Origin of the sequence: Blautia sp. AF32-4BH (assembly GCF_003460565.1) — a bacterium.
Taxonomy (GTDB): Bacteria; Bacillota; Clostridia; order Lachnospirales; family Lachnospiraceae; genus Fusicatenibacter; species Fusicatenibacter saccharivorans.
The window spans coordinates 1-230,686 of record NZ_QTVL01000004.1 but is presented as its reverse complement, the minus strand read 5'-3'; the positions used below and the strand labels follow the sequence as shown (position 1 = coordinate 230,686).

Below are 230,686 nucleotides of genomic sequence, written 5' to 3'. Positions count from 1 at the left end.
GGAACTGCCGGTTACTGGAACAGTTCTGATTCCGTATAACATGGAAAATACCGTTTATTTCCCGACACTGGATCTTTACCAGTGCAATCCAGGCGTTGTTTTCTCGGCGGCAGAAGGAACTCCGGTTCTGGCGGCAGCGGACGGAGAAGTTGTGAGTGTGGAAAATGATGCAAGAACCGGCCTCACCGTCACCATGAATCTTGGAAATGGATACGAAGCCATCTACGGACAGCTCACAGACGTTTCCCTCGAGGCAGGCCAGAAAGTTCAGAAAGCAGCACGGATCGGAGCAGTTGCAGCACCGACGAAATATTATGTAAAAGAGGGAAGCAATCTTTTCTTTGAGATGAAAAAAGACGGAAAAGCCATTGATCCTATGGTATATCTCCCGGCAATTTCGGAATAAAAAAGAGGACCTGCACGAAATGGGATGCGGGAAAGTATTATAAAGTGTAGGATTCGCAATCGAATCTTTTTTACAGGTTTTGAATACAAAAAAGGCGGCGCAGACCGCGGATGGTAAAATACCGTTTTTCGATTGCTTTTTATAAAAAAGGCTGGCTGAAAACAGTCAGCTTTACATATAACAAACAGGATTGTTTTGATATAGAAAAAGGGTGGAATAAAAGGAAAGTAACCGGTTACAGAAAATGTGAAAGTTTGTCATTTTAGGGGTTTCGTTTTTGAATGTTATCGGTTAAAATAGATGTAGTGGACAGATCCTGAAAACAAGGAGGATTAGAAAAATATGGAGCTTTTATTTATGGACCCGGTGTTCAAAGAAGCAATCTGGGGTGGAACAAAGTTAAGAGACGTATTTGATTACGAAATTCCGAGCGATACAACCGGCGAGTGCTGGGCGATCAGCGGACATGCCAACGGAATGAGCCATGTGGCAGGCGGAAGATTTGATGGAAAAACATTAGGTGAGCTCTGGAAAGAGGAGCCGGAAATTTTCGGAAATTACCCGGGAAGCCAGGTTCCGCTGCTGATCAAGATCATTGATGCAAAAAATGATCTGAGCATCCAGGTTCATCCAGATGATGCTTATGCAGGAGAGCATGAGAATGGATCTCTTGGAAAGACCGAGTGCTGGTACGTGCTGGACTGCGAACCGGGTACAGAAATTGTTATCGGACACAATGCAAAAGACAAGGCAGAAGTGGAGAAAATGATCCGCAATCATGAGTGGAGCGATTTCATCCGCAAAGTGCCGGTACATAAGGGAGATTTCTTCCAGATCAATCCGGGATGCGTACATGCCATCAAAGGCGGCACACTGATTCTGGAGACACAGCAGAGCAGCGATATCACCTATCGTGTATACGATTATGACAGACTGCAGAACGGCAAACCGAGACAACTTCATGTAGAGCAGAGTATCGATGTTATCGAGGCTCCGTTTAAAACGGCAGATATCGATACCTTTACAGAGGAAATCCCGGGCGCGGTACATACCCATTTTGTAACATGCAAGTTCTACTCTGTAGATAAATACGACATCGACGGTGTATTCACCTTAGATGCGAAAAAATATTATACTAATGTAAGCGTTATTGCCGGAGAGGGTACTGTAAACGGTATTACGGTGAAAAAAGGTACACACTTTATTATTCCGGCTAATTTTAACGGATGCAGATTTGAAGGAAAACTTTCCGTGATCTGCTCAAATCCAGAGGCGTAAGAGAGGAGAAAAACACAATGAGACTTGGAGCATTAGAAGCAGGCGGAACAAAGATGGTCTGCGCAATTGGAAACGCAAATGGAGAAATTTATGAGAGAATTTCTATCCCGACCGAGACACCGGAAATTACCGTTCCGAAAATGATTGAGTATTTCAAAGAGAAGGACATTCAGGCACTGGGAATCGGTTGCTTTGGACCGATCGACCTGAACAGAAAATCCGAAACATATGGTTACATTACCACAACTCCCAAATTAGCATGGAAGAACTACAACATCGTAGGCGCTTTCGCAGATGCACTGGACATCCCGGTTGGATTTGATACCGATGTAAACGGTTCTGCACTGGGTGAGGCTACCTGGGGAATCACAAAAGGTCTGGACAACAGCATTTACATCACCATCGGAACGGGCGTTGGAATGGGAATTATTTCCAATGGCAAGCTGTTGCACGGCATGCTTCATCCGGAAGGCGGACACGTTCTGCTGACCAGACATCCGAAAGATACTTACGGCGGAAAATGCCCGTATCACAGCAACTGCCTGGAAGGCCTTGCTGCAGGTCCTGCCATTGAAGCACGCTGGGGCAAAAAAGGTATTGAGCTGGCAGACAAAAAAGAGGTATGGGAGCTTGAGGCTTACTATATCGGACAGGCACTTGTAGACTGCATCATGCTGCTCTCCCCGCAGAGAATCGTTTTGGGCGGAGGCGTTATGCATCAGGAGCATATGATGCCGCTCGTAAGAGAAGAAGTAAAGAAACAGCTGAACGGATATCTTGTAACAAAAGAACTTGAGGATCTCGACAGCTACATTGTACTTCCAAGTCTGAACGACAACCAGGGTATCATGGGCGCATTGAAACTGGCGGTAGATGAGCTGGCAATGCAGTAAAAATAAAAATGAGAAAACCGTTCGGAGAAATCCGGACGGTTTTTTGCTTACAGGAAACTTCGTTGAATTTTCCTGCGAAGCAGGACTCTTTCTTATTTTTTTGATTGCGCCTAAAAGAACCGAGTGTTAAAGTTACATAGAATACAGATGAACAGAAGGAACGGAATTTGAAATGGAACAGGGGAATTTTACATATATTCTGGAATGCAGCGATGGATCTTTTTATACAGGCTGGACCAATAATTTGGAACGCAGAGTAAAGGCACACAATGCTGGAAAAGGAGCGAAATATACAAAGAGCCGCAAACCGGTAAAACTGGTGTATTTTGAAACCTTTTTAACAAAACAGGAGGCTATGCGGAGAGAATGGGAAATTAAGCAGCTTTCGCGGGTAGAAAAATGGAAGCTGATTCAAGCGAAGAAGCAATAAAAATACAAAAACAGACGGCTCAAACAGGCACAACGGTATGCGTAAGCGAGCAGTCTGTTTTTTTGTGTCAAAGCAGGTCGAACATTTTCAAAAGAAAATAGATATTTTGACTTGAAAAATAATTTTATCCTGCTATAATAAAAGAAACAATGATAAGTAGTAATGAAAACTACATAAAGTAGTAATTGAAATACACAGCGTTTCTGACAGGAAAGGAGTGAGTAGAATGAAGTATATCAGAAAAAATGGAATCAAGGATCCTGGCAGTGCGATTACACATGGGATTGCGCTGATCCTGGCGGTGGTGGGAACGCTGCCATTGCTTTTGAAGGCGGCGCGGGAGCCGGATCATCTGCATGTGGTTGCGATGGCGGTGTTTATGCTGAGTATGATTTTGCTGTATCTGGCGAGCACCGTGTATCACACGTTTGATGTAAATGGGAAGGTAAACCGTCGACTGAAGAAGTTTGATCATATGATGATTTCCGTGCTGATTGCGGGAAGTTATACGCCGATCTGTCTGATTGCGCTGCATGGACGGACGGGAATTGTACTTTGTGCATTGGTGTGGGCAGCTGCAATTGGCGGAATTCTTGTCAAGGCATTCTGGATCAATTGTCCGAAGTGGTTTTCCTCAGTGTTGTATATCGCAATGGGATGGCTGTGTGTACTGGCATTTCATCCGCTGTTTCTGGCTCTTTCACGGCCGGCATTTGGATGGTTGCTGGCGGGCGGCATCATTTATACGGTCGGCGGGGTGATTTACTCCTTAAAAATGCCGATGTTTAATGCGAAGCATAAAAAGTTCGGAACACATGAAATTTTCCATCTGTTTGTGATGGGTGGCAGCTTCTGTCATTTTATTGTGATGTATTATTTTGTGGCGGCGATGCCGGTATAAAAACTTGTTTGAAGATAAAACAGTAATGCAAAAATAAAATACTGCGGAACGTATTTTCGTTATACCCGGGTATTAACATTTATTTGGGAAAACTTTACGCTCCGCAGTACTATTTTTGCATTATTTTTTCTTTTGACGGTATTCACTCGGAGAAATTCCGTAGACTTTTTTGAATACCTGTGTAAAATAAGAAAAATTCGTGTAGCCGATATTCGTTGCAATTACACTGACCGGGAGATTGGTTCCCTCAAGCAGGGAAATCGCAATTTTCAGTTTTTCCTGCACGATATAGTCAGAAAGTGAAATTCCTTTTACCTTTTTGAAAAGCCGGGAGAGGTATTCCGGGTTCATGTATACCTGATGTGCGATTTCGGTGCGGGTAACATTCTGGTGAATATTTTTCTGAATAAAATTTACCACCTGGTCGATCTGTGAAACACCTGGTTCTGCGCTAATTTGAAGGCTTTTTAGATAATCAACGGAAAAATCAAGCAGTTTATGCATCTCTTCTATGGAATGACAGGAGTTGTTCAGGGCGTGAATATCGTATTCTTTTTCAAAAACACCGTGTGCATCGATGTGGTGATGGTTCAGAATCTGATAGAAGATCTGAAGAAAATCCTGTAAAAAGAGACTGAGCATTTTCTGGTTTACATGGCCGGATTCTTTTTGGCGGAGCAGATAATCATGCATGTCTGCACGGACGGCATCGTAATAACCAGAGGAGAGCATGAAATTCCAGTGGACAAAATCCGGAGGGGTGTAGGGAACCTGGGAAATGCTGGATTTCTGATAAAAAATACCGCTATAGTTTGCCACATTTTCACTGCGCTGTTCCAAAAGCTGCTGTATTTTATCTGGTAGCAGAAGAAAATTTGCAGAATGAGCACAGTAGCATGCTATTTTAAAGTGGAGATACTGTGAAGCGGCTTCCACAAAAGTATGCAAATAAATTTGCACCTGATCTTTTGTAAAATTATCGGTTTCGTATAAAATAAGGGCAAAAACCTGTTCGTGGACATGGCAGAAAAGCAGTTTTTTAGTGAACGGCTTAAACAGCTCGGAAACGACATTCTGCAGGATAGAGCGGAGGAGAGAAAGGTCACGAACTGGATGTGGCGTGTCCTGTTCGAGAATATCAATCAAAGTCAGAACACAGGAACGGCCGGGATCGAGTTTTATGGAGATCGTGTCCAGAAAACTCAGAATATTCTGCGGTTCTGCAGGCTGTTTCTGCAAAAATTCATTTAAAAGCACATCAAGAAGATCCATTTCGCGTTTGCTGAAATAGTTTCCATATTCACTGTAAAATTTTTCCTTTCTTTCCTTTTGAATTTGCAGGACTGCTTTCTGAATGGAAACCTCAATTGCACTGTAGGGAGCGGGCTGAATCAGATAATCGAATCCGCCGAGTTGCAGTGCTTTTTGTGCATAGGAAAAATCTTCATGTGAGGTGAGAAAAATACATTTGATTTCTGGAAAATGCTCCGCAACCCATTCATAAAGTTCAAGACCGCTGCCGAGCGGCATTTCGATATCGCAGAGCATGATATCCACGGAATTGTTTGAAAGAATTTCACGCGCACGGATAATGTCGTTAGCACAGAAAACCTGTCGGATGGAAAGCGCATCCCAGTTGATGCCGGAATGAATACCGGCGACAACATCGGGTTGGTCATCAATAATCAATACATTCATTCGGGATTCCTCCTCTTTCTAGGATAATGAAAACAAATTTTCGTTTGAGAGTAAGCTACTTTTAGTTTCTGAACTGGTATTTGGTTCTTCCTGGATGGGCAGGATAATTTCTGTCATGGCGCCGGAGGAATTGTTCATACAGATCAGTCCGGCCTGGTCACCGTAAAGTAAGGTAAGTCGTTGACGGAGATTGTGTATACCGATGTGCTGTCCGGTTACTGCATCTTCTGTATGTTGCAGAAAGGACTGCAGAAATTCGTCCGGAAATCCGGTTCCGTTATCCTGAATACTGATATTTAAATAATTTCCTTCTTCAGTCTCTGTCAGCTGTACGGAAATGTGTACATTGAGCGGCTGGCTGGAGATTCGCCCATGCTTAAAAGAATTTTCGACGAATGTCTGAATGCAGAGCATGGGAACCGGAAACTTTGAAACAGCGGGATCGGCAGAAATGGTCAGCTCAGAAGAATCTCTTGTGTTTAGCTTCTGAAGTTTATAATAATTCTGTACCTGATTCAGTTCCGTCTGCAGTGGCACAAGACTGCTGTTGTCGCGGAAGGTATAGCGGATATACTGGGAAACATATAAAATCATTTGCTGTGCATCGTTTCCTTTATTCTGTTGAATCATACCGTAAAGAGTTTTCAGGCAGTTCAGATAAAAATGAGGCTTCAACTGAATTTGAAAATATTGCAGCTGAGATTTTTGAATGGTCAGCTTATTTTCATAAGTGCGGATTTTCAGATTGTGAATTTCATCCATCATTCGGTTAAAAGTGGAATTAAAGACGGAAAATTCACGGATAAACTGTGTTTCCTGCAGTTTTGAGTTCAATTTACCGTTTCGAATATTCTCCATGGTAGCGATTGCATCTCTTAATGGAGAAAAGTAAATTTTGATGGCCAAAAAACACATGAACGGAATCAAAAGCAGTGCCAGCACAGAGGCAATGATGGCAAACATCTGTGTCGCATTTAAATAAAACTGGCTTCCCTGGTAAGGGGAAAGGTAAAGCATGGTAATATCAGCATATTTTAAGCGATCCTGTACAACAAAAAAGTTTTCTTTTTGTCCTTTTTTGACGTGGTTATTGTCTTCAGGCGAAAAGGTCAGTTTATTTTCTGTAATGGTTTTAGAAGGATTTAATACGGTTCCGTCGTTGGAAAGATAGATGAGTGAACTAGTTTTATGCGTCTGTGTGGCGAGGCGAGATGGAGCCATGACCAGATCAAAATCTACGAGAGAAACACTGTAGGCATTGGAAAAACCGATAAGGCGAACCAAAAAGTATTTATCACCGACTTTATCGTAAAACCAGGATTTGGGAGTTGATTCAAAATCAAGGGATTTTACGTAATTCTGCATTGTTATTAATTCTTTATAGGAATAGCAGTCCTGATAGGCACAGCGGCAGACATCATTGGGAGCAGAATAAATATAGACAGCACCGAGACATTCTGTCAGAGCAAGCTGTTCCCGTGCTTTATTCACAATGGAGAGTGTATTTAAATGAACATCGAGCGGATCAAGTTTATATTTTAGTTTCTGATAATTCCAGTTCGTAGCCCAGTTCTGTGCCATTGAGGTTTCTATCTGGGAAAGATCTGCTTCTAACTGTTCCTGATAGAGAAACAGAGCATTTCGATTTGCAGAAGCGATTTCGCGGTTCAGCAGGCGAAGCGAGTAGAAATCAAAAAATATCGTCAGAAATGTAAGCGGAATAAGCATGATAAGGCTTATAAGGGTGAAAAAAATTTTTGATGAGATGTAAAAATTTTTACGAGATAACATAAGAACCTCCCAAAATATAACAATATAAGAAAAATCGTGTGAGCGTTCCAACTGTTGGAACATGCCATTTATTCTAATATAGATGTCGTGTGTTTTCAAGAAATAAGTATACAGATTCGTTAAAATAACGAAAGTTACAGTGGTATGTCACAATATATAAAGAGAAAGTCACAGATTTTATAGAGAAAGAGATACTTCTTTGATAGGATATAGCTATTCGTAAAACAAAGAAAAGAACAAAGGAGAGAAATGTAATGAATAAGAAAAAAGCAATGGCATTTTTACTTGTTTCTGTTATGGCGGGAAGTATGCTGGCAGGTTGCGGAAGCGATGCAAGCTCTGCACAGGGTTCATCTTCTAAGAGCGCAGAAAGTAGCAATAATGACAGCTATACAGTAAAAATTCTGGCACCTGGTGATGCAAGTACAGATGACTGCGCAAAAATTTCTGAAGCAGCGAGCAAAATCACAGAGGAAAAATTTAATACAAAAATTGAAGTAACAAGAGTTGGCTTTGGAAGCTATGATCAGCAGGTAAACCTGACATTGGCATCTTCTGAAAAATTGGATCTGATGTATGAGTACTGTGGAAATGTAACATCTGCAATCAGCAGCGGACAGATCCTTCCGATTACGGATTATCTGAACAGCTATGGCAGCGATATGAAATCTGAAATCAGTGAATCCGACTGGAAATGTGTAACCTTTAACGGCAATATTTATGGTGTTCCGTCCAATAAAGAGAAAGCAACGGGATGGGGATTTGCTATGAATAAAGAGATGGCAGATGCAACCGGAATTGACTATAGTTCTATTAAAACAGAAGAGGAGTTGGAGCCGCTCCTTGAAAAAGTAAAAGAAATGTATCCAGATGTATATCCCATTGTTTCTCATGTGGGTTCCATGAGCCTTATGACAAACCCAGATGACCTTGGTGGAGATATCGGATCTTTAGAGAGTGTATCTTCTGACAGCACAGAAGTTATTAATTACTACGCAACAGATAAATATATGAACGAAATGAAACTTCGCTATGACTGGGCGCAGAAAGGTCTGATCATGCCGGATGCTTCCACTTCTACTGAAATGGCAAATAGTCTGATTGGTTCTGGTAAAGGTTTTGGACGTTTTACAAATACAAAACCAGGTATCGAGCAGGAGATCGAAAAAGAGTCCGGAAAAGAAATCGTTGTTTTGAATCTGGTAGAACCATATACTACCACAACACGTGTTGACATTGTATGGTATGTTCCGCATAACAGTGATAAACCGGAAAGAGCTGTACAGGTATTAAACGAGATCTACACAAACCCGGATCTGGCAAATATTCTTATCAATGGTCTGGAAGGAACTCATTATGAGTTTACAGACAAAGACAACGGTGTCATCAACTACCCAGACGGTGTAACAGCAAGTAACACAGGTTATACCAGTCTTCCATGGGCTTGGCCGAATGAGGCAATTTCCTATGTATGGGAAGGAAATGATCCGGATATCTGGGATCAGACCCAGGAGTTCAACAACAATGCGGTTGTTTCTCCGGCCAAAGGTTTTGCATGGGACAACACAAATGTACAGAACGAAGTAACTGCATGCGCAAACGTAACTGCCAAATATGGTCCTGCACTGCAGTGCGGTTCCTTGGATCCAGAAACTACCATTCCGAAATTCCTGGATGAGTTGAAAGCAGCAGGAGCAGATACCATCATCGCTGAGAAACAGAGACAGTTAGATGATTGGCTGGAAGCCAACAAATAATGGAGGCTGGGAAGATGAAAAGAAATTGGGGTAAAATCCGCAGATTTATTCCCATGTATCTGATGCTGCTTCCGGGGCTTGTATACTTATTTATCAATAACTATATGCCTATGGCTGGAATTATCATTGCATTCAAGAAATATAATTACAGTCTGGGAATCCTGAAAAGCCCGTTTACAGGTCTTAAAAACTTTGAGTTTTTGTTTAAGACAAAAGATGCTTGGACAATTACAAGAAACACACTGGGATACAACGTAATCTTTATCGTAGTCGGAACCGTACTTGCAATTGCAGTGGCAATTCTGCTGAATGAAATCCGTTCCACGATGGGAAAGAAAATATACCAGACGTTAATTCTGGTACCGTTCCTGATTTCTATCGTCGTTGTCAGCTACCTGGTATATGGATTCCTCAGCACAGATGCCGGATTCATTAATAACAGTATTCTGAAACCAATGGGAAAACAGGGCATCGGATGGTATTCTGATCCGAAGTACTGGCCATTCATTTTGATCTTTGTCAATGTATGGAAAAACCTGGGATATAACTGCATTATCTATTATGCAACGGTAGTAGGATTGGATGCCAGTCTTTACGAGTCTGCATCTATCGACGGTGCGAACCGCTGGCAGAGAATTCTGCATATCACACTGCCGGGACTGAAAACAACCATTATCACACTGACCCTGATGAGCGTAGGACGTATTTTCTATTCCGATTTCGGACTGTTCTATCAGGTACCAATGAACAGCGGACCGCTGATCGACGTGACAAACACCATCGATACTTACGTATATCGTGGATTGATGGAGCTGAACAACATCGGTATGGCATCTGCAGCAGGTCTTTATCAGTCACTGGTAGGATTTGCACTGGTACTGATTGCAAACCTGATTGTTCGAAGACTGGACGAAAACAGTGCATTATTCTAAGCGAAGGGAGAGTATGAAAAATGGTTGAAAGAAATAAAAGCTTTCAGATTGCAGCTAATGTGATTATGATCTTACTGTCCGCTATGTGTATCGTCCCGTTTATTCTGCTGATTATGTCATCAATCACCAAAGAGAACATTCTATTAAAATATGGATATTCTTTCTGGCCGCGTGAAATCAGTTTTGATGCATACAAAACACTGCTGGTAGATTCAGGCAGTATTGTAAGAGGTTATATCATTTCCGCACTGGTAACGGTAGTCGGAACCGTGGCAAACCTGACTCTGACAACACTGTTTGCCTATCCACTGTCAAGAAAAGAGCTTCCGGGAAAAGCATTTTTCTCCTTTGTGATTTTCTTTACGATGTTGTTCAACGGTGGCTTGGTACCGTCCTATATGATGTGGACTGGAATCTTTCATATTAAAAATACCATCTGGGCACTGATTGTTCCAAATCTTCTGATGGGAGCTTTCTATGTCATCATGATGAGAACGTATTTCACCACCAATATTCCTGATGCGGTCATCGAGGCTGCAAGAATTGACGGAGCAGGTGAGTGGAGAATTCTGGCAAAAATTGTTCTTCCGATGTCTACGCCGATTATTGCTACACTGGCACTTCTGGTCGGCCTCGGATACTGGAATGACTGGTTGAATGGTCTGTACTATATCAACAACGATAAACTGTACAGTATTCAGGTTCTGCTGAATAAGATGCTTCTGGATGTGCAGTATCTGATGAGCGGTGCTTCAGGAGGAGCATTGACACAAAGCATTACACTTCCGGCAACTGGTATCAAAATGGCCGTTGCAGTTATGGGAGCACTTCCAATTCTGGTTGTGTATCCATTCTTCCAGAAATACTTTGTGAAAGGTATTGTGATTGGAGCTGTAAAGGGCTAATAGAATTCTTATAATAGAAAGCAGACTTTCCAGATACACGCAGGAATGCGTGAGAATGGAAAGTCTGTTTTTTTGATGCAACTTTAGTTCAGCTTAATATTTTTAAACAGCGATCCCAGTGTCGTTGTCACTTCCTCTGTCTCCGGGAGTTCGATGGTTTCTTCCTGAATTTCTTCGGCGGCAACGTCGTCGAGTGCCTTCATGGAGAGACTGAGTTTGCCATCTTTGATGGCGATGACTTTTACTTTGACTTTATCGCCGACTGCCAGAACTGCGGACGGATGTTTGATGCGTTTGGCGCAGATCTGGGAGATGTGGACGAGGCCGGAGAGGCCGTTTCCGAGGTTGATGAATGCGCCGTATGGCTGCAGGCTTTCCACGGTTCCTTCGGTAACAAGGCCGACTTCTACGTTGGAAATTTTCTCTTTGCGGTCCTCATCTGCTTTTTCACGGAGAAGCTCGCGGGCGGAGAGGATCAGGCGGTCTTTTTCTTTGTCGAGGTCAAAAACCTGTACCTGAATGTCTTTGTTTAAGTATTCATTCAGATCTTCCACGTAGTTCAGGGAGAGTTTGGAAGCCGGGATGAAGCCGCGGATTCCTTCGACGTAAGCGATAACACCGGCGTTTACGATTCCTTTGACTTTTACATCCAGTACGGTTTTCTCTTCTTTGTACTGTGCGAGTTTTTCCCATGCGAGGATATCGTTTGCCTCTGCGCGGGAGAGAAGAATGTTGCCGTGGCCGTCGTCTTTGCGGATCACGGTTGCGGTGATTTCGTCACCGACCTGAACAGCGTCTTTTAAGGAGAAGCCAGGCTCGTTGCTGAAGTCCTCGGCGCGGATGACGCCCTCTGCGTAGTATTTCAGATCGAGAATCACCTCTTTTTCATCTACGGAGATGACGGTTCCGGTGAGCATGTCGCCTTCCTCAATTTTTTTGAAGGAAGCTTCCAGCTCTGCGGAGAAGTCATCCATGGTTAATTTTTCTTCTGACATAATGAAACACCCCTTTTTCGTAAGAATAACAGGAAAACGAGAGGAAAATTGTGGATTTATGAAAAAATCGGGTTCAATTTTGCACGTTTTTCTATCTGCGTTTATCTTAACATAAAAGATTTTCTTTGACCAGATGAAAAAAGGATGGTAATATGTGTGTAGTCGTTACCAAAATTACTGAGACGCGCACTTGCTGCGCGGCTGCAGGAGAAAGTGATTCAGGTGGCCGCCCGGAACTTCGCGGAGCGAATTTGCATGTGCAGGGCGGCGGTTACTGGTCACGAAGTGAGCAGTAACTGTAGTCGTTACAAAAAAAGAAGTAAAACTACCGGGACGAACTTACTGTATACCACAAACATACAGAAGGGAGGAGTACTATTATGAAATCAAATTCAAGAGTTTATGTAATTGGACATAAAAATCCGGATACGGATTCGATCTGTTCGGCGATTGCCTATGCGGATATCAAAAACAGAACGGATAAAACAAAAACCTACGTGGCACGCCGTGCCGGTCAGATCAATGAGGAGACCGAGTATGTACTGAAGCGCTTTGGGGTGCGTGCGCCGGGCTACCTGCCGAATGCGGGAACGCAGGTAAAGGAAATTGAGATTCACGAGGTGCCGAGCGTGCCGGGTACGATTTCCGTGAAAAAAGCGTATTCCATGATGAAAAACAACAATGTAGTCACACTGCCGATTACTTCGCCGGACAATGATCTGCAGGGCGTGATCACGGTCAGTGATATCGCGGAATCCTATATGGATTCTTATGACAGCCATGTCATGTCACTGGCAAGGACGCAATACCGCAGTATCGCGGATACGCTGGACGGATCTGTCATTGTCGGAAATGAGCATGGATATTTTATCCGCGGAAAAGTCGTTGTCGGCGCATTCCATCCGGATACGATGGAGAACTACATCGAAAAAGATGACCTTGTCATTCTCGGAAACCGTGCGGAGGACCAGCTCTGTGCAATCGAGATGGATGCAAGCTGCATTATCGTCGGACTTGGCGCAAAGGTGACGAAAACGATTCAGAAATTTGCAGAGGAAAAATGCTGTGTGATCATCAGCAGTCCGCATGACACGTATACGATTGCGCGTCTGATTAACCAGAGTATTCCGGTCAAATATCTGATGCGCAGAAGCAATCTGATCACGTTCAACACCGAAGATTTCCTCGATGATATCAAAGAAGTTATGAAAAATCAGAGACACCGCGATTTCCCGATTCTGAACAAGAAAGGAAAATATGTGGGAACGATTTCCCGCCGGAATCTGATCGGAAATGCAGGAAAGAAACTGATTCTCGTCGATCACAATGAGGAATCACAGGCGGTCGATAACGTCAAAGAGGCGGAGATTCTCGAGATCATCGACCATCATCGTCTGGGATCACTTGAGACGATGGCGCCGGTTATGTTCCGCAATGAGCCGGTGGGCTGCACGGGAACGATTATGTATGAAATTTATAAGGAAAAAGAGCTGGAGATCGCGCCGAACATCGCAGGACTGCTCTGCGCAGCCATCATTTCCGATACGCTGATGTTCCGGTCGCCGACGTGTACGTTTCTTGATAAAGCGGCAGCAGAGGCTCTGGCGGACATTGCAGGCATCAGCATTCCGGAGTTTGCATCCGAAATGTTCCGCGCAGGAAGCAATCTGAAGGATAAATCTCCGGAGGAGATTTTCTACCAGGATTTCAAAAAATTCATCATGGGCGATGTTACGTTTGGTGTCGGCCAGATTACATCCCTCGATGCGGGCGAGCTGGAATCCATCAAGGAACAGCTTCTGCCGCAGATGGAAAGCGAGTGCGGAAAACACGGCATCGAGATGGTATTCTTTATGCTGACCAATATTATAGAAGAATCTACAGAGCTTCTGTATTATGGAAGCGGGGCAAAGGAAGTCATCGAAAAAGCTTTTGAAGATCTTCCGGTCAACGAGGTCAGCTGCGAGCTGAAGGGTGTTGTGTCGAGAAAGAAACAGCTGATTCCGGCATTTATGATGGCGCTGCAGAATCAGTAAAAACAGAAAAAATAAAAAAGCGTGGTTCCGGGCCTGAAAACAGATCCGGGGCACGCTTTTTTCGGTCATAAAAGGGTGAAAAAGAGGAAAGGAAAGAAATAAGAATGGGAAAACAGACATGGAAAGCGGGAAATATGCTGTATCCGCTGCCGGCGGTCATGGTGTCGGTGCGCGGAAAGAACGGGGAGGACAACATCATCACCGTTGCCTGGGCCGGCACGGTGTGTACGAATCCTCCGATGGTATCGATCTCGGTGCGGCCGGAACGCTACAGCTATCAGATGATCAAAGAGAGCGGTGCGTTCGTCATCAACCTGACGACGGAGGACCTCTGCTATGCGACCGACTACTGCGGCGTGCGCTCGGGAAGAGATGTGGATAAGTTCAAAGAGATGAAACTGACGAAAGTCGAGGCGGAGGAGATTTCCGCACCGATGATCGGGGAGTCGCCGGTTAATATCGAGTGTAAAGTGGAGCAGGTGCTCGAACTGGGCTCGCATCACATGTTTCTTGCAAAAGTTGTGGCTGTCCATGCGGATGAGGCATACATGGATGAGCGCGGCCGCTTCGATCTGAACCGCGCGAAACCGATTGTGTATTCCCACGGAGAGTACTTTGGAATCGGGAAAAAGCAGGGAACCTTTGGCTGGAGCGTGAAGAAAAAATCGAAAACACCTAATATAAAAACAAAAAACCGCAGCTAATCTTTATTTTCTAAAGAATCAGCACGCGAAATTTTATAGTACTTTCGGTAAAAATATACAAAATCGACAAAAATACTGGGTAAATATTAGAAAACGCTACAAAATCATGATTTATTAGGAATTTTTTGCGTGAAATATTGCAAAAACCGGATATTTTATGCTATAATATCAACCAATCGTTGACCTTATAAAATTAAGTGATCCGGAGGACGGGAGAATCCACCGGAGACGCGAGAGAGTGCGGAAATGATTTTCTCCACGCTTTAAGGCTGATGAGAACCGCAGATGGATCTTTTAAAGAAATCTTTCTGCACTACATTAAGGGAGAAATTTCAAGGAGGAAACTAACATGTCATACGTAGATGAGGTTATTGAGTCCGTAGTTGCAAAAAACCCAGCTGAGCCGGAATTCCATCAGGCAGTCAAAGAGGTTCTGGAATCTCTTCGCCCTGTTATTGAAGCAAACGAGGAAAAATACAGAAAAGTCGCTCTTCTGGAGAGAATGGTAGAGCCAGAGCGTCAGATCAAATTCCGTGTGCCGTGGGTAGACGATAAAGGACAGGCTCATGTAAACACCGGATATCGTGTACAGTTTAACAGTGCAATCGGACCTTACAAAGGAGGAATCCGTCTGCATCCTTCTGTAAATATTGGTATTATCAAATTCCTGGGATTCGAGCAGGTATTCAAAAACTCACTGACCAGCCTTCCGATCGGCGGAGGTAAAGGTGGTTCTGACTTCGATCCGAAAGGAAAATCTGACAGAGAGATCATGGCATTCTGCCAGAGCTTTATGACAGAGCTTTGCAAATATATCGGCGCAGACACCGACGTACCGGCTGGTGACATCGGAACAGGCGCAAGAGAGATCGGCTTCATGTTCGGACAGTACAAGAGAATCCGCGGCGTATACGAAGGCGTTCTGACTGGTAAAGGTTTAAGCTACGGCGGATCTTTAGCAAGAACAGAGGCTACCGGATACGGACTGCTGTACCTGACCCAGGAGCTGCTGAAACTGAACGGCATCGACATCGCAGGCAAGACCGCTTGTGTATCTGGTTCCGGAAACGTTGCAATCTATGCAATCGAGAAAGCTACTCAGCTTGGTGTGAAAGTTCTCACCTGCTCTGACTCCAACGGATGGGTTTACGATCCAGACGGAATCGATGTAGCTGCATTAAAAGAGATCAAAGAAGTAAATCGTGCTCGTCTGACCGAGTACAAGAAATATCGTCCAAACTCCGAGTACCACGAAGGACGCGGCGTATGGGTTGTAAAAGCAGACCTTGCTCTTCCTTGCGCAACTCAGAACGAGCTGCTGCTTGAGGATGCAAAAGCACTTGTTGAGAACGGATGCACTGCAGTATGCGAGGGCGCTAACATGCCTACTACTCTGGAAGCAACCAAATATCTGCAGGAGCACGGCGTAATCTTCGCACCTGGAAAAGCTGCAAACGCAGGTGGTGTTGCAACATCCGCACTCGAGATGTCCCAGAACTCCGAGCGTCTGTCCTGGACCTTCGAAGAAGTTGATGCAAAACTGAAGAGCATCATGATCAACATCACACACAACATGGTTGATGCTGCAAAACGTTACGGCCATGAGGGCGACTATGTTATGGGCGCTAACATCGCAGGATTTGAGAAAGTAGCTGACGCTATGATGGCTCAGGGAATCTGCTAATCTGATTTTGAGAAATCCAAAGGGATCTCCGGTTAAGAACGGGGGTCCCTTTTTGCATAAAAGATAGAAGAAACACAGAAAAATAACGAAAATTACAGGGTACAAAAAACATTACATTTTGCAACGAGACTAGACAGAAGAAATAGACTTTCACGCGGTACCGTGTGAATAAAACGACAGAATATGCGAGTGAGTTGTATTATTATGCATAAATGCAATATACAGGTAATATAAAAACCTAAGAAAAACGTAAGAAAAAAGATATTTTATGTTCAGAAATAGAGCGTATAGTAAACAAAAATAATGCAAAAATAATGAAAAGCAGAAGTTGACAAGAGCTTGCGCGAGAAATATAATTATTTATGTATTGATAAAGAACTTGTTTGCATTAATATGTAATGAATTTGCATACAGGGAAGAGGAAGAGAAGATGACATTAAAAGATTGCTACATGCAGATGGGAGCAGATTACGAGGAAACCGTTCAGCGGCTTCGCAGTGAATCTCTGATTCAGCGGATCATTTTAAAATTTCCTCAGGATCCGAGCTATCAGGAGCTTTGCCAGGCACTGGCGGACGGAAATATTGAGGTTGCATTCCGTGCAGCTCATACATTAAAAGGCGTGTGCCAGAATCTTGGTTTTAAAAATCTGTACGAGCCAAGCGCCGAGCTGACCGAGCGGTTAAGACCGCTGCAGGAGACCGAGACGGATGATCTGATGCAGAAGGTGACGGAAGAATATAACCGCACCGTAAAAGCGATTGAGGATTTCCAGAACGCTTAAATTGAAGGAAGAAAACAAGGAGACATTGATCTGTGAGATGAGGAACACAGACCGGTGTCTCCTTTTTATGGAATTCTGTACAAGATGCGGGTTGACGGGAAAAAAGAAACATGATAATCTTTTTACATAAAAGCACAGCTTATGAAGAAGACTTGTTTAAAAAGAAAAACTTATAAGTATCTATAAGAAAAAACAAGGACGCTTTGCCGGAAAAATTCCGGCTGTGCAGGGCATATTCCATACCGAAAGGCAAGGCAGCCCAAATCTACAAAAGCAGGAGAAAAGCAATGAAAAAAGAAAAAAGTTCAGCTATGGGAACCCCGTACACCTTTGAAGGACGGATTCCGCTGAAGCAGGCGATTCCGCTTGGATTGCAGCACGTAATGGCGATGTTCATAGGAAACCTTACCCCGCTTCTGATCATCATGGGAGCGTGCGGTCTGACGGCGGATGCGGGCTACGGTGCACTTCGTACGGCTCTTTTGCAGAATGCAATGACAGTAGCCGGTATTGTAACACTGGTACAGATGTTTTCGATTGGACCGATCGGCGGTAAAGTGCCGATTGTTATGGGTACATCTTCTGGATTCCTCGGCGTATTCAAGAGCGTGACAGCCGTGCTGGGACAGGGCGCGCTGACGTACGGCGCTATCCTTGGTGCGACAATTGTCGGCGGTCTGTTTGAGGGCGTGCTTGGCGTCTGTTTAAAGCCGCTTCGTAAATTTTTCCCGTCGGTTGTTACCGGCTGCGTCGTTATGGCGATCGGTCTTTCGTTGATTCCGGTTGGAATCAATTATCTCTGCGGCGGTTCCGGAACGAACGATTACGGTTCCATACAGAACCTGTTCCTTGGCATGGTCGTTCTGATTGTAACGCTGGCACTGAAGCACTTTACAAATCCGAAGGGAATCTTAAGCACGGCTTCAATTCTGATCGGTATTTTAGTCGGCTACGTGGTAGCTATTATTATGACCATGGTTCTGCCGCATACCGGAACGGCGGTTCTTGAGGATGGAAGCACTGTTTCCTATACATATTCCTGGGTTGTCAATTTCCAGCAGGTAAAAGATGCGTCCTGGTTCGCACTCCCTGGTATTGCAGGCTTTGGAAAACTGGCTGAGGTAAAACCAGTCTTCCGTGTGGAGGCAATTCTCCCGGTAGCGATCATGTTCATCGTAACAACCGTTGAGACGGTCGGCGATATCTGCGCCTGCGTAGAGAGCGGTATGGACCGCGAGGCAACCGATTCTGAGCTTTCCGGCGGTATCATCTGCGACGGTCTCGGATCCAGCTTTGCAGCAGCACTCGGCGTTCTCCCGAATACTTCTTTTGCACAGAACGTCGGCATTATTTCGATGACAAAAATCGTAAACCGTATGGCACTTTCCTGCGGAGCCATTTTCCTGATCCTCTGCGGACTCTGCCCGAAGATTGCAGCATTTGTATCCATTATGCCGCAGTCCGTACTCGGCGGTGCAGCCGTTATGATGTTTGCGTCAATTCTGGTTTCCGGTATCCAGCTCATCACAAAAGAGCCGATTACGAGCCGTGAGATCACGATCGTTTCTGTTGCACTGGGTCTTGGCTACGGCCTTGGTTCCACAGCGGGAGCAACTTCTGAGCTTCCTTATTATATCCAGCTGATTTTCGGCGGCTCCGGTATTGTTCCGGCAGCTGTTGCGGCGATTGTACTGAATATTATTATTCCAAAAGAGAAGAAAAAAGCAGAATAAAGAACAAAAAAAGAAAAAGAACCTCTTATGTTTCCGGAAAGAAGTATTCCCGGGGAGAGATAAGAGGTTCTTTTTTATTGTGCTGCCCGGCATTCGGAGGGAACTGCCGGTAGAAGGCTCTGCAGGTAAAATGTCTGAAAATACGAGGAATATACAAAATGACGGAAAAAGCACAAAAAATCCGTCAATAGATAAAAGAATAACGAAAAAGAAAAAGTCAAGATTGACTATAAATTTTAAAATAGTGTACAAAATCGACAATATGAATTAAAAAAACGAAATAAATTGTGAAAAATACATAAAAAATGCTTGTCAAAACGGGTGGAAGAGAGGTATAATCATTGCATAAAAAGTGTGACGAAAATGTGAAAGTTTTAGGCAAAACGTATGATTAAAAACAATGGATTCTTCGTAAGCCTGGACAAAAGCAACAACGGAGCACGCAAAAAGAACGTAAATCACAAGGAGGACACCAAATGAAAAAGAAAGTAATTTCTGCATTACTGGCAAGCACCATGATCGTAAGCCTGGTAGCATGTGGCAGCACTGGAGGAGACAGTTCTGACACAAACAGCAAGAGCAGCGGCACAACAGCATCAAGTACGGCAGGCGGCGATGAAGCAAAGGATACCTCATCGGACAGCGGCTCCGGCGATGCAGCAGGTTCTGGTGACTGGGTTGCAGCAGCTGATGAAGCAGATGATGCAGTACCGGGTGAAAATGACGATCGTGCGTTTGCAAAATTTGATCATGTCGTAGAAGTACATTATGGATATCAGATCGACCCGAAGGATACCACACTTCCGGACGGCGATTCCGTAGATAACAACCAGTACACCAGATACCTTCTGGATAACTACAACATCAAAGTTGTCTGCGACTGGACTGCAGGTAATGCATCTGACTTCCAGCAGAAAGTATCTCTGGCAATCGCATCTGCTTCCCTTCCGGATGCAGTCGTTGCACCAACCCGTAACTACCTGGTACAGGCAGCAAGAGCAGATCTTCTTGCAGACCTCTGGCCGGAGTTCAACCAGTACGCATCCAAACAGGTAAAAGAAATCATCGAGACTACCGAAGGACGTGCGATCAACAATGCAACCGTAGACGGAACCTTCTGTGCACTGCCAAACATATCGGTAGATACCGATGGTGTTTACCTGTACTTTATCCGTCAGGACTGGCTGGATCAGTTAGGACTGGAAGTTCCGAAGACCGTAGATGAACTCGGCGAAGTAGCTCAGAAATTTAAAGACGCAGGTCTCAGCCCGGATTATGCAATCGCAGGTATTGATAACGGCGGAAGAACCTACTCCAACTTCCTGAACTCCTCCAACAACGGATACGGTTTCGATGCTGTATATCAGGCATTCAATGCAACACCGGGGTATTTTCTGAAAGATGATTCCGGCGAACTGTACTGGGGAACTACAACAGATGAAATGAAAGAAGCCCTTACCACCTTACATGACTGGTATGAAAAAGGCCTCATCAACCCGGAGGTTGGAACCACAACCAACGGCGACAATGCAAACAATGTTAAGAACGGAACCTGCGGTATCTTCATGGGACCATGGTGGAGCCTTGGATACGGAAACCCGGATTCCTTCCGTAACGATAACAATGCAAACTGGCAGGCATATCCGCTGTACACCAAAGACGGTGAGTGGAATATTCATATGAAAGACGTTGGAACCACTTATACTATGGTAAACAAAAACGCATCGGATGATGTGAAGAAAGCCATTGTTATCATGAACAACGTACTCGTTCGTGATGAGTCTACCTTCGATACTTCTGTAGCAATCGGCTGGTATCCGCTGCGTAACACCATGGCAGCTACTGACGAGTGCGAGTATGAGTATGATGCACTGATGGGAATCATCAAAGGCGAAGCAAGCGCAGATGATTATCAGCAGGGCGGAAGCAAATTCAACGGTCTGTACAAGAACCTGGCAAACGATGCCGCAACTCTGAAAGACGTTATCTCTGAGGACTATGACGGATCCAGAGATCTGACAGTAACCGATATGGATGTCAACACCAACAACGGACAGTTCAACAGATTCTATGCACTGCTGATTGGTGATCGTCCATACGCAACACTTGAGCCGGATCACAAGATCTATTCTGAACTGTACTACACCATCGACGGAATGGATACCTACTGGACCCAGATTTCTGACCTGGAAGACAAGAGTATCCTTCAGTTCATCACTGGTGCGAAGAGCCTTGACGAGTGGGATCAGTTCTGCACCGACTGGCATGTACAGGGTGGTGATCAGATCCTTGAGCTGGTAAAAGATTACCTGGCTGAGTAACTAATGTAAATGTATGATGTGGAGGGTGGGGTACAGGAAAGCCTGTACCCCACTACTTTAAAAAAATGACATCAAAGGAGGAGCTTGCCGTGAAGAAGAAAAAAGGCCATCTCGGGCTGTCAAATTCCTTTCACTATACGTTAATGGTTCTGCCGGGTTATATCTGGCTGTTTATGTTTTCTATCGTTCCGATGGTTGGTATTGTAATGGCATTCCAGGATTACAATCCGAGCAAAGGATGGTTCGGCTCTCCGTGGGTAGGTTTGAAATGGTTTAAATACCTGACCGTTATCCCGGATGCAAAACGGGCACTTGTCAATACTCTGATTATTGCAATCGCAAAGGTTATCCTGAATATCATCATTCCGCTGGTGTTCGCACTGCTGCTGAATGAGGTAAAGAATATGAAGTTCAAAAAGACGGTTCAGACGATCGTATATCTGCCGCACTTCGTATCCTGGGTTATCCTTGCAAACATCATCACCAATATCCTTGGCGCAAACGGAATTTTCAACACGGTCCGCAGCGCAATGGGTGCAACGGATACCGTTCTTCCGATGACCATGCCTGGCATCTTCCGTCAGTTACTGATCGGAACTGATGTATGGAAAGAGTTCGGTTACAACGCAGTTATTTATCTTGCAGCGCTGACCGGCATCAGCCCGAGCCTTTACGAGGCAGCTGCAATCGACGGCGCAAGCCGCTGGAAACGTGTATGGCACATCACCATCCCGGGACTGGTTCCGACCATCGTTCTTCTGACCACACTGGCAATGGGCAACGTTCTGAATGCAGGTTTCGACCAGGTATTCAACATGTACAACCAGCTGGTTATTGAAACTGGTGATATCATCGATACATACGTATACCGTATTGGTATTACAAACATGCAGTTCTCGCTGGCTACTGCAGCAGGTCTCTTTAAATCTGTTGTCAGCTTCGTGCTGGTTGTTACTTCTTATGTTTGTGCTTACAAGTTTGCTGATTACAAGATTTTCTAAGGAGGGCAGAAATTATGATAGAAAGCAAGAGTTTTGGCAGCAAAGCGTTTAAAGTCATAAATGCTATCATCCTGATTCTCCTGGCATTCAGCTGTTTTTATCCGTTATGGTATACGTTCTGCGTATCTATTTCTTCAAAAGCAGCCGCTGAGGGCGGTCTTGTAACGATTTACCCGATCGGATCAAACGTAAAATCCTACAGCCTGATTATGGGTGATTCCGCATTCTGGAATTCCTTCTGGATTTCCATCAAGCGAGTTGTGATTGGAACCATATGGACCATGGTTGTCCTGATTATGATGTCCTATCCGCTGGCAAAGAGCAAAACAGAGTACAAACCGAGAAACGTCCTGATGTGGATCCTGGTATTCTGTATGCTGTTCAATGGTGGTACCATTCCGTGGTTCATCACCGTTAAAAATTATGGTATGATCGATACGATGGCAGCACTGGTTCTGGCTGGTTCTGTTCCGGTATTCAACGTACTCCTGATGATGAACTTCTTCCGCGGCATCCCGGGAGACCTCGAGGAGGCAGCCCGTGTAGACGGCGCCGGCCCGTGGCGTATCCTGTGGCAGATTGTAGTTCCGTGTTCCAAACCGGTTATCGCAACCATCGTCCTGTTTACATCCGTTGGTTACTGGAACGAGTATTTCCAGGGCCTGGTATTAATGAACAAAGAGACGAACTATCCGTTACAGACCTACATCCGTCAGATCTCCGTTCAGATCCCGGTAGGCGTAACCCTGACTGCAGAGCAGTATCAGCAGTTAGCACAGAACTCCAACAAATCACTGGAGGCAGCAAAGGTATTTATCGCCCTTGTTCCTATGCTGATTGTATATCCGTTCCTGCAGAAATACTTCGTAACCGGTATTACACTGGGAGCAGTAAAAGAATAAGAGAAAACGCAGAAAAAGCGGCTTCTGAATCGAAACAGGAAGCCGCTTTTTTGCGCTTTTTTTCTTGCGTCCGGGGAGAAAACAGCGTAAGATAAAAAGGTATTGAGGTGAAAAACAAAATGTTTCTGGAGGGGATTTTATCATGAAAATACTTACATTCGGAGAACTGATGCTGCGTTTAAAAACACCGGAGCATCTGAAAATACTGCAGGCAGATACCTTTGAAGCCAGTTACGGCGGCGCGGAGGCGAACGTCGCAGTTTCTCTGGCAACACTCGGGAACGATGTTTCCTACGTGACAAAAGTGCCGGAGCACCAGGTCGGACAGGCGGCCATCAATGAAATCCGCCGGTTCGGTGTGGATACGACCCGTGTTCTGCGGGGCGGCGGCCGCGTCGGTATTTACTATTTTGAAAAGGGAACCAACATCCGACCGACGAGCGTGGTTTATGACCGCGCCTACAGCGCGATCGCGATGGCAGAAGCGGAGGAGTTTGACTGGGAAAAACTGCTCGAGGGCGTGGATCTCTTTTATTTCTCCGGTATCACGCCGGCCATCAGCTGCGAGATCGAAAAGACGCTGGAGAGCGCTCTTATGCTCTGCAAAGAGAAAAAAATTCAGGTGGTATGTGATCTCAACTACCGCGGAAAAATGTGGTCAGCAAAGGACGCACAGCGCGTCATGCGCCGTCTGATGTCTTACGTGGATGTCTGCATTGCAAATGATGAGGACTTTGAATCATCGCTTGGCATTCCGGCGTATGATGGAGATATGTCGCGCGGCATTGAACAGATCGAGTCTTACAAAGAGGGCATGCTGGAAATTCAGAAACAGTTCCCGAACTGTAAAGCAGTTGCGAGCGTGCTGCGCAATCTCTACACCGTGGAGGACGGCGACTGGATGGGAATTTACCTGAAAGACGGAAAATTCTATGAGAGCCCGGTTCACAAAGTACACAGCTTTGAGGCAGTCGGAGCCGGTGATGCGTTTGGTGCAGGACTGATTCACGCGATGGCGCATGATTTTGCGCCGCAGAGAATCATCGATTTTGCGATTTCTGCAAGCGTCTTAAAGCTGATGATTCAGCACGATGCCAACGTGGTCAGCGAAAAAGAGATTGAGCAGATCATGAAGCAGGGCGGAACAAATCTGCAGAGATAGAGGAAACAAAAAGATTCCGAGAGTACATACAGGACAGCAGGAGGAATAAAACTTGAAGAAACGGAATATTATATTAATAGGAATGCCGGGAGCCGGCAAAAGCAGCGTTGGAGTTATCCTTGCAAAGGCTTTGGGGTATGAGTTTATTGATACGGATCTTGTGATTCAGCATCGGGAGAAACGTCTTCTGCGCGAGATTATTGCAGATGAGGGAAATGAAGGCTTTCTTGCGATTGAGAATGAGGTCAATGCGACTCTGGAAGCCGATGAAAGCGTCATTGCACCGGGCGGCAGCGCCATTTACGGAAAAGAGGCGATGGAGCATTTTAAAGAGATTGGAATAATCGTTTACCTGAAGCTGTCGTATGAGGATCTGGCAAAGCGTCTTGGAAACCTGAAGGGACGCGGCGTTGTGCTGAAAGAGGGTCAGACGCTCAAAGATCTTTACGATGAGAGAAGTAAACTGTATGAACAGTATGCCGAGATTACGGTCGATGAGAGCGGAAAGGATATCCAGGGCACGATTCTGGCACTTCGCGAGCAGATTGGCATGTAAGAAGGAACGGGTGGAATATTCGGAGAATTTTCAAAAACATAATATTACGTAATAATAAGGAAAATGTTCTGAAAGTTAGAAATTACATATAACGTTTCTCTGAATATTCCTGACCGGAAACGGTGGAAAAAAACGGAAATAGTACGGAATATATTAAAATTGATTTACAAAATATTAGATTTGAGTTAAGATAAGGGGAGACTGAAAAATCACTGCGGGGAGCAGTGCGTTTCAGTGAGTCCGGAGTGTGTAAAAAAAACAGCAGAACAGACTTTGAATCGTTATTTCGGATAAAACACACTCATTAAGTTATGAAAAAGAAAATTTGAGGTGAATATATGGAACAGTATGTCATCAGAGGTGGAAATCCTCTTGTGGGCGAAGTGGAAATCGGGGGAGCAAAAAACGCGGCGCTTGCAATTCTTACGGCAGCAACGATGACCGACGAAACGGTTCTGATCGAAAATCTGCCGGATGTCAGCGATATTAATGTACTTCTGGAAGCAATTGCAGAGATCGGAGCCACTGTGGACCGCATCGACCGTCATACCGTGCGGATCAATGCATCGACTATCGGAGATCTGAGCGTTGATTATGAATATATCAAAAAAATCCGTGCGTCTTATTATCTTTTAGGCGCGCTGCTTGGAAAATACAAAAGAGCGGAAGTTCCGCTTCCGGGCGGATGTAACATTGGAAGCCGTCCGATCGACCAGCATTTAAAGGGATTCCGCGCACTCGGTGCTGAGGTAAGCATCCGTCATGGCGCAATCGTGGCAAGTGCGGCAGATCTGCATGGAAGCCACATTTTCCTGGATATGGTTTCCGTTGGAGCCACCATCAACATCATGATGGCAGCTTCGATGGCAAGAGGAAATACAACGATTGAGAATGCAGCGAAAGAGCCGCACGTTGTCGATGTGGCGAACTTCCTGAACAGCATGGGAGCAAACATCAAAGGAGCAGGAACCGACGTGATTCGGATCAAGGGTGTCGATACCCTGCACGGAACCAGCTATGCGGTCGTACCGGATATGATCGAGGCAGGTACGTATATGTTTGCAGCAGCAGCTACAAAGGGCGATGTGCTGATTAAAAACGTGATTCCAAAGCATCTGGAAGCAACAACCGCAAAGCTCGAGGAGATTGGCTGCGACGTAGAAGAGTTTGACGATTCCATCCGTGTGAGCGCAAGCAAACGTCTGGGCAGAACACACGTAAAGACACAGCCGTATCCGGGTTACCCGACCGATATGCAGCCGCAGATTGCGGTTACACTGGCACTGGCAAACGGTACGAGTATTGTAACAGAGAGTATTTTTGAAAATCGTTTTAAATATGCGGATGAGCTGGCACGTATGGGCGCCTGTATTAAAGTAGAAGGCAACACGGCGATCATCGACGGCGTAGAGAAATTTACCGGAGCAGAGGTTTCCGCACCGGATCTTCGCGCCGGAGCAGCACTTGTTATTGCAGGTCTTGCAGCAGAGGGTGTTACCGTGGTGGATGATATTGTATACATTCTGCGCGGATACGAGGACTTCGACGGAAAGCTCCGTGGACTCGGCGCTGAAATTGAGCGTGTGAATAATGCAAAGGACATCCAGAAATTCCGGTTAAGAGCGTAAAAACAGTATAAAACAAATGTTGACAAAAAGGACGGTGCAATAAAAGGTACCGTTCTTTTATTTTACCTTATTGCGAAGAAATTGGCTTAAATTTTACTACTATTATTTTCAAAGCTGAGGCGGTCAGTATTGGTAAAAAAAGATATTTAAAAATATACAAATTTATGATATGTTGAATACGAAAACGTTACCGATTATACATTTTGACTAAAAATAATAAAAACCAGAGAGGGACAATATATGTCTAATAAAGCAGAAACACAATATAATCCACAATGTGGGGAGCGAAGAACAATTTTTTCAGATGAGTATGATTTTCTCACAAAAATTGAATCAGTGTGTGCCAAAGAAGATGGAATACATTTTTTGGTACGTACATGGAAAGACCGTATAGCCACAGTTCGTATTACATTTTTGACACCATCGGTATTCAGATTTGTGATGGTGCCGGAGATGACTGCAAAAAGCCATAGACAGACGGTAGTCGAAGATGTACCTGAATCGGAGTTTGAAACAAAAAATGCAGAATTTACAGAAAATGAAGATCTGTATATATATGAAACAAATCAGTTAAGTCTTCATTTTTCAAAAAACTACTGGGAAATGTCCATCTATCAGAATGGAAAATTATTGACGAAAGAACAGGCTTTTGACACTAATGTCGATAACCGGTGGAAACAGCTTCCAACAGGATTTAGAGTAGATGCATCTGGAAAAAGTATAGCCTCATTTGAGCAGTTTGTATTATTCTCCGATGAGCAATTTTGGGGATTTGGAGAGAAGTTTACACATTTTAATAAACGTGGACAAAGAATAGAGTGTTGGCAAAAAGATGCATTGTCTACTAATACGGAGGATTCATATAAAAGTCATCCGTATTTTACAAGCAGCCGGGGATATTCCGTATTGTTAAATACATTTACGCGTTCATCATTTGATATGGGTGCTTCATCATGGATCAGTTATCAGATGGGCAGTGACGATCCTATTCTGGATTATATTTTCCTGGCAGAAGAAAGCAAAGACTATAAGAAGCTGTTGCAGCAGTATTTGCAGATTACAGGGCAGATACCTATGATTCCACAGTGGGCTTTTGGTTTCTGGATGTCAAAATGCTCTTATATGAGCCGTAAAGAAGTCGAGGATGTTGTTGCTGATGCTGAAAAATTTGGAATAGGTATCGATGTAATTCATATCGATGGCTGGCAGAGGCAGGATATGTCTGGTGTATGGGAATGGGATACAGAACGTTTCCCTGAACCGGAAGAAATGATTAAAGAATTAAATAAAAAGAACATACATTTAAGTCTTTGGAATTATCCGTACTTGCAGGAAGATTCGCCGGCATTTAAGGAACTGGCAGAACGTGGATTTTTTATAAAAAATAAAGAAGGGCATCCTGCAATGTTTAAAGCGACTGCAGATTCAGAGTTTTTGTGTGCTTGCTTTGATTTCACAAATCCGGAATTTCTGGCATGGTATGAGGAACGTGTGAAAAAAATCGTCAGAATGGGTGTATCAGTGATAAAAACAGATTTCTCTGAAGCAGTACCTGAAGATGTTGTATTTTACAATGGCATGAGCGGGCGAGAAGGACATAATCTTCTGACGTATCTGTATGCAAAAAATATTTACACATGGATGAAAGAAATTTGCGACGAACGTGGGGAATTGCCAATGCTTTGGGGACGCAGTGGGTATGTGGGTTCTCATACGATCCCGGCAGCATGGGCAGGAGATTCTTCCAGTGATAAAGCAAGTCACAGTGCAATCCTTCAGGCCGGACTTGGGATGGCTATGTCTGGTGTATCTTTCTGGGGTTATGATCTTGGCGGATTTTATAACACAGGTTATATCGGAAATGAGGAACGTCCGAATATAGAAGATTACCTTTCCTCTGTGCAGATGGGATTGTGGATGCCATTATCCAGAGCGCACGGTAAAACACCGCGGGAACCATGGCAGTATGGAGATATGGCATTAAAAGAAGTAAAAAAATGGATTAACTTCAGACATCGACTTGTGCCATATCTTTATCACACCGCCTGCCAGAGTCATCAGTCTGGTATTCCAATGATTCGTCCGCTTGTGATGGAATATCCGAAAGATCCAATCGCAAAGACACAGAATCTGTCTTATATGCTTGGTGATGCATTGCTTATTTCACCCGGATTTGACAGAGATGAATATGAACTGTATCTTCCGGAAGGCCGGTGGCAGGATATTGAAAGTAAAGAAGTATATGAGGGAATGACATTTGTTCATATAGAAAACAAAGCTTTTGCTGATGGTGGTACATCTCTTCGGGTTTTCCAGAAGGAAGGAACAAGTATACCGTTGTTTGCTCAAAAAGAAGTATTGCATGTGCCTGCACAACTATGGAAACAGGAAGATCTTGAATTTATGACATTTCAAAAAAAGATGTTGATTAGCTATTGTGCACAAAATAGATGCATAAGAATGTGAAAAATGGATAAAAAGAAAAAAGCTGAAATCATAAGAACTGACTTGACAAAAGAGATTTATCTGTGCTATATTCAACTACAGTTGTAGTGTGTAACTCGATTTTTGGAGGCATTAACTATACATAACAGGAATTGTTTATGTGGGTTAGTGTCTCTTTTTTGTACTCTGTTTTAGAAAAAGAGTACAGACCGGCTAAAAAGATGCAAAACCGCAGAAACTCTTCTTGTAAAAAGTATAAACTACACAAGGAGTAAAAAAATGAAGGACAAAATTTTTAGTGTTCTGCAGCGAGTGGGAAGAAGCTTTATGCTCCCGATCGCAATTCTTCCGGTAGCCGGACTTTTACTGGGAATCGGAAGCTCATTTACCAATGCAACCACAATTGAAACGTACGGGCTGACAAGTTTGCTCGGCAACGGCACAATTCTTCATGCGCTGCTGGTGATCATGAACAAAGTAGGAAGTGCGGTGTTTGATAACCTGCCTCTGATTTTTGCAGTAGGTGTTGCAATTGGTATGGCAAAGAAGGAAAAAGAGGTTTCTGCCCTGTCAGCCGTTATTGCATATTTCGTTATGAATACAGCGATTAACGCAATGCTGACTATTACGGGTCAGATTCTGGAAAACGGAGAAATTGCAGAATCCGTTCTGGAAGGAACCATCACTTCTGTCTGCGGTATTCAGTCGCTGCAGATGGGTGTGTTTGGCGGTATTATTGTCGGTCTTGGAGTTGCAGCACTTCATAATCGATTTTACCGGATCCAGCTTCCGAACGCACTTTCTTTCTTTGGAGGTACTCGTTTTGTACCAATTATTTCTACGATCGTCTATATGTTTGTGGGAATTTTAATGTATTTTGTATGGCCGGTTGTACAGAACGGCATTTATGCGCTGGGTGGCCTGGTAACCGGCTCCGGTTATGTCGGAACGCTGATTTTCGGTCTGATTAAGCGAGCACTGATTCCATTTGGTCTGCATCACGTATTCTATATGCCGTTCTGGCAGACAGCAGTCGGAGGTACCATGGAAGTGGCAGGACAGATGGTGCAGGGCGGACAGAATATTTTCTTCGCACAGCTTGCGGATTCTGCGAATGTCGCACATTTCAGTGCAGATGCAACGAGATATTTCTCCGGAGAATTTATTTTTATGATTTTCGGACTTCCGGGAGCGGCACTTGCCATGTACCATTGTGCGAAACCAGAGAAGAAAAAAGCAGCAGGCGGTCTGCTTCTTTCCGCAGCACTTGCGTGTATGGCAACCGGTATCACAGAACCGCTGGAATTCTCTTTCCTGTTTGTTGCACCGGCGTTGTTTGTCGTGCAGGTTATTCTTGCGGGAACAGCTTATATGATCGCACACATCCTGAATATCGCAGTAGGTCTTACCTTTTCCGGCGGACTTCTGGACTTCTTCCTGTTCGGTATTCTGCAGGGAAATGAAAAGACAAGCTGGATGAGGGTGATTCCGGTCGGCATTCTTTATTTCTTCCTGTATTATTTTATCTTCAAATTCATGATTAAAAAGTTTGATTTTAAGACACCGGGTCGTGAGGATGATGATGTGGAAACCAAGCTTTATACGAAAGCAGATGTAAATGCAAGAAAAGAGGCGCAGAACGATGGGGTAGCATCGGAGGATGCCATGAGTGAAGCAATCACAAAAGGTCTTGGCGGAAAGAAAAATATTTCGGATGTGGACTGCTGTGCGACAAGACTGCGCTGTACTGTTCATGATGCAGCGAGAGTCAGCGATGGTATTTTAAAGGCGACAGGGGCATCTGGCGTTGTGCATAAAGGAAATGGTGTACAGGTTATTTACGGACCGAATGTAACTGTGATAAAATCAAATTTAGAGGATTATCTGGAAAAAGCTCCGAATACTTATGCGGAAGCAGAAAATACACCAACCCCAAAAGAGGCGGAACCGACGCAGGAAACAAAAGAACAGAAGGTTGTGGATACGATTACTGTCTGCAGCCCGATAAGCGGACTGGCAGCCGACCTTTCTACTGCGCCGGATGAAGCGTTTGCAGAAAAGATGATGGGAGACGGCGCTGTTGTGACACCGGAAGATCCTTATGTGCGTGCTCCGGAGGACGGAGAAGTCGCGTTTGTTTTTGACACAAAACATGCGATTGGATTTGTAACCGATTCCGGGGTCAGCCTTCTGATTCATGTCGGAATTGATACAGTAAAACTGAACGGAGAGGGATTTGAGGCACTGGTAGAAAGCGGTCAGACCGTGAAAAAAGGTGATCCGATGCTGAAACTGGATCTGGAATATCTGAAAACACATGCGCCGTCGGTTACGTCACCGGTTCTTTGCACAGAGCTGGAGGAGAACCAGAGAATCCGTCTTTTGGCAGACGGACCGGTAAAAGCAGGAGATCCTTTATTTGCGATTGAGATTCTCGCGTAAGCTGTGCCTTAAAAACGGGTGAGAAGAATGTACAGGATAGCAAAAACACTGAACCACAATTCATTTATTGGTGTGGAAGAAGAAAATAACCGGGAATATCTGGTCATGGGGAAAGGAATTGCATTTGGGAAAAAAACGGGACAGCGTGTACAGCCGGGAGACGATGCCCGCATTTATTCCCTGACAGAGATGACGGAGCGAGGAAATGCCAGAACCATTGTACAGGGCGTTTCTCCGCTCAGCCTGGAGCTGGCGAGTGCCGTGCTTGACGAGGCAGAAAAGGAATTTGGAAAAATTGACCGTTCCATCGTCTTTCCAATGGCAGATCATCTGGATTTTGCTGTCCGGCGGATTCAGAACGGTGAGCAGATCAGCAATCCGCTCACCGACGATATCCGTGTGATGTTTTACAAAGAGTATAAAGTTGCTTCCTGTATCAGGGAGCTTTTAAAAGAACGGCTTCAGATCGAAATGGATGAACATGAAATCGGCTATCTTGCACTTCATGTTCATTCGGCAATTGTGGAGGAAAATGTTTCACAGGCCATGGAAGTAGCAAGAGCAGTCCGGGAGAGCATTTCTTTGGTGGAGCATATCACCGGGCATACCATCGATGTGATGTCGTTGTCGTATAACCGTATGATGAACCATATCCGCTATATGGTTGCAAGAGCGGTCAGTGGGGAAAAACTGAAAGTAAATATGAATGACTACATGTCCGTAAAGTTTCCGAAAGCCTTTCAGGCGGCGAAACGAATCTGTGAGGAGATGGAAAAGAGGCTGAAACTTCCGATGGAGGAGATCGAAATTGGATATCTCGCTATGCACATAGAACGGATTATGGACAGAGAAGAAGGAGAATAAAAGCATGAAAACATTTGAATATACCATTAAAGATGAACTGGGAATCCACGCAAGACCGGCAGGAATGCTGGTAAAGGAGGCAAAAAATTTTGCATCGGAATGCACCATCACAAAAGATGGAAAAACGAAAAAACTGACTCAGCTGATGATGCTGATGTCACTTGGTGTAAAGCAGGGAGATACCGTAACCGTTGCAGCAAACGGAGAGGACGAAGATGCAGCGATTGAGACGCTGAAAGCGTTTTTCGAAGCAAATCTGTAAAAAGTACGCTCGGAGGATAAAAAATGCAGTATTTTCAGGGGAAATCCGTATATAAAGGAATTGTTATGGGACCGGTTGCGGTTCTAAAGAAAAATGATTACCAGGTTAAAAGAGCCCGGATTGAAGATCCGGAAGCAGAAGTAAAACGTGTGAAAGAAGCCGTGGAGGTTTCGAAAAAACAGCTTGGCAGACTGTATGACAAGGCAGTCCGGGAAGTTGGAGAGGCAAGTGCGGCGATCTTTGAAGTCCATCAGATGATGCTGGAGGATGAGGACTATCTGGAATCAATGGAGAACATGATCCGGACAGAACTGGTAAATGCAGAATATGCAGCGGCAGCAACTGGCGATAATTTTGCAGAGATGTTTGCAGCTATGGATGATGAATATATGAAAGCTCGTTCCGCAGATGTAAAAGATATTTCCGAACGTCTGGTCCGCAATTTAAGCGGAGAGGGAGATAACGACCTGAGCTCTATGGAACCATCTGTTATAGTGGCAGACGATTTAAGTCCGAGTGAAACTGTACAGATGGACAAAGAAAAAATACTTGCGTTTGTGACTGTACATGGATCTACCAATTCTCATACTGCGATTCTTGCGCGAATGATGAATATTCCGGCGTTAATCGGTGTCCCGATGGATTTAAACGGTCTGAAAACAGGCATGACGGCCGTTGTAGACGGTTTTTCAGGTCAGGTTATCTTTGAGCCGGAGGAGGATGTGCAGAAGGAAACCGAAAAAAGAATGCAGGAAGAAGCAGAGAAACAGAAGCTTCTTGAGGAGTTGAAAGGAAAAGAAAATATTACACCGGATGGCCGTAAGATCAACATCTATGCAAATATCGGCAGTGTTGGTGACCTTGGCTATGTGATGGAAAATGATGCCGGCGGAATCGGACTTTTCCGAAGTGAATTTCTCTATCTTGGAAGAAATGATTTCCCAACGGAGGAAGAACAGTTTCAGGCATATAAACAGGCCGTGCAGACCATGGCAGGCAAAAAAGTGATTATCCGTACGCTGGATATCGGGGCAGATAAGCAGGTAGAATACTTTAATCTTGGAAAAGAAGAAAATCCGGCGCTTGGGTACCGTGCAATCCGGATTTGTCTGAAACAGCCGGAAATTTTTAAAGCGCAGCTTCGCGCATTGTTCCGCGCAGCCGTTTACGGAAACCTTTCTGTCATGTATCCGATGATCACATCAACAGAAGAGGTAGAAAAAATCTACGCAATTGTTGCAGAAGTAGAGGAAGAGCTGAAAAAACAGGAAGTGCAGTATAAAATTCCGGAGCAGGGCATTATGATCGAGACACCGGCTGCCGTGATGATCAGCGACCGTCTGGCGGAAATGGTGGATTTCTTCAGCATCGGAACGAATGACCTGACGCAGTATACCCTGGCGATTGACCGTCAGAATGAGCAGCTGGATGATTTTTACAACCCACACCATGAAGCAGTTCTTCGGATGATTCGCATGGTGGTGGAAAATGCACACAAATGCGGAAAATGGGCAGGAATCTGCGGGGAGCTCGGTGCAGACCTGACATTGACGGAGCAGTTTGTACGAATGGGAGTGGATGAGCTTTCTGTTGCTCCGTCCATGATTCTGAAGCTGCGGAAGGTTGTCCGCGAGATGAAAGCAGAAGAGTAGAAAAAACGATACAGCAGATAAGAAAACTCTCTGTTTTGGAGAGTTTTCTTATCTGTTCACAAATAACAGAAGATACAGCCGAAAAATCAGAAAAAAAGAAAGGATGTTTGGGACAACAGTAAGAAAATGTCTCAAATCCTTTTATTTCCTCTTGACGAATGGCGTATTTTGCGATAGTGTATCAGAGTAGCAAAAAACAAAATCAAAAATTCAGTTGCTTTTCTCTTATTCAGAGTGGTGGAGATACATAGGATCTGTGAAACCACGGCAACCCCCAGACAGAATGGTCTGTACGGGAAGGTGCCAGCCTGAGCGAAATTTTCGAACAATAAGGGGATTTGAACATTACTATTCAGGTCCGCTAAAAATTGCGGATCTTTTTTTACGAAAAAATGTTCAGGGAAAGCCAAAGCCCACGAACGAAAAGCAAAAGAGAAGAGAAGAAAAAAAGGAGAAAAAGAATGGAAAAAAGACTGTTTACTTCTGAGTCTGTAACCGAAGGACATCCGGACAAAATCTGTGATGCCATTTCTGATGCGATTCTGGATGCGCTGCTTGAGCAGGATCCGATGAGCCGCGTAGCTTGCGAAACCTGTACTACAACAGGATACGTTATGGTAATGGGTGAGATTACATCCAACGCACACATTGATTTCCAGCAGGTTGTACGTGATACCGTTCGCGAAATCGGCTACGACCGTGCAAAATACGGATTTGACGCAGATACCTGCGCTGTTGTAACTGCAATTGACAAACAGTCCACCGATATCGCTATGGGTGTAGACAAAGCGCTCGAAGCAAAAGAGAACAATATGAGCGATGAGGAGATCGATGCCATTGGAGCAGGAGATCAGGGAATGATGTTCGGATTCGCAACCAACGAGACCGAAGAGTACATGCCATACCCGATCTACATGGCACACAAACTGGCTCGCCAGCTGACCAAAGTCCGCAAAGACGGTACTTTAACATACCTGCGTCCGGATGGAAAAACACAGGTAACCGTAGAGTACGATGAGAACGGCAAACCGTTCCGTCTTGATGCGGTTGTTCTTTCCACTCAGCATGATCCGGAAGTATCCCAGGAGCAGATTCATGAGGATATCAAAAAATACGTATTCGACGAAATCATTCCGGCAGACATGGTAGATGAGCACACCAAGTTCTTCATCAACCCTACCGGCCGTTTCGTAATCGGCGGACCTCACGGAGATTCCGGTCTGACCGGCCGTAAGATCATCGTAGACACCTACGGCGGATACGCTCGTCACGGCGGCGGAGCTTTCTCTGGAAAAGACTGCACAAAAGTAGACCGTTCTGCAGCTTATGCAGCACGTTACGTAGCAAAGAACATCGTAGCAGCAGGTCTTGCTGATAAATGCGAGGTTCAGCTTTCCTACGCAATCGGTGTCGCTCATCCGACCTCTATCATGATCGACAGCTACGGCACAGGAAAACTGTCCGACAACAAACTGACCGATATCGTTCGCGAGAACTTTGATCTTCGCCCGGCTGGAATCATCAAAATGCTGGATCTGCGCCGTCCGATCTACAAACAGACTTCCGCTTACGGACACTTCGGAAGAAACGATCTGGATCTGCCGTGGGAGAAACTGGACAAGGTAGAAGACCTGAAAAAATACCTTTAAAACACGGTTGTTCGTACGAACCTTGTGTTTATAGAAAGTTTAGAAAGATTCATCTAAGTTAATGAAAAATCCTCAGGCGTTGTGCTATAATAAATTTAGACTGCGTACTGAGGATTTTTTTCTGTCCTGCGGGCGCGGAAAATACGAAATATGTGTTGGAAAACAGGTGAATTTTATATGGAAAAAAAGAAAAAAAGCATGAAATTACGGACGAGAGTCATCATTTCTTTTTTCATCATCATACTGGTTCCGATTGTGATGTGCGCCTTAACGTTTTACTTTTTTGTAGGGTATAAGACGAAGAGCATTGGTGAAAAATATGGTCTCGCAAACGCAACGTATCGAACCATTTCGAACAATACGCTGCTTTTGAATGCGATGACAGCAGAAGAGTACGACGAGGTGGAGAAGACCGCAAAATCGGATACCTCGATGCTGGAAGAAACGGATTATCTCGCCATTCTGAATGCGAGACTGAAGAAAAAACAGTCGTTTATTGCGGTGTGTGAAAACGGAACCATCATTTACAACGGATCGGCAGAGCTGTCGTCGGAGGAACTGGAAAATGAGCTGCCGAAATACGGCGATCCAGGCGCCAATTCCCAAGGCGGTGTTTATTTCCGAAATGAAAAACAGTGGATGGTCAAACAGGTGGACTATGAGAACGTGGACGGAAAAGAATGCAGTGCGTTTATCGTAACCAAGACAGATCAGATTGCGCCGCAGATTACGGGTATGGCAAGAGAACTTGCTGTTGTGACGGTTCTGATTCTGGTGTTCACCAGCCTTGGCCTGAGCCTTTGGATTTACCGCGGTGTGATCGGCCCGCTCGGACAGCTGAAGAAGGCGACGCAGAACATCAAAGACGGAAATCTTGACTTTACCGTGGAGCCGTGTGGTGTGGCAGAGATCAATGATCTCTGCGAGGACTTCGAGGAGATGCGCATCCGGCTGAAAGAGACGGCGGAGGAAAAGGTTGAGTTCGACAAAGAGAATAAAGAGCTGATCAGCAACATTTCGCATGACCTGAAAACGCCGATTACCGCGGTCAAAGGATATGTGGAGGGCATCATGGACGGTGTGGCGAATACGCCGGAGAAGATGGACCGTTACATCCGCACGATTTACAATAAGGCAAATGAGATGGATCGTCTGATTAATGAGCTGACGTTTTATTCCAAGATTGACACGAACCGTATTCCGTATACGTTTTCAAAAATCCACATCGCAGATTACTTTGATGACTGCGTGGAGGAGCTGAATCTGGAACTTGACGCGCAGCATGTGGATCTGACATACTTTAATTACCTCGAGGACGACCCGGTCGTCATTGCGGATGCGGAGCAGATCAAGCGTGTCATCAATAATATTGTAAGCAATTCCATCAAATATATGGACAAGAGCCATAAGGTCATCAACATCCGTCTGCGCGATGTCGGAGATTTTGTGCAGGTGGAGATTGAGGATAACGGAAAGGGAATTGCGACGAAGGATCTGACGAAGATTTTCGATCGCTTTTATCGCACCGATGCGTCCCGCAACAGCACGAGGGGCGGCAGCGGAATTGGCCTTTCGATTGTGAAGAAAATTCTCGAAGACCACGGCGGAAAAGTGTGGGCCACCAGCAAAGAAGGGGTGGGCACCACGATGTACTTTGTATTAAGAAAATATCAGGAGGTACCTGTTTCATGAGTAAAATACTGATTGTTGAGGATGAGGAATCCATTGCAGATCTGGAGAAAGATTATCTGGAGCTTTCGGGCTTTGAGGTGGAGATTGAAAACCAGGGAGACACCGGTCTTGTACGGGCGATCAAGGAGGATTTTGATCTGCTGATCCTGGATCTGATGCTGCCGGAGGTGGATGGCTTTGAGATCTGCCGCGAAGTGCGTGAAAAGAAGGATATTCCGATTATCATGGTTTCTGCAAAGAAGGATGATATTGATAAAATCCGCGGACTGGGCCTTGGTGCGGATGACTATATGACAAAGCCGTTTTCCCCAAGTGAGCTGGTTGCGCGCGTGAAAGCACATCTGGCACGGTACGAACGTCTGGTCGGAAGCGGCAAGAAGGAAAATGATATCGTGGAGATCCGCGGCATCAAGATTGACAAGACGGCACGCCGCGTGTGGGTGAATGGCGAGGAGAAGCAGTTTACGACAAAAGAATTCGATTTGCTGACCTTCCTTGCGGAGAATCCGAACCGCGTCTTTACAAAAGAGGAGCTGTTCCGGGAGATCTGGGATATGGAGTCGATCGGAGATATTGCGACGGTTACGGTGCATATCAAGAAGATCCGTGAAAAGATTGAGTTTAATACGGCAAAGCCGCAGTATATCGAGACGATCTGGGGCGTTGGATATCGGTTTAAGGCATAAAGAATCTGTGTTTCGGGGAGAGATAAAATGGGAAAAATTTACTATCTGATGGGAAAAAGTGCGTCAGGGAAAGATCATATTTATGAGCATCTGATCCAGGAGACGGCGCTGGATTTAAAACCGTTTGTCCTGTATACAACACGGCCGATCCGGAGCGGGGAGCAGGACGGAAGAGAGTATTTCTTTGTGGATGAAAAACGGCTTTCGGAACTGCGGGAGGCCGGAAAGATTATCGAGGAGCGCATGTATTCGACGGTGCAGGGGCCGTGGTATTATTTTACGGCGGATGACGGGCAGATTGATCTTGTGAAGCATGATTATCTCGGAATCGGGACACTGGAATCGTATCTGAAATTAAAGGCATACTTCGGGGAGCAGGCGATGGTTCCGCTGTATGTCGAGGTGGACGATGGGCTGCGGCTTTCGCGGGCACTGGAACGGGAAAGAAAACAGACAGAGCCGAAATACGCGGAGATGTGCCGGAGATTCCTGGCGGACTGTGAGGATTTTACGGAGGAGAAAATTGCGGAAGCTGGAATTGTCCGCAGATTTTTCAATAATTCTACGCCGGAAGACTGTTTTTCCGAAATTCAGAATTTTGTGGAACAACAGAAAAAGTTGTGATATACTTAATGCAGTATTAGTAAGAAATACAAAAGAACTCCAGGGGGTGATTTTATGCAGGGTTTTCAGAAGGTTGTAGGACATCAGGAAATCATAACGCATTTACAGAATGCCATTTCGATGAATAAAGTATCTCATGCTTATCTTTTTGGCGGAGAGAGTGGATCGGGAAAGAAAATGATGGCTTCACTGTTTGCGATGACGCTTCAGTGCGAGAAGCACGGGGTCGAGCCCTGTATGGAATGCCCGTCCTGTAAAAAGGCACAGAGCCAGAATCATCCGGATATCATTTATGTGAAGCATGAAAAGCCGAACACCATCAGCATCGATGAAATCCGCGAGCAGCTCATTAACGATGTGATGATCAAGCCGTACAGCAGTCCGTACAAGATTTATATCATCGACGAGGCGCAGAAGCTGACACTTCAGGCGCAGAACGCGCTGCTGAAGACGATCGAGGAGCCGCCGGCCTACGCAGTTGTCATGCTTCTGGCAGACAACCCGGATGCGCTGCTTCCGACGATTTCGTCACGCTGCGTGCAGTTAAATTTAAAACCAGTGGGAGACCAGCTTGTGAAAGATTATCTGATGAACGAAATGCATGTGCCGGATTACCAGGCAGAGGTTGATGCGTCCCTGGCGCAGGGAAATATCGGAAAAGCAGAGCGGATTGCCCGTTCTCCGGAATACGAGGAGACGCTGGAAAGTGCACTCCGCATGGCAAAGTACGCCGACAGTATGCCGCTGTATGAAATCGTGGAGACGATCAAAAAACTGACGGCCGAAAAAGACAATATTGATGATTACTTCGATATCTTTTCTTTATGGTTCCGCGATGTTCTGCTCTTTAAGGCGACAAAAGAGGTCGATTCCCTTGTGTTCAAGCAGGAGCTGAATGGAATCCGTGAGAGAGCAAATAAGAGCTCATACGAAGGCCTGGAGAAGATTATAGAGGCGATTCAGAAGGCGAGAGCCCGCCTGAACGCGAATGTTAATTTTGATTTAACCATGGAGCTTATGTTCCTGACAATGAAGGAAAACTGATAGCATGATAACAATTATAGGAGTACGTTTTCGAAACGTAGGAAAAGTATATTATTTCTCGCCGAGAGAGCTGGACATCTGCGTGGGCGACCACGTTATCGTTGAGACGGCGCGCGGCGTAGAGTATGGTTTCGTTGTGCTGGGGCCAAAAGAAGTTGACGATTCCAAGGTGATCCAGCCGTTGAAAGAAGTCATCCGCATTGCAACGCCGAAGGATGATGCGCGGGAGGAGAGCAACCGCAAGAAAGAAAAAGAAGCGTTTGAAATCTGCCAGAAGAAGATCCGGGCGCACAACCTGGAGATGAAGCTGATCGATGCAGAGTATACGTTTGACAATAACAAGATGCTGTTTTACTTTACCGCCGACGGAAGAATTGATTTCCGTGAGCTGGTAAAGGATCTGGCGGCTGTCTTTAAGACGAGAATCGAGCTTCGCCAGATCGGTGTCCGCGATGAGACAAAGATCCTCGGCGGAATCGGCATCTGCGGCAGACCGCTTTGCTGCCATACGTATCTGTCCGAGTTTGCACCGGTTTCGATCAAGATGGCAAAAGAGCAGAACCTGTCCCTGAACCCGACGAAGATTTCGGGTGTCTGCGGACGACTGATGTGTTGCCTGAAAAACGAGCAGGAAACCTATGAATACCTGAACCGCAAGCTGCCGGGTGTCGGCGATATCGTAACGCTGCCGGACGGCATGAAAGGTGAGGTTTCCGGTGTGAATGTGCTTCGTCAGCTCGTAAAAGTGCTGGTGGATGTGAACGATGAGAAGGAAATGCGGGAGTGCCCGGTGGAAGAGCTCAAGTTCAAGCCGAAGCATAAGAAGGAAAAAGGCAAAGAGAAGAAAAAAGACAGAAACAGCTCCGGGGAGCAGGCTTCTTCGGAAGAGGCAAAACAGCCGGAATAAGATTGATTTGGAATGCATTTTGAAAAAGTAAGCGCCGGGTAAAACTGACGCTTCTTTTTGTGTGATGCGGCGCTGGGCAGTCAGCAGGAGGAGGGATTTTCATTGGATAGAAAAGAAGAATTTTTGAAGCCGGGTGAGCGGCTCGATGATCTGCAGAACGGTTACTGGATGATACAAAATCCATCCCTTTTCTGCTATGGCATTGACGCGGTGCTGCTGGCATCCTACGCGAAGGTGAAGCGCGGGGAGCGGGCGATGGATTTCTGCACGGGATCGGGAATTGTGCCGATTCTGCTGAAGGCGAAGACAAACGGAGAGCATTTTTCCGGGCTGGAAATTCAGGAGTACAGTGCCGAGATGGCACAGCGGAGTGTGCGGTACAATCATCTGGAAAATGATGTTGAGATTTTCCAGGGAGATGTGAAGACGGCATCGCAGCAGTTTGGAAAAGAAGTGTTTGATGTGGTAACGTGCAATCCGCCGTACATGACGGGGCAGCACGGGCTGACGAATGCGCTTGAGGCGAAGACGATTGCGCGGCATGAGGTGCTGTGCTCGTTTGATGATATTGCGAAAGAGGCATCGGCGGTTTTAAAGACGAAAGGACGGTTCTATCTGGTGCACCGGCCGTTCCGGCTGGCGGAGATTTTTTCGACGCTGAAAAAATATCATCTGGAACCAAAAAGGATGCAGCTCGTTTATCCGTTTGTGGACAAGGAGCCGAACATGGTGCTGATCGAGGCGATGAAAGGCGGGAATCCGAGAATTACCGTGGAGAAACCGCTGATTGTGTATGAGACGCCGGGCGTGTATACAAAGGACATCCGGGAATTATATGGAGACGGGAGATAAGAACATGGCAGGAAAATTATATTTGTGTGCAACACCAATTGGAAATCTGGAGGACATGACCTTCCGTGCAATCCGCATTCTGCAGGAGGTCGATCTGATCGCGGCGGAGGATACGAGAAACAGCATTAAGCTGCTGAACCATTTTGAGATTCATACGCCGATGACGAGTTACCATGAATACAACAAATACGACAAGGGCCGCGAGCTGGTGCAGAAGCTGCTGGCGGGAACAAATATCGCGCTGATCACGGATGCCGGAACACCGGGAATTTCTGATCCGGGTGAGGAGCTGGTGAAGATGGCGTACGAGGCAGGCATCGAAGTGACAAGCCTGCCGGGCGCATGCGCGTGTGTGACGGCACTGACACTGTCGGGACTTTCGACGAGAAGATTTGTCTTCGAAGCATTTCTTCCGCCGGATAAAAAAGAACATAAACTGGCGCTGGAACGGCTGAAAAACGAGACGCGGACGATGATCGTATACGAGGCGCCGCATCATCTGCTGAAAACGCTGCGGGAGCTGCTGGAGACGCTTGGCAACCGGCGGCTGACACTCTGCCGGGAACTGACCAAGAAACACGAGACGGCATGGCAGACCACGATTGAAGATGCCATCACTCGCTACGAACAGGAAGATCCGAAAGGGGAATGCGTGCTTGTGATTGAAGGCCGAAGCCAGAAAGAAATCGAGGACGAGGCGAAGGCAGCGTTTGAGGAGATTTCGATTGAAGATCATATGAAACGGTATGAAGATCAGGGGATTGCAAGAAAAGAAGCGATGAAACTCGTGGCGAAGGATCGCGGGGTGACGAAGAGGGATATTTATCAGTATCTGCTGGGGAAAGAATCATACAATGATTTTTGATCAGGCCATAGCCCAGTCTTGCGGCTTTTGCCTGCAGGGTGGGGTACAAGTCTTCTCCGCCGAAGGACTGGAAAGGCGTTTCGAGAGCGGAGTCCAGCAGATTGTAATCTCTGACTCCGTCGCTTCCGCCAGTTTGCTGAATCAACTGAGTATGCAGCATGAGAATTTGCTTTTTACTCAGTCTTTTCATTTAGCAAGTACCTCGTATGCTTCTTTGTTTTGTTCCATCAGGCGTTTTGAGATGTTTAACACATCCTCTTCGGATGCAGTGGTTTCCTGCTCGGCTTTGCTGAAGTCGATGACAAGATATCTTGGAATGTTATTTTTCAGAATCACAGCAGAACCGTATTCGTCTACCAGGCGGGCGACTTTGGAAAAATTCTGGTTTGCTTCGGAAATGGAAATTAAAGTTTTTGTGTCGATAGTCATTTTGGGTACCTCCTTAAGACTTTTTTCTATAGTATATATAAATCTTAGGATAAATACAACCTAATTTGCCGTGTTATTTTTTGTTGCTTGCCGCAACGCCAGTTTTTGTCGTATGATAGGCCCATCAAATACGCGGAGGACACAGTTATGCTGAGTGATAACATCAAAATACTGCGAAAGAAAAAAGGATATTCCCAGGAAACGCTGGCGGAGCAGCTGCATGTGGTACGGCAGACGATTTCGAAATGGGAGAAAGGAGTTTCCCATAGTTAAAGATACCGCATCAGACATAACAACGCCACGCTTATATAATATTAAAAGCACGCCCAAATTACTGATTAGTAAAATTGGGGCGTGCTTTCATATTTAACGAGGTGTAACCTTTACCAATGTTGACAAATGATCCTTGTTTTCCTGACGGGTTCTTTTTTTATAGCCCAATTTATCGCATATATATTCGATTTTTTGAGCAAAAATGTCTACGCTCAATTTTGACATATAAAGATTACCGTCATCATCTCTAGAACTTGAATGCCATTGCTGTTCATCGTCTAAAGGATGTTCGGGGCGAAAATCGTAAATGTTAAATATTTTATGCTCAACTTGAGTTATCCATGCTGCGCCAACTTCCATCAATGCACCCCATGAACTTTTCGTATTATGACTTGTAACGAAAATAACATAAATCTTTTGCGTAGAATAACTATCAACAAAGAAATCTCGCAAATAGTCGTATATCCCACTTTTTCCTACGTCGCCTTCTGGGATGCGTGATACTTCATCATCACAGTTTGTATAAATTATATCTTCGGGCGGTACGTTGTTAAATACCAACATATTGTAAATAATATCCGCCAAATCCTTGTCTCGATATGTCTGACTAATTAGCAATTTCTTCTTTTGAGAATCAATAATGCTTTTAATCCCCATATCCGGACTGTTGGTGTTTATTTCATCAGAAAGTATTGCCTCTACTTCATCAGCTTGCTCTGTACTAATACCTAAACGAGAAGAAATTTTTTGAGCTGCTTTCTTAGCGGTGTTTTTTCTGAAAGTATCTACCGACTTTTTAAATGAAGCTTCGTTTTGACGTTGCTGTTCTAGCTTTTTTTCTTCTTTTTTCTTTTTGCCCAAAGACACAAACAAATCTCGCATTTTCAAGATATCAGGCAATAAAGTTTTTCTAACATAATCTAGTACCGCCTGATAGCGAGGATCATCCGTTTTATATCCTTGACGATTGCTTAGAGCCATATCGGGTAACTCCGTCAGTTCAAAAATATCAACATGAAGTTGACCTACGACATAGACTTCATTCAATTTATTTTGTCCAACAACAGGAAGTATATTAAATTCGCCCATTTTTTGGTTGGCATACAGAGAAATAAAATTATCAGGAAAATCCGTTAACTCTACTTTTCTGCCGCGAGTTGATGTATAAGTTCCTATCCATCCTTTGATTTCTACGTTATATGTATGTTCAACACCAGATTTGTCATCCATACTAATGGGCATTGTTGCTAAAGGTTTATTTTTGCGGAGTTCTGCTATTTCATTTCCATATGGCGTCTGGAAAAAATCATTAAGATATGTAAATTCATCCCCTAAAGTAATTAGAGTAGAGAGTTCTGAAATCATTTCCTTATCAAAGTTCTCAATGGTTTCCGCTTCCGTTCCCCGAATTAGGTGAATTTTAAACTTCTCATTTACTAACGGGAATATCTTAAGTAAATTGCGTTTAATTGCCTTTAATGTACTATGAAGTTTGTACTGCGGATTCTGCATAACGACAGAAGTACCGTTGCCAGATACTCTTTCGAAAGAAATTTGCTCGTCAGTGAGCGGCACAAGTAAATTATTGTCGTTTATATGGCGAGATAATACAAACCCTGATTTTTCTCCATTTGAAATCGTCTTTATAAGAACGTTCTCAGAAACCGATAGGGCAGCTAGTTTTCCTACGCCTTTACGCCCCATTTTCTTCCGTTTCATAGGGGTTAGAGATTCGGCATCGGTATTTCTAGAAACCGCGGCAACATTAAGGTATTTCTGGATATCGCCGTCAGCATATGACATTCCTTTGCCGTCATCTTCAACGGTAATATCATCCTTGTTAGCAATGATATATACATTGTGGGCATCTGCATCGTAAGCATTAGCAATTAATTCAGCTAGCACATAATAAATGTTTGTATACAGGCTTGGACCTAATAATTCCAAAATACGGGGATCAATATTAAGTTTGTATTCTTTCTCTTTCATTTGCAATCGTCGCTTTCTTTTGTCTCTTTTTAGGTAAACTTCTAATTATACTTTCTCCAATCACTTCGCCCAAACGAGGCGGAACAGCATTTCCTATATGGCGTGCTATTTTCCTTATCGGAACTTCAACATTGCTAGGCGAAAATTGATAATCAGGAGGAAAAGACTGTAAAATAGCGCCTTCCCGTAAAGTAATCGCCCTGTCCTGTTCTGGATGTCCAAAACGTCCGGTTCCATAACCGATAAATTGTGTGGTGATAGTAGGAGACAAATCATCCCACTTCATTCTACCATATACTGATGCATAAGTTTTTCCGCCTTCTTTTTTATGGCAGTTTAATACTAAACGTTCAGGCCAATCACGCCATGTACCGCCGGGAACGGAATGTTGTATTCGTTCCAAATTGATAGGAGAGAGTGCTGGCGAAATATGAAGCCTATCGTTTTCATTTGCCTCTCCAGCGGAAATTCTCGGTAAGCTACCAATAGCGTCTCTAACTGTCAGATGTTTTTGATGTGTTGCATCAATAAGTTTTATTTCTTTGCGACGCGACGCAAGCAAAATCAACCTTTTTCTCCGTTGCGGTACGCCATAATTTGCGACATTTACAACTTGATAATTTACAATATAATTCAAGCCTTCTAACGTGGAAACAAAATCTTTAAAAACTTTTTCTTTTTCTAATTCTGGCACATTCTCCATTGATACTATGTGGGGACGAGTTTCTTCCACCAACCGCCCAAATTGGTATAGTAATTTCCAGTCTTTATGTTTAGAACGGTTTTGCTTATCTTTTTGATGGCTTGAAAAAGGTTGACATGGCGCACATCCGACGAGTATTTTAACGTCAGCGCCTCGCAAAAGGGCGCGTATTTCTTTTCCTGTGACATCTTCAACGCTTTTATGAATAAATGTGCAGTTGTTGTTGTGAGTATAAGCGTATTCGCAAGAATCATCAATATCAATTCCTGCTACAACTGGAATTCCCGCTTTTTGCAAACCATAGGTAAGCCCGCCTACGCCGCAAAATAAATCAACAGCTTTAATTGTCATCGTTGTGTCCTTTCAGAAGAACGACTCAATATTGACTGAATTTTTTCGACTAATATAGTTTCGTTTCTCTTTTTTAATTCGCATTCCCAAATACGCAGAACTTTCCATCCGCGTGCCTCAAACATGGCAGTCACATCTTTATCGTGCTTCATATTACGCTCGCATTTCTTTTGCCAGTATTCCTTATTTTCTGCCGGGCGTGTATTTCGGCAATCATGACCATGCCAAAAGCAACCGTCTACGAATACTGCAACTTTTTCTTTTAGAAACACAAAATCGGGATGTCCTTTGACCGGATAATTGCGCTTCCATCCAGTAATACCATTCTGTTTAAATATGTCTATCAATCGCAGTTCTGTTGATTTGTTCTTTTTTGATTTAACTTTTCGCATGATTTCAGAGCGTTTTTCATTATTAAAAATATCCGCCATGATAAATCATCTCGCCTCAAACTCAATGCGAAGGCTCGGATCAGTTTCAGCCTCAAGAACAATTTCGTTATAACGACCAATAATATCTGAAAGCGTAGAATTTCTCTTGCTTTCATCAAAAAGGCTATGTTCATATACATTGGACGAAAGGAATTGCTGAATATCCCAAACCTCAACGCGCCCGGCAAGGCCCGCATCTTCCGCAAGATTTAATGCTGTATGTACACGCTCAAAAATTGTAATGATGACAGGATGGCATCCGCCGCGCAAGTTCGCCTTGCATTTTTCAATCAGCAAAGCGCCGGGCATTGTTGTACAATGGATAATCGTGTTGTTTATAACAAAATCGCCGCTTCGTTCAGTTGGCGCGTCCGCAACAGAAGCGCCATGAATCTCAAATGCATTTTCAGGCATAATAAGACATAATTTCGCGGCTACTAAGTGCTGCAAAACCGTTCCCAAATACTGCGTTCCCGGATTTTGTTTCTGACGTTTCTTAGCCTGTTCAAATAGTTCGTCTAAGTTTGCTCCAATAGTTTTGGAAGTATCGGCGGTCAAAACAAACGGCTGATTTCTGAAATATTCTCTAACTTGTTCCGCCCAAAATTCTTCCACGATTGAAAAATCAACAGTTTCTTCTTCGTTCCATGCGTTGAGAAAATCAACGTACTTTATCATTAACCCCATACTTCCGCGACTGGTGCGCCCGCCTTCTGCGGATAATTGTTGTGTAATGCCATGCTCTTTTAATATTTTTTTGAGATTACCGCCGCCAAGTCCAGCAACCTGTCCTTTACTGCTTGTTTGAAAATCGTCTGGATTTAAGGGAAAATCCTTGTTCTGAACAAGTCGAGTAAATTGAACTACTAGCGACAGCGGCCCTTTCGTATAGATATTATTTTCCTCTTGAAATGCTTTTAATCTTTCTTCTGTACTAATCATCGTATACGGCCTCCGCAAGTTTTGTTAGGAAATTTTCTCCTATGAATTGAGCTACCGGCATTGCGACAGCATCTCCCATCGCTTTATAACCATCGTTGTAGCTACCGGGGAGAATAAAACTATCCGGCGCTCCCATCAATCGAGCGGCTTCACGAACAGTCAATAGGCGAGCATGAATCTCATCATTTTTTTTCACAACTAAATACTGTTTGCTACTTCCGCCTTCTGGCGTTCGTAAACAACCGGCAATACCATCGAAGCGCAATTCTAGCTGCTGCTCTCCATGACGTGTTCGGCGATAGCCCGTAGCATAAACCGTGTCATGCTCATTTAGCTTGATCTGGTGCCGTTCTGGAACAAGCGGCAGGACAGTATCTTTATCAAATTTTGTTTCTTCTTCAATAATATCTTTTAATGTGCTGTGGCGGCGCGGAGGTTTCTCCGCTTGCCACCAAATCCATCCGGGTAAAGACCGACCCAAATCAGAGGCAGCTTTATTATGCAGCCAGCAAGGGGCATCTCCGGTCAGATACGCCGGGATTGCATATCCATGTTGCACAGCAATAACAAAAACCCTCGGTCTTGACTGCGGAACAAAATGGGAAGCGTTTAAAACGATAGCTCCACAGTCGTAACCACGCTCCACAAGTGCCATATGGAGAACCCGATAATTATCGCCGCCATTTGTGGAAAGCAAGCCGGTTACATTCTCTAAAGTCAATATTCGTGGCTTTTCTTCCATCTCATCCAACACACGTAGCCATTCCCACACCAATCCGCTTCTGGATGCGTGAATACCGCCTAAAGAACCAGCCAAAGACAAATCCTGGCATGGAAAACTGGCCCAAGATAAATGAGCAAAAGGCAAATCCCTACCATTCACATCTTTTATGTCGCCAAGTTCAAAATGTTCGCAACCAAAATTAGCTTCATATACAGCCGCTTTCTGTTCGCTAATATCGTTAGCCCAAATTGGTGCAAACATACCTTTTAAGCCGTAGGCGACTAAACCGCTTCCGGCAAAGAATTCATGCATTGTCCAAGGCGCGGAGGACAAGTCGATATTTTGTTTTTTATACAGAGTGCGTTGCAGCAAACTTTTTTCCTCCCGTCTTATTTGAAGTTCGTTTGGTATTGGTCGGTTTTTGAGCATTCTCAGGAATAATCCAAATGCGGCTCATACGCATAGCGCCAACAATTCTGTTCTCTTTACAAAGAATTTGAACTTGACGCGGCGTTACGCCCCATTTTTCAGCAGCTTCCTGAACTGTTATATACCCATTCACTTGCGGCACCTCGAACCTGTATTTTGGATTTTGAAAACTGATATAATTATATTCGTTTGAGCGAAATAAAGCAAGGGATTTCAAGAGGATTTCTCGGCCAATTCTACAATAATACTACTCTGCTGATACAACCAGTCCGTAAATTCTTTCGGGCTGGCTGTTCTTTCTTTTACAGCCCGTTTTCTCTGCAACGCTTCTTTCTTGAACGCTTCAAAAGCGGTCAGCATTTCTTCCAGCCGGTCAGCCGGGAAGCCCGCTGTCCTTTTTGCCTTGTTGATCTTGTTGCGCCAGTTCTGGCACTCGTTTTTGTAGAGCAAATCGTAGTTGTTTTCTCTTGCCCTCTCGTCAAACTCCCTCTTGTTTTGAAGTGCCTGCTTCTTTCTGCATTTGTCGTTGCACAGTTCGTACCGCTGGCTTTTTGCGAGGAAGATATGTCCACAGACTTTGCATTTTCGGAAGCACAACCCCCAATCATTCAGCCGGTTCAGATAGTAGGTTATCAGCGGATAGAACGTGGTATAGGCCGCGACACATTCTGTCGTACGCCGGTTGTCCGGATACCAAAGGTCAAGCCGTGTTTCCGCTGCCGGTACGGAGCCGAATATCCGGCTGGAAATATGGAACGGCTGCGGCCTACCGTTATCGCTGTCAAATTGAAGCGGGCTTCTCTGCTGAAAGGTCATGGTAAAGTGACTCATTTTATCCATGAAGCGGTCACAGGCTTCCGCACGTTTCGCCGGTTCCCTTGCCAGCAGATAGCCATTCCAGATACGGAACGCAGCATACATCCGCAGCGGATCGCCGGTATCAAACTTTGTTTTCAGAAATTCCCCTGCGGCCTGCTCTAAGGCTGGCTGCTTCCAGCGGTTTGAGTGCAGGGCATCCCTCAGCGGAGCCAGGCCAAAGCGGTTCCATTCCCCGTCAGGGTCATGTTCAAACTCTGCAAGGAACGTTCCAAGCGGGCGTGTTGTATCGCACAGCACATCCGCATCCATATCCCCCTGTAATCGAAAGCGCACCTGTAATTCTTCCCCAATTAAAATCCGCTCTTTCATTTTCTTCCTGTCCAGCGTCAGGACGAACAAAATCCGGTCATAACACGGCTCATGCCGCACAAATTCCATTTCCATTCTATTTTCCTACCTTTGCTTATGGTAATTTTATAATTCTGTTATATCAGTTACACTCATAGTATCGTAAAAGTATTGTTTCGTCAAGGAGAAGTCGCTATGATAATTGCACATGGTAATTTCGTTCCATGTAGTACCTTGGCAAGTAAATGACCGTCCAAAAGGGATATGACCGGCAGGAGAAGTGACGCATCCGGCGCACCAATGCAAGGAAACGCCGCAGGAATGGGGCAGGATAACGGCTTTTGGGTAGAACGGCAACAGGAAGCAAGAGAATTGATTTTAATATGGGAGGAACTAAATGAGCGATAACAAGAGATTAAAAAATTATGATGATCTTCCGCTGGTGCTGGACGTGGCGGACATCCGGCGCATTATGGGAATTTCCAGAGTGAGCGCCTATGAGCTGGTTCACACCCCCGGTTTTCCGGCGTTCAGAAGCGGCAGGCTGATTAAGGTCAGTAAAAAGGCGTTCTTTGACTGGATGGAAAAGGGTACGGAAACCGTACCGAAAGGCAACAAATGAGCGCATGGTATCTTTCCCTATCTGGAATACTGCCGCCCTTTTCAAAGGCGCATACAGAGGGGAAAAACCTTGAAAATGACACCGAAACGCTACACCAAAACCGTCTATCTGCGTATGTCGGATAGAAACGGGGAAAGGAGCCAATTACGCCGAGAATGAGCAAGAAGCGCCGGTTGGAGTGGTCTTTCTTCTTAAATGACCGCAGCCGTGTCACTTATAACGAGCTATGCCGCAGATGCCGCCGTGACTGCAAGCAGAGCTTCCGGGCAGTCGTGATCGAATGTCCGAAGTATCTTTCCAAGCGTTCCCGCAAAGGAGCGGAAAAAAAGAGGGAAAACGGAGCAGAGCCGGAAACGGCAGAAATCCCTTTGGAACAAAGGGCGCACTTCTATACATAGTCTGACGACCATGTATCGTGCGTCCTGCGGAGCCGCCCCCTGACCGCTGACAGCATCAGCAATCCGGGGGCCTGCGTCACTTCGTTCCGTACAAGGGGCTGCACCCCTTGCGCCGCTAAAGCGGCTATCCCTGCGCACCCGATGAAAAGATACACCCGCTTTGCGTCTGCATCTTTTCATCGGGTTTGATAGACGAATACCGACACCCTGACCGTTATCCATACGGTCATTTTTATTTCAGAGCAAAGGAGTGAGAACATGAGCAAATCTTTGGAAGAATTGCAGAGAGAGTACGAGGAAAACACCGTCAAACTGGAACAGGAAAAACGAAAGTTGCGCCGACTGGAAAACCGAAAATCCTATCTGGACAGCGGTTCCCGCAAACAGCGCAGCCATCGGCTGATTACCCGTGGGGCGGCGATTGAGAGCGTCATGCCGGAAGTGAAGATACTGACCGAGCAGGAATTTTATTCCCTGATGGAGCGCATTGCCGAATGGCAGCCGGTTCAGAACATGGTACGGCTTGCGGTTGAAAATCACAGCCAGCCGCAGGATGGTAACTGACGATGGCGCTTTATCATTTAACGGTCAGCCAGATCAGACGCAGCGCCGGACAGAGCGCCATTGCCGCCGCAGCTTACCGGGCCGGGGAGTGTCTTTACAGTGATTACTACGGCGAGTACAGTGACTACACCCGCAAGGGCGGCGTGATCTGTTCCGAAATTTTGTTGCCGCCCCATGCCCCGCTGGAATACCAGGACCGGGCGACCTTGTGGAATACGGTGGAACAAGTAGAGAAACACAAGAAAGCGCAGCTTGCTTACAGCTTTGATATTGCTTTGCAGAATGAACTTTCGATGGAAGAAAACATTGCGCTGGCGAGGGAGTTTGTGCAGCGCTGTCTGGTGGACAAAGGAATGGTTGCCGATTTTGCCGTCCATGCCCCGGACAAGGAGGACGGAGGCATCCCCAACCCGCACTTCCATGTGATGACGACCATGCGCCCCATCAATCCAGACGGCACATGGGGACAGAAGCAGCGCCGGGAATATGTGCTGGATGATGAGGGAAACCGGGTGCTGGATAGGAACGGCAAGCCCATGTTCAACGCCGTACCCACTACCGACTGGGGCAGCCCGGAAACGCTGGAAGAATGGCGGGAAGCATGGTGCCGGATGGTCAATGAAAAGTTTGCGAAAAAGGGGCTGGATGTTCGTATTGACCACCGCTCCTATGTGCGGCAGGGGATTGACTTGATCCCCACCGTCCATGAGGGGCCGACTGTCCGGCAGATGGAAGCAAAGGGCATCCGTACCGACAAGGGCGAACTGAACCGCTGGATTAAGGCGACTAACCGGCTGATGCTGGACATAAAAAAGAAAATTAAATCCCTGTTCGGCTGGATTTCAGAAGTCAAAGAGGAACTTTCCAAGCCTAAGACACCGAGCCTTGCCGACCTGCTGATCTCCTATTATCAGGACAGAAACGCCGGGGCATGGAGCCAGAAAGCTAAGGGCAAGAACCTGAAAGAATTTGCGGAAGCGGTCAACTACCTGATGGAAAACAAGCTGCTGACGCTGGAAGCGTTGGAATCCCGCCTGTCTGCTGTCAGCACAGAGTTTGACACATTGAGCGACACTATGAAAGCGAAGTCAGCCCGGATGAAAGAATTGCAGGAGTTGATACGGCAGGCCGAGAACTACAAGCGGCTGAAGCCGGTGTATGACGAGCTGAACGGTATCAAGTGGAAAAAACAGCGGGAGAAATTTGAAACCGCCCATGACGCTGATCTGCGGCTGTTTTATACGGCCCGCCGGATTTTGAAAGAGAAGCTGGACAGGAAGCCCATCACCCTGGCCGCATGGAAACAGGAATATGACCGGCTGCAAGCGGAGTATGCCAAGCTGTCCCCGCAGTATAAGCCGCTTCGGGAGGATTTAATGAAAATGCGCCGAGTACAGTACTGCGTTGACCGGGTATTGCAGCGGCGGCAGCCAGAACAGGAAGCGCCGAAAAAGAAACAGGATATAGAACTATGACATTTACGGGAGGAAGCATTTGAATGTGTTTGAAGCGGTGAAGCAGTCCGTCACTACCCGGCAGGCTGCTTCTTACTATGGAATACGGGTAGGGAGAAATGGCATGGCCTGCTGTCCATTTCACAATGACAGAACGCCCAGCATGAAAGTGGACAGCCGCTACTATTGCTTCGGCTGCGGCGCTTCCGGGGATGTGATCGACTTTGCCGCTTCCCTGCATGGTTTGGGAAAACGGGATGCGGCGGTCAGACTGGCAGAGGATTTTTCAATCCCCTATGACGGAGCCATCCGCACACCGGCAGCAAAGAGAACGCCGCCCAAGCCTACGCCGGAGCAGAGGTTACGGCAGGCGGAACAGCATTGCTTCAAAGTGCTATGTGACTATCTGCATCTATTGGAACGCTGGAAAATCGAATATGCTCCACAGCCACAGGATGCCGCCTGGCATCCTCTTTTCGTGGAAGCATTGCAAAAAAACAGCTATGTAGAATATCTGCTGGATATTTTGTTGTTTGGAGAAATGGAAGAAAAAGCGGCGCTGATTGCCGAACAGGGAAAGGAGGTGGTGCGGCTTGAGCAGCGAATTTCAGAACTTACCGCCAGCAGCGCAGGAGGCAGTTATGCGGACGATGGACGCAATGGAACCGGCGCAGACGCAGGAAGAAATCCGGGAAATGCTGGAGGGGACGCAGAAAGGCGGCGTGAAGAACAGCATCAAGAACTGTCTGACAGTGTTCCAGCGTGACCCGCTGCTGCGTGGAGCAGTCAGCTACAACATTCTTTCCGAAAGGGTGGATATTGTGAAGCCGCTGGGATGGGAACGGACCAGCGCCACTCTGACCGATATGGATATGAAATATTTGCTTTTGTATCTGGAAGAACACTACGGACTGACCAGCGAAAAGAAAGTAGAAAATGCAATCCAGATCGTAGCCAATGAAAACCGCTACCATCCTGTCAGGGATTATCTGAACAGTCTGCAATGGGACGGAACCGAGCGCATCCGCTATGCTCTGCATCACTTTCTGGGAGCAGACACGGACGAGTACACCTTTGAAGCCCTGAAACTGTTTATGATGGGAGCCATCCGGCGGGTATTTCAGCCGGGGAGCAAGTTTGAAGTCATGCTCTGTCTGGTAGGCGGTCAGGGAGCCGGAAAATCCACCTTTTTCCGACTGCTTGCAGTTAAGGACGAGTGGTTTTCAGACGATTTGAAAAAGCTGGACGATGAAAACGTGTATCGGAAGCTGCAAGGGCATTGGATTATGGAGATGTCGGAGATGATCGCCACCGCCAACGCCAGAAGTATTGAGGAAATCAAGTCGTTTCTAAGCCGCCAGAAAGAAACCTATAAAGTGCCGTATGAAACCCATCCGGCAGACCGGCTCCGTCAATGCGTGTTTGGAGGAACCACCAACCGGCAGGACTTTCTTCCCCGTGACCGCACCGGCAACCGGCGCTTTATTCCCGTGACCGTGTACCCGGAACGGGCGGAGGTTCACATACTGGACGATGAAGCGGCGGCGAGGACATATATCAGCCAAATGTGGGCGGAAGCCATGACAATCTACCGCAGCGGGAAGTATAAGCTGTCATTCAGCGCGGAAATGAACGCTTACCTGAAAGCCCACCAGCAGGGTTTTATGCAGGAGGACACGCAGGCCGGTATGATTTACGCCTATTTGGAGGACTACACCGGCGACAGGGTATGTTCCAAGCAGATTTATGAGGAAGCGCTGGGAAACTGCAATCCCCCGGCAGAGTGGGAAACACGGGCAATCTGCGAGATTATGAATACCGGCATTGCAAACGGCAGCATACAGGGCTGGACAGCCTACAAAAGCCCTAAGAGATATAAGAAGTACGGTTCACAAAAAGGCTGGGAGCGTGTCAACCAGCCCCCAGCAGACAAGGATGGTTTTCGGGAAATCACAGAGGAAGAAGCCCGGCAGATGGAGCTTCCATTCTGAAAAAGCCCCCGGTTGACAGTTTGGTTGACGTTTCAGTTGACAGGAAAAAGTCTGATATTTCAGGCACTTCTCCTCTTTGTCAACCATGTCAACCAAGAAATCAAAGAAAAAGTAAAATAGAATAATAGAGCGCCTGAGGATTGTTTTCAAAGTCTTTTGTGCCGGTTGACACGGTTTGGTTGACATTGGAGCAGTCTACGCCACACATAGCCTGACATTGCCTTGTCGGGCATATTTCATTTATGGAGGTAAATGCCTATGGTAAAAGCCAAGAGCGAAAATAACACCAACAACAGCGGCACTATGCTTACCGCTGCGGACGGCACCCAGTATTTTGTCATGGGGAAAATTCGTATCAAGGTATCGGAGCATTTTGCAGAGAACGGGAAGCCGCTGAACAGCCTGCTGGAAGATGTAATCCAGCACGCCGCCGCTGCTTCCTGAAAAAAGATAGATTTGTGACTGTCAATCATCCCACGCTTATGATATACTTGTACCAGCGAGTATTGTATAAGCGTGGGTTGTTTCTTTTTAAGGAGGATTTTTGATGAAACAACCATACAATACAACGGTTTATAACACCGCACTTTATTTGAGATTGAGCCGTGACGATGAGCTGCAAGGCGAAAGCGGCAGCATCCAGACACAGCGCATGATGCTTCGGCAGTACGCCGCCGAGCATGGATTGACCGTAGTAGACGAGTATATTGACGATGGATGGAGCGGCACGAACTTCGACAGGCCGAGCTTCCAGAGGATGATCGACGACATCGAGGACGGGAAAATCAACTGCGTTGTGACAAAGGACTTATCCCGCTTAGGCAGAAACTACATTCTGACCGGCCAATACACAGAAATCTACTTCCCAAGCAAAGGCGTCCGCTACATTGCGATCAACGACAATGTGGACACCCTCAACGGAGAAAGCGAGCTTGCCCCATTCCTGAATATCCTGAACGAGATGCACGCCCGCCAGACCAGCAAAAAGGTCAAGGCCGCCATGCGGACACGGTTTGCAAACGGCGCACACTACGGAGCCTACGCCCCGCTGGGTTATATCAAAGACCCGGATAAGACCGGGCATCTTCTGGTTGACACGGAAACAAGGTGGATTATCGAAAAGATCTTTGACCTTGCCGTTCATGGCAGAGGGGCGGCCAGCATCACACGGATTTTGGTGGAAGCAAAAGTACCCACCCCCGGATGGCTGAACTTCCAGAGGTACGGCACTTTCGCCAATATCTATGCCGGAGCGCCGGAGGAAAAAGCCTATGCGTGGACGATAGCGCAGGTCAAAAGCATCTTGAAAGAGGAAACCTACATCGGTCACAGCGTACACAATAAGCAGAGCAACATTTCATTCAAGAACAAGAAAAAGGTACGCAAGCCGAAAGAGGAATGGTATCGTGTGGAGAATACCCACGAAGCGATTATCTCCGAAGATGTGTTCCGACAGGTGCAGGAGCAGATTGCCAGCAGACGCAGACGGCAAAAGGACGGCACAACGCAGATTTTTTCAGGGCTGGTAAAGTGTGCGGACTGCGGCTGGTCGCTGGCATACGGCGAGAATAAGCAGAACAAAACCCCGTATGGCTACTATCATTGCAGCAAGAACGGACAGGGACTGCGCCAATGCTCCATGCACTACATCCGCTATGATGTGCTTTACGCCTATGTCCTCTCCCGCCTGCAATACTGGTCACAGCAGGCCCAGCAGGACGAGGACAAACTTCTGAAAAGGCTGCTCAACGCCAGCGATAAGGAACGCAGCTCTGCGAGGGAGAAACAGGCATCCGAACTGAAAAAAGCCGAGAAGCGAAAAGCAGAGGTTGACGGGCTGTTTGCCAAGATGTACGAGGACTGGGCTGCCGGACGCATTACAGAGTACAACTTCAATATGTTGTCCGAGAAGTATCAGGGCGAACAAAAGGAGCTGGACGAGAAAATCCAGCAGCTTCACGAAGCGATGGAAGCCGTTGCGCAGACCGCCGTTGACGCTGAAAAGTGGGTAGGGCTGATGAGGCAGTATGTCAACCCTACGGAGCTGACCGCCGAACTGCTGAATACGCTGATTGAAAAAATCTTTGTGCATGAAGCGGTTAAGGGCGAGGACGGCAGCCGGGAGCAGGAAGTAGAGATTTTCTATCGCTTTATAGGCAAAATCGACTGACACATCTTTTTTACCCAACAATATCTTTAACTAAGGGAAAATGGGATTTCGGTTCCGGATGCGGTGATGCTGGATCGGATGGCGGAGCTGTTTGAGGTGCCGGTGAGTGTGCTGCTGGGCGGCGGGCTGGAAGTAGAGGAGGAGCAGCCTTCGGAACTGAATGAGATTGCACAGCAGCTTGCGGTCTTAAATGATCAGCTGGTGCAGCAGGCAGTGCGGAGACGGAAAGTGATCCGGTATGCGTTTGTTGGTGTGTTTGCGGCGATCTTTGTTCTGATTGGAGCGGCGATCGGACTTCGGGTGTACACGGAATCACAGCTGCGGGATGAAGCGTCGCTTCGCACGGTTCGTTATGAATGCACGCTCGACGGGGAATCATATGTATATGAAGCTTCCTATAACAGCCAGTATCAGATCCTGTACGAGGGCGGCGATGCCTGGATTTCGAACCATGTGCGGCCGGAGCAGTACGAGGATGTGAATGTGCTGTCGGCGCAGATGCAGGATTACTTCGAAGAAAAAGGCGGAACATGCACGATCATTGACAAAAATCCGTAAAAGTTTTGTATTATTGTATTTTTTTATGGTTTTGGGTATTTTATCTGCCCGGTAATTCCTCTCTTCTGATATAATGGTAACAATGCATTATACTTAGAGGGAGGAATTTTTTTATGTCACAGACACAAACCCGGCGGAGTTCTCAGGTCGATCTGCTTCATGGCCCGATCCTGAAATCTCTGCTGCTTTTTGCCCTGCCGATCATGGCGTCCCGCGTGTTTCAGCAGATTTACAACACGATGGATACCCTGATCGTCGGCTATACACTCGGCGACTCGTCGATTGCGGCGATGGGTGCCTGCTCGTCGATCTATGAGATGATGACCGGATTTACGTTCGGCGTTGGAAACGGTCTTGCGATCGTCACGGCGCGCTGCTTTGGACGGCAGGAGACGGACCGGATGAAAAAATCGGTTGCATCCTGTATCGTCATCGGCGTTGCCGTCACACTGGTAGTTACCATTCTGGCGACGATCTTCATGCATCCGCTGCTGCGCCTACTGAAAACACCGGCGGAGATTCTTGAGGAATCCTACAGCTATATTTCGATTCTCTCGATTTTCCTGTTCGTCATGTTCGCCTACAACCTGTGCTCCGGCCTGCTGCGGGCGATCGGCAACAGCTTCATGCCGCTTGTGTTCCTGATCTTTTCATCGCTGGTGAACATCGTGCTCGATCTGCTGTTTATCCGCACGTTCGGCATGGGTGTCCGGGGTGCCGCGATTGCAACCGTCATTGCACAGGGCATTTCCGTTGTGCTCTGCCTGATTTATATTGTTACGAAAGCGAAAATCCTGCTTCCGGAAAAACGCCACTTCGCGCTGGACCGCGGACTGTACGCAGATCTGCTGGCGCAGGGATTTTCGATGGGATTTATGAGCAGTATCATTTATGTCGGTTCGATCGTTCTGCAGCCGGGCATCAACAGCCTCGGATATGAAACTATCGCCGGACATACCGCTGCGAGAAAGCTGTTTTCGTTCTCCATGATGCCGCTTTCCTCCATGGCGCAGGCCGTCAACACTTACGTTGCACAGAACCGCGGCGCAGACAACTGGGAGCGCGTGCGGAAAGGCATCCGTTACGCTTACATTTTCTGCTTCAGCGTAACCGCGTGCCTGATTGTAATCGTCACCCCGCTTGCACCAACCATGGTACACCTGATCTCTGGTTCATCCGACCCGACCGTCCTCGGAAACGGAGCCCGCTACCTCCGCGTAGCCATCCCGTTTTTCTTCGCCCTTGGTCTTGTCAACTGCAGCCGTCTGGCACTGCAGGCACTCGGAGAGAAAATTCTGCCGTTGCTGTCGAGCTTTATTGAGCTGTTTGGAAAGATTATCTTTGCCATGGTATTCATTCCACGCTACCACTACAGCGCCGTAATCTGGTGCGAACCGATCATCTGGTGCTTCATGGCTGCGGAGCTTGTGATTTCACTGTATCGAAATCCTTATATGAGAAAAGGGAAGACAGGAAACTGATTTTTAAATGAAAAAATTACCGGCCAATGCACGGAAAAATCTGTGTGTTGACCGGTAATTATATATCACATTATATTATTCATAGCAGGCACTGAATGCAGGTCTCATTTCTTCATTTTAAAACACCACCCTTATAATGTTTATTATTATATACGTATAAAACTAAAATATCAATTTTAGAAAGCATTATAAAACGACGGCATAATAAAAATTTGTGGGATTATGGTGTATACTTGAGTTTCGAATCATGGAAAATATAAAGTCAGCATATTTTTATAAAGATCTTTTTAGTCAGGTGATGCAATGAACATTCTATGGAGTTCCATGCTGCTTCTCGGAATCGCATATGGCGCGCTGCAGGGACGGATGCCGGAGGTGACGGATGGGGTGATTCAGGCTTCGAGGGAGGCGGTGGTGCTGGCGGTTTCGCTGGTTGGGGTGACGGGGTTCTGGGCAGGGCTGATGGAGATTGCGAAGAAGGCGGGAGTGATTGACGGGCTGGTGAAACGAATGGGGCCGGTGATGCGGTTTCTGTTTCCGGAAGTGCCGGAAGACCATCCTGCGATGCGGGCGGCGGGGATGAATATGATCTGTAATGTGTTTGGACTCGGCGCGGCTGCGACGCCGCCGGGGCTTGCGGCGATGGAGCGGTTTGAGGAGCTGGAGGAAGAGCGGCGGAAAATGAGAAACCCGGCCGCAGTTCCAGAAGGAACCGCAAACCGGGAAATGTGTACGTTTTTGATTTTAAATATTTCTTCTCTGCAGCTCATCCCCGTCAACATCATTGCGTACCGCAGTCAGTACGGCAGCGTCCACCCAACAGCAATTGTCGGACCGGCGCTTGCTGCGACGGCTGCGAGTACGATTGCGGCGGTGGTGTTTTGCAAAGTGATGGAAAGAATGGGGCGATGATTATTCAGATTACTCAGCCCAGGTGCCGTTTACAAAGACATCGGTCTCGCTTCCGTCTTCGTGAATACCCACGATATGCAGGTCATCCGATCCAACCATAAAGTCAACGTGGATCAGGGAATCGTTGATACCTTTTGCGAGGATTTCTTCATCACTCATATCCATAAATCCGTCCAGCACCTCGGAAAAGCCGGCGCCGGCGGCAACGTGGCAGCATGCGTTCTCGTCGAACAGAGTGTTAAAGAACATCAGACCGGACTGGTTGATCGGGGACTCCTTCGGAACGAGTGCAACCTCGCCGAGCATCGCGGCGCCCTCATCCATCGCGAACATTTTCTTCAGAACCTCTTCGCCCTGTTCTGCGTGGCAGTCGACAACCTTTCCGTCCTTAAAATCAACGGTAAAGTTGTTGATAACCTGGCCGGACCAGCTTAACGGTTTGGTGGAAACGAGGCGGCCTTCACATTTGCCGCGCATCGGGCTGGTGAAAACTTCTTCGGTCGGCATATTCGGGACATAGAAGGTATTGTTCATATGGTTGATATCGCCAGCGCCGCTCCACTTTGCGTCCGGAATCAGTTCAACTGTGAAATCGGTGCCGTTTTTGCTGGTATAATGCAGTTTGCGGAACGCCTGTTCATTCAGCCAGTTGGCTTTTTGGGTCATGCGGTCACAGTGTGCCTGCCAGATTTTTTCAACATCTTCGCCTTCTTTTAAATACAGGCAATCAAAAATAGCATTCCACAGCTTCTCAACCGCAATATCCTCCGGCTCGCCCGGGAATACTTTTCTGGCCCATGCCGGTGACGGAGCGGCAACGATCAGCCACTGATGTTTTCCGTCGAGCTGATCGCGGTATTTTTTCGTTACTTTCCCGCGCATCTGACGGACGGTAGAGAGCAGATCGGCAGAGATGCCGGCAAGCTCATCCGGATCGGAGGAGTCAATGAAAATGCGGACCGGAAGATCTACGGTCATCTGTTTGAGGCGCTCCTCCTCCCAATTCTGAACCGTACCGAGTGTTTCGGCTGTGGCGTACTGATAACTCAGCTTGTTAATCGGACCACACTCCCAGATCAGCTCAACATAGCTTGCACCGGCTTTGTAACACTCTTCCGTGACCATGGTAGCAAGCAGAACCTGATCCACACCGGCCTGCAGACGGACACGCTGTCCTTTCTGTACATTTGCGCCGATTTTTACGATCAGCTTTGCGTATTCTCTTAATTTTGCTTCATTCATGATAAAAAACTCCCTTTTTGTAAAGTTTAAAACTGGAATGGATCGTTAAACGATCCATAGTACGAAACCGGCTCGCCTGCAGTCAGCAGATGGTGTACGTCGCCAACAGTCTGGCAGCGGAAGTACACTTCGCCCGGTTTGCGTTCCTCACTTCCGACGATTGTGACAGAAGTCGGCGCCAGAAACATACCCTGCCAGAGCTGGGTTGGTGTCATATTCAGCAAGTGGGACAGTGCCACGCAGGTAACGCCGAGATGACAGAAGCAGACGATGACAGCCTCGCGGTTCGTCTCATCAGAGGCATGATAGCGATAGCCGTCCCGTACATAGCCGTAGTGTGCAAGCAGCGTATCGAGTCCGTCGGTCACAAAACGGTAATTTTCGTCCATATTTCCGGTTTGCATGATCGGATTTTTCGTCCAGAGATGATTGTCATAGAGATCCCGGTTTGCGTCGAGTACATCCGGCAGAAAATCCCACGGAATCCGGCGCTTCCCGGTTTCCGGGTCAATGACAGGCGCATCAAATTCGCGCAGCCATGGAAGAATTTTGGCTTCGCGATCCGCGTTTTTCAGTGTGAAAGAAGCCGTATCCTTCGCACGTCCGAGCGGCGAGCAGTAAAAATCGGTGACGTTCCATTTCGCCGTTCGCTTCGAAAGCAGCTCAGCCTCACGCCAGCCCTTTTCAGTCAGCGAATCAATCTCATAATTCGGTTCGCCGTGGCGGATAAAGATAATTTTCATAAGAATTCCTTTCTTCGTATGCCACAAATCGTTTGGTTTATGCATCGAAAAGTCAATTTCAGTTCCGAAAAATCTGCGGCAGAGCACAGAACATTCAGAATTGATGTCACTTAGCTTAGTGTATCATAAATTGTCAAACTTGTGTGAGTTTCTGTGGAAAAAGATGTGGCAAATTGGAAGAGGCGTTCGCACGTCTGGTAGGCGGCCTGGGAGGAGTGGTTAAGATTTGAGAGGAGAGTGACAGAGGATGATGCGTTCTGGAAATATTTTTGAACGGGAAGGCAGCAGAGGGCATGGCTGCGATGGAGATGGCACAGAGATTACAGGAGGTGGTGATTATTCTGGTTGGGATAAGATGTATGATCAGGGCAGTATTGAAATAAAGGGGGGATGCCATTTATAAAAAAACAGTAAATTCGTCCACTTAGGACTAGCCGCCGCGGCTGTAGATTGATACAATAAAAGAAATAGGAAATATCGATTTTTTGCATAGGAGGAACACGGCGGCATGGCGGGATATGTGAGTCTTCAGGATGTAACAAAGACCTATCAAATGGGTGAGATTACCATCAAGGCTGCGGATGGGATCAGCTTTGATGTGGAAAAGGGTGAGTTTGTGATTGTTGTTGGACCGAGCGGTGCGGGTAAGACGACGGTGCTGAATATTTTAGGCGGAATGGACACAGCGACTTCAGGAAAGGTGTTGGTGGACGGGGCGGAGATCAGTAAGTACCGCGGCAAGAAGCTGATCCAGTACCGGCGGGAGGATATTGGATTTGTTTTTCAGTTTTATAATCTGATGCAGAACCTGACGGCACTTGAAAACGTGGAGCTGGCGATGCAGATCTGCCGGCATCCGCTGGATGCGTCGGAGGTGCTTGCGGAGGTTGGGCTGGAAGAGAGAATGAATAACTTCCCGGCACAGCTTTCGGGCGGAGAGCAGCAGCGTGTGGCGATTGCGCGTGCGCTGGCGAAGAATCCGAAACTGCTGCTCTGCGATGAGCCGACCGGCGCGCTCGATTATGTGACGGGAAAAGCGATCTTAAAGCTGCTGCAGGATACCTGCCGGGAGAAGGGGATGACGGTCATTGTCATCACTCACAACTCGGCGCTGACACCGATGGCGGACCGCGTGATTAAAATTCGAAACGGAAAAGTGGCGGGCATGAAAACAAATGAGAACCCGACGCCGGTGGAAGAGATAGAATGGTAGGTGGACGATGAGAGCATTTCGAAAAGACTTTATCCGGGAAATCACAAAGAACAAGGGGCGGTTTCTGTCAGTCTTTTTCATCGTGCTTCTTGGCGCGGCGTTTTTCTCGGGCATCCGGTCGGCGGAAGGAGATATGAAAGTCTCAGCGGACCGGTATTATGATGAAGTAAATTATATGGATTTGAAAGTCCTTGGAACGCTGGGGCTGACAGACGATGATCTGGCGGATATCGCGAAGACGGATGGCGTGAAAGCGGTCTACGGCGGAAAAACGGTGGAAGTGCTGCATGACATCGGCGAGAGCGAGCAGGTTGTGAAGCTGATTGCGCTGACGGACGGTGTGAATGAGCCGCGCGTGGTCGAGGGACGGATGCCGGAGAAAGAGGATGAAATTCTTGTTGATACGCAGTTTCTGAAAAGTTCCGGCTGTGAGATCGGGGATCAGGTAACGTTCACTTCCGGAACGGAGGATCCGCTCTCAGATTCGCTGACCGGGGATACGTTTACGATTGTTGGTTCGGCGACGCTCCCTTATTATATGGATCTGAACCGCGGAACGGGCTCGATTGGAAATGGAAGCATCAACAGTTTTGCACTGCTGCTTCCGGAGACATTTACCTCGGATCTCTATACAGAGATTTACGTCCAGGCGGACGGCGCACAGGAAGAGGCGAGCTACAGCGATGCGTATGATGAGACGGTGAAGGCTGTACAGACGAAGATTGAAGCGCTCGAGGATGCGGCGTGCGACCGGCGGTATACGGCAGTCAAAACCGAAGGACAGGAAAAGATTGATGATGCAAAACAGCAGGTCGCTGATGCAGAGCAGAAATTAGCGGACGCAAAAACAGAGCTGGATGACGGTGCACAGCAGCTTGCCGACGCGAAAGTGACGATTGCGGACAAAGAGCAGGAACTTCTCGACGGCGAACAGACGTTAAAGGACAAAGAACAGGAGCTTCTTGACGGAAAGCAGACGATTGCTGAGAAAGAACAGGAACTCCTTGACGGAAAACAGGCCATTGCAGAAAAAGAGCAGGAACTTCTCAGTGCGAAAGCAACGATCGCCGATAAAGAACAGGAACTGGTATCCGGCAAGGCAACGCTGAAAGACAAAGAGGCAGAACTTGCGAGCGGAAAGGCGACGTTGGAAGCAAAGGCGGCAGAGCTGGAAAGTGGAAAAGCGACGCTGAGTCAGAAAGCGGCAGAACTGGAAAGCGGAAAAACAACGCTGAATCAGAAAGCAGCAGAGCTGGAAAGCGGAAAGGCAGCACTGGAAGCGAAAGCAAAAGAACTTTCTGACGGAAAGACACAGCTCGCAGCGAAAGAAACAGAACTTGCATCTGGTAAAACAGAGTTAGAAGAAAAAATGGCGCAGCTTTCGGCAGCAAAAACTGAGCTGAGTCAGAAACAGACGGAACTGAATGCGGCAAAAGAACAGCTTTCCGTAAAAGAAACAGAATTAAATGCTGCGAAGGAACAGCTTTCCGCCGCGCGTGAGGAACTGGAAAGCAAAAAAGAAGAAACCGCTGCAGGACGCGCACAGTATGAAGCGCAGAAAGCAGCGTACGAGGAGCAGAAAAACCAGTACGAAACAGCAAAGGATCAGTTAGCCCAGCTTGGCGGCCAGCTTTCAGACGTGGAAGCTGCGCAGACAGAAGTGGCAGGGCAGATCGAGGCGATTACGGCTCAGCTTGACGGACTGACAGAAGAAGATGAAGTGTATGCATCCCTGTTGGAACAGAAAACTGCGCTGGAAGCAAAGCAGACAGAGTTAGCACAGCAGCTTTCCACGATGCATGAGCAGAAAACATTTCTGGAACAAAACATCGCAGCGTTTGAGGCAGCCAGCGCTGAAGCAGAGGCTCAGCTTGTAGCAGCAGAGGCACAGATTACAGATGCGGAAAATCAGCTTGCAGCGGCAGATGCGCAGTTAACGGAAAAAGAGCAGGAATGCGCCGCCGGTGAGGACGAGCTTGCTGCTGCAAAAGAAGAACTGGAAAACGGTGAAGCGCAGGTTACAGCCGGTCTTGCGCAGATTGCAGATGGAGAAGCGCAGGCAAGTGCTTACCAGAAACAGCTGGAGGATGGAGAAGCACAGCTCAATGCAGCGAAAGCGCAGATCGAAGAAGGAGAAGCACAGATCGAGGCAAACCGCAGCAAACTGGAAGAGGGCGAAGCACAGCTTGCAGCCGCCAGAGCGCAGATCGCGGATGGCGAGCAGCAGATTGCATCATATCAGCAGACGATTCAGTCGGGCGAGGCTCAGCTTGCGGAAGGAAGAAAGACAATTGCCGACGGAGAAAGCCAGTTGGCGGACGCAAAACAAACGATAAGCAATGGAGAAAGTCAAATTGCAGAAGCGAAACAGTCGATCGCCGACGGCGAAACCCAGTTAGCAGAAGCAAAGCAGACGATCGCCGATGGAGAAAGTCAGCTCGCCGAAGCCAAGCAGACGATTGCCGACGGAGAAACCCAGCTGGCCGACGCGAAACAGGAAATCGCCGACGGAAAAATCTCCCTTGCGGATGCGAAACAGGAAATTGCCGATAAAGAAAAGGAACTTGAGGACGGCAAAGCCGAATATGAAAAAGCAAAAGCCGACGCCGAACCAGAAATCGCGGATGCGAAGCAGGAAATTGCGGACGGTGAGAAAACACTCGCAGACCTGAAAAAACCAACGTGGTACGTCTGGGGACGGAATAAGGTAACGTCAACTGAGAGCTTCGGTCAGGATGCCGGCCGTATCTCGAATATCGGAAAATTCTTCCCGGTTATCTTCTTCCTCGTGGCTGCTCTCGTCAGCCTGACGACGATGACACGAATGATCGAGGAACAGCGTCAGCAGATCGGAACATTAAAAGCCCTCGGCTATTCCGACGGCGTGATCGCCTTTAAATATTTCGCATACGCGATGCTCTCCACCGTATCCGGCGCTCTCGCGGGCGTGGTGGTTGGAGAAAAAATCCTGCCCTGGGTTATTATGAATGCCTACGGCATGCTGTATACCGGACTCCCGTATTACATGACCCCGCTGAACTGGGAGCAGGGAGGCCTTGCGATTCTGGCGAGTGCAGCCTGCACCGGCGTGGCGACGATCGCGGCATGCTACAAAGAACTCGCCGCAGGTCCGGCAGAGCTGATGCGGCCGGAAGCACCGAAAAACGGCAAACGGATTTTCCTGGAACGCATCGGCGTACTCTGGAAACATCTGAACTTTACGCAGAAATCAACCGTGCGGAATCTGGTGCGGTATAAAAAACGATTCTTCATGACCGTTATCGGAATCGGCGGATGCATGGGTCTGATCCTCGTCGGTTTCGGCCTTCAGGATTCCATCACCGCGATTGCGAAAAACCAGTTCGTCAGCCTCTTCACCTATCAGGCGAATGCTGTGCTGAATTCAGATGTGGATGAATCCGAAAAAGAAGCATTGCAGACCGATCTGGAAAACTACAGCGGCATCGATGAGCTGCTGGAAATGTACTGCCAGAACATCGAACTGCAGACCGACAAAAAGACCGTGGATGCAGTGCTTGAAGTGCCGAAAGAACTGACGAATTTCAATGACTTCTATGCCTTCCGAGACCGGAAAAGCGGAGAAGTTTACGAATTCCCGACCGACGGCGGCGCAGCCATCAGCGAAAAGACAGCAACGATGCTCGGCGTAAAAGCAGGCGACACGGTTCAGCTGAAAAAAGGCGACGATATTGTGGACGTAAAGATTTCGATCATCGTCGAAAACTACGTGCGCCATTACCTGTATCTGGCCCCGGATCTCTACGAGGAGCTGTTCGGCGGAGCGCCGGACTACAACCAGCTTCTGATGAAATATCAGGACACGTCGGGCAATTATGAGACAGCACTCGGAGAAAAAATCATGACGTACGACGGTGTAGCGGCAATCTCGTTCACATCCGACCTGATTGATCAGATTGACAACATGCTTCGTTCCCTCGACATCGTCATCGTGGTGCTGATCGTATCGGCGGGCCTGCTGGCGTTTGTGGTGCTGTACAACCTGAACAACATCAACATCACCGAACGACAGAGAGAGCTGGCAACGCTGAAAGTGCTCGGCTTCTTCGACGGCGAGGTGGCATCGTACGTGTACCGGGAAAACATGGTGCTGACACTGTTCGGCGTTATCGCGGGCATGGGAATTGGAACGTTTTTACATCATTGCGTAATTCAGACCGTCGAGGTCGATATGATGATGTTCGGACGAAACGTGTTCCCGCGGAGCTACGGCTGGAGCGCCCTGATTACCCTGGCGTTTGCTCTGTTCGTCAATTTTATGATGTTCTACCGGTTAAGAAAAATTGATATGATTGAATCGCTGAAAAGCGTGGAGTAAACAACAGAAAAAGGCCGTCCGCGGTGATGCAGAGAATCTGCAGAAACCGTGGGCGGTTTTTTCATTTTGAAAGTGAAATATGAGCCGGAATGCTTGTTTTTTCAGACATTTCGTTGTATAAAAAAAATAAGGGTTTTTATCAGAACAGAATCAAAAAACAAAGAGTAAAGGGGATTTTTACAAATGGGAACAACAGAAACGAAAAAAATGAGAGTCGGCGTTGTCGGCTGCGGAGCGATCAGTGATATTTATCTGACGAACATGATTCATAACTTTGAGAATCTTGAGGTAGCAGCATGCTGCGCAGGCCATCTTGAACATGCGAAAAAGAAAGCAGAGCAGTATGGCATCAAGGGCTGTACCTACGAGGAAATTCTGGCAGATCCGTCGATTGAAATGGTAGTCATTCTGACACCGGCACCGACCCACGAGGGGCTGATCCGTCAGGCACTGGAAGCCGGAAAACACGTTTACACTGAAAAAACAATGACCCTCGCACCGGAAACGGCAGCGAAACTGATCGAGCTGGCAGAGGAGAAACATCTCTATCTCGGTTCCGCACCGGACACCTTCCTTGGATCGGCACTGCAGACCGCAAGAAAAGCGATCGACGACGGGCTGATCGGCGAGGTGACATCTTTCGAAGCATGCGCAAACCGCGATCTTGATTTACTGGCGAGCATCTTCCGTTTTCTGCGGATGCCGGGCGGCGGTATCTGCTACGATTTCGGTGTTTATTATCTGACGGCAATTGTGAGTCTTTTTGGTCCGGTGGATCGCGTTGTATCGTCCGTGCGAAACCTTGCGGCGAAGCGTGTGAACATCATTCCGGGCAGCCCGGAATACGGACAGGAATTTGACTATACAAACGAAAGTCAGGTCTTTACCATTCTGGAAATGAAAAACGGTGTGACCGGTACATTCTGCGTCAATGGTGACAGCGTCATCAATGATCAGGCGGTATTCACCATTTACGGTAAAAAAGGTATCTTAAAGCTTGTTGATCCGAACAATTTCGGCGGCGATGTTGTCTATATTCCGGGTGTAAAAGACTGGACACAGCAGGCTGTTCCGGAAGTTTTACATTATGGCTTTGATTACAGCGAAAACAGCCGTGGTCTTGGCCCGTCTGAGATGGCAGAAGCAATTGCCGAGGGCAGACCAAACCGTGCGAGTGCCAAAATGGCATATCACGTACTCGATACGATCGATCAGATTATGAAGAGTGCGGAAACGGGTGCATTTGAGAAGGTTCCATCCACCTGCGAAAGACCAGAGGCCATGCCGAATTCATAGCCTATTTCTGATAGGATTGCAGGTACATCTGACGGAAGTCGGTAGGGCTTACATTTTTTGATTTCAAAAAGACTCTGTTAAACGTAGAAATACTGTTAAAACCGGATTCGAGCGACACTTCGGTGATCGTGAGATCCGGTTTTTTTAACAGGTTTTCGGCGATATGGAGCCGTTCCCTGGTGACGAAATCCGTGAAGGAGAGGCCGGTGTATGCGCGGAACAGCTTGGAAAAATGGCAGCGGGAGAATCCGGCGACTTTTGATGCTTCTTCCAGGGAAACCGGTTCGGTGCAGTGACTTGAGATCCAGGTACATGCAGCAACCATCTGGCGGTGTACCTGTGCGGAATGGCCTGTTTTTTGCGGTGCGGCAGTTTCGGTCGGCACGGAGAGATTTTCGCCGAGCAGAATAAAAAACTGATATAGCAGAACGCATCCGCGCAGTTCAGAAAAACTGATACCGGAGAGGGAGAGCCTGCGAAGCTCTGTCAGAAATCCGCGAAGCTTTTCGATTTCCGGGAAGTTGTTCTGATTCAGAAGACGGATCTGATAAAAAAGATAAGCAACAGACTGGAAATCCACGCGTTTTTCCAGAAAATCTGCATCGAGTTGAAGCATGATCAGGCGATGTTCTTTGTTGGTTGTGGAAACAGCGTGCAGCTCGCCGGGCCAGATAAAAAGAAGATCACCGGGCTTTAGCGGAAAGGTTTCTCCATTTACTTCATAGATAATGCCGTTATCCTGTGCAAGCACAATTTCGATATAGTGATGCCAGTGCAGACCGAAATAGGCGGGGACATGCGAAATAGAGATATCGTAAACATAGCTGTTAGCAAAATGATTGTTTTCGAAAAAAGAAGTCGAATCGTTTTTCATGGCAAAAGAATCCTCCGTATCTGATAAACGGTATTATACAACAGAAGAGAGAAAAAATATAGAAAAAATCGAAACATCTGGGCAATGATCGGCAATATATAAGTAGTGTTTTACGAGGATCTGTATTATGGTTAAGATATGAAAATTGTGAAGAACGGCAGAAATCGGAAAAAGAGTGATGTGATTTTGGCGAAAATTCACAATAAAAGTTTATGAAAAGTGAAGAAGTGAGAGGTAAGCGAAAAATGCAGATTTATGTAGATGGAAATGCTGTACGAAGCGGAAATGGGCAGAAGGAATATCCATTTCAGACGATTTCCGAGGCGGCAAAAATTGCAAGGCCCGGCGACGAGGTGCTTGTAGCGTCTGGCGTATATCGGGAATATGTAGATCCGGCGAATGCGGGATGTGAGGATGCAAGAATTGTGTACCGTTCTGTGGAACCGGGAAAAGCTGTGATTACCGGTGCGGAAATTGTGGATAACTGGGAGCATTTGGAGGGTGATGTGTGGACAGCGCGCGTTTCGAACGGATTGTTTGGGGATTACAATCCATATACGACACTGGTCAGCGGTGACTGGTTTATCGCATCCTACACGGCACACACCGGAGAAGTGTATCTGAATGGAAAATCCATGTATGAGGTGACAAGTCTGGATCAGGTGAAAAAGCCGGAGATCTATAAAAAATCCTGGGATCAGGCATTCACGGTTTACACCTGGTATGTGGAGCAGGACGAAGAAAAAAATGAGACCGTTTTCTATGTGAATTTTCAGGGAAAAAATCCGAACGAAGAAACCGTAGAAATCAATGTACGTGAGAATTGCTTTTATCCATCGAAGGAGGGCATCGGTTATATCACGCTGTCCGGCTTTGTTGTAAAACAGGCGGCAACTCAGTGGGCTCCGCCGACGGCATATCAGGAAGGAATGGTCGGCCCGCACTGGTCAAAGGGATGGATCATCGAGGATTGTGAGATTTCAGATTCGAAGTGCTCGGGCATTTCCCTTGGAAAATACAGACAGCCGAACAATGACAATAAATGGCTCAAATGGAAATTCAAAGATGGTACACAGACGGAGCGTGACTGTATCTGCCAGGCGCAGCGAGAGGGATGGACGAAGGAAAATATCGGAAGCCATATCATCCGCCGGTGCAACATCCACGACTGTGGACAGACAGGTATTGTAGGCCACTTAGGCGGTGTGTTCTCGATTATTGAGGATAACCACGTTCACCATATCAATAATAAACAGAACCTTGCGGGTGCGGAGATCGGCGGCATCAAGATGCATGCAGCAATCGATGTGATCATTCGAAGAAACCATTTCCATCACTGTACGAGAGGCCTCTGGCTTGACTGGCAGGCACAGGGCACACGTGTTACGCAGAACCTGTTTCATGACAATACGCTGCCGAACGAGGAGAATGCAAATCCGGAGGGGATGGACGGCATCGGCGAGGATATCTTTATTGAAATTTCCCACGGACCGACGCTGGTGGACAATAACGTACTGCTTTCGGACCGCGCGATGAAGCTGGCAACGCAGGGTGTTGCGGTAGTACATAACCTGATCGCGGGATCGTTTACTGCTGTCGGCCGCGGTGTCAACAATGGCTCCGAAAAGCTGCCGTCGCCACGCTACACACCGTACCATGTGCCGCATCGCACGGAGATCAACGGATTTATGACGGTTCTTCACGGTGACTGCCGGTTCTACAATAATATCTTCATCCAGAAGCCGGTTCGTGCGGGAATGGAAGAAATCCGTAAACTGACCGGAGATAATGAGTGGGATGACGGAAATCTGACAGCAGGAACCGCACCGTACAGCGGATATCCGACATTGGAGGAGTACGTGGCAAGATTTGAGGGCTACTGCGGAATGGGCTCCGGAAAGTCACCGGATCTGTATTACGAGAAGCTGCCGGTATGGCTTGGCGGCAACGTTTACTTCAATGGGGCGAAGCCGGCAGAGCAGGAACAGGACGCTGTAGTGGATACCGAGCATGAAATCACCATCGGTGTAAAAGAAGAGAACGGAAAATGGAAACTGGAGACTAATGTTTACGATTATCTGCCGCAGAATGCCTGTGCAGTGATCTCAACGGAGACGCTTGGCATGGCATTTGAGCCGGAACAGAAATATGAGAATCCGGATGGAACGCCGATCGTGTTCCGATATGACTACTTCGGAAACCGTCAGGGCATTCATCCGCTGCCGGGCCCGTTTGCATCAAAAGAGGCTGCGGAAGAAGCATTATCGTAAAGAAATTCTATAGACCCGCAAAAAAATAGCGTAAAAAATTCAGCGCCGCAGAGAGTGAATGATTGCGTCACAGCCTTTTTTGCAGTGTTTTCGGGTTTTACTATAACAAAAAGGAGTATAGAGAAATGATTTACTATGTCAATAATTCCGCTCCGAAGAATGGAAACGGAACAAAAGAGATGCCGTTCAAGTTCATCAACGATGCGGCAAAAATTGCAAAGGCAGGAGATGAAGTTCTGGTTGCACCTGGTATTTACCATGAATATGTTGATCCGGTCAACGGAGGAACCGAGGATACAAGAATCGTCTATAAGAGTGAGAAGCCGCTCGGCGCAAAGATCACCGGTGCGGAAACGATGAATGACTGGGAGCATTACAAAGATAATGTGTGGGTATGCCGTGTAGACAACGGAGTGTTTGGCAATTATAACCCATACACGACAATGGTCGGCGGTGACTGGTATTTTGCACCGGTGGTACGCCATACCGGCGCGGTTTATCTGAAAGACCGCCAGTTATACGAGGCAGAGACGCTCGAGGAGTGTATCAAGGGCGAGGTTTATGCGCCGTCCTGGGAGCCGGAGTGGTCGGTTTACAAATGGTATACCGAGCAGGACAAAGAGAAAAATCAGACGGTCATCTACGCAAACTTCCAGGGTAAAAACCCGACGGAGGAAAAAGTAGAAATCAACGTGCGCCGGAACTGCTTTATGCCGTCGAAAACAGGCGTAAATTACATTACGTTCAGTGGATTTGATGTCAGCAAGGCAGCAACGACATGGGCGCCGCCGGCTGCTTATCAGGACGGTATGATCGGTCCGCACTGGTCGAAGGGATGGATTATTGAGGACTGTGAGGTCAGCAACAGCAAGTGCTGCGGTATTTCGCTCGGAAAATATTACGATCCGGAGAACGACCATTACTTTACCAGAAAACACGTAAAAAGCCCGACCCAGATGGAGCGTGATGCTGTGTGCCGCGGCCAGTATCACGGCTGGACGAAGGAGAACATCGGAAGCCATATCATCCGCCGCTGCCACATCCATCACTGTGAGCAGACCGGTATTGTCGGACGGATGGGCGGTGTGTTCAGTATCATTGAGGACAACCACATTCACAACATCAACAATATGCAGCAGCTTGGCGGAGCCGAGATTTCCGGTATCAAGATGCATGCAGCGATCGATGTTGTGATGAGAAGAAATCACATTCATCATTGTACGATGGGCATCTGGTGCGACTGGGAGGCACAGGGAACACGCCTGACCCAGAACCTGCTGCACGACAACTGCCCGCCGGAGGGAACACCAAAGGCAGAGGGCGCAATGATGAGTCAGGATATTTTCATCGAGGTTGGCCATGGTCCGACACTGATCGATAACAACATTATGCTCTCACCGGTCAGCGTTCGTATGGCGACCGATGGTATTGCCTGCGTACACAATCTGATGCTTGGCTCATTAACTGCAGTTGGCGGCGGAACAGGAGACCGTTACACGCCATATCACATCCGTCACCGTACCGAGGTTGCCGGATTCATGACATTCCTGCATGGCGATGACCGGTTCTACAACAACATCTTTATCCAGAATTACCCGGTTGAGGAAACAGAAACGGTTGAGGACATGGGCTTCAAGATGGAGGATAACCAGGAGGTCGGAACGCATGTGTTCGACGAGTATCCGACCTATGACGAGTGGATCAGCCACTTTGAGCTGGATAAACCGGCCGACATGAGCAAGCTGGAGCCGTATCACAATAAATGTCATCTGCCGGTTTGGGTAAACGGAAACGCTTACTTTAACGGAGCAAAGGCGTGTGTGAATGAAAAAGAGAATCTTATGGATAACGAGAACCAGGTTAAGGTGGAACTTGTGGAAAAAGACGGCCACTATTCCATCAAGACGAACGTGTATGAGTTCCTGAAGGATTTCCGGACGGGAATTATCAACAGTGATATTTTAGGATACGCCTTCGAGCCGGAGCAGAGATTCGAAGATCCGGACGGAAGCACGATTATCTTCGATCAGGACTATCTTGGCGAGCACCGCGGCGTGGCAGCAATGCCGGGACCGTTTGCGGATGGAGCTGAGGCAGAGAAGATTCTGTGGTAGAAGAAATCAGAACTTACCGGTTGATATGAAAAAAACAGGGCGCTGTGCAGGAAATGGCACAGCGCCCTGTTTTGGTAAAAGGAAAGTCAGGATGCCTTTGCAGAATCTTTTGCCGTCGGCATTTTCGCGTATAAGATTTTCAGTATAATCGGTGTTGCAACACTCGAGAAGAGAATCAGCAGAATCACGGCACTGAAGAAATCGCCGGATAAAAAGCCTGCATTCAGACCCTTTTGCGCGACGATCAGACAGACTTCACCGCGGGTCATCATACCGACACCGATTTTCAGGCTGTCGCCCCAGGTAAAGCCGCATCCCTTTGACATCAGGCCACAGCCGATGATTTTTGCGACAAGGCCGACGATGACGAAACAGATGGCAAAGAGTACGAATTTCTCGTTCATGCCGCTGAGCGTTGTTTTGAGTCCGATACTTGCAAAGAAAATCGGTCCGAAAATCATATAGGAGCTGATATCCATTTTTTCTTCGATGTAATCGGAAGAATCGAGGGAACACAGGATAACGCCCGCAACGTATGCACCGGTAATATCGGCGATGCCGAAATATTTTTCGGAAATGTAGGACAGTCCGAAGCAGAGTGCAAGACCCAGAATCGGGAGACGGCGGGTGTGCGGAAATACGGAGTTCATGCGGTTGAACAGCTTAAAGCAGAGAAAACCGAGCACAATCGCAAGGGCAAAAAACAGAATGGTGGAGGCTGCTACTTTCAGCGGATTGGATGTCGGATCCTTAAAACCGATGACAACAGTCAGCACAATGATACCAATGACATCATCAATGATAGCTGCGTTTAAGACGGTTGTTCCAACCTCTGTTTTCAGTTTGCCGAGTTCTTTTAAGGCCTGTACGGTGATGCTGACCGATGTTGCAGTCAGAATAACACCGATAAAAACAGCGTGGTAAAATTCTTCCGTTCCGACAGCAGAGAAGCCATAAAAGCTCATGTATAAGACGGCTCCAAGAACCAGAGGAACAAAAACACCGGCACAGGCGATCAGCAGGGATTTCACTCCGGTGCGGAGCAGATCCTTCAGGCTGGTGCCAAGACCTGCGGAGAACATCAGCAAAATGACACCGATCTCCGCCATCTGTGCGAGAAAGTCAGACTGCTGAACGAGTCCCAGCACACTGGGTCCAAGGACAATACCGGCAATCAGCTCGCCCACAACCTGCGGAGCCTTGCATTTTCTGGCAAGAATACCAAACAATTTTGCGAATACGATAATGATTGCCAGGTCTTTTAAAATGACATACGTATCCATGAAAAAGATACCCCCTTTTATGAAGTTTATGTATGTGTCGGCAGCTTGAAAGAGCAATGCCGGAGTTTGATACGCATACATTTTCAGTATAACAAAAATTGAGAAAAAATACTATCGGCAAGAAAGAAAAAATAAAGTAAAACGGAAAAATGATGCAGGCGTATGGAACCGTTCTTTTGTAAAACAAAACTGGAAAAGAGGATTGTGAGGGTTATTGTCAGATTAAGAGCAGTGAATGGTAATGGAAAAAGAGATATAGAAAAGAGCATGTAGATATAGTATGATCAAAGCAGCAAATAAATTTTACATGGAGTTTAAAAAGCGGGATCAAAGAAAAAACGAAAGGGGAAAGAAAAAATGAGAGTTGGAAACGTGAAAGAAATTGTATTTTCGAAAGATCCAAAACAGATGAACTGGTTGCGTGAGGATTTTCCGTATGCCGAAGTGAAATGTCCTCCGGAGTTTTCAGCGGAGGTGCAGAATGAGAAAGACGGAGATGTGCTGACAACGAAGATTGTGGTTTCTTACAACGGTGCGCATTCGTATTTTACAAATGCCGGAAGTATTGGGGTTTCATTTCCGTTGCAGGACCGCTACACGGACAGTGTGACCTGCCGTGACTATCGGTGTCATGCACATGTTTTCTGTGGGGAGAATACCAGTTATATTATGGCGCTCCGCATGGGCGGTGCGGCTCCGCATCTGGGAATGGTGTTCACAAAAGGCAGTCTTTCTGCTTACAGTATTGAGCGCGATCTGAAACTGCAGAGCAATGACAGAGGCTGCTTCTGGCTGCACCCGTCCGCACAGGAATTTGCGCCGGGAGATACAATGAAGCTGGAGTGGAAAGTATTTCCGCATCAGGGACGCGAAGATTTCCGGGAGAAATTAAGAGCATTTTCCCAGGTGATTCTGGTGGATGCGGAGCAGTATGTGATTTATCCGGGAGAGACGAGTAAGGTAACCATTGAACCGGTATTTCCGGCGGAAAAAGTGACGGTAAACGGAACATCGCTGGAAAAGACGGAAAATGGTGTTTATGAATATCTGTTTGAAAATGAAAAAACAGGGGAGTATGTACTTTCGATCTGTGCCGACGAGGTGAAAACCACCTGCCGTCTTCTCGTGCAGGAGCGGCCGGAAACACTGGCGGCAAAACGGTGTGCGTTTATCGTCGATCACCAGCAGTATCATGGAAAGATCAAAGAACTGCAAGGTGCCTATCTGCCGTATGATAACGAAGAAAAAATTCTCGTCTGCACGCCGGAAAACGATTTCAATGCCGGACGGGAGCGTACCGGTATGGGTGTGCTGATTGCACGGGCACTGCAGCAGAATCTTTTAAAAGACCGGGAAAAAGCGGAGCAAAGCCTTCGTGAGTACCATGCATTCTATCTTCGCGAGCTGGTAAATGCAGCAACAGGTCTTGTTTGCAACTGCTCAGGAAAAGACAACAGCTATTTCCGGCTTTACAACTACCCATGGGCAGTGACATTCTTTCTTGAATGCTGGAAGCTGTGGGGAGAAAAAGAAGATTTGAAGACAGCAGTTCATATCACAGAGAAATTTTATGAACAGGATGGATTCCGTTTTTATCCGATTGAAATGCCGATTGTGATGCTCTGTCAAGAGCTGGAAAAAGCAGGAGAACAGGAGGATCTGAAAACAGTAAGAGATCTGTTCCGACGTCATGCTGATCAACTGATTGAGATTGGAACGGCTTATCCGGCTTCGGAAGTAAATTACGAGCAATCGATCGTACAGCCGGCGGCTGAAGTCATTCTTCAGGTTTATGAAGTGACCGGGGAAGAAAAATACCTGCGCGGAGCCGAGCAGCAGATCGCCGTCCTCGAACTCTTCGACGGCCAGCAGCCGGACTACCATCTGCATGAAATTGCAATCCGTCATTGGGACGGCTACTGGTTCGGAAAACGCAGAGTCTTCGGAGACACTTTCCCGCACTACTGGAGTGCAGAAAACGGTCGAACCTTCAAGCGTTACGCTCGCCTGACCGGAAACGAAGAATATAATATTCGCGGTGAGCATTCCCTGCGCGGCGTGCTGTCCATGTTCTTTGAGGATGGAACAGCGACCTGTGCGTACCTGTATCCGTATTCCGTCAACGGCCAGAAAACCGATTTTGCTGATCCGTATGCCAATGACCAGGATTGGGGATTGTGCATGAATCTGGAATAAAGAATGACCAGAACCTTCAAACTGAAATCATACAGAGTGATTCAGTTTGGAGGTTTTTGGGATTTGCAGAAGATGGATTCCGGCATGGTGTAAGAATAATGATATGATTTTCCTCAATGATGATGTAATAAAACCAGAACCAGACAAAGGATTTGTGAAAATCAAAAGGGTATGGAAACAATCCATACTCTATTTTTTCTTGTCAAAGCGGATATTCGCAATCCGCTTCGCTACTTGCTTGATTCGGTTAAAAAGAGAAATAAAAAACGTTGACGAAAAAAAAGAAATTTGATAAACTGAAAAAATAAAAGGGAGTAGCTAGCCAACCGTGTTCACTTCTTCGTCAGTACAGCTATTGATATTCAATAACTCGGAAAGTGATTAAATAGCGAGACTTTTACTGTAGATGCAGTAGGAGTCTCTTTTTTTATGCCTATAACACCTGCTGCAAAGAATGCAAAAGAAAGAGAGGAAGATACGTATGATGTTACAGGCAGGGATTTTGATAGTGGGTTTCCTTTTTCTGGTAAAAGGAGCAGACTGGTTTGTGGAAGGGTCTGCAAGCATAGCAAGAAAGTTTGGAATTCCCCAGCTGATTATCGGACTTACCATTGTTGCAATGGGAACGAGTATGCCGGAGGCTGCTGTAAGTATTACCGCAGCGATGCAGCAGAACGCAGGAATTACGATAGGAAATGTGGTTGGAAGCAATATTTTGAATATTTTTATTATTCTCGGACTTACGGCATTAATAACAAATGTGGCAATACAAAGGTCTACCTTGTTTTATGAAATACCGTTTATGATGTTTGTTACGGTAGTTTTAATGATATGCGGAATGACAGGAGGAAAAGTAACGTTTGCCGAGGGCATAGTCTTATGGGCACTGTTTCTTGTATATCTTGGCTATTTGTTTGTAATGTCGAAAAAAGGGGAAAATCCGGAAGAGGAGGAAGCGAAAAATTATCCTGTCTGGAAATGTCTTCTTTTGATGGTGGCAGGCGGCGTCCTGGTTGTAAAAGGAAGTGATTTTGCCGTCAGCGGGGCAACCGAGATTGCCCGATACTTTGGAATGAGTGAGCGTTTTATCGGATTGACGATTGTTGCTCTCGGAACATCTCTTCCAGAGCTGGTAACATCTGTGACAGCAGCAAAAAGAGGAAATGCAGGGATTGCAATCGGAAATATTGTCGGAAGCAATATTTTTAACATTTTATTTGTAATTGGAACAGCCGCACTGATCTGTCCTGTGCCATTTGAAACTAAATTTATTGTAGACACAGGAATCGCAATTCTGGCAGGTCTGGTTTTATGGATTGGGACGTACAAGAACAGGGAATTACGGAAAACGTGTGGTGTCGTTATGCTTTTATGCTATGCAGGATATTTTGCATATTTATGTGTGGTATAAGATGAACCATTTTTGATGAAACCATTATTTAAGCACCGACCATTTGGCCGGTGCTTTTGAAGTGCATTCTTCTGGAACATATGCTATAATCTGATCAAAGTAGAGAAAAGCGGAGAGTAGAAATGAAAAAATTACCAGAATCAGAACAGGAAATTATGATGATTATATGGGAATATGAGGAACCTGTCAGTCGATTTCAAGTTGAAGAAAAATTGAATGTAGAGAAAAATGTTGCACCGAGTACCATTTTAACATTGCTTACTCGTTTGGAAAAAAAAGGATTTATTCAAAAAGTGAGGAACGGGAAATCAAATCTTTATGTACCATTAGTAGAAAAAGAAAATTATATAGGCACGGTTGGAAAAAACATGTTAGATAAAATGTTTCAAGGGTCATTAGCAAAATTCGCATCGGCACTGTATGATGGAGAAAAACTTAGCTCAAAAGAGGTTAAGCAATTGCAGGAATTTATTGACAGACAAAAATAGAAAAAGTGGTGTAGAGGATATAGTTACAGATGGCATTTATCATAAAGTGGAATCTTTCAATAGGCATAGTCGCATTTATGGCATATGTTGTACAAAAAATAATGGGGAAAAGGCTCGGTCATTACTGGAGAAAGATAGTCTGGATACTTCTGACACTTAAAATGTGCTTTCCGTTTTGGAGTGTGACAGAGAAATTTCGGCAACATCCTTTTATGATTTCTATGCCGGCATATTATATCGGGGAACAAAATCAAAAGACCGCGATCATGACGAAAATGGGAAATGTTTCAATTCGAGGGTGGATGTCAGGCGAAAAATTTTTGCCATATATATGGATTGCAGGGATGATTTTATGTCTTTTGTTTCACGCAATACAATATAGAATATGGAAAAAAAGAATATTTGCAGAATGTAAAAAGATGCAAAAAAATTCCGTATTAGAAGCTCTAAAAAAAGCAAGCGAAGTTTGTAAAATAAAAAAAACAGAAATATGGGTCTGTGAAAATCAAGATTTTTATTCTCCTATGTTGTTTGGTGTACGAAATACAAAAGTATTGATTCCACAAGAAATGCTGGAAACGGAAAATTACTCCTATGAAGAATGGTATTTGATTTTTTTACATGAATTGACACATCAGAAAAAACACGATTTATGGTATAAAAGGTTTCTTCAAATTATAAGGGATGTTTATTGGTTTTGTATCCCAATGCTGTGGGTGCAAAAAATGGCAAATATAGATATCGAATGTGTCTGTGATGAGACTGTTACAAAACATATGAATCTGACGCAACGGAAAGATTATTGCAATGTTATTTTAAAAGTGGCTTCAAAACAAACGAAAAAAGAATTGTCTGGAGTTGTTTCAATGGTATCAGAAACAGAGATACTGAAAGAACGATTTTACAATGTGTTTTTAGCAAGAAAAAAACTTCGAATATACGTCACTGTTTTTCTTTTTGGAATAATTATTTTGAGTTTTTCGGAAATGCAAATAGCGCGACAAATATGGTCATCATCGCATATAGAAAATTGTCCCAAATGCAAAGCTGCGGTACAAGGAGAAGTGGTTTGGAATGCATGGGAAAATGAAAAAAATGTAGTATGTACACATCAATATGCATGGGGAGATGACTTACAGAAAGCCAGATATGGAGTAGAAAAAATCAGGTGTAATGAATGTGAAAATTTTTTTGAGATAAAGATCAGGCAAGAAAAAATAGTCTGCCATGGGTATAATGATTAATTAGACAAATGTAGAAAAAGATTGACAAAAAGTAGGAAGTATGGTATTTTTGTTATACAAATGTAGAACGTATGTTGACAGGTATAATAAATTTTTAAGGAGAAAAGTATGAAAGCGGTAAAGAAAAAATTTCCATTTTTCTAATGACCTTAATGTTGGCCAGTACATTTTCTGCCAATGTAACAAAAGCGGATGTTATCGAAAGTAAGAATATTTTTGCGTATGAAGAAATTATGCTGTATGCTGCAGTTTGCCCGAGATGTGGAGGAAGAATAACATCGTCAACCGTATGGGGAAGCTGGATAAGCAGTGGTACAGTTACATGTACCCATGGTCACGCATGGGGGACTGATTTGAAGCAGTATAGAACAGGAATAAAAACTACAAAATGTTTAAATTGTAATGCAGGAAATACTGCTAATGTGAAAGAAACAAGAACAATTTGTCACGGATATGATAATTAATGGTTAAAACACAAGGCTGTTGTATGATATGTAAAAAAACAGAAGTCATGCAATAGCCTTGTGCTATATAGAAACATAGGGGGTAGCATAATGATGGGAAAAAGGTTGAAAGAAATTTTTGGTTTGATTCTGATTAACATCACATTAGTCAGTGGGAGCTTAAATGCAGAAACGGTATATGCAGATACGCAAGCCAAGATTGAAATTGAGAAAACGGAAATGCCATTAAAAATTTGTGTTGATGAAGAAAATAAAAAAACGGTACTTCAAATAGTGGCAGCCTGGAAGAAAATATATAAAAATAATGGAGTGGAATTAATGGTAATCCCATCAGGGCAAAAGGCTTCGGAAGAAAAAGTACAGGAGATCCAGAATGAAATTACGACAGGAGAAGGGCCGGATGTATTTTTGGCAGAGGGGCCGAATCCGACCTGGAGTGAGCAAAGAGCAGTTGTTTTTGAGGACCCCAAAAAAGAAATGTATCAGGGAACCTTTCTTTCGTTGAAACCATACATGAAATATTTTGATATAGATATTTTAGAAGAGAGGATTTTGTCTGCAGGTATGGCTAATGAGGAACAAATACTGCTTCCTATGACATACGATTATTTTCTATATGCATTTACAACACAGGATTTACCGGAAAACACAGAAATATCAAGAAACTGGCTGGAATTAGCCAGACAAAAAGAAAAAGCAATTCAACAGATTGTAGGGCAAAGAAGTGGGGTTCAATTTTTTGATACATTTAGTGAGGTAGTTGATTATAAGAAAAAAACACTTCTATATTCGGAAGAGCAGATAAAAAAAGTTTTGGATGAAACAGTAGCATTAAAAACAAGATCATTAGCTTTAAACTGGAAAATAAAAGATACAGGAGTAGTAAGTCTAAATGATTTGGAAGAACTTGGAGGTGAAAAAACAGTTCATACGGTATTTGCAATGCCGAATCAGGAAGGCGGATTCACTGCAAATGTTACACTTTATGCAGGAATTAATAAGAACACAAAGCAACCTTTAAAAGCAGTCTCCTTTTTACAAATGCTATACAGTGAAGAAGTTTTATCAGGAAAAGGAATAGAGTTAGAAGATAGAAGAGAGGCAAGCAATATAAGATTTCCGCAAGGGGTTTCTATTTACAAAAAGGAACTGGAAAAACGAATGCGGAGTCTTTCAAGACAAGATCAAAAACAAATCAAAACGATACAGGAAGAAGTAAAAACCGTTCGATTTTATTCGATATGGGACAGGGAACTTAATTCCTTACTATCTAAGTATGAGGCGCAGGAAGATGAAAAGCAAAAAGAGCATGTCTTTACAGAAACAATACAGAAATGGAAGGAAAAGATACAAAAATGACATAAAAAATCAGTTCTGTGGAGTGAGAGTTGCAAGAAACAGATTTTCCGGAATACTGTGGAACAGTCTGTAAATGAAATCGTTGTTCTATGATATTCAAGGGTGAGAGCTCAAAAAATAGGCTTTTCACCCTTGCTTTAGAGATCAGTTAATGATCTGCGCTGTTTAAATGCTAAGCAACATATATAAAGATGCATATCAAAGAGTATTATTTTTGACAGGAATTTGTCCAATACATGAGACAAAAAACAGTCCAAAAAGTGCAACAAAAAAGTCAAATCAGAACATTTCCTTTCCGCGCAGGATATGCTAAACTTTTTTTATAATGAGAAAAAAGGATGTACGAACAGGGGTTTTTACGTACGGTCCGGAAAGAGGAAACTTCATGAAAAAACAGTATTTCTGCAATCCATTAAACATGGATTACCGTTACCAGTTTATCGAGGATATGAGAAGCGGCGAGGACAAGATTTCCCGCGAGGCCGCCGATCCGTCGATGATTTTATTTCAGGGAAAATATTATATTTTTGCATCCATGACGTTGAGCGTCTGGGTTTCGGAGGATATGGTTCACTGGGAGAGCCACCGTCTGCCGGACAGCCTGCCGCTGTATGACTATGCGCCGGATGTGCGCGTGGTCGGCGATTACGTCTATTTCAGCGCATCCCGCCGCGGCACGATCTGTGATTTTTACCGCACAAAAGATATCCTGAACGGTCCGTTCGAGCGCATCCCGGGAACTTTCGATTTCTGGGATCCGAACCTGTTTCTCGATGATGATGGAAAACTCTATTTTTACTGGGGCTGCAACAACGTGACGCCGATCTGGGGCGTCGAGCTCGACAAAGAGACAATGGTGCCGAAGACCGAGCGGATCGAGCTGATTTACGGAAATCCGGAAAGAATCGGATATGAGCGTGTGGGAGAAAACCATTCCAAAATGCCGCTCAGCGAAGAGGAAGCTGTAGAAAAATTTAAAGAATTTCTGAAAGCACAGGGAAAACCGGTCGATGAACTGACGGAGGAGCAGATTGGATTTGCCAAAATCATGTTCAGCCAGAGACCATTCATCGAGGGCGCATGGATGACGAAGCATGACGGAACCTATTACCTCCAGTATGCCGGCCCGGGAACGGAATACAACGTTTACGGTGACGGTGTTTACGAGAGTGATTCCCCGCTTGGCCCGTTCCGTCTGGCAAAGAACAATCCATATTCCTATAAACCGGGCGGATTCCTGCGCGGTGCAGGCCACGGTTCGACGATGGAAGACCGCTATGGAAACTGGTGGCACACCGCGACGATGCAGATCAGCAAAAACCACGATATGGAGCGCCGCGTCGGCATTTGGCGGGCTGGCTTCGACAAAGATGGTGTCCTGTTCTGCAATCAGCAGTTCGGCGACTGGCCGATGGCGGTGGAGCAGGCAAAAGAAGACCCGTGGGCAGAACCGGAGTGGTATCTCTTAAGCTATCAGAAAGCAATGACGGCATCGTCCTCGGAAGAAGGCAGAGAACCGTCGTTTGCGACAGATGAAAATATCCAGACCTGGTGGCGCGCAGCCGGAAATCAGCCGGGTGAGTGGATTTCGATGGATCTTGGTGAGGTAAAAGATGTCCGCGCCGTACAGATCAATTTTGCAGATGACAAAATCGATGCACCTCTGCCGGGCGAGCGTCAGGGGGAACGATATATCGACCCGAGCCAGCATAAGACCAGATGGCTCCTTGAGGCATCCGCCGATGGCACGAACTATTTTGTATTAGAAGACAAATCCAACGCAGAGACAAACCTGCCGCATGATTTCGTTGTAAAAGAAGAAGGCGTACAGATCCGCTATCTGAAACTCACCGTCTTTGAAGTACCGTACAGCCAGAATCCATGCGTTTCCGGTCTCCGCGTCTTCGGCCTTGGAAACGGCGAAAAACCAACCGAGCCGCAGTACCAGGCAGAGCGCGTTGGAACAATGGATATGCGCATCACCATCGAGCCGCAGGCAGATGCCGTCGGATACAACGTCCTCTGGGGATTTGCGCCGGATAAACTGTATCACAGCTGCATGACCTTTACGGCAGAGCAGAACATCGGTGCACTGGTAGAAGGGGAGACGGTGTATGTGAGAGTGGATGCATTTAATGAGAATGGAATTACCGAAGGAACGAAAGTCATCAAATTATAAAAACGATTCGAACATGGGAAGAATCCTCAGCAGCTGAGAACTACTGAGGGTTCTTTTCGTCTCCATATAATAATACCGAGGCATAAAACACCCCGTTCACGCACCGGAACTGCGCTGTTCCGTGGTATCGTTCGGCTGTGCTCTGCACCGATGAGGTTCCCGTTCCAAAGCCTTCGTGTTTGGTGGAAAGAAAGCATCTGTCTCACCAACCCTGTCTCCAACCAAGACCCCAGACAGCCAGACCGGAAAAGACAATCCATCCACCGGCGACCAGACCTCCCCGGGAAAATGGATCTTCGGTGTAATCGCATCAGGCATTGGAATCGCGGCGGCATACAGGAAAAAGAAAGAAGATAAGCAGGAATCATAAACATAAAATACCGGAACAATGTCAAAAGAAAATGATATTGTTTTGGTATTTTCTTGATAAAGTTCGTGTGGAAGAATATACTATAACTATTAAACAGGAGAAGGAGGAGCAGCAGATTGGGAACCTATTTTAATCCGGATGGGGAAGCGTTTCGAAAGATGATTCAGTCCGAAATTTATGTTGATAAAACAGGGCTGCTGAATTACACGAACAGCGTTCTGAATACGATGCAGGGATACTTATGCATCAGCAGACCGCGTCGTTTTGGAAAATCAATGGCTGCCAATATGCTGGCTGCCTATTACAGTCGTGAGAGCAGGGCGGAGGAACTGTTTTCGGGGTTTAAAATTTCCGAAAGTCCAGATTTTCAGAAGTACGCCAATCAATATAACACGATATTTCTGAATATGCAGGATTTCCTGAGCCAGAGCGGGAATGTCACGGAGATGATTGCATTGCTGCAGAAAAGCGTTCTGTGGGAGCTGCTGGGCGAGTATCCGGATTTTCGATATTTTGACGAGACCAACCTGGCACGGACAATGCAGGATGTGTATCAGCAGACGAAAATACCGTATGTAATCATTATCGATGAATGGGACTGCGTGTTCCGGGAATTTAAAACAGACCGGGAAGCGCAGGAAAAATATCTGGATTTTCTGCGGAATCTGATGAAGGACAAGAGCTATATTCATCTGGCATATATGACAGGAATCCTGCCGATTAAAAAATATGGAACGCATTCTGCTTTAAACATGTTTGATGAATTCTCCATGATCAGCCCGGGACCGCTGGCGGAATATGTAGGGTTTACGGAAGCGGAAGTGAAACAGCTCTGCGAAAAGTATCAGATGGATCTGGAAGAAGTCAAAAATTGGTACGACGGATATTCTTTCGAACAAGTGCCGTCTGTTTACAGCCCGCGATCTGTCGTAAACTGCATGCGCTTCCGCAAAATCGAAAATTACTGGAATCAGACGGAAACATTTGAAGCACTGCAGGTCTATATTGATCTCAACTTCGATGGCCTGAAAGACGACGTACTGAGCATGATCGCCGGCGAAACCGTACCAGTCAATACCGGCAGCTTCACAAACGATATGACGACGTTTCGGACAGAAGATGATGTGTTTACACTGCTGATTCATCTTGGTTATCTGGGATATGACGAGAAAAATAAATGTGTTTTCATTCCGAATGCGGAAGTGCGGGCGGAATATATCAACGCAGTCTCAGTTTCAGATTGGGGTGAGATTTCAAAAGCACTTAAAAACTCAGCAGACACCCTGCAGGCAATCTGGCAAATACGCCCGGAGCAGGTAGCAGAAGGAATCAAAGAGGCACATTTTGAGACGTCAATGCTTCAGTATAATGATGAAAATGCATTAAGTTATACCGTTTCCCTTGCACTTTATGCCGCAAGAAATTTCTATCAGGTATACCGGGAACTGCCGGGCGGAAAAGGATTCGCCGATCTGGTCTTTGTCCCGAGAAAAAAATTCGCAGATAAACCAGCATTGGTTGTAGAACTGAAATGGGATAAATCAGCAGAAGGTGCGATTCAGCAGATCAAAAAAAAAGAATACTGCCGAAGCCTGGAAGAATACCAGGGAAATTTGCTGCTCGTGGCGGTTAATTATGATAAGGCTACGAAAGAGCATGAATGCAGGATAGAAAGATATCAAAAGTAGAATATTGGGAAATTATTGAAGCCCCAGAGTACACAAAAATAAGTGTCTATGGGGCTTCTGTCGTTTATTTCGCTTTCTTCATCTCAAACACCAGCGCAATCGGTGCTGAGCCTCTTCGGTATCCTGCCGGAACGGTGATGCAAAGTCCGCTTTCCACTTCTCTGAAAGCAACCGTTTCCCCATTCTCCACCATGCAGATATCCGAAATCTTCTCTTCTGTATACGGCACGAAAATCTCAGCCTCTACCGATTCCTGCACCGTCGGATACAGCCGGAATACATACACGGAGTCACCCTTCTGTGTGAACGAAAGGTTTCCGCTCTGGTACGGTGCGCAGATGCGGGTTCCGTAGATGGCGTCGCCGTATGTTTTCATCCACTGTCCAAAGCCGTTCAGGCTGTCCCAGGCGTCGACCGGGATACGGCCGTCTGGCTGCGGGCTGACGTTCAGTGCCATGTTTCCGCCTTTGGCAACGATGTTGACAAGCAGGCCGACAAGTTCACGTGGAGATTTGTAGTGATCGCCGTATTCGTACGTAAAGTCTACGCCGAGTGTCAGGCAGCTCTCCCACGGAACACCGAGCGGCTCTTCCGGAATGCAGAGCTCCGGGGTAACGTAGTTCTCATAAGCGCCGCCGATCGTACGGTCAACGGAGAGAACCCATGGCTGAATCTTACGCGCTTCGTCAACGATGTCGCCAAGATCAATATCCTGTCCGTTATGCTCGCACACCCAGCCGGCATCGAACCAGAGAATATCCAGCTTGCCGTAATTCTCGCAGAGCTCCAGCACCTGATTCTTTGTATATTCTTTAAAACGGTTCCACACTTCCGGGTACTCCTTCGGATCGTAGGATGGTCCGCGGGATGTCATGCCGTCTTTTCTAAGCTCCTCATTCCAGTAGTCCGGGCAGTGCCAGTCTGCTTTGGAAAAGTAAGCGCCGATGCCGATGCCTTTCTCACGGAATGCATCAAACATGGATTTCACGATATCCGCATTCTTGTGCTCATGGAACGGGCAGTCCTCTGCGGTTGTCTTATAATCGGTATATTTCGTATCCCAGAGGCAGAATCCGTCGTGATGCTTTGTGGTCAGAATCAGATAGCGGAACCCGCAGTCCTCTGCCATCTGTGCCCACTCCTCCGGCTGGAAGCGGACTGGGTTGAACGAACGGTTCAGATTAAAATACTGTTTTTTGAACGTTTCTCCGTCTGCCCAGTTTACCTGGTGGCGGGACCAGTCAGAATCCTTGTCACTTAATGCCCAGGAAGCAACCATACCCGGCTGGCAGTACAGACCGAAATGCATCATCAGTGCCAGTTTTTGGTCCTGGAACCACTCAAGCTGCTGCAGAATGGCCGGATCGGTCGGACGCACATACGTTTCAGCGGCGCTGTAGTTGTGAACACCCTGGGAAACAATTTCCTGTTCCGGATCAGCGGGTGCTTCATTGCTCCGGATATCAATGGTCGGTTCTGGTGTTCTGTTTTGATCTTCGTGTTCTAAGTTCTCTGTGCTCATAAGAGAGTCTCCTTCTCATCAAGATAAAATTCACACCAATACTCGAAAATACAGCCAGAACCCGTAAAGAACCGGTTTTGGCACTACAATTAAGAAAGAATCCTGCTTTATGGGATTCTTTGGCTGCAGCGGGTTGAAAAAGCGACATAATTCCTCGCTTCCGCAGTGCGATCCTGCCCGGAGGGCTTTTTTCTATAGAAAAAACCGCGGCGACCCGATGACGTGCAGGCGGCCGCGGATCGGACAGGAATCCTGTCCTCGAGATAGTGTGTGTACGGACTCCCGACACCGGGGTATCCGTCTGTGTTGTCTATAGAATACCATATAAATGTTAAAAAGTCACCCTTTAATTTTAAACAAAATGTTCATAAAAAATCGGTAAAAGTGAACAAAAAGGATCGTGGAAAAATCTGAAAAAATAACCCCCACGGGGGCTTGCAGGACGAATTTTAGCGTAGTAAAGTAAAAAAAGAAAAAAACAGAAAACGAAAAGGAGGAGAACATTATGCATATGGCTGATGCGCTGGTTGCGCTTGCAGTGGCTGCAACAATGTATGTCTGTTCCGGCGGAGCAGCTGGTTTTTCTGTAAAAAAAGTACGCCTGGAGAGCGACCCGAAAAAGATCCCAGTGATGGGAGTGATGGGTGCGTTTGTCTTTGCGGCGCAGATGATTAACTTTACAATTCCGGGCACAGGATCGAGTGGTCATCTCTGCGGAGGGATGATGCTGACTGCATTACTCGGACCGTACGCCGCATTTTTAACAATGATCGGTGTGCTGCTGATCCAGTGTCTGCTGTTTGCGGACGGCGGTCTTCTGGCGCTTGGGTGCAACATCTGGAATATGGCGTTTTATGGGTGCTTTCTCGGCTATTTCCTGTTCTGGTGTCCGATGATGAAAAAGGGAATGTCGCGCGGAAAGATTGTAGGTGCTTCCATCCTTGGGTGCGTGGTGACGCTGCAGCTTGGTGCTTTCAGTGTGGCGCTGGAAACACTTGCATCCGGTATTACGGATCTGCCGTTTTCTGTATTTGTGGCAACAATGCAGCCGATTCATCTCGCGATTGGTCTTGTAGAAGGCCTGATTACAGCGGCCGTTCTGCTGTTCGTCTATGAAGCGCGTCCGGAGATGCTTTCGTGCAGCGAAGAAAGGGCAAAGAGCCGCTTTTCTTTCAAGAAGACAATTGCGATTTTAGGCATCGCAGCACTGGTGATCGGCGGAGCTGTTTCTCTTGCGGCATCCTCCAATCCGGATGGACTTGAGTGGTCCATGGAGCGTCTGACTGGCTCGACGGAACTGGAAAACGACGGAACCGGCGCACATGCAACGGCGGAAGAAATTCAGGAAAAAACGGCACTTCTGCCGGACTATGGATTTAAAAATTCCGATTCCACATTTGGAACCAGCTTTTCCGGAATTGCGGGATCCGCAGTCGTTCTTGTTGTCTGTGTCGGTGCATGCTATGCATTCCGCTTCTTTAAAAAGAAAAAGTCATAAGCTGCACGGAACAGGAGAAAAATGAATAAACTTGGCAATGCATTATATGAAATTCATCATATGGACATGCTTGCGGCGAAAGACCAGTGGGTGAACAAAATTCATCCACTGGTTAAACTCGTTTTGACGATTGTTTTTCTGACCGTAACGATGTCCTTTCCAAAGTACGATCTGACCGGCCTGCTGCGCATGGGAATTTATCCGATTGTGCTCTTTATTGTCGGCGAAATTTCGTTAAGCGACAGCATCCGGCGGCTTCGGATTGTTCTGCCGCTTGTCTGCTTTGTGGGGCTGTTTAATCCGATTTTTGACCGTCAGGTAATCGGGTATATTGGTACCGTTCCGCTGACAGCAGGGATGCTTTCCATGGTGACGCTGATGATCAAAGGCATTTACAGCGTACTGGCGGCGTATCTTCTGATTGCGACAACATCCATCGAAAAAATCTGTTATGCACTGCGTCTGCTTCACATCCCTGCCATTCTGGTGACACAGGTGCTGCTGACGTACCGCTATGTTACAGTGCTTCTCGAGGAGGCAAACCGCATGACCCAGGCGTACAGTCTGCGCGCGCCGAATCAGAAGGGTGTTCAGTTCAAGGTATGGGGAACACTGGCCGGCCAGCTGCTTCTGCGCAGCATGGACCGCGCAAATGAGGTGTATGAAAGCATGACTTTGCGCGGCTATCGGGGAGAATTTTACTATACAGCGAAGGAGCCGTGCAAAGCGAAGGACTGGCTGTATCTGGGTGTGTGGCTTGCACTTTTTGCCGTGCTGAAGGTAACGGGATGAAATGCTATGTGGGGAGACATCTATTTGCAACGAGTCGGAAGATGTAGAAAAGCAACCCGGTGCAGTGGCCTGCATGCGGAAGAGGAAAGAATTGTCGGGAGATATCAAAAATGAGCCATATTCACATCAATTTTGAACATGTTAATTATTCTTACGAAAAAACAGTCCCGATTCTGCAGGATATCACATTTACTGCACACGAGAATGACAGCATCGGGCTGATTGGAGCGAATGGTGTCGGGAAATCCACGCTGCTGAAATTGCTGGTCGGGCTGAATCCGGATTACGAAGGCAGTATCCGTGTAGAGGAGATGCCGGTTGTAAAGGAGATGCTTCCGAAGGTGCGCGAGAAAATAGGCTACGTCTTTCAGGATTCGGACAGTCAGCTGTTTATGTCGACGGTATTCGAGGACGTGGCATTTGCACCACGCAATTACGGACTGCTGGAAACAGAAGTGGAACAGCGTGTCAGCCATGCATTGGAACAGATTCATATCGGGCATTTACGGGATAAGCAGATTTATAAGCTGTCGGGCGGTGAGAAAAAGATGGCATCGATCGCCACGATCCTCGCAATGACACCGGATATCATTCTGATGGATGAACCATCGATTGCACTCGATCCAAAAAACCGTAGAACGTTAATTCATATACTGAACGATTTTGAACATCTGAAAATCATCGCATCGCATGATCTTGATATGATTCTGGAAACCTGCAATCGCGTGATTCTGATGGCCGGTGGACGGATTGTCTGCGACGGGGATACGAAAGAAATATTGACAAACAAAGAGCTTCTTGAGGCAAACGGACTGGAACTGCCGTTCTGCCTGCAGAAGCCGGTGTGGTAGAAAAGGCCGAAAAAAACAAAAGAAAACAACACCCGGGGATATCTGAAATCAAAAAATCAGATATTCCCGGTTGTTGTTTTTAAAAAGAATCCGAAGGTCGAATCGGGATTCGGATTTCTGTTACAAATTTTTCTGGATCGCTTGTCATTCCGTTGTCAATTAAGGTGATTTCCTGCGATCGTCTGTCATAAAGATATCTCCAAAGAAAATTTATACAGCAGTACGAATCGGTTTCTTCTTTAAGTACCGAAACACCAGCAGGCAGAGGATAATAGAGGTCAGAGATCCACATGCCGTTGTAATGCCCATCGGGAACAGCGTGTCCGGGAACCAGATGGAAGTCAGATACACACCGGGGATTCTAACAAGCAGAATGGCAATGATATTGTGCAGGAAGGAAAATTCCGACCGTCCGCAGGCACAGAAATAGCCGCTGAAGGTGAAGTGGACTCCAGCAAAAATGCAGTCCCAGATATAACCGCGGATATACTGACCGCCGAGGCGTGCAACCTCCGCATCTGTTGTGAAAAGACCGACCACAGGAACGGAAATAAACTGAATCGTAATAGCGACGATCAGTCCGAAAACGACAGCAATCAGTGCAGCACACCACATGGTCTGTTCGGCACGCTTCTGCTTTCCAGCACCGATGTTCTGCGCGCCGAGCGCCGAAACAGTGGAAAGCATGGAAGATGGAATCAGGAACAGGAAGCTGATGATTTTCTCTACAATACCGACTGCAGCCGCTGCTTCCAGACCGCGCCGGTTAGCGATGATGGTAATGATGATAAAGGCGATCTGAATAAAACCATCCTGCAGGGCGATCGGAACACCGATTTTAAGAATCTGTCCCATCACAGCTGTCTGAGGGGAGAGATCCGACCGGGTAAGACGGATGCCAGTATCACGTTTGCGGATCGCAATCAGTGCCAGAATGACGCTGAGTGTCTGGGAAAGCGTGGTTCCAAGCGCGGCACCGGATGGACCAAGATGCAGGGCGCCCATAAAGAGATAGTCGAGTGCGATATTGGCCGCACATGCGACTGCGATGAAGTACATCGGGCTTTTCGAATCACCAAGTCCACGGAAGATGGAACTGATGATATTATACGCGGTGATGAATGGAATACCAATGAAACAGATCGTCAGATAAGCGACGGTGCCGGAAACGGCTTCGGATGGTGTGGACATCACAAGTACGATCGGCTTTACCAGAAGAAGCAGGATTACCATCAGCACGACGGAAACACCGAGAAATAAAGTGATGGTATTTCCTGTGCAGCGTGATGCCTGCTTTTTATCTTTTGCGCCGACGGCCTGCGCGATGCTGACAGTCGTTCCCATGGCAAGTCCCACGATGATAACGGTAATCATATGCATAACCTGACTGCCGATGGAAACGGCTGTTGTACCGGCCGCACCGTCAAACTGACCGATGATGAAAAGATCTGCCATGCCGTAGAGCGTCTGCAGAAAATACGATAAGAGATAAGGCAGCGAAAAATAGAAAATATTTTTCCAGATACTGCCGGTTGTTAAGTTTCGTTCCATGATAGGGAAACCTCCTGTTGTAGAATGTTACGATTATAGTAAACCCTACAATAATTATAGAGTCAAGAATATAATTTTCTGCACTTTATAAAAATACTTTAGATTTATAAGTTCGAACGTTTTCCGTGTACACTCCTTGACAAATGTTCAAAAAAGAACTATTATACAAAAAAGTTCAAAATAGAACAAATAAGAATATCAAGTTAAAAAAGAAGGTGAAAAAGTATGTTTGATGAACAATGGCAATTTGCAGTGGAGGTAGAACGAAAATACAACCAGTACCGAAAAAAGGTCATGGTGCGTTATGATCTGTCAGCTGCGGAAGTGGATGTTCTGCTGTTTCTTGCGAATAACAGCCAGTTTGATCTTGCAGTGGATATTGTGCGTGTGCGGAAAATGCAGAAATCGCATGTTTCACTGGCAGTGAACAAGCTGTGTGAAAAAGGATACATTCAAAAAGAAACAGATGCGGCGGATCGCAAGAAAGTGCATTTGAAGCTAGAAGAAAGTGCATCAGAAATTATCCGCTTTGGACAGGATTGCCAGAGAGCGTTTGGAGAATCGTTGTTTTCCGGAATTTCCAGAGAAGACAGGGAAGAATTTCTCAGATTATGCGAGCTGATTCGGAGGAACGTGACGGAAAAATAAAAACGCTGAAAGCCAGAGAGAAGAACATAATAGAAAAATAAGACAAAACAAAAACAGAAAGAGGAGGAAAACAGTCATCTGCCCCTAAATGGCAAAGTACAGGAAAAGTGCAACGGATCTAAGCGGATGACAGAAAAACTATGACAATAACACAACTTATCGTATGTATTGTGGCTGGTCTTGGCGCCGGCCTTGGCACGGGACTTGCGGGACTCTCCGCAGCGGCCGTTGTTTCACCGATGCTGATTACCTTTTTACACATGCCGGCTTATCAGGCGATTGGCATTGCGCTGGCATCGGATGTGCTGGCATCAGGAGTAAGTGCCTGGACTTATAAAAAGAATAAAAACATTGATATCCGCCACGGCGTGATTATGCTGATATCTGTTCTGATTTTTACACTGGTCGGCAGCTTCGTATCTTCGCTTGTGCCAAATGGAACCATGGGCGGATTTTCGAAAGTGATGACACTGTTTGTCGGACTGAAATTTATCATCCGTCCGATCATGACGACGAAAGAAGTACAGGCAAACAAATCAGAAAAACAGAAAATCCAGCAGTCGATTCTCTGCGGTGTTGTGATTGGATTTATCTGTGGATTTGTCGGAGCAGGCGGTGGCATGATGCTGCTTCTGGTGCTGACAAGCGTGCTCGGATATGAGCTGAAAACAGCAGTTGGAACGAGCGTCTTTATTATGACCTTTACAGCTCTGACCGGTGCAATCTCTCATTTTTATATCGGCGGCGCGCCGGACATTCCAATTCTGATTGCCTGTGTCATCAGTACCCTGGTCTTTGCACAGATTGGAGCGAAATGGGCCAACGGGGCAAATGTGAAAATGTTGAACCGCGTGACGGGAATTTTGCTTTGTGCGCTGGGAGTGGTGATGTTGTTTTTCTAACTACGTCAGAAAGTGTTTGATAAGAACAGCGTGTATCTCCCCACAAAAAAGATAGGTAAGAACAATCCCAAGGCTGCCGAAATCGAAGCAGATAACACCGCAAGGCAGGAATGGAACAGAACAGCGGATTTGGCTCTCATATCGGGCATTGAAGAAGCAAAGATACTGGAAATCAAGCAGACCGAAATCCACGACAAAGCCGGTCAGTCCATCCGTGAAAACGGTTGGCTTCCAAACCTGTTCCGAGGTATCGTAGGCAAGGCAAAGGAATTTCTGCAAGCCATCATCCGTGAAAAGGATATGCCACCCAAGCCAGTCCTCAATATGGATATGGACGAGTTCCGCACAATGCAGACCCTTATGCTAAAGGTACAGAAACAGGCGAAAGCAATCAAGAAGATACAGGAGGTCACACTCCCGAATCTGCGACAGCAGCTTGCGGAAACAACGGGTATTTTCAAGGGTAAGGAACGAAAAGCTCTGGAAAAACAGATACAGCAGATCGAAGCCGAACTTGATGAAAAACTGGATAAACTCCCCGATATTCTGACCGATGACGGTTATCCTGATGTACAGGCATTTATGAAAACTTACCGCAAAGCAGAGGCTATTGTGACACAGTATAACCAAGACCTTGCAGAATGGGAGCAGGCAGTTAAGAACGGACAGAAACCTGCCGAGAAACAGCACAGACCGCCCGAAAGACAAAGTGTGCGAAACAGGCTCAGACAGCTTCAGGAAGAGGGGAAACAGAACTCTCAGCCGAAGCAGAGAAAGAAATCCCAAGACAGGGACAGATAATCACGACATAGGAAACATCACCGCAGGGCGACCTGCCTTGCGGTCTTACATATATTTTGACAGTAGAACACCCTGCAAGATTTTTACATTTTGCAGGGTGTTTGATAAATACATATAAAAGTTTTCAATAAACACGTATTACTATATCAATATTTTTTGGATAATGTGTAGGTATAGTAGGTGTCAATAATCAAAAGAATTGCTACGATGCCCATTGTCCACCAGAAACAAGAAAAGCCTTTCGTTAAAAAGCATACTATGATTATAATAACCCCGCCTACAATAAATGAAATACCGCCAAAGCGTTGGCTTTTTTTCCACGTTGTTTCATTTTTCATACTCCATACTGTTCTCAGTCCTGCGATTGAGTTCATTCGTAGTTTTGGCATAATATTGCCTAATATAATCATTGCAACACCAAGCAGTCCAAATAAAAGTTGATTAATATCAAGTGCAATTGAAGAAAGATTTTCAATCGAATTGAAATCAGCATACAAGAAATAACCTGTCATAGCGTTAAAAAGTGTAAGAGATACAATTCCTGCCACAATACATACATTTTCGTTGTTACTCCCATTTTCTTCTTGTTTTGAAGAGAATTTAGCCATACCAAGCATAAAGTAGCCAAATAAAACTGTGATCACAGGGAAAATTAATGTTTCGTATTTACTGCCCCAACGTGTTACTTGATTATTAAAATCATAATGAGCTGGAATTCGCTCTGGTAAGAAATGTAAGGCAATCAAAACAACTATCAATGGCAAAAACATAAGACTATAAAAAATGATTTTTTTCTTTTTCATTGTTGACCTCCACGTAATTTACTTATCCACATAATTGTTTCATCAAGGATAGACAAATTTAATTCATAGTAAATAAAATTTTTATATCGAGTTTCGTAAATCAAGTCTGCCTTTTTTAGCTTTGATAAATGATAGGACAATGCCTGTGGTGTCATATCCAATGCGATAGCTAAATCGCCTGAGCTTATTTTTCCTTCCTGTAACTTTAGCAGAATTTTTCGACGAGTATCGTCTGCTAAAGCAGCTAACACTTCATTTATAGCCAATCTTCCACGCCCTAATCTATTTCAAATAATTTTTAAATAGATTATATCAGTTTAGCATTTGTTTTTCAATGGCTATTTCAAAATATTTTTAAATAGCAAAACAAGAAATACCGTCAATGGTCTTGATGAACAGTGCAAACACTGCCATTGACGGTATTTCTTTATTTTGCTTATGAGCAGACAAGGGCAGTAAGCCAAAAGCTGGCTTACCGCCCTAATTCTTACTATGCGTAGATAATCTCGTTGTAAATGATTTCTCTAACTCTGGACTGAATTTCATTCATTTTCTGCACCCACAACATAGCATTGTCGGCTTTCAGTTGTTCGGTAACATTTTCCTGCTCTGCAATTTGCTTTGTCAGCAGGAGCAAGCGTTCCTGTGCCTGTTTGTCAATGTCGGCAAGGTAAGAGTTCAATGTACCCTCAATAAGCATTGTAGTGTAAAGGAGGTGTTTATGTTCCTTTAGGTACTGCTTGTGGCGTTGTCCCCACAGTCCGATAGGCTGCGTTTCTTCTTCGGAAAGTATCAGACAAGGGATATAATAATCGTCCTGCAATTCATACCATTGACTTTGAACCGGAACCACGCCCCAATCAGGGTGGAACGATTGGGATTGATGTTGGAATCAAAACATTCTATTCTGACAGTAACGGAAATACCGTATCGAATCCAAAATATCTGGAACGCGCGATGCAAAAACTTGTAAGAGAACAGCGCAGACTTTCCCGAAAACAGAAAGATTCCCATAACCGCAATAAGCAGCGGATCCGGGTTGCCCGGGTACATGAGAAAGTAACGGATCAAAGGAATGATTTCCTGCAGAAGCAGTCAACGATGCTGGTGCGTGAAAACCAAACCATCTGCATCGAAGACCTGCATGTGAAGGGAATGATCCGGAATCATAAACTGGCAAAATCCATAGCCAGTGTTTCGTGGGCAAAGTTTTTTGAAATGCTGGAATACAAAGCTGCCTGGTATGGAAATGAAATCCGCAGAGTGCCAACCATGTATCCGAGCAGCCAGACCTGCAGTGCATGCGGATATCAGAATCCGCTGGTGAAAAATCTGCACATTCGTATCTGGGAGTGTCCAATCTGTCATGCAGTTCATGACCGGGATACGAATGCAGGCATCAATATTTTAAAGAAAGGACTGCAGGTGCAGTCTGCATGAAGATAAAAAACTGTACCGCAGGGCATGCGGGAACAGGATAAATATAGCTTGTGGACACTGTGTAAGACATTGCAGTACCGTAAGGTATTTGCCAATGCAGTAGTGGAAGAAACAAGAATCCCCCTGCTTTAGCTGTGGGAAGTGTCAAAAAACTATAGATTTTACGCAGATAATCCCAAAATCAGAAAATGGTGTACAACTGGATGAAAAATAAATCAGGATCTCATCGCCCCATCCACAGAAAGAATTTCTCCGGTTACATACGAAGCCATATCGCTTGCCAGGAAGAGGAAAGCGTTTGCAATGTCTTCTGCCTCACCAATTCTTCGAAGAGGAATGCGGTTGATGAGTGGATCGATCATTTCTTTTGGAAGTGCGGCAACCATATCGGTACGGGTGATGCCAGGCGCAACCGCGTTTACACGGATATGGAAAGGACCAAGTTCCCGTGCGAGGGACCAGGTCAGACCGTTGACCGCATATTTACTGGATGGATAGGCAACGCCGCCCGGCTGGCCGCAGATGCTGACCATTGAGCTGGTATTTAAAATACAGCCGCCGCCCTGTTCTTTCATAATAGCAACGGTTGGAAGGATGCCGTTCATCATGGCGTTGACATTTAGATCCATGACACTGGCAAAGCGCTCTGCGGTATACTTGTCAATTGGTGTACTGTCTGAGACACCGGCGTTGTTCACAAGAATATCGATTTTGCCGTATTTTTCTTTGACTTTGTTGATCTCATCTACCATGGCAGCTGCATCGGTCAGCTTTGGCCATGCACCGGAAACTTCCCAGTCCGGGTTTTCTTCTTTTAAAGATGCAACCGCTTTTGCAACGGTCTCTTCCCGGGATCCGAACAGGACGACTTTCGCGCCGTTCTGCAGAAATTTGTGCACAATGGCATAGCCGATTCCTCTGGTTCCGCCGGTAACAATTGCAACTTTATCTTTTAACATCATACCATTCACCCGATCCCGTTTTTTTTATATCAATGAAAACTGATTATGCAGGCTGTAGTTTTTATTTTTTTAACGATTCGGAGAAAAATGAATTTTGCATGAAAAATCATTTGACTCTGAATGACGATTCGTTTTGGAGAATACAAAAAACGGGATATTTCCTTTCTCTTAAATTTTGTTGCAAATCTTTTCCTTTATTATACGGGATATCGTTGGTGGACAGTCAATGCAAATTTTTTCAGAAATAAACAGCATTCTTTTCTCAAAAGCAGAAGATTTCTATGGAAAAAGAGAATTGTTACGTGGCTTTTTGAGGGAAAACAGGATATAATAGGAAACAAAAGTATACACCAGGTGTATGCTTTTATAAAATCAAAACGAAAAAAGCGGAAAAACAGAAAGAAAAAGAGTGAAAAAAAAGAGAAACAGTCAGAATGCGGGGGAATGACTGGACAAAAGGAAAAACGGGGTGCAACAATGAGAATTCAGGAAGTAATCAAAAAAACAGGATTGTCCAGGAGGACGGTTTATTATTATATCGATCAGAAGATGATCTCGCCTGTTGTTGATGAACATAACGGTTACCATGATTTTTCAGAAGCAGATATTCAAAAACTTTTTATCATCCGCAAGCTGCGCGAGGCAGGACTTTCACTGGCGGATATCCGCGCGATTCTTCACAAGCCGCGCACAACACCATTTTATCTGCATAAACAGCTGAATGCACTCCAGTCGCAGATGCTTACCATTCAGCAGACGATCAGCGAAATGGATCGTCTGAGCGGACAGCTTCCTGTGTGCCAGTCGCTTGAACAGCTTGCGGGGATGCTTGCAGATACCGATTTTTGCCCGGAGGATCCTACCCGGAATCAGATGGAATCCCGGGATGCCCGGCTGCTGGCACAGTATTTGTGGATGGCATATCTGGATACGCCGGTTACGGAATATCAGCAGTTTTTGTGGCAGAAAATCACACAGCATACGATTGAGCACGCAGGTACGGATTTGAAAATGATGTCCCGTTATTTACAGTACATTTCTCCGGAGCAGATTGATGCGACGAATATCAACCAGTATCTGCGCAATCAGAAAATTATCTCTCTGACGGAGGAAGATTATCCGGGTTTTATGGAAGAGCTGAAAGTTTCTTTGCTTGCGTTTGCGGTAGATCCAGTACAGCAGGAAAAATGGCGTCTTCTTTATCAGCCGGTGATCCATCCGACGGCGTTGTTCTGTGTATCCGTGAGCGGATGGATGCGGGAATTTCATCCGGCATACCGCCGCTATTATGAAAACACGCACACCTGCTGCCGGATGCTGAAAGATTTTATGGACAGTGATGAGGGAGCAGCGCTGAATGCGACACTGCGGGAGGCGTTCCAGGGAAATTGTGATGTGCGTACAGGATATTACGGAGAACTGGAAGTGGCGGCAACATTCCATAAAAGTATTTATGCATTGCTGCCGCCAGAGAAGATCCGAAAATTTCTGGAAGAAAATTCAGATGAAAAATGATCTGGTTTTAGGATTCTGTTTTTATCATTCGAAGCGAGGATGCCCGGGGAACAAGTGTCACCGGCAGTACAATTTTTTCCGGTTCCGCCGCAGGGTTTTCCAGTGTGGAAAGGAGAATCCGGCTGGCTTCCCGTCCGATGCTTTCAAAGTCCTGATGAATAGAGGTAATTTCAAGACTCCGGCTGAGACTCGTGTCATCAAAACCACAGAGGCAGAGATCTTCCGGAATCCTAAGGCCAATGGTACGGCAGGCGAGAAAGATGAGTTCGGCAACCTGATCATTTTCTGCGAGAAGTGCAGTAATTCCATTTTGCCGCAGGGTAAGGAGCTGCTGTTGAAAAGGTGTGATTTCTGTTGAAAGGGCATCTTCTGTAGAAAGTGCATGTGGCCAGGTGATAAGCTGCCGGGAATCGGGCATGATTCCGGCGGCTTTTATTTCGTGCAAAAATCCGCCGAAACGATCACGGACCGACGAGGTTTCGGAAAGGGGAGCTGTTGTGAAAAAGGCGATGTTGCGATGCCCTTGTTCCAGAAGGTGGCGGGTGAGCTGCCGTCCGCCATCGTAATTGTCGCAGACAACATTGTTTAAATACGGACAGTCGGTCTGCTTGTCGATGATGACAACCGGGCGGTTTGCAAACAGGAAATCGTTTAACTGTTCCAGGTGGATATTGTCACGCTTGGGATAGTAGACAAGTCCGGCGATATTCTGAGAACGGAGCAGTTCCAGTGTGGCACGTTCCTTCGGAGAGGAAGAGCCGGTGATATGAATGCTTAAAAAGTATCCTTTTTCCGCCAGTGCGGCACTTAAGGAACCAATCGTTTCCGAAATGTTTCCCTGTGTTGTGGCAAAGGGAAGCAGCAGGGAAACCATTTTTGATTTGCTGTCGGTTTCTGATGCGGAGGAGGAAACCGGTGGGATTTTCTGCGAGACAAAGCTTCCAACGCCGCGTTTTCGATACAGGATTCCCTGCTGTTCCAGATCTTCAATCGCCCGCTTTGCTGTGATGCGGCTTACCTCATATTGCTCCGAGAGCATTTTTTCCGTGCAGAACACGGCATCGGAAGAAAACTGTCCGGTGCGGATGCGCTCTAAAAGAGCTTCTTTGATGATTTCATATTTGGGTTTCGTTATTCTTTTATTTCTATCCATGTCTATAAAATTCCTCAAATAGTATGATTGGTGACAACTGTATTTGTAAAAGTGTGATATCGACTTGCTTTGTATTATAATCTCGGGAAAAAGATAAGTCAAACTAAAAATAATATATCAAATAAAAAGAAAATGATATAAAATCATGGAAAAACGTAGAAATACTTGACAGAAGCATTGCGTTTTTTTATGATATGATATATCAAATCAACACGGCAATACAGGAACAAGACTTAATATAGAAAGAGTTTTAAGTTTGAAAATCATTTTTATAACAGGAGGAAACACATCATGAAAACAACTGTTCATATTATTTCCCATTCCCACTGGGACAGAGAGTGGTATCAGTCTTTTGAAAAACACAGAATGAAACTGATTGAGCTGGTAGACAATATTTTGGAAAAAGCAGAGAACGATCCGGAATTTGGCGGATTTTTCCTGGATGGACAGACGATTGCCCTGGACGATTACCTGGAAGTGCGCCCGGAAAAACGCGAGCAGGTGGAAAAATGCGTCCGTGAAGGAAAAATCCAGACTGGCCCGTGGTACATTCTGCAGGATGAGTTTCTGACCAGCGGTGAGGCATGTGTCCGCAATCTTCAGGTCGGCATGCAGGAAGCAGCGCGTTACGGAGCGATCGGAAATGTCGGTTATTTCCCGGATGCATTCGGAAATGCGGGACAGATGCCGCAGGTGCTGAAGCAGGCGGGCATGGATGCGGTTGTGTTCGGACGCGGCGTAAAACCGATCGGACCGAATAATGAGGTAACCGGAGGACAGTATGAGTCCACGTATTCCGAAATGATGTGGGCATCCCCGGACGGAACGAAACTGCCGGGTATTCTGTTTGCAAACTGGTATAACAACGGAGTGGAGATTCCGGTGGATGAGGTAGAAGCAAAAGTTTACTGGGACAAAAAACTGGCCGATGCGAGAAAATTTGCGGCAACACATCAGCTTCTGATGATGAACGGATGCGACCATCAGCCATTGCAGAAGGACATTACCGAGGCAATCCGTGTCGCACGGAAACTGTACCCGGACATTGAATTTATTCATTCGGATTTCAAAACCTATGTAAAGGCAATGGAAAAAGAAATTTCCGAGAATTTCTCTACGGTAAAAGGCGAGCTGACAAGCCAGGAAACAGACGGAAGATGGACACTGGCAAACACCGCTTCTTCCTGGATGGGACTGAAAGTGGACAACCGTGCCGGCGAAACAGCGCTGGAGCGGAAAGCAGAACCGGCGGCAGCCATGGCAGAGGTGCTTGGCAAAGCATACCCGGAAGACCAGATGATTTACAGCTGGAAAAAGCTGATGCAGAATCATCCGCATGACAGCATCTGCGGCTGCAGCGTCGATGAAGTAAATGAAGAAATGAAAACCCGCTTTGCGAAGAGCAGACAGGTAGCGGATGCGATTTACGATGAGAGTGTAGAATATCTGACCGATCAGGTGAATACCGCGGCACTTCCTAGAAACAGCGAAAAGATTCCGTTCGTTGTATGGAATACTTCTGGCACCGCGAAAAAACAGGTCATTGCAAAAGAACTGCACCTGTTCCGCGATTACAATCTGTTTGTATGGGATGGTTATGAGGCGGCCGAGGCTGTAGAAATGCCAAATCTGGTGCTTCGCGATGCAAACGGAAATGCAGTTCCGGCAAAAATCGAAAATGCAGGAATTTCCTTCGGGTACGATCTGCCGGATGACCGGTTCCGTCAGCCATATATGGCAAAGAAGGTGCTGGTAACGTTTGAGGCAGAAGTTCCGGCGATGGGATATGCAACATATTATCTGGAGCAGGCAGAGCCGGATCAGAACCAGGAAACCTCTGCAGATTTTGCGAATGAGCGTGTTCTGGAAAATGAAAACCTGAAAGTTACGGTCAATGAGGACGGTTCCTACCAGATTCTGAATAAGGAAACCGGAAGAACGTATGAAAATCTGGGATTCTATGAAGATACCGGAGATATGGGAAATGAATATATTTATATTCAGGACTCTGGAAAACAGACAGTCACAACGAAAGGCATGAAAGCTGAGATTCGCTGTGTGGAGAAAAATGCATTCCGCACGGTAGTTGAGATCTGTCACGAAATGATGATTCCGTCCGGTATGGGAGAGGAACTGCAGAGACAGCGTGAGATGTGTATTGACCCATATACGCGTGTGGCAAACCGTTCGAAGGAACTGGTTCCGATGGAAGTAAAGACGGTTCTGACACTGGAAAAATCGGGAAAAGGTCTGCGTGTCGCAACGACGATCTGTAATCAGGCAAAGGATCACAGAGTCCGCGTTGTAATGCCGACGGGTCTGAATACGTCTACGCATCTGGCAGATTCTGCCTTTGAGGTTGTGAAGAGAAATAACCGTCATAATGGTACCTGGACGAATCCTTGCGGATGTGAAAGACAGCAGTGTTTTGCTGCAATGGAAGATGAGACAAATGGTCTTCTTGTGGCAAACCGCGGATTGTATGAATATGAGGTTCTGGCGGATGAGGAGAATGCGATTGCGGTAACGCTGCTTCGTTCCGTTGCGGAGATGGGTGACTGGGGTTATTTCCCGACGCCAAAGGCGCAGCAGATCGGAACGTTTACCCTGGAGTTTGAAGTTGTGCCGTATGCAGCCGGTAAGACGGGCGAGGCATTTACCGAGGGTTACGCATTCCAGCAGGATCTGACAGCAGCACAGGCCGGTCTTTCAAAGGCATGGCTCAGAAAGCCGGGTCAGGTAAAACCGGAACTCGTATCGGGCGAGATGCCGCTGGAAATGAGCTTCCTCCGCTTTGAAGGGGAAGGAATTCATCTGACGGCGTTTAAGAAGGGACTTGCAAAGGACGATCTGTTTGTGCGGTTTGTGAACAATATGCCGCAGGATGAGGTACTTTCCTTCCGAAAGGAGAGCTGGATGAAAGAGGTTTACCGCAGTAATGTAGTGGAAGAGAAGGGTGAGGTACTTTGCCCGGATGAGAACGGGGTGTATCATGTGACACTCCGGGAGTTTGAGATTGCGACGTTTGGGGTTGTGAAATAACGGCTGGCGCGTGAGCTGGGAGTGAGAACGGGAGGAAAGTCTGGATCCGCCTGAAGGGCGGATCGGCGCAAGATGGTTGAAAAGAATAGGATGGAAAAAGCAAGAATGTGCTGGACTTTAAAGGGGACAAGTTATATGCTGGAAATATGAGAAAAATTTCCAAAGGAGGGTTTTTAAGATGCAGAAATGGACGAGCAGGATTGAGACCCCGATCAAGGCAGAGCTGATTTGTTATGATGTGAATGGAATTCATATTGTGTTTGGGGTGACGGAAGAGAATCAGCTGAAGCTGTTTCATTTTTCACATGCACCGTTTGACGCGGAGAATCTTTGCCGGAAGCCGGATGGAGTGTGGATGATGGAAGGAATGCGGGAAGCTCAGATTAAGGAGAGCTTCCAGCTGGTGCAGGTGAATTTTTCGGGGTATAACCGGCCGTATGAGAAGCATGGAAATAAGTATATTGTGACGGCTCCGGGATTTATGCTGAAGTTTGATTCCATTTCCGAGGAGAGAAATGAGAAGGGTGATGTGCTGCGGATTGTGCAGTCGGACGATGTGACAGGTGCGAAGGTGGAGTCTGTGATGCAGTTTTTTGATGGGATTCCGGTTGCGAGAATGTACAATACAGTGACGAACGAAGGAAAGGAAGACCAGACACTGGAGTACATTTCGAGTTTTAGTTACTGGGGTATTGAGAAGGAACAGAAAGAGGGAATTCCGAAGTTTGTCAGCTCGGATGACAAGATGTCGATGGTTGTGGTTCACAATGGATGGCAGAAGGAGCTGACGGTGAAGAAGTACCGGTTTGCAGATCTTGGCATGGCGCAGACGCAGCCGCATAATTATCAGAGAACTTCGAAGACGATTGAGATTACGAATACGGGCAACTGGTCGGCGAAGGAATATGTGCCGATGGGATATATTGGAAACAGTGCGGCAGATTCGAGTCTGTTTTTTGAGATTGACCACAGTGGTTCCTGGCATTATGAGATCGGAGATCAGAACTGCCATTTTTATCTGGCGGTGAGCGGTCCGACAGAGATTCAGTCACACTGGTCGAAGAATCTGAAGCCGGGAGATTCCTTTACAACGGTTCCGGTGGCTGTCGGCGTAGGTCATGATGATTTCGAGGAAGCGATTGGTACTTTGACGAAGTACCGCAGAAAGATCCGCCGTCCGAACAAAGATAATGAAAATCTGCCGGTTATTTTCAATGATTATATGAATTGTCTGTTTGGAGATCCGACCACAGAAAAAGAGTTCCCGCTGGTGGATGCGGCAGAGAAGGCCGGATGTGAGTATTTTGTCATTGATGCCGGCTGGTATGCGGACGGCAACTGGTGGGACAGTGTCGGTGAGTGGCAGGAGAGTAAAAAGCGCTTTCCGAATGGAGTGCGTGAGGTGACGGATTATATTCGTTCGAAGGGCATGATTCCTGGTGTCTGGCTGGAGCTGGAGGTTATGGGTATCAACTGTAAGAAGGCTTCCATTCTGCCGGATGAGTGCTTCTTCCTGCGCCACGGCAAGCGTGTGTATGACAGAAGCCGTTATCAGCTGGATTTCCGTCATCCGCTTGTGATTGAGCATGTGACCGAAGTCATCGACCGTGTGGTACGGGACTACGGTGTCGGCTATATCAAGATGGACTACAATATTGAGCCTGGTATTGGCACGGAAGTGGATGCGGACAGTTTTGGAGACGGTCTTCTGGAGCATGAGAGAGCGTATCTGGCATGGCTGGATGGCATCTACAAAAAGTATCCGGATCTTGTCATTGAGAACTGCTCGAGCGGCGGTCTTCGGATGGACTATGCGATGCTGGCGCGAAACAGCATTCAGTCGACGAGCGATCAGGAGGATTACCGCAATTATGCGACGATCTCGGCGAATGCAGCCATCGGCGTGACGCCGGAGCAGGCGGCGATCTGGTCATATCCGCTGCGGGACGGCACAAAAGAGGAAGTTATTTTCAATATGGTTAATGCGCTGCTGCTTCGTATTCACCAAAGCGGCCATCTCGCAGAAATTTCGCCGGAGCGGTTTGAACTTGTAAAAGAGGGAATTGACTGCTACAAAGAGATCCGCAGCGGCATCAAGGACGGCGTTCCGTTCTGGCCGATGGGATGGGCAGACAATGAAGAAAAACACCTCGCAGCCGGAATCCGTGTGCCGGGAGATGTAATTTATCTTGGTGTGTGGAGACGCGGCGGAGAGGCTGATTTTGAAGTTCCGCTGAACCGAGCATTCCCAGGGAAAGAGCTGGAGGTTTCCTGCGTTTACCCGAAAGCATGCGGTGATGTGTTCCATTACGATGACTACAGCAAGACGCTGCAGATTCACTTCCCGGAGACGTATATGGCGCGTCTGTTTCAGATTAAAGTGAAATAAAATTACATAAATCCCCGCCCGCGGAATAAATTGTATCGGAGTGTATCTGATAGGATTTTTCTGGGGAGGGGATTTTTTGCGTTTTCTTTCGGCGCTTTCAGATCTGATGGTTCCCGTGCTGATTTTTTACGTGGTCGGACTGGGGCTTTTGATGAAACAGGATGTGTTCGGCGATTTTCTGAACGGGGCGAAGGACGGCATGCGGACAGTGATCGGTATTGTGCCGACTCTGATCGGGCTGATGGCAGCGGTCGGTGTTCTGCGGTCATCGGGATTTCTGGAGGAATTTGGAAAACTGCTTGGAACCGTGCTGGAACCGGCGGGAATCCCGTCTGCGCTGGTACCGCTCGGTGTTGTGCGTCTCTTTTCCAACAGCGCGGCGGTGGGTCTTCTGCTGGATCTCTACAAAGAGGCGGGCTGTGACTCCTTTGCCGGACGGGCGGCTTCGATTATGATGTCGTGCACGGAGACGGTTTTTTATACGATGGCGGTCTATTTCGGAGCGGTCCACATCAAAAAAACGCGGTATACACTGGCGGGTGCATTGCTCTCTTCCCTGGTCGGAATGGCGGTCAGTATTGCCCTGGCAAAGGGAGTGTAAGGATTTTTTCTAATCATACCAGTGAAATGTGTTGACATTTCCATCCAACTGGAATAAGATGGAACCAACTTAAAACATACAAACTCAATAGGAAATAAGGAAATAGAGAAAAGAGCGCAAAAGTAAGGAGGAAATCAACGATGGCAAAGGTATATGACAGCATTCTGGATCTTGTAGGAAAAACTCCGCTGGTAGAACTGAAACGAATTGAAGAAAAAGAAGGACTGCAGGCGAAACTGATCGCAAAAGTAGAATCCTTCAATCCGGCAGGAAGCGTCAAAGACCGTATTGCAAAAGCGATGATTGAGGATGCTGAAGCAAAAGGTCTCTTAAAAGAAGGTTCCGTTATCATTGAGCCGACTTCCGGAAACACCGGAATCGGACTGGCAGCGGCAGCAACCGTAAAAGGCTATCGCATGATCCTTACCATGCCGGAGACAATGAGTGTGGAGCGCCGCAATATTGTAAAAGCATACGGCGCAGAAGTTGTTCTGACCGATGGAACGAAGGGAATGAAGGGTGCAATCGAGAAAGCCGATGAGCTTGCCAAAGAGATTCCGAACAGCTTTATCGCAGGCCAGTTTGTGAACCCGGCAAACCCGGCAACCCACAAAAAGACAACAGGACCGGAGATCTGGGAAGACACCGACGGAGAGGTTGATATCTTTGTTGCAGGTGTCGGCACCGGCGGAACCATCACCGGAACGGGTGAATATTTAAAAGAGAAAAAACCGGAAGTAAAAATCGTAGCAGTAGAACCGGCATCCTCCCCGGTACTGTCCGACGGCGTTTCCGGACCGCACAAAATCCAGGGAATTGGCGCAGGCTTTGTGCCGGATACCCTGAACACCAGCATTTACGATGAAATCATCAAAGTAGAAAATGAGGACGCTTTCGAGACCGGAAGATATCTGGCAGCCGAGGAAGCGATTCTCGCAGGAATTTCCTCCGGAGCAGCTCTGTATGCAGCAATCCAGCTCGCAAAACGAGAGGAAAATAAAGGCAAAACCATCGTTGTGCTCCTGCCGGATAACGGAGACAGATACTATTCCACAGCCCTGTTTGCCAAATAAAAGGGAACAGCTTCAGATTTTAAAATAATAGATATCAGCGAACACTGCCATCCGCGGCATTTTCTCTCCACCGCGAATGGCAGTTTCGCATATTAATTTATACCAGAAAGGGAACTTTACTTATGACATTACAACAGCTTCGCTACGTAATTCGGGCCGCAGATTCCAGATCCATGAATGAGGCGGCAAAGGCACTCTATATTTCACAGCCGAGTCTCTCCGGAGCAATCAAGGAGCTGGAAAAAGAGATTGGAATTGAGCTGTTCAAGCGCAGCAGCCACGGAACAGTACTGACCCCGGAGGGCGAGGAGTTTCTGGGTTACGCACGTCAGGTCACAGACCAGTATCAGCTTCTCGAGAACCGCTATATTTATCGCACCAAGGGAAAGAAAAAATTCAGCGTGTCGATGCAGCATTACAGTTTTGCCGTAAAGGCGTTTGTGGAGCTGGTGAAGCAGTTTGGTATGGATGAGTATGAGTTTGCGGTTTATGAGACGAGAACGTACGATGTGCTGATGGATGTAAAAAACTTCAAGAGTGAGCTTGGGATTTTGTATCGGAATGACTTTAATGCGAAGGTGCTGAACAAGCTGCTGAAGGATAATAACCTCGAGTTTCACGACCTGTTTTCCTGCGGAACGTACGTCTATCTATGGAAAGATCATCCGCTTGCGGATCAGGCGGAGATCACCATGGAGGAGCTGAAGGAATATCCATGCCTGTCATTTGATCAGGGAAGCAACAATTCGTTCTTCCTGGCAGAGGAAGTGCTTTCGACGTATGAATATAAGAGAATCATTAAGGCAAATGACCGTGCGACCATGCTGAATCTGATGGTCGGACTGAATGGTTATACGCTTTGCTCCGGCATTATCTGTGAGGAATTAAACGGCAGTGACTACCGCGCTGTGCCGCTTCACGCGGAGGAAAACATGATGATCGGTTATATTTCTAGGAAGGGTATGTCGATCAGCGCACTGGGACAGCAGTATTTGGAAGAAATTCGGAAATATAAGGAGCTTGTGCTGTAAAAAAGGAGAAACAAGAAGACTTTAACCGAATCAAGTAAGTCCCCTGCTTCCATTGCGAAAAGCAATAAGCAGTGGGTGGGGACTTGCTTGTATCAGGAGTGGTACAAGCCACTCCTGATAAGCTGCGAAGCAGCTATTCGGTTATGAGCAAGTAGCGAAGCGGATTGCGAATATCCGCTTTGACTCTCTGGAGTGTGTTTGAAAAAGGCTTTTCGCAAGCTGCGAGTCCCATCTTGTGGGAGATGAATTGCATTTGTTATCTTGTTTTATGCAGCATGATTGGATATAGAAATTTCAGAAGAAAAAATATTGGCGATAAAGAATAGCTATAGGAAAACCCTATAACCAGCCATCAATTTTCTATATTGGACAAAGCAGAAGACTGTCGCTATAATAATCCTTGTAAACAGATAGGAAATATCACCAAAACGAGAGGAAGCGAAGTGAATGAGAGCAGTTTTCGCAGAGAATCGAATTGTGATCTATGATGTCATGTGTTGCAGTGTAAGCAGATAAAACCGAAAGAAAACGGAGCCGCATTGCAGCATGGACAAAACAAGATGGCAACCGGTTCCGATAAATAATAGAAAATCGAACATGAAAAGAAATAGAAAAACGAAAAACAGAACAGGAGAATACAATCATGAGCAAAAAAACAAGAGCAGAAAGAAATCTTAAATTTGAAACCTTACAGCTTCACGTAGGACAGGAAAATCCGGATCCGGCAACCGGAGCAAGAGCAGTGCCGATCTATCAGACCTCTTCTTTCGTATTCAACAACTCCGATCACGCAGCAGCAAGATTCGGACTCCAGGATGCAGGAAACATCTACGGCCGTCTGACCAACCCGACCGAGGACGTTTTCGAGCAGAGAATGGCAGCACTGGAGGGCGGCGTTGCGGCACTTGCAGTAGCTTCCGGAGCAGCAGCTATCAACTACACCATCATCAACCTGGCACAGAAAGGCGACCATATCGTATCTGCAAAGAACATTTACGGTGGTTCCTACAACCTTCTGGCACACACCCTTCCACAGTACGGCATCAGCACCACATTTGTTGATGTATTCGATCTGGATGAGGTTCGCGCAGCCGTTCAGGAGAACACAAAAGCAATCTACATCGAGACGCTTGGAAACCCGAACTCCGATGTGGTAGATATCGAAGCACTCGCAAAAATCGCACATGAGAATAAAATCCCGCTGGTTGTAGACAACACCTTCGCAACTCCGTATCTGGTTCGCCCGATCGAGTACGGCGCAGATATCGTTGTACATTCCGCAACCAAATTTATCGGCGGTCACGGAACTACCCTTGGCGGTGTGATCGTAGACAGCGGTAAATTCGACTGGGAGGGATCCGGCAAATTCGCATCCCTGACCGAGCCAAACCCGAGCTACCACGGCATCAGCTTTACAAAAGCAGTTGGACCTGCTGCATTCGTTACAAAAGTACGTGCGATCCTTCTTCGTGATACAGGAGCAACTCTTTCTCCGTTCAATTCCTTCCTGCTTCTGCAGGGACTTGAGACACTGTCTCTCCGTGTAGAGCGTCATGTAGAGAACGCGCTGAAGGTTGTAAAATATCTGGAGAGCCAGCCACAGGTAGAAAAAGTACATCATCCGTCTGTATCCGATGATCCGGAGCAGCAGGCACTGTACGCAAAATACTTCCCGAACGGCGGCGGTTCCATCTTCACCTTCGAAATCAAAGGTGATGCACAGAAAGCAAAAGATTTCATCGACAATCTGGAGCTGTTCTCCCTGCTGGCTAACGTTGCCGATGTAAAATCTCTGGTGATCCATCCGGCAACCACTACACACAGCCAGTGCACCGAGGAAGAACTGCTGGATCAGGGAATCAAACCAAACACCATCCGTCTTTCCATCGGTACCGAGAACATCGACGATATCATCGAGGATCTGGATGAGGCATTTGAGGCAGTTCAGTAAAAAGGATACAAAGTAAAAGAGAATATAAAAAAGCATACAAAAAAAAGAAGCGTGTTTGAAAAAACAAACATGCTTCTTTTTTGGGCTTAGATAAACCGCATGGGAAATTATGATGCCAGAGCGTATTATGAATCGAATGCCAGTGCCAGTACATGACGCTGTTTGCACCGGAGGCAAGATGGCTGTAAGCCTGCTGGCGGAGCTGGCCCTTGTATGGCATCCATCCTGGAAATTCCTGTGCCTCGGTTTCCATAACAAGATAGTTGTCGTTTTTCAGAGAACGAATCATATCACCGCCAAAAGCGATTTCCGCACCGGTCAGATCGTCCTGGATCGGATGGTAAATATCGGTTCCGGCGATCGTCAGACATTTTACCAGCTATTTTTGTTTTTGCCTGCTATTAACCATAGGTCTGTCTCATGCTGCGTCAGCGTTACGCCGCTGGCATGTTTGAAAGCACCAGAAGCGTGTTTTTATACGGGATTTTGAATAAAAAAGACAAATGATTTCAGCGTCTGTGCAGAGATATTTCCCGGCTTTTTTGATGCTTTCATTTTGAGCGGATACGCGGCACCGATCACAAGAGGCGGTGCGTCGCGCAGAGGAACGGCGGTGACGTTTGGGTGGTGGAACAATGCAAAGTTACTCCCGGCAAACAGGCTTAAGGCTTCGCCGACTTCCACGGAGCTTATCATGGATTCCAGGCGGGCAGTGCGCAGGATGTGCGGCTTTTGGTCTGCCTTTTCAAATAGTTGCATACAGAGCTGATAAATCGAGGTATAGGGATGCATAAGAATCAGAGGTTCTCTGGCAATGTCAGCGATTGTCAGGGAAGATTTTTCTGCAAGCGGATGATCGATGGGGAGCATCACACAGAGACGATCCTTTGCGAGAGGTACAAAGTGATATTTCTGCGGTGAAATCATGGAATCCCGTGCAATGACAAGATCAAAACGACCGGACTGCAGACCGTCCATCAGCTCGTTTTCTTCACACTCTTCCAGCATCAGTTCAACCTCCGGATGCGTATGTGCGAAAGCGCGGATGCGGGAGGTGAGATGATACTGCGTCAGAAACGGAAGAGAGCCGACGCGGAGCGGCTGGCGTTCCGACTCTTTAAAGTGGCGCATTTTCTGCAGCATCTGATGATACTGGCGGGAGAGCTCTGAGGCTTCCTGGCAGAACAGCTTGCCTGCCGGAGTCAGAACCGCCTGGCGGCGGGTGCGGTCGAAGAGGGTGAGATTCAGTTCGGATTCCAGCTTCTGGATCTGCTTCGAGAGCGTGGACTGTGCGATATGAAGATTTTCTGCAGCTTCTAAAAAAGTGTCGCATCGGACGGTCATCAGAAAAAAGTCGATCTGTTCCATGGTCATAAGAGAGAACCTCCTTTTGAAAATCATTCCATTTCATTCATTCCATTCTGGAAACAATTGTACCACAGATCGAATTGATTCCACAAAGGTTTCTTTTTAAAATAAAAAAGGATAAAACATGCAGCAGGGAAAGTGGATGGAGAGGATCCGATGGATTTGCTGGCTGAATGGAGTACAAAAAAGAACATTCTATGAGATAGTTTTGATTTGGGGAATAAGGAGAATGATTATGGCTGAAAAAGTAAGAGATCTGCGCAGTGCGCTGGAACGATTGAAAAATATGCCGGGACAGCTTGCCGAGACGGATGTTGCAGTTGATCCGATGGCGGAGCTTGCCGGAGTTTACCGCTATGTCGGCGCGGGCGGAACGGTAAAACGTCCGACGAAAGAAGGACCGGCAATGATTTTCCGCAATATCAAAGGCCACCCGGACGCAAGTGTTGCGATCGGTGTCCTGGCGAGCCGGAAGCGTGTGGCTGCACTTCTGGACTGTGAGCCGGAGAATCTTGGGAAAATGCTGTATCACAGCGTGGAAAAGCCGGTTGCACCGGTGGAATTTCAGGGTGCGCCGCCGTGTCAGGAGGTTGTGCATCTGGCGACGGATCCCGATTTTGATCTGAACCGCCTCGTCCCGGCACCGACCAACACGCCGGATGACGCAGGCCCGTACATCACGCTTGGCATGTGTTACGCTTCTCACCCGGATACCGGGCTGCACGATGTGACGATTCACCGTCTCTGTATTCAGGGAAAAGACGAACTTTCGATTTTCTTCACGCCGGGTGCACGCCATATCGGCGCGATGGCAGACCGTGCGGAGGAGCTTGGCCAGAAACTGCCGATTTCCATCAGCATCGGCGTCGATCCTGCGATTGAGATCGGTTCCTGCTTTGAGCCGCCGACAACACCGCTTGGTTACGATGAGCTTTCGGTTGCAGGTGCGCTGCGGAAAGAGCCGGTGGAACTGTGCCATTGCGTTTCGGTAAATGAGATGGCAATTGCGAATGCAGAGTATGTGATCGAGGGCGAGGTTATCCCGGGCGTGCGTGTGCAGGAAGATCAGAACAGCCACACCGGTTACGCCATGCCGGAATTTCCGGGTTATACCGGTCCGGCGAGCGATCAGTGCCGCCTGATTAAAGTAAAAGCGGTAACACACCGGCGAAATCCGATCATGCAGACCTGCATCGGACCAAGCGAGGAACATGTTTCCATGGCGGGCATTCCGACGGAAGCGAGTATCTATGGCATGGTAGAAAAAGCAATGCCGGGACGACTCCGGAATGTGTACTGTGGTTCTGCGGGCGGCGGAAAATATATGGCTGTTCTTCAATTTAAAAAGCTTGGTCCAAGTGATGAGGGAAGACAGCGTCAGGCGGCGCTGCTGGCTTTTTCTGCATTCAGTGAACTGAAACATGTATTTCTCGTGGATGAGGACGTGGACTGCTTCGATATGAACGATGTCCTTTGGGCAATGAACACACGATTCCAGGGCGATGCGGATATCATCACGATCCCAGGTGTCCGGTGTCATCCGCTCGATCCGTCAAACGATCCGACGTGTTCGCCATCGATCCGCGATCACGGAATTGCATGCAAGACAATTTTTGACTGTACCGTGCCGTATGATCAGAAGAAAAGATTTGTGCGGGCGAGGTTTCTGGAAGTTGATCCGAAACACTGGCTGGACGAGGAATAAAAGCATGTTTTGCAAAAAAATGTTATATTGTGTTCTAAAAAGTATATTTTGTCAAAAAAGGAGAGTAGCCTGGTATGCTGAAATTTGAGAAAAACGATTATACAATAGAAGAAGTAACACTGTGTGGCGAGACGATCCGGTTTCGGGCGTTCCGCGACCTGATTTATGTGGAAAAACCGGTTAATGAAGAGTTTCAGAAGATGAATCTTTTTGTGCCGGAATGCTATTATGAGGGAGCATCCCTGCATGGCTATGATTTAGGGAGCGCGCCGGTTTTCATGCCGAATACGGTCGGCGGCTACATGCCGGGTCCGGCGGATGAGCCTGGAACGAATCCATTTTTACAGGGCAGACCCAACACGATTTTTCGTGCACTGCAGCACGGCTATGTTGTGGCATTCCCGGCAATCCGCGGCAGAGTGCAGAAGGGGGCAGATGGCCGGTACAACGGAAAAGCACCATCCTGCGTGGTTGATTATAAAGCAGCCGTGCGATATCTCCACTTTTTCGCGGATGAGCTGCCTGGCGATGCGAGCAAAATTATCACCAATGGAACGAGTGCCGGAGGTGCGCTGTCATCCCTGATGGGAAGCACGGGAAATCACCCGGACTATGAGCCGTATCTGCAGGCACTTGGCGCGGCGGATGCCGGAGATAACGTGTTTGCGGCTTCCTGCTACTGCCCAATCACAAACCTTGAACACGCAGACATGGCGTATGAATGGGAATTTTGCGGAGTAAATGATTTTCACCGTGCCAACATGAAAATGGATGAGGGCGGCCGCCCGGTTTTCACACCGGTGGATGGCGAGATGACGAAAGAACAGATCCTTGTTTCGGCAGAGGAAAAAGCAATGTTTCCGGCATATGTAAACAGCCTTGGATTGAAGGATGAAAACGGAGATCCACTGACACTTGATGCAGACGGAGAAGGATCCCTGAAGGAATATGTAAAACGCGTTGTGATGGAATCTGCGCAGAGAGCGTCTGACCAGGGTGTGGATTTATCAGATAAACCATGGCTGATCGTCGAGAACGGCAAAGTGCAGGGCATGGATTTTACCGCTTATGTCAAAGACATCACCCGGATGAAAACGGCACCTGCTTTTGATGCGCTGGATCTGGAAAGCCCGGAGAATGATCTGTTTGGAAACGAGACGACAAACTGCCGTCACTTCACGGAATACAGCACAGCACACACGAAAGCACAGGGCGCGTGTGCGGAAGCAGAAGTTGTGAAAATGATGAATCCAATGGAATACATTATGGACGAAAAAGCAGAAAAAGCACAGCATTTCCGCATCCGCCACGGCGAGTGCGACCGCGACACCTCTCTGGTGATCTCGGCGATGCTGGTATTAAAACTTCGTGAGGCAGGCTGTGAGGTGGATTACCATTCCCCATGGAATACACCGCATGCGGGCGACTACGATCTCGACGAGTTATTCGCATGGATTGACGGAATCTGTGGATAAAAGGAAGGAACGAGACGGATGGCTGTGGAAAAACGGATTGTAGTTGGCGCTTCCGGGGCGAGTGGAATGCCGCTGCTGATGAAGTGCCTTGAAATTCTGCGGGATAGTGAGGAATACCGTTCCCTTCTGGTGATGAGCCGCAGTGCAAAGCTGACGCTGGAACAGGAGACAGACTGGAGTGTTTCGCAGGTGGAAGCGCTGGCAGATGAAGTACTCGAGCAGGACAACATCGGTGCAGGCCCGGCGAGCGGGTCGTACCGGACGGAAGGCATGGTGATTGTGCCGTGCAGCATGAAAACGGCGGCCGGTATTGTAAGCGGATACACCGACAATCTGCTGCTGCGCGCGGCGGATGTGACCATCAAAGAAAAACGTCCGCTCGTGCTGGCAGCGCGGGAGACACCGATGAGTGAGATTCATCTGCGGAATCTGTACGAGCTGTCACGCATGTCAAATGTGTGGATTGTTCCGCCAATGATGACGTTTTATCAGAAACCGGAGTCGATTGACGATATGGTGACGCATCTGGCGGCGAAGCTGCTGTCGCCGTTCGGCGTGGAAGTGAAGGAGTATCGGAGATGGAAGGGATGCTGACGAAAAAGGCAACAGCCGCAGGATGCATGATGGAAGTGACGGTAATGAAGATTGGTGAGGACTTTCAGATCTGTCTCGCCGGAGGAGAAAAGCCGCATATCGGCTGTGTAGTGCAGGCCGTACCACGGGAATCGCTGACCGGAGACGGGAGCTGGAGTGCGACTTCCTCGGTGTGGAACCGCACCGGACATAAAGATGAGGTACTGTGCCGGATGCTGGCGGAAAAAATCTGTTGTGCCTGCCGTACCGTGACCGTCTGCACCGGTGGCGTGCATATCGATGAAATTACCGGAGAGCAGATCCGGGAGATTGTGGATGCGGTAGAGAAGATGGGAGAAGAGATTGCGCAGGATTTGAGATGATAAGTAAGCATGGAAAGCGGATAAAAAGTCATTGCATTTTTCGGACATGCTTTGGTTTTGTGTTATATTTCCTATTGAATATGTAGAGAATATGGGATAAAATAAAAGAAAGTATTTTTATCATGACATATATTCGGAGGAAATAAAATGAAAGTTTCGACAAGAGGACGGTATGCGCTTCGTCTGATGCTGGATCTGGCACTCAACAATACCGGCGAACCGGTGCGTTTGAAAGATGTGGCAAAGCGGCAGGAGATTTCGGAAAAATATCTGGAACAGATCATCTCGATTTTGAATAAAGCTGGTTTCGTAAAAAGTGTGCGCGGCCCGGCGGGCGGTTATTCCCTGAAACGAAAGCCGGAAGAATATACCGTGGGAATGATCCTGCGTCTGACCGAGGGTAGCCTTGCGCCGGTGGACTGTGTAGAAGACGGCGCCGACTGCGGCAGGGAAGATCAGTGCGTTACGGTGATGCTCTGGAAAAAACTGAACGATGCCATCAACAGTGTGGTGGACAATATTACGCTGGCAGATCTGGTGGAATGGCAGATGCAGAAGTCGAATGAGTATGTGATCTGACGGCAGACAGAATAAGCGATAACGTCCAATGAGGGAACAGAAGAGGGAAAATGGTGAAAACATCATTTTCCTCTTTTTTACCGGTAAAAATCTGGGAGCACGGCATTTACAAGCAAAAAAAAATTTGTTAAGATAAAAAACAGGGCGCATTTGGAGAAGAAAAAAATCAGGATGCGCAAAAGTGAAGAAAATAAAAGATAAGGAGTTTCCCCTTATGAAAAAACAACAGGAAAGCCTTAAAAATATGGTATATCAGGCCATTTTGAACGGCATTTTTACCGATGAATATAAACCCAATCAAATTATCAACGAGCAGGAGCTGGTACAGAAATTCGGCTGCAGCAAGACGCCAATCCGTGAAGCACTGGTGACGCTCTGCAACGAGGGAATTCTCCACAGCTTCCCGCGCTTCGGCTACCAGGTTGTCAGCGTGTCCCGCGAAGAGGCACAGAATATTCTGGATTTCCGCCTTGTTCTCGAGGGCGGATATCTTCGTCAGTCGATCGGACATATCACCGAAGAAAATCTGGCGGAGCTTGCCGAGATTGATGAGAGATGCAAGCAGAGCACCGACAGCGTCTGGGATCACTGGGAGGCAAATACAGCATTCCATCTGAAGCTGATTTCCTTCTCCGGCAACGCTTACGCATATCAGGAGCTTGAACGCACCATGAACGTCTTAAAACGCGCTTACGCCCAGTTTTACTGGCAGACCTGGTCCAACGTAAACCCGGCACTGGACATTGCGCATCATAACGATATTATGCAGAGTATCCGGGAGAAAGATCTGGAGAAGACGCAGAACTATCTGAAAGAGGATCTGGCGGATTTTTGTGGGTAAGAAATGAGACAGAGTGTATGGAAACGAAGAATTCCAATACACTCTGTTTTTTTGTGCGCTGGAGACCTTTTCCAGGCACGCTCCAGGGCTCGTGATTATCCATGAAAATGCTTCTCCCGATACTGCTGCGGTGTCACTCCACTGCTTTTCTTGAACTGCCGGTAAAAGTAGGAAACGTTTGCGATTCCGATCTGGTCACAGATTTGCTGGGGGGAGAAGCTGGTGGTGGCAAGCAGACGTTTTGCGGTTGTCATACGTTCGTCCATGATGTAGCTACTGAGCGACGCTCCTGTTTTCGTACTGAAAATGTGGGACAGGTAGTCCGGGTTCATGTGGATTTTCTCGGCGATGGAGGTGCGGCCCAGTTCAGGATCGGAAAGATGCGAACGGATATAGTCCTTGATGACGCTGATCGGGTCCGAGGCATCGGTGGAGAGGTGCTCTTCCATATTCAGCCGCTCTTTCTCATACCATGCATTTTTTTTCACCTCCTGCACAGCCGCCGCCAGCTTTTCCATAAGCTGATCCGGGTCGATTGGTTTTAACAGGTAGGAGAAAATATGTAAATTCAGCGCTTCCTGCGCATAATCAAATCGCTGATGGCCGGTCAGAACGAGTACGATGGGATGAAAATTGTTCTCATGCAGCCATTCCACTAACTGCAGACCGGTTTCGCGCGGCATTTCGATGTCAGTCAAAAGAATATCAATATCCTGGGAACCCTCAAAAATTCGTTTTGCCTGGCTGGCACTGTAGGCAGGAAACGCCTGCTCAATCCCGAGCGCCGACCAGTCTGTCGTTTCGATAATGTTTTTCACAATATAATATTCATCATCCACTACTAAAATGTTCATTGTAAAAGCCCTGTTCCTTTCTTCCGTTTCGCATGGATTTGAATCGTTACAAAAAGCAAGCCGAAAGCCTTTTTCAAACAAGCTTTAGCTCTCGTTTCTTTTGCAGGGGACCTGAGGTGTGTCGGAAGCATGTGAAAAAAGAGGTTCCGATGTTTCAATTTTGCTTTCCGGCGGATTGCCATCCTCCCGGTATGGAATGTATGGAATCGTAACCTCTGATCTTGCACCCCATCCGGGTTCGTTGGAAAAATGCGCATGGGCTTTTTCTCCATAAACAAGATAAAGCCGTTTGAGCAGATTGTAGGTTCCGATTTTTTTTCCATCAAAGTCATGAACCTGCTGGGAAACTGGCCGGTTCAGGTATTCCAGATCCTCTTCAAAATAACCACTGCCGGAGTCGAGATGAGTGAGAACCACATATTTTTCACCATTGCGCTCCACAAGGCTGCCGGTGATACGGACACGGAGCTCTTCGCCCATGATCATGTTGTGCTTGATGGTATTTTCTGTAAACATCAGCAGAATGATCGGAAAAACAGAAGCATTCCTGCATTTCTCATCCACATGGATTTCCCAGTTCAGACAGCCTGGAAACCGCAGTTCTGTCATCTCCAGAAAATTTTCTACGTATTTCAGTTCTTCTTTCAAAGGAACGGCTGTCTTATCCTGCAGGGTGTACCGCAAATGATTCGAAAGTGTGCGGACGAATTCATTTGTGAGCCGCCTTCCTTCTTCCGTGAATGGCATTGATGCGATTGCGGAGAGACAGTTGATCAGAGAGTGCGGCGCTACCTGGGATTTCAGATACTGAATCTCCAGTGCCTTCAGATTTAATTTATCCTCATAAACATTGATTTTTAACTTCTCAATTCGATTCATCAGCTTATTCAGTGTTTCACCGATTTCCAGAACCTCCTCACACCGCTCATTGGAAAGATCCGGGTGCGGCACCTGTTGTTCCTCTTTGACCTGTGATGCCATTTTCCGGATCAGATCAAGAGGCTTTGAAATCAGGTGTTCATAGGAAACGGTCCATAAAAGAGAAACCACGAAAATCAGCAGAGCACCCCCGAGCAGAAGCTTGAGCATATTGTAAATAGGAGTGTTGACTTCTTCGGAGGGGATGAGTGCATTTAAGGAGCAGGTAGAAGAAGGAAGCTTTTCAGCGACCTGTAAATATTGTATACCGTCCTTTCCGCGGATCCGATGAGATTTCTGGGTAGAAAAGTCGGTAGACAGTTTAAAATCGGACCAGCTTTCGTTGTCGTATGGAATACCATTTTCATCAGCAAACAGAAAAATGGTATTTGAATCATCAAATGGAGTATTCAGTTCATCCAGACGGATCCAGGCACCAAGATAGCCATGGAGATCATTGATAATTCGGATCAGATAGGTATGGCGTTCCAGCTCTATATAATACCAACTCTTGAAGTTGAGAGCGGAGGCGTCCTCTCCCGACTGACGTAAAAGCTTTTTCATGTAGGAACTACAGTCATTGGAGCCCCCATTTTTATAGCGGCAGACAAAATGGTCGTTTGCTTTTCCATAAACAAACATACCGTCAATGTCTGTCATGTAACTTAAAGTATTATCCAAAAGCCTGGAGGCTTTAATCTGGGAAATCACTGCGTTTGGGTTGTTTTTGGAAGTGATCGTATCGACAACATCAGTATTGTTATTAGCGAATTCCCAGAGACAGTTTTCAGCAGTTTCCATACTCTTATTTAACTGCTGGACATAAAGATCCATTGTCTGATGAATTCCCTGGTAGGTTTCATGCTGAAGCTGTTTGGAAATATAAAAAATTAAAAACAGCAATAAAATACTGAACATTATTAAAATACGCATCCAATACCAAAATGCTTTTTTCTTTAGGGAATATATTTTGTGTTTGTGCATAGTGTGGTCAAAAAAATTGAAGTTTAGTGAAAAAGTACGATGTTTTGATGAATTCAAGAAGGATGCCTCCGTAATTATATATAATTTGCACATAGATTCTAAGAAAAGTGCAATAAAACCTAAGCAATGTGAATTGCTAAAAAGTTTATTAAAATTATATAATAACAACAGTTGATAGTCAAAGCAATTTTGTTCGAACATACTTGCAACGACAAAAAAACGAGAAAACAAAGAGGAAACGAGGAGGAAAAACATGGCATCTTTAAAAAAATCCCATGCATCATCCGGGAGCAGCCACAGCAAAGCAGCAAAATTCAAACGATACCTTCCGCTGTATCTGATGTTCCTTCCAGGCGCGATCTATCTGCTCATTAACAATTATATTCCGATGGCAGGCATTATCGTAGCATTTAAGAAGTACAATGCCCGTTTGGGAATCTGGAAGAGCCCGTTCTGCGGACTGGCGAACTTTGAATTTCTGTTTGCATCATCGGATGCATGGACTATTACAAGAAATACGTTACTTTACAATCTGGCGTTTATTGTTCTGAACACGGTAGTCGGAATTATTTTTGCAATCTTTATCTGCGATACGTTTAATAAAAAATTAAAGAAAATTTATCAGAGTGCAATCTTGTTTCCATATCTGATGTCGGCTGTTATTCTTGGCTACATTGTATATGCATTTTTAAGTCAGAGTACAGGTATTGTAAACAATTCGATTTTAAGTGCACTTGGAAAAGATGCTGTGAACTGGTATGCAGAACCGAAATACTGGCCGTTCATTCTGATTTTTGTAAATACCTGGAAGGGTGTAGGATATGGATGTCTGATCTACATATCTACCATCAATGGCATTGATCCGTCTCTGTATGAGGCAGCTTCTCTGGATGGCGCAACCAAATGGCAGCAGATCAAAAACATTACGCTTCCATTCCTGAAACCAACCGTAATCACCCTGACATTGATGAGTGTCGGCCGTATCTTCTATTCCGATTTCGGTCTGTTCTATCAGGTACCACGTGATTCAGGACTTCTGTACTCGGCAACCAATGTTATTGATACCTACGTATACCGCGGCCTGATGAAATCCGGAAATGTCGGAATGTCTGCAGCAGCCGGCTTCTATCAGTCCATCATCGGATTTATCATTGTCCTTACCGCAAACGGAATCGTACGTAAAGTCAGCAAAGAAAACGCAATGTTCTAAGGAGATCACGTATGAAAGAAAAACCATTTTCCAAATATCAGATTTTAGCAAACGCTGTCATGATTATCTGGACGCTTGCCATTATCTTACCGTTTATTCTGTTATTTATGTCTTCTATTACAGATGAAAACACACTGGTAGCGAATGGATACTCCTTCTTTCCGAAGAAGTTCTCCCTCGCGTCCTATTCCTACATCATCAAATCCGGAGGTCAGATTTTGAAGGCCTATGGAGTAAGTATTGGTGTCACGGTAGTCGGAACTCTGTTGAATGTCCTTCTGTCTGCTCTGATGGCCTATCCTTTGTCAGTAAAAAATCTTCCGGGCAGAAATGTGATGATGTTCTTCGTGTTCTTTACCATGCTGTTCAACGGCGGTATCGTTCCATCTTACATTATGTGGACAGGTACCTTCCATATCAAAGATACGATTTTTGCACAGCTGCTTCCAAACTTCCTGCTTTCTGCATGGAATGTTATGATGATTCGAACTTATTTTACCACAAGCATTCCGGATGGATTATACGAGGCGGCAGAGATTGACGGTGCAAGCCAGTTTACCATCTTCTGGAAAATCGTACTTCCGCTTGGAAAACCGATCTTGGTAACAATGGGCACCTTTGCAGGCCTTGCTTACTGGAATGACTGGACCAATGGTCTGTACTATATCGTTAAGAATACAGGTCTGTACAACGTACAGAACCTTCTGAACCAGATGGTACAGAATATTCAGTTCCTGACACAGAGCTCCAACTCGAATGTGACAGCAGCTGCATCAACCATTCCGGCAACGGGAATCCAGATGGCAATCGCATTTGTAGCAATTCTGCCAATTATGCTGATTTTCCCATCTTTCCAGAAATATTATGCAAAAGGTATCGCTCTTGGTGCAGTCAAAGGCTGATACAGATGGAATGAATCATTAGCAGCGAAAAGGGCTGCTTCGTGATAAACTTATTTTAAGGAGGAATTTTTATATGAAAAGAAAAATGCTTGCTGCTTTTCTGGCAGCGACAATGGTGGGCGGCCTGCTTGTCGGCTGCGGAAACAGTGGAGACACTTCCGGCTCATCCAAGAGCTCTTCTGGAACAACATCAACAGCATCGGCATCTGGCGAGGCAGATGCTTCCGTAACAAAAACAGAGCTTGGTGAGTATACGGAAGAAAATCCTTATCATCTCGTATTTGCCTTCGTCGAGTTCTACGAGCAGGATGACGCAGCACGTACTGCAGTACAGGATGCATTGAATGAATATATGATTCCGAAATACCATATTGAAGTGGAATTTCTTCCACTGCAGTATGCAGAATATCAGCAGACGATTCAGCTGATGATTTCCGGTGGTGATGAGCTGGATGTTATGCCAATTTATTACAGCAATGCTTCCAGTTGGATTGCAATGAATGGTATTGTCGATATGAACCAGTATATGGATACTCCGGAGGGACAGGCTATTAAAGATGTGCTTGGTGAAGCAAATGCAACGGTAGGTTCCATGAATGGTATTCTGTTCGGTTTTCCGGCACAGAAGGAATCGGTTGAACTTGGTGGTCTGACTATGAGAGCAGATATCTGTGATGAACTTGGTATCGCAGAGGAATACGGACTGGAGCTGAATCAGGATGAATACACCGGAAAAGTGTATGACTGGTCTGTTGCAACTGAAATTTTCAAGAAAGTAAAAGAAGCACATCCGGAAATGACACCTCTGTATCTGCAGGGAAGTGCAAGCCCGATGAGACGTCTTGCATTTTTCGACGAGTTAGCGGATCAGTTCGGTGTTCTGGATTGGGAGGCTGATCATGACTCCACAACCGTAGTGAACGAGTTTGAAACCGATACTTACAAAGAAGCAGTAACCCAGCTGGCGGAATGGTTTGATGCAGGATACATTTATCCGGATGCGTTGACGGATACACAGGGAGCTGCAGTTATGATGAAGGCTGGAAATACGTTCTCTTATATGTCAGCAATTAAGCCGGGCTATCTTGTTGAGGCAAAGGCATCTACAGGAACAGACTGCTATGCAATGTATTTTGGACAGGATGTAGAAGGTGGATATTCAACTACAAACGTAAGTTTTTATGATACTGGCATCGCAACCAACAGTGCGGATCCGGAAATGGCCTTTAAGTTTATCTCCGCGCTGTATACAGATCCGGAGGTTATGAATCTGTGGCAGAATGGTATTCAGGATGTAAACTATAAAGTTCTGGATGATGGTACTGCTTATTATGTAGATGGTGAAGATGCTTCTAACTTTAAATATCATCAGAATACAGGATGGTTTATGGGCAATCAGTTTAACACATACGTATGGAATGATGGTTCCAAGGATGCAAATTACTGGGATAAACTGCAGCACCATAACGACTGGGCACAGTATTCACCGGCATACGGATTTATGTGGGATTCTTCTGAATACTCTACACAGATCACAGCTCTGCAGAATGCACTGAATACGTATCGTCCAGCACTTGAGACAGGCTCTGTCGGAGTTGCTGGTGTAGAAGAAACACTCCAGAAACTGAATGATGCGCTGTATGCAGCCGGACTGCAGACTGTTATGGATGCAAAACAGGAGCAGCTGGATAAATGGCTGGATGAAAACGGAGGAGCTACAGAAACTCCGCAGTCTAACCTTGATACGATTGCAGCAGCAAAAGAAGCAAACTAACGAAAGATCAACATTAGGTATAATTAGATCTAAGGCAAATCCGCCCGGAAACCGTAAAGCTGTGCGGTCTTCGGGCGGATTGCTTTGTATGTTTTTGGCTTTTACAGCAGAAAGGATTTACTATGAAAAAAATGAATTACACATTTTCCGTGCCGGACAACAAACGCGTGCGTATGATTGTCAGCACAGACTGCAAAAATGAGGCGGACGACCAGTTCGCACTGGCACATCACCTGATGACACCGATGTTTATTCTGAAAGGCATCGTTCCGTGTCACTTCAACATGTTCTCCCGCGATTATGGCGATGGCCACACGGCACAGGCGAGCATGGACGAGGTCAATAAAGTGCTGGATCTGATGGATCGGCAGGGCGTATGCCCGGTCTGCAAAGGATCGGAATTTCCGATGAAGGACGAGCAGACTCCGGCCGTGTCGGATGGCGCAAAGCTGATCGCCGAAGAAGCCATGAAAGATGATCCGCATCCGCTGTTCATCGCCTGCCAGGGAGCACTGACCGACGTTGCCTCCGCACTTCTGATGAAACCGGAAATCGCAGACCGCATGACCGCCATCTGGATCGGCGGAGCACCGTATCCGGAAGGGGGAGAAGAGTTCAACCTCCGCCAGGATATCGCAGCTGCAAACGTTGTGATGAAATCCGGCATGAAGGTATGGCAGGTTCCGTCTACCGTATACAAGAAAGTAACAGTTTCTCTTGCCGAGCTGCAGCTTAATGTTCAGCCATGTGGAGAAATTGGAAATTATCTGTATCAGCAGATGGTAGACTTTAACAACACCTTCTATCAGTTCCAGGAATGGCCGCACGGCGAAATCTGGGGTCTCGGCGATTCTCCGACAGTTGGGTTGCTGTTGGCAGAGGTACAGCGTACCGACCTCTATGAAATGGTAGAAGCGCCGGAAATCAGCTATGAGGACATGAGCTATCACTTCACCGGAAAGAACCGCAAAATTCGCGTTTACCATGATCCGAATGCGGAGCTGACGTTGAGAGACTTTTTTGCGAAACTGAAATTGAATTATGGGATGTGACAGGGACTGCTAATCAAAATCAGAGCCTGTTTGAAAAAAGCTTTCCACAAGATGTGTGTCACAATTTATCGGAAATTTTGTTCGACAGAGGGCGTCGCAGCGGGTTTTTGTATGGACAGAAAGAGCAATATAAAAACAGCCATCTGTGCAAGTTTGTCCAGATGGCTGTCTATCGTAATACTTTCGTTATTTACACACTTCGTCAATATCCACACGGTCGATCATAATATTCAGGATTTCCGTATCGGTATCTTTCATGCCGACTCTTCCGATGTATCCCATACTCTTGATCGTATCCTCGACATCTTCCCGCACGATACCTTCGCCCGGCTGGAAACTTCTGTGATGCTGGCCCATGTAGTGGGCGAGAATAGCAGCGTCAACAGCGGATGCAATTTTCGCCGCACAGGAGGATTTTGCGCCGTCGCAGACAATACCGCCGACGTTTCCAATGGTGTTGACGATCGTCAGACTGACATCTTCATAAGTTCCGCCAGAAAGATAGGTAATGGCGGCACCGGCTCCACAGCCTGCGCTGACGGCGCCGCAGTAAGCGGAAAGACTTCCAATATATTTTTTCTGATGAACCGCAATCAGGTTGCTGACAACGAGTGCGCGGTACAGTTTTTCCTGGGAAACGTTCCATTCTTTTGCAAACTCAATGACAGGAAGGGAAACGGTCATGCCCTGGTTTCCGCTGCCGGAATTGATGACGACCGGAAGAGAGCAGCCGCTCATACGCGCATCGGAGCCTGCCGCTGCACGGGCGCGGGCGCGGATTTTTACGTCATTGCCGTATTCATTCAGCAGCGTGCGGCCAACCTGTGCACCGTATGGATGACGGAGACCTTCATCGGAAATGGCAGAGTTCATGGTGATCTGACGGTCAAGAATTTCTTTGATGTCTTCGATCTTCACAGTATCGGCAAATTCAAGAATATCCTTGACGTTCAGCACACTTTTATCAACGTATTCAGGGGAATCCTCATGAGCCGCAATCTGATAAAGTATCTCACCATCTTTTACGATGCGTGAAATCAGGGTATGACGGTTTACAATCGTTACCTCCGCGCTGTGCTCTCCGGCAATGACTTTTGCAACAATGTAGAGATTCTCTACGCCTTCTTTTAAAGTACAGGTACAGAATCCCTGCTGTACCAGTTCTTTTGTCTTTTCAATATCTGCCTCGGTCACATCTTCAAGTACTTCAAGTTCACGTTCGGCACAGCCTCCGACGACGCCAAGCGTTGCCGCAACATCAATGCCCTTCAGACCGTTGGAATTTGGAACTTTAACACCCTTTACGTTTTTGATGATGTTTCCACTGCAGCAAAGCTCGATCGATTCCGGCATCTGTCCGAGTACTTCGCGTGCTTTTGCTGCCGCATATGCAATGGCAATCGGCTCTGTACAGCCAAGCGCCGGAACAAGCTCGTTTTTTAAAATCTTTACATAACTGTCATATAATTTCTGATCCATGAAAATTCTCCTGTATAGTTTTTTATGCGTTATCAACTGGTAAATCTTGCATTTCTTTCTGATTATACTATTGATATATCACTGATAATATCAGATGTCAAGTAGAGAATTGCAATTTGTGAATTAACATCATGCATTGACGCAGAAAAGAAAAGATGATACGATAAAAACAGTAAAATACTGAAATCGGAGGTAATCATTGGAGAATAGCAAAACTGTAACATTTTCACTTGGTGGAATGATTTTCGAATATGATGAGAAAAAGAATAAAATTAATATAGAAAAACATGGAATTTCATTTAAAAGTGCTGCCCGTGTATTTTTTGATTATGATCGAATAGAATATTATGATGAGGAAAATAGTAATGTTGAAGATCGATATGATATCATAGGTGATTTATCTGCAGGGACAGCGCAAATAGAGCGTAATACAGAGATTATGATTGGAAATATAAAAAGTGATGATGTTTTGTTTGTAGTGTATACGGAAAGAATACGGAAAAATGAAAATGGGGCAGAAATAGATGTGACAAGATTAATCTCCGCAAGATATGCAACCAATTTTGAAAGGGGGCTTTATTATGGTAAATACTAAAGAAATGACAGAAAGCCTGATAAAAGAACTCGCTTTTTCAGAAGAAGAATTAAGGGAACTAAAAGCAGCAAAAGAAAAACCTATTGTATTTGATGAAGATTGTCCGGAAACGACTCCAGAACGGGCGCTAAAATTTCGACGGGTAAATCCGCCGAGGGGAGCAGGCAAAAAAAGAGCATAAAAATTTGTGATCTCCGTAAAACCAGAAAATCCTAGTTTTACGGAGATCTTTTCAGAATAAATTGTATTTTCCTTTAAAGTGTCCTATACTGAAAAGTAGCAAAAATACACATCACGCTTTCATTTGGAGGATTTTTATGCAGAAGATTACGTTTCGAAAATTAGCTGGAGAAAAATATATTTACCCGGAACTGCAGGGACACTTTATAGAGTTTCTTGGCTCCTGTATTTATGATGGAATCTGGGTTGGAGAGGATTCGGAGATTCCGAATTATCATGGAATCCGAAAAGACCTTGTGGATGCATTTCAGAAGCTGCACCCGCCGGTGATCCGCTGGCCGGGCGGATGTTTTGCGGATGTATATCACTGGCGGAACGGCATAGGTCCGCGGGAGCAGCGGCCGGTTACATACAATGAAAACTTCGGTACTTTCGAGACGGATCCCAATCAGTTCGGTACGCACGAGATGATGGAATTCTGCGAGATGATCGGCGCGAAGCCATGGTTTAATATCAATATGATGACCGGCTCTCCATCCGAGATGCGAGAGTGGATGGAGTACTGTAACCGCAAAGAGCCGACGGCACTTTCGCAGGAACGAAAAACAAACGGCCATGAAAAACCGTTCGAGATTGAATACTGGGGTATCGGAAATGAAGTATGGGACGGTGGTGGAAAAATGACGCCGCAGATGTATGCGAACGAATACCGGAAATTCAGTTCCTCCTGTCCGTCGTTTGGAGGCGGCGATCAGGCATTTTCCATGAAATGCATCGCCAGCGGCCCGGATGGAAATAAGCCGAAAGAACGTGCTGCGTGGACGAAAGACTTTTTTAAGGAGATGGGAAAATACCGTATGCCATCGCTTTACGGCTATGATCTCCATTTTTACAACTGGAATCTGAAACAGCTTCAGACAGAGAAAAAGTTTGATGAAAAACAGTGGTATGATGTGATCAATGGATGCAAAGAGCTGGAAAATGTCATTCACGAGCAGCGCCGCCTGATAGACGCTGGTCTTGAGGCACTTCCGAAACCGGAGGGTCCGTTTCAGGCGGCACCGAGAAAATGTGAACTGATTGTCGGTGAGTGGGGAAACTGGCACAGCAGTGCGTTTAATGCACGCCCGGCGCTGTATCAGCAGTGTACGATGCGCGATGCCGTTACAACTGCACTGACGCTCGACATCTTCCACCGCAATACAGGGGATGTGCGCATGGCATGTGTGGCACAGTCTGTCAATGTCCTGAATTCCCTGTTCCTGACGGATGGTGAGCATTGTATTCTGACACCAAACTACGATGTGTTCGATATGTATCAGGTGCATCAGGGTGCGTATACGCTTGGCTTTGAGGAAAAGAACAAAGATCCTGAGGTCTGCATCTTTGCTTCGATCAAAAATGATGATATCTACGTCAACCTCGTAAATACAAGCTACAGCGAATCAAAGAAAATCGAATTGAAATTCAAACAGTATCCGGAATTTGTTGAGGCCAAAACACTGTACTCCCAAGATCCGCAGAACTACAACGATGCGAAACATCCGAACCGAGTCCGCTGCAAAGAAGGAAAAGCACCTGCACGGGAAAAAGACTCCTTCCAGATTGCACTGCCGGCGGCTTCGGTCAGCGTTTATCATTTCAGAAAAACAGAAACAGAAAAGTAATACATACAAAACGGGCCGCCCCGGGGAAAAGGATTGTTCTCACAGGGCGGCTCATTTCTATTACAAAAACAATTCAATCACAAATACCACGGCACAGCATGCCACCGAAACCTGAAACAGGCTTGCACCGAACCATGCGGCTGCGATGCCGACGACAAGCGCGAGTGCGCCGGAAACAGGGCTCTGTGTTGCATGGACAATCGCCGGGAAGGTCATGACTGACAGCGTCACGTATGGAACGTAGTACAGAAACGACTGAATAAACTGATTTTTAATCGGCTTCCGGATCAGCGTCAGCGGCAGAATCCGGATTGTGTAGGAAACCAGAGCCATGACGGCGATATAGATATAATTATTGTACATCAGCATTTTCCTCCTCTGTCTTTACCGGGAACAGGATAGCTCCGGCGCAGGAAATCAGAACGGTGAGCAGAATCGTTCTGGTTCCGTCGGAGAGAGTGGAGATGCCCGGGAGATAGCTGCAGATAAAGCTTAAGAAAAAGCTGACGGCAACAAGACCCGCTACCACACGGCTCTTTCGCGCCGGGGGAATGATGATTGCAAGGAACATGCCGTACAGCGCCACGCTTAAGGCACTGACAGCGCGCAGCGGCAGCAGATTTCCGGCAATAATACCAAGAGCCGTGCCGATCGACCACGCGGGAGCAGCGACGAGAATGGCACCGTATGTATAATACGGATTCAGCCAGCCCGGGCGCGCGATTGTGATGCCAAACAGTTCATCCGTTACATCGTAACCAATGAGAAAACGGTGGAAAAACGGCGTGTCCGGCGAAAAGCGCTGGGCAAGCGCACAGCTCATCAGAAGATACCGCGCATTGGCGATGAGCGTAATGATAGCGACCTGCAGATAGCCTGCGTTGGCGGCAATCAGTGTAAAGGCAGCGTATTCTCCGGCGGAAGCATTGTTGAAAAGACTGGCGAGAAAGCCCTGAAAAGGACTAAGACCTGCCTTACGCGCTGCAATGCCGAGCGAAAACGAGACCGCAAAATAGCCAAGCCCGATCGGAATGCCATCGCGGATTCCGTTGACCAGAACCTGGCGGGAAAATGAATAAGATCTTTGTGAACTCATAAAAAGCTACTTCCTTTTCCTTCGCAGAAGCTAGAGCATGTCTGAAAAAATCATTTCCGCAATCTGAGATTCGCAGCTTACGAAAAGTTTTTTTCAGACATGCTCTGGCATCTGGCAAAAATGTTGGGGTCAAGAGATCAAAAATCCTCTTGCAAGCGAGCTTGCACCGGCTTTTTGATCTTTTGCCCTGATATCTGATGAAAATTATAGCAAGTTTCGACAGGTTCGTAAACTCTTATTTTGTTCTTGTTCGTTTCACGCAGCCACTGCTTACGCCTGCGTTTCTAAGTCTGTTGAACTGAATTGTATAAAATTATGTACAAAAACAGAAGATAACGCTTGAAAATAGAAGAAAAATCCATTAATATCTATGTATACAAAAAACATTACCGAAGGTGGTGCCTACGATGAAACTGCGTGCGCTTGCAAAAATAAATCTTGGTCTTGATGTGACCGGAAAAAGAGAGGATGGTTACCATGAAGTCCGCATGGTAATGCAGACGATCCAGATGTACGATCAGCTGGAAATAAAGGAGAGAAAAGAACCTGGCATAAGGCTGACAACCAATCTGCCGTTCCTTCCGTGTAATGACGGAAATCTCGTATACAAAGCGGCAAAGCTTCTGATGGATGAATTTGATATCCATCAGGGAGTCGATATGAACCTGACAAAATTTATCCCGGTAGCGGCCGGCATGGCGGGCGGAAGCTCGGATGCGGCAGCAGCACTGGTAGGAATTAACCGCATGTTTCAGCTTGGTCTGACAAAACGCCAGCTGATGGAGCGGGGTGTGCAGATCGGAGCGGATGTTCCGTACTGTGTGATGCGCGGTACGGCGCTGGCAGAAGGAATCGGCGAAAAGCTGACATCCCTTCCCGGCGTACCGATGTGCTACGTGCTGATCGGAAAACCGGGCATCAATGTTTCGACGAAATTTGTCTATGGAAACCTGCATCTTGATGAGGTGACGGAGCATCCGGATATCGACGGCATGGTAGAGGCGATCCGAAATCATGACCTGTACGGCATCACGGACCGCATGGGAAATGTGCTGGAATCCGTGACGTGTCCGGCGTATCCGGTGATCGATGAGATCAAGGCACAGATGATGAAAAACGGTGCGGTCAATGCGATGATGAGCGGCAGCGGCCCGACCGTATTCGGCATTTTCGACGATCCGGACAAGGCAGAATTTGCCCGCGATCAGTTAAAAATAAGCGGACTGTCGAAACAGACATTCCTGACTACTGTATCAAAACCGGGAGGTACAAAGTATGGCAAAAAATGAGTTAGACCTGCAGATGGAGGATTATCAGTACCTTCCGCTCCGCGATGTCGTGTTCCGCACGCTGCGCCAGGCGATTCTGCGCGGGGAGTTAAAGCCGGGTGAACGGCTGATGGAGATCCGGCTGGCAAATCAGCTCGGCGTTTCACGTACACCGATCCGTGAAGCGATTCGCATGCTGGAATTGGATGGCCTTGTAATCATGGTGCCGCGAAAGGGTGCACAGGTGGCGCAGATCACGGAAAAAGATCTGAACGATGTGCTGGAGGTGCGGCTCGGACTCGAGGAGCTGGCGGTAAAACTGGCGTGTCAGCGGATTACAGAGAGCGAACTGCAGAAGCTTTATCAGGCATCGCGCAGCTTTGAACAAATGCTGGAGACAACAGAGACGGATGATCTGCAGAAGCTTGCACAGGCAGATGTGGCATTCCATGATGTGATTTATCAGGCGACGAACAACGAGCGCCTGATTCAGCTGCTGAACAATCTGCGGGAGCAAATGTACCGTTACCGGATTGAATATTTAAAGGATGTAAAATCCCGACGTTCCCTGGTCGAGGAGCACGATGCCCTCTATGAACGTATGAAAAATCGGGATCTTGCAGGCGCACAGAAGATGATCCGCGAGCATATCGAGCGACAGCAGGAGAGTATTATGCAGACCGTACATCACCAGAGCATGACGGGTGTAGAAGAAAAATAAAAGCGTATAAAATTTCGAAAAAGGAACATTCTGTTACAGAGTAAAAAAATCGTGACAGAATGTTTTTTTATGGAATTTTGCAGAGTATATTTCTCCAGATGGTTTTTCGGAAGCTTTCAAAAGGAGGAGAAGGAGGGACGCAGGCATGGAAAAAGAGAAGACGCAGATTTCACTCACACTGGCGGAAAATGAAAGCGTGATCCGTACATGGTGTGAAAATTGCGATGATATTCAGATCCGCCCGATGAAACTCGGCAAAACGGGCGGAACCGGTGCGCTGCTGATCTACGTAGAAGTGGCGGTGAGCTGCGTTATGTTGAAGGATTCCGTGATCGGGAAGCTGTTGAACCGTCTGATGGAGGTTCCCGAGGCAGATATCCCGGGGGTTCTCTCGGAAAATCGGCTCGGAATTTCGGATGCACTGGAATTTGACACTATGGAAGCTGCGTTCGCTTCCATGCTTGCGGGAAATGCAATTCTTTTTGTGGATCATTATGACCGTGCAGTCAAGATCGGATCGAAGGGTTATCCCAATTTAGGAGTGCAAAAAGCGGAGTCCGAAAAAGTGCTGCGCGGCTCTAACGAAGGTTTTTCCGACTCTGTCAAAACCAACACGGCACTCGTCCGCAAGCGTCTGCGGACCATCGATCTGAAAGTGGAGGAGATACATTTTGGTGCGCGTTCTGATACGGTTCTGGCTCTGGTGTATGAGAAAGAGTTGATTTATCCGAAATTTCTGGAAGAGGTAAAACAGCAGATTGCCGGCTGGGAAGTGGACGGCGTTTTTGACAGCGGCATGGTCGAGCAGCTCTGCGAACCGCAGTGGAAATCGCCGTTCCCGCGCTTCGAGACGACCGAACGGCCGGACCGCGCGGCGATGGAGATTCTGGACGGAAGAATCCTGCTTTTATGTGATAATTCCCCGGTCGGGATTCTCTTCCCGGCATCATTTGACAGCTTTTTAAAGGTCAGTGAGGACCGGTATCATCATTTTCTGATCGTCTCATTTGAGCGGCTGCTGCGGTATGCGGCGGTCTTTCTCGCCCTGTGGATTTCGGGTGGATACCTGGCTGTCACGGGCTTTCACACGCAGGTGCTTCCGACCAAACTCCTGCTGGCGTTCGCCGAAGCGCGGAAAGGCGTTCCGTTCCCCGGCATTCTGGAAATTCTTCTGATGGAATTTGCTTTTGAACTGATCCGCGAGGCCGGTGTGCGCATGCCGGGGCCGCTTGGCGGGACGATCGGAATTGTGGGCGGGCTGATCATCGGAGATGCAGCGGTTTCCGCCAATCTGGTGAGCCCGATGACCGTCGTTGTGGTTGCGGTTTCGGCGCTCTGTTCGCTGGCGATTCCGAACGAAGAGTTCGGTGCGCCGTTCCGGCTGCTGAAATTCGGCTTCATTTTGCTCGGCGGATGGCTCGGCATTTTCGGCATGGCGCTCGGCACGTTTCTTCTCGCAGGTCATCTCGCCGGGCTTATGAGTTTTGGTATTCCCTATCTGATGCCGTTTGTCGGGAAAGGACTTGCGGGCTACCATGCGCCGAAGGATTCCGTATGGCGGCCCCCGCTGCATCAGATGCGGGAGCGGCCGGTCTTTACAAAGCGCGATCAGAGAGTGCGGCTGCGGAAAAACAGAAAAGCTGCGGAGCCGGAAGAAAAACAGGAAAGGGGAGAGTGACGCATGTTTTCGGAAAATGACAGAATTTCACAGCGCCAGATGGAACGCCAGATCGTGCTCGTTCTGCTCTGCCCGGCGTTCTGGCAGCTCGCGGCGTACGGCGCATCGGACGGCCTGCCCGGTATGGCAGGGATTTTCGTTGGATATGGGCTGCTGGCGGTGTGGTGCATTTATCTCGTGCGCCTTGGCGGGCTTTACTGCCGCCTGGAAAGCGTGATGGGAAAGGCTGGGAAACTCCTTCTGGCAGTGATGCATCTGTGTTATCTGCTTTTCCTCGGCGGAACACTGCTTCGCAGAATGGCGGAGCTTGCCGCCGCGTATCTGACAGCGGGTGTACCGCAGGAGCTCTGCGGACTGTTTCTGCTCGCGGCGGCCGGGTTTGGTGTCGGCAGTGAAGTACAGAAAAGAGGACGGCTGGCGGAAGCACTCTATCCGTGGATTGTGGGCGGGATTTTGATTCTGCTTCTGCTGACAGTTCCGCAGATGCATTTTTCCTCGTTTGAGGATGCCTGGAAGACAGCAAAGTCTGTTGAAATTGTGGATAACGGAATACTTTTTGGGTGGAATGTGTGGAGAACACTGGAAAATGGAACACCGATTGCGCTGCTGCCGTTTTTACTGGGGCATGTGCAGAAAGAGCACAGGAGTGTCATTCTTCCGGTGACGCAGAGTATCTGGAAAACGGGGCTTCTTGTAATTGCAGGAAGCATGGCGTTGCTCGGCGTTTTCGGCCGGCGCGGCACGGCTGCGGCGCAGGACCCGCTCTTACTGTTAATGGCAGGAACGAGCCTGCCGGGTGGATTTCTGGAGCGGTTTGATATTCTGTGGATGGCATTTCTTTTGATGGGACTGCTGTTCACACTGGGAAGTCTGCTGTTTTACGTATCGCTGATCGGAGAGAAGACGGGACTGTGGAAACCGCAGAATCTCTATGTACGGATCGGTACAGTGCTTTTTATATGGCTGCTGTCATGCGCGGAAAGCGGCTGGTCGGTCCGATACGGTTACTTTCCGTTTTTTCTTGCCATCACGGTGCTGCTCGGCTTCTGCCAGAAGCATATGAAAAAACTGCGGCTTGTGTGTCTGGCGCTGGGCAGTATGATTTTCCTGTCATCCTGCGGGGCAGTAGAGCCGGAAAAGCGGCTGTATCCACTGGCGGTTGCCTTTGATTATGTGTCGGAAGAGGCGACTGCGCCGGAAAACAGTGAAACTGGGGAAGAAACCGGGACGGCGGTCAGTGAGAGCGGCGGAGAAAAGGAGACGGCTGGCGGTAAATGGCGCGTCTGGTATGCGCCTGCGAATCTTGCGGTGGTGACCGGCCAGGGAAAGGATGAGCAGGAGGAGGGAACCGACGAGGACCCCGCATCGCTGTTCTTTGAAGCGGAGACGTTTGAGGAGATTGCGCAGCAATATGACAGCACAGAGGAATATGATCTCGACACCGGACACGTCCAGGCGATTGTATTTTCCGATGCACTGCTCAGTGACCGGGGACGGATGGAAGAACTGTTGAAGTACCTGGAACAGGACCGTGCGCTTGGGCACAGTGCCTATCTGTTTCACGCAGAAAAACCAGAAGATATCATGGAGCAGAACGGAAAACAGGTGGAGTCTGTCGGTGAGTACCTGTGCGGAATTTATGACAACCGGGTGAAAAGAAAAGAGGCGGTGACACTGGCGGACTTGTGCTATGCGTGGGAAAACGAAAGGAGCATTCTGTGGATTCCGAAAGCGCCGTAAAAGGTTTAAAGTGTATGGAATATCGGAGCGGGCAGTGAGTGTCTGTGTATAAAAGTTTTGAAATCCGGCAAAACTGGAAAAAACAGGAGGCAGCATATGAATGAGAAAAAAGTACAGAGCCGGAAACGGAATCAAAATCAGACACAGAAGAAATCCAGGGACAGGCAGGCGCAGCCCCGAAATACATTTGGGAACCAGTATAGAAGTCAATTCCAGGCGGCATTTCAAATTTTCTGCCGCCGCTGGCTCCCCGTCTGCATTGCGGCGCTGATCCTTTCCGGAACCGCCAATCTTCTCCGCGAGTCCCGTCTGCAGCAGGAAGTCGCTGCAAAGATCGTGCGCTTTCACGTAAGAGCCAACAGCGACTGCGCCTCCGACCAGCAGATCAAGCTTCAGGTACGCGATGCCGTTGCCGAAGAACTGCAGACGATCCTGCACGGAGCCGAAACAAAAGCAGAAACCGAAGAAATCCTGCGTGAAAACGAGCCCTCCATCCGTGCCGCCGCCCTTCAGACGCTGCGCGCAGGAGGCAGTACTGACGATATCACCGTAACGTACGGAAAAGCCAGTTTTGAGGAAAAAGAAACGGGCAATTATATTCTCCCCGCCGGAACGTACGACGCTCTTCAGATCAACATCGGCAGAGCCAAAGGGCACAACTGGTGGTGCATGCTGTACCCGTCCATCTGCTTTTCGGATGCCCTGCGCCCCGTAAACGAGGACGGCGAAAGTGCAGAAAAAGTCGAAAAAAGCCGGATTCCGCTGCAGAATCTGTTGAGTGACGCCGCCTACCGCGAAATCCTGAAAAGTGACTGGATTTCGTTCCGGTTTTTCTGGCGTTAGGCGGATTTTTCGAAAGACTTTCAAGAGAAATGATTGCAATATTCCTCCATTCGGGTTAAAATAATGTATCAGCGACCTATTTTAACCAGGGTCGTGAAATGAAAAAAGAAATGTAAAAATTCAGATATATTAAATATAGAAATGAACCCCATTCGGCATGACAAAAAAGTAATGCCGGATGAAAAATGGAGGAAAGTATGAAAGCAGACAGACAGGCGCCGATCGGCGTCTTTGATTCCGGTGTCGGCGGACTGACCGTAGTGCGTGAGATTATGCGAAACCTGCCCGACGAACGAATCGTATATTTTGGAGATACCGCGCGTGTGCCGTACGGTTCCAAATCGAAGAACACCGTCATCCGTTATTCCCGTCAGATCGTACACTTTCTGGAAACCCAGCAGGTCAAGGCAATCGTCATCGCCTGCAACACCGCAAGTGCGCTGGCACTCGATACGATCGAAAAAGAGATTGATCTCCCGATCATCGGCGTGGTAAAACCGGGTGCACAGATGGCCGTCGAGACGACGCAGAACAAGCGCGTCGGCGTCATCGCAACCGAGAGCACTATTCAGAGCGGCCTCTACCAGCAGCTCATTACCGAGGCAGATCCGGCGATCACCGTTTACGGAAAACCGTGTCCGCTGTTTGTGCCGCTCGTGGAAGAGGGCTGGACAAAAGATCCGATCACCGAGGAAGTGGCGCGCCGCTATCTGGCAGAGATTCTGGATAAAGACATCGACACGCTGATTATGGGATGCACCCACTATCCGCTGCTGCGTTCTCTGCTGCGGAAAGTAGTCGGAGAAAAAGTAACACTCGTCAACCCGGCATACGAAACCTCACAGGCACTGCGCAGACTGCTGCGGGAGCTGGATCTGGAGAATCCGGGAAACGATGAGCTGGGCCGTCAAAAATACCAGTTCTTCGCAAGCGACGGCGTGGAGCGGTTCAATGCCTTCGCACATTCCGTTCTGCCGGAGCAGATCAGCGATACGAAACAGGTACAGATTGAAAACTATTAAAAACGACATACAGAAAAGAGAGAGGAACATCAGAAAAGGATGGAAAAAGACGTACTCATCAGCATCCGCGGACTGCAGTATCTGATGGATGAGGAATCCGGCGAACAAGAACCGGTGGAGGTTATGACGACGGGTTCGTACTACAAGAAAAACGGCCATCACTTTCTGATCTACGACGAGGCAACCGAAGGCTTTGACATGATGACGCACAACATGATCAAATTTACGGAAAACGCCCTCGAGGTGCGCAAGCGCGGCCTCATTGATGTCCATATGATTTTTGAGGAGGATAAAAAGAACATTTCGTTTTATCATACGCCATATGGCATGATCAACATGGGAGTTGCGGCGACGAAGGTCAGAATGAAAGAGACGCCGGATCAGATTTTACTGAAGGCAGAATACGCGCTCGACATCAACGACAGCTACGTGGGGGACTGCGTAATCGATATCGAGGTAAGACCGCGGGAAGGCGGAAAACTGAATTTATAAAAAAATACCCGGGAAGAATGAAAATCATTCAACTCGGGTATTTTCGCGAGCAACGAGCCAAAGTCCGGGCTTGCACGAGACCTTGGCGACTGCCGCGAAAGCAAAAAGAAACACGCAAAGCGTGTTTCTTTTTGCTTCAGATGAAATTTTATTTTTCCTCGCCGCGTGCCTTGCGGAGCATTTTCTGCCAGAAGCCGTTTTTCTTTGCCGGCTGCTCTAAAGAACCGCGGATGCCGCGAACTCCGGTGATATAGATACCGCTTACGGTAGCCTTGACTTCTTTTTTTACCGGGATCTGATCGAAGATAGCAGCGTCGCAGATCAGGGTCATGATTCTCGGACCGACTTTTGCTTTGACGATCGGCAGTTTTGCACGACGCATCATTTTCGGTGTCTGGTCGATGACCATCTGTGGAAGTCCGGAATCTTTCATGCGAAGCTTTTTCTTATCTATGATCAACATGGAGACAGTCTGTTTCATGGCCTCCATTTGTTCCTGCTGTGCGGCCTGTTTTGTCTGTGCTTTTTTACCGAAGTAATACAGCAGACCAAGGATGACAGCGATGACAGCTAATACGATTAATACGATAATCCAGGGTTTCATCCCTCTATTCCTCCTCTGCAAAAAATAATGTGGGCATCGGAACATACAATGCCAGTCTATGAACATTCTAACATTGATTTCGGCAAAACGCAAACACATTTTAGCGCAATCCAGGCGATTTTACGGTCGAAAATCATAAGAATTTCTAAAATCGGAGCCCCAGCCTTTTTTTTACCAGACAAGTATGGTAAAATGAGATTTACAACGCGCCGGGAACGGCGTAGTATGGAGGAAAATTCAAGAATGAAAAGAAAAGCAGCAGTCATGCTTCTGCTCATGACACTGGGAGCAGCCAGTGTGAGCGGATGTGGAAAAAACAATACAACAAGCAGCAGTTCCGTATCAAGCGCAAGCAGCACAAGCGCTTCCTCAGCATCCGATGCGTCGAGCGCAGGCAGCACATCGTCCGACAGCACAGCTTCTGAGGAATACGCTTCCCCGAGTGATGTAGACGGGATTCCGGTTGTCGATGAGGAAGTTGATCCGGCAGAGTGTGTAACGCTTGGAGATTACAAAAAGCTCACACTGGAAAAGAAAGTAGAGCAGGTAACGGATGATGACGTACAGACGGCCATTATGGCAGAGACAGCTGTCACCATGGACGATCCGGATGCCACCGTACAAAAAGGCGACACCGCCGATATTGCCTATGTTGGCAAAGTTGATGGCAAGGAGTTTGACGGCGGAAGCAGCGATTCCTACAATCTGGTGATCGGATCCGGTACCTTCATCGATGGATTTGAGGATGGTGTCATTGGAATGAAAACAGGGGAGACAAAGGATCTGAACCTGAAATTCCCTGACAGCTATCAGAGTACCGATCTGGCAGGAAAAGATGTTGTGTTTACCGTTACGGTAAATGCGTTTACCCGCCCGGCAGAAAACATTGACGGATGGGAGCTCGATGATGCATGGGTAGCAAAAAATACAGATTACAGTACTGTGGAGGAATACCGTGCCGGAAAACGCGCAGAGCTGGAGGCTGCAAATGAGACGACAGCGGAAAATAATCTGCAGAATGACGCGATGCAGCAGGTGGCAGACGGCTGTACGTTTCACAAAATTCCGAAATCCTATATCACCCTTGGCGAAGAAGATTACGATAAACGGTATACCGCTTATCTTCAGAATTACGGCATTTCCCTGGACGACTATCTGGAGCAGTATGCGGACAGAGCGACCTACAATCAGGAGAAAGCAACGTATGCAGGAACGATGGCAAAAAGTGCCCTTCTTCTGGATGCCGTAAAAGAGGCAGAAGGCTGGACAACAGATGACCAGGATTACCAGCAGATCTTAAACGATGAGGCAGCCAATGCCAATATGTCGCAGGAAGATTTCCTGAAGGCAGCCAATGACTATTACGGGGAAGATACGGTAGTGCGCAATATCATGATGGAGCGCATGATCAATATGGTTCTCGATAATGCAACGGTCAATACTGTGACTGTGGATGCAGACGGAAATACAGTAGAATAAAAAGAGAAATCACCCCGGAAAACAGGATAAAAATTTCTGTTTTCCGGGGTGATTTAACCGAATCAAGTAAGTCCCCTGCTTCCATTGCGAAAAGCAATAAGCAGTGGGGGGGGACTTGCTTGTATCAGGAGGAGTGCAAGCTCCTTCTGATAAACTGCGGAACAGTTATTCAGTTATGAGCAAGTAGCGAAGCGGATTGCGAATATCCGCTTCGCATGTGGGAAACGAATTGTGTTCGTTACGCCATGATTTTGCGGAACAGATCCTTCAGATCTTCTACGCTTGCATCCTTCGGGTTGCCCGGTGCGCAGGCATCTGCGTGTGCGGAATCTGCAAGGAACTGCAGATCTTCTTCTTTGACTGCCTCGAGAACAGATGGGATTCCAACGTCTGCGGACAGCTTCTTAACAGCATCAATCGCTGCTTTTCTGTACTCTTCCTGAGACATTTCGTCTACACCTGTAACGCCCATGGCACGTGCGATTTCGCGGTATTTCTCACCGGTGCACTCCTGGTTGTATTCCATAACGATCGGAAGCATCATGGCACATGCAACACCGTGTGGGGTATCATAAACAGCACCAAGGGTGTGTGCCATGGAGTGAGCGATTCCAAGACCTACGTTGGAGAAGCCCATACCTGCGATGTACTGGCCAAGAGCCATTCCTTCGCGTCCCTCTTTGGTGTTTGCGACAGCACCGCGCAGAGATTTGGAGATGAGTTCGATGGCTTTGAGATGGAACATGTCAGTCATTTCCCATGCAGCTTTTGTGGTGTAACCCTCGATTGCGTGGGTCAGAGCGTCCATACCGGTAGAAGCGGTCAGTCCTTTTGGCATGGAGGACATCATATCCGGGTCAACAACTGCGATGATTGGCATATCGTGCGGGTCAACGCATACGAATTTACGTTTTCTTTCAACGTCTGTGATAACGTAGTTGATGGTAACCTCTGCAGCAGTACCGGCTGTGGTCGGAACAGCGATGATCGGTACGCATGGATTTTTGGTCGGTGCAGTGCCTTCAAGGCTTCTGACATCCTCAAACTCCGGGTTTGCGATGATGATACCGATTGCTTTGGAGGTATCCATAGAAGAACCGCCGCCGATGGCGATCAGATAGTCAGCGCCGGATGCCTTGAAAGCTTCTACGCCGTGTTTTACGTTTTCGATGGTCGGGTTTGGCTTGATATCGCTGTAAAGCTCATAGTCGAGTCCGTTTGCGGTCAGAATATCGGTTACTTTGGAAGTAACGTTGAATTTAATCAGATCCGGGTCAGAGCATACGAAAGCTTTCTTGAAGCCGTGTGCCTTTGCTTCATTTGCGATCTCGGCAATAGCGCCTGCTCCGTGATAAGAGGTTGCATTTAAATTAATACGATTTGCCATGATTGAAAAACTCCCTTCTAAAATGAATAAATGGTTTTACTGAACTTGTTATTATATTAACAAATCCGGAAGGGAAAAAGAAAGTGACAGAAGAAGCGAAGTGTAACACTTTAAAAAAAATCGCCATTGTGACAAAAACAACAGAACAAAATTTGTGAAAAATAACCAGAGAGTGTCTGAAAAACCATTTCCGCAATCTGCAAGCCCCACTTTGACACGCGCTCTAAGAGAGCAGCTGCAGATTCCGGAACAGTTTTTTTAAGTCTTCCGGCATTGCCCGGACGAGAAGAGCTGCAAACTCGGAAGGTGTCAGATCCATGCCGGTAAGCACCCATTTTACGGTCATGGTGATGGAACCCTGACAGTACATTTCGAGAAGAAAATGCATTTCCGGTGAAACCGGACTGCCGCTTTTTTCGTGAATCAGATTTTCGTAGAACGCGAGAATCAGGTCAAAATCGTGCTCACGCAGAGAATTCTGCTTGTCGTAGCGGAAGGCAGCGGCGAAAAAAGCTTTTTCTTTCTGAATATAGGTAAATTTCTTTTCCAGACTGTCAAAAACGGTCGTTCCGCGCCCCATATGTTCGAAGGATTTTGTCAGTAATTTATCAAAGTACCAGTTGATTAGATCGTATTTGTCGAGAAAATTGCGGTAGAAGGTCTGGCGGGTAACACCGCAGATTTCACAGATCTGGCGCACGGTGATCTCTTCAACGGGTGTTGTTTTCATGCACTCCTTCATGGATTCGGCAAGACGGTATTTTGTTTTTTCTCCTTTGGGAGCAGATACGGTGGAATGGATCATCCGGGTAGTTTCCTTTCGCTTCGAAAATTGTAACTATGCAGAGTTATGCATATATTATAACGCGAATCCGAAAAAATAAAAAGCCCTGAACATGTTCCGGAGATAAGATACAGGAACATATTCAGGACGATTTTGCTTATTTTCTTTTGTTTACGGCCTGACCGACACAGTAGCATACAGCGGCAACAACCATGCCGTTGATGGAAGCGATGCCCCAGTATAAGAGGTTCGCAACAATGGCACCGAGAATGACACCGGCAACCGCAAACCAGTCTACGGTTTTAAGCTTCGGCTGATCGGTTTCAAAGTCCTTTTTGTTCATGAAGTAGGCGAGCACCAGAATCATGCCGACCGGCGGCAGGGTACAATTCAGAATGTTGAGCCAGCCGCAGAAGTTGTAGTACAGCCATACGGAGGCAACCGTTCCGATGATACCGGAAAGGAGAACCATCGGTTTTTTCCTCTGATGGAAGATGTTGGCAAGACCAAGACCTGCGGTATACAGAGCGTTGTCGTTTGTAGTCCAGATATTAAGACCGAGAACGAGAACAGCCAGGTAGAACAGGTTCAGGCGGACCATAACCTCGAAGATATCGTTTCCGCCGACAAAGATCGAGGAAACGGCACCGAAGAAGAACATAAGGGAGTTTCCGATGAAGAAGGCCACAACCGTGGTGATGGCACCCGCTTTTCCGTCCTTTGCAAAACGTGCGAAGTTCGGGGTTGCGGTTCCGCCGGAAACGAAGGAGCCGATGACAAGACCGGCACCGCCGATGATAGTCAGAGATCCGCTGGATTTGGCAAACTGATCGATGATCGTTCCGTCGCCTCTCATTACGGCCATGACCATGGCGATCGTTCCGAGAATGGCAACACTTGGTACAGCGATATAGCTGACGATGGTCAGAGATTCAATACCAAAATAGGCAGAGGCGGTCATGCAGACGCCGGCAAGAAGAACAAGTCCCCACTGTGCCGCAGTGCTTCCGCCGAGCAGCTCCTTGGAAACCGGAATTGCAAACATGGCAAGACCGACACCAAACCATCCGATCTGCGTAAAGCTGGTCATGGCTGACGGCAGATAGGAACCTTTTTCGCCAAAGGCTCTCTGGGACAAAAGATCAAGTGACAGACCGGTTTTTGCACCGACGTAGCCGAGCAGACCGGTATAAATACCAAGAATGATTCCACCAAGGATCAGTGATCCCAAAAAGCCCCAGAAATCGAGGCCGTCAGCGAGCTGCTGGCCGACCCACATGCTTGCCGAGAAGAAGGTGAAGCCAAGCATGATCATAAACATGGTTACTACATTTTTCCGGGCAGAAGACGGAACCGCGCTGTCCGCGAAGTCAACATCTTTTACTTTCTTTTCTTTTTCCATAATATCTCCTGAAAACTGTGATTACGGTTCGCCGAAATTCAGCGAACCGTAAGAAATGGTTTTTTGTTACAGCATGTATTTGCGAAGTGCTGCGGTAAACTCTTCAATTCGTTCAGCCGCAATTTCTTTCAGGGTAGCATCGCCAAGGCTTGCAATATAGCCTTTTTCCTGGCGGTACAGCCATTTGGTCACACGTTCATCGATTTCTTCATAGTGATTGATGTGAATCCACTCTTCGTAGGATGCGCCAAGCGGGCAGCCGAGCTTCTCCTCGAGCAGTCTGGTGAAGTCGATCCGGTCGGCCTTCTCCAGCATTTTATTCCAGAAATCGAGAACCTCCTCGACATGCTCATGGATTTCATAGCGTCTTGCACCGCCATCGTAGATGATGCATTTTTCAAACAGAGGATCGCGCATGGAAAGCGTTTCTCTTCGGAACTCCGGTGCAATGATACCGTCTTTCCAGTAGAAATCGACATCCGGCAGATTGATTCCAGATACGCCCCTGTCCTGATAGGTGCTGAAGATTCCTTCGTAATATACGGTGATAAAGCCTTCAAACTCCGGCCAGAACTCGCGGATTTCTTTTGTGAGACGTTCCAGAATTTTGATTCCGGTTGTGCCGCCGATCGTAAAGATGATAATGTTGCGAAGGGAAGCACCGTGCTCACGGTAGAAATCGGTTACGTAGCGCAGGCAGTGGATCAGCGTTTCACCCGTTGCGATGATATCGCCGATCAGAAGTGTACTTCCCGGAACCATCGTCAGCTTGCTGTATTTGATTTCCAGCCCTGCGATTTCTTCCTCTTTAAAGACGCGCTCACTTGACAGAAAACTGATGTCATGTACACGAATGTGCTCACGGTAGCAGCTTTCCTCCAGCGGATAATTCAAAGCGCCGCGCAGGATGGAAAGGATGTTGGCTGCGGTTACCTTTCCCTGCTCTTTAAAATAATAAAGCATCTGTGAAGTAGACGGAATCAGGCAGTGATAAACCTCATATCCGACAACCTCCGGTGTGTTCAGAAGCTTTCTTGTCTCTGCTTCGGAAACGACATAGTATTCGTTCTCATAATCGCCGCCTGCGAGGCGATAGCAGTCCACGCCCTGTTCCGAAAACTCCGGCACCAGTTTTACTTCATTCCATTTTTCCATTCAAAAGTTCCTCCCGGTTTTCCCTCTTTGGTAAACATGTTATAAACTTTTAACAGTGTAAGGGGTAGCAACCTGATTGTCAAGGGAAAAGGCGAATTTACATGATTTTCTTACAGAAGAAGGGAATGCGCCGCGAGAAAAGGAATTTTACCGGGTTTTGCCTTCTCCGGAAAAGTATTCCTTTGTAAGCTCCACAACCTTGCCCGAAAGCAGGAAGAGCGCAATCAGGTTTGGGATCGCCATGAGACCGTTGAAGGTCTCGGCAATGCTCCACATCAGGCCGAGGTTTGCGGTGGCGCCAAGGATGGCAACCAGCGCATAGGCGGCCATAAAATATTTTGTGATTCTTTCGGAGAATAAAAACTCGATGCAGCGTGCACCGTAAAGTCCCCATCCGAGAATCGTGGAAAAGGCGAAGCAGCACATCGCGAACGCGGTGAGCAGCGAAACCCAGTTTCCGTATGTAAGGGTAAAACCGCTGATGGTCAGCTCTGCGCCGGCAGCCTGTCCGTAGGTGATGGAAGTACCGCTGCAGAGAATAACAAGTGCAGTTAAGGTACAAATCACGATCGTATCAGTAAATACCTCAAAGATACCGAACATACCCTGTTTGACCGGCTTTTTTGTGTCGGCACAGGCGTGCGCGATCGAACCGGTACCAAGACCTGCCTCGTTTGAGAAAATACCGCGGGACACACCTTTTTTTACACTCATAAGCATGCTTCCGACGATACCGCCTGTAACGGCGGAGGGACGGAAGGCGCCCTCAAGGATCGAAACGAAAACAGACGGAATCCGGTTGAGGTTCAGCAAAATTACACCGATGGCAAGGACAATATAAAACAGAGCCATAAACGGAACGAGCTTTTCTGTTACCTGTGCGATCCGTTTGACACCGCCGAGCAGGATCAGCGCTACGAGTGCCGCAATGATGATACCCTGAATCAGGTTGGAGGTCGGGACCGCGTCCTTTGAGATCACATGGTAATTCATCAGTGCGGAGTTGACTGCGGTTGTGATGGTGTTGACCTGCGTTGCATTTCCGGTTCCGAACACAGTCAGTACACCGAAAGCAGCGAAAAGATAGGCCAGAAAATGCCATTTTTTGCTGAGACCGTTTTTGATGTAATACATCGGTCCGCCGACGAGTTCCCCGTTGGCATTTTTCTCGTGATAGAAAACAGCCAGTGTTACCTCGGCAAATTTCGTACACATGCCGAGCAGAGCGGAAACCCACATCCAGAATACGGCACCGGGTCCGCCGATAGCGATAGCGCCGGCAACACCGGCAATATTACCGGTACCGACCGTGGCGGCAAGTGCTGTACAGACCGCCTGGAACGGTGTAATTGCGCCATCGGAAGCATCTCGTTTGCGGAACATTCTTCCGAGCGTTGTGCGGATCGCATACGGGAATTTTCGAATCTGGAGAAAACGGGTGCGCAGACTCAGGTAAAGACCGACACCGAAAATACAGATCATAGCCGGAACACCCCAGATAAAATTGTTCACGGCATTGTTGATGGTTTCAATCAGTTGGAGCATAGATACCTCTTTCTTTTTCATAAGCAGAAGCACTTTCTTGGAAGATCAGTGCTTTCATAAAGTAACACAATGCAAAAAGTATATCATCTCAGACGAGATTTGCAAGTTTTTTTCGAGAAAAAACGCGAACCCCCAAATTTTTTGCGATTCCGGAAAGATATATTTTCTCTAGCCTTATGGGTTTACCATGAGCCAGGCGGTTTTTTCCGTTTTCTTCCAGTTTTTGTGAAGGAATGCAGCGAAATATGATAGAATAGAAAAAAAACAGAAAAGAGGATTATTGCCATGTTTCAGGTAATTGATATGCACTGCGACACCATCCCGGCGCTGCAGTGGAAGGAAAAACAGGAGCATCTTGCGGATGCGGATCTTCAGATCAATCTGGATAAGCTGGAAAAGGGCGGCAGCCTCTGCCAGTGCTTTTCTTTGTTTACGTTCCTGAAGGGACTGAAAGACGAAACGCCGTTTGAGCATGTGAGAAAGCTGGCTGATCTCTGGAAATCAGAGGTGGAACGGTATCCGGACCGCATTTGTCAGATCAAAACGTATGCGGATCTGATGCAGGTACAGAAGGAAGGAAAAATAGGCGCGGTGATGACCGTCGAAGAGGGTGGTGTTTACGAGGGAAGTATTGAAAAACTGCATACGATGTACGATCTCGGCGTGCGGATTTCCACACTGACCTGGAACTTCCCGAATGAACTCGGATTCCCAAACCCGGCGCAGGAAGAGGGAAAGCCATATCTTCCGGATCTTGAAAACGGGCTGACGCCGACCGGTATTACCTTTGTCGAGGAGATGGAGCGGCTCGGCATAGTGATCGATTTATCACACTTAAATGATGCCGGAATCCGCGACGTTTTTGCACATACGAGAGGTCCGGTCATTGCATCTCATTCCAATGCGCGCGGTGCGTGCTTCCATCTGCGAAACCTTTCAGATGAAATGATTCGTCAGCTCGCAGAGCGTGGCGGCGTCACCGGTATCAATTTCTGTCCGTCGTTTCTGCGCGAGGAGCCGGCGGCGAAAAAGGCATCGACGATGGATATGGTACGCCATATGAAATATCTGCGCAACGTCGGCGGCATCGACATCATCGGCCTTGGAACCGATTTTGACGGTTTCAGTGGTGAAACGGATGTGCCGGACACCGCGCATATGCAGCATCTCGCAGATGTGATGAGCCACGACGGTTTCACCGATGAAGAGATCGAGAAGGTCTTTTCCAAGAATGTACTTCGGGTGTTTAGAGAATGCTGGAAATAAAACTACAGCTCCGGTGATGCCGCCAGAAGCTCCTTTGTATAATCATTCTGCGGATGCGCAAACAGTTCTTCCGTCTCCGCGTTCTCCACAATCCGGCCTTCTTTCATCACGAGAACCCGGTCGCACATCTGATAGATCACGTTGAGGTCATGCGAGATAAAGAGAATCGAGAGCTGAAGCTCCTCCTGAAGCTGAACCATCAGCTCCATGATCTGCTTTTGAATCGTCACATCGAGAGCGGAAACCGGTTCGTCGGCAAGGATCAGGCGTGAGCCCTGGATCAGTGCGGCCGCGATGCTGACTCTCTGGCGCTGGCCGCCGGAGAGCTCATGCGGGCGGCGTTTCAGGTGCTCTGCGGAGAGGCCGACTCTTTCGGCCATCGCAAGAACCCGTTTTTTTCGTTCTTCTTTTGGAACCTTCTGCATCCGAAGCGGCTCCTCTAAAATCCAGGAGATTTTCTTCGCAGGATTCAGGGAAGAAAATGGATCCTGGAAAATCATCTGCGGATGGTCGACCTGCGAAAATATTTCGCCTTCATCTGGGCGGATAAATCCTAAGATCACTTTGGAGAGTGTCGATTTTCCGCATCCGCTCTCTCCGACGAGACCGAGAATTTCATTTTCATGAAGCTCGAAAGAGATATCATGAAGCACCGTTTTTCTCTGCTTTCCCTCCTGATAGGAGGCAGAAATATGGCTGACTTTCAGAATGTTGTTTGGACTGATTTCTTCCATGGGTTATTCCTCCTTTTCCGCAGGCGGAGCAGCTTTTTTGTCAGAGCCTGTCGGCCATTGAGCTGTTGGAGCGATTTTGATTCGCTTTCGCAGCGATGTTCGTCGGTTCGGAATTGCATCGAGCAGGCGGCGGGTGTAGTCTTCCCTCGGGTGGAAAAAGACATCGTTTACACTGCCGGATTCCACAATCGTCCCATGATTCATGACGATGACCCGGTCACAGAGCGAACGGATGACGCCGAGGTCGTGTGAGATAAAAAGAATCGCCGTGTGATGGCGTTCATTGATTTTTTTCAGCAGCTTTAAGATCTGCGACTGAATCGTCACATCAAGAGCTGTTGTCGGCTCGTCTGCAATCAGAAGCTTCGGTTCTGTAATAAGCGCCGCAGCGATCATCACCCTCTGGCGCTGACCGCCGGAGAGCTGGTGAGGGTATTTTTTGCAAAGCTTTTCCGGGTCGGGAAGCTCGACCTCATGCATTATAGCAAGAACCTTTTCATGACGTTCTGCCGGTGTGCAGCTCTCATGAATCAGCAGTCCCTCTGCAATCTGTTCTTCGATGGCCAGAACCGGATTTAAAGAGGTCATCGGCTCCTGAAAAATCATACTGATTTCTTTTCCACGGATGCGCTGCAGATCCTGGCTGGAAGCGTGTGTAACGGAAGAACCTTCGTAAAGAATTTCTCCACCGGATACGGCGGAATTTTCCTTTAAAAGCTGCAGAATGGAGAGTGCTGTCTGCGTTTTGCCGGAACCGGATTCCCCGACAATGCCAAGCGTCTCACCTTCTTCTAAGGAAAAGGAGATGCCTTTTACCACTTCGGTCGGTGGCGTGGTATCGTAAAATGCAATTTTTAAGTCACGTACATCGAGAAGTGCCATATCAGTTACCGCCTTTCTTCTGTAATCCGTCGCCGAGGAGCGATACGCCAAGCGCCAGTAAAATGACGGCAAGACCGGGGAAAACAGAGCCCCAGGGAGCAGTCATCAGATACGTCTGGGATTCTGAGAGCATCCGTCCAAGCGAGGCATCGGGCGGCTGGACACCGATGCCGAGAAAGCTCATGCCGGCCTCGGAGAGAACGGCGTTGTTGAAACCGATTGCTGCCATCGAAAGAAGGGACGGGACCGTATTTGGCAGGATATGTACAAATATGATCCGAAGATGGGAAACACCCATCAGACGGGCACTTTTGACATAGTCCATATCTTTGCGTGCGAGAAATTCGCTTCTGGTGATACGTGCAAAGCTCGGAATGAATACGATACCGAGTGCAAGGATCACGTTGTATTTGCCGGGACCCAGCAGCGCGATAAATACCAGCGCCAGCAGGATTCCCGGAAAGGAAACAATGACATCGTTTATGCGCATCAGGATTTCGTCAATCCATCCGCCAAAATACCCGGTGAACGCACCGACAAGAACACCAATGGTTCCGCCGAGTAGCAGAGTAGCGAAAGCGACGAAGAAGGTTGTACCGGTTCCTTTTAAGACGCGGCTGAAAATATCGCGTCCAAAGTGATCGCAGCCGAACGGGTGCGACAGAGAGGGAGCAGCAAACTTGGCTGCGCCGTTCATTGCATCCGGGTCGTACGGTGTATAGAAAAAGCCGATCAGAAGAAACAGAAGCATAAAAGCGGTGAGAACAGCTCCGATGATCAGCGTGAGATTGCGTTTCTTTTTCATAATGAAAACCCTTTCCTTTGTCGTGGGCGGCTCCCCATGACCTTTCGGTCGCGGGAGCTGATGATCGAAAGCTCCCGTCAGTCTTTTACGCGGATACGCGGATCAATTCTGCCATACAGCAGATCTACCACGAAATTGATGATAATAATGAGGGCGGCGATCAGTACAAGGATGCCCTGAACCACGGGGTAATCGCGGTTGGAGATCGAAGTGATCAGAAGATTGCCCATGCCCGGAATCGAAAAAACCTGTTCCAGAATAATGCTGTTTGCTACAATATCTGCGATTGTCATGCCCCAGAAGGTCAGTACCGGAATCAGGGCGTTTTTCAGCACATGGTGATACATAACACGGCGTGTACTGTTTCCGCGGGAATAGGCGGTGCGCACATAGTCGGCATCGAGCTGCGAGAGCACAGAGCTGCGCAGCATTTTGACAGCCATGGAACAGCGCGGAAGTGCAATGGCGGCAGACGGTGCAACAAGATAACCGATAAAACCGGAAAAATTTTCAGAAATCGGCACATAGGCGCCCGGCTGAAACCATTTGAGAATCAGACCGAAAAGATACGTGATCAGAATACCGATGAAAAATCCCGGCACAGACATGATCACCTGATTGATCGTCATGATCAGCCGGTCCAGATGGCCTCCGGCGTGCTGTGCTGTGAAAATGCCGATGGGAATCGAGACAACAAGGATCATCAGGAATGCGATAACGGTGATAGCGATGGTAATCGGAACTTTATCGCGGATCAGTTCTCCGACCGGCATCGAGTACGAATACGAGGTGCCGAGATCTCCATGAAAAAAGCCGGTTACCCACGAAGCATACCGTTCCAGAACCGGCCGATCCAGGCCCATTTCCTTCTGCAGAGCCTCAATCCGCTCCGGCGTCGCCTCCGTTCCAAGCTGCGATTTTGCCGCATCTCCGGGTATGACGGAAAAGGCAAAGAACGATAAAAAGGATACAAGAAGCAGCGTAAGAAGGAGAGAGCCGAATTTCTTTGCAATGTATTTCATGAATGGAAATTCCTCCTTGTGTAATGTAGGATACTCCGGGAATTTTTCCCGGCTTATAAAAGCAGGCACAGAAAAGCTTCGGGCGTATCGGCTGAAGGTTTTCGTGCACGTCATTTTTATTGTAGACAATGCAGGTGTAAATAGCAAGATAAAATTGGAATATCTCGAATTACAGAATAACAGGAAAAGGCCTCTTGCATAACCGGTGTGGATGATGCAAAAAGCCTTTGATAAATTGCCTTCGATAAATCCCCTGTTTAGTTTTCCATTTCCCGTCCGAGATACGTTGCCGCTACCTGGAGGAGCTTTTTTTCCGTGTCGCCCGGCAGGGACTCCCTGTCTTTGCCGCAGAGAATGACCGAACCGATGGCATCACCGGAGGAGAGAATCGGAAAAATGAGCTCCGGCAGAGGAGTAGTATTGTCTGTGTTTTCCAAAATTGAAAAATAAGCCTTTTCACCGGGACGCGCAAGTACTGTTTTCCGGTTCAGAATCGCTTCCTCCAGCCGGCTGCTGATGGACTTGCCAAGATAATTTTTCTGTTCCGGCCCGTTTGCCGCTACAATCTGTTCCTGATCCGAAACACAAACGAGACATCCGGTCACCGTTGAAATCGATTTTGTAAACCCTGCTGCGCATTCCGCCAGCTCTTCGATCGGTGAGTATTTCTTCAGGATAATCTCACCCTCCCGTCCGGTATAAATTTCCATGGCCTGTCCCTCCCGGATCCGCATCGTGCGCCGGATTTCCTTGGGAACTACCACACGCCCCAGATCATCAATCCTTCGAACAATTCCCGTCGCTTTCATATGAAAAATTCCTCCTGTTTCCGCAATGTACTTTCCATAATTTGTGCTGTATGGGTAGTATGTGGAAAAACAGGTGGAATTATGCATGGAAAAAAGAAACAGTATTTCCGCTGTTTGCAGCAATTTCGGAAAAAATACAGTGGAACAGCAGTGGTTAGTCTGGTTGCTCCTTTTACAGAAGACTGCGGTCTTTTCCGAGATAGAACAAAGCGATCGTATCCGGTCCGACGTGGCTTCCGGTGCAGTAATCGTAGGAAGTATTGATAAATTCACGCACCTTCACTCTTTTCTGGATTTCTTCCATCATATAAAGAGATTCCTCATAGGCATCTGCATGTGCGATTCCGACGATCTGCTTTTCCGGTTCTTCGATCGTTTCACAGAAAAGACGAATCAGTTCATTTAAAACGGCCTTGCGTCCTCGGACATTCTTGTAGGAAACAATATAGCCATCTTCACTTCCACGCAGAATCGGTTTGATTTTCAGCATATTTCCGACCACAGCGACACTTCCCTTGATTCTTCCGGTGCGGGAAAGATATTTCAGATCGCCGACGGTGAAAATGCCGTTCATTTTGCCGACGTAGGTTTCCAGAAGATCTGCCGCTTCGTCTACGTTCATGCCCCGATCGCGCATTTCGCTGGCATAGATGGCGAGGATGCCCTGTGCAAGAGAGGCATTCAGGGAATCGACGAGGCGGATTTTACGTTTTCCGCCGTATTCCTCAAGAAGCTCCTCGGCAGCAAGTCTTGCGGAGTTATAAGTTCCGCTGATGTTTTTGCTTAAGGAAAGATAGATGACATCCTGATCTGCCTCAAGAGCGGTGCGGAACGCATCCGCAAAATTTGCGGTGCTGATCAGTCCGGTCTTGATTTCACAGCCGGTGCGCATGGCATTGTAATATTCTTTTCCTTTTGCAAGCTCCTCTTCCGGTGACAGATCCGGGTCGAAGCAGACCAGCTCTTTTCCATTCACAAGATTGACGAAAGAAACGACATGGATATCGTATTTTTTCGCAGTAACAGCAGGCAGATTTGCCGCTGAATCAACAAAAACCTGAAACATAAATAAAATTCTCCTTTGTAGTGTAAATGTCCCCCAAAATGATGTAACTTTTGATAAGCATTGTAACACATTGTATCACCAAAGAAGAGAGATTTCAATGGAAGATAGACAACATACTACAAAGGAGTGTGTCGACAAGTTGATTCCTGAAATCATCTGTTTTCGGAAGAAATTTGACCAGGTATCAATGCATAGTAATAATGACCAAAAACGGCAGACGTATTTTTAGTAAAAACGGCTTTTGAAATAAAAATAAAATCGTTTTATCTATAAATGAGCAAGTTCGTGATTTTGCATAAAAGAAAGACACCTTGATTCTTGATGTTGTATAATGAAAGTGACGAAACAAACATTTGCAACATTTACGAAAGAAGGTGCCTCTTGCAAATACTATACATCATTCTTTATTCATATACAACCAGCTTAAGCAATTAAGGATAGAGTAAACTTACTGTCAGTTGGAGAGTTGCAGAAGATTTCCTGCTATGAACTTGACCAGATTGTTTTCTCATAGTCTACTTCTCCCACAGTGTTTTGGTAGCATTTCGTATTTGCTGAAGGTACATGAAAGTGTTCTCCTGTTAAATAATATTCTGTAAGTTATTTTCTATAGATATCCGCTGATAGTAGGTATCTATGATATCCTGTAAAGTAATCGTATTCATTTTTTCTTCGGCAGCCTTTTGAATTTCATTATAAAATCCCTGCAAAGATAACTGAATGTTAATGCCAACGCCACAATCTGGATTGGTATGAGTATCTAAATGAAGCAATGGTTTATCACCTTCAACTGCTTTATAAATATCCAGCAATGTAATCTGATCGGCTGGTTTTGAAAGAGAAGGACGGGCATGTCCGGCTACACTGGTCATAAGTTCCGCTTTTTTTAGTTTTAACATAAGCTGGCGTACAAAGCCGGGATTTGTATGGACACTTTCTGCAATTGAGGCACTGGAGAGGGATTTTTCCTGGTTGATAGCAATCAGAACCATCACATGAACAGTATCACTTAATTTCGTTGAATATTTCATGATAAGAAACTCCTTGTAGTATGATATAATGATCTTGTTTTCACGTTTTTGGGATGAAAATATTTCTGGTTTGTTTAAAACATCCTAAGTTCTCAACAGTTCTTTTTAATGTGTTGATAAACTGTACATTTTTTAATGCTTTGATGATTGTAAATAATATAATTACAACTATAATGGAGATTAAAGGAAAAGTCAACACAGATACTATAAATGTTCACAAAGGAGAACTTATGGAATACAAAAATCAAACAGAAAATCGTGCATTTCAGGAAATGTTGCAGGCAGCAGTAAAACGGCTGCAAAATCGTTCCGGAGAGGAGATTGCTGCAAAAAGCGGGGCTGTTTTTCATAGCAGCCGGAATGTGCTTGAAGTACTGAGTTTTTATGAAACAATTGAAATTCAACTCCCTGAGTTTCGTATTAACTCAAACGTGGACGAATGGCATTATCTGACATTGCTGCATTATCTGGATATGGCCGATGGCACAGAAGGCTCACAGAAGCTCATTACTTTTGGTAACCTGAAAGATGGATTGATTCGGGGAACCAAGTTTGACCGGACTGCAGAGCAGAAACTGGAAAAGCTTTTGCAGGATAAAGATCCTGAGAAAATTCAGAAAGCATGTAAAAACCTAGGTGCAGAATTCACAGAAACAAAGGCGGATCTGTGTGCTGTTTTTCCAGTTCTGCCAAGATATCCGGTAACTTTAAAGATATGGTTTGCAGATGAAGAATTTCCTGCATCTGGCAAAATATTTCTTCAGGATCATGCCGATCATTATCTGAGTGTAGAAGATGCGGTAACAGTTGGAGAAATTTTGCTGCAAAAATTATCGGAAGCCTTTTCTTCTCTCTGATCATGAATCAGAAAACTTTCCAGCCCGGCTTTGATAAATTTGTCGATTACTGTCTGAATCTGTTTCCAGTCATTACAGTGATTGCGGAGCATCAGTCTGTTGATGGAAAGGCAGCCATTCATTTGAAAATAAAAAACCGATTCTGCCTGTTCAAAGGTCAGGAGGCTGTGTGACATAAGCCAGGTCACATAGCCTTCTTTTGTATTTTCTGCTATTTTTTCCAGAAGAATAGGGGCAATTGCATCATCCAGAAACAGTGCCCTGTATTGTGATTCCATCTGTATTTTCTGACAGAACGGATAGGAACAGCTTTTTTGATTTAGACAGAATAAATGATCTACCGTTGTTAACATATCCTGAGTCATATCATTAAAAATATCTGATAATACATCATGGATATCGTAGTAATGAAGATAAAAAGTGCCACGGTTGATTTCAGCATTTTTGCAGATCTCTGTAACTGTAATTTTCGTAAAACTTTTCTGATTTAACAACTCTAAGAACGTATCTTTTATGGTTTGCCTGGTATAGCGGGTACGGCGATCTTGTTTTCTCGTTTTTTCTGACATTATATACTCCTGTATTAGTTAGTATCATATAATTTCTCAACAATTTTTCTGATGTGTTGAGTAACCATACAAATCTCACAGATTGATTATTGTAATTTATATAGTAACAACTATAATGAGGTTTAAAGAAAAAGTCAACAGATTGTTCAGAATTTTAGGAGGAAAAACATGGGACATGTAATTGCAGTATCAGGAAAAGGCGGCGTAGGAAAAACAACTCTTTGTGGATTGTTGATCCAGTATTTATGTGAAAGCGGAAAACGTCCGGTCCTGGCGGTGGATGCAGATGCAAATGCAAATTTGAACGAAGTGCTCGGTGTTGAGCCGGAGGTCACACTTGGGGAGCTGAGAGAAGAAATTGAGCGGGCAGGCATAGACCCACGATATCAGATTCCCTCCGGTATGACAAAACAGGCATATCTGGAAATGCGTCTTTCTGATGCGATTGCAGAAGAAGACGATTATGATTTGATGGTAATGGGACGAACCCAGGGACAGGGCTGCTATTGTTTTGTAAATGGTCTTGTGCAGACCCAGGTTCAGAAACTGCAAAGCCATTATCCATATATTGTGGTTGATAACGAAGCGGGTATGGAACATATCAGCAGAGGAATCCTGCCAATGATGGAAGTTGCGATTCTTGTGAGTGACTGTTCCAGAAGAGGTGTTCAGGCAGCCGGACGTATTGCAAAGCTGATGAAGGAGTTAAACTTTAAACCACAGAAAACTGGATTAATCGTGAATCGTGTTCCGGATGGAAAACTGGATGCCGGAACTCTGGAAGAAATTCGAAATCAGGGACTGGAATTGTTAGGGGTTGTGCCACATGATGACCAGGTATATCAGTATGACTGTGATGGAAAGCCGATCATACAGCTTCCGAAAGATTCTCCTGTAAGAAGTGCACTGGGAGAAATTGTAAAGAAGTTGGAATTGTGAGTTGGAGGATTGAAAGTTTGAAGATTGAGTAAACAGAAATATTATCTGATTTGGCATAACTAATTGTAAAGAAAGGAAAATCTTCATGAGAAATCATTGGGCAGAAATAGAAAAATATTTAGAAGACCAGAAGATAGCGCAGGAACTAATTGGAGAACTGAGAGATTTTCACATGCGTTATGAGGTAGAGGATCAGGTAAAGGAACGGGTAGAAAAACCGGATATCCTGTTTTATGGGAAAAAGATTCTGGAAATGTCAATAGCAGCGCTTCTTCAGGGAGATAACCTGTTACTTTCCGGTGCGAAAGCTACAGGGAAAAATGTACTATGTGAGACACTGGCATGGATATTCGGAAGACCGGAATACGACATTTCTTTTCATGTAAATACAGACAGTGCCGATCTGATTGGAACGGATACCTTTATAAATAATGAGGTTCGCCTTCGGAAAGGCCCCATCTACCAATGCGCGGAATTTGGAGGATTTGGAATCCTGGACGAAATCAATATGGCAAAAAATGATGCGGTTTCTGTACTGCATGCCACACTGGATCATCGGCGCAGAATCGATATTCCAGGATATAACAGGATTTTACTTCATCCGGCAACACGATTTATCGGCACGATGAATTATGGCTACGCAGGTACCAGAGAGCTAAATGAAGCATTGGTTTCAAGGTTTATGGTAATTGATATGCCTGAAATGGATGAGGATAGTGTCCTTTTTGTATTAAGACAACATTTTCCAGATGGGGAAAAAAGTGCACTGAAAGCTTTTGCAGGACTGTTTCTGGATTTGCAGATCAAAGCTTATCATGGAGAAATCTCAACAAAATCTCTTGACCTGAGAGGATTGGTTTCTGCTGTAAAAGCAACAAAAAGCGGACTTTCTCCAATTGATGCAATCCAGATGGGAATCATAAATAAAAGTTTTGATGTATTTGAAAAAGAGATCGTAGAAGATGTGGTTTCTACCAGAATCCCATCTTCCTGGACCGGAAAAGACATATGGGGGTAAACTTGTATGGAGGATGTCAGATGGCCGGCGAAACAACTGGAAGAACATCGTCTGGAGATCAGCAATCGTATCAGAAATCTTTTTTGGACAGTCAGTGGTGATTATGATATGGAATTTGAACCGGACACAGAAAAATATGTTTATTCAAAACAAACGGTTCTATATGAGGCAGTGAAGCAGGGTGCCTTTGCACGATATTTTGATCAGAAGAAACTTGGCATGTATTTGATGAAAAAATTACATTTTTCTGCTGGAGAAGATATACTTTTGCCTCTTGCTGGATTATGCATGGATGCTGCTGTGGAGCGTTTTATCATTCGAGAACGTTTGGGAACAAAGGAAATCAGAGAACAGGCGTTCAGAGAATTGGAAAAGGCCGAGAAAGAGCAGGTATCAGACAAAGCTGGAACAGACCTGATTCACAGGATTAGGCTTCTGTATATAAGGCATGTTCTGGAGAACACAGACGATGAGGGAATGGATCCACAGGCAGAGATTGCATTGTACAAGATTCTTTCTCTGAAGGATGCGGAAAATACGGAAGATGTCATAAACGTGATAGATGAGATTTATAATCATGTTCTGGATCCCTCTTTTGAAAAAAGGAATGGAAATCTGGAGAAGATTCTGAATTTACCGGATATGGCATTAGCCAATGACGCGTGGCAGGAATGCATGACGGATGAACAGATGGAAGACATCATTCAAAAATATCTTTCTAATCTCAAAAAAAAGATGATGAGTCTGGATATCAGAAACAAAAAGAAAAAAAGATTTTATTTCTCTCCGGAAAATGAAGAAGTTCCGGAAAGCTCGGAGAATATAAATCCACAGGCAGTGCGACGGATACGGGAATATGTGGAACTGAATTACGGAAAATCGTATCTAAGTGAATCGGAGCAGGCCAGAGTCAACCGGAAATTTTGTACAGGAATCCATAAAAACTGTAACCTGTATCTTACAGATGGAATATTACAGAGCCCTGTGATTAAAAATAATCAATACCGTTTTTCTCAGCTTCAGTTTGAAAAAAATAAAGCCTATTATGGAAATAATCACTGGATCATTAAAAGAAATATTTCTGTGTTGGCAGAGTCACTGAAACGGGCCTTTATAATCCGAAAGGATGATTTTGTCAGCAGATCTGATGCAGGACAGCTTGTTCCTGAGAGATTATGGAAAATTGGAAGAACAGACGATGACAAGTTATTTAATAGAAAAAAGAGAGCAGAAGATTCTGAGTTTGTAATAGACGTCCTGATTGATTCCAGTGGTTCCCAGGCTGACAGACAGGATCAGGTAGCGGCGCAGGGATATATTATCAGTGAAGCATTAAGCCAGGCAGGAATTCCTCATCGGGTGACAGGATACTGTGCTTTCTGGGGATATACAGTACTTCAGAGATTTCGGGATTATGAAGATCCAAGGGAAACAAATGAAAGAATCTTTCAATTTCGTGCATATGCCAATAACAGAGATGGGCTTGCACTGAAAACAGTCGGTTCCTCTCTCATGGAGCGACCGGAAAAAAATAAGATTTTAATCGTATTAAGTGATGGAAAACCCTGTGATATGAGCATACAACGACCAGGAACCCGCCAGCCCAAGATCTATGACGGAGAAAAAGCTGTGAAAGATACTGCATATGAGGTACGTCGGGCCAGAAATCAGGGAATTTTCGTAATTGGTATTTTTGCAGGGAATGAAGAAGAGCTCTCCGTGGAAAAGAGAATCTATGGAAAAGACTTTGCCTATATTCGTAATATCAGCAATTTTTCCCGTATGGTAGGAACTTTTTTGCGAAGACAAATTGATATGGAATGAAAATGGAGGAATCACTATGGGTAAAATTGAATTTGCCAATTGCCAGGATGTAAGAAATCAGAAAAAGATACAGGAATTAGATTGTCCACGCTGTCATGAACCGGGAGGCATTGAAGCCTTTGTGAAAGACGGGATACTTGCAGAGGATGGAGTATGTGATAACTGCGGATATATTCTTCCAGAAGGAACAGAACTGGAGGAAGTGGAGTAAGACAGTTTGAAGTATGGTCATATGTAATGCCTATTATTTAGAAAAAAGAAAAGGAGTAAAGATAGAGATGAAAATAGCAGTTTGCGGAAAAGGTGGATGTGGAAAAAGTACAGTAACCAGTCTTTTGGCTAAGGCTTTAGCCAGACGAGGAAAAGAAATTTTGGTAATTGATTCCGATGAATCTAATTATGGTCTACACCGACAGCTGGGTATGAAGCTTCCCAGAGATTTTACAGACTATTTCGGTGGTAAGCAAAATGTTTTAAATGATATGATGTTATCAAAATTTACTCATCAGTTTTTTGAGGAAACCTGGACTATAGATGATATACCGGAAGATTATTATAGTCTGAAAGACGGTGTAAAACTGATGACCAGTGGAAAAATTCATCAGGCAAATGAAGGGTGTTCTTGTGCTATGGGAACTGTTATGACTCAATTTATCCAAAATCTCAGGCTTACAGAAGACCAATTTGCGCTAATGGATATGGAGGCTGGTATTGAACACTTTGGACGTGGAATTGATAACGGTGTAGATTTGATATTGATAATCATAGATCCATCCTATGAATCCCTACAGCTTTCCAAAAAAATCGGGGAATTATCGCAAAGTATTCGAAAACCATTTTATTACGTTCTCAATAAAGTAACAAAAGAAAATCAGGAAATGATGTATGAAGCTGTATGGAATTCAAGTCGAGTCGCTGTATCTCTTAGTGCGGATCCTGGTATTATGGGAGAGGGACTGATGGGGAAAGAACTATCAGAAAAACCAGATGCTATTGAAAACTTAACAGAATTTCTACTTTCTATTTAACAGAATAAGGAGATTTAGGTGGGTATAGGATGATACAGATTGCAATTGTGGAAGATGAAGAAATTTACGTAAAACAATTAACAGAGTATATCCGGAAATATCAAACGGAAAGGGGAAGATCAATAAAGGTTACGGTATTTGGTGATGGAGAAGATATAGATGATCAGATTAAAAAATCAAGTACAAACAAATAAGTATATTCCATCTTGGGCGTAATTTAAGTTTCGCTAAGTTTCACTCATATAGGTGTCTGTGCACAGCTCGGGAATAAATTCCCTCGCTGTCGGGCTGTCGCCCTATACATTTCCATGAAAAAGCCCTCTTTATCAAGCAAGCTTGAACGAGGGCTTTTCGCGTAAATGTGCATGACTCGTAGCGTTCACAAAATTTTCACAAAATAATTAGCACTCGTCTCTTGACAGTGCTAATAATAAGTGTTATATTACAGCTAGAACAAAGGAAGAGGGATACAAAGAGAGGAAAAGAAGAAAACCTCCGGTATCCGGAAGCCTTTCCGTTCCAAAGAAACAGGTAAACAAAAAGATCCGGTGAAAAGAAAAACCGGAGAAAAAGCATGGATCAGGTTCCATGAGAAGAATAAGAAGGAGCGATGACTTATGTTAATGCCTAGTATTTTTGGAGAAAATTTATTTGATGACTTTTTCAACGATTTTCCGTTCTATGATTATGACAAAGAGATGAAGAATACAGAAAAGAAACTGTATGGCCGCAAAGCCAGCCATGTGATGAAAACAGATATTCGCGAGCTGGCTAATGGCTACGAGGTAGTGGTTGACCTTCCGGGCTTCACAAAAGATGAAGTTCAGGCCACACTGGAAAATGGTTATCTGACCATCAGTGCAGAGAAAGGTCTTGACAAAGACGAGAAAGAAAAAGAGAACGGCCGCTACATCCGTAAAGAGCGTTACGCAGGTGCATGCAGCAGAAGCTTCTATGTAGGTGAAGATATTACCGAAGAGGATATCAAGGCTGAATTTAAACACGGTCTGCTGAAACTCTTCGTACCGAAGAAGGAAGCAAAACCGGCTGTGGAGCAGAAAAAGACAATCTCCATTGAAGGATAAAAGAAAAAAAGCAAAAGCGTTTGCCGCCCGGGAATGTTAAAATTCCCGGGCGGCAAAATTTTTATCTTTTCTGGTACATCCCGAGGGAAAGAATCCGGAATACGCGGGCGGATATACGTGATTTTCGGATTCGGAAAATAAATTGTATACAATAATGTACTTGCTATTTGGGAACAGGTCGGATACAATAGGCGTGACAATTACAAAATGAGAGAACTCGTATCAAAAGGAGAAATCATGAAGAAAAGAAGAAGCGTACTTGCGCTGCTTTTAGTTGCAGCTCTTACTGTTGTACTTGGCGGATGCCAGGATGGCAAGGATGGGAAAGCAGATTCTTCCGATACCACAAGTTCTCAGGTATCAACGGAATCAACCCCGACAGGGGAACCTGTTATGGGAGGTTCCATCACGGTAGGAATTCCTCAGGACATTGAGGATAGTCTTGACCCACACAAATCTGTTGCGGCAGGAACGAAAGAAATCCTATTCAATATTTATGAGGGCCTTGTAAAGCCCGATGAAGAAGGAAATCTGAACGATGCGGTGGCAGAGAGCCATTCGATCTCGGAGGATGGAAAGGTTTATACCTTCAAGCTCCGGAATGGTGTCAAATTCCACGATGGAACGACCGTCACTGCAGAGGATGTAAAATATTCAATCGAACGCTGTGCGGGTATCAACGGAGACGGAACGCCTCTGGTAGAGGCATTTTCCAATGTGGACAAGGTTGAAATTCCGGACGAGAGCACGATCGACATCTATTTAAAAGAGGCAGACACCGAGTTTCTTGCCTATCTGACGGTAGCGATTGTACCTGAGCATGTGGAAGATCTGGAAGCAGATCCGGTCGGAACAGGCCCGTTCCACTATGTATCACGGTCCCCGCAGGAAAACATTGTCCTTGAAAAATTCAGCGATTACTGGGATACGGAAAATCAGGCGTATCTGGACAAGGTAACATTTCGAATTGTCAAGGACAGCAATGCAGTCGTAACAAACCTGAAATCCGGTACACTGGACATGTATGCACGTCTCAGTTCCACACAGACAGCGCAGCTTGCCGAAGATTCCGATTTTACGATTTATGACGGCGGTATGAACCTGGTACAGGCGCTGTATCTGAACAATGCCGTGGAACCGCTCAACAATGTGAAGGTGCGCCAGGCGCTGTGCTATGCGGCAAACCGCCAGGAAGTGCTGGATATGATTGCGGACGGAAAAGGAACGATCATCGGAAGCAGCATGTTCCCGGCATTTGGAAAATATTATGTGCCGGAACTGTCAGAGCGATATAATCAGGATATTGAGAAGGCAAAAGAACTGTTAAAAGAAGCCGGATACCCAGATGGATTTGAGCTTACGATTACAGTGCCGAACAATTATCAGCAGCATATCGATACAGCCCAGGTTCTGGTAGAGCAGCTTAAAGCGATCGGTGTTACTGCCAAAATTCAGCAGGTCGAGTGGGACAGCTGGCTGTCGGATGTATATGCAGACCGGAAGTTCCAGTCCACGGTTGTCGGCGTTGATGCGGCATATCTGACCGGACGCGCGTTGCTGGAACGGTTTACCTCAACATCATCCAAGAACTTTATCAACTACAGCAACGAAGAGTATGATAAACTGTATCAGCAGGTTAAGACCAGCACGGATGAAGAGGAGCAGGTTGAGATTTACAAAAAAATGGAAACACTGCTCTGTGACGATGCGGCAAACCTGTATATCGAGGATATGGCATGTGAGGTTGCACTTCGGAGCGATTTTGCGGGCTATCGGTTCTATCCGCTGTATGTGCAGGATATGGCGAAAATTTATAAAGTAAAATAGTAGCTATTCCGTTACGGCTCGCTGGGTACCGGTGGGCGGTAACGCTATTTCAGGCAGGAAAAAGAAAAACTCTCATTCGATTGTCAAATCTGCCTGAAAAGAGATAAAATCTGAAAAAACAGAGAAAAAGCGGCGCAGAATTGCTGAAAAGAAGCAGTCTGCGTTGCTTTTTCTCTCTGTCGATAGAATCTCCGAAAATATGTTAGGCTTGACTTTTTTTTCAACACTGCCTACTATAGAAAAAGACAGAAAAAACATAAGGGCTTCGCGGCGATGCGTGAGGCCCTTTTTATCTAAGCTAATGTTTCTGAATGTATTGTGGAAAGAAGGGGAACCCATGACAGATTTTCTGGTAAGATGTTTTGTAAAAGAGTATGAGAACACTGACAATGCGGATGTGCGGACGAGATATGGTATTTTATCCAGTATGGTAGGAATCTGCTGCAATGTATTGCTGTTTGCCGCCAAGCTGCTGATCGGTGTTGGGATGCATTCTCTGGCGATCATGGCGGATGCGTTCAATAACCTTTCCGATGCGGCATCTTCGGTCATCAGCTTTGTTGGTGTCAAGATGGCAAACAAACCGGCCGACAAAGAGCATCCGTTCGGGCATGGACGGATCGAGTATATTGCAGCGCTGATCGTTTCGTTTCTGGTTATTGAAGTCGGCTTTACGTTTTTAAAGAGCTCCCTGGAGAAAATTCGCAATCCGGAAGAGATCACATTTCAGATGGTTCCGTTTTTGATTCTGGTGCTCTCGGTTGGTGTAAAGCTGTGGATGGCGCTTTTCAACCGAAAACTGGGAAACCGCATTCAGTCGAAGGTGATGCTGGCAACGTCGGCGGATTCCATGGGCGACGTGATCACGACGAGCGCAACGATCGCTTCTATATTGATCTGCCATTTCCTTTCGGTTAATATCGACGCAATCGCAGGACTTGTTGTGGCGGTACTCGTTATGTGGTCCGGTATTTCCATTGCAAAAGATACATTGGAACCGCTGATCGGGCAGGGCGCGGATCCGGATCTGTATGCACGGATCATGAAAGAGGTTGCTTCCTATGAAGGAATTGTAGGAACCCATGATCTGATTGTCCACAACTACGGGCCTGGCAGAAGTATGGCATCGATCCATGCGGAGGTGCCGCGAGATGTCGATATCGAGGTATCGCATGATATTATCGACCGCATTGAACATGAGGTCGGCAAAAAATTGGGGATTCTGCTGGTCATCCACATGGATCCGGTGGAGATCCACGATGCGACGGTTCTTGCGACAAAGGAGAAGGTAAGAAACGTAATTTCCATTCTCGATCCGGAGCTTTCCTTCCACGATTTCCGTATGATCAACGGGGCGGAGAAAAAGAAGCTGATTTTTGATCTTGAAATCCCGTATTCTTATAAGAAGAAAGACTGTGATCGCGTGATCGGGCAGATCGGGGCGCTGATGAAGGAAATGGATGAGAAGTATGAATGCGTCGTCAACATCGACAAAAAATACGTGGCGGGAGAGTGACAACGGCCGGGTTGAGCCGTCAAATCCCTTCCAAAATGTTCCAAAAGTCAGTTTTTTGAAAAAAATAAAAAAATTTCAAAAAAGGTGTTGACTTTTCTCTTGCGATAGTGTATTATACATTTTGTCGCAAGGCAATGGGCTATCGCCAAACGGTAAGGCAACGGACTCTGACTCCGTCAGTTCCTGGTTCGAATCCAGGTAGCCCAGCTCATTAAAAGGTCTCAGGTCTCGTACCTGAGGCCTTTTTCGATGCTCAAAAACAAATACAGCAGGAGGAACGAAACGATGAAGTATTCCTTTACGAGCAGAATCCGCTACAGCGAAATCGGTGAGGACGGAAATCTCACCCTGCCGGGGCTGATCAATTACTTTCAGGACTGCAGTACCTTCCAGTCGGAAGCGATCGGCGAGGGCGTTGCGGAGCTCAAAAAACGAGGCTGCGCCTGGGTGCTGTCCGCGTGGCAGATTCATGTGCGCCGCTATCCATCCCTTGGTGAAGCGGTAAAAATCACTACATGGGCGAGCGGCTTCAAAGGATTTCTTGGCATGCGTAACTTCACGATGGAAACAGAAGACGGCGAAATGCTCGCCTGTGCCAACTCCATCTGGTCTTACGTCAATATGGAAACGGGTCATCCCGTCCGTGCACCGAAAGAGACGACAGACGCCTATGGCATTGACGATCCGATCGACGAGGATTTCGGCGAGCGCAAAGTGAAAATGCCGGAAGCAGATTTCATCGGCGAACCGTTCCCGGTGCGGCCGCACAACCTCGATACGAACCACCACGTCAACAACGCACAGTTCATTTCCCTTGCCGGTGAATGCCTTCCGAAGAACTTCACCGTGCGCCGGATGCGCGCCGAATACAAACAGCAGGCGCACCTCGGCGATGTCCTGCATCCGTTGCGCGCTGAGACGGAAAACGGCTGTTTTATCTCGCTGAACGATGAAAAAGGACAGCCATACGTAGTTGTGGAATTTCAATGATTGTGGTACAATCGGAAAGAATAAGATACGAACGTAATAAACACAATGAGGAAAGGGGAATTTGCCATGAGAGCGCAGAACCTTACACTGTTAACCGATTTATATGAACTTACCATGATGCAGGGCTACTACGAGAACCCGTCCGATCAGATCGTGGTATTTGATGCATTTTACAGAAAGAATCCATGTGGCGGCGCATACGCCGTATGTGCAGGACTTGAGCAGGTAATCGAGTATGTCCGCGATCTTCACTTTTCACCGGATGACATCGACTATCTCCGTTCCCTCCATATTTTCAACGATGATTTCCTGGAGTATTTAAGAGGCTTCCATTTCACCGGAGATATCTATGCGATCCCGGAAGGAACCGTCGTATTCCCAAGAGAGCCGCTCTTAAAAGTTGTCGCTCCGATCATGGAGGCACAGCTTGTAGAGACCGCGATTCTGAACATGATCAACCATCAGAGCCTGATCGCGACGAAAGCATCCCGCGTTGTTTACGCGGCAAAGGGCGACGGCATCATGGAGTTTGGACTCCGCCGTGCGCAGGGACCGGATGCCGGCATTTACGGCGCGCGTGCTGCCATGATCGGCGGCTGCATCGGAACCTCCAATGTCCTGACAGGACAGATGTTTGATGTTCCGGTCAAGGGAACCCACGCACACAGCTGGATCATGAGTTTCCCTGATGAATACACCGCATTTAAAACGTATGCGAAACTGTATCCGGAAGCATGCATTCTTCTTGTAGATACGTACGATGTTCTCGAATCCGGCGTTCCGAACGCCATCCGCGTTTTCAAAGAGATGAGAGAAGCGGGCCTGCCGATGAAAGGCTACGGCATCCGTATCGACAGTGGTGACCTGGCTTACCTGTCGAAAAAAGCATATCAGATGCTCGAGGCAGAAGGTTTCGGCGATGCCATCATTTCCGCATCCAGCGATCTCGACGAGTACCTGATCGACAGCCTCAAAACCCAGGGCGCGAAGATTAATTCCTGGGGTGTCGGCACAAATCTGATTACCTCCGGTGACTGGCCGGCATTCGGCGGCGTTTACAAGCTGGCAGCAGCAAAAGATAAAGATGATGCAGAATTCATACCGAAGATCAAGCTGTCCGAGAACTCCGAGAAAGTAACAAACCCGGGCAATAAGACGATTTATCGTATTTATGATAAAGAAACCGGAAAGATCCGTGCCGACCTGATCTGCCTTGCAGACGAGACCTTCGACGAGAGCAAAGATATGATCATCTTCGACCCGATCGAGACCTGGAAAAAGACGAAGATCAAAGGCGGAACCTACACCTTACGCGAGCTCCTCGTTCCGATTTTCCAGAAGGGCGCATGCGTCTACACTTCTCCATCCGTCATGGAGATCCGCGACATCTGCACCAGAGAGAAAGATACCCTCTGGGAGGAGTCCAAACGTCTGGTCAATCCGCATGAGGTTTACGTGGATCTGTCCGACAAGCTGTACCACATCAAGAGCGACCTGCTCGAGGAGATGAGCATGAAGGCTCTCGGCGAGCAGTAAGAAAGGAAGTCAAATGTTAAATATAGGAAGAAAGCAAAAGCTGGTAGTAGTAAAGAAAGTAGAATTCGGTATTTATCTTGGGGAGACCCGGGAAGCAGGCGAGAAGGAACGTGTTCTTCTGCCGATCAAACAGGTGCCGGAAGGAACAAAAGAGGGAGATGAGCTGGAAGTATTTCTGTACCGCGATTCCAGCGACCGTCTGATTGCGACAACCAGAGAGCCGAAGCTGGTGCTTGGAGAGCTGGCTGTCTTAAACGTAGCTGCTACCGGAAAGATCGGAGCATTTCTGGACTGGGGTCTGGAAAAAGATCTGTTTCTTCCGTTTAAACAGCAGACCCGCCGCCTCCATCCAGGTGATGAGGTTCTGGTTTCCCTCTACATCGACAAGAGCGACCGTCTCTGCGCAACGATGAAGGTTTACCATTTCCTGAAAACCAATTCTCCGTACGTCATAGGCGATATCGTAAAGGGAAGAATCTACGAGATCAGCGGAAACTTCGGCGTTTTCGTTGCTGTTGATGACCGCTACTCCGGCCTGATTCCAAAGAGAGAAGCACAGGCAGACTATCATGTCGGCCAGGAACTTGAGTGCCGCGTTACAGAAGTCAAAGAGGACGGAAAACTCTCCCTGTCCGCACGCGGAAAAGCGTACGAGCAGATCGCAATCGATGCAGAGAGCGTTCTTTCTGTGATCGAGGAATTTGCAGGTGTCCTTCCATTTGATGACAAAGCATCACCGGAAGTGATTCAGAGAGAATTCGGCCTCAGCAAAGCAGCATTTAAGCGCGCGGTCGGCCATCTGATGAAAGAAAAACAGGTTGTCATCCGCGACGGTAAAATCTGGACGGCAGAAAAAGCAAAATAAGAAAAAATCGGGCACTGGACAGGAAACGCATCCTCTCCGGTGTCCGTTTTTTTGTGTCAGACAGCAGATAAAATTTTGAAGTTTTTTCTGCGCCCGGTTTGCGGTTGCGCGAAGAGAGGATTGCGCTTATAATATGATCTATATGACAAAAAATGACACAGGATCTGATGGAGAGCGATGAAGAAAAAGAAAAGTAAGAAAAAAACATCTTTTATTTCCAAAACCGCAATGACGGTTTTGACGATCATTCTGATTATTCTGTTTTTCTGCATTATGTCGATGGTCGAGAAAATACAGGGAACGGCCCGCGTTGTCAACTATGCCGGTCTGGTGCGCGGAAAAACGCAGCGGATTATCAAGCTGGAGGATGCGGGAGAACCGCAGGATACGATGATTGCAGACATCAACGCTTATATCGACGGTCTGCGGAACGGAAGCAGCGAGCTGGATCTGGTGCGCCTGGATGACCGGGATTTTCAGGATAAGATGACTGAGCTGGCATCGTATTTTGAAGAGCTGAAGGCAGAGATTCTGCTGGTGCGTGAAAAAGGATATGAGAATACCGCGATTATCGAAAAGAGTGAGACCTTTTTCAAAATCTGTGACGAGGCGACGGGCCTTGCGGAAGCGTATTCGCAGAGAATGGCGTCTTCGCTGAAGAAGCTGGAGCAGGTGGTAGTAGGAGATATCATCGGTCTGGTGTTTGTCATCGGCATGGAGCTGATCAAGGCCGTCCGCTATGCGGCGGTGAACCGTATTCTGCAGAAGAAAGTCTATCTCGATGAGGCGACGGGCCTGCCAAATAAAAATAAATGCGAAGAGATTCTGGAGGGAAGCGACGGAGGAGAAGAAAATTCCGGCGTGTATGCGGTCTGCGTGTTTGACCTCAACAATCTGCGCACGATCAACAACAGTCTGGGTCACGACAAGGGAGACGAATATATCCGTTCCTTTGCCGTTCAGCTTCGAAAAGCAGTCCCGGAGGAGTATTTCGTCGGAAGAAACGGCGGAGATGAGTTTCTTGCCATTCTGCGCGGACTGAACCGCGAAGAAGTGGAAGCGTGCATGAATCACATCCGCACGCAGACGGCAGAATATTCCCGCCAGCACCCGGAGATGCCGATCAGCTACGCCGGAGGCTATGCACTGTCCACGGAATTTGAAGACTGTGATATCCGGGAACTGTTCCGCCATGCGGACCAGAACATGTATATCGACAAAAACCGCGCGAAGATGGAAGAAGCCGCCGCAGAGCGGAAGATCAGCCTGGAAGCGCTGGACGTCGTAAAGAAAAAGGGATACCATTTTTCCAACTGTATTTACTGCAATGCAAGACAGGACCAGTACCGGATTCTGCGTGCCGTTTCGGGCTTTTTCCTTGCCGAGGACGGCAGCTATACCGGTGCGGCCGAGCATATTGTGCAGGGCATCACGGATGAGGAAAAGAGAAAGGAAACGCGTAGAATGCTGGATCTTACCCATCTGAAGGAGTGCTATCAGAAGGGAGAAGAGAGCGTAGAAATTCTGTGCGAGTATCGGGAGGGCAGCGAAGGGGAAGCGCTCTGCCGGGGAAAAGTCACCATTCTGTTCTACGACGCGGCCGAGGATGGCGGACTGCACCATTTTCTGATGGGCTTTGAGCGGTTCCGCTCCAATGGGGAAGCTGCTCGGAATGAAAAAGAACAGCTCGACCAATACTATGAACAGATGAAACAGTCGATCATTGAAAACAGCCACTACGCCGAGGCACTTCTCGAGACGGCCGAGGCCGTGTTCGCCGTTGATCTGACGAATGATTCGCTGGAGCAGATTTTTTACCACAGCGGGCAGAAGAAATTTGACCTCAATATAGATCTGCCGTGTTCCTACGAGAAATACTGCGGGGAATGCAGTGCGTTTGTCGCGGAGGAGACATTGGAATCATACCGCATTGTGGATTCCTCGAAGAAACTGCTGCAGCGCTTTGAAAACGGAGATAAGCAGGTAGTCGTGGAGTATCAGGAAACAGATGAGTCCGGCAGAAGAATATGGCTGCAGAAGACGGTTCTTATGTCACAGGATACCGTCTACGACCGAAAGACAAAGCGGGAGAGCGTTGTGGTACACGGCATGATCCTTTTCCGTGATACGTCAGAGTTCCACAGCCGGGAAGAGAGGGAGAAGATACAGCTTCAGGATGCCTTTAGAGCTGCAGACAGTGCAAGTCGTGCAAAAACAGAATTTATGAACCGCATGAGCCACGATGTGCGCACGCCGATCAATGGCATTATGGGCATGCTGGATATCATCCGCAAAAACCGGCAGGATGAGGCAAAAGTGGACGACTGCCTCGATAAAATCAATCTTTCCGCAAGCCATCTGCTGGCACTCGTCAACGATGTGCTCGATATGAATAAGCTGGAGTCCGGAAAAGAGACGATCGAGAGCGCTTCTTTTGATCTGACGCATCTGATGGATGATGTGGCATCCCTTGTCAATGCGCAGATTACGGAGATGGGCATTACCCACCGTATGCACCGCGGTGAGCTGACGCACACGAGACTGATCGGCAGTCCGCTGCGCCTGCGGCAGATTATGCTGAATCTCTTCAGCAATGCAATCAAGTACAACAAGCCGGGCGGAACGATCGATACGTATGCGGGCGAAGTCTCCTGCGACGGAACCCGGGTCGTCTACGAGTTCCGCATCATGGACAGCGGCATCGGAATGAGCAGCAAATTTATCGAAAAAGAGCTGTTCCATCCGTTCACACAGGAGAAGTCCGGTGCGAGAACGCAGTACAAGGGAACGGGCCTTGGCATGTCGATCGTCAAAGAACTGATCGAAAAAATGCAGGGCACGATCGAGGTAACGAGCCAGCAGGGCGTCGGAACGACGTATGTATTCCGGCTTCCGTTTTACATTGACTGCGAGGGACAGCGGATTCAGGAAGTAAAGACACGGATCGCAGGAAAAGAGCTTGTCCGTTTCCACGTTCTGCTTGTCGAGGATAATGAGATCAACATGGAAATCGCCGAGTTTTACCTGACCGATCACGGTGCGACGGTGGAAGAGGCATGGAACGGCCGCGAGGCGGTCGAAAAGTATGCGGCGAATCCGCAGAAATTTGATGTGATTTTAATGGATCTGATGATGCCTGTGATGGGCGGTCTTGAGGCAGCGCGGCAGATCCGCACCATGGAGCTTCCGGAAGCAAAACAAGTCCCGATCATCCCGATGACGGCGCAGTCTTCCGAAGAGAGCAAAGAGGGATGCCGCGCGGCGGGCATGAACAGCCATCTGACCAAGCCGATCGAGCCGGACAGCCTGGTGCAGACGATCTTGGAGACAACGGAACATGCCTTTGGAAAATAGAGGAGAAAACGATGAGTTTTACGCATTTACATGTACATACCGAATACAGCCTTCTGGACGGATCGAACAAGATCAAAGAGTACGTTGCCAGAGTCAAGGAGCTTGGCATGAACAGCGCCGCGATCACCGATCACGGCGTCATGTTCGGCTGTATCGATTTTTATAAAGAAGCCCGCGCGCAGGGCATCAAGCCGATCCTCGGCTGTGAGGTTTACGTGGCGCCGGGTTCCCGTTTCGACCGCGAAACCAGCCGCGGAGAGGACCGGTACTACCATCTGGTTCTGCTGGCGGAAAATAATACGGGCTATTCCAATCTGATGAAGATTGTTTCGGCGGGCTTTATCGATGGATTTTACTATAAGCCGCGTGTCGACATGGAGATTCTGGAAAAGTATCACGAGGGCATTATCGCGCTTTCCGCCTGCCTTGCAGGTGAGGTGGCGCGTGCGATGGTGCGGAACCAGTACGAGATGGGAAAAGAGGCCGCACTGCGGTATGAGAAGATTTTCGGAAAAGGCAATTTCTTCCTGGAACTGCAGGATCACGGCATCTCGGAGCAGCGGATGGTCAATCAGCAGCTGATGCGCCTCTCGGCAGAAACCGGCATCGAGCTGGTGGCGACGAATGATATTCACTACACGTACGCAGAAGATGCGGATTCCCACGATATTCTTCTGTGCCTGCAGACCGGAAAGAAGATCACGGATGAGGACCGCATGCGCTACGAGGGCGGACAGTATTTCGTGAAATCCGAGGCGGAGATGGCATCGCTCTTCCCGTATGCACCGCAGGCAATCGAAAATACACAGAAAATTGCAGACCGGTGTAATGTGGAGATCGAATTTGGTGTCACAAAACTTCCGAAATTCGATGTGCCGGAGGGATACACTTCCTGGGAATACTTAAATAAGCTCTGCTACGACGGCCTCGAGGAACGGTATCACCCGGCGACAGATGAACTGAAGGCGCGGCTGAAATATGAGCTTGATACGATCAAAACGATGGGTTACGTCGATTACTTCCTGATCGTGTGGGATTTCATCAAATTTGCGCGCGACCACGACATCATGGTCGGACCGGGACGAGGATCGGCGGCCGGAAGTATTGTTTCCTACACCCTTGGCATCACACAGCTGGACCCGATGCGGTACCAGCTCCTGTTCGAGCGTTTCCTGAACCCGGAACGAGTTACCATGCCTGATATCGATGTGGATTTCTGCTTCGAACGCCGCCCGGAGGTCATCGACTATGTAACGAGAAAATACGGCAAGGACCGCGTTGTACAGATCGTCACATTCGGTACACTGGCGGCGCGCGGTGTCATCCGCGATGTCGGCCGTGTGCTGGATATGCCGTATGCACAGGTCGATTCGATTGCGAAGATGATTCCGAATGAACTGAATATCACGATCGACAAGGCACTGCAGATGAACCATGAGCTGCGGGAGCTGTATCAGGGCAATGAAGAGGTTGCACATCTGATCGACATGTCACGGAGACTTGAAGGTCTGCCGCGCCACACGTCGATGCACGCCGCCGGTGTTGTCATCGGCTCGCGTCCGCTGGTGGAATTTGTGCCGCTCTCGCGAGGAAGCGACGGAACGATCGTCACGCAGTTCACGATGACGACGCTCGAGGAACTGGGACTTCTGAAAATGGACTTCTTAGGACTTCGGACCCTGACCGTCATTCAGAATGCGACAAAGCTCGCAGAGCGTTACAGCAATAAGAAAATTGATCTGCTTCACATCAATTACAACGATCCGAAAGTGCTCGGTATGATCGGCGCATCGAAAACGGTCGGTGTGTTCCAGCTCGAGAGTGCGGGAATGAAAAACTTCATGAAGGAGTTAAAACCGCAGAGCCTCGAGGATATCATCGCCGGAATTTCCCTGTACCGTCCGGGCCCGATGGATTTTATTCCGCAGTACATCAAAGGAAAAAACAACCCGGAATCCGTTACGTACGATACACCGCTCTTAAAACCGATTCTGGAGCCGACGTACGGCTGTATCGTCTACCAGGAACAGGTTATGCAGATCGTACAGGCACTGGCGGGCTATTCGCTTGGACGGGCCGATCTGGTGCGCCGTGCGATGTCGAAGAAAAAGGCATCTGTCATGGAAAAAGAGCGCCAGAATTTCGTTTATGGAAACGAGGCCGAGGGCGTGCCGGGCTGTATCAAAAACGGCATTGATGAGAAGACAGCGAACAAGATCTACGACGAGATGATCGACTTCGCGAAATACGCCTTCAACAAATCCCATGCGGCGGCGTACGCGTTCGTATCGTACCAGACGGCATGGCTGAAATACTATTACCCGGTTGAGTTCATGGCGGCTCTGATGACCTCCTGCATCGATAACCCGGGAAAAGTCGCAGAGTATATCTTGAGTTCCCGCCAGATGGGCATTTCCATTCTGCCGCCGGACATCAACCGAAGCGAAGGAAAATTCACGGTGGACGGCCAGGCGATCCGCTATGGCATGGCGGCGGTCAAAGGCATCGGAAAGCCGGTCATGGAGGCGATCGTGGAGGAGCGGAGTGCAAACGGACCGTTCCGCTCGTTAAAGGATTTCGCGGAGCGTCTGAGCGGAAAAGAAGTCAACAAGCGGACCGTCGAGAACTTTATCAAGGCGGGCGCATTCGACTGCTTCGGCGTGACGAGAAAGCAGCTCATGTTCGTCTACGCCAATGTGCTCGATGATGTGGCGCGCGAGAAAAAAGATTCGTTAAGCGGCCAGATGAGTCTGTTTGACTTCGTAGATGAGACGACCAAACGGTCGTATGAAACGGTGTACCCGGATGTCGGAGAATACGAAAAGAGTGATCTTTTGGCGCTCGAAAAAGAGGTGCTCGGCATCTACGTCAGCGGTCATCCGCTAGAGGAGCAGGAGGAGTGCTGGCGGAAGAACATTTCCGCGGTAACGACAGACTTCCAGCCGGATGAGGAGACGGGTTTCCCATCCGTCACCGACGGCGCGAAAGAGATTGTCGGCGGCATTATCACGGATAAAAAAATCAAATATACAAAGAATAACAAGACAATGGCATTTCTCACACTCGAGGACCTCGTCGGCAGTATGGAAATCGTCGTATTCCCGCGCGATTACGAGAAAAACGCAGCGATGATGCAGACCGATGCGCGTGTCTTCATCCAGGGCCGTGTTTCCGCGGAGGATGATAAGCCGAGCAAGCTGATCTGCGAGAAAATTTTCCCGTTTGCAGGCATCCCGAAAGAGCTCTGGATCCAGTTCCCGGACAAGGAAACGTACGAGAGAGAAGTGGCGGATCTGTACCAGATGCTGCATGAATCCGACGGCAAGGACAGCGTGATTCTCTACATCAAATCGATCAAAGCGATGAAAAAACTGCCGCCGAGCCGCAATGTGCAGGCAGATGCCCGTCTGGTGGCGTCACTTCAGGCAAAATTCGGTACCGGAAACGTGAAAGTTGTAGAAAAGAGTATTGAAAAAAGGGCCTGAATGCTTTAAAATAAAACTGTGTGTGATTAATAAATAAAACTACTCGTTTATTAATGTGTGTGATGAGATGGAGGAATTCATATGGCAACGACTAACAAGGTAAAGACAATCGGAGTGCTTACCAGCGGTGGTGATGCACCAGGTATGAACGCAGCGATCCGTGCAGCCGTAAGAAGAGGTCTGCAGAAGGGCGTTCAGATGAAAGGTATCCTGAAAGGCTACGACGGACTGATGAACGAAGAAATCATCGACATGACAGCCCGCGATGTATCCGACACCATCGAGCGCGGAGGTACCATCCTTTATACCGCCCGCTGCGCAGAGATGCGTACACTGGAAGGCCAGAAACGTGCTGCAGATGTCTGCAGAAAACACGGCATCGACGGACTGGTAGTTATCGGCGGAGACGGATCTTTTGCAGGAGCGCAGAAACTGGCAGCTCTTGGAATTAACACCGTAGGTGTACCGGGAACCATCGACCTGGATATCGCCTGCACAGAATATACCATCGGTTTTGATACCGCGGTAAACACTGCAATGGAAGCCATTGATAAAGTAAGAGATACTTCCACTTCCCATGAGAGATGCTCGATCATCGAGGTTATGGGACGTAATGCCGGATATATCGCTCTGTGGTGCGGTATCGCAAACGGCGCAGAGGATATTCTTCTTCCGGAGAAATACGATTACGATGAGCAGAAGATCATCAACAACATCATCGAGAACCGTAGAAAAGGCAAAAAACATCATATCATCGTAAATGCTGAGGGCATCGGCCATTCCACCAGCATGGCGCGCAGAATCGAAGCTGCAACCGGCATCGAGACCCGTGCAACGATCCTTGGACATATGCAGCGTGGAGGAAGCCCGACATGTAAAGACCGTGTATATGCGTCCATCATGGGTGCTTACGCAGTTGACCTTCTTCTGGAAGGCAAAACAGACCGCGTTGTTGCATACAAGAACGGTGAGTATGTAGATTACGATATCGATGAGGCACTGTCCATGACAAAGACTCTGCCGGAATATCAGTGGGAGATCGCAAGAGCTCTTTCTTATAACTATACGAAATAAAAAAATATCACGAAACAGACTGTTTTTAGCAAGCAGTCTGTTTCATTGGTATAATAGCGGGAATAAAAATGTTTCCGCGGACGGAATAGAGAGACAAAATAAAAAAACAGGAGGAACTTAACAATGGTTACCTGGAACAATCTTGATAAACTGGCTTCTTTTGAGGAGTTGAAAAAAGTGGAGCGTGTCAATCTTGCCGAGGTGATGTCCGGCGAAAACGGAGCAGAGCGCGTAAAATCTTACAGCGTTCCGATGGCAGAAGGACTTGCGTATAACTACGCAGCAAAACAGGTGAATGAGGATGTCCTTGCCGCACTCGTAAAACTGGCAGAAGAGGCACAGCTTTCTGAAAAATTTGAGGAGCTTTACAACGGTGCTGTCATCAACACCGGAGAGAACCGTCTCGTGCTTCATCAGCTGACCCGCGGCCAGCTCGGAAACACCGTTACGGCAGACGGCGTAGACAAACGTGCTTTCTACGTAGAGCAGCAGAACCGCATCGCAGAGTTTGCGAACAAAGTACATGCAGGTGAGATCACCAACGCAGCAGGTGAAAAATTCACCACCGTTGTGCAGATCGGTATCGGCGGAAGCGACCTTGGCCCGCGTGCGATGTATCTGGCTCTGGAAAACTGGGCAAAGAAAAACGGCTGCTTCAAAATGGAAGCAAAATTCATCAGCAACGTTGACCCGGATGACGCAGCAGCTGTTCTGAATTCGATCGACGTAGCACATTCCATCTTCGTTCTGGTATCCAAATCCGGAACCACACTGGAGACTCTGACCAATGAGTCCTTCGTAAAAGACGCTCTGAAAAATGCAGGCCTGGATGCATCCAAGCATATGATCGCCGTTACCAGTGAGACTTCTCCGCTGGCAAAGAGCGACGACTATCTGGCAGCATTCTTCATGGATGACTACATCGGAGGCCGTTATTCTTCCACATCCGCAGTCGGCGGCGCTGTTCTGTCCCTGGCTTTCGGACCGGAAGTATTCGCAGCATTCCTCGAGGGCGCTGCAGCAGAAGATAAACTTTCTGCAAACAAAGACGTATTACAGAACCCGGAGATGCTCGATGCGCTGATCGGTGTTTACGAGAGAAACGTTCTTGGCTATCCGAGCACTGCAGTTCTTCCGTACTCCCAGGCACTGAACCGTTTCCCGGCTCACTTACAGCAGGTAGATATGGAGTCCAACGGTAAATCGGTCAACCGCTTCGGCGAGCCGGTCAATTACCCGACCGGTCCGGTTCTCTTCGGCGAGCCAGGTACCAACGGACAGCATTCCTTCTATCAGCTGCTGCATCAGGGAACTGATATCGTTCCGCTGCAGTTTGTAGGCTTCCGCAATAACCAGATGGAGACCGATGTCGACATCCAGGGCAGCACCAGCCAGCAGAAACTCTGCGCAAACGTAGCAGCTCAGATCGTTGCATTTGCCTGCGGTAAAGCAGATGAGAATAAAAACAAAAACTTCGAAGGCGGCCGTCCGTCCAGCATCATCATCGGAGATCAGGTAAATCCGAAGACGCTGGGAGCACTGCTTGCACACTTCGAGAATAAGATCATGTTCCAGGGATTCCTGTGGAACGTAAACAGCTTCGACCAGGAAGGCGTCCAGCTTGGTAAAGTCCTTGCAAAACGCGTTCTGGCTCATGAGACAGACGGAGCACTGAAGGTATTCAGTGATCTGCTCAATATCTAAAAGCGTTATTTTCTGATCAGAAAAGGCGTCCTGTGAAAAAAATCTCCCGGAAAAACTCCGGGAGATTTCAGACTATAGACAAAGCCCTGCTTAGGGGCGGTGACGTAAGAAAACATTTATGTGAGAGAATCGGCGTAGTTTAGGCTACGCCGGTTTTCTTTTCTTTTTGGGCTGCTTGGGATTGCTCCCTTGCGTCCTCAAAATCAAATGCACCAATGAAGTTATAGACGATCTCGATTTCTCTGACCTTGATGCGCGGCTCATTCTCGTCCGGCGTATAAACCTCGGAGATATAAATTTTCTCCACAAACTCCCGGAGAACAGAGGCGTCAAGCTGCTGCATATCAGTGTACTTCCTGACCGCTGCAATAAACTGTCTGACATTGACTTTCTGCTTTTCCTGTTCCTTGACTTCTTGCCGAAGATATTCGACAAGGTTTGTAAGGTTAGTCTGTTCCAATTCATAGTCACGGGACAGTATATCAGCATGGCGGCTCCCTCCGTGGGCCGCCGATCCTGCGCTGGGCAAAGAGAAGCGGCGGCCTTGATTTCTCAAAGCCGCCGCTGGTTTTATGGGCGTGTCAAAAGGGCTGTTGTACGACGGCTTTTTTTCTTTGCCGTCGCCCGGCAGTTGAAACAATACTGTTTATTTGATTTCCAATGAAATGGTTAGTGTATCATTTTCAATTTTAGCGAACACATTGCCGCCGAGCTTGTCAGTTAATAGTTTTACCACAGCAAGCCCCACTCCTGTACCGCTATTATGCCTTGATTTGTCCCCGGTATAAAATCTTTCAAATAGTCGGTTTGGGTCTATTTCCACCTTACTATCAATGGGATTTTCAATGATAAAAATAGCACTCTTTTCTTTGCCTTGCTTCAGGTCAATTTTAATCGAGCCAGAGGAATATCGAATAGCATTTATAATAAGATTTTGAAAAATACGTTCTACCATACCATAGTCCGAATGGAGATAAACGGAATGATCTGGCAGACCAATTACAGGAGATATGCCTTTTGCTTCCAATGCTGGGGCGTTCTCTGTGATAAGATTTATCAGCAAATTTGTTAAGTTGAAATCTTCACGCACAGGAGTTACTTCTTTTGCGTCTATTACAGAAACATCGTAAAAGGTTTGTATCAGCGCTTTCATTCTTTCTGCTTTATTATAAATGGTTTCTATACGCTGTGTTTGACCTGCTGATAAATTCTCCTTTTTTAATAATTGTAAATGGCCAAGTATTACCGTCAGAGGGGTACGCAAGTCATGTGAAATATTAGCAATGGACTCTTTCAAATACATTTCGTGCCGTAATGTGCTTGCAATGGACTGTCTTTGCTTTTCATTATACTGGTTTAATACTGCGGCCAGTTGTTCTATATCTTTATCAACAAGAGAGATGTCCAGCATCTTTTCCGATTTTCCAGTTGTAAGATCGGTCATTTGTTTCGATAGGTTACGGATTTGTCTTTTGATTTGCACATATTTGAAAAGCACTACTATCAAGACTGCGATAACTAAAATTAACAACAGCTTTATTCCAGACACCTCCCTCCTTGTTATTTGAGTTCACATTTGCGAAAGCTAATCCATGAAAAGGTTATCAAAGCAACTATCCAAACAACGCCAACTAAAATGGCCCATGGCAAAAAATAGGTCACAGAAAAAACCGCTTCCCGTATCTGATAGGTTGCCAAAAATGCAACAGGAAGATCAAACATCATTCCATACCCAAGATAAAGGCTAAGAACAAAAGTGACTAAAGCGGTAACAGCTATTGCTCTTGCAGAGCTTCTTAACCAAAAAACAATCCAGATTGCAATAAGAAAAGTCGCACTGTTCAAAAGCAGAGAATATAAAATCGCCTTACTGACCTGATAACAAAGGTTGCCTGCTTCGGTAATACCAAAGCGGACACTTTCTCTTATACAACCAGCCACAGGATAAACAAGAGCCATGATATTAAATGCAATTAAGTATGAGATTACTTTAGCAAAGAAAATGGTTTTTCTCGAATGTCCTGCATTGACCTCAAGATCAATCGTCCGACTGGAAAATTCCTGTCCTAAAATCAGAGCTAAAATACTGGATATAATTATCAGGAGAAAGGTTGAATCGTAAACCATTCCATTAAAAATATCTGCGAGGGATGTAGCAGCCCCACCCATAGGCCCCATAGCTTCCGGGACATAAGTATCTGCGGTAAAAAAACCAATCAAAAATATCCCTATTAAACCGCACCAATAAAAGATATTATGTGATAATTGATATTTTTCCATTTTCAGTAAGTTGTTCATTCCCACACCTCCTTGTTATTTCAAATCCGAGCGTCGGAACCACAGATAAGTACCTAAGCATAATGCCAGTATCCATAAAAAATCTGAAAACATGAATTGCCCGCCGGATATGTTGGATTGTTGCAATGCCATAAGCCGAAGCTGGCCCATAGGCAATATTTGTGAGATAAGCTGCACTTGATCTCCATTCATCAAAAAGACCATTAAGAAAAAGAGTACCATCGGCACAGCCATACTCTTTCCTATATCACGGAAAATGAAGGCAAAGAAAAAAGGTAATAGGCACATTGCAAATTGCGAAGCAATCACCATTACAACTATGCCGATGCTTGCCAATGCTCCTTTAGTGACAAACGTACCAATTATGCTATGTAACAACAGTGGAAAAGACAGGATAACCATGCAGGCGATTTGATGAACTACCAGCTTCGCAAATAGTATCTTTCCGCGTCGATGTCCGGCATTGATATATGATTGTAATGTTCTTCTGCCAAAATCATTTCCAACAAACAGGGCAGAAAAGATGATTGTGAGGAAATATAGGATTGGCATATTGTATATCGAAGCAAAGAAAAGGTTGGATGTTTCCCCAACGCTATCCAGTAACAACACACTACTTAAAAGGAGATTAAACAATCCTATCCCCCAAAAATACCAGCTATGGAACAGCTTATAAAATTCAGCTTTTAGGAGATTTGACATTTCCTGTCCCTCCTATTTTGCTTAAAAAGTAATCTTCTAATGTATCACCGGCCACAGAAAGACCTGTAACGAGAATATGTGCATCTGACAAAGCAGCAGCCACTTTTTCCATATCATCGAGATAATCATATAGGCGAATTATGCCATCTGGCATCAGCTTAAAACTATCTGTGTGTAGCGTTTCTTCCAAAACGATCAGAGCTTTTTGTGGATCAGTTGCCTTTATTGCGATATGCCGTTTGCAACGATCATTTAGTTCTCGATCTGATATTTCTTCGATAATTTTGCCTTTGTCTATTAAAATAAACTCTGATGCTGTCTGATACAGTTCCTCTAAGATATGGCTGGATACCAATATCGTCATTCCGTATTCCTTATTCAAGGACTTTAGCAAATTACGAATTTCCACAATTCCAGCAGGATCAAGCCCATTGATCGGTTCATCCAAAATAAGAAATTCTGGTGTATTTAATAGTGCGATTGCAATACCCAATCGCTGTCGCATCCCCAGCGAAAAATTACGGACAGCTTTTTTCCCGGTATCTTTCAGACCTACCATGTCTAAAGTTTTTTGGATAACTGCTTTGTCAGGGATACCACGTTGGATACGCTGTATCTCCATATTTTGATAAGCGGTCATTGTCGGAAAAAGCGCAGGTGTTTCGATCATGCAACCGATCCGCTTTCTCTGTTCCTGCAATTCCTTTTCGACGGTTTTCCCCCACAACGATAAGGTGCCGCTTGTCGGAAACGCTAATCCTGTAACCAATCTCAAAAAGGTGGTCTTTCCTGCTCCATTTTGGCCTATGAAGCCATAAATTTTCCCTTTTTCAATTTTCAAATCAATATGATCTAAGGCAACTGTGTGCCGGTATTCTTTTGTTAAGTCATGTGCTTCCAAAATAACAGAACTCATGTTGTCATCCTCCTTTACATTTTAGTGTAAGGGGAAATCATAAAGAATTTCTTAATTTCTATTTGGAAACCATAAAAAAAGCATAAAGCCAAGAGCTTACCCCTCGGCTTTATGCAAACGGTATCCAATGCCCCACACAGTATCTATAAACTCTTTATCCGGGCAAATGGCTTTCATCTTGTTTCGCAAGTTGCTAATATGGACATTCAAGGTGTTGTCCTCGCTGATATACTCTGTATTCCAAACACTTTGAAACAAATTCGCCTTTGAGAAGATCTTGTCCGGGTATTTCATAAGCAATTCCAGTATAGCAAATTCTTTCGCAGTTAAAGGTAACTCCGCCCCTTGTAGCATAGCTCTGTTGCCGTCTAAATCTAAAACCAAATCATTGCACTTCAAAGATGACGGCGTGCTGTTTTGAAATTGAATCCGGCGTAAGTTGCTTTCAATTCTGGCGAGAACTTCTTCCATATCGAAAGGTTTTGTAATGTAATCATCCGCACCAAGCCGCAACAAATCAATCTTGTTCTGTGTTGTTTCCTTTGCTGAAATTACTATGACAGGAACCGTTGAGAATTTACGAATATCCGCAAGTATAGTATCACCACTCCGATAAGGCAGCATTATATCAAGCAGAATAAGATCAATCTGATGTTCTTGTATGCAGTCTAACACATGAAGCCCATCATACTGACAAAGCACCTCATATCCATTTCCCTGTAAAAAATCAGCCAGCAATTTGCTGATCTCTAAATCATCCTCAACAATCAAAATTTTCATGTTGTTCTATGTTCACCTGCCTTATGTCAGCATTGTACTACACTTTTTATCTCTAATAGATTTAATTATATTTCCTTTCAGGAGAGAATACAAGGCATAAAATATGAATTATTAGATGTTAGAAGAACACATTTCTATTGCTGGGTACACTGGAAATATGAAACCAAAAGCCAGCAAAAGCCCCTCCTGTCTACGCATTTAGGGGGCAAAAAGCCCACGGAAATCAAGGCTTTTCGGCGGTGGTCGATGGGGTGGCAGAATGATTTATCAAATACCCGTCGGAACGGGCTTTGAAATGCGTAGGAAAATCTTTCCGGCGCTGGTTTTCCCGCCGGTTCTGTGGTATGCTGGAATAAGACAAAAAACGACAGGAGTTGACACGATGGCCGAACAGGAAATGTTACTGGACACAGCTACCATCAGGGCCGCCGTCGCCGGTGAGCTATGGGCTAAACAAAAAGTGATCGAACACTACACCCCCATGATCGACGAGTTGGCCGTTGACGAAGATATGAAGCAGCACCTTATTCTGAAACTGTTGGAAGAACTGCCTAACTTCCCAATGGGGCAGGCATAAGAAAAAGAGCGCCGGACGCAGAGGCTTTGACACCTCCGCGCCCGGCGTTTTGGATAATTGCCGATTATGTCATAGCAAACTCGGTGTGAGAGCTGTCCAGCTTCATAAACTTGGATTTCACCAGCTCTGCCGGGTAATCGTCCCCGGCAATACGGATGGTCTTGCGGACGCTGCACACGGTTTCCACCAGCAAGTCCACGATCTCGTCCAGCGTTTCCCGGTCAATGCCCTTGGCGTGCTGGCAAAGGTGTTCGTACTCGATGTTGTCCATGATGATCTCACGATAAATCTCTATGGCGCTCTGTGATTTCGCTCCCGTTCCTTTCCGTTCCGGCGGCTGTGCCGCTTCGTCCTCCGAGGGGAAGGGTCGGGAAAGGATAGGAATGGAATCGGTAATTGATACATCCGTAGTTGTTTTTTCTTTACTTGATATATCTTTATTTAATTGCATTGGATTTTCCAATGTCGGGTTTCCCGGTGTCGGATTATCCGATGTTGGATTTTCCAACACCGAGTTTTCCAATCCCGGTGCCGCCTCGTCCGGCTGCTCTGGCCGGGGCTGGGGCTGTTCAAAGGCCCGGTCGCTGCCGGAAGTGAAGTACATAGGCCGTCGCCTTCTTTCTGCGTTTGGGCAAAAAGAAAAGCCGCAGACTTTTTCAAAATCTGCGGCTTAGCCGGGGAACAGAAAAGGGCGCTGTCATGCTTGACAACACCCTGTTTCTGTCTGATTATTCAGTTGTTTTGACCTGCCCCGTTTTCCGCTGCCCTAAAAAACATTGATTTTACTGGTTTTTTTCATGTTTTCTTATGGCAACGCTCTTTTTTGCAGGGTTTTTTCATTTTCAGATTATCCCAGCTTCGCCGGGAGAGACGAGGAAACCGTGGTCTGGTGCTTTTGACGGAATTGCCGCGGGGTGATCTGGTACCGCTTTTTAAAGGTGCGGATCAGATGACTGCAGTCCGCAAAGCCGGTCTCGGCTGCAATATAGTTCAGGTCATAGTCGGTAAAAAGAAGCAGGTTTTCAACCTTGTTCAGGCGGATAAACTCGATATACTGCTTACAGCTCTGCCCGTAATGCTTCAGAAAAAGTTTGGCAAAATAGGAGTAGCTCATGTTGTATTTATGTGCCAGTGCCTCGATATTGATGTTTTCCTGGGAATGGCGGTCGAGATAGACGAGGATATCCTGCATACTCTGTTCCTCACTCTCGGAAATCGATTCGGGATTGAAACAGATTCCCTGGCAGTGCCAGATACGCAGAAGCCGGAGAAACAGTGTGGAAAAGAGAGAATAGATATAGGCATCATAACCGTATTTCTTTTCAAGAGCCTCCCTCTCAAGGGTTACAAAAAAATCATGGAGATTCAGCTCTGAGAGATCTTCCTGCGTAAACAAAAGCGAAGGATAGGTCATTGTGGCGATTTTATGGAAAGCAAAGCTCAGGTTCGGAAGGTAGCTTCCGGTGAGCTGGATGCGGTTCAGGTTGAATTTGATACAGAAATAGCGGAATGGCCGATCCTGGTCTGCGGCAAGTGCGTGGACCGTCTGTGGAGGAAACAGGATGAAAGAGCCCGGTTTTATGTGGTAGACGGAATCGTTGCAGCTCACGAGAAGAGAACCTTCCTGCAGATAAAGAACCTCCGTAAAATAGTGCCAGTGGGATTTGACCGGCATGGAAAAACTGTCGGAGCAGCAGGAAAAGGCTTCAATCGGCGAGTGCAGGATGTCACTGTATTCAAAAAGATTCTTCAACGGAAAAGTCCCCCTTCAGGTAAAAAATATTCAGTATTTTTCTGGGAATATCAGTTTCGGAAAAATAGAAACATTCTATTTTTGTACAGTCGCATTATATCATATCCAAATGAAAATTGATACAATGGCGAAAGCATTTGAAAGAAAATTAATGCTGAATTTGGTAACTCAATTTCCTAAGATAAGGGGGGATATGAAAACATGAAAAGCAACACGAAACAATTCCCGAAAAACAAAATTGCGTGGCTGTGGGAAAACATGGAGGGAAAACGGGCGCTGTACTTTGTCGGTATTCTCGGAACCGTTTTGTACAATATTCTGCAGCTTACGATTCCCTATTTTTCGGGAAAAATTGTGGATCTGTTTTTAACTGGGGAGAACGCGGCGACAAATCTTCAGGTACACCGTGACCTGCTTTACCGCTTGCTGTTTGCGATGGTCGGCTTTACGTTCCTGCGTGTTATCGTTGTTTATGGCAGCTGTATGATCTATGAGACGGTGTCGCAGAGTGTTCTGTACCGGGTGCGGAATTATCTGTACGACAAGCTTCAGCGTCAGGATATGACGTTTTACAGTACCTATCGGACAGGAGATCTGATGACACGGCAGACAGGAGACCTGGATGCGGTGCGTCACATGGTTGCATGGGTTGTACGAATGGTGGTTGAGTCATTTTCTCTGTTTGCTGCAGCGGCCGTTTTCTTCCTGTATACGAACTGGAAGCTGGCACTGTGCGTTCTTGTGATTTCACCGTTTGTATTCTGGATTATCTATCTGTTCCGGAACCGCGTTGCCCCGATGCATGCGGCGCTGCGTGAAAAACTGGCACAGATGAATACATGCGCACAGGAGAATATTTCCGGAAACCGCGTTGTCAAAGCGTTTGCAAGAGAAGATTACGAAATCGAGAAATTCGACCGTGCCAATACCGACTATGCGGAGACGAATAAGGCAACCGGAATGGTATGGCTGAAATTTTTCCCGATTGTCGAGAGTATTGCGAACCTGATGCCGGTTGTCCTGCTCGCAGTCGGCGGTGTTTTTATGATCAGAGGACAGCTTACTATGGGAGACTATGTGGCATTTTCAGGCCTCATCTGGGCAATCGCCAATCCGATGCGTCAGATGGGAAATATCATGAACGAATTTCAGCGGTTCTCAGCAGCGTCGAAAAAGGTCATGGAGCTGTATTACTCCGAACCGAAAATCAGGGACGAAGAAAATGCCGTTTCCCATCCGGAGCGGTTTGAAGGCAAAATCGAGTTTGATAACGTTTCCTTCCAATACGAGGATGGTGATTTGCCGGTTCTGCACAATATTTCCTTCACGGCCCATCCGAACGAGACGGTTGCGATCATGGGCGAGACCGGCTGCGGCAAGACATCGCTGATCAATCTGATCCCGCGGTTTTATGAGCCGACAGAAGGACAGATCCGGATTGACGGAATTCCTGTAGAACAGCTGAAGCTGTATGATCTCCGAAAACAGATCGGACTTGCCACGCAGGATGTTCTGCTGTATTCTGACACGATCGAGGGAAACATTGCCTACGGCGATGATTCGATCAAGATGAACGAGGTTGTCAAGTTTGCAAGGTATTCCGCTGCGGCAGATTTCATTTCAAAGATGCCGGAGGGCTACGATACCCTGGTTGGAGAGCGCGGTGTTGGTCTTTCCGGAGGCCAGAAGCAGAGAATTTCTCTGGCAAGAGCACTGGCGATCCGTCCATCGGTTCTGATTCTTGACGATACAACATCGGCGGTTGATATGGAAACAGAGAAACAGATTCAGCAGTCCTTACGGGAGCTTGATTTTCCATGTACCAAGATTGTGATTGCACAGCGAATTTCGACAACGAAAACAGCGGACAAGATTATTGTTCTGCAAAATGGCTATATTGAAGAAATGGGAACACATGAGGAACTGATGGAGAAGAAGGGTTACTATTATGAACTGGTGAAGCTGCAGACCGGTGTGGATGAACTGTAGGAGGGGAAGCAATGGCAAAAAATACATACAAGCAGGATGAAGTGCTCGAAGAGCCGTTTGACATCAAGCATCTGCTCAGAGCTTCATCCTATATCAAAAAATATGCAAAACGGATGGTTTTTGCGATCCTTTTGAGTGGCATCGGCGGTGCGTCCGGCTATGTGGCGCCGATGATTATCCAGCGGGCGCTGGACCTTGCAATTCCGGAGAAAAACGAGAGGCTTTTATTTTCTCTTGTGGGAATGCTGGTCGGCATCTATCTGGTGAGCGTGATCTTCACAACAATCCGAAGCCGCATTATGGTGGATGTCAGTCAGAGTATCATCTATGATATCCGAAAAGATTTGTTTGCACATCTGCAGGAGCTGCCGTTCCAGTATTACGATGACCGCCCGCACGGCAAGATCCTGATTCGGGTTGTCAATTACGTCAACTCGGTGTCGGATATGCTGTCAAATGGTCTGATCAACATCGTTCTGGAGAGCTTCAACCTTCTGTTTATCGTGATTTTCATGTTTCTGGTTGATGTGCAGATGGCATTTGTCGTGCTCTGCGGCGTGCCGGTGCTGTGCGTTTTCATGGTCTGGATCAAGAATAAACAGAGACGTGCATGGCAGGCAGTTTCGAACAAGAACTCAAACCTGAATGCCTATCTGCAGGAGAATATTGTCGGAGCCCGCATTACGCAGATCTTTGCACGAGAGGATGAGAATGCGGAGATTTTCAAAGATCTTTCCAAGGATTGCCGCAGAACATGGAATACAGCAGTTCGCTATTCCAACCTGGTATGGCCGGGTATCGATTCAATTTCCGTCTGCGTGCGTGCTGCCATTTTTCTGTCCGGTCTGATCCTTTTCGGGCAGGGAAATAAGTCGGTTGGTACGATTGTAGCGATTTCGAGCTATGCATCGTATTTCTGGCAGCCGATCATGAACCTTGGAAACATCTTCAATAACTTTATCAACAACATTGCGTATCTGGAACGTATCTTTGAGACGATGGATGAGCCGGTGACGGTAAAGGATGCAAAAGATGCCGTTGAAATGCCAAAAATCCGCGGTGAGGTGACCTTCGATCACGTAAATTTCTCGTACGATGCGTCAAAACAGATCTTAAACGATGTTTCGTTTACGGTAAAACCGGGTGAGAGTGTGGCGCTTGTCGGACCGACCGGAGCCGGAAAGAGTACGATTGTCAATCTGATTTCACGGTTTTACAATGTCAATGGCGGTCGCGTCCTGATCGATGGACAGGATATCTCGCAGGTGACCATTCATTCCCTGCGTGAGCAGATGGGTATTATGATGCAGGACAGCTTTATTTTCTCGGGAGATATTGAGGATAATATCCGTTACGGAAAGCTTGACGCAACGCATGAGGAGATTGTGAAGGCGAGCAGAACTGTCTGTGCGGACGAGTTTATCAGCAAAATGCCGGATCGCTATCAGACGGAGGTAAGGGAGCGTGGTTCCATGCTGAGCCAGGGACAAAAGCAGCTCATTTCGTTTGCGCGTACCCTGCTTTCCGATCCGGCCATTCTGATTCTCGATGAGGCGACCTCAAGCATTGACGTACAGACCGAAAAAGCACTGCAGACGGGACTCAATGCCATGCTGAAGGGCAGAACCTCATTTATCATTGCGCATCGTCTGTCTACGATCCGCAACTGCGATAAGATTATGTATATCGATAACGGCGGTATTATGGAGAGCGGAACACATGATGAGCTGATGGCAAAGAAAGGCCATTATTATAAACTGTATACAGCACAGCTTGATGAAGTACAGAAAGCGGGCTGATCAAAAAAGATCATAAAAAAGATTATAAAAAAGGCTTCTGCCAGCGGATAAAAATCCGTGGCAGAAGCCTTTTGCCGTTTCTTGTTCGTGTCGCTTTTTGCGCGTGTCGCCGAAGCGACCCGCCGCAGGCGGAAAATTCGGCAAAGCAGGAGTTCTTCTTATTTTCCGGAGAAGTATTTCTCTTTGATGATCTCAACCGGCATATCCTCGCCAGTCCACAGTTTGAAGGAAGCAGCTCCCTGGTATAACAGCATGTACATACCGTTTCCGGTCTTGCATCCAGCCTCTTTTGCCTCACGCAGCAGGCGGGTTTCCTGCGGATTGTAGATCACATCGAAAACGAAGAGGTCTTTGTGGAACATCGTTGTGTCGGTGATGATGGTGTTCTCGGTTTTTGGAGCCATTCCGACGGAAGTTCCATTGACAAGAATGGCGCTGTCTGCGATGGATGCGCGAAGGACTTCCGGATCGGAGAAGTCGTGCAGGGTAACCTTGCAGGAAGTACGCTCATTGAGTTTTGCAACGATTTCCTCGGCTCTTCCGAAGAAATTGTCTCTGACGTTGAATACATTGATCTCAGCCACGCCGTCGAGGGCTGCCTGTACCAGGATTGCAGTAGCAGCGCCGCCGGCACCGAGCAGAGTCATCTTTTTGCCGATGATGTCTACGCCGTTTTCTGCAACTGCTCTCATGAAGCCGACGCCGTCGGTGGTGTAAGCGGTGAGAACGCCGTTGTCGTTGACGATGGTATTACATGCGCCGGAGATCTCCGAAGCAGGAGAAACCTTGTCTGCCAATTTGCACATGATATTTTTGCCAGGCATGGTGATGTTCCAGCCTCTTGCACCCATGGTGCGGAGTCCTTCGACTGCCTGCGGCATTTTGTCTTCCGGTACATCAAAGGCAAGGTAGCTATAATCAAGGCCGAGCTGGTCGCATGCTTCGTTGTGCATTTCCGGAGAAACACTGTGTGCAACCGGGCTTCCGAGTAAACATAATAATCCGGTGTGTCCTGTGATGTGTTTTGACATAATTTGAAATCCTCTCTCTCCTCGTATTTCCGCATGATGATAAATCGTGCTGTAGCACTTTAAACTGCTACTATATGAAGTGAATTATACTCCAGATGCCGAAAGAAAGCAAGAAAAAAAGAGGAAATGACGCAAAGTTCATTTCCTCTTTTCGTGTTGGTTTTTGATTAAGGTTTAAGATGGAAAAGATTCGCCCGGAAATCAGATTCCAAGTTTCTCTTTCATGTAGTCAACCGGAGTATCTTTTCCGGTGTACAGCTTGATTGCGATGAGTGCCTGGAACAGCATCATGCCCATGCCGTTGAATACTTTCTCACATCCTGCTTCTTTTGCCTGTTTCATCATAACGGTTTCGCGCGGAGCGTAAACGGTATCCGTTACGATGAGATCTTTTTTAAAGAAGGAAGGATCAGGAATGTTGGAAAGGTCTTCGAGTGGATGCATTCCTACGCCGGTAGCATCGCAGAACAGGTCAGCTGCGTGCATTTTTTCTTTCAGGAGGTCTTTGTCTGCCAGATCGTTCATGGTAGCCTTGCAGTTGGTGTTCTTATTGATCAGATCAACAATTTCCTCTCCACGGCTGTAGAATTTGTCTTTGATGTTGAAGATTTCAATTTCTGCAACTCCATCCAGAGCACCGCGCACTGCAATTGCAGTAGCAGCACCGCCGGTTCCGATCAGGACCATCTTCATTCCCTTGAAATCGATGCCCTCTTCGGTCAGTGCCTGCCAGTATCCCATACCATCGGTGTTGTAGCCTTTCAGTTTTCCGGTTACCTGACCGTTTTCGTCGCGGAGGTTGACTACGGTGTTGATAGCGCCGCATAACTTAGCTGCTTCATCTACCTCGTCCAGATATTTGTGGACAACAGTTTTGTTTGGCATGGAAATATTGGAACCGAGCATTTTCAGCGCGCGGATACTCTGCACAGCATCTTTTAAAGAATCGTTATCAACTTCGAAAGCAAGCTGAATGACGTCATCTCCGTTTTTGTCGTATGCAAGGTTGTGGGTTGTCGGAGACTGGGTGTGACGGATCGGGTAAGCCATTAATCCAACTAATTCGGTATGTCCTGTTACGTTTGGCATGATATTTTCCTCTTTTCTTTTTTCATGCTGCGCTGTTGTCATTGATGTTGGAGTCAAAAGGTTTTTTGACCTTTTGACCCTGGTATCTTGTCAGTTTGAAAAAGAAACAGCGTAGCAGATGATATACAGTTTTTGTCGGGCTGCTTAAAGTAGTGGAATCGTTATCGTTCCCTTATGCAGTGAAACACTTGTTATTTCGCTGGGTAAGAAAGCGATGCTGGGGATTACTCAAGCGGCTCCAGATGCAGGTATCCCTGGGATTCCAGTACGTTCAGGATAGCGCGGCCTTCCATGGTACCTTCCATGATACGGCGTGCACGTACGGAATCGCCGATGGTGTATACATAAGTATTGGTATCAGCGAATGCTTCCTGGATCTCCGGCAGAACCGGGTTGTTGGAGCGCATTCCAAGGCAGTTGAATCCGTAATCGAATTCAAGATCTTGAATAGTTCCGTCTGGAAGTTTTACGGTGAATGCGTTTTCTTTTACTTCCTGAAGAGCAGTGTTGACATATTCTTTTACACCGTATTTGTCGTGGGTCTCACGCATGGAGCATTTGGTGATCGGGTCTGCAAGCATACCGATCTGCGGCAGCATATCGATGATGGTACACTCAGCTCCTCTTGGTGCGAAGTACTCGATAACGTCAAGTCCTACGGAACCGCCGCCGACTACAACGACTTTCTTGCCCTGACAGGCTTCTTCCGGATATTTTCCAGCGTTTACGTTGTTGATCATACCAAAGATGGTATCTACGTTTCCGGCTTCGATGTTCTCTTTCAGGCCTTTGATCGGCGGAACAAGCGGAACAGAACCAGTAGCATTGACAACGATGTCTGGTTTGAACTGTTTGATTTTATCTACGGTAGCTTCCGTGTTGAGGAATACATACAGGTTTTTCAGTCTTGCAGCTCTTGCCTCAAGGTATTTCGGGAAATCTTTCATACGGGTCTTGCTTGGAAGATCGGAGATGAAAGTGGAAAGACCGCCGATGTGGTCGTTTTTCTCGAGTACGAAAACGTTGCATCCGACTTCTGCTGCGGTGCAGGCTGCTTCCATACCGGCAGTACCGGCGCCGACAACAACAACGTTACAGTTTTTGTTCACTTTCAGTGCTTTGTAAACATCGCCTTCCGGAACAGCCGGGTTTACGGTACAGCGGATCGGGCGGTTGACACCGATACGATTTCCGGCACATCCGACGTTACAGGAGATGCATTTTCTAAGGATATCTTCCTCGCCGTTTTCCACCTTCTTTACCCAGTTCGGCTCAGCGATCAGGCCGCGTCCCATGCCGACGATATCTACATCGCCGCTTTCGAGAACTTTTTCAACGACCTTCGGATCACGGTAGTTACCAGCGTTGATGACCGGTTTTTTGAATTTGTCTTTTACGGCTCTTGCCATGTAGGAACGCCATCCATCCGGCAGGAAGTTGGAGTCGATCTGATACTGAAGAGATGGGTTCAGACCGCAGGATACGTCGTACATATCTACGAACTCATCCAGGTACTCCAGGTACTCGAGCGTATCTTCCAGCGTATTTCCACCCGGAACACGCTCCTCGGCAGAGATACGAACGATGATCGGGAACCACGGTCCAACGTTTTTCCGTACTTCTTCCAGTACCATACGCGGGAAACGCAGACGGTTTTCTACAGAACCGCCGAACTCGTCTGTTCTCTTATTGTAATACGGGGAGATGAACTGGCTCATCAGGTAGGAATGGCCGCAGTGGATCTCGATGGCATCGAAACCGATGGCCTGCACACGTTTTGCGGCCTCGCCGTATTTTTTTACGGTTGTCATGATTTCTTCTTTTGTCATCGGACGAGGGGTTTCTCCGCCGGCTTTTGTCGGGATGTTGGAAGAAGAAACGGTTTCCATACCGGTTCTTGCGGAAGATGCGGAAGCTCCGGCGTGGTTGATCTGGATCGCTACGGTAGCACCGTTTTTATGAAGGTTTTCGACTAACTGATAGTAGCGCGGCATAAAGCTGTCGTGGTCGATACGGATCTGGCTGGTTCCGTTGGAACCGACCGGGTACTCGATGTTGGCGTTCTCCAGAATAATAAGACCAACGCCGCCTTTTGCGCGGAGAGAGTAGTAGTTCATATGACGGTTACTCATTTCACCGCTTGTCTCACCGTAGTTGGTTCCCATCGGGGTCATTGCAATACGGTTTTTAATCGTTGTTCGTTTGATGGTAATTGGTTCAAAAATTTTTGGGTAAGCACTCTTCATGAAAAATTCTCCTTATTCATTACATGAGCGGTAATCCTCTGTTTGTGACAAATCCATCATAACGCTTTCGACTAAAAATTAACAATATCTTTCAGATAAACTTTCGATACGTTTTCGCTATCATTTCCGGCCTCTTCAATAATGTCAGCGTGCTGTTTCATATATTCGGTAAACCGTTCGACAGCCGGAAGCCGGTAGCGGTTCTTCATCCAGAACATAAAGGTCTGATGATAAATCTCGAGACCTTTCAGCGTATGGATACGGATGCCGTCTGCCTGTTCCAGAATATCGGTTCGCGGCATAAGCGCGATACCGAAATTTTCGCGCACCAATGCCGCAATCGAATATTCATCCGGGCATTCCATGATAATATTCGGATGAAGCTGATATTTTCGGTAGAGATGACCAGTGTAAGCCCCCATCCAGGATGCGCGGTCGTAGCCGATCACCGGATAACGGGTAAGCTTTACAAGCGGAACCTCCGGTTCATCGGCAATCGGATGCTGTTCCGGGGACACGATGACAAGCGGCTGCTGGATCAACGGAAAAAACTCCATGTCGTCGCGCTTTAAAAAGCCGCCAAACCCAAGATCGAGTTCGCCGGATTTCACCTTCTGTGCAATGGCCGGGGTATGGTTCTGCCAGAAGCTAAATGCAACGTTTTTGTTTTCTCCTTTGTCCAGAAAGGTGCGGACATTGTGCGGAATATAATGTCCGGCAAGTGGAAAAATATAACCGATATTGATTTTGCCGCCACCGGAGGCGAGCTCTTTCATCTTGCCTGCCGCAATGTCACAGTCGCCCGCGATCCGGTCTGCATGCTCCAGGAAAAGACGGCCGGCATTGGTAAGGACAACACCGCGCCCTTTCTTTTCAAACAGCGTGATTCCAAGCTCGCTTTCAAGGGCGGCCATCGAACGGCTCAGGGATGGCTGGGAAATATAAAGCTCCTCTGCCGCCTGGTGATAATTTTCCAGCCGGGCGACCTTTCGGAAATAGAGAATCTGATTCAGTGTCATGTGGTTTTTCCTCCTGAAAAAATGATTCCGTAAGAAAGTCTTTGCTTCCTCTTATTATGATAACTCAAGTATACCACATCAATGCATTCAATGCATTGGTTTTTTCCTTTAAAAGCATTAGACCGTACACACTTTCACTGTTAAAATAAAGGCAAATGTTATTTTTTTAACATTCACGAAACTGGTAATCTGTTGTTTGTGACAAAACAAAAGGATGAACCGAACAGAGGAAAAAGACAATTTGACCTCAACATAATCTATTTAAAAAGGAGAGAAACCATGAACAAGAAATACCTGCCAAGTGCATTGATTCTGTACTTGAACTACTTTATCCACGGTGTTGGATGCTCCATCCTGGGCCAGGCAGTCATCAAAGAGGCTCTGGCAGCAGCATGGGGAGTGGAAGCAATGGCAATTACCGCAATTTCCGCAGCACTCGGTCTTGGCCGTCTGATCGCACTGCCATTTGCAGGTCCTCTGTCCGACAAGCTCGGACGTCGCATTTCCACCGCAATCGGAAGTGCTTCTTATGCAATTTATCTGATCGGCCTTGCCCTTGCATTTAATGCAGGAACACACGGTGGTTATACCATCGCTTACGTATGCGCCATTATCGGCGGTATCGCAAACTCCTTTCTGGATACCGGTATTTACCCGGCAGTATCCGAAATTATTTACAAAGCTCCTGGCGTTGCTACCATGGGAATCAAATTCTTCATCGCAATCGCACAGATGCTGCTTCCGTTTGTTCTTGGTGTAGCTGTTACTTCTACCGCAGCCGGCCTTACCTCCTACAATCCGTTATTCTATGGATGCGGAATTGCGTATATCGTACTTTTTGTACTGGTATTCCTGTTCCCGCTGCCAGATGCTGACCAGAAAGCATCAGGCAAAAAAGAGGGTCTGATCGACAGTCTGAAGCATACCCATTTTTCTTTCGAGTCCATCGCCATGATCCTGATCGGATTCACCTGCACCGGTACCTTCCAGCTGTGGCTGAACTGTGCGCAGAACTTTGCGAAAGAGAATGTAGGCTGGGCAAATCCGTCCATCATGCAGACCTACTATTCTGCAGGAACTATGCTGGCACTCGTTGTAACCGCATTCCTGACCAGAAAAATCAAAGACGTTCGTTTCATCGTTGTTTACCCGGCTATCTGCCTTGTAACCATGATCGCTGTCCTGATGGGACAGAGCAAACCGCTGATGATCGCCGGTGCTTTCATCATCGGATGGGCAGGCGCAGGCGGACTGCTTCAGATCGCAACTTCCGTTTGCAACATGCTGTTCCCGAAAATCAAAGGAACCGTAACCGCACTGGTTATGATCGCATCTTCTCTCTGCAACTACACCATCCTGACCGCAGCATCTAAAATGCAGCCGTCCGGCGTTATGACCATGAATATCGTTCTGACCGCAGTTGGTGTTGCACTTGGACTGTTTGTAAATATCCGCTATAAAAAAATGGTTGAACTTGCACAGCAGGACAATTAAAATGAGGTTAAGGATTGCGGAAGTACGAAGTACCAAGGAATCCGGACGTGAAAAAAAAAAGCCTGCAAAGAAAAGTCAGGGTTAAATTGAAGAAAGAAGGAAAAACACATGAATACAGTAAAAGTTCGTGATATTGAAATCGGTGCCGGCGCACCGAAAATCATCGTTCCGATCGTAGGTGTTACCAAAAACGATATCATCGAAGAAGCAAAAACCTTCCATTCGATTCCGGTTGATGTTGTAGAATGGCGTGTAGACTGGTTTGAAGGCGTATTCGACTTTGCGCAGGTAGAGGATGTGTTAAAAGACCTCCGCGAAGCACTCGGCAATATTCCGCTTCTGATGACATTCCGTACCTCCAAAGAGGGCGGTGAAAAAGCGATTGAGCCGGCAGCCTATGCGGAGCTGAACATCAAAGCAGCACAGACCGGATATGTGGATCTGGTGGATGTTGAGATCTTTACCGGAGATGACATTGTAAAGAAGATCATCGACGGTGCACACGCAGCAGGTGTGAAGGTCATCGCTTCCAATCATGATTTCTTCAAAACTCCTGCAAAAGCAGACATCATCTACAGATTGCGCAAGATGCAGGATATGAACGCAGATATTCCGAAGATTGCTGTTATGCCGCAGAACAGGAAAGACGTTCTGACCCTGCTTGCAGCAACAGAGGAAATGGCCACCAATTATGCGGACAGACCGATCATCACCATGTCTATGGCAGGCACCGGTGTAATCAGCCGTCTCTGCGGTGAGGTGTTTGGTTCTTCCATGACCTTCGGCGCGGCAAAGAAAGCATCCGCACCGGGTCAGATGGGTGTGAATGATCTGAGCACCGTTCTGGATCTGCTTCACAAAGCCATGTAACCGTTTTTTCTTTATGGGACACCGGTATTTTTAGCTTTGCTGTTGATGCCGATGTCCCTTTTGTATTATTGTTCTGTTATAAATTTAACGGAGGTATGCCTTTTATGAAGAGAATATTTCACTGGCTGGATGAAAATCTCGAAGAATTTCTTCTTGTGATCGGTCTGATCGCCATGACGCTGATCATGGGAGTCCAGGTTTTCTGTCGTTACGTTCTTGGCATGTCGCTGTCGTGGTCGGAAGAGCTGACCAGATATATTTTTATCTGGTGCGGTTTTTTAAGCGTCAGCTACTGCAGTAAGAAATGCCTTTCCATCAAGATCGAGCAGTTTGTTGCGATTTTCCCGCGGAGAGGAAAAGCCATCTTCAAAATTGTGAATCATACATTTGAACTGATTTTTTTCATCTATATGATTCCGTTTGCTTTTTCCTATATGATGTCGTCGGTTAAAAGCGGCCAGCTTTCCCCGGCCTGCAAAATCCCGATGTACTTTATCCAGGCAGCACCGCTCGTCTCCTTTGTGCTGGTTGCCTTTCGTGTTTTGCAGCGGTGGATGATCGAGTTCCGCGTGGCACGCGGTGAGAACGTTTTCGACCCGGCCCATCCGGAGCGCAATACGCCGGAATCCTTCATTGAGGCAAATGCCGGAGCAGATAACGCCACAGAAAATGCCCTGAACACGGGTATCGACAACCGCATTCATACGATTAAAAATTCAAACGAGGAGGAACGCTAATGCCGGTCGTAGTATTATTTTTGATTTTTGTTGCATTGCTGGTCATCGCTGTTCCGGTATCGATTACCCTTGGAATCACATCTGTGCTTCCGTCTGTGTTTGACCCGTCCTTTACGGTAGGAGCCAAATATCTGATCCGTGCCATGTTCGGAGGTCTCGATTCCTTCCCCCTGCTGGCAGTTCCGATGTTCGTCCTCTCCGGTATCATCATGGCTAAGGGAGGCATCTCCAAAAAACTGTTTGATGTCTTTGCCTATTTTCTCGGAAAATTCACCGCAGGTATGCCGTGCGCCGTTATCGTCACCTGCCTTTTCTATGGTGCGATTTCCGGTTCCGCTCCGGCGACCGTTGCTGCTGTCGGAAGCATGACAATCCCGATTCTGACTACTCTTGGTTATGATCTGACATTCTCCACAGCGATTGTGGCAGTTGCCGGCGGCCTTGGCGTTATCATTCCCCCGAGTATTCCGTTCATCATGTACGGTATGGCTTCCGGTGCTTCGGTCAGTGACCTGTTCCTTGCCGGAATTGTACCGGGTCTGATGATCGGTCTGCTGCTGATGCTTTATGCCATCTATCACTGCAAACGGTACGGGGAGGATAGGGAGAAGATTTATGCAGAAGTCAAAACGTTGCATGACAAAGGTTTGCTTCGCGTTTTAAGAGAGAGCTTTTTTGCATTACTTAGCCCGGTGATTATCCTCGGCTGTATCTACAGCGGCGTTGCTTCCCCGACCGAGGCGGCTGTTATCTCCGTATTCTATGCATTGATCATCAGCCTTTTTGTGTACAGGAGTATCCGCATCCGCGACATCTGGTCCATTCTGGTTGAGGCGATTCGCACCTTTACTCCGATCCTGTTCATCCTGGCGGCATCGACAGCATTTTCCCGTGTCCTGACGCTGATGCAGGTGCCGCAGACGGTCAGTGAGTTCATTCTGAACAACTTCCACAGCCCGGTTGCGATCCTTCTGATCATCAACGTATTCCTGCTGATTGTCGGAATGGTGATGGATACCACACCGGCAATCCTGATTCTGACCCCGATCCTGCTGCCGATCGTACAGGCAATCGGTATGGATCCGATTCAGTTTGGTGTGATCATGGTTGTCAACCTGGCGATCGGCTTCGTAACACCGCCGATCGGCGTCAACCTGTTCGTGGCAAGCTCCCTGACCGAGGTTCCGGTCATGCAGATCGCAAAGAAGGCTATGCCGATGATCGGTTTCTTCCTTGCGGCACTGCTGCTGATTACGTTTATTCCGGCGATTTCGATTGGAATTTTATAGGGAGGAGCGAAGGACAATGAAAAAGATGACAAAAAAGAAAAAGCTTTTCCGAAAAGTGACGGCACTTGCCGCTGTCATTGCGCTTGGCGCATCGCTTGCCGGCTGCGGCTCCTCCGGAGAAGAGACGACACAGCGCTATTCCTGGCCGCTGGCAACGGCGAGCCCGGAGGACACGGTAACACAGATCTTTGCCGAGAAGTTCGCGGAAGAGATTTCAGAGCTGAGCGATGGAAGGATGAAAATTCAGGTTTACGCAAACTCAACGCTCGGCGGCGACCGCGATTTGCTGGAAACGTGTGCCGACGGCGATATTCCGTTTGTCGTACAGAATACGGCACCGCAGGTTTCCTTTATGGGTGATCTTGCCGTGTTTGATTTGCCGTGTGTGTTTGATTCTCTCGATGAATGCCGTGAGAAGATCGATAATCCGGAGTTTTACGAGCTGATCAGCAATGTTTATACGGAGGGAGGCTATCACCTGCTCGGTATGGCAGATCAGGGATTTCGTGTCATGAGTACGAATAAGCCGGTTTACAGCTTTTCGGATTTCAAGGGTCAGAAGATCCGTACCATGGAGAACAGCTACCATCTGGCATTCTGGAAAGCCATCGGTGCCAACCCGACGCCGATGAGCTTCAGTGAGGTTTACATCGGCCTGCAGCAGCACACGATTGATGCACAGGAGAACCCGTATGAGGTCATCGTTTCGAATAACCTGTATGAGCAGCAGGATTACGTAGTGGAGACGAACCATCTGCCGCATCTGATTTCCCTGATCGTCAACGATGATTTCTTCCAGGATCTGCCTGCAGACGAGCAGGAGATCATGACAGAGGCCGCAAAGATTGCGACCGAGTACGCAAGAGAGCAGTCCGATGCCCGTATTGTCGACAAGATCGCGAAAATCGAGGAGAGCGGAACGAAGATTCTGACACTCGATGACCAGACAAGAGCTGACATCCGCGAGGCATCCCAGAGCGTGTATGAGTCGATCAAAGAGAATATTGATCCGGCGATTTACAATGCGTATATGGATGGAATTGAGTAAGAAAAGAAAATGAAATTCCCGGCTGAGGGGCACTGAAAAACAGTGTTTCGCGGCCGGATTTTTTTACACAAAATTTGCCTTGCACGGTCGAAACTGTAAGACTATAATGGGTTCAGATGGTTTTTCTAAATTTATGGGAGGCAAAAAAATGATTTTTAAACACATGGACCGGATTGTATTTGCAGGGGATTCCGTAACGGATATGGAGAGTGCACAGCCGGTGGGGGAAGGTTTATTTGAAAATGTCGGAAAGAGTTATGTCCGAATCGTCGAAAACATGCTTGCAGCATTCTACCCGGAGGTATATCTCCGCGTGACAAACTCCGGTATCGGCGGAAACACAAGCCGTGACCTGCTGCAGCGCTTCGACCGCGATGTCGTATCATTAAAACCAGACTGGGTATCCATCTGCATCGGCATCAACGACGTCTGGAGACAGTTCGACAGCCCGGCCATCCCGGACGAGCAGGTATCGCCGGAGGAGTACCGTTCCAACGTCGAAAAGATGATTCTTTCCGTAAAAGATAATGTAAAAGGAATTTTCCTCATGACCCCATACTACATGGAGCCAAATGGGGAGGACTGGATGAGAAAACGCATGGACACCTACGGCGCGATCTGCAGCGAGCTGGCTGAGAAATACGGCTGCCGCTTTATCGACCTGCAGGCCGTCTTCAACGATTACTTCCAGTACCGCCATTCCTCCTACATCGCCTGGGATCGAATCCATCCGAACCAGATCGGCGCTACAGTGATCGCACGGGCATTTCTGGAAAAATGCGGATTCGACTATAATCACAGACCGGAGCATGCTTGAAAAACCATTTCCGCAATCTGAAAGCGCCACTTTGCGGTATGGCTTGCCCTCATAAGGCAGACAAAAAGCGGGAATCGTTATTGGGGTCCTCGCTTTTTCTTTGTCCTGTTCTGTCTGAAAACGGCGGATAGAGTCGAAAAACAGAGAAAAACCGAGGTAAAATTTTGCTTAAATTACCAAAAATAATTGCTGTTTTGGGACAGTTATGGTATATTATGACTATACATACATTTATGTGGCGCTACATGGGGACATAAGAGTGAGACATAAAAGAAAGGTAACTATTCAGAACCCCATCTCGACTCCGCTTGCGCTGCATCTCGATGTTGCTTCTCGCCATATGAAATTCCAGAAAACCGCGCATTCATGCAAGCATGATTCACGATTTTCTTCTCTTTCGCATGGCGCTGAATAGTTACAAATAAAGAATAGAACAGGAGAAAAAAAGATATGTATCTGGAAGAGTATAAGAGATGGCTGGCAGCTGATCTGGAAGACGCAGATCTGAACCCGGAGCTGGCACGGATTGAAGGAAACGATGAGGAGATCAAGGACCGTTTTGCTGTATCTCTGAAATTCGGAACCGCAGGACTTCGTGGTGTACTTGGCGCAGGAACAAACCGTATGAATATCTATGTAGTGCGTCAGGCAACACAGGGCCTTGCAAACTGGGTAAAAACACAGGGCGGAAACCAGACCGTAGCCATTAGCTATGACAGCCGTATCAAGAGCGATGTTTTCGCAAAAACAGCAGCAGGCGTTCTGGCTGCAAACGGAATCAAAGTCAGAATTTACGATGCACTGATGCCGGTACCGGCACTTTCCTTTGCAACCCGTTACTATAACTGCAATGCAGGTATCATGGTAACTGCATCCCACAACCCGGCAAAATACAACGGCTACAAAGCCTACGGCCCGGACGGATGCCAGATGACCGATGATGCTGCAGCAATCGTATACGCAGAGATTCAGAAAACCGATATCCTGACCGGCGTAAAATATATGTCGTTTGCACAGGGAGTAGAAGAGGGACTGATCCGTTTCGTCGGCGATGACTGCAAGAATGCACTGTACGAAGCCATCGAATCCCGTCAGGTTCGTCCAGGCCTCTGCAAGACCGCTGGACTGAAACTCGTTTACAGCCCGCTGAACGGATCTGGTCTTGTACCGGTTACCCGTGTATTAAAAGACATCGGCATCACTGATATCACCATCGTTCCGGAGCAGGAGTATCCGAACGGATACTTCACCACCTGCAGCTATCCGAACCCGGAAATCTTTGCTGCACTGGAAAAAGGCCTGGATCTTGCAAAAGAGACCGGCGCAGACCTGATGCTGGCAACCGACCCGGATGCAGACCGCGTTGGTATCGCCATGAAATGCCCGGATGGAAGCTATGAGCTGGTAACCGGAAACGAAGTCGGCGTTCTGCTTCTCGACTACATCTGCGCAGGCCGCATCGAGAAAGGCACCATGCCGGAGAAACCGGTTGCTGTAAAATCCATCGTGTCTACACCGCTGGCAGATGCAGTTGCAGAGCACTACGGCGTAGAGCTCCGCAGCGTTCTGACCGGATTCAAATGGATCGGCGATCAGATTGCAAACCTGGAGGCAGACGGCGAAGTAGACCGCTTCATCTTCGGATTCGAGGAGAGCTACGGATACCTGGCTGGCCCGTATGTAAGAGATAAAGACGCAGTCATCGGCTCCATGCTGATCTGCGAGATGGCAGCTTACTACAGAAGCATCGGAAGCTCTCTGAAACAGAGACTGGAAGAGATCTATGCCGAGTATGGCCGCTACCTGAACAAAGTAGACAGTTTCGAGTTCCCGGGACTTAGCGGAATGGACAAGATGGCCGGTATTATGGATGGCCTTCGAAAAGAGCCGCTGACCGAGATCGCAGGTTCCGCTGTTGTCAAAGTAACCGATTACGAGAAACCGGAAGAAACAGGACTCCCATCCGCAAACGTTCTGATCTACAAACTGGCAAACGGTGAAACCGTCATCGTCCGCCCGTCCGGAACAGAGCCGAAAATCAAAGTATACTACACAACACTTGGTAAGGATCTGGCAGAGGCAGAAGCAGAGAAAGAAAAACTCGCAGAGGCTTTGAAACCGATTCTGGCATAAAGAAAATAAAAGAATAGAAGGGCGTGGCTTTGGTCACGCCCTTTTTTGAACCGAAATTTCTTTTGAAAAGTGTAAGATTTTCTGCAAAATGGCGTGATGATAGATGAAAGGGGGATTTCCATATGGAGGATACTCATATTGTCCAAATGTACTGGGACAGGAACGAAACAGCGATCAGCGAGTCTGCGATGAAATATGGTACATACTGTACGTCCATTGCACAGAATATTCTGCAGAATCCGGCGGATGCAGAAGAATGTGTCAACGACACTTGGCTTCACGCGTGGAACGCTATGCCGCCGCACCGGCCGTCTCTGTTATCCACATTTCTTGGAAAAATAACGAGAAATCTTTCGTTTGATCTGTATCGAAAAATGCATCGCAAAAAACGCGGAGGAAGTCAGATGGATGCAGTATTGGACGAGCTGGAAGAATGTGTTTCGGGGAAAGATGATATTGAGCGGCAGTGGGAGATGAAAGAACTGATCGCGGAGATCAATCAGTTTCTGCAGAAGCTGCCGGAGGAGAAACGATGCATGTTTGTCCTGCGGTACTGGTATGTAGACAGTATCGGTGAAATCGCGGAGCGGCTGGGAAGAAGTGAAAATTATATTTCAGTTTCATTAAACCGGATCCGTGGAAAATTGCATACACACTTGACGGAAAGGGGGTTCGAATTATGAAGAAAGAAGAATTGTTTGAAGTGCTGGGAAATCTGGAGCCTGGTATGGTGGAAAAAGCACGGAGTGATCGCCACCCGCGGAGAGGCGTATGGAAAAAATGGACGGCCGCCGCAGCCTGCGCGGTGATCATCGGCGGAGCTGTGCTGGGGGTTGCGACATGGAGAAACGGTCGGGAGGGTTCTGCAGTCCGTTATCCGTCGGGGGTAACGACGGTTCTGGCGGCTTATCCGGCATCTGTGGAGCGGACAATGGATGCACAGAAATTCATGGAAAGCGATGCACACTGGGACTGGTGGGATTCGTACCGGGAGTTGACAGCAAAATCAGCAGAACTGCAGTCGGGAATAGATGCATATTATCAGAACCTGATGAAACAAATGCTGGTTTCAGAGGATGAAAATACCGTCTGCTCGCCGATCAATCTGTATATCGCGTTTGCGATGCTGGCGGAAACTTCGGATGGAAATACGCGGCAGCAGATTCTGGATATGCTTGGTGCGCAGGACATGGACACCTTACGGGAAAATGTTTCTTCACTCTGGGAAAGCAATTATGCAGACACGCCCGCGCTGAAAAGTGTGCTGGCAAATTCGCTGTGGCTGGATGGTGAGGAAACATACAATGACACAACGCTGCAGCGGCTGGCGGAACAGTATTATGCATCGACCTTCCGTGGGACTCCTGGATCGGAAGAGATGAATCAGGCCCTGCGGACCTGGACGGATGATAATACCGGAGGGCTTTTAAAAGAATACACCGAAAATATGGCGATTGCCCCGGAAACGGTATTTGAACTGGTATCAACCATCTATTATAAGGCGATGTGGAGGGAAAATTTCTGGGAAGTGAATACAGAGAAGGAAACCTTCCACGGAGCTGCGGGAGATACCACTGTGGACATGATGAAGAAAACGGAATGGATGGATGTCTACCAGGGCGAACATTTCCGTGCAGTCAGCCTTAGCCTTCAGGACAGCGGCTCCATGTATTTCCTGCTTCCGGATGAAAATACCGATGTCAATGAACTGGTATCGGATCCGGATCTGATGAAGGTTATACGGCGGGATGAAAGCAGTGATAACTGGTATTCCCCTATGGTGAACCTGTCTGTTCCTAAATTTAAAGTATCGGAAAAAACAGACCTGATCGAAACGGTGCGCGCACTAGGTGTAACGGATGCGCTGGATGCAGATCTGGCAGATTTCAGCCCATTAACAGGGGACAAAGAGAATTTATACCTGAGCAAAGCAGACCACGCCGCCATGCTTGAAATCGACGAAAACGGAGTAACCGGAGCAGCGTATACAGAACTTGGCGTTTCAGAAGCCGCAGCAGAAATACCGGACGACGAAATCGACTTTGTACTGGATCGTCCATTCCTGTTTCTTGTCACGGGGCAGGACGGATCGATTCTGTTTTCGGGAGTTGTGAGAAATATTGCAGAGACATGAAAAAAAGGAGTCGGACTGTCCGGCTCCTGTGTCTGAGACACGTTACAGTATCTCTTCGGTGCTTATTTTTGCTCTGCGTTCCTTTGTCGGAGCAGAAAAACAGACAAAATCAGTACAGCAGGGAAAATGCAGCCGGCCAGCATACCTGCCTTCAGATCGTCGCCGGTGTTTTGTGTGACAAATCCAATAACAAATGGGCCAATGGAACCGCCCATATCTCCGGCCATGGCGAGAAGTGCGAACAGTGCAGTTCCGCCGAGTGGAATTTTAGAGGATGAAATACTGATGGTTCCCGGCCACATAATTCCTACGGAGAAACCACACACAACGCAGCCTGTAAGATTTAAAAGAGGATATGGTGCGAGAGCTGCAGCCAGATAACAGATCAGGCAAAGTGTACCGGATGCGATCATAAATTTTGTTAAGTCAATTTTTTCCCCGTATTTACCATAGAAGGTTCTGCTGATGCCCATCATCACAGCAAACAGGCACGGTCCTGCAATGTCTCCAATGCTTTTTGAGAGACCTAATGCAGACTCGGCATAAGCGGAAGCCCATTGCGCCATCGAAATCTCGCTTGCTCCGGCGCAGACCATAAGAACAAGGGAAATCCAGAAAATGGGAAGACGGCACAGCTGACGAATGGTAAGTCCTTCTTCGCTTCCGGTGAGTGATTCAATCGGGCAGGAAAGGAAATTAAACGTATTGTACAGTGGAAGTACAGCCCAGATACATGCGAGGATCGGCCAGCGTTCCATACCAAAAACTGCCAGAAAAGCAGTGGAGAGTAAGATGACGCCTACAGACCCCCAGCAGTAAAAGGAGTGAAGCAGACTCATAACGCTGTCCTTATTGTCAAACGGACAAGCCTCTACGATTGGGCTGACAAGAACCTCAATCAGTCCGCTTCCGGCGGCATAGATCATGGCACTGAGCAAAATTCCTGCATAGGCATTTGGCAGAATATTGGGCAGAAAGGCAAGTCCAATCAGGCCGCAGGCGGAAAGAATTTCAGAAGCAACGACACACCTGCGATAACCGATTTTATCGACATATCTGGCACAGAACAAATCGACAAGAAGTTGTGTGAAAAAGAATACTGTCGAGATAAACGCAATTTTTCCAAGAGAAATATGGTAAGTTCTGTGAAAGGTAAGAAATAGTAAAGGTGCAAAATTTGCAGAAATTGCCTGCGTGATAAATCCAAGATAACAGGCAATTAAGGTTTTGTGGTAGTTCTTTTTCATGATGATATACTCCGTTTTTTAAAATGGCAGAACTGCTGCGGCCGTAGTGTTCGTTTCGTTGCCGTTCACCGTGTTCCATGGAGCGACAACGATTCTTTTTGTATAATAACGTAAAATAGTGTCGCTTTCACTGGAATATATCGTCTGTTTATTGTATAATATCGTAAAATAGAGAGGGGCGTGCCTGAAAAACGGAGGCGGGGAAAGATGGAATTTAATACATTTTATAGCAAGATCCAAACGGATGAAACCATGATGGAAACGATACAGCATGGAAACAGTGAATATCCGTTTCAATTGTATTACGACGATCTTGCGTTGTTTGATTTTCATTGTGTAGAATGGCACTGGCATGTGGAGTTTGAGTTTGTTTTTGTACAGGAGGGAACAGCAACCTTCTGGGTTGGCGAAAAGCAGTTTTCACTGGGACAGGGAACGGGCATTTTTATTAACTCAAAGATTTTGCATCGCTATTTTTCTGAAGGCCATGCGATTGTGCCAAATTTCGTTCTGAAACCGACATTTCTCGCTTCGGCAGACAGCCTGATTTACAAAAAATACATTGCACCGATACAGGCGTGTAAGGTGGACTGCATTGTCTTTTGCAGGGAAATAAAATGGCAGGCAGAAGCACTGGAGCTCATGCAGAAAATTCTCAAAGCGCAGGAATCAGACAAAGACCGGGAACTGGTTACTTTATTTCTGACGCAGGAATTGTGGCACTTGCTTTATTTGCACATGGATTCGGAAGTGCTGCAGAAAAAAAGAGAAAATACGGCATCCTCACAGGGAAGAACACAGCTGATGATGCAATATATTCATCAAAATTTCCGACAGAATCTTACCTTGGAGGATATTGCCGGGCAGGCTATGGTGAGCAAGAGTACGGCATTGAATCTGTTCCGAAGATATCTTCACGATACGCCGGTGCATTATCTGGTGAAGTATCGTCTGCAGGAGGCTGCAAAGCTTCTGGCCACGACGGAGAAAAAGATAACTGTAATTTCCGGCGAGACGGGATTTGAAAATATGGATTATTTTTGCAAGACATTTAAGAAATATTATGGGAGGACACCAACGGAATATCGAAGAAAAAAACAAATGGATACGGATGACAGAGAATGGATCGTTCAAGATGTAGTGTAAGAGGAAACGAAAAAATTACATTCTGAAAAAGGAGCGGAATCTGGTGTGGGTTCTGCTCCTTTTTAAATGGAAAATTATGGAATATACTTATTCGGCACAGCCAAAAACTCTTCTACATATTGCTCCAGTGCCGCAAGCAGTTCTTCAAGCGGAAAGACCTTCAGATCCTGCGCAGCTTCCGGCGGGACGGAGAGGAAGTGATGGAGGAGGTCAAGTACCTGTTGGACGTTCTCATATTGAATTTCTGTGATTCCAGGGTTCGTGACGTTAGGATTGAGATCGAGCGGGATGCAATAGCGGTTGACAAGATATGTATTCATTCGTGTATAGTCCCCGTAATAATACTCCTCCGTGAGATATCTGGAAAAAGGAATGGATGTCCGCGATTTTTTGATATAAACCGTTGCAATCTCATCTCTCATATCTGTAATTTCCCCATCCGCATTATAAAATTCCACAATCTGAGGAATGAAATCCTTAAAAAATTTCCGGTCAATATAAAGATGAAAATAATATCCCAGTGCGCTCGAATCTGGCAGAAGTGAACGGTATTTCGCTGTAAACCGTGTAAGATCCGGGAATACCATCATTTTTTCGCGGTAAAGCGGATCGCGGAAATGGGAGGATTCTTTCTGCTGCGTCGCATCCGGCAGAAGATTTCCGATCAGAAAATCATTTACCGATGAAATCGGATATGGAAAATCCGGGTGGGACGGGAGGTGCTTTAACAGCATTTGGGCTGCGGTGAGATGTAAAATAAAACCTGGCATGGGAATGAAGATGTCCTTTCGTATTTGCTTCTAATCTAAACAAAATGGCAGCGTTTGTCAAATTCTATTTGAGTAGCGTAAATTCTAAAAAAAACATAAACACCGGCAAATTTCTTGACATGGAAATTTGCCGGTGTTATTATTTAACACGCGTAAATAAATAACACTGTTAAGTATTTGCACAAAAAGGAGGGGGATAATATGAAGGATGCATTTGAAAAACTGTTTCGTGCGGTGCACCAGTTTAAAAAACTGAACGTATCAGACCTGATTCCGGGACTCAGCAGTTCCGAATTTTCCGTTATGGGTGCGATTTTGCAAATGGGAGAAAACGGAAAAATTACAAGCTCAGAGCTGGCGGCGAAGACCAAAACACTTCCGCCGGCTGTGTCGCGCACACTGCGCGGACTGGAAGAAAAAGGATATGTAGAGCGGAGCGTTGACAAAAAAGACCGCAGAAATACGTATATCAGTCTGACAGAGAAGGGCTGGAAAAAGGGGGAAGAGGTACGGGACAGAATGCAGGACTTTGGCTGCTCTGTGATGTCACAGTTAAAGGAAGAGGATATAGATCAGCTGGTTGATTATCTGGATCGTATCTATGAGATCGCAGAAAAAGAAATTGACACCCGAAAACGACAGAATTAGTGTGCCGGCAAGCTGGTACACAAAAAAAGACAGAAAGGGGAAAAAATGAGTAAGATTTTCAAGAACATGATCCCGTACTGGAAATCGATTCTTGTGATTCTTATGCTTTTGTTTGTCCAGGCGTGGTGCGACCTGTCGCTCCCGTCGTACACATCCGATATTATTGATGTGGGCATTCAGAACAGCGGTGTTGAGCACGTTACGCCCAAAAGGATCAAAGAGGAAGAATTTCAGACAGCAAAGTTCATCATGACGGATGATGAGGCAGACTTGTGGGAGAGCCTTTATACGAAAAAGAACAGCTATTATGAGCGGAACAAAGCTTCCGAAAAAGAACTAGATACAGCGGATGAAACGCTGACCGTTGCACTCCTTATGAATTACCAGATGGGTGCGATGGAGGAAACCACCTTCAAACAGCTCATGGCACAGCAGACCGGTCAGGATGCGTCCGTGTTTGAAAACATGACGATAGGGCAGATCGGAGAGATGATGCATGTGGAGCTGAAGAGCTTCCGGCAGGAAAAAGAAGATGAGGATGGAAACAAGGTGGAAGTGACCTGCGTAGATGTCCGTCCGATTTTTGCGTCTATGCTCGAGAGTGGACAGATGGAGAAGGATGACGTGCTTTCGATGCGCGATAGCATGGAAAAAACGCTCGATACGATGGGAAGCTCGCTGGTAAAATCGATGGGAATTGCCTATGCGGTTTCCGCAGATAAAGCGGCGGGACTTGATATCGACCGGATTCAGAAGTCGTATCTTCTGACGGCGGGTCTTAAGATGGTCGGCATGGCACTTCTGATGGGTGTGGTAACGGTTTTTGTCGGACTGTTTGCATCCCGTGTCGCTGCCGGAATCGGTCGTGATCTGAGAGATCAGGTGTTCAAAAAGGTTGTCGGGTTTTCCAATGCGGAAATGGATCAATTCTCCACCGCATCTCTGATTACGCGAAGTACCAATGACATCCAGCAGATCCAGATGGTATCGGTGCTGCTGCTGCGCATGATTGCGTATGCGCCGATTCTTGGTATTGGCGGTGTGGTCAAGGTGGTAAAAACAGGGGCCGGCATGGGCTGGATTATCGTACTGGCAATTATTGTGATTATCAGCTATGTCATGCTGCTTGTATCTATTACAATGCCGAAATTCAAACAGATGCAGAAGCTGGTAGATAACATCAATCTGGTCTCCCGTGAGATCCTGACCGGACTTTCCGTTATCCGTGCATTCGGAAGAGAGGATAAAGAAGAAGAACGCTTTGATACGGCAAACCGGGAGCTGACCGGGACGACACTGTTTACCAATCGTGTCATGACCTTTATGATGCCCGGCATGATGATGATTATGAATGTACTGACCGTAGGAATTGTCTGGTTTGGTGCACACAGAATCAATGAGGGTACGATGCAGGTCGGCGCAATGACAGCGTTCATTACCTATGCCATGATGATTGTTATGTCCTTCCTGATGCTGACGATGATGTCTATCATGCTGCCGCGTGCTGCGGTTGCCGCAGGCCGTATCGACGAGGTTGTCCGGACAGAGCTTTCGATTCAGGATGCCGAAACGCCGGAAAAATTAGACGTACACAATGGTGTTGTTCGCTTTTGCCATGTCAATTTCCGGTATCCGGGAGCAGAAGAGGATGTATTGCATGACATTGATTTCGTGGCGGAGCCGGGAAAGACAACGGCAATTATCGGCAGTACCGGCTGCGGAAAATCAACGCTGGTAAACCTGATTCCGCGTCTTTACGATGTGACGGGCGGAGAGATTACCCTGGATGGGAAAGATATCCGAAACATTACCATGAAGGATCTGCGAGACGAGATTGGCTTTGTACCGCAGAAAGGTGTGCTGTTCTCGGGAACGATCGCATCGAACCTGCGCTTCGGAAAAGAAAATGCAACCGATGCCGAGATCGAAAAAGCAGCAGCGATTGCGCAGGCAACAGAGTTTATTGAAGCAAAAGATGATAAATATGAGACCGCGATTTCCCAGGGCGGAACAAATGTGTCCGGCGGACAGAAACAGCGTCTGGCGATTGCGCGTGCGATTGCAAAGGATCCGAAAATCTTTATTTTCGATGACAGCTTTTCTGCACTTGACCTGAAAACGGATGCGGCGCTTCGAAAAGCACTGGCGGAGAATGTCAAAGACAGCACTGTGATCATCGTGGCACAGAGAATCAGTACAATTCTCCATGCGGAGCAGATTCTGGTGCTCGATGACGGAAAGGTTGTCGGAAAAGGAACACATGAAGAACTGCTGAAGAACTGTAAGGTTTATCAGGAGATTGCAAAATCCCAGCTCTCGGCAAAGGAGCTTGGAATAGAAAGTGAGGTGGCTGACCATGAGTGACAAGAGAAATCAGCAGCCGCGCAAAAGAGGACCGATGGGAGGCATGGGCCGCGGTATGCAGCCGGGCGAGAAGCCGAAAAATCTGAAAAAATCGATCAAACAGCTTGCACAGTACATCGGAAAATATAAAATTGCGATTTTTGTCGTTATGCTCTGTGCCGCATGTTCGACCGTGTTCAACGTTGCGGGACCAAAAATCCTCGGAAAAGCAACAACGGCATTGTCCGAGGGACTGATGGAAAAAATCAGAGGGACAGGCAGCATTGACTTTACAAAAATCGGAAAAATTCTGCTGTTTACCCTTGGCCTGTATCTGATGAGCGCTCTGTTCAGCTTCATCCAGGGCTGGATTATGACCGGCGTTACCCAGAAGGTATGCTATCGTCTCCGGAAGGAAATCTCGGAGAAAATCAACCGCATGCCGATGAAATATTTTGAGAGTCGCACCTATGGCGAAGTGCTCTCACGCATTACCAACGATGTCGACACACTGGGTCAGGGACTGAATCAGAGCATTACCACAATCATCACATCCGTGGCAACACTGGTCGGCGTTCTGATCATGATGCTGAGTATCTCCCCGCTGATGACGCTGATCGCACTTGTGATCCTGCCGATTTCTATGGGGCTGATCGGACTGGTGACGAAAAAATCCCAGAAATTCTTCCGTGACCAGCAGGAATATCTGGGTCACATCAATGGACAGGTTGAGGAGGTTTACGGCGGCCACCTTGTAATTAAGGCATTTAACCGTGAAAAGGATACCATTGAGGAGTTCGAGAAAACCAACAGCATTCTCTATGATTCCGCATGGAAATCGCAGTTTTTATCCGGCATGATGCAGCCGATTATGATGTTTGTCGGGAATTTGGGTTACGCCTGTGTGGCACTGACCGGAGGTCTGCTGGCAATCCGAAACGTGGTTACAATCGGTGATATCCAGGCATTCATCCAGTATGTAAAAAACTTTACCCAGCCAATCCAGCAGATTGCGCAGGTGATCAACATGGTACAGTCGATGTCGGCGGCATCCGAGCGTGTCTTTGAATTCTTGAACGAAGAGGAAGAGGATCAGACCACGGAAAATCCGGCTGACATTGAGACAGTAACAGGAGCAGTAACCTTTGATCATGTACAGTTCGGATACAATCCGGACCAGATCATCATTCATGATTTCTGCGCGAAGGTAAAACCGGGTCAGAAAATTGCCATTGTCGGCCCGACCGGAGCAGGAAAAACGACGATGGTTAAGCTGCTGATGCGTTATTATGATGTAAACAGCGGAGCCATTCTTCTGGATGACCACAATATCAGGGATTTCAACCGCAGAGAGCTTCGCGATGCCTTTGGTATGGTGCTGCAGGATACGTGGCTGTTCAAGGGCAGTATCATGGAAAATATCCGCTACGGCCGGCTCGATGCCACGGATGAGGAGGTTATTGCAGCGGCGAAGGCTGCGCGGGCACACCATTTCATTCAGACCCTGCCGGGCGGCTACCAGATGGAGCTGAATGAGGATGCAAGCAATGTATCCCAGGGACAGAAACAGCTTCTGACGATCGCAAGAGCAATTCTTGCAGACAATAAGATCCTGATTCTCGATGAGGCGACCTCATCCGTTGATACCAGAACAGAGATCGAGATCCAGAAAGCAATGGATAACCTGATGAAGGGTAGAACAAGCTTTGTCATTGCCCATCGGCTGTCCACGATTCGTGATGCGGATCTGATTCTTGTCATGAAGGACGGAGATATCATCGAGCAGGGCAACCATGAAGAACTGCTTGCGAAGAATGGGTTCTATGCAAACCTTTACAATTCGCAGTTTGAGGATATAGTTGCGTAACAGCCTTTGCGGGCGATATAAATTTATTGTAACAACACCTGAGTTGGCAAAACGGTTCAGGTGTTGTTTTTTTTCGAGGGAAAATCTCGTTACATTTTCCCGTCAGGCAAAAAAGCTCTCAGAGCAGAATGATCTGATGTTTGTCCCAGATCATTCATGTTATCCCAGGTTACTTGAGAGAAAAGAAAAAATTTGGTATGCTATTGAGAAGTAGAATCTTCGATAAGAAGCACGGGGGAAAATAATGAATTTAATTTTATGTGATGATGATAAAGTGTTTTTAAATAAACTGGAAATCAGAATTCGAGGTTTATGTCAGAAACATAAGATTGCAGTGAAAATGGAGTGCTACGTATCTGCGAAGGAGATGCTGGAAGGAATCAAAAATCTTGATGAGATTTCTGTTTTTTTTATTGATATCGATATGCCGGAAGTGAATGGATTTGAGGTTGCATCGTATCTGAAAAAGTGGAACAGAGAATGTTGTATTGTGTTTGTATCGAATAAGGATGATCTGGTGTTTCAGTCATTGGTGTATCATCCATTCTTTTTTATCCGCAAGGCACATCTGGATGAGGAACTGGAGCCGCAGTTGCTGGAACTGCAGAAAAAGGCAGGAAAGAAAGTTCCCCAAATAGAACTGCAGACAGGGCGTCAGAGTGTAAAACTTGCATTGCGTGATATCTGGTTTGTGGAGAGCGAGAAGAACTATCTGCTTTTCTATCGGGAAAAAGATACGAGGGATGAGGCGATTCGTGTAAGAATGAAAATGTCAGAAGCGGAGAAAAAACTAGAAGCGCATAAATTTGTAAGGACACATAAAGGATATTTGGTTAACATGAACTATGTATATCGGTTGCGCGAAAAAGAACTTCTGCTATTGAACGGGAAAAGCATTCCTGTCAGCAGAAATTATCTGAATCAGGTTCGAATGAAAATTATGGGAGTGGTGATGGAATGAGTGCAACATTTTGGAAGGTTTTTGAACTTGCAATTTCTGTTTGGGAAAACATACTTTTGTTGGAATTCTGCATGGATTTTATGCAGCAGAAACCCAAAGGGAAAAAAGGTAAAATTTTGTGGGGAATTGCAGTGCTATTTGGGCTAATCTTTCCTGCGTTGGAAAAGTATCCTGCGTTATATGACAGGTGGGAAATGTGGATCACATTGATTTGGCTTTTTGTCTATTTGATGGTGGGTACACAGGGAAGTGTTCTGAGAAAGGTTACTGCAGCGGTAGTTGCGAGAGCAGTATTGATGATGGTAAACACAGCGATCCTTTTCGGCGGCAGTTTTATCCTTCAAGAAAGTGTTGCATCGTTTATTCAAGATCAGGATACAGTAAGAATTGCGATCATGCTATTATCAAAAATTTCTTATTTTTTTGTTGGTAAATTACTAAATAGTCTTTTGTTTGAACGAGAGAATCTGATAAGCTGGCAATGGATTGTCATGGGATGCAACCTTGTTTTCTCAATTATTGCGGGAAATACTATTATTTTGGTAGTAAGAGATCTGCCAAGTGTGCAGATGCAGGAACAGAAATGGATTTTGCTGTGCGTATGCTGTATCTGGCTGATGTGCCTGATTATGTACTTTATAGTACAGCAAATGAGCAAGGATAATCAAACAAAGCTAGAATATGAACTGATGAAAGAAAAAGAGAAATATTCAAAGGAAAGTATGGAAATTATTAAGAGAAGTAATGAAGAATTACGAGAATTTAAACATGATTTGAAAAATTATCTTTTACCTCTGCAAGAGGCAATGGAGACCATGCCGCAGTCGGAAATGGTAAAGGTATGGGAAAAAATTAATCAGAAAATTGAAGATGTGCAGACACTAATTCAGACAGGAAACAGTTATGTGGATTCTATGATTAATACAAAAATTACTCTTGCGAGAAGTGAAAAAGTAGATGTGAAGTGTACGATTCTGAGCAAAATGGAAGGAATTGATGATTTGGAATTTTGCTCTGTGTTTGGAAATCTCATGGATAATGCGATTGAAGCAGAGCGGAAAGTTACAGAGAAGAAAGAAATTATAATTTTTGTAGAGGAAAAAATGGGATATCTTCGGTTGGAGATTCAAAACAAAATAGAAAAATCTGTTTTAAATGAAAATTCAAGTTTGAATACGACGAAGAAAGATACAAGCAGCCACGGGATTGGGCACAAAAGTGTAAAACGGACGATGCAAAAGGTAGGTGGCGCGTTAAAGTATTATGAGACAGGAGATTTGTTTTGCGCAGAGGCAGTATTTCCGATAAAATAAGATAAAACGTAATAAAAAAGACTTTATTTGTATGAAGGAAGCAAAAAGAATGCGGATTTCAAAGAACAAAGTTTTATTTTTTGCTATCTGTACTGATTATCCCAGATAGAGCATGATATCCCAGATCCGTTGACGATGGAGAAAAATTTCGCTATGCTTCGAGTAACAGAAGAGAAAGAACGAAATTTTGAAAAGAGGGGATATATGGGAAAGAAAGTATTGGGAATTATGGTAATATTACTGTTCTTTACAGGTTGTCAGAATATGGGAAATGAGTCAGAAAATTTGCAGCAGGTAGAAAAACAGGAAAATGGAGAAGAACGGAATAGTTCTATCAGCAATGATGAAACGGAAACAAATGTGACACCTGAAAATGATCAGGAATTAAGCAATGGTGAGCACATCCGTTTTCAGCTTGGCAGTCAGGCCAAAATTGATGCGATTGTTGACATGCCGGACAAAAAATGGAATGAGTTTGAAAAATGTGTGATAGAAGTGGATGGATTTCAAGGAGAAAGTGTGTTCAATAAAATACTTGGGAAAATTCCGGAAAGTGGATTGGAAACAAGAAAAGGAGACACAGGAGAGCCGGACGTTTGTTATTCGTATGAGGGAATACTTGGCGAACAATTAAAAAATCAAAATGGAACGGTGTCTGTCAGCAATATATTAGGAGTGGAAACGGAAGAAGGAAAAAAAGTTTATTATAATTTGCCTGTTGAATATATTACATCAGCCTATGGTGAAGGGATTTTGGTCAGAGACAATGAGCAGGAAATTTCATTGGAAGACGAAGAAAAGCTGATAGAGGAAGGAAAAGAGTTTGTTAGATGGATTGGAGACTGGGAAAAAGTTGAATTGACCAGTAAATACAGTTTTTCGTATGAACAGATGGAAAAACAGCAGGAATTAATGGAACAGGCAATCGAGAATGGAGAATTGCTAAAGCCTCAGAAGATTCAGAAATATGAGTGGTCAAAAGCAGATGATTGTTTCCTGTTGTTTTTTCAGGGTTATCTGAATGGGGTTCCTGTATTATGCAATGAAATTAACCGGCAGGATGATCTTTATATTCCGTCATCTAAAATACAGGCTGTTATAACGGAGGGCGGAATTCAATATCTTCAAGCAGTTAATCACTATGCTATTCGGGAAAAGGAACCGGTATCTCTTGCGGAAAAAGATATTATTTTGGAAACGCTGAGAAATAAGTATGATTTGGCAATTGCAGAGCCGATTACGCTGAATCAGATGAAACTGATTTATTACCCGATGACAACGGGAAGAAATGAAACAGGGCATTGGATGTGTGATATGATTCCTGCGTGGCAGTTTCGATTTATAGAAGATGAGATCGAACAGTATGTTTACATCAATGCACTGGATGGACGGGAAATTGCAGGGTGAGTTTGTCTGAGATTTACGAGTTACTCAAAGAATAAATTGTTTTGCGGAAGATGTGACTCCGGGCTAAGCGGGTCACATCTTTTTAAAAGACGAAGAGGATAAGAGATTGTTGCGGAAGGACAAGAAGGTGATCTTTCATGAATTTTTTTCGAATGATAAAAATGGATTTTAAAAGAATGTTTTTATCAGGAAAATTTTATTTTGCCATCGCAGGTGCGATGCTGGTTACCGTGTTAAACATCAGTCAGGAAGCAATGCAGAGCCGGTGGAATGCATCGGTATATTACCTGGTTGTCAGCAGTCATGGTGTGGGGGCATTTTTTGAAGTGTTTTCTGTGCTGGCTGTGCTGCCGTTTGCGCTGAGCTATTGGGAAGACAGCAGAAATGGCTATCTTAGATGCATTGAGACACGCATAGGGAGAACAGCATATTGCTGGTCGCATCTGGTGGTTGCCTTTTTCGGTTCTGTGATCAGTATTTTTCTGGGAATGGCAGTTGTTTATGGCGTTTTGGCATTAAAAATACCGTGGATAAAAAAAGAAGAGCTTGAAACATTAACAGGCAGTTTAAGCTATGGAAATGGACTCGTTCTGCCGTTTTACCTTGCCGCAAGATTTGGAGTTGAGGCTGTCAAGTATGCATTTATGGCAGTTTTTGCGCTTATGATATCGGGAAAAATAAAAAATCTGTTTGTGCTGGTCAGCACACCGGCTCTTTTTTATTATGCAAGCCAGCTTGTAGCAGAAGCGCTGCAGCTGCCGGGCCAGATGAGATGGTACCAGCTCCATGGGGGAAGTATCCGGAATTTTAAGGATTTTTTTGTGATAGCTGGTTATTTCCTTATTCTGACAGGAATGGAAGGTGTAATTTTCGTGCGAGTGGTAAAGAGGAGGGCGCAGAATGGATAGAATACGGATGAGCCTTCGGGTATGTCAGATACGTTTGCGGAAAACATTCACAACACCACGGTTTTATGTTGCGCTGTTGTGGATTGCGATCCTTTTTCATGTAATGACGGTGGGTATTCGAGGCTTCTGCGAGCAGACCGGAGTTGATGTGACTTTTTGGATGCTGCCGTTTATGACCAGATATAATGGAGACCAGATTATCATTGTTCTTGGGGCTCTGCTGCTTTTCTGTGATGCTCCGTTTCTGGAACCGAACAGCGGGTGGCAGATTTTGCGGGCCGGGCGGAAAAGCTGGTTTTGGGGAAACATGCTGTACATTGTGGTTGTTTCCTTTTTTTACACCATATGCTTAAGTATGATTCCGGTACTGCTTGTGTTTCCGAATGTAGGGTGGGAAACCGGATGGGGGAAGGTGATCAGTACGCTGGCTCAGACGAATGCGGCATATACCTTTGACCAGGAACCGTTGGATTATCTGATCCTTTCGAGATTTTCGCCGCAGGAGGCAATGGGACTCACAATGCTTGCGATCTGGTGCCTGTCGGTTATGACAGGCGTTGTGAGTTATGCCGGAAATTTTCTGGTACACAGGGGATTTGGAATCGTCATCAACTGCGGCATCGCACTCACTGCGCTTCTGCTCAGCAAATTTTCCAGCATCACAATCGGCTATTACTGCGCGCCGCCGCTTTGGATGAATATTGCGAGCTACAAGTGGCAGGGATATGGAAACGGGCCGTCGATGGCATATGTTTACAGTGTCTTTGCGATTGTCATCGGCGCATGCACGATCCTTTCGTATCTCGGGATCCGGAAAAAGGATCTGAACTTTGTGGAGGAAATCTGAAAGAATGGAAGAAAAGATAAGAATAGAAAACGTGACAAAAAAGTTTGGCAGCTACGCGGCGTTGGACGGGATCAGCCTGAGCTTCGAAAAAGGAAAAATTCACGGAATGATCGGAAGAAACGGAAGTGGGAAGACGGTACTGTTCAAATGCATCTGCGGATTTCTCCGGGTGGACGATGGAGCGGTTTTTGTGGATGGAAAACAGATTGGGAAAGAGATCGAAGCGCCGGAGAGTATTGGCGCCATCATCGAGACACCGGGCTTTCTTCCGGGCTACAGTGCCAGACAGAATCTGCAGTTTCTCGCCGGCATCCGCAGGAAGATCGGAAAAAAGGAGATCGATGCGGCCATCCGAAAAGTCGGACTGGATCCGGAAGCGAAAAAGCATGTCGGCAAGTATTCGCTCGGCATGCGCCAGCGTCTCGGTATTGCACAGGCGATTATGGAGGAACCTTCCCTTCTGATTCTGGATGAACCGATGAACGGTCTCGACAACCAGGGCGTGCAGGAGATGCGGCAGCTGTTTTTGAAACTGAAAGACGAAGGAAAAACCATTCTTCTTGCCAGCCACAACCGGGAAGACATTGCAGCACTGTGCGATACGACGGTGGAGATTGACAGAGGAAAGATTGTAGGCTGACGGAAAAAAGTTGCTCGTTTTTGGTGAATCTCATTGTCTTCCGGTGAAGCAGAGAATATAATAAAAACACAGAGAAGATCGAATCTTACGCTATTTGGTGTAGGATGGAGACAGGGAAAACAAAAAAAGATTACGAAAACGAGGACATGAACAATGGCAGACAGACACACAACAGAAAAATTGCTGGAGGGCGAACGCCTTTCCGGAAAGGTGACACTCTTTGCAAAAGTAACGATTTTACCGGGTGATGAGCTTCCGTATCATGAGCATCATGGGGAGACAGAAGCGTATCACATCCTGTCCGGTGCGGGTATGTATCAGGATAACGACAAAACCTACCCGGTGCAGGCGGGCATGACGACGTTCTGCGAGGACGGCAGCGGCCATGCGGTTTCCTGCGCAGGGGAAGAACCGCTCGTGTTTCTGGCGATGATTCAGAAAAAAGTAGAATAAGCAGGTACGGATATGAGCAGAAAGAAAAAGCCCAGAATGGAATACCGCTATTACGAAGTGCCGGAAAAATGCCCGGTGCTGGTGCTGCAGGGAGAAAAATGGTTGCAGAATTATGGGTACCAGATTGATTATCTGCATTTTCATAACCTGATGGAGATCGGTTTCTGCTATTACGGTGAGGGAACGATTGTTTTGGAAGATGAGGAACTGCCGTATCATGGCGGTATGTTTACGGTGGTGCCGAAAAACTTTCCGCATACAACAAACTCAAAAGAAAACAGTGTATGTTCCTGGGCATGGGTGTTTGTGGATGTGGAAGGATTTATTACAGAGCTGTATAAGGGCAATATGCGCATGGCACAAAAGCTGATTGCGCGTATTAACCAGAAGGCCCATTTTGTGAAAAATGAGGAAAGGCCGGAGGTCGCGGAGATGATCAAACTGATCATTAAATGCATGGGTGAAAAACGGGAATTTTATCTCGAGGAAGTGAAAGGACTGACCAGAGCGCTTCTGATGCAGATTGCCAGATGGAATGAAAGGGACGAGGAGCAGGAAAAGAATTCTATTGTAGATGATGCCAGTATCGCTCTGATTCTGCCTGCGCTGGATTATATTGGAGAAAATTATAAAGAGATTCTTCGAATTGAGGAGCTGGCAGAGGTATGTCATATCAGCGAAACACATCTGCGCCGTATTTTTCAGGAATCCATGCGGATGACGCCGGTTGAGTACATTAACTGGGTCCGGATCCGGGCGGCATGTAAGGAACTGCGGAAAACAAATATTTCTGTAAATGAGATTGCAATGCGAAGCGGATTCACAACAATTTCTACATTTAACCGTAATTTCCGCCGGATTCTTGGTGTATCTCCACAGCAGTGGCGAAGTGCACCGGAACATTATGAACGAAAATTGTTGAATTTTGATATAAAAACACAGGAAGGATGGTGATGTCCGTCAAAATGCATATAAATGGTTGAAAATGCATAGTATAGAGTTAAAAATGCGCACAAACGACGGGAAAATATGTTATACTTTGTACATGTTGAGGGAATAAAAACATAAAAAATGTACAAAACAACCAAAAAATTTCTGCGCTGTAAAAAGTGCGGAGGTTCCGGTTGTAAAATAACATCTTAAGGAGGATGTGCAATATGAAAAGAAAAATTGTATCAATCGTAATGGCATCAGCAATGGTATTTGGACTGGCTGCATGTGGTTCCAGCGGAGGAACTACAACAAGTTCCAGCAACGGCGGAAACGATGCATCAGCAGCAAGTGAAACCACTGCAAAATCAGAGAGCAGCGACGTAGTAGAGGGCAGTTCTGATGATGACAACACCTTAACCGTATGGACCTGGGACCCGAACTTCAACGTTTACGCGATCAAGAAAGCAGCTGAAATTTATGCACAGGATCACGAAGGATTCAAAGTAGAAGTCAGCGAAGTACAGTCCGACGACATTGAAACCCGTCTGACCACAGCAGTTTCCGCAGGAGACTTAAGCACTCTGCCGGATATCTTCCTGATGCAGGATAACTCCTTCCAGAAATATGCAACCAACTATCCGGACATCTTCACCGATCTGACCGATTCCGGAATTGATTTCAGCGAATTCTCATCCGCAAAAGTTGCTTACTCTACTCTGGATGGGAAGAACTACGGAATTCCGTTCGACAATGGTGCCGTTATCGAGTGCCTGCGTACTGATATGCTGGAGCAGGCAGGCTTCACCGTAGATGATTTCACAGATATCACCTGGAATGACTTTATGGAGAAAGCAAAAGTTGTCAAAGAGAAAACAGGCCAGCCGATCCTGACATCTCAGGCCGGATCTCCGGACCTTGTTATGGAAATGCTGCAGTCCTGCGGTGAGTCCCTTTTCAACGAAGATGGATCTGTCAACATCGTAGACAACAAAGCACTGAAACCAATCCTTGAGATTTACAGCCAGATGGTAAAAGATGGCACTCTTGTAGAGGTTACTGACTGGGATCAGTACATCGCATCCATCAACAACGGAACTACAGCAGGCGTTATCAACGGATGCTGGATCATGGCTTCCATCACAGCAAATGAAGATCAGTCCGGCAAATGGGCAATCACCAATATGCCGAAACTGGACGGCGTTGACGGAGCAACCAACTACTCCAACAACGGTGGTTCTTCCTGGGCAATTTCTTCCAACTGCAAAAAACAGGATCTTGCCATTGACTTTATGAAATCTACCTTCGCAGGCAGCACAGCTCTTTACGATGATATCATCGCAAAAGGCGCTCTGGCAACCTGGGCACCGGCAGGAGATTCCGAAGCATATGCACAGCCAGTTGCATTCTTCAGCGATGACCCGGTTTACGCAAAGATCGTTGATTTCGCAACCAAGACTCCATCCAACATCACTGGAGCATTCTACTACGATGCACGTGATGCTGTCGGAACCGCACTTTCCAATATCATCCAGACAGGAGCAGATATGGACAGCGAACTTCAGACCGCACAGGAAACTGTAGAGTTCAACATGGGTGGCTGATATCCTGCAATACATAAAAAAGTAGGACGATAAGAAACGGGTCTGCTTCCTGGACAGACAGAAGCAGGCCCGTTCTGTATCTATGCGGTGTGTGTTTGAAAAATGATTTCTGCAGGAGAACATGAAATGTTGTCTGCAAAAAGATTTTTTCAAACACACGCCAGGTAAAAAAAGAAAGGAAGATTCCATGAGCAGTCAGAAGAAAAAAGGAATGAACTTGGAAAGAAAACAGAATCTTACCGGCTGGGCTTTCCTGATGCCGGCAACGATCCTGATCGCATGGATGAGCTTTTATCCGATGATTCAGGCATTCATCCTGTCTTTACAGACAGGTATGGGCATCAACCTAAAATTCAACGGATTTGCAAACTATGCCCGTATTTTAAAAGACCCGACCTTTAAACAGACCTTAAGCAACACCTTCTTTTATCTGATTATTCAGGTGCCGATCATGCTGATCCTCGGCCTGATGTTTGCTTCCATGCTGAACAACAAAGATCTGCGTTTTAAGGGACTGTTCCGTACCTGCATTTTCCTGCCGTGCGCAACATCTCTCGTATCTTACGCGATGATCTTCCGTTCCCTGTTTGCAAATGACGGTTTTATCAACACCGTTCTCCGCGGCCTCGGCATGAACCCGATCATGTGGTTCTCCAATGCGTGGACAGCCCGTGCGGTTATCATCATCGCCCTGATCTGGAGATGGACCGGATACAACATGGTCTTCTATCTCTCCGGTATGCAGAACATTGAATATTCGATCTACGAAGCAGCCAAAATCGACGGCGCAAGCCCGCTGCAGACTTTCTTCAAGATCACCGTTCCACTGTTAAAACCGATGATTCTGCTGACCACAATTACTTCTACCAACGGTACTCTGCAGCTGTTCGATGAGTCCCTGAACCTGACAAACGGAGGTCCTGGAAAATCAACCATGACCATGTCTCATTATATTTACAATATGTCCTTTGTACAGAGCCCGAACTTTGGCTATGCGGCAGCAATGTCCATCCTGATCCTGATCATGGTAGCCATTCTGGCACTGCTTCAGATGAAAGTAGGTGACGAGCGATAATGGGAAAAGCAAAGAAATTTTTCATGTATCTGATTTTAACGGTAGCGTCGATCCTTTCTGTTTTTCCGCTGTACTATATGTTCTGCGCGTCTACAAACAGAAGTATTGATGTCATTGCCGGAAAACTGATTCCGGGTACGTATCTGATTGACAACTTTAAAGCGCTGATTGCGCAGCAGAACCTGCGCCTTGCACTGTGCAACTCCTTCCGGAATGCGACGGTGCTGACCATTCTCTGTCTTCTGGTCTGCTCGATCGCCGGTTATGGATTTGAGATCTATCATGATAAAGCAAAAGATGCGGTATTTACCGTACTTCTGACTGCGATGATGATTCCGTTCGCAGCCATCATGATCCCAATGTTCCGTATGTTTTCCCAGCTAAAGATGGTCAACACGATGGCAGCTTTCATGCTTCCTTCGATTTCAACACCGTTCATGATCATGATGTTCCGCCAGGCTTCCCGTTCCTTCCCGCACGATATCATCGAAGCGGCAAGACTCGATGGCTTAAGCGAGACAGGAATTTTCTTTCGTATGTATATGCCGACCATGAAATCGACGTATGCGGCAGCAACAATCATCACCTTTATGAACGCATGGAACAACTACCTGTGGCCGAAGGTTATCTTACAGAACAATGAATCCATCACCATGCCGATGCTGGTAGCGAACCTGCTCGGCGGCTACACTGTAGATTATGGTGTGCTGATGCTCGGCGTATTTATCTGTACGATCCCGACAGCAATTATTTTCTTCTGCTTCCAGAAGAGCTTCACAGAAGGTATCACAGGTGCCGTAAAATAAGAAAAAGAATCGAACAGAAAAGGTGGATATTTGGATGAATATCCACCTTTTTTTCAAAAGATCAAAAAGAACAAAATTCCAGAAGGAGGAAAATAAAAATGGGTGTATTTCAGTATGAAAAAGTGAAGGACCCGACGTACTATGGAGAAAACCGGGTGGCGGCGCATTCCGATCACAGATATTATGGATCGGTGGAAGAAATGGAGCAGCATGTGGAAAACTTCCGTCACAGTCTGAACGGACTGTGGAAATTCCATTACGCAAAGAACTACGAGAGCACGATTCCGGGATTCGAGACACCGGAGTATGACTGCACAAAATGGGACGATATCCGCGTGCCGGCACATATCCAGATGGAGGGATATGACGCACCGCAGTATGCCAATGTGCAGTACCCATGGGAAGGAAGAGAAGAGATCCAGCCGGGCGAGATTCCGGAGCGGTTCAATCCGACGGCTTCCTATGTGAAATATTTTGAAGTGCCGGAGCAGATGAAAGGAAAACGGCTTTTTGTTTCCTTCCAGGGAGCAGAGAGCGGTATTGCCGTATGGCTGAACGGAACGTTCCTTGGCTACAGCGAGGATACGTTTACTCCGTCCGAGTTTGAACTGACCCCGTATCTGAAAGAGGGCGAAAATAAACTGGCTGCGCAGGTTTTCAAATGGACGAGCGGAAGCTGGTGCGAGGATCAGGATTTCTTCCGTTTCTCCGGTATTTACCGTGATGTGTATCTGTACACGATTCCGGAGGTTCACGTTTCGGATCTGAAAGTACAGACGCTGCTGGATGATACGTTTACGAAGGCAGATCTGGTCATTGATACGAAAATGATCGGAACAGGAAAGGTAAAAATTACCCTGTTAAAAGACGGAACGGCACTGCAGAGCACCGAAGGTGTGCTGGATGGGGAAACACAGTTTGTTCTGAAAGTCGATCACCCGGAACTGTGGTCCGCAGAGACACCGGTGCTGTATGATCTTCTGCTGGAAGTCACCGCAGAGGATGGAACGGTGCAGGAACTGATTCCGCAGAGAGTCGGATTCCGCCGCTTTGAGATGAAAGACCACATCATGATGCTGAATGGAAAGCGGGTTGTCTTTAAAGGCGTCAACCGCCACGAGTTCAGCTCCGTATCCGGCCGTGTCGTTTCGAGAGAAGAGCTGATCAAAGACCTGACGACGATGAAACAGAACAACATCAATGCAATCCGTACCTGCCATTACCCGGATGCGGTCGGCATTTATGATCTGTGCGATGAATACGGTCTTTACATGATCGCGGAGTGCAACATGGAGTCCCATGGAACGAGAGATACGGATGCGGTACGAAGCGGAGATTTCTCCGGTGTTGTACCATGCGACCGCCCGGAGTGGATGGACTGTATGCTCGACCGTGTCAATTCGATGTATCAGAGAGACAAAAACCATCCGGCGATTCTGATCTGGTCCTGCGGAAATGAATCGTTTGGCGGAAAAGTTATTTTTGAAATGTCCCAGTTATACCGGAAAATGGACCCGACCCGTCTCGTTCATTATGAAGGAGTTAATGACGACCGCAGATACAACGACACCAGCGATATGGAAAGCCGGATGTACACCACCGTCAATGAAATCCGTGAATTCTTGTCGAAAGACAGAAGAAAACCGTATGTCTGCTGTGAGTATGCACATGCGATGGGAAATTCCTGCGGCGCCATGAAGAAATATATGGATCTTGCCGAGGAAGAACCGCTGTTCCAGGGCGGCTTTATCTGGGATTATATCGACCAGTCAATCTACAAAAAAGACCGCTACGGAAAAGAGTTCCAGGCGTACGGCGGAGACTTTGATGATCATCCATGCGATTACAATTTCAGCGGAAATGGTATTGTATACGGCGGCGAGCGCGATGCTTCCCCGAAGATGCAGGAAGTAAAATTCTGCTATCAGAACATTGCTGTGGATGTACAGAAAGACAAAGCAGTTGTAAAAAATAAGAACCTGTTTGTGAATACCGATGCGTTTGACTGCGTGGTAATTCTCGAAAAAGAAGGAAAGAAACTGAAAGAAGTGCCGATGGAAATTTCCGTGGAGCCGCTTTCCGAAAAAACAGTGGAGCTTCCGATTGCCGTACAGACCCTTCCGGGCGAGTATGCGGTGACCGTTTCCTTCCGCCTGAAAGAAGATACCATATGGGGCAAGCGCGGCCATGAAGTTGCATTCGGACAGGGTGTTTATGAAGTGGAAGCACCGGCGAAAGCAGAAAAACCGGCGAAATTTGAAGTGATCCGTTCCAACCATGATTTTGGTGTGCGCGGCGAAAATTTTGATGTGATGTTCTCCGATCTGAACGGCGGACTCGTATCGTACCGTTACGGCGGCGTTGAGATGATCAAAATGATTCCGAAACCGAACTTCTGGCGTGCGCCGATCGACAATGACTGCGGAAGCCTGATGCCGATGCGTTACAGCCAGTGGAAGATTGCTTCAATGTATCTGTCCCACAAATATCCGAACGGCAGCCATTATCCGGGACTGTATGCGCCGGAAATCGAAGTACACGAGGACTGCGCAGAAGTCAGCTACCGCTATGTAATGCCGACCACACCGGCGAGCGAGTGCCGTCTGACCTACCGTGTCTTCGGCGATGGAAGCATTCAGACGACGCTGACGTATGATCCGGTGAAAGAGCTCGGCGATATGCCGGAATTCGGCATGATGTTCAAACTGGATGCCGATTATGACAACGTTACCTGGTACGGCATGGGACCGGAGGAGACGTATGTGGACCGCTGTGCCGGAGCAAAGCTCGGTGTTTATAAGAATAAAGTCGAAGATAATATGGCGAAATATCTCGTTCCGCAGGAGTGCGGCAACAAGGTTGGTGTACGCTGGGCAACCGTGACGAACCGCAAGGGCCGCGGTATGATGTTCAGCGGCGACAAGATGGAATTTTCCGCACTGCCGTACACACCGCACGAGCTGGAAAATGCGATGCATCCGTATGAACTGCCGCAGGTACATTACACCGTTGTGCGCGTGGCAAAACAGCAGATGGGTGTTGGCGGAGACGACAGCTGGGGTGCACAGACCCATCCGGAGTACCTGATTCCGATTGATAAAAAACTGGAGTTTACCTTTACGTTTATGGGAATCTGATGCGTTCAGCCCATTCTGTCCGTGGACAGGATGGGCTGTCTGCGAAAGAAAAGGAGACAAAAGCAGATGGAGAAAGAAGTAAATTTTGGAAAGCTCCTGCACGGGGGCGATTATAACCCGGAACAGTGGCTGGATTACCCGGAGATTCTGGAACAGGATCTGGCGTATTTCAAGAAAGCCAGAATCAACGAGGTTTCGCTTGGCATGTTTTCCTGGGCATTTTTAGAGCCGGAGGAAGGAGTTTTCCGTCTGGAATGGTTAAAAGAGGTGATTGACCGCCTGTATGAAAACGAAATTGTGGTCATGCTTTCCACGCCGACGGCGGCAAGACCGCGCTGGATGACGGAAAAATACCCGGAGGTGCTCCGTGTCAATGCAGCGAGAGAACGGAATCTGTACGGGGAGCGCCATAATCACTGCTATACCTCACCGGTTTACCGGGAAAAAACGAGAATCATCAATACGAAGCTGGCGGAAATGTTCAAAGACCACCCTGGCGTGATTGCATGGCATATTTCGAATGAATACGGCGGAGAGTGCCACTGCCCGCTGTGCCAGGAGGCATTCCGCGGCTGGGTGAAGAAAAAATACGGCACACTGGAACGGCTGAACCGTGCCTGGAATACCGGGTTCTGGAGTCATACTTACCAGAGTTTTGACCAGGTGGAGAGCCCGTCTCCGAAAGGAGATTCTTCGCTGCACGGACTGAATCTGGACTGGAAACGGTTTGTGACGGATCAGACCGCGGATTTTGTAAAATGGGAAATCAAAGCGCTGCGGGACGCTGGGGCAGAACAGCCGTCTACCATCAATATGATGTATAACTTTACCGGACTGAACTACTACAAGTTTGCCGATGTGATTGACTTTGTATCCTGGGACAATTATCCGACCTGGCATAAAGAGGCGGAGACGGTAACAGCGATGGATACAGGTATGCAGCATGACATTATGCGGAGCATTCAGAAAAAGCCGTTTTATCTGATGGAGAGCTGTCCTTCCGCAACGAACTGGCAGTCCGTCAGCAAGCTGAAAAAACCGGGCATGCTGCAGGCCGCGTCACTGCAGGCAGTTGCGCATGGGTCGGATAGTGTGCTGTATTTCCAGATGAGGCAGAGCCGCGGTGCATCCGAAAAATTCCATGGGGCCGTGATCGACCATTATGGCGTATCGGATACTAGGGTATTCCGTGAAGTGGCGAAAGTCGGCGTAGCTTTGGAGAAACTGCAGGAAGTGAACGGTTCGCAGAACCCGGCGGAAGCAGCCGTGATTTATGATGTCGAAAACCGCTGGGCGGTGGAAGATGCGGCGGGTCCGCGGAATGCAGGTGTTTTTTATAAAGAAACCGTGGAAAAGCCATATCAGGCATTCCGGAAACTGGGCATCAATGTGGATCTGATTGACGAGACGAGGAGTCTCGACGGATACCGTGTTGTGGCAGCGCCGATGGTTTATCTGCTGCGGGAAGGATGGACAGAGAAGGTTCGGAACTTTGTGAAAAACGGCGGAATTTTTCTGCTGACTTACTGGTCCGGCATTGTGGATGAGACGGATCTCTGTTACTTAGGCGGAACGCCGCATGACCTGATGGATGTGATGGGATTCCGGAGTATGGAGATTGACGGCTTATACGATGGCGAATGGAACGAAGGAATTCCGGAGCCGGAAAATCCGCTGCATCTGGAACGGGCATACCGCTGCAGTCATCTCTGCGAGCTGGTACAGCCATCGACGGCGGAAGTGCTGATGACATACGGAAAAGATTTCTATGACGGCATGCCGGCGATGACCCGGAATGTGTACGGAAAGGGAAAAGCGTATGCCGTTTGTGCGGACTTTGAACAGGGACTGTACGATGAAGTCTGCCGGAAACTGGCAGAAGAGGCCGGTGTGGAGCGGATCGTGGAAGAAGTTCCGGAAGGTGTGGAAGTCACGATGCGTAAGCAGAAGGACGGAACCAGGTACGTGTTTGTCCAGAACTTTAGCCGGGAGACCGTTGAAGTCAAACTGCCGATCGAGCGCTATCCGGTATGGCAGGGAACGTATGACGGAACGATCGGAAGCTGGAAGACGATTGTGCTGAAAGGAAGATAGAAGAGAAGAAAAGTCTGTTGAGAAAAACCGAAATGGGCTGTTTCTCAACAGACTTTTTTCGTTCATGCATTTGCAGCAGCGTCTTCTTCCTGCGCCAGCTTTTTCTTATACACTTCGCCCCAGTCCCACATCGCATCCATGATCGGGTGGAGGCTGAAGCCGAGTTCCGTCAGGGAATATTCGACACGCGGCGGTACCTCGGCGTAAACTTTACGGTTGACCAGACCGCTCTGTTCCATCTGGCGGAGCTGGGAAGTTAAAACTTTTTGAGAGACGTGACCGATGGACTTTTTCAGCTCGCCGAACCGCATGGTGCCGTGGAGCAGCAGATCGCGCAAGATCAGAACTTTCCATTTATCACTGATCAGAGTCAGCGTAGTTTCCACCGGGCAGGGCGGAAGATCAGCAAGAGAAACGGGTGTTTTTTCTGCGGATGACATAAGAGAAGACCTCCTTTTTGAAGAAAATAATGATTTGAAAGATGGCGGAAACGTCTGATTTTACACAATAGTATCTTTTGGGTAACTACACCACAATATTGTGCTTACTTTACGAAAGAACTCTATGGACTTATTATAAAGCCATCGAAAGAAAAAAACAATTCAAAAAAACAAAATGGAGGAAAGTAAAATGAGCAAAGCAGTAGAATTTTTAAATGAGAATCCGGTACAGTATCTGGCAACGGTAGGTCGTGACGGAAAGGCAAAATGCCGCCCGTTCATGTTTGCAGGAGAGGTTGACGGAAAACTGTGGTTCTGCACCAACAACACAAAAGATGTTTACAAAGATATGCAGGAGAATCCGGAAATCGAAATCTCTGTTTCCAGCCCGTCCTACGCATGGATCCGTCTGCACGGAACCGCAGTGTTTGAAAATAACATGGCTGTAAAAGAAGTGTGCATGCAGAACCCGATCGTAAAAGGCCAGTACCAGACCGCTGACAACCCGATTTTCGAGGTGTTCTATCTGGACAATGCACACGGTGTAATCGCAGACTTTTCCGGAAACCCACAGTACGAGTTTTAATCTGTCGCTATGAATTTGAAAACTGCGCGTCGCATTCTCGTTACTTTAGTGATGAGTTAGACGCGCAATTTTTTTAATATAAAACAGAACAAATGTTTGATATATTATTATGGATATGGTAAAATACTTTTATGGAGAAAGATATGTTTACAATTAATAAAAATGGTTTTTCCTATCCGGCGTCAAGGAAAGAGTTGTGGGGAGAACATTTGTGAAATCCGTCTTATTGTGCTGTAACGGTTAGTGACCGAAGCCGTGAACAGATACTTGCTTACATAGAAGGTCAGAAGGAAAAATCCCGTTAAAACCCGGAGGAG

198 protein-coding genes, 1 tRNA gene, 4 pseudogenes and 1 riboswitch (1 of these 204 cut by a window edge) are annotated in these 230,686 nt (G+C 46.7%); of the genes and pseudogenes, 142 read left to right on the top strand and 61 right to left on the bottom strand.

Annotated elements, in window-relative coordinates; all coding sequences use genetic code 11:
* The 5 genes from DWZ44_RS07270 to trhA all read left to right on the top strand — a co-directional run.
* Positions 1-406, top strand: the 3' end of a protein-coding gene (locus DWZ44_RS07270) for a peptidoglycan DD-metalloendopeptidase family protein (RefSeq protein WP_117762165.1). 548 nt of this gene lie to the left of the window's left edge; only the last 406 of its 954 coding nucleotides appear in the window; its start codon lies beyond the left edge, outside the window; its stop codon occupies positions 404-406.
* 342 nt (positions 407-748) lie between these two features.
* Positions 749-1,684 carry a mannose-6-phosphate isomerase, class I gene (gene manA, locus DWZ44_RS07265; protein WP_117804511.1) on the top strand — a complete coding sequence of 312 codons (936 nt, stop codon included), beginning with the start codon at positions 749-751 and terminating at the stop codon, positions 1,682-1,684.
* A gap of 17 nt (positions 1,685-1,701) precedes the next feature.
* Positions 1,702-2,577 (top strand): ROK family protein, encoded by an 876-nt coding sequence (locus DWZ44_RS07260; protein ID WP_022461220.1) that lies wholly within the window; start codon positions 1,702-1,704, stop codon positions 2,575-2,577.
* 172 nt (positions 2,578-2,749) lie between these two features.
* A complete protein-coding gene (locus DWZ44_RS07255; protein ID WP_055220299.1) occupies positions 2,750-3,007 on the top strand; it encodes a GIY-YIG nuclease family protein in 258 nt (85 codons plus the stop codon).
* Between the two features lie 226 nt (positions 3,008-3,233).
* On the top strand, positions 3,234-3,908 hold the full coding sequence (gene trhA / locus DWZ44_RS07250; RefSeq protein WP_117804510.1) for a PAQR family membrane homeostasis protein TrhA: 675 nt from the start codon (positions 3,234-3,236) through the stop codon (positions 3,906-3,908).
* A gap of 120 nt (positions 3,909-4,028) precedes the next feature.
* On the opposite strand, the gene DWZ44_RS07245 is transcribed toward trhA, so the two are convergent.
* Together DWZ44_RS07245 and DWZ44_RS07240 are read right to left on the bottom strand one after the other, a co-directional pair.
* Complete coding sequence (locus tag DWZ44_RS07245) at positions 4,029-5,606, bottom strand: response regulator (protein ID WP_117801777.1); 1,578 nt, start codon at positions 5,604-5,606, stop codon at positions 4,029-4,031.
* Positions 5,607-5,624: 18 nt separating this feature from the next.
* Positions 5,625-7,397, bottom strand: coding sequence for a sensor histidine kinase (locus tag DWZ44_RS07240; protein WP_158565838.1), 1,773 nt, complete (start codon positions 7,395-7,397; stop codon positions 5,625-5,627).
* Between the two features lie 254 nt (positions 7,398-7,651).
* Here DWZ44_RS07240 and DWZ44_RS07235 point away from each other — a divergent pair, with 254 nt between their 5' ends.
* Genes DWZ44_RS07235 through DWZ44_RS07225 form a run of 3 tightly spaced genes read left to right on the top strand, consistent with a single transcriptional unit; the run spans position 7,652 to position 10,991 of the window.
* Positions 7,652-9,154: an ABC transporter substrate-binding protein gene (locus DWZ44_RS07235; protein WP_117804508.1), complete on the top strand. Its 1,503-nt coding sequence runs from the start codon at positions 7,652-7,654 to the stop codon at positions 9,152-9,154.
* Positions 9,155-9,168: 14 nt separating this feature from the next.
* On the top strand, positions 9,169-10,086 hold the full coding sequence (locus tag DWZ44_RS07230) for an ABC transporter permease (RefSeq protein ID WP_117804563.1): 918 nt from the start codon (positions 9,169-9,171) through the stop codon (positions 10,084-10,086).
* Between the two features lie 20 nt (positions 10,087-10,106).
* Positions 10,107-10,991 carry a carbohydrate ABC transporter permease gene (locus tag DWZ44_RS07225; protein WP_117762170.1) on the top strand — a complete coding sequence of 295 codons (885 nt, stop codon included), beginning with the start codon at positions 10,107-10,109 and terminating at the stop codon, positions 10,989-10,991.
* An 83-nt stretch (positions 10,992-11,074) separates the two neighbouring features.
* On the opposite strand, the gene DWZ44_RS07220 is transcribed toward DWZ44_RS07225, so the two are convergent.
* Positions 11,075-11,986, bottom strand: a complete 912-nt coding sequence (locus DWZ44_RS07220; protein ID WP_117804507.1) for a 30S ribosomal protein S1 — start codon at positions 11,984-11,986, stop codon at positions 11,075-11,077.
* Between the two features lie 380 nt (positions 11,987-12,366).
* On the opposite strand from DWZ44_RS07220, the gene DWZ44_RS07215 reads away from it, so the two are divergent.
* The 24 genes from DWZ44_RS07215 (at position 12,367) to rsmI (ending at position 42,481) form a co-directional block, all read left to right on the top strand.
* Complete coding sequence (locus DWZ44_RS07215; protein ID WP_117510673.1) at positions 12,367-14,022, top strand: putative manganese-dependent inorganic diphosphatase; 1,656 nt, start codon at positions 12,367-12,369, stop codon at positions 14,020-14,022.
* Positions 14,023-14,126: 104 nt separating this feature from the next.
* Entirely contained in the window at positions 14,127-14,726 is a 600-nt protein-coding gene (locus tag DWZ44_RS07210) for a flavin reductase family protein (protein ID WP_117510675.1), read from the top strand.
* Between the two features lie 349 nt (positions 14,727-15,075).
* Positions 15,076-16,410, top strand: coding sequence for an NADP-specific glutamate dehydrogenase (gene gdhA, locus DWZ44_RS07205; RefSeq protein WP_022461212.1), 1,335 nt, complete (start codon positions 15,076-15,078; stop codon positions 16,408-16,410).
* 430 nt (positions 16,411-16,840) lie between these two features.
* Complete coding sequence (locus tag DWZ44_RS07200) at positions 16,841-17,194, top strand: Hpt domain-containing protein (RefSeq protein ID WP_055220310.1); 354 nt, start codon at positions 16,841-16,843, stop codon at positions 17,192-17,194.
* Positions 17,195-17,481: 287 nt separating this feature from the next.
* Entirely contained in the window at positions 17,482-18,927 is a 1,446-nt protein-coding gene (locus DWZ44_RS07195; RefSeq protein WP_117510677.1) for a uracil-xanthine permease family protein, read from the top strand.
* Between the two features lie 476 nt (positions 18,928-19,403).
* The gene (locus DWZ44_RS07185; RefSeq protein WP_117510680.1) at positions 19,404-21,248 is read left to right on the top strand and encodes an extracellular solute-binding protein; all 1,845 of its coding nucleotides are present in this window, start codon (positions 19,404-19,406) and stop codon (positions 21,246-21,248) included.
* An 89-nt stretch (positions 21,249-21,337) separates the two neighbouring features.
* Positions 21,338-22,249, top strand: coding sequence for an ABC transporter permease (locus tag DWZ44_RS07180; RefSeq protein ID WP_238033680.1), 912 nt, complete (start codon positions 21,338-21,340; stop codon positions 22,247-22,249).
* Positions 22,250-22,263: 14 nt separating this feature from the next.
* Positions 22,264-23,151, top strand: coding sequence for a carbohydrate ABC transporter permease (locus DWZ44_RS07175; RefSeq protein WP_117510684.1), 888 nt, complete (start codon positions 22,264-22,266; stop codon positions 23,149-23,151).
* Positions 23,152-23,293: 142 nt separating this feature from the next.
* On the top strand, positions 23,294-24,313 hold the full coding sequence (locus tag DWZ44_RS07170; protein WP_117804506.1) for a sugar kinase: 1,020 nt from the start codon (positions 23,294-23,296) through the stop codon (positions 24,311-24,313).
* Positions 24,314-24,365: 52 nt separating this feature from the next.
* Positions 24,366-24,869, top strand: a complete 504-nt coding sequence (locus DWZ44_RS07165) for a shikimate kinase (protein ID WP_117801787.1) — start codon at positions 24,366-24,368, stop codon at positions 24,867-24,869.
* Between the two features lie 338 nt (positions 24,870-25,207).
* Entirely contained in the window at positions 25,208-26,497 is a 1,290-nt protein-coding gene (locus DWZ44_RS07160; protein WP_055226306.1) for a UDP-N-acetylglucosamine 1-carboxyvinyltransferase, read from the top strand.
* Positions 26,498-26,737: 240 nt separating this feature from the next.
* Positions 26,738-28,963, top strand: coding sequence for a glycoside hydrolase family 31 protein (locus DWZ44_RS07155; RefSeq protein WP_117804505.1), 2,226 nt, complete (start codon positions 26,738-26,740; stop codon positions 28,961-28,963).
* 258 nt (positions 28,964-29,221) lie between these two features.
* Complete coding sequence (locus DWZ44_RS07150; protein ID WP_055267260.1) at positions 29,222-31,384, top strand: PTS transporter subunit IIABC; 2,163 nt, start codon at positions 29,222-29,224, stop codon at positions 31,382-31,384.
* A gap of 27 nt (positions 31,385-31,411) precedes the next feature.
* Positions 31,412-32,248 (top strand): PRD domain-containing protein, encoded by an 837-nt coding sequence (locus tag DWZ44_RS07145; protein WP_117804504.1) that lies wholly within the window; start codon positions 31,412-31,414, stop codon positions 32,246-32,248.
* Between the two features lie 4 nt (positions 32,249-32,252).
* Positions 32,253-32,510 carry an HPr family phosphocarrier protein gene (locus DWZ44_RS07140; RefSeq protein ID WP_055267256.1) on the top strand — a complete coding sequence of 86 codons (258 nt, stop codon included), beginning with the start codon at positions 32,253-32,255 and terminating at the stop codon, positions 32,508-32,510.
* A gap of 23 nt (positions 32,511-32,533) precedes the next feature.
* Positions 32,534-34,162 (top strand): phosphoenolpyruvate--protein phosphotransferase, encoded by a 1,629-nt coding sequence (gene ptsP / locus DWZ44_RS07135; protein ID WP_117762176.1) that lies wholly within the window; start codon positions 32,534-32,536, stop codon positions 34,160-34,162.
* Between the two features lie 222 nt (positions 34,163-34,384).
* Positions 34,385-34,497, top strand: a riboswitch (SAM riboswitch).
* A gap of 126 nt (positions 34,498-34,623) precedes the next feature.
* Positions 34,624-35,811: a methionine adenosyltransferase gene (gene metK, locus DWZ44_RS07130; protein WP_055267252.1), complete on the top strand. Its 1,188-nt coding sequence runs from the start codon at positions 34,624-34,626 to the stop codon at positions 35,809-35,811.
* Positions 35,812-36,009: 198 nt separating this feature from the next.
* A complete protein-coding gene (locus DWZ44_RS07125; protein WP_117804562.1) occupies positions 36,010-37,503 on the top strand; it encodes a sensor histidine kinase in 1,494 nt (497 codons plus the stop codon).
* A complete protein-coding gene (locus DWZ44_RS07120; RefSeq protein ID WP_117801792.1) occupies positions 37,500-38,189 on the top strand; it encodes a response regulator transcription factor in 690 nt (229 codons plus the stop codon). Before DWZ44_RS07125 ends, DWZ44_RS07120 begins: the two co-directional genes overlap by 4 nt.
* Positions 38,190-38,216: 27 nt before the next feature.
* The gene (locus DWZ44_RS07115; protein WP_117804503.1) at positions 38,217-38,813 is read left to right on the top strand and encodes a guanylate kinase; all 597 of its coding nucleotides are present in this window, start codon (positions 38,217-38,219) and stop codon (positions 38,811-38,813) included.
* Between the two features lie 54 nt (positions 38,814-38,867).
* The gene (gene holB, locus DWZ44_RS07110; protein WP_022461270.1) at positions 38,868-39,857 is read left to right on the top strand and encodes a DNA polymerase III subunit delta'; all 990 of its coding nucleotides are present in this window, start codon (positions 38,868-38,870) and stop codon (positions 39,855-39,857) included.
* Between the two features lie 4 nt (positions 39,858-39,861).
* On the top strand, positions 39,862-40,764 hold the full coding sequence (locus DWZ44_RS07105; RefSeq protein WP_055226011.1) for a PSP1 domain-containing protein: 903 nt from the start codon (positions 39,862-39,864) through the stop codon (positions 40,762-40,764).
* A gap of 168 nt (positions 40,765-40,932) precedes the next feature.
* Positions 40,933-41,616, top strand: a complete 684-nt coding sequence (locus tag DWZ44_RS07100; protein ID WP_055226320.1) for a tRNA1(Val) (adenine(37)-N6)-methyltransferase — start codon at positions 40,933-40,935, stop codon at positions 41,614-41,616.
* 4 nt (positions 41,617-41,620) lie between these two features.
* Positions 41,621-42,481, top strand: a complete 861-nt coding sequence (rsmI, locus tag DWZ44_RS07095; RefSeq protein ID WP_117804502.1) for a 16S rRNA (cytidine(1402)-2'-O)-methyltransferase — start codon at positions 41,621-41,623, stop codon at positions 42,479-42,481.
* Between the two features lie 46 nt (positions 42,482-42,527).
* Here rsmI and DWZ44_RS19290 read toward each other — a convergent pair.
* Positions 42,528-42,641, bottom strand: a pseudogene (locus DWZ44_RS19290) (type II toxin-antitoxin system death-on-curing family toxin); the annotation flags it as partial.
* A gap of 26 nt (positions 42,642-42,667) precedes the next feature.
* Entirely contained in the window at positions 42,668-42,910 is a 243-nt protein-coding gene (locus tag DWZ44_RS07085; protein WP_117804501.1) for a type II toxin-antitoxin system Phd/YefM family antitoxin, read from the bottom strand.
* 147 nt (positions 42,911-43,057) lie between these two features.
* Between DWZ44_RS07085 and DWZ44_RS07080 the strand changes: the two are divergent.
* A pseudogene (locus DWZ44_RS07080) lies at positions 43,058-43,174 on the top strand (helix-turn-helix transcriptional regulator); the annotation flags it as partial.
* A gap of 102 nt (positions 43,175-43,276) precedes the next feature.
* Here DWZ44_RS07080 and DWZ44_RS07075 read toward each other — a convergent pair.
* The 7 genes from DWZ44_RS07075 to DWZ44_RS07045 are packed head-to-tail and all read right to left on the bottom strand — an operon-like array spanning position 43,277 to position 50,015.
* A complete protein-coding gene (locus tag DWZ44_RS07075) occupies positions 43,277-45,172 on the bottom strand; it encodes an ATP-binding protein (RefSeq protein WP_009322374.1) in 1,896 nt (631 codons plus the stop codon).
* Positions 45,147-46,226, bottom strand: a complete 1,080-nt coding sequence (locus DWZ44_RS07070) for a DNA cytosine methyltransferase (protein WP_009322373.1) — start codon at positions 46,224-46,226, stop codon at positions 45,147-45,149. The genes DWZ44_RS07075 and DWZ44_RS07070 overlap by 26 nt, the downstream gene beginning before the upstream one ends.
* On the bottom strand, positions 46,223-46,657 hold the full coding sequence (locus DWZ44_RS07065; protein ID WP_083833743.1) for a very short patch repair endonuclease: 435 nt from the start codon (positions 46,655-46,657) through the stop codon (positions 46,223-46,225). Before DWZ44_RS07065 ends, DWZ44_RS07070 begins: the two co-directional genes overlap by 4 nt.
* 6 nt (positions 46,658-46,663) lie before the next feature.
* Positions 46,664-47,599, bottom strand: coding sequence for a DUF4928 family protein (locus DWZ44_RS07060; RefSeq protein WP_009322372.1), 936 nt, complete (start codon positions 47,597-47,599; stop codon positions 46,664-46,666).
* Positions 47,592-48,695, bottom strand: a complete 1,104-nt coding sequence (locus DWZ44_RS07055; protein ID WP_009322371.1) for a DNA cytosine methyltransferase — start codon at positions 48,693-48,695, stop codon at positions 47,592-47,594. Before DWZ44_RS07055 ends, DWZ44_RS07060 begins: the two co-directional genes overlap by 8 nt.
* A complete protein-coding gene (locus tag DWZ44_RS07050; RefSeq protein ID WP_226840934.1) occupies positions 48,673-48,969 on the bottom strand; it encodes a helix-turn-helix domain-containing protein in 297 nt (98 codons plus the stop codon). The genes DWZ44_RS07055 and DWZ44_RS07050 overlap by 23 nt, the downstream gene beginning before the upstream one ends.
* Positions 48,966-50,015 carry a hypothetical protein gene (locus DWZ44_RS07045; protein WP_117804499.1) on the bottom strand — a complete coding sequence of 350 codons (1,050 nt, stop codon included), beginning with the start codon at positions 50,013-50,015 and terminating at the stop codon, positions 48,966-48,968. Before DWZ44_RS07045 ends, DWZ44_RS07050 begins: the two co-directional genes overlap by 4 nt.
* A gap of 301 nt (positions 50,016-50,316) precedes the next feature.
* Between DWZ44_RS07045 and DWZ44_RS07040 the strand changes: the two genes are divergently transcribed.
* The 11 genes from DWZ44_RS07040 (at position 50,317) to DWZ44_RS06990 (ending at position 60,069) form a co-directional block, all read left to right on the top strand.
* Entirely contained in the window at positions 50,317-50,541 is a 225-nt protein-coding gene (locus DWZ44_RS07040; RefSeq protein WP_009322369.1) for a helix-turn-helix domain-containing protein, read from the top strand.
* 155 nt (positions 50,542-50,696) lie between these two features.
* Positions 50,697-50,939 (top strand): hypothetical protein, encoded by a 243-nt coding sequence (locus DWZ44_RS07035; protein WP_009322368.1) that lies wholly within the window; start codon positions 50,697-50,699, stop codon positions 50,937-50,939.
* A gap of 258 nt (positions 50,940-51,197) precedes the next feature.
* Positions 51,198-51,503 (top strand): DUF3847 domain-containing protein, encoded by a 306-nt coding sequence (locus DWZ44_RS07030; protein ID WP_117804498.1) that lies wholly within the window; start codon positions 51,198-51,200, stop codon positions 51,501-51,503.
* Between the two features lie 2 nt (positions 51,504-51,505).
* Positions 51,506-52,978 carry a MobQ family relaxase gene (gene mobQ / locus DWZ44_RS07025; protein WP_117804497.1) on the top strand — a complete coding sequence of 491 codons (1,473 nt, stop codon included), beginning with the start codon at positions 51,506-51,508 and terminating at the stop codon, positions 52,976-52,978.
* 19 nt (positions 52,979-52,997) lie between these two features.
* Complete coding sequence (locus tag DWZ44_RS07020) at positions 52,998-53,723, top strand: CHC2 zinc finger domain-containing protein (RefSeq protein ID WP_117804496.1); 726 nt, start codon at positions 52,998-53,000, stop codon at positions 53,721-53,723.
* Positions 53,608-54,948 (top strand): virulence-associated E family protein, encoded by a 1,341-nt coding sequence (locus tag DWZ44_RS07015; RefSeq protein WP_117804495.1) that lies wholly within the window; start codon positions 53,608-53,610, stop codon positions 54,946-54,948. Before DWZ44_RS07020 ends, DWZ44_RS07015 begins: the two co-directional genes overlap by 116 nt.
* Before the next feature lie 258 nt (positions 54,949-55,206).
* On the top strand, positions 55,207-55,392 hold the full coding sequence (locus tag DWZ44_RS07010) for a hypothetical protein (protein WP_009322363.1): 186 nt from the start codon (positions 55,207-55,209) through the stop codon (positions 55,390-55,392).
* Positions 55,393-55,495: 103 nt separating this feature from the next.
* Positions 55,496-57,118 carry a recombinase family protein gene (locus DWZ44_RS07005; RefSeq protein ID WP_117804494.1) on the top strand — a complete coding sequence of 541 codons (1,623 nt, stop codon included), beginning with the start codon at positions 55,496-55,498 and terminating at the stop codon, positions 57,116-57,118.
* Between the two features lie 66 nt (positions 57,119-57,184).
* Positions 57,185-57,676 (top strand): hypothetical protein, encoded by a 492-nt coding sequence (locus DWZ44_RS07000; protein ID WP_117804493.1) that lies wholly within the window; start codon positions 57,185-57,187, stop codon positions 57,674-57,676.
* 113 nt (positions 57,677-57,789) lie between these two features.
* Positions 57,790-59,157, top strand: a complete 1,368-nt coding sequence (locus tag DWZ44_RS06995; protein WP_117804492.1) for an MATE family efflux transporter — start codon at positions 57,790-57,792, stop codon at positions 59,155-59,157.
* Positions 59,158-59,460: 303 nt separating this feature from the next.
* Positions 59,461-60,069 carry a nucleoside recognition protein gene (locus DWZ44_RS06990; RefSeq protein WP_117804491.1) on the top strand — a complete coding sequence of 203 codons (609 nt, stop codon included), beginning with the start codon at positions 59,461-59,463 and terminating at the stop codon, positions 60,067-60,069.
* A 9-nt stretch (positions 60,070-60,078) separates the two neighbouring features.
* On the opposite strand, the gene DWZ44_RS06985 is transcribed toward DWZ44_RS06990, so the two are convergent.
* Complete coding sequence (locus DWZ44_RS06985) at positions 60,079-61,311, bottom strand: aminopeptidase (protein WP_117804490.1); 1,233 nt, start codon at positions 61,309-61,311, stop codon at positions 60,079-60,081.
* 26 nt (positions 61,312-61,337) lie between these two features.
* Positions 61,338-62,054, bottom strand: a complete 717-nt coding sequence (locus DWZ44_RS06980; RefSeq protein WP_117804489.1) for a histidine phosphatase family protein — start codon at positions 62,052-62,054, stop codon at positions 61,338-61,340.
* Between the two features lie 247 nt (positions 62,055-62,301).
* On the opposite strand from DWZ44_RS06980, the gene DWZ44_RS18160 reads away from it, so the two are divergent.
* The 4 genes from DWZ44_RS18160 (at position 62,302) to DWZ44_RS06965 (ending at position 68,920) form a co-directional block, all read left to right on the top strand.
* Positions 62,302-62,457 carry a hypothetical protein gene (locus tag DWZ44_RS18160; protein WP_158565837.1) on the top strand — a complete coding sequence of 52 codons (156 nt, stop codon included), beginning with the start codon at positions 62,302-62,304 and terminating at the stop codon, positions 62,455-62,457.
* A gap of 105 nt (positions 62,458-62,562) precedes the next feature.
* Positions 62,563-63,267: an ABC transporter ATP-binding protein gene (locus tag DWZ44_RS06975; RefSeq protein WP_055226115.1), complete on the top strand. Its 705-nt coding sequence runs from the start codon at positions 62,563-62,565 to the stop codon at positions 63,265-63,267.
* Between the two features lie 7 nt (positions 63,268-63,274).
* Positions 63,275-67,624 carry an ABC transporter permease gene (locus DWZ44_RS06970; protein ID WP_117804488.1) on the top strand — a complete coding sequence of 1,450 codons (4,350 nt, stop codon included), beginning with the start codon at positions 63,275-63,277 and terminating at the stop codon, positions 67,622-67,624.
* A gap of 183 nt (positions 67,625-67,807) precedes the next feature.
* Positions 67,808-68,920 carry a Gfo/Idh/MocA family protein gene (locus DWZ44_RS06965; RefSeq protein WP_117804487.1) on the top strand — a complete coding sequence of 371 codons (1,113 nt, stop codon included), beginning with the start codon at positions 67,808-67,810 and terminating at the stop codon, positions 68,918-68,920.
* Position 68,921: 1 nt separating this feature from the next.
* On the opposite strand, the gene DWZ44_RS06960 is transcribed toward DWZ44_RS06965, so the two are convergent.
* Positions 68,922-69,794: an AraC family transcriptional regulator gene (locus tag DWZ44_RS06960; protein ID WP_117510717.1), complete on the bottom strand. Its 873-nt coding sequence runs from the start codon at positions 69,792-69,794 to the stop codon at positions 68,922-68,924.
* Between the two features lie 245 nt (positions 69,795-70,039).
* On the opposite strand from DWZ44_RS06960, the gene DWZ44_RS06955 reads away from it, so the two are divergent.
* Both DWZ44_RS06955 and DWZ44_RS06950 read left to right on the top strand, forming a co-directional pair.
* Positions 70,040-72,064, top strand: a complete 2,025-nt coding sequence (locus tag DWZ44_RS06955) for a right-handed parallel beta-helix repeat-containing protein (protein ID WP_117804486.1) — start codon at positions 70,040-70,042, stop codon at positions 72,062-72,064.
* Between the two features lie 125 nt (positions 72,065-72,189).
* Positions 72,190-74,178, top strand: a complete 1,989-nt coding sequence (locus DWZ44_RS06950; protein WP_117804485.1) for a right-handed parallel beta-helix repeat-containing protein — start codon at positions 72,190-72,192, stop codon at positions 74,176-74,178.
* A gap of 86 nt (positions 74,179-74,264) precedes the next feature.
* Here DWZ44_RS06950 and DWZ44_RS06945 read toward each other — a convergent pair whose 3' ends face one another.
* Entirely contained in the window at positions 74,265-75,461 is a 1,197-nt protein-coding gene (locus tag DWZ44_RS06945; protein WP_117804484.1) for a cation:proton antiporter, read from the bottom strand.
* 357 nt (positions 75,462-75,818) lie between these two features.
* Here DWZ44_RS06945 and DWZ44_RS06940 point away from each other — a divergent pair, with 357 nt between their 5' ends.
* The 8 genes from DWZ44_RS06940 (at position 75,819) to DWZ44_RS06895 (ending at position 86,860) form a co-directional block, all read left to right on the top strand.
* Positions 75,819-77,657 carry a six-hairpin glycosidase gene (locus DWZ44_RS06940; RefSeq protein ID WP_117804483.1) on the top strand — a complete coding sequence of 613 codons (1,839 nt, stop codon included), beginning with the start codon at positions 75,819-75,821 and terminating at the stop codon, positions 77,655-77,657.
* A gap of 481 nt (positions 77,658-78,138) precedes the next feature.
* Complete coding sequence (locus DWZ44_RS06930) at positions 78,139-79,068, top strand: calcium/sodium antiporter (protein ID WP_117801807.1); 930 nt, start codon at positions 78,139-78,141, stop codon at positions 79,066-79,068.
* Positions 79,069-79,190: 122 nt separating this feature from the next.
* Positions 79,191-79,556: a BlaI/MecI/CopY family transcriptional regulator gene (locus DWZ44_RS06925; RefSeq protein ID WP_022461242.1), complete on the top strand. Its 366-nt coding sequence runs from the start codon at positions 79,191-79,193 to the stop codon at positions 79,554-79,556.
* Between the two features lie 29 nt (positions 79,557-79,585).
* On the top strand, positions 79,586-80,800 hold the full coding sequence (locus DWZ44_RS06920) for a M56 family metallopeptidase (protein WP_117804481.1): 1,215 nt from the start codon (positions 79,586-79,588) through the stop codon (positions 80,798-80,800).
* Between the two features lie 554 nt (positions 80,801-81,354).
* Positions 81,355-82,623 carry an extracellular solute-binding protein gene (locus DWZ44_RS06915; RefSeq protein WP_117804480.1) on the top strand — a complete coding sequence of 423 codons (1,269 nt, stop codon included), beginning with the start codon at positions 81,355-81,357 and terminating at the stop codon, positions 82,621-82,623.
* Positions 82,624-83,008: 385 nt separating this feature from the next.
* On the top strand, positions 83,009-84,802 hold the full coding sequence (locus tag DWZ44_RS06910) for a family 43 glycosylhydrolase (protein WP_117804479.1): 1,794 nt from the start codon (positions 83,009-83,011) through the stop codon (positions 84,800-84,802).
* 175 nt (positions 84,803-84,977) lie between these two features.
* Positions 84,978-85,172, top strand: a complete 195-nt coding sequence (locus DWZ44_RS06900) for an LPXTG cell wall anchor domain-containing protein (protein ID WP_117804477.1) — start codon at positions 84,978-84,980, stop codon at positions 85,170-85,172.
* 116 nt (positions 85,173-85,288) lie between these two features.
* Positions 85,289-86,860 carry an AAA family ATPase gene (locus DWZ44_RS06895; protein ID WP_117804476.1) on the top strand — a complete coding sequence of 524 codons (1,572 nt, stop codon included), beginning with the start codon at positions 85,289-85,291 and terminating at the stop codon, positions 86,858-86,860.
* Between the two features lie 64 nt (positions 86,861-86,924).
* Here the strand turns inward: DWZ44_RS06895 and DWZ44_RS06890 are convergent, their stop codons facing one another.
* Positions 86,925-88,382 (bottom strand): alpha-L-fucosidase, encoded by a 1,458-nt coding sequence (locus DWZ44_RS06890; protein WP_117804475.1) that lies wholly within the window; start codon positions 88,380-88,382, stop codon positions 86,925-86,927.
* A 505-nt stretch (positions 88,383-88,887) separates the two neighbouring features.
* Between DWZ44_RS06890 and DWZ44_RS06885 the strand changes: the two genes are divergently transcribed.
* The 3 genes from DWZ44_RS06885 (at position 88,888) to DWZ44_RS06875 (ending at position 91,523) form a co-directional block, all read left to right on the top strand.
* On the top strand, positions 88,888-89,880 hold the full coding sequence (locus DWZ44_RS06885) for an energy-coupling factor ABC transporter permease (protein WP_117804474.1): 993 nt from the start codon (positions 88,888-88,890) through the stop codon (positions 89,878-89,880).
* Between the two features lie 21 nt (positions 89,881-89,901).
* Positions 89,902-90,672 (top strand): cobalt ECF transporter T component CbiQ, encoded by a 771-nt coding sequence (cbiQ, locus tag DWZ44_RS06880; RefSeq protein WP_117804473.1) that lies wholly within the window; start codon positions 89,902-89,904, stop codon positions 90,670-90,672.
* A gap of 110 nt (positions 90,673-90,782) precedes the next feature.
* Positions 90,783-91,523, top strand: coding sequence for an energy-coupling factor ABC transporter ATP-binding protein (locus DWZ44_RS06875; protein WP_117804472.1), 741 nt, complete (start codon positions 90,783-90,785; stop codon positions 91,521-91,523).
* Positions 91,524-91,733: 210 nt separating this feature from the next.
* On the opposite strand, the gene DWZ44_RS06870 is transcribed toward DWZ44_RS06875, so the two are convergent.
* Positions 91,734-93,074, bottom strand: coding sequence for an MATE family efflux transporter (locus DWZ44_RS06870; RefSeq protein ID WP_117804471.1), 1,341 nt, complete (start codon positions 93,072-93,074; stop codon positions 91,734-91,736).
* A gap of 225 nt (positions 93,075-93,299) precedes the next feature.
* On the opposite strand from DWZ44_RS06870, the gene DWZ44_RS06865 reads away from it, so the two are divergent.
* The 3 genes from DWZ44_RS06865 (at position 93,300) to DWZ44_RS06855 (ending at position 95,425) form a co-directional block, all read left to right on the top strand.
* Complete coding sequence (locus tag DWZ44_RS06865) at positions 93,300-93,722, top strand: MarR family winged helix-turn-helix transcriptional regulator (RefSeq protein WP_055226165.1); 423 nt, start codon at positions 93,300-93,302, stop codon at positions 93,720-93,722.
* A 140-nt stretch (positions 93,723-93,862) separates the two neighbouring features.
* Positions 93,863-94,624 (top strand): sulfite exporter TauE/SafE family protein, encoded by a 762-nt coding sequence (locus DWZ44_RS06860; protein WP_055226166.1) that lies wholly within the window; start codon positions 93,863-93,865, stop codon positions 94,622-94,624.
* Between the two features lie 129 nt (positions 94,625-94,753).
* Entirely contained in the window at positions 94,754-95,425 is a 672-nt protein-coding gene (locus DWZ44_RS06855) for a hypothetical protein (RefSeq protein ID WP_227093800.1), read from the top strand.
* A gap of 146 nt (positions 95,426-95,571) precedes the next feature.
* Here the strand turns inward: DWZ44_RS06855 and DWZ44_RS06850 are convergent, their stop codons facing one another.
* From DWZ44_RS06850 to DWZ44_RS06840, 3 genes are all read right to left on the bottom strand, one after another.
* Positions 95,572-96,228 (bottom strand): DUF1648 domain-containing protein, encoded by a 657-nt coding sequence (locus DWZ44_RS06850; protein ID WP_117804470.1) that lies wholly within the window; start codon positions 96,226-96,228, stop codon positions 95,572-95,574.
* Positions 96,225-96,494: a metalloregulator ArsR/SmtB family transcription factor gene (locus DWZ44_RS06845; RefSeq protein WP_055226169.1), complete on the bottom strand. Its 270-nt coding sequence runs from the start codon at positions 96,492-96,494 to the stop codon at positions 96,225-96,227. Before DWZ44_RS06845 ends, DWZ44_RS06850 begins: the two co-directional genes overlap by 4 nt.
* Before the next feature lie 224 nt (positions 96,495-96,718).
* Positions 96,719-97,081, bottom strand: coding sequence for a TnpV protein (locus DWZ44_RS06840; protein WP_055226171.1), 363 nt, complete (start codon positions 97,079-97,081; stop codon positions 96,719-96,721).
* Between DWZ44_RS06840 and DWZ44_RS06835 the strand changes: the two genes are divergently transcribed.
* A complete protein-coding gene (locus DWZ44_RS06835) occupies positions 97,051-97,668 on the top strand; it encodes an RNA-guided endonuclease TnpB family protein (RefSeq protein WP_330411409.1) in 618 nt (205 codons plus the stop codon). The genes DWZ44_RS06840 and DWZ44_RS06835 overlap by 31 nt on opposite strands.
* Positions 97,669-97,883: 215 nt before the next feature.
* On the opposite strand, the gene DWZ44_RS06830 is transcribed toward DWZ44_RS06835, so the two are convergent.
* A complete protein-coding gene (locus DWZ44_RS06830; protein ID WP_199596439.1) occupies positions 97,884-98,630 on the bottom strand; it encodes an SDR family NAD(P)-dependent oxidoreductase in 747 nt (248 codons plus the stop codon).
* A gap of 477 nt (positions 98,631-99,107) precedes the next feature.
* Here DWZ44_RS06830 and DWZ44_RS06825 point away from each other — a divergent pair, with 477 nt between their 5' ends.
* On the top strand, positions 99,108-100,145 hold the full coding sequence (locus DWZ44_RS06825; protein WP_158555007.1) for a helix-turn-helix domain-containing protein: 1,038 nt from the start codon (positions 99,108-99,110) through the stop codon (positions 100,143-100,145).
* Between the two features lie 7 nt (positions 100,146-100,152).
* On the opposite strand, the gene DWZ44_RS06820 is transcribed toward DWZ44_RS06825, so the two are convergent.
* Positions 100,153-101,298, bottom strand: a complete 1,146-nt coding sequence (locus DWZ44_RS06820; protein WP_055226181.1) for a substrate-binding domain-containing protein — start codon at positions 101,296-101,298, stop codon at positions 100,153-100,155.
* A 291-nt stretch (positions 101,299-101,589) separates the two neighbouring features.
* Between DWZ44_RS06820 and DWZ44_RS06815 the strand changes: the two genes are divergently transcribed.
* The 5 genes from DWZ44_RS06815 to DWZ44_RS06795 all read left to right on the top strand — a co-directional run bounded on the left by DWZ44_RS06815 (position 101,590) and on the right by DWZ44_RS06795 (position 109,434).
* Positions 101,590-104,340 carry an alpha-mannosidase gene (locus DWZ44_RS06815; protein ID WP_117804469.1) on the top strand — a complete coding sequence of 917 codons (2,751 nt, stop codon included), beginning with the start codon at positions 101,590-101,592 and terminating at the stop codon, positions 104,338-104,340.
* 178 nt (positions 104,341-104,518) lie between these two features.
* Positions 104,519-106,729 carry a glycoside hydrolase family 36 protein gene (locus DWZ44_RS06810; RefSeq protein WP_117804468.1) on the top strand — a complete coding sequence of 737 codons (2,211 nt, stop codon included), beginning with the start codon at positions 104,519-104,521 and terminating at the stop codon, positions 106,727-106,729.
* A 76-nt stretch (positions 106,730-106,805) separates the two neighbouring features.
* Positions 106,806-107,330, top strand: coding sequence for a spore maturation protein (locus DWZ44_RS06805; protein ID WP_117804467.1), 525 nt, complete (start codon positions 106,806-106,808; stop codon positions 107,328-107,330).
* A 140-nt stretch (positions 107,331-107,470) separates the two neighbouring features.
* Positions 107,471-108,403 carry a cysteine synthase A gene (gene cysK, locus DWZ44_RS06800; protein WP_117804466.1) on the top strand — a complete coding sequence of 311 codons (933 nt, stop codon included), beginning with the start codon at positions 107,471-107,473 and terminating at the stop codon, positions 108,401-108,403.
* Between the two features lie 122 nt (positions 108,404-108,525).
* The gene (locus tag DWZ44_RS06795) at positions 108,526-109,434 is read left to right on the top strand and encodes a LysR family transcriptional regulator (RefSeq protein WP_117804465.1); all 909 of its coding nucleotides are present in this window, start codon (positions 108,526-108,528) and stop codon (positions 109,432-109,434) included.
* Between the two features lie 141 nt (positions 109,435-109,575).
* Here DWZ44_RS06795 and DWZ44_RS19500 read toward each other — a convergent pair whose 3' ends face one another.
* Positions 109,576-109,704: a DUF6783 domain-containing protein gene (locus DWZ44_RS19500; RefSeq protein ID WP_369123068.1), complete on the bottom strand. Its 129-nt coding sequence runs from the start codon at positions 109,702-109,704 to the stop codon at positions 109,576-109,578.
* A gap of 373 nt (positions 109,705-110,077) precedes the next feature.
* Between DWZ44_RS19500 and DWZ44_RS06790 the strand changes: the two genes are divergently transcribed.
* Positions 110,078-111,385, top strand: coding sequence for an O-acetylhomoserine aminocarboxypropyltransferase/cysteine synthase family protein (locus DWZ44_RS06790; RefSeq protein ID WP_117510022.1), 1,308 nt, complete (start codon positions 110,078-110,080; stop codon positions 111,383-111,385).
* 118 nt (positions 111,386-111,503) lie between these two features.
* On the opposite strand, the pseudogene DWZ44_RS19285 reads toward DWZ44_RS06790, so the two are convergent.
* Together DWZ44_RS19285 and DWZ44_RS06780 are read right to left on the bottom strand one after the other, a co-directional pair.
* Positions 111,504-111,758: pseudogene (locus tag DWZ44_RS19285) on the bottom strand (beta-galactosidase); the annotation flags it as partial.
* Between the two features lie 101 nt (positions 111,759-111,859).
* Positions 111,860-112,759 carry a LysR family transcriptional regulator gene (locus DWZ44_RS06780; protein WP_055226198.1) on the bottom strand — a complete coding sequence of 300 codons (900 nt, stop codon included), beginning with the start codon at positions 112,757-112,759 and terminating at the stop codon, positions 111,860-111,862.
* A 229-nt stretch (positions 112,760-112,988) separates the two neighbouring features.
* Here DWZ44_RS06780 and DWZ44_RS06775 point away from each other — a divergent pair, with 229 nt between their 5' ends.
* From DWZ44_RS06775 to DWZ44_RS06750, 6 genes are all read left to right on the top strand, one after another.
* Positions 112,989-114,458: a UbiD family decarboxylase gene (locus DWZ44_RS06775; RefSeq protein WP_055226200.1), complete on the top strand. Its 1,470-nt coding sequence runs from the start codon at positions 112,989-112,991 to the stop codon at positions 114,456-114,458.
* A gap of 74 nt (positions 114,459-114,532) precedes the next feature.
* Entirely contained in the window at positions 114,533-115,933 is a 1,401-nt protein-coding gene (locus DWZ44_RS06770; protein ID WP_117804464.1) for a subtype B tannase, read from the top strand.
* An 18-nt stretch (positions 115,934-115,951) separates the two neighbouring features.
* Positions 115,952-116,527: a UbiX family flavin prenyltransferase gene (locus tag DWZ44_RS06765; RefSeq protein ID WP_117510025.1), complete on the top strand. Its 576-nt coding sequence runs from the start codon at positions 115,952-115,954 to the stop codon at positions 116,525-116,527.
* Positions 116,512-116,889 (top strand): hypothetical protein, encoded by a 378-nt coding sequence (locus DWZ44_RS06760; RefSeq protein WP_330411396.1) that lies wholly within the window; start codon positions 116,512-116,514, stop codon positions 116,887-116,889. Before DWZ44_RS06765 ends, DWZ44_RS06760 begins: the two co-directional genes overlap by 16 nt.
* 147 nt (positions 116,890-117,036) lie before the next feature.
* On the top strand, positions 117,037-117,468 hold the full coding sequence (locus tag DWZ44_RS06755) for an RrF2 family transcriptional regulator (RefSeq protein WP_055226207.1): 432 nt from the start codon (positions 117,037-117,039) through the stop codon (positions 117,466-117,468).
* Positions 117,469-117,682: 214 nt separating this feature from the next.
* Positions 117,683-118,309, top strand: coding sequence for a GntR family transcriptional regulator (locus DWZ44_RS06750; RefSeq protein ID WP_055267169.1), 627 nt, complete (start codon positions 117,683-117,685; stop codon positions 118,307-118,309).
* A gap of 95 nt (positions 118,310-118,404) precedes the next feature.
* Here the strand turns inward: DWZ44_RS06750 and DWZ44_RS06745 are convergent, their stop codons facing one another.
* Together DWZ44_RS06745 and DWZ44_RS06740 are read right to left on the bottom strand one after the other, a co-directional pair.
* Entirely contained in the window at positions 118,405-119,163 is a 759-nt protein-coding gene (locus tag DWZ44_RS06745; protein WP_055226214.1) for a response regulator transcription factor, read from the bottom strand.
* A gap of 84 nt (positions 119,164-119,247) precedes the next feature.
* The gene (locus DWZ44_RS06740) at positions 119,248-120,915 is read right to left on the bottom strand and encodes a sensor histidine kinase (RefSeq protein WP_158565836.1); all 1,668 of its coding nucleotides are present in this window, start codon (positions 120,913-120,915) and stop codon (positions 119,248-119,250) included.
* A 403-nt stretch (positions 120,916-121,318) separates the two neighbouring features.
* On the opposite strand from DWZ44_RS06740, the gene DWZ44_RS06735 reads away from it, so the two are divergent.
* The 4 genes from DWZ44_RS06735 to DWZ44_RS06720 all read left to right on the top strand — a co-directional run bounded on the left by DWZ44_RS06735 (position 121,319) and on the right by DWZ44_RS06720 (position 126,003).
* A complete protein-coding gene (locus DWZ44_RS06735) occupies positions 121,319-122,275 on the top strand; it encodes an ABC transporter permease (protein WP_055226218.1) in 957 nt (318 codons plus the stop codon).
* 11 nt (positions 122,276-122,286) lie between these two features.
* Entirely contained in the window at positions 122,287-123,177 is an 891-nt protein-coding gene (locus tag DWZ44_RS06730) for a carbohydrate ABC transporter permease (RefSeq protein ID WP_055226220.1), read from the top strand.
* 73 nt (positions 123,178-123,250) lie between these two features.
* A complete protein-coding gene (locus DWZ44_RS06725; protein ID WP_117804462.1) occupies positions 123,251-124,951 on the top strand; it encodes an ABC transporter substrate-binding protein in 1,701 nt (566 codons plus the stop codon).
* 122 nt (positions 124,952-125,073) lie between these two features.
* A complete protein-coding gene (locus DWZ44_RS06720; RefSeq protein ID WP_070103170.1) occupies positions 125,074-126,003 on the top strand; it encodes a nucleoside hydrolase in 930 nt (309 codons plus the stop codon).
* Between the two features lie 9 nt (positions 126,004-126,012).
* Here DWZ44_RS06720 and DWZ44_RS19495 read toward each other — a convergent pair whose 3' ends face one another.
* Complete coding sequence (locus DWZ44_RS19495) at positions 126,013-126,132, bottom strand: DUF6783 domain-containing protein (RefSeq protein WP_368250375.1); 120 nt, start codon at positions 126,130-126,132, stop codon at positions 126,013-126,015.
* Between the two features lie 57 nt (positions 126,133-126,189).
* Positions 126,190-127,482, bottom strand: a complete 1,293-nt coding sequence (locus DWZ44_RS06715) for an L-cysteine desulfidase family protein (RefSeq protein ID WP_055226223.1) — start codon at positions 127,480-127,482, stop codon at positions 126,190-126,192.
* Between the two features lie 199 nt (positions 127,483-127,681).
* On the opposite strand from DWZ44_RS06715, the gene DWZ44_RS06710 reads away from it, so the two are divergent.
* The 3 genes from DWZ44_RS06710 to DWZ44_RS06700 all read left to right on the top strand — a co-directional run bounded on the left by DWZ44_RS06710 (position 127,682) and on the right by DWZ44_RS06700 (position 129,924).
* Positions 127,682-128,077: a BrnT family toxin gene (locus tag DWZ44_RS06710; RefSeq protein WP_330377069.1), complete on the top strand. Its 396-nt coding sequence runs from the start codon at positions 127,682-127,684 to the stop codon at positions 128,075-128,077.
* Positions 128,064-128,258: a hypothetical protein gene (locus DWZ44_RS06705; protein ID WP_055226225.1), complete on the top strand. Its 195-nt coding sequence runs from the start codon at positions 128,064-128,066 to the stop codon at positions 128,256-128,258. Before DWZ44_RS06710 ends, DWZ44_RS06705 begins: the two co-directional genes overlap by 14 nt.
* 136 nt (positions 128,259-128,394) lie before the next feature.
* Complete coding sequence (locus DWZ44_RS06700; RefSeq protein WP_117510029.1) at positions 128,395-129,924, top strand: alpha-N-arabinofuranosidase; 1,530 nt, start codon at positions 128,395-128,397, stop codon at positions 129,922-129,924.
* 60 nt (positions 129,925-129,984) lie between these two features.
* On the opposite strand, the gene DWZ44_RS06695 is transcribed toward DWZ44_RS06700, so the two are convergent.
* Positions 129,985-130,287 carry an AzlD domain-containing protein gene (locus tag DWZ44_RS06695; protein WP_330410127.1) on the bottom strand — a complete coding sequence of 101 codons (303 nt, stop codon included), beginning with the start codon at positions 130,285-130,287 and terminating at the stop codon, positions 129,985-129,987.
* Complete coding sequence (locus DWZ44_RS06690) at positions 130,277-131,020, bottom strand: AzlC family ABC transporter permease (RefSeq protein ID WP_022462149.1); 744 nt, start codon at positions 131,018-131,020, stop codon at positions 130,277-130,279. The genes DWZ44_RS06695 and DWZ44_RS06690 overlap by 11 nt, the downstream gene beginning before the upstream one ends.
* Before the next feature lie 407 nt (positions 131,021-131,427).
* Between DWZ44_RS06690 and ispE the strand changes: the two genes are divergently transcribed.
* The 7 genes from ispE (at position 131,428) to DWZ44_RS06655 (ending at position 138,784) form a co-directional block, all read left to right on the top strand.
* The gene (gene ispE, locus DWZ44_RS06685; RefSeq protein WP_117801837.1) at positions 131,428-132,309 is read left to right on the top strand and encodes a 4-(cytidine 5'-diphospho)-2-C-methyl-D-erythritol kinase; all 882 of its coding nucleotides are present in this window, start codon (positions 131,428-131,430) and stop codon (positions 132,307-132,309) included.
* Positions 132,296-133,009 (top strand): GntR family transcriptional regulator, encoded by a 714-nt coding sequence (locus DWZ44_RS06680; protein WP_055221789.1) that lies wholly within the window; start codon positions 132,296-132,298, stop codon positions 133,007-133,009. The genes ispE and DWZ44_RS06680 overlap by 14 nt, the downstream gene beginning before the upstream one ends.
* 145 nt (positions 133,010-133,154) lie before the next feature.
* Entirely contained in the window at positions 133,155-134,687 is a 1,533-nt protein-coding gene (locus DWZ44_RS06675; protein WP_117804461.1) for a spore germination protein, read from the top strand.
* Between the two features lie 3 nt (positions 134,688-134,690).
* Positions 134,691-136,427, top strand: coding sequence for a GerAB/ArcD/ProY family transporter (locus DWZ44_RS06670; protein WP_117804460.1), 1,737 nt, complete (start codon positions 134,691-134,693; stop codon positions 136,425-136,427).
* 96 nt (positions 136,428-136,523) lie between these two features.
* Positions 136,524-137,270, top strand: coding sequence for a stage II sporulation protein R (spoIIR, locus tag DWZ44_RS06665; RefSeq protein ID WP_117762086.1), 747 nt, complete (start codon positions 136,524-136,526; stop codon positions 137,268-137,270).
* 197 nt (positions 137,271-137,467) lie between these two features.
* Complete coding sequence (murI, locus tag DWZ44_RS06660) at positions 137,468-138,292, top strand: glutamate racemase (RefSeq protein WP_055221779.1); 825 nt, start codon at positions 137,468-137,470, stop codon at positions 138,290-138,292.
* A gap of 39 nt (positions 138,293-138,331) precedes the next feature.
* Positions 138,332-138,784, top strand: coding sequence for a DUF1934 domain-containing protein (locus DWZ44_RS06655; RefSeq protein WP_022462143.1), 453 nt, complete (start codon positions 138,332-138,334; stop codon positions 138,782-138,784).
* A 148-nt stretch (positions 138,785-138,932) separates the two neighbouring features.
* Here DWZ44_RS06655 and DWZ44_RS06650 read toward each other — a convergent pair whose 3' ends face one another.
* Positions 138,933-139,388, bottom strand: coding sequence for a hypothetical protein (locus DWZ44_RS06650; protein WP_117510035.1), 456 nt, complete (start codon positions 139,386-139,388; stop codon positions 138,933-138,935).
* 243 nt (positions 139,389-139,631) lie between these two features.
* On the opposite strand from DWZ44_RS06650, the gene tig reads away from it, so the two are divergent.
* On the top strand, positions 139,632-140,867 hold the full coding sequence (gene tig, locus DWZ44_RS06645; protein WP_158565835.1) for a trigger factor: 1,236 nt from the start codon (positions 139,632-139,634) through the stop codon (positions 140,865-140,867).
* A gap of 238 nt (positions 140,868-141,105) precedes the next feature.
* On the opposite strand, the gene fucO is transcribed toward tig, so the two are convergent.
* From fucO to DWZ44_RS06620, 5 genes are all read right to left on the bottom strand, one after another.
* Entirely contained in the window at positions 141,106-142,254 is a 1,149-nt protein-coding gene (gene fucO / locus DWZ44_RS06640) for a lactaldehyde reductase (protein WP_055226239.1), read from the bottom strand.
* 223 nt (positions 142,255-142,477) lie between these two features.
* Positions 142,478-143,059: a TetR/AcrR family transcriptional regulator C-terminal domain-containing protein gene (locus DWZ44_RS06635; RefSeq protein ID WP_022462686.1), complete on the bottom strand. Its 582-nt coding sequence runs from the start codon at positions 143,057-143,059 to the stop codon at positions 142,478-142,480.
* 136 nt (positions 143,060-143,195) lie between these two features.
* Positions 143,196-144,440, bottom strand: coding sequence for a cytosine permease (codB, locus tag DWZ44_RS06630; RefSeq protein ID WP_117804458.1), 1,245 nt, complete (start codon positions 144,438-144,440; stop codon positions 143,196-143,198).
* Positions 144,441-144,506: 66 nt separating this feature from the next.
* Complete coding sequence (locus tag DWZ44_RS06625; protein WP_117804457.1) at positions 144,507-145,595, bottom strand: phosphoribosyltransferase; 1,089 nt, start codon at positions 145,593-145,595, stop codon at positions 144,507-144,509.
* Between the two features lie 147 nt (positions 145,596-145,742).
* Complete coding sequence (locus DWZ44_RS06620; protein ID WP_117510041.1) at positions 145,743-147,140, bottom strand: alanine/glycine:cation symporter family protein; 1,398 nt, start codon at positions 147,138-147,140, stop codon at positions 145,743-145,745.
* A 285-nt stretch (positions 147,141-147,425) separates the two neighbouring features.
* On the opposite strand from DWZ44_RS06620, the gene DWZ44_RS06615 reads away from it, so the two are divergent.
* Positions 147,426-148,406, top strand: a complete 981-nt coding sequence (locus DWZ44_RS06615; protein ID WP_117804456.1) for a dipeptidase — start codon at positions 147,426-147,428, stop codon at positions 148,404-148,406.
* A 2-nt stretch (positions 148,407-148,408) separates the two neighbouring features.
* Here DWZ44_RS06615 and DWZ44_RS06610 read toward each other — a convergent pair whose 3' ends face one another.
* The 7 genes from DWZ44_RS06610 to DWZ44_RS06575 all read right to left on the bottom strand — a co-directional run bounded on the left by DWZ44_RS06610 (position 148,409) and on the right by DWZ44_RS06575 (position 154,755).
* Positions 148,409-149,140, bottom strand: coding sequence for an ABC transporter ATP-binding protein (locus DWZ44_RS06610; protein ID WP_117804455.1), 732 nt, complete (start codon positions 149,138-149,140; stop codon positions 148,409-148,411).
* Between the two features lie 3 nt (positions 149,141-149,143).
* Positions 149,144-150,022 (bottom strand): ATP-binding cassette domain-containing protein, encoded by an 879-nt coding sequence (locus DWZ44_RS06605; RefSeq protein ID WP_117804454.1) that lies wholly within the window; start codon positions 150,020-150,022, stop codon positions 149,144-149,146.
* Position 150,023: 1 nt separating this feature from the next.
* A complete protein-coding gene (locus DWZ44_RS06600; RefSeq protein ID WP_022462692.1) occupies positions 150,024-150,827 on the bottom strand; it encodes an ABC transporter permease in 804 nt (267 codons plus the stop codon).
* Between the two features lie 77 nt (positions 150,828-150,904).
* A complete protein-coding gene (locus tag DWZ44_RS06595; protein ID WP_022462693.1) occupies positions 150,905-151,849 on the bottom strand; it encodes an ABC transporter permease in 945 nt (314 codons plus the stop codon).
* Between the two features lie 257 nt (positions 151,850-152,106).
* The gene (locus DWZ44_RS06585) at positions 152,107-152,658 is read right to left on the bottom strand and encodes a stage V sporulation T C-terminal domain-containing protein (RefSeq protein WP_055221761.1); all 552 of its coding nucleotides are present in this window, start codon (positions 152,656-152,658) and stop codon (positions 152,107-152,109) included.
* Between the two features lie 172 nt (positions 152,659-152,830).
* Positions 152,831-153,724, bottom strand: coding sequence for a DegV family protein (locus DWZ44_RS06580; protein ID WP_117804453.1), 894 nt, complete (start codon positions 153,722-153,724; stop codon positions 152,831-152,833).
* A gap of 581 nt (positions 153,725-154,305) precedes the next feature.
* Entirely contained in the window at positions 154,306-154,755 is a 450-nt protein-coding gene (locus DWZ44_RS06575) for an Rrf2 family transcriptional regulator (protein ID WP_055221751.1), read from the bottom strand.
* Positions 154,756-154,985: 230 nt separating this feature from the next.
* Here DWZ44_RS06575 and DWZ44_RS06570 point away from each other — a divergent pair, with 230 nt between their 5' ends.
* The 18 genes from DWZ44_RS06570 to DWZ44_RS06475 all read left to right on the top strand — a co-directional run bounded on the left by DWZ44_RS06570 (position 154,986) and on the right by DWZ44_RS06475 (position 178,426).
* On the top strand, positions 154,986-155,612 hold the full coding sequence (locus DWZ44_RS06570) for a DUF3786 domain-containing protein (protein WP_055226247.1): 627 nt from the start codon (positions 154,986-154,988) through the stop codon (positions 155,610-155,612).
* A gap of 737 nt (positions 155,613-156,349) precedes the next feature.
* Positions 156,350-157,120 carry an ATP-binding protein gene (locus DWZ44_RS06560; RefSeq protein ID WP_117804452.1) on the top strand — a complete coding sequence of 257 codons (771 nt, stop codon included), beginning with the start codon at positions 156,350-156,352 and terminating at the stop codon, positions 157,118-157,120.
* An 85-nt stretch (positions 157,121-157,205) separates the two neighbouring features.
* Positions 157,206-158,138, top strand: coding sequence for an AAA family ATPase (locus DWZ44_RS06555; protein WP_117804451.1), 933 nt, complete (start codon positions 157,206-157,208; stop codon positions 158,136-158,138).
* A 6-nt stretch (positions 158,139-158,144) separates the two neighbouring features.
* Positions 158,145-159,962: a cobaltochelatase CobT-related protein gene (locus DWZ44_RS06550; protein ID WP_117804450.1), complete on the top strand. Its 1,818-nt coding sequence runs from the start codon at positions 158,145-158,147 to the stop codon at positions 159,960-159,962.
* 16 nt (positions 159,963-159,978) lie between these two features.
* A complete protein-coding gene (locus tag DWZ44_RS06545; protein ID WP_015542178.1) occupies positions 159,979-160,173 on the top strand; it encodes a hypothetical protein in 195 nt (64 codons plus the stop codon).
* A gap of 67 nt (positions 160,174-160,240) precedes the next feature.
* Entirely contained in the window at positions 160,241-160,990 is a 750-nt protein-coding gene (locus tag DWZ44_RS06540) for an ATP-binding protein (protein WP_117804560.1), read from the top strand.
* A gap of 29 nt (positions 160,991-161,019) precedes the next feature.
* Positions 161,020-161,184 carry a hypothetical protein gene (locus tag DWZ44_RS06535; protein WP_238061730.1) on the top strand — a complete coding sequence of 55 codons (165 nt, stop codon included), beginning with the start codon at positions 161,020-161,022 and terminating at the stop codon, positions 161,182-161,184.
* Between the two features lie 423 nt (positions 161,185-161,607).
* The gene (locus DWZ44_RS06530) at positions 161,608-162,075 is read left to right on the top strand and encodes an Hsp20/alpha crystallin family protein (RefSeq protein WP_117804449.1); all 468 of its coding nucleotides are present in this window, start codon (positions 161,608-161,610) and stop codon (positions 162,073-162,075) included.
* Between the two features lie 237 nt (positions 162,076-162,312).
* Positions 162,313-163,902: an ABC transporter substrate-binding protein gene (locus DWZ44_RS06525; RefSeq protein WP_117510054.1), complete on the top strand. Its 1,590-nt coding sequence runs from the start codon at positions 162,313-162,315 to the stop codon at positions 163,900-163,902.
* 337 nt (positions 163,903-164,239) lie between these two features.
* Entirely contained in the window at positions 164,240-165,418 is a 1,179-nt protein-coding gene (locus DWZ44_RS06515) for a cation diffusion facilitator family transporter (protein ID WP_117510056.1), read from the top strand.
* Between the two features lie 135 nt (positions 165,419-165,553).
* A tRNA-Gln gene (locus DWZ44_RS06510) sits at positions 165,554-165,625 on the top strand.
* A 78-nt stretch (positions 165,626-165,703) separates the two neighbouring features.
* Complete coding sequence (locus DWZ44_RS06505; RefSeq protein ID WP_055267769.1) at positions 165,704-166,408, top strand: acyl-[acyl-carrier-protein] thioesterase; 705 nt, start codon at positions 165,704-165,706, stop codon at positions 166,406-166,408.
* Positions 166,409-166,474: 66 nt separating this feature from the next.
* Positions 166,475-167,944 (top strand): nicotinate phosphoribosyltransferase, encoded by a 1,470-nt coding sequence (locus DWZ44_RS06500; protein WP_117761883.1) that lies wholly within the window; start codon positions 166,475-166,477, stop codon positions 167,942-167,944.
* Positions 167,945-167,957: 13 nt separating this feature from the next.
* Positions 167,958-168,809: a CvfB family protein gene (locus DWZ44_RS06495; protein WP_117761882.1), complete on the top strand. Its 852-nt coding sequence runs from the start codon at positions 167,958-167,960 to the stop codon at positions 168,807-168,809.
* 177 nt (positions 168,810-168,986) lie between these two features.
* Positions 168,987-172,163, top strand: a complete 3,177-nt coding sequence (locus tag DWZ44_RS06490; protein ID WP_117761881.1) for an ATP-binding protein — start codon at positions 168,987-168,989, stop codon at positions 172,161-172,163.
* Between the two features lie 11 nt (positions 172,164-172,174).
* A complete protein-coding gene (locus DWZ44_RS06485) occupies positions 172,175-175,648 on the top strand; it encodes a DNA polymerase III subunit alpha (RefSeq protein ID WP_117761880.1) in 3,474 nt (1,157 codons plus the stop codon).
* 81 nt (positions 175,649-175,729) lie between these two features.
* Positions 175,730-176,722 carry a 6-phosphofructokinase gene (gene pfkA, locus DWZ44_RS06480; protein ID WP_055226266.1) on the top strand — a complete coding sequence of 331 codons (993 nt, stop codon included), beginning with the start codon at positions 175,730-175,732 and terminating at the stop codon, positions 176,720-176,722.
* 123 nt (positions 176,723-176,845) lie between these two features.
* Positions 176,846-178,426 carry a glucose-6-phosphate isomerase gene (locus DWZ44_RS06475; RefSeq protein WP_022462042.1) on the top strand — a complete coding sequence of 527 codons (1,581 nt, stop codon included), beginning with the start codon at positions 176,846-176,848 and terminating at the stop codon, positions 178,424-178,426.
* 139 nt (positions 178,427-178,565) lie between these two features.
* Here DWZ44_RS06475 and DWZ44_RS06470 read toward each other — a convergent pair whose 3' ends face one another.
* The 6 genes from DWZ44_RS06470 to DWZ44_RS06445 form a co-directional block, all read right to left on the bottom strand.
* Entirely contained in the window at positions 178,566-179,066 is a 501-nt protein-coding gene (locus DWZ44_RS06470) for a DUF4368 domain-containing protein (protein ID WP_117510059.1), read from the bottom strand.
* Positions 179,067-179,072: 6 nt separating this feature from the next.
* Positions 179,073-179,975 (bottom strand): sensor histidine kinase, encoded by a 903-nt coding sequence (locus tag DWZ44_RS06465; RefSeq protein ID WP_055267777.1) that lies wholly within the window; start codon positions 179,973-179,975, stop codon positions 179,073-179,075.
* Between the two features lie 11 nt (positions 179,976-179,986).
* Entirely contained in the window at positions 179,987-180,724 is a 738-nt protein-coding gene (locus DWZ44_RS06460) for an ABC transporter permease (RefSeq protein ID WP_055267780.1), read from the bottom strand.
* 15 nt (positions 180,725-180,739) lie between these two features.
* The gene (locus DWZ44_RS06455) at positions 180,740-181,426 is read right to left on the bottom strand and encodes an ABC transporter permease (protein WP_117804448.1); all 687 of its coding nucleotides are present in this window, start codon (positions 181,424-181,426) and stop codon (positions 180,740-180,742) included.
* The gene (locus DWZ44_RS06450) at positions 181,404-182,342 is read right to left on the bottom strand and encodes an ABC transporter ATP-binding protein (RefSeq protein ID WP_055267784.1); all 939 of its coding nucleotides are present in this window, start codon (positions 182,340-182,342) and stop codon (positions 181,404-181,406) included. The genes DWZ44_RS06455 and DWZ44_RS06450 overlap by 23 nt, the downstream gene beginning before the upstream one ends.
* 96 nt (positions 182,343-182,438) lie before the next feature.
* Complete coding sequence (locus DWZ44_RS06445) at positions 182,439-183,122, bottom strand: response regulator transcription factor (RefSeq protein ID WP_055267786.1); 684 nt, start codon at positions 183,120-183,122, stop codon at positions 182,439-182,441.
* Positions 183,123-183,381: 259 nt separating this feature from the next.
* On the opposite strand from DWZ44_RS06445, the gene DWZ44_RS19490 reads away from it, so the two are divergent.
* Complete coding sequence (locus DWZ44_RS19490; RefSeq protein WP_242998350.1) at positions 183,382-183,699, top strand: helix-turn-helix domain-containing protein; 318 nt, start codon at positions 183,382-183,384, stop codon at positions 183,697-183,699.
* A gap of 70 nt (positions 183,700-183,769) precedes the next feature.
* On the opposite strand, the pseudogene DWZ44_RS06435 reads toward DWZ44_RS19490, so the two are convergent.
* Together DWZ44_RS06435 and DWZ44_RS06430 are read right to left on the bottom strand one after the other, a co-directional pair.
* A pseudogene (locus DWZ44_RS06435) lies at positions 183,770-184,273 on the bottom strand (DUF6017 domain-containing protein); the annotation flags it as partial.
* Positions 184,274-184,546: 273 nt separating this feature from the next.
* Complete coding sequence (locus DWZ44_RS06430; protein ID WP_055267788.1) at positions 184,547-185,452, bottom strand: AraC family transcriptional regulator; 906 nt, start codon at positions 185,450-185,452, stop codon at positions 184,547-184,549.
* Between the two features lie 201 nt (positions 185,453-185,653).
* Between DWZ44_RS06430 and DWZ44_RS06420 the strand changes: the two genes are divergently transcribed.
* Together DWZ44_RS06420 and DWZ44_RS06415 are read left to right on the top strand one after the other, a co-directional pair.
* On the top strand, positions 185,654-187,441 hold the full coding sequence (locus DWZ44_RS06420; protein ID WP_055267790.1) for an ABC transporter ATP-binding protein: 1,788 nt from the start codon (positions 185,654-185,656) through the stop codon (positions 187,439-187,441).
* Between the two features lie 11 nt (positions 187,442-187,452).
* Positions 187,453-189,240 (top strand): ABC transporter ATP-binding protein, encoded by a 1,788-nt coding sequence (locus DWZ44_RS06415; RefSeq protein WP_055267792.1) that lies wholly within the window; start codon positions 187,453-187,455, stop codon positions 189,238-189,240.
* Positions 189,241-189,398: 158 nt separating this feature from the next.
* Here DWZ44_RS06415 and aroE read toward each other — a convergent pair whose 3' ends face one another.
* From aroE to DWZ44_RS06395, 4 genes are all read right to left on the bottom strand, one after another.
* Complete coding sequence (aroE, locus tag DWZ44_RS06410; protein ID WP_055218962.1) at positions 189,399-190,271, bottom strand: shikimate dehydrogenase; 873 nt, start codon at positions 190,269-190,271, stop codon at positions 189,399-189,401.
* 201 nt (positions 190,272-190,472) lie between these two features.
* A complete protein-coding gene (locus tag DWZ44_RS06405; protein ID WP_334294803.1) occupies positions 190,473-191,363 on the bottom strand; it encodes a quinate/shikimate dehydrogenase in 891 nt (296 codons plus the stop codon).
* 221 nt (positions 191,364-191,584) lie between these two features.
* A complete protein-coding gene (locus DWZ44_RS06400; protein ID WP_117804447.1) occupies positions 191,585-193,606 on the bottom strand; it encodes an oxidoreductase in 2,022 nt (673 codons plus the stop codon).
* Positions 193,607-193,677: 71 nt separating this feature from the next.
* Positions 193,678-194,625 (bottom strand): LysR family transcriptional regulator, encoded by a 948-nt coding sequence (locus tag DWZ44_RS06395; protein ID WP_117804446.1) that lies wholly within the window; start codon positions 194,623-194,625, stop codon positions 193,678-193,680.
* A gap of 279 nt (positions 194,626-194,904) precedes the next feature.
* On the opposite strand from DWZ44_RS06395, the gene DWZ44_RS06390 reads away from it, so the two are divergent.
* From DWZ44_RS06390 to DWZ44_RS06365, 6 genes are all read left to right on the top strand, one after another.
* Positions 194,905-196,119 (top strand): MFS transporter, encoded by a 1,215-nt coding sequence (locus DWZ44_RS06390; RefSeq protein WP_117804445.1) that lies wholly within the window; start codon positions 194,905-194,907, stop codon positions 196,117-196,119.
* Positions 196,120-196,227: 108 nt separating this feature from the next.
* A complete protein-coding gene (aroD, locus tag DWZ44_RS06385) occupies positions 196,228-196,989 on the top strand; it encodes a type I 3-dehydroquinate dehydratase (protein ID WP_055267800.1) in 762 nt (253 codons plus the stop codon).
* Between the two features lie 104 nt (positions 196,990-197,093).
* A complete protein-coding gene (locus DWZ44_RS06380) occupies positions 197,094-197,726 on the top strand; it encodes a TRAP transporter small permease (protein ID WP_117804444.1) in 633 nt (210 codons plus the stop codon).
* Positions 197,726-199,015 carry a TRAP transporter large permease gene (locus DWZ44_RS06375; RefSeq protein WP_117804443.1) on the top strand — a complete coding sequence of 430 codons (1,290 nt, stop codon included), beginning with the start codon at positions 197,726-197,728 and terminating at the stop codon, positions 199,013-199,015. Before DWZ44_RS06380 ends, DWZ44_RS06375 begins: the two co-directional genes overlap by 1 nt.
* Positions 199,016-199,031: 16 nt before the next feature.
* Positions 199,032-200,063, top strand: coding sequence for a TRAP transporter substrate-binding protein (locus DWZ44_RS06370; protein WP_242998349.1), 1,032 nt, complete (start codon positions 199,032-199,034; stop codon positions 200,061-200,063).
* Between the two features lie 148 nt (positions 200,064-200,211).
* Entirely contained in the window at positions 200,212-200,880 is a 669-nt protein-coding gene (locus DWZ44_RS06365) for an SGNH/GDSL hydrolase family protein (RefSeq protein WP_117804442.1), read from the top strand.
* Here DWZ44_RS06365 and DWZ44_RS19485 read toward each other — a convergent pair.
* Entirely contained in the window at positions 200,859-200,933 is a 75-nt protein-coding gene (locus DWZ44_RS19485; protein WP_368249205.1) for a DUF6783 domain-containing protein, read from the bottom strand. The two genes, DWZ44_RS06365 and DWZ44_RS19485, sit on opposite strands and share 22 nt — an antisense overlap.
* A gap of 397 nt (positions 200,934-201,330) precedes the next feature.
* Here DWZ44_RS19485 and DWZ44_RS06360 point away from each other — a divergent pair, with 397 nt between their 5' ends.
* The 3 genes from DWZ44_RS06360 (at position 201,331) to DWZ44_RS06350 (ending at position 205,147) form a co-directional block, all read left to right on the top strand.
* Positions 201,331-203,013: a phospho-sugar mutase gene (locus DWZ44_RS06360; protein WP_117804441.1), complete on the top strand. Its 1,683-nt coding sequence runs from the start codon at positions 201,331-201,333 to the stop codon at positions 203,011-203,013.
* Between the two features lie 122 nt (positions 203,014-203,135).
* Complete coding sequence (locus tag DWZ44_RS06355) at positions 203,136-203,696, top strand: RNA polymerase sigma factor (RefSeq protein WP_117804440.1); 561 nt, start codon at positions 203,136-203,138, stop codon at positions 203,694-203,696.
* Positions 203,693-205,147 (top strand): serpin family protein, encoded by a 1,455-nt coding sequence (locus DWZ44_RS06350; RefSeq protein WP_117804439.1) that lies wholly within the window; start codon positions 203,693-203,695, stop codon positions 205,145-205,147. Before DWZ44_RS06355 ends, DWZ44_RS06350 begins: the two co-directional genes overlap by 4 nt.
* A 62-nt stretch (positions 205,148-205,209) precedes the next feature.
* Here DWZ44_RS06350 and DWZ44_RS06345 read toward each other — a convergent pair whose 3' ends face one another.
* Complete coding sequence (locus DWZ44_RS06345; RefSeq protein WP_117804438.1) at positions 205,210-206,394, bottom strand: MFS transporter; 1,185 nt, start codon at positions 206,392-206,394, stop codon at positions 205,210-205,212.
* Positions 206,395-206,601: 207 nt separating this feature from the next.
* Here DWZ44_RS06345 and DWZ44_RS06340 point away from each other — a divergent pair, with 207 nt between their 5' ends.
* The gene (locus DWZ44_RS06340) at positions 206,602-207,540 is read left to right on the top strand and encodes an AraC family transcriptional regulator (RefSeq protein ID WP_117804437.1); all 939 of its coding nucleotides are present in this window, start codon (positions 206,602-206,604) and stop codon (positions 207,538-207,540) included.
* A 74-nt stretch (positions 207,541-207,614) separates the two neighbouring features.
* On the opposite strand, the gene DWZ44_RS06335 is transcribed toward DWZ44_RS06340, so the two are convergent.
* Positions 207,615-208,310, bottom strand: coding sequence for a hypothetical protein (locus DWZ44_RS06335; protein WP_022461452.1), 696 nt, complete (start codon positions 208,308-208,310; stop codon positions 207,615-207,617).
* Between the two features lie 201 nt (positions 208,311-208,511).
* Here DWZ44_RS06335 and DWZ44_RS06330 point away from each other — a divergent pair, with 201 nt between their 5' ends.
* The 16 genes from DWZ44_RS06330 to DWZ44_RS06255 all read left to right on the top strand — a co-directional run bounded on the left by DWZ44_RS06330 (position 208,512) and on the right by DWZ44_RS06255 (position 229,343).
* On the top strand, positions 208,512-208,958 hold the full coding sequence (locus DWZ44_RS06330) for a MarR family winged helix-turn-helix transcriptional regulator (protein WP_117804436.1): 447 nt from the start codon (positions 208,512-208,514) through the stop codon (positions 208,956-208,958).
* Positions 208,959-209,003: 45 nt separating this feature from the next.
* Complete coding sequence (locus tag DWZ44_RS06325; protein WP_117804435.1) at positions 209,004-211,322, top strand: ABC transporter ATP-binding protein; 2,319 nt, start codon at positions 209,004-209,006, stop codon at positions 211,320-211,322.
* Positions 211,315-213,168 (top strand): ABC transporter ATP-binding protein, encoded by a 1,854-nt coding sequence (locus tag DWZ44_RS06320; protein WP_117804434.1) that lies wholly within the window; start codon positions 211,315-211,317, stop codon positions 213,166-213,168. Before DWZ44_RS06325 ends, DWZ44_RS06320 begins: the two co-directional genes overlap by 8 nt.
* A 244-nt stretch (positions 213,169-213,412) precedes the next feature.
* On the top strand, positions 213,413-214,129 hold the full coding sequence (locus DWZ44_RS06315; RefSeq protein WP_022461302.1) for a LytR/AlgR family response regulator transcription factor: 717 nt from the start codon (positions 213,413-213,415) through the stop codon (positions 214,127-214,129).
* Complete coding sequence (locus tag DWZ44_RS06310) at positions 214,126-215,442, top strand: GHKL domain-containing protein (RefSeq protein ID WP_022461301.1); 1,317 nt, start codon at positions 214,126-214,128, stop codon at positions 215,440-215,442. Before DWZ44_RS06315 ends, DWZ44_RS06310 begins: the two co-directional genes overlap by 4 nt.
* 204 nt (positions 215,443-215,646) lie before the next feature.
* Positions 215,647-216,849: a hypothetical protein gene (locus DWZ44_RS06305; RefSeq protein WP_022461300.1), complete on the top strand. Its 1,203-nt coding sequence runs from the start codon at positions 215,647-215,649 to the stop codon at positions 216,847-216,849.
* 137 nt (positions 216,850-216,986) lie between these two features.
* A complete protein-coding gene (locus tag DWZ44_RS06300) occupies positions 216,987-217,757 on the top strand; it encodes a hypothetical protein (RefSeq protein ID WP_022461299.1) in 771 nt (256 codons plus the stop codon).
* Positions 217,750-218,604, top strand: a complete 855-nt coding sequence (locus tag DWZ44_RS06295) for a hypothetical protein (protein WP_055226291.1) — start codon at positions 217,750-217,752, stop codon at positions 218,602-218,604. The genes DWZ44_RS06300 and DWZ44_RS06295 overlap by 8 nt, the downstream gene beginning before the upstream one ends.
* Positions 218,605-218,608: 4 nt before the next feature.
* Positions 218,609-219,244, top strand: coding sequence for an ABC transporter ATP-binding protein (locus DWZ44_RS06290; RefSeq protein WP_022461297.1), 636 nt, complete (start codon positions 218,609-218,611; stop codon positions 219,242-219,244).
* 153 nt (positions 219,245-219,397) lie between these two features.
* Positions 219,398-219,697: a cupin domain-containing protein gene (locus DWZ44_RS06285; protein WP_022461296.1), complete on the top strand. Its 300-nt coding sequence runs from the start codon at positions 219,398-219,400 to the stop codon at positions 219,695-219,697.
* A 12-nt stretch (positions 219,698-219,709) separates the two neighbouring features.
* Positions 219,710-220,651 carry an AraC family transcriptional regulator gene (locus tag DWZ44_RS06280; RefSeq protein ID WP_022461295.1) on the top strand — a complete coding sequence of 314 codons (942 nt, stop codon included), beginning with the start codon at positions 219,710-219,712 and terminating at the stop codon, positions 220,649-220,651.
* A gap of 203 nt (positions 220,652-220,854) precedes the next feature.
* Positions 220,855-222,231, top strand: a complete 1,377-nt coding sequence (locus DWZ44_RS06275; protein WP_022461294.1) for an ABC transporter substrate-binding protein — start codon at positions 220,855-220,857, stop codon at positions 222,229-222,231.
* 187 nt (positions 222,232-222,418) lie between these two features.
* On the top strand, positions 222,419-223,306 hold the full coding sequence (locus DWZ44_RS06270) for a carbohydrate ABC transporter permease (RefSeq protein WP_022461293.1): 888 nt from the start codon (positions 222,419-222,421) through the stop codon (positions 223,304-223,306).
* Positions 223,306-224,112: a carbohydrate ABC transporter permease gene (locus tag DWZ44_RS06265; RefSeq protein ID WP_022461292.1), complete on the top strand. Its 807-nt coding sequence runs from the start codon at positions 223,306-223,308 to the stop codon at positions 224,110-224,112. The genes DWZ44_RS06270 and DWZ44_RS06265 overlap by 1 nt, the downstream gene beginning before the upstream one ends.
* Positions 224,113-224,210: 98 nt before the next feature.
* Positions 224,211-227,249, top strand: a complete 3,039-nt coding sequence (locus tag DWZ44_RS06260) for a glycoside hydrolase family 2 TIM barrel-domain containing protein (protein WP_117804433.1) — start codon at positions 224,211-224,213, stop codon at positions 227,247-227,249.
* 66 nt (positions 227,250-227,315) lie between these two features.
* On the top strand, positions 227,316-229,343 hold the full coding sequence (locus DWZ44_RS06255) for a beta-galactosidase (RefSeq protein ID WP_117804432.1): 2,028 nt from the start codon (positions 227,316-227,318) through the stop codon (positions 229,341-229,343).
* Between the two features lie 62 nt (positions 229,344-229,405).
* Here the strand turns inward: DWZ44_RS06255 and DWZ44_RS06250 are convergent, their stop codons facing one another.
* Positions 229,406-229,783 carry a winged helix-turn-helix transcriptional regulator gene (locus tag DWZ44_RS06250; protein ID WP_117804431.1) on the bottom strand — a complete coding sequence of 126 codons (378 nt, stop codon included), beginning with the start codon at positions 229,781-229,783 and terminating at the stop codon, positions 229,406-229,408.
* Positions 229,784-229,973: 190 nt separating this feature from the next.
* On the opposite strand from DWZ44_RS06250, the gene DWZ44_RS06245 reads away from it, so the two are divergent.
* Positions 229,974-230,369 (top strand): pyridoxamine 5'-phosphate oxidase family protein, encoded by a 396-nt coding sequence (locus DWZ44_RS06245; protein ID WP_117804430.1) that lies wholly within the window; start codon positions 229,974-229,976, stop codon positions 230,367-230,369.
* Positions 230,370-230,686: the final 317 nt, after the last annotated feature.

What these genes read in the sequence shown, in the direction of transcription:
- DWZ44_RS07240 (WP_158565838.1), bottom strand. Translation starts at nt 7,397, where the DNA reads ATGTTATCTCGTAAAAATTTTTACATCTCATCAAAAATTTTTTTCACC.
- DWZ44_RS06290 (WP_022461297.1), top strand. Translation starts at nt 218,609, where the DNA reads ATGGAAGAAAAGATAAGAATAGAAAACGTGACAAAAAAGTTTGGCAGC.
- DWZ44_RS06910 (WP_117804479.1), top strand. Translation starts at nt 83,009, where the DNA reads ATGAAAAAACAGTATTTCTGCAATCCATTAAACATGGATTACCGTTAC.
- DWZ44_RS07235 (WP_117804508.1), top strand. Translation starts at nt 7,652, where the DNA reads ATGAATAAGAAAAAAGCAATGGCATTTTTACTTGTTTCTGTTATGGCG.
- DWZ44_RS06990 (WP_117804491.1), top strand. Translation starts at nt 59,461, where the DNA reads ATGAACATTCTATGGAGTTCCATGCTGCTTCTCGGAATCGCATATGGC.
- DWZ44_RS06830 (WP_199596439.1), bottom strand. Translation starts at nt 98,630, where the DNA reads ATGATGTTAAAAGATAAAGTTGCAATTGTTACCGGCGGAACCAGAGGA.
- DWZ44_RS06730 (WP_055226220.1), top strand. Translation starts at nt 122,287, where the DNA reads ATGAAAGAAAAACCATTTTCCAAATATCAGATTTTAGCAAACGCTGTC.
- DWZ44_RS06495 (WP_117761882.1), top strand. Translation starts at nt 167,958, where the DNA reads ATGTTAAATATAGGAAGAAAGCAAAAGCTGGTAGTAGTAAAGAAAGTA.
- DWZ44_RS07125 (WP_117804562.1), top strand. Translation starts at nt 36,010, where the DNA reads ATGAAATTACGGACGAGAGTCATCATTTCTTTTTTCATCATCATACTG.
- DWZ44_RS06420 (WP_055267790.1), top strand. Translation starts at nt 185,654, where the DNA reads ATGAAAAGCAACACGAAACAATTCCCGAAAAACAAAATTGCGTGGCTG.
- DWZ44_RS06370 (WP_242998349.1), top strand. Translation starts at nt 199,032, where the DNA reads ATGAAAAAGATGACAAAAAAGAAAAAGCTTTTCCGAAAAGTGACGGCA.
- DWZ44_RS06545 (WP_015542178.1), top strand. Translation starts at nt 159,979, where the DNA reads ATGGGTAAAATTGAATTTGCCAATTGCCAGGATGTAAGAAATCAGAAA.
- DWZ44_RS06285 (WP_022461296.1), top strand. Translation starts at nt 219,398, where the DNA reads ATGGCAGACAGACACACAACAGAAAAATTGCTGGAGGGCGAACGCCTT.
- DWZ44_RS06705 (WP_055226225.1), top strand. Translation starts at nt 128,064, where the DNA reads ATGGTAAATACTAAAGAAATGACAGAAAGCCTGATAAAAGAACTCGCT.
- DWZ44_RS06255 (WP_117804432.1), top strand. Translation starts at nt 227,316, where the DNA reads ATGGAGAAAGAAGTAAATTTTGGAAAGCTCCTGCACGGGGGCGATTAT.
- DWZ44_RS07015 (WP_117804495.1), top strand. Translation starts at nt 53,608, where the DNA reads ATGGACGCAATGGAACCGGCGCAGACGCAGGAAGAAATCCGGGAAATG.
- DWZ44_RS06380 (WP_117804444.1), top strand. Translation starts at nt 197,094, where the DNA reads ATGAAGAGAATATTTCACTGGCTGGATGAAAATCTCGAAGAATTTCTT.
- DWZ44_RS06325 (WP_117804435.1), top strand. Translation starts at nt 209,004, where the DNA reads ATGAGTAAGATTTTCAAGAACATGATCCCGTACTGGAAATCGATTCTT.
- DWZ44_RS06375 (WP_117804443.1), top strand. Translation starts at nt 197,726, where the DNA reads ATGCCGGTCGTAGTATTATTTTTGATTTTTGTTGCATTGCTGGTCATC.
- DWZ44_RS06915 (WP_117804480.1), top strand. Translation starts at nt 81,355, where the DNA reads ATGATGGGAAAAAGGTTGAAAGAAATTTTTGGTTTGATTCTGATTAAC.
- DWZ44_RS07215 (WP_117510673.1), top strand. Translation starts at nt 12,367, where the DNA reads ATGAAATCAAATTCAAGAGTTTATGTAATTGGACATAAAAATCCGGAT.
- DWZ44_RS06865 (WP_055226165.1), top strand. Translation starts at nt 93,300, where the DNA reads ATGTTTGATGAACAATGGCAATTTGCAGTGGAGGTAGAACGAAAATAC.
- pfkA (WP_055226266.1), top strand. Translation starts at nt 175,730, where the DNA reads ATGGCAACGACTAACAAGGTAAAGACAATCGGAGTGCTTACCAGCGGT.
- DWZ44_RS06750 (WP_055267169.1), top strand. Translation starts at nt 117,683, where the DNA reads ATGAAAAAACAACAGGAAAGCCTTAAAAATATGGTATATCAGGCCATT.
- DWZ44_RS06940 (WP_117804483.1), top strand. Translation starts at nt 75,819, where the DNA reads ATGAGAGTTGGAAACGTGAAAGAAATTGTATTTTCGAAAGATCCAAAA.
- DWZ44_RS07005 (WP_117804494.1), top strand. Translation starts at nt 55,496, where the DNA reads ATGAAACAACCATACAATACAACGGTTTATAACACCGCACTTTATTTG.
- DWZ44_RS06950 (WP_117804485.1), top strand. Translation starts at nt 72,190, where the DNA reads ATGATTTACTATGTCAATAATTCCGCTCCGAAGAATGGAAACGGAACA.
- DWZ44_RS07085 (WP_117804501.1), bottom strand. Translation starts at nt 42,910, where the DNA reads ATGACTATCGACACAAAAACTTTAATTTCCATTTCCGAAGCAAACCAG.
- DWZ44_RS06970 (WP_117804488.1), top strand. Translation starts at nt 63,275, where the DNA reads ATGAGAGCATTTCGAAAAGACTTTATCCGGGAAATCACAAAGAACAAG.
- DWZ44_RS06615 (WP_117804456.1), top strand. Translation starts at nt 147,426, where the DNA reads ATGTTTCAGGTAATTGATATGCACTGCGACACCATCCCGGCGCTGCAG.
- DWZ44_RS06795 (WP_117804465.1), top strand. Translation starts at nt 108,526, where the DNA reads ATGACATTACAACAGCTTCGCTACGTAATTCGGGCCGCAGATTCCAGA.
- DWZ44_RS06975 (WP_055226115.1), top strand. Translation starts at nt 62,563, where the DNA reads ATGGCGGGATATGTGAGTCTTCAGGATGTAACAAAGACCTATCAAATG.
- DWZ44_RS06555 (WP_117804451.1), top strand. Translation starts at nt 157,206, where the DNA reads ATGAGAAATCATTGGGCAGAAATAGAAAAATATTTAGAAGACCAGAAG.
- DWZ44_RS06850 (WP_117804470.1), bottom strand. Translation starts at nt 96,228, where the DNA reads ATGAAAAAGAAAAAAATCATTTTTTATAGTCTTATGTTTTTGCCATTG.
- DWZ44_RS06295 (WP_055226291.1), top strand. Translation starts at nt 217,750, where the DNA reads ATGGATAGAATACGGATGAGCCTTCGGGTATGTCAGATACGTTTGCGG.
- aroE (WP_055218962.1), bottom strand. Translation starts at nt 190,271, where the DNA reads ATGTCAAAACACATCACAGGACACACCGGATTATTATGTTTACTCGGA.
- DWZ44_RS06355 (WP_117804440.1), top strand. Translation starts at nt 203,136, where the DNA reads ATGGAGGATACTCATATTGTCCAAATGTACTGGGACAGGAACGAAACA.
- DWZ44_RS07255 (WP_055220299.1), top strand. Translation starts at nt 2,750, where the DNA reads ATGGAACAGGGGAATTTTACATATATTCTGGAATGCAGCGATGGATCT.
- DWZ44_RS07100 (WP_055226320.1), top strand. Translation starts at nt 40,933, where the DNA reads ATGATACAAAATCCATCCCTTTTCTGCTATGGCATTGACGCGGTGCTG.
- DWZ44_RS07155 (WP_117804505.1), top strand. Translation starts at nt 26,738, where the DNA reads ATGTCTAATAAAGCAGAAACACAATATAATCCACAATGTGGGGAGCGA.
- DWZ44_RS06335 (WP_022461452.1), bottom strand. Translation starts at nt 208,310, where the DNA reads ATGCCAGGTTTTATTTTACATCTCACCGCAGCCCAAATGCTGTTAAAG.
- DWZ44_RS07120 (WP_117801792.1), top strand. Translation starts at nt 37,500, where the DNA reads ATGAGTAAAATACTGATTGTTGAGGATGAGGAATCCATTGCAGATCTG.
- DWZ44_RS06755 (WP_055226207.1), top strand. Translation starts at nt 117,037, where the DNA reads ATGAAAGTTTCGACAAGAGGACGGTATGCGCTTCGTCTGATGCTGGAT.
- DWZ44_RS06955 (WP_117804486.1), top strand. Translation starts at nt 70,040, where the DNA reads ATGCAGATTTATGTAGATGGAAATGCTGTACGAAGCGGAAATGGGCAG.
- aroD (WP_055267800.1), top strand. Translation starts at nt 196,228, where the DNA reads ATGAATACAGTAAAAGTTCGTGATATTGAAATCGGTGCCGGCGCACCG.
- DWZ44_RS06445 (WP_055267786.1), bottom strand. Translation starts at nt 183,122, where the DNA reads ATGAAAATTTTGATTGTTGAGGATGATTTAGAGATCAGCAAATTGCTG.
- DWZ44_RS06765 (WP_117510025.1), top strand. Translation starts at nt 115,952, where the DNA reads ATGGCTGTGGAAAAACGGATTGTAGTTGGCGCTTCCGGGGCGAGTGGA.
- DWZ44_RS06250 (WP_117804431.1), bottom strand. Translation starts at nt 229,783, where the DNA reads ATGTCATCCGCAGAAAAAACACCCGTTTCTCTTGCTGATCTTCCGCCC.
- ptsP (WP_117762176.1), top strand. Translation starts at nt 32,534, where the DNA reads ATGCAGTATTTTCAGGGGAAATCCGTATATAAAGGAATTGTTATGGGA.
- DWZ44_RS06735 (WP_055226218.1), top strand. Translation starts at nt 121,319, where the DNA reads ATGGCATCTTTAAAAAAATCCCATGCATCATCCGGGAGCAGCCACAGC.
- gdhA (WP_022461212.1), top strand. Translation starts at nt 15,076, where the DNA reads ATGTCATACGTAGATGAGGTTATTGAGTCCGTAGTTGCAAAAAACCCA.
- DWZ44_RS06395 (WP_117804446.1), bottom strand. Translation starts at nt 194,625, where the DNA reads ATGACACTGAATCAGATTCTCTATTTCCGAAAGGTCGCCCGGCTGGAA.
- DWZ44_RS06580 (WP_117804453.1), bottom strand. Translation starts at nt 153,724, where the DNA reads ATGTTTCAGGTTTTTGTTGATTCAGCGGCAAATCTGCCTGCTGTTACT.
- DWZ44_RS06575 (WP_055221751.1), bottom strand. Translation starts at nt 154,755, where the DNA reads ATGAAATATTCAACGAAATTAAGTGATACTGTTCATGTGATGGTTCTG.
- DWZ44_RS06455 (WP_117804448.1), bottom strand. Translation starts at nt 181,426, where the DNA reads ATGTCAAATCTCCTAAAAGCTGAATTTTATAAGCTGTTCCATAGCTGG.
- DWZ44_RS06650 (WP_117510035.1), bottom strand. Translation starts at nt 139,388, where the DNA reads ATGAAACCCTGGATTATCGTATTAATCGTATTAGCTGTCATCGCTGTC.
- murI (WP_055221779.1), top strand. Translation starts at nt 137,468, where the DNA reads ATGAAAGCAGACAGACAGGCGCCGATCGGCGTCTTTGATTCCGGTGTC.
- DWZ44_RS06540 (WP_117804560.1), top strand. Translation starts at nt 160,241, where the DNA reads ATGAAAATAGCAGTTTGCGGAAAAGGTGGATGTGGAAAAAGTACAGTA.
- DWZ44_RS06535 (WP_238061730.1), top strand. Translation starts at nt 161,020, where the DNA reads ATGATACAGATTGCAATTGTGGAAGATGAAGAAATTTACGTAAAACAA.
- manA (WP_117804511.1), top strand. Translation starts at nt 749, where the DNA reads ATGGAGCTTTTATTTATGGACCCGGTGTTCAAAGAAGCAATCTGGGGT.
- DWZ44_RS07105 (WP_055226011.1), top strand. Translation starts at nt 39,862, where the DNA reads ATGATAACAATTATAGGAGTACGTTTTCGAAACGTAGGAAAAGTATAT.
- DWZ44_RS06740 (WP_158565836.1), bottom strand. Translation starts at nt 120,915, where the DNA reads ATGGATCTTTATGTCCAGCAGTTAAATAAGAGTATGGAAACTGCTGAA.
- DWZ44_RS06720 (WP_070103170.1), top strand. Translation starts at nt 125,074, where the DNA reads ATGAAAAAAATGAATTACACATTTTCCGTGCCGGACAACAAACGCGTG.
- DWZ44_RS06490 (WP_117761881.1), top strand. Translation starts at nt 168,987, where the DNA reads ATGAAGAAAAAGAAAAGTAAGAAAAAAACATCTTTTATTTCCAAAACC.
- DWZ44_RS07150 (WP_055267260.1), top strand. Translation starts at nt 29,222, where the DNA reads ATGAAGGACAAAATTTTTAGTGTTCTGCAGCGAGTGGGAAGAAGCTTT.
- DWZ44_RS06300 (WP_022461299.1), top strand. Translation starts at nt 216,987, where the DNA reads ATGAATTTTTTTCGAATGATAAAAATGGATTTTAAAAGAATGTTTTTA.
- DWZ44_RS06695 (WP_330410127.1), bottom strand. Translation starts at nt 130,287, where the DNA reads ATGTACAATAATTATATCTATATCGCCGTCATGGCTCTGGTTTCCTAC.
- DWZ44_RS06595 (WP_022462693.1), bottom strand. Translation starts at nt 151,849, where the DNA reads ATGAAATACATTGCAAAGAAATTCGGCTCTCTCCTTCTTACGCTGCTT.
- DWZ44_RS06400 (WP_117804447.1), bottom strand. Translation starts at nt 193,606, where the DNA reads ATGAAGAGTGCTTACCCAAAAATTTTTGAACCAATTACCATCAAACGA.
- DWZ44_RS07000 (WP_117804493.1), top strand. Translation starts at nt 57,185, where the DNA reads ATGCTGGATCGGATGGCGGAGCTGTTTGAGGTGCCGGTGAGTGTGCTG.
- DWZ44_RS06920 (WP_117804481.1), top strand. Translation starts at nt 79,586, where the DNA reads ATGGCATTTATCATAAAGTGGAATCTTTCAATAGGCATAGTCGCATTT.
- DWZ44_RS07040 (WP_009322369.1), top strand. Translation starts at nt 50,317, where the DNA reads ATGAGCGATAACAAGAGATTAAAAAATTATGATGATCTTCCGCTGGTG.
- DWZ44_RS06820 (WP_055226181.1), bottom strand. Translation starts at nt 101,298, where the DNA reads ATGGATAGAAATAAAAGAATAACGAAACCCAAATATGAAATCATCAAA.
- DWZ44_RS06675 (WP_117804461.1), top strand. Translation starts at nt 133,155, where the DNA reads ATGGAAAAAGAGAAGACGCAGATTTCACTCACACTGGCGGAAAATGAA.
- DWZ44_RS07260 (WP_022461220.1), top strand. Translation starts at nt 1,702, where the DNA reads ATGAGACTTGGAGCATTAGAAGCAGGCGGAACAAAGATGGTCTGCGCA.
- DWZ44_RS06365 (WP_117804442.1), top strand. Translation starts at nt 200,212, where the DNA reads ATGATTTTTAAACACATGGACCGGATTGTATTTGCAGGGGATTCCGTA.
- DWZ44_RS06885 (WP_117804474.1), top strand. Translation starts at nt 88,888, where the DNA reads ATGCATATGGCTGATGCGCTGGTTGCGCTTGCAGTGGCTGCAACAATG.
- DWZ44_RS06345 (WP_117804438.1), bottom strand. Translation starts at nt 206,394, where the DNA reads ATGAAAAAGAACTACCACAAAACCTTAATTGCCTGTTATCTTGGATTT.
- DWZ44_RS06305 (WP_022461300.1), top strand. Translation starts at nt 215,647, where the DNA reads ATGGGAAAGAAAGTATTGGGAATTATGGTAATATTACTGTTCTTTACA.
- DWZ44_RS06860 (WP_055226166.1), top strand. Translation starts at nt 93,863, where the DNA reads ATGACAATAACACAACTTATCGTATGTATTGTGGCTGGTCTTGGCGCC.
- DWZ44_RS06485 (WP_117761880.1), top strand. Translation starts at nt 172,175, where the DNA reads ATGAGTTTTACGCATTTACATGTACATACCGAATACAGCCTTCTGGAC.
- DWZ44_RS06770 (WP_117804464.1), top strand. Translation starts at nt 114,533, where the DNA reads ATGCTGAAATTTGAGAAAAACGATTATACAATAGAAGAAGTAACACTG.
- metK (WP_055267252.1), top strand. Translation starts at nt 34,624, where the DNA reads ATGGAAAAAAGACTGTTTACTTCTGAGTCTGTAACCGAAGGACATCCG.
- DWZ44_RS06610 (WP_117804455.1), bottom strand. Translation starts at nt 149,140, where the DNA reads ATGGAAGAAATCAGTCCAAACAACATTCTGAAAGTCAGCCATATTTCT.
- DWZ44_RS06265 (WP_022461292.1), top strand. Translation starts at nt 223,306, where the DNA reads ATGGGAAAAGCAAAGAAATTTTTCATGTATCTGATTTTAACGGTAGCG.
- DWZ44_RS06605 (WP_117804454.1), bottom strand. Translation starts at nt 150,022, where the DNA reads ATGGCACTTCTCGATGTACGTGACTTAAAAATTGCATTTTACGATACC.
- DWZ44_RS06505 (WP_055267769.1), top strand. Translation starts at nt 165,704, where the DNA reads ATGAAGTATTCCTTTACGAGCAGAATCCGCTACAGCGAAATCGGTGAG.
- DWZ44_RS07210 (WP_117510675.1), top strand. Translation starts at nt 14,127, where the DNA reads ATGGGAAAACAGACATGGAAAGCGGGAAATATGCTGTATCCGCTGCCG.
- DWZ44_RS06315 (WP_022461302.1), top strand. Translation starts at nt 213,413, where the DNA reads ATGAATTTAATTTTATGTGATGATGATAAAGTGTTTTTAAATAAACTG.
- DWZ44_RS07175 (WP_117510684.1), top strand. Translation starts at nt 22,264, where the DNA reads ATGATAGAAAGCAAGAGTTTTGGCAGCAAAGCGTTTAAAGTCATAAAT.
- codB (WP_117804458.1), bottom strand. Translation starts at nt 144,440, where the DNA reads ATGGAAAAAGAAAAGAAAGTAAAAGATGTTGACTTCGCGGACAGCGCG.
- DWZ44_RS06790 (WP_117510022.1), top strand. Translation starts at nt 110,078, where the DNA reads ATGAGCAAAAAAACAAGAGCAGAAAGAAATCTTAAATTTGAAACCTTA.
- DWZ44_RS07200 (WP_055220310.1), top strand. Translation starts at nt 16,841, where the DNA reads ATGACATTAAAAGATTGCTACATGCAGATGGGAGCAGATTACGAGGAA.
- DWZ44_RS07170 (WP_117804506.1), top strand. Translation starts at nt 23,294, where the DNA reads ATGAAAATACTTACATTCGGAGAACTGATGCTGCGTTTAAAAACACCG.
- mobQ (WP_117804497.1), top strand. Translation starts at nt 51,506, where the DNA reads ATGGCGCTTTATCATTTAACGGTCAGCCAGATCAGACGCAGCGCCGGA.
- DWZ44_RS07045 (WP_117804499.1), bottom strand. Translation starts at nt 50,015, where the DNA reads ATGGAAATGGAATTTGTGCGGCATGAGCCGTGTTATGACCGGATTTTG.
- DWZ44_RS06275 (WP_022461294.1), top strand. Translation starts at nt 220,855, where the DNA reads ATGAAAAGAAAAATTGTATCAATCGTAATGGCATCAGCAATGGTATTT.
- DWZ44_RS06655 (WP_022462143.1), top strand. Translation starts at nt 138,332, where the DNA reads ATGGAAAAAGACGTACTCATCAGCATCCGCGGACTGCAGTATCTGATG.
- DWZ44_RS06585 (WP_055221761.1), bottom strand. Translation starts at nt 152,658, where the DNA reads ATGAAAGCGACGGGAATTGTTCGAAGGATTGATGATCTGGGGCGTGTG.
- DWZ44_RS06330 (WP_117804436.1), top strand. Translation starts at nt 208,512, where the DNA reads ATGAAGGATGCATTTGAAAAACTGTTTCGTGCGGTGCACCAGTTTAAA.
- DWZ44_RS06960 (WP_117510717.1), bottom strand. Translation starts at nt 69,794, where the DNA reads ATGAAAAACGATTCGACTTCTTTTTTCGAAAACAATCATTTTGCTAAC.
- DWZ44_RS06525 (WP_117510054.1), top strand. Translation starts at nt 162,313, where the DNA reads ATGAAGAAAAGAAGAAGCGTACTTGCGCTGCTTTTAGTTGCAGCTCTT.
- DWZ44_RS07075 (WP_009322374.1), bottom strand. Translation starts at nt 45,172, where the DNA reads ATGAAAGAGAAAGAATACAAACTTAATATTGATCCCCGTATTTTGGAA.
- DWZ44_RS06260 (WP_117804433.1), top strand. Translation starts at nt 224,211, where the DNA reads ATGGGTGTATTTCAGTATGAAAAAGTGAAGGACCCGACGTACTATGGA.
- DWZ44_RS06715 (WP_055226223.1), bottom strand. Translation starts at nt 127,482, where the DNA reads ATGGATCAGAAATTATATGACAGTTATGTAAAGATTTTAAAAAACGAG.
- DWZ44_RS06690 (WP_022462149.1), bottom strand. Translation starts at nt 131,020, where the DNA reads ATGAGTTCACAAAGATCTTATTCATTTTCCCGCCAGGTTCTGGTCAAC.
- DWZ44_RS06945 (WP_117804484.1), bottom strand. Translation starts at nt 75,461, where the DNA reads ATGGATACGTATGTCATTTTAAAAGACCTGGCAATCATTATCGTATTC.
- trhA (WP_117804510.1), top strand. Translation starts at nt 3,234, where the DNA reads ATGAAGTATATCAGAAAAAATGGAATCAAGGATCCTGGCAGTGCGATT.
- DWZ44_RS07035 (WP_009322368.1), top strand. Translation starts at nt 50,697, where the DNA reads ATGAGCAAGAAGCGCCGGTTGGAGTGGTCTTTCTTCTTAAATGACCGC.
- DWZ44_RS07225 (WP_117762170.1), top strand. Translation starts at nt 10,107, where the DNA reads ATGGTTGAAAGAAATAAAAGCTTTCAGATTGCAGCTAATGTGATTATG.
- DWZ44_RS06810 (WP_117804468.1), top strand. Translation starts at nt 104,519, where the DNA reads ATGCAGAAATGGACGAGCAGGATTGAGACCCCGATCAAGGCAGAGCTG.
- DWZ44_RS07070 (WP_009322373.1), bottom strand. Translation starts at nt 46,226, where the DNA reads ATGACAATTAAAGCTGTTGATTTATTTTGCGGCGTAGGCGGGCTTACC.
- DWZ44_RS06815 (WP_117804469.1), top strand. Translation starts at nt 101,590, where the DNA reads ATGAAAACAACTGTTCATATTATTTCCCATTCCCACTGGGACAGAGAG.
- DWZ44_RS06985 (WP_117804490.1), bottom strand. Translation starts at nt 61,311, where the DNA reads ATGAATGAAGCAAAATTAAGAGAATACGCAAAGCTGATCGTAAAAATC.
- DWZ44_RS07160 (WP_055226306.1), top strand. Translation starts at nt 25,208, where the DNA reads ATGGAACAGTATGTCATCAGAGGTGGAAATCCTCTTGTGGGCGAAGTG.
- DWZ44_RS06700 (WP_117510029.1), top strand. Translation starts at nt 128,395, where the DNA reads ATGCAGAAGATTACGTTTCGAAAATTAGCTGGAGAAAAATATATTTAC.
- DWZ44_RS06515 (WP_117510056.1), top strand. Translation starts at nt 164,240, where the DNA reads ATGACAGATTTTCTGGTAAGATGTTTTGTAAAAGAGTATGAGAACACT.
- DWZ44_RS07140 (WP_055267256.1), top strand. Translation starts at nt 32,253, where the DNA reads ATGAAAACATTTGAATATACCATTAAAGATGAACTGGGAATCCACGCA.
- DWZ44_RS07145 (WP_117804504.1), top strand. Translation starts at nt 31,412, where the DNA reads ATGTACAGGATAGCAAAAACACTGAACCACAATTCATTTATTGGTGTG.
- DWZ44_RS06745 (WP_055226214.1), bottom strand. Translation starts at nt 119,163, where the DNA reads ATGAACATTTTAGTAGTGGATGATGAATATTATATTGTGAAAAACATT.
- DWZ44_RS06280 (WP_022461295.1), top strand. Translation starts at nt 219,710, where the DNA reads ATGAGCAGAAAGAAAAAGCCCAGAATGGAATACCGCTATTACGAAGTG.
- DWZ44_RS06635 (WP_022462686.1), bottom strand. Translation starts at nt 143,059, where the DNA reads ATGATCCATTCCACCGTATCTGCTCCCAAAGGAGAAAAAACAAAATAC.
- ispE (WP_117801837.1), top strand. Translation starts at nt 131,428, where the DNA reads ATGAAACTGCGTGCGCTTGCAAAAATAAATCTTGGTCTTGATGTGACC.
- DWZ44_RS06415 (WP_055267792.1), top strand. Translation starts at nt 187,453, where the DNA reads ATGGCAAAAAATACATACAAGCAGGATGAAGTGCTCGAAGAGCCGTTT.
- DWZ44_RS06925 (WP_022461242.1), top strand. Translation starts at nt 79,191, where the DNA reads ATGAAAAAATTACCAGAATCAGAACAGGAAATTATGATGATTATATGG.
- DWZ44_RS06245 (WP_117804430.1), top strand. Translation starts at nt 229,974, where the DNA reads ATGAGCAAAGCAGTAGAATTTTTAAATGAGAATCCGGTACAGTATCTG.
- DWZ44_RS06875 (WP_117804472.1), top strand. Translation starts at nt 90,783, where the DNA reads ATGAGCCATATTCACATCAATTTTGAACATGTTAATTATTCTTACGAA.
- DWZ44_RS06725 (WP_117804462.1), top strand. Translation starts at nt 123,251, where the DNA reads ATGAAAAGAAAAATGCTTGCTGCTTTTCTGGCAGCGACAATGGTGGGC.
- cysK (WP_117804466.1), top strand. Translation starts at nt 107,471, where the DNA reads ATGGCAAAGGTATATGACAGCATTCTGGATCTTGTAGGAAAAACTCCG.
- holB (WP_022461270.1), top strand. Translation starts at nt 38,868, where the DNA reads ATGCAGGGTTTTCAGAAGGTTGTAGGACATCAGGAAATCATAACGCAT.
- DWZ44_RS06680 (WP_055221789.1), top strand. Translation starts at nt 132,296, where the DNA reads ATGGCAAAAAATGAGTTAGACCTGCAGATGGAGGATTATCAGTACCTT.
- DWZ44_RS06890 (WP_117804475.1), bottom strand. Translation starts at nt 88,382, where the DNA reads ATGAGCACAGAGAACTTAGAACACGAAGATCAAAACAGAACACCAGAA.
- DWZ44_RS07030 (WP_117804498.1), top strand. Translation starts at nt 51,198, where the DNA reads ATGAGCAAATCTTTGGAAGAATTGCAGAGAGAGTACGAGGAAAACACC.
- DWZ44_RS06570 (WP_055226247.1), top strand. Translation starts at nt 154,986, where the DNA reads ATGGAATACAAAAATCAAACAGAAAATCGTGCATTTCAGGAAATGTTG.
- DWZ44_RS06965 (WP_117804487.1), top strand. Translation starts at nt 67,808, where the DNA reads ATGGGAACAACAGAAACGAAAAAAATGAGAGTCGGCGTTGTCGGCTGC.
- DWZ44_RS06530 (WP_117804449.1), top strand. Translation starts at nt 161,608, where the DNA reads ATGTTAATGCCTAGTATTTTTGGAGAAAATTTATTTGATGACTTTTTC.
- tig (WP_158565835.1), top strand. Translation starts at nt 139,632, where the DNA reads ATGAAAAGAAAAGCAGCAGTCATGCTTCTGCTCATGACACTGGGAGCA.
- DWZ44_RS06780 (WP_055226198.1), bottom strand. Translation starts at nt 112,759, where the DNA reads ATGACCATGGAACAGATCGACTTTTTTCTGATGACCGTCCGATGCGAC.
- DWZ44_RS07060 (WP_009322372.1), bottom strand. Translation starts at nt 47,599, where the DNA reads ATGATTAGTACAGAAGAAAGATTAAAAGCATTTCAAGAGGAAAATAAT.
- DWZ44_RS06625 (WP_117804457.1), bottom strand. Translation starts at nt 145,595, where the DNA reads ATGGAAAAATGGAATGAAGTAAAACTGGTGCCGGAGTTTTCGGAACAG.
- DWZ44_RS19490 (WP_242998350.1), top strand. Translation starts at nt 183,382, where the DNA reads ATGATTTATCAAATACCCGTCGGAACGGGCTTTGAAATGCGTAGGAAA.
- rsmI (WP_117804502.1), top strand. Translation starts at nt 41,621, where the DNA reads ATGGCAGGAAAATTATATTTGTGTGCAACACCAATTGGAAATCTGGAG.
- fucO (WP_055226239.1), bottom strand. Translation starts at nt 142,254, where the DNA reads ATGGCAAATCGTATTAATTTAAATGCAACCTCTTATCACGGAGCAGGC.
- DWZ44_RS06500 (WP_117761883.1), top strand. Translation starts at nt 166,475, where the DNA reads ATGAGAGCGCAGAACCTTACACTGTTAACCGATTTATATGAACTTACC.
- DWZ44_RS06620 (WP_117510041.1), bottom strand. Translation starts at nt 147,140, where the DNA reads ATGCTCCAACTGATTGAAACCATCAACAATGCCGTGAACAATTTTATC.
- DWZ44_RS18160 (WP_158565837.1), top strand. Translation starts at nt 62,302, where the DNA reads ATGATGCGTTCTGGAAATATTTTTGAACGGGAAGGCAGCAGAGGGCAT.
- DWZ44_RS07245 (WP_117801777.1), bottom strand. Translation starts at nt 5,606, where the DNA reads ATGAATGTATTGATTATTGATGACCAACCCGATGTTGTCGCCGGTATT.
- DWZ44_RS07010 (WP_009322363.1), top strand. Translation starts at nt 55,207, where the DNA reads ATGGTAAAAGCCAAGAGCGAAAATAACACCAACAACAGCGGCACTATG.
- DWZ44_RS06560 (WP_117804452.1), top strand. Translation starts at nt 156,350, where the DNA reads ATGGGACATGTAATTGCAGTATCAGGAAAAGGCGGCGTAGGAAAAACA.
- DWZ44_RS07195 (WP_117510677.1), top strand. Translation starts at nt 17,482, where the DNA reads ATGAAAAAAGAAAAAAGTTCAGCTATGGGAACCCCGTACACCTTTGAA.
- DWZ44_RS06995 (WP_117804492.1), top strand. Translation starts at nt 57,790, where the DNA reads ATGTCACAGACACAAACCCGGCGGAGTTCTCAGGTCGATCTGCTTCAT.
- DWZ44_RS06360 (WP_117804441.1), top strand. Translation starts at nt 201,331, where the DNA reads ATGTATCTGGAAGAGTATAAGAGATGGCTGGCAGCTGATCTGGAAGAC.
- DWZ44_RS06310 (WP_022461301.1), top strand. Translation starts at nt 214,126, where the DNA reads ATGAGTGCAACATTTTGGAAGGTTTTTGAACTTGCAATTTCTGTTTGG.
- DWZ44_RS07065 (WP_083833743.1), bottom strand. Translation starts at nt 46,657, where the DNA reads ATGGCGGATATTTTTAATAATGAAAAACGCTCTGAAATCATGCGAAAA.
- spoIIR (WP_117762086.1), top strand. Translation starts at nt 136,524, where the DNA reads ATGAATGAGAAAAAAGTACAGAGCCGGAAACGGAATCAAAATCAGACA.
- DWZ44_RS06450 (WP_055267784.1), bottom strand. Translation starts at nt 182,342, where the DNA reads ATGAGTTCTGTTATTTTGGAAGCACATGACTTAACAAAAGAATACCGG.
- DWZ44_RS06670 (WP_117804460.1), top strand. Translation starts at nt 134,691, where the DNA reads ATGTTTTCGGAAAATGACAGAATTTCACAGCGCCAGATGGAACGCCAG.
- DWZ44_RS06980 (WP_117804489.1), bottom strand. Translation starts at nt 62,054, where the DNA reads ATGAAAATTATCTTTATCCGCCACGGCGAACCGAATTATGAGATTGAT.
- DWZ44_RS07185 (WP_117510680.1), top strand. Translation starts at nt 19,404, where the DNA reads ATGAAAAAGAAAGTAATTTCTGCATTACTGGCAAGCACCATGATCGTA.
- DWZ44_RS06930 (WP_117801807.1), top strand. Translation starts at nt 78,139, where the DNA reads ATGATGTTACAGGCAGGGATTTTGATAGTGGGTTTCCTTTTTCTGGTA.
- DWZ44_RS06775 (WP_055226200.1), top strand. Translation starts at nt 112,989, where the DNA reads ATGGCTGAAAAAGTAAGAGATCTGCGCAGTGCGCTGGAACGATTGAAA.
- DWZ44_RS06340 (WP_117804437.1), top strand. Translation starts at nt 206,602, where the DNA reads ATGGAATTTAATACATTTTATAGCAAGATCCAAACGGATGAAACCATG.
- DWZ44_RS06270 (WP_022461293.1), top strand. Translation starts at nt 222,419, where the DNA reads ATGAGCAGTCAGAAGAAAAAAGGAATGAACTTGGAAAGAAAACAGAAT.
- DWZ44_RS06475 (WP_022462042.1), top strand. Translation starts at nt 176,846, where the DNA reads ATGGTTACCTGGAACAATCTTGATAAACTGGCTTCTTTTGAGGAGTTG.
- DWZ44_RS06550 (WP_117804450.1), top strand. Translation starts at nt 158,145, where the DNA reads ATGGAGGATGTCAGATGGCCGGCGAAACAACTGGAAGAACATCGTCTG.
- DWZ44_RS06870 (WP_117804471.1), bottom strand. Translation starts at nt 93,074, where the DNA reads ATGGAACGAAACTTAACAACCGGCAGTATCTGGAAAAATATTTTCTAT.
- DWZ44_RS07230 (WP_117804563.1), top strand. Translation starts at nt 9,169, where the DNA reads ATGAAAAGAAATTGGGGTAAAATCCGCAGATTTATTCCCATGTATCTG.
- DWZ44_RS06320 (WP_117804434.1), top strand. Translation starts at nt 211,315, where the DNA reads ATGAGTGACAAGAGAAATCAGCAGCCGCGCAAAAGAGGACCGATGGGA.
- cbiQ (WP_117804473.1), top strand. Translation starts at nt 89,902, where the DNA reads ATGAATAAACTTGGCAATGCATTATATGAAATTCATCATATGGACATG.
- DWZ44_RS06460 (WP_055267780.1), bottom strand. Translation starts at nt 180,724, where the DNA reads ATGAACAACTTACTGAAAATGGAAAAATATCAATTATCACATAATATC.
- DWZ44_RS06760 (WP_330411396.1), top strand. Translation starts at nt 116,512, where the DNA reads ATGGAAGGGATGCTGACGAAAAAGGCAACAGCCGCAGGATGCATGATG.
- DWZ44_RS07115 (WP_117804503.1), top strand. Translation starts at nt 38,217, where the DNA reads ATGGGAAAAATTTACTATCTGATGGGAAAAAGTGCGTCAGGGAAAGAT.
- DWZ44_RS06390 (WP_117804445.1), top strand. Translation starts at nt 194,905, where the DNA reads ATGAACAAGAAATACCTGCCAAGTGCATTGATTCTGTACTTGAACTAC.
- DWZ44_RS06825 (WP_158555007.1), top strand. Translation starts at nt 99,108, where the DNA reads ATGAGAATTCAGGAAGTAATCAAAAAAACAGGATTGTCCAGGAGGACG.
- DWZ44_RS06600 (WP_022462692.1), bottom strand. Translation starts at nt 150,827, where the DNA reads ATGAAAAAGAAACGCAATCTCACGCTGATCATCGGAGCTGTTCTCACC.
- DWZ44_RS06350 (WP_117804439.1), top strand. Translation starts at nt 203,693, where the DNA reads ATGAAGAAAGAAGAATTGTTTGAAGTGCTGGGAAATCTGGAGCCTGGT.
- DWZ44_RS07220 (WP_117804507.1), bottom strand. Translation starts at nt 11,986, where the DNA reads ATGTCAGAAGAAAAATTAACCATGGATGACTTCTCCGCAGAGCTGGAA.